We start from the raw sequence: 230686 nt of genomic DNA, 5'->3' as shown, positions 1-230686 counted from the left end.
TCAAGCCAAACCTCTGTCCATGCATGGGCCATATATTGATAAACGCTGTAGTAACCCGCCTGTGGATTAAACTCTCCGCCTTGATAGCCTGTCACCATACGTGCAGGTAAGCCCGATGCCCGCGCCATAAAAATAAATGCTGCGGCATAATGCACACAAAATCCGGCTTTATTTTCAAATAGAAAATCATCCACTTGCTGCGGTCCAAGGGGAGGTGGCGTGAGCGTATAGAAAAAGGGTTCACTATTGAAATGGCGCATCATGGCCGACAATCGTGGCTTAGGCTCGGGATGTTGCATCTTAAACTGTGCTGCCAGTGCCCAAGTACGCGGATTACTATTACTCGGCAGCTCGAGGTTAATCTGCCTTTGTTGCGCTGAGAGCATGAGATCCATCTTCGCCTTGGGCCAAGATTCAACTTGATAACTCATGCGTTGGTCGACATTACGCAGGGCTAATAGCCGATAGTCGGGTAGATTGGCCACATTATCATCTTGGCTATAGGCCACATCCAGACCAAATAACCACGGCTGGTGGCTCGGCTCAGCAATCACTTGGTAACGAATGCTGTGGCTATTATCTTGCGCAGCATTTTGAGGCTTGCTGCTTATCAAAGTAGGGTTATTAATCATTAACGCGGGGCTGGGCCGTGATGGCGGAAACTGCAGTGCCTCTTTTTGCAATTTTTTAATTTCTGCGTCTTGGCGCCAAGTGACACCGTCATAGTTTTCCATTACTAGGGCACGCCAATATAACTCGGCATTGGTGGGGGTTGCATTGGAAAACCCCGCCCTAAAGGCAAGTTCGGTCGAACGGGTGAGCTTGCCGATATCACCAATAGCTAGATTATCGGACAGACCCGTTTGTGCTTCTTTCATGTTAGGCACTAACCAGAGCGGCGCAAATCGCGGTAACACTAAAAACAACAGCAGCGCGAGAGGCACACTTTGTAGTAAAAATTTACCACCGAGCCAAGCTGTATGTTTGAAGGAGTGTTTATCTTGGTATAGCGTCACCAGTACGCAAGTGTTGATTAGCGTAACCACCAGTAGATGCATAGTGCTCAGTAGGGATTGGTGATCAATAAATGTCAGCGCGATAATAAAATAGCCCGCGAGCACGACAACGCGCACATCCCTTTGATTACGCATTTCAATGTATTTTAAGGCATAACCTAAGAGTAATAGATTCACTAGCGCATTCAGTAAGCCAATTTGCTTTGAGACTAATGCCAATGTGGTGGCGGCGCCTATTGCAAGACTGGTTACCAGAAAACGCGGCGGCTTTGCCACTTTGCCGACATAAATACCTATGCGCCACAGCAAACAAATCGCGCAAATCCCTAACGTCCAAGGCGTGGTTTTATCAAACAATGGGCTTAATACAGCGATATTGGTGATCAATAACCAAAAGAGTGTATGACGGCCGATATTTTCGCCGATTTGCGGTGTCGTGCTGTTGGCAAGTAATTTCATGCCTGTTCCCTCGAGATAGGGATATGGCGCTTCTTGCTGCTGGCTTTATCTGTTTTATTCGAGAGCTTCGCCGCTGATGACGAATTAACAGCTGACGGCGCTTGTGGATACAAGGCGAGGGCTTTTTGACAGGCGATCCTATGGTTATTGCCGATAGCGGGCGCAATCAGGATATCCTCGCCCATCAGTATGGGTAGGTGTAAACCGAAATACTGCTCGAGTTGCGTAAGTTTATTAACTTGCCAGCTTAACTGACTCAACTGGGTTTCGAGCCGTTTAGCATCGGGTCTGAGCCTTAACCAAACAGGCTCGCCTTGGGGCTGTTGAAATTCTTTACTGAGCATGCCGCGCCCTTGCGCCCATTGTTTCCACGCCACTTGCTTAAGGGATTCACCGAGCACATAGGGTTTAAGACCTTTAAATTCATCGATACCCGCTACATGTTTACCCGCAAGTAACAGCGGATCTTGCTCTGATTGAACATTGTCTGCCTCAAGTTGTAACGGCGCTTCCATTGGTTTTGCAAAAACTAAGTGGCTAATGGCTAAATCGACATGGGACCATGCGCGGCACAGCCCTAAGGGATAAAAGGATTCAATTTTGAGCCGCCCCGGTGACATATTTCCCCGTTGATTATACTCAAAAGGCACCAGCGCTTGCTGTTCATCGGCGTTGACGTTTTGCACTGTATAAGTGCGATTATGCGGATAGTTAAGCTGGATATTATGGCTACTGTGATGGGTACTAATGAGGACGGGAAAGGTTAATGTTTCGCCCGCATAGACTTCTGGCGGCGTCATGGCGCGTAAATGTAGGCCAGCTAGATTTTTGTAACTGTAGAGAATACAGGTATTAAACAGGCTTAAAAGTAAAATACTGAGGCCAATGATTAAGTTATTTTGATAGTTAGTACCAAACAGATATAAGAGTAAAATCAGACTAAGCCAAACTAAGCCAAAACCGCTCGGCAAAATAAAAATGCTGCGATGGCTTAAGATGATTTCAGGATTCGGTGGTAAGCTCCTTACTAACCAACGCTGCCAAATCGGGGCTAAAATTGTAACCGCCAGTCGTTTCACGCTTGCATCACTTCCTTATTTGAATAGCTTACCCAAATGCCTTGGTTTATTCGTTTAATGACATACTTTAGCGATATCGTTTATCACAACGGCTCGCTACATGATGGGATTGACGCTGGCAAGGATTCGCTCAGATAACGCTTCACCCTGTAATTGGCTACTGGTTCTCAGTCTGTGCTCCGCCACGCAGCAAAATACCGCTTGCACATCTTCGGGGACTAAATAATGTCGGCCCTCTAAAAAAGCCCATGCTTTAGCGGCTTGCAATAAAGCTTTAGTGGCGCGCGGTGATAAACCCACACTGTCACTTTGGCTGCGCGAAAAAGCGACTAAGGCCAAAATGTAATTTAGCAGAGCATCGGAAGCGCTGACCTTGTCGCACTCTTCTTGCAGTTGCATCAAGGCTAGTGGTGTCAGGCACTGGGGCAATTGTTCTAAGGTCAAGTGGTTATGATTACTCTTAAGCATCGCAAGCTCAGCGTCGTGGCTTGGATAGCCAATAGATAGACGCATCATAAATCTGTCTAGCTGCGATTCTGGTAGCGCAAATGTACCCGATTGATCGGTGGGGTTTTGCGTTGCGATGACAAAGAATGGATTGGGTAATCTGTGGGTAATGCCATCGACGGAAATTTGTTGTTCAGCCATTGCCTCGAGCAAAGCACTTTGTGTTTTAGGGCTGGCGCGGTTAATTTCATCGGCCAAAATCATTTGCTTAAAAATCGGCCCGGGATGAAAGATAAATTGCGCCTGATGTTGATCAAAAATCGACACGCCAAGAATGTCTGCCGGCAGCATATCACTGGTAAATTGGATCCGCTGGTAACTCAAACCCAAGCTTTGGGCTATAGCATGGGAAATACTGGTTTTACCCATGCCAGGTAAATCTTCAATCAATAGATGGCCGCGGGCGAGAATACAGGCTAATGCAAGCCGAATTTGCCTAGGTTTACCCAGCAATACTTGTTCAAGTTGTTGTAGTAATGCGCTGATCCCAGATTGTGTCACGGGCGACTCCTAATACATTTGAAAACGCTGCTGAACGTATATGTGAAAGCAGACAAGCTTTACCACTATGGCGGATAGTTGCCTGCTTATCCAGTGGCATTTTTGCAGTGAAATCAATTGCTCGACTGAGTGAAGTTTAGGCTTGAGTGTACTGGTGGCGCAAAACCAAAGGACAGCGGTCGATCTATGCAAGACACAGCGTTTGACTGCTGGTGGGGCGAATAAACCAAGATTTAAACAAAAAGCCTTGGACTAAGTGGACGCCGATGTCTCGCGCAAATGCTAAGTGAGCTTCAGTTTCTATACCTTCTAGAATGCACTTCTTATTGGTTTGTTTGGCGAAGTTAATCAGTGCTATGAGTAATTGGACTCCCTCGGGATGCGTCATATGGGTTAACCAATGGCGATCGAACTTGAGATAATCCACGTTCATCATCAGGTCGACACACAGCAAGGAGTGGGGCGCGCCAATATCGTCCAGCGCTACCTTGATATTCGCTTGTTTAAATTGGCTGAATAGTTGATTAGCAAGCATGGCATCGTTAACACAGGTATTTTCAATGATCTCGACCGTGACTTGCTGGTACTGTGATAACAGCTTTATAAGCTTGGCAGTATTTAGCCCATCGACGGCATGGGGATCGACATTAATAAAAATACGCTGCTGGTGGGGCGCATGGGCGAGTTGAAATACCTTGGCTTGATATTCAACCGCGGCGAGCAACTCTATGGATTCATGCAGTTGCTCGAACACTATATTGGGTGCAATTGCATCGCCATTCGGTTGATAAAAACGCGCTAAGGCTTCATAGCCGTCGATAGTAAACGTATGGGGATCGACAAAGGGTTGGTATTCGCAGCTGAGCGTTAACAAACTAAGGTTAATCATGGGCCTAATGGGAGTATTAATGCATTAATACTAACTATTCGCATTTAATGCCTTTTAGTGCAAACAAATTTACGAGAAAACGGCGTGATTGCTGAATAATTATTCGCTTTGCTAATTATTTGAATTTAGTGAACATCATTAAGAGTTTTTGGCGGTTAAAGTGTGAGCATTACGCTAAGATATGCTGAAAAGTAGGAACTCGATACTGCTGAGCATCGAGTTCCTTTTATGCTGCGAGTTAGTAAGCAAACTTCAGTTCAGCTTCGCTGAATAATGGCTGCGCTTTTTGCTCCTGCGCCTCATAAATCAATCGATAGCTGAGGACGGCTTGCACATATTCACGGGTTTCGGTAAACGGAATCGCTTCAATAAAGCCCATAGCATCGAGTTTACCGTCTGAGTTCGCTAACCAGCGACGCACTCTTGATGGCCCCGCATTATAGGCCGCGGTGGCGAGGATACGGTTTTGGTTAAACTCTTTTAATAACTGCGCATAGTAAGCACTGCCAAGGTTGAGATTAAGCTCGGCACTATAAAGATCTTTTGGATCGCTATATTTTGCACCCTGCTTTTTAGCGGTTGCTTTGGCCGTAGCAGGCATAATTTGCATTAACCCGCGGGCACCCACACCAGAGGTCGCATAAAGGTAAAAGGCGCTCTCGCGACGACTAATAGCACGAATTTCATCGATGTTCACTTTGTGCTTTTTACTGGCATGTTCAAAGCCTTCTTGGTGTGCCATAGGGAAACGTAGCGGTATATCATCCCATAACTTACCTTGGATACTGGCTTCAACGCCAAAATCGTACCAACCTTTCTCGTGGGCATAACGGCCGTAACGGGCTCGCATAGTGTTGTCACTGCGTCTGAGTAGTGACATCCATTCGTAGCGCGCATCAAAATAACGATCGAGCGCCATTAATTCTTGCACTCTAACAAAGCCTATATCGTCAGTTAACTTTTGGCTGTTAGCATCAACAACGGGCTCGGGGCTTTGATTAAGCGATACCGGTTTATTTAAATATTGCGCCGCGGCAAAACCGTAAAAATTACGTTCATTACTGATACTGGCAAGTGCCTTGGTGGCACTTTCTGGCGCATCCTTGGCATTAGTACGATAGAGCCAATATTGCCAACGTTCTTTAGCTAAAGTTTCGGGTTGTAACAGGTTCAAATATCGCGCAATGCTGCGCATATCATGATCGCGAATCGCCCATCTTAAACGACGCTCAAACAAATCGTCATTTTTTAGCGTGGCTATTTCGGCGTCGGCATAGTCTTTATGGTCATCATCTTGTTCTATTAATACACGGCGAACCAAATATTTATCTAATTGTTCAGCTTGAGCTGGCGTGAAACGATGGGATTTTTGATACCGAGTATACAAATTAATCGCTTGATCGAGATCTTTACGAGCAAGGCGTTTTAGTCCTGCGGCAACAATGTCACCGACAATGGGATTTTTATCATTAAATTTTTCGGTATGGCGCAGGCTATTAGGATCTTTAAATACGGCGACTAAGCGTTTTGCTTCGTTACTGTGGGTGGTGATTTTTTGTGATAAATAGCTCAGTAGGCTTGTTTCTCCAGCTTCAAAACTCAGCATCATCCGCGCCCAGACGACATCTTGCGTACGTTTACCTGCTTTGGTCCAAGTATTAAATAGCGGATCACATTCCTTTGGTCGTGAACCACCATAAACCCACAGAGATTGCGCGGCAGCATAGGCGGTTTTAATATCGCCTTGTGCCAGTTTTGCCTCATAGAAGTAACATTGCAGGCGAATATCGGCGGGGGCTTCTTGAGCAATAGTCAGGTAGTCAGTCCAACGATTTTGGCTACCAGCATTGTATAAATATTTAGACCTTAACCTGTTGTACATAGGCGTAGTCTCATATTTTTCAATTAATGATTTAGCCGCAAAACCAGATAGGCCATTGAGATTACCAATATCAATATCGTGGTCTAAATAGATTGCCAGCGGGTAATCGCCGAGTTTTGCTCGCAGAGGTTTATAAACTGCATAGTCTTGTTTTTTTAATGCTTTCTCAGCTTCTATAAAGGTTTTTTGCGTTGATGTTAGCGCCAGTGCAGCAGGGGCGTTGAGTGCGCCTGCAAGCAATATTGCGCTAGAGATAACCACATTCATAACGGCTTTGCACATGGCGCATTTGCCTCCGGGCATTCAGGTTGAATCGATATTTCTGCATCGATTCAAGATAATTAGTCTGTATGTTGTTTATTCAGCAGCGCATTAAGCGGGTTCAACTTCGGTATTGCTGCGCTCTGGCTGCAAATCGGCATCAAGCTCATCGTCTTGTGTTTCATTATCATCTAGGGCTTCATTGAGCGCTTTTTCGAGCAGCATTTTATCCAGTTGTTTACTGGTATCGACACCAAGTTGTTGCATTAAATGGGCTTGGCGTACAAGGTTACCTTTACCCGATGACAACTTGTTCATCGCACTGTGATAGGTTTTTTCGGCGTTATCTAAGGCGCGGCCGAGTTTTTCCATATCTTCAATATAACCACATAACTTGTCGTAAATCCGGCCCGCTTGCTTGGCAATGGTTTGCGCGTGTTGATTTTGATATTCGTAGCGCCAAATGTTGTTAATGGTGCGCAGTGCCACCAATAAATTGGTTGGGCTGACTAACATAATATTCTGCTCAAGTGCAAAGTTCACTAGGCTAGGATCATGCTCTAGCGCCAGTAAAAATGCTGGTTCAATCGGAATAAACATTAACACATAATCAAGGCTCTTAAGCCCATGAAGATGTTGATAATCCTTTTGACTCAATCCTTTAATATGGCTGCGAATTGAAATCACATGTTCGTTAATCGCCTGTTGGCGCAGGGCTGGATCTTCGCTATTGAAATAGCGCTCATAACTGACCAGCGACATTTTAGCATCGATGACCACATCTTTATTTTCCGGCAGATGGACAATGACATCCGGCTTAAAGCGTTTGCCGTTATCGTCTTTTAAATCTTGCTGGGTATGGTACTCATGGCCTTCACGTAGGCCACTTTCTTGCAATACGCGATCGAGGATCACTTCACCCCAGTTGCCTTGCTGCTTGTTATCACCTTTGAGCGCTTTGGTCAGGTTGATGGCGTCTTGGCTCATCTTAAGATTGAGATCCCGCAGGTGCTCAAGTTGATGTTTGAGGGCGCTGCGCTCTGATTGTTCATGGGTGTAGGACTCACGAATTTGCTGTCTGAATCCTTCAAGCTGTTGTTTTAATGGCCCAAGTACACCTTCAAGTTGACTGGCATTTTGGTGCTTAAAGTTTTCACTACGTTCTTCAAAAATCCGATTGGCGAGGTTTTCAAATTGGGTCTGGAGGCGTACTTCAGCCGATTCGAGACTGGCAATTTTATCCTGCAGCGACTCTTGCTGGGCATCGGCTTTAGCTTGAATTGTTTGTTGCATGGCATTGGACTTAGACAGCGCTAATTGGATTTCTAGCTGACGGCGCTGATTGTCATTTAATTGCTGCTCTAAAGTAGGAACGCGTTCGGCTAAGGCTTCGGCTTTACCTAATTGCTCGATTTTAAGCTCGAGACGCTGTTGGTATTGACGTAATTGCGCTTCTTTGTCGTCGAGCAACACTTGCTGCTGTGCCAAGGATAATTCGGCATCTTCGTTCACTTGACGCATTTCTTGTTCAAGTTGGTCTTTATGTTGTTGCCAGCGTTGGCGTGTGAGCCTTTGATTGAGTAGAGCACCCATTAACAGACCTAAAAAGGCAACCGCGAGAAGGCCGATCATATCGGCAACAGAAAAAGATTCAAAAAATGGCATGTTCAATAGCACTCCTTTAGCATTGACGCCTAGGTTCGCATGCTCAATAACAGGCTTCAAGCCCTTTAAGCAACTATATCTGTGCTTAATGCCTGAATGAGCAAGTCTTATACGTTTAAAATGAAATTATTTACGGGTGGAAATTTTTTAGGGCTTTTACCTGTCTATATATACAAGTAGCGACGGGGTTGATTACGACTCGATAGCTTAAATTATTAGATTGCAGAGGTGTCAATTGGCTAAAAACTCCCGTTTTACTCCAGGTATTCTCAAAAAAGCGCAGTGGCACATGCAAGATAGCCAAGTGACGCCCGAAGCTGTGTTTCGCTCGCGCAGGCAAATAGTCAAAGCGATGGGCCTCGGTGCCATTGGCGCCAGTGTGCCAGGTTATGTGCAAGCTGGATTATTTGATTTATTTGGTGAGCAGCCAAAATCTTCCTTTATTACTACGCCACTGACTTTTCAAACCAATAAACACTACGGTGACACCGATGTGTTAACCCCGTTTGATAAGGTCACCCAGCACAATAACTTTTATGAGTTTGGTACGGACAAGCAAGATCCCTCCAATAATGCCCAAGGCTATAAAGTCGATCCTTGGCAATTGCGTATTGAAGGTGAAGTCGAACGGCCCATGACCTTAGATTTTAATGATCTGACAACTATGTTCCCACTTGAGGAACGCAACTATCGTCTACGCTGCGTTGAAGCGTGGTCTATGGTCGTTCCTTGGGTGGGCTTTCCCTTGGCAGCGTTATTGAAAAAAGTTGGCGTCACTAATAAGGGCAAATATGTTGCTTTTGAAACGGCCTTTGATCCCGAACAAATGCCGGGCCAAAAGAGTCGATTAATGGGCGGGGGCATCCATTACCCTTATGTTGAAGGGCTCACGTTAGCCGAAGCCATGAACGACTTAACCTTAATGTCAGTTGGTCTGTACGGCAAAACTTTGCCACCGCAAAACGGAGCTCCTATTCGCTTAGTGGTGCCATGGAAATACGGTTTTAAGAGTATTAAATCAATTGTGCGGATCCGGGTGATGGATAAACAACCGCCAACCAGTTGGAACCAGCTTGCTTCACATGAATATGGATTTTATGCCAACGTTAATCCTGCGGTGGATCATCCGCGCTGGTCACAGGCGACTGAGCGCCGCATTGGTGAGGGTGGATTGTTTTCTGCCACCCGTATCGATACCCAACCGTTTAATGGTTATGGCGAGTTTGTCGCTTCGCTTTATGACGGTATAGATCTGAGGAAAAACTATTAATGATGTGTTTGTTGTCTCGTTTGCAGCCAGGCGGGGGTTATCTATGTTGAGACTAACCCCTAAGCACTTATTTTGGCTAAAGGTGATATTTCATTTGTTAGGTTTACTGCCTATCGGCTATTTAGTGTTAACTGTGATATTGGGCCGTGCGGGCGGCGATCCGGTGCAGCATATTATTCACTATACAGGCATAGGCGCCTTAAATGCGTTAGCCGCGACTTTGCTAATTTCACCGATTGCTAAGCTGACAAAGCAAGGGCTATTGATGCAAACCCGCCGCTTGGTGGGTTTATACGTGTTTGCCTATGCAACCTTGCATATTGTGGCGTTTTTCAGTTTAGATCTACTGTTTGCTTGGGGATTATTGTTTAGTGAAGTGGTAAAACGGCCGTACATTTTAGTGGGGGCAGTAGCTTATCTTATCGTGACAGCTTTGGCGGTAACCTCGTTTAAAGCCTTGATGCGTAAGATGGGACGTCGTTGGCAAATTTTACACAATGGCGTGTATTTGGTCGCTATCTTAGCGCCAATTCATTTTTACTGGTCGGTAAAATCAGAAATCATCGAGCCGAGTTTGTATATCTTGGGTTTTAGTGTGTTATTGCTGTGGCGCATGCCTTGGTTTAAACGCAGGTTTAGCCGAAAAGGGGTAAATAATGTGGCGCAAAAGGTGAGTGGTGTTGCAAAATAAAAATGGTTCTAAACTAATGGCAGGGCGTAGCTTGAGTCATTAATCCTGAGCGTGTTTTACGAGTTTGAATACCAACGCGAAATATGCAGTATAAAAACAAAAATGCCGAATTTAACCTTCGGCATTTTTATTATTCAGTTTTGATCCCAGTGAATAGGGCGGTTTAACCTAAACCTTGTGTTATTGATTTCATTTGAATGAACTCAATTTTATAACCGTCTGGATCTTCAACGAATGCAATCTCAGTGTTACCACCCGCGACAGGACCTGGGGCGCGAGTGACTTTGCCACCGGCTGCGGCAATCGCAGCACAACGGGCGTAGATATCTTCATCGCCTATGGCTAAATGGCCAAAACCAGTGCCTAAATCGTACTTGTCGGTGCCCCAGTTATAGGTCAGTTCCACTACGGCTTGGCCGGTAGATTCTTCACCGAACCCTACGAAAGCTAAAGAATATTTGTATTCTGGATTTTCAGAAGTGCGAAGGAGTTTCATACCAAGCACGTGGGTATAAAAAGCAATACTGCGCTCTAAGTTACCGACACGGATCATAGTGTGTAATAGTTGTGACATAGGGTTCTCATGATAAATAAATTACCCGTCGAGTATATCAAAAATGCTTCAATGGATGATGGAAAATGTCGTTTATAGCGAACTTTATTATGCTTGACTCGATTGAGCATAGGGGCGTACCGTTTATCTGTTAGATTGATTTTTTAACGTATTTTGACAAGAGAATAGCGGATAAATTGGTAGTCGCTCACAAAATACAGATCCATATATGGGTTTTTGTCATGGGCTTGATGATAATGTCATCAAGCCCACTAGGAGAGTAAAAAATGAGTATCGAACTAAAAATGGCCTTAGGCACAACGGTTGTGGTCGCTTTATTTTTAAGCGCGTTCTTCGTTTCACTTTTTTGATGAGTTTTACAATTTTTTGCTAAGCTTGTACCCCGTTAATCAAAAAGCCGCATTAGCGGCTTTTTGTTTATCTGTGATTTAATACGATTGTATAATGCACGTAAAACTTAACAAGGATTTGAAGATGTTGTTTAGCAAAACTGAAATAGCATTAATTGCATCGGCTAAGCGAAAAGTACAGATGGCACAGAAAGTGCGGTTAGCTGTAATTGCATTAGTTGTGCTGGGTACTGGGCTGACGATATCTGGTTTGTGGGTTAATGAGTTCGCTATTTATATGATCTTTGGACTCGTAGTCTTTGCAGTGGCCTTGCCACAATTTGGGCAAGGGCCAAAATATGAAGAGTTAGTCAGCTTGCTCGAGAAAAAAAGCCAAGGTTAACTCACTTGAGGTTTATTCATCAGGATAAATTTTATCTTTAAATTCACACAAGTCTTCAATGATACAGCTGCCGCAGCGCGGTTTACGGGCGAGACAAGTGTAGCGTCCGTGTAGGATAAACCAGTGATGCACATCGACTTTAAACTCAGCAGGCACGACTTTTAGCATTTTATCTTCCACTTCGACCACGTTCTTGCCGGGCGCGAATTTAGTGCGATTGGCGAGGCGGAAAATATGCGTATCGACGGCGATCGTTGGCCAACCAAACGCAGTGTTGAGTACCACATTAGCCGTTTTGCGCCCAACGCCGGGGAGTGATTCTAGCGCTTCTCTATCCTCTGGTACTTCACCATGATATTTCTCAATTAAGATCTCACACGCTTTGATGACATTGACAGCTTTGTTGTTATATAAGCCGATGGTTTTTATATATTGTTTTAAACCATCCACCCCTAGGGCATAAATACTGCTGGGAGTATTAGCAACCGGAAAGAGCTTATCAGTTGCCTTATTCACACTCACGTCCGTTGCCTGTGCCGATAAGGTCACAGCGACCAAAAGCTCGAAGGGGCTAGAAAAGTTGAGTTCGGTCTCAGGTTTTGGATTGTTATCGCGAAGACGAGTGAGAATTTGAATGCGCTTTACTTGGTTCATATTAGCTAACCTTAGTGATCCGTGCGCGGGTAACACTTGGCTCAGTAGCGACTTCTGGCTGGCGTTCCTTAAGTTTTTTATCAATCACATTTTTGAGGGCAATAAGTAATCCCATAATGATAAAAGCGCCCGGTGGCAGCATCGCCAATAGGAAAGGCGTGTCTACTTGCCATAGATGGATAGTTAACGATGTTGCCCAAGGACCAAGTAATAAATCGGCACCCTCAAACAGCGTACCTTGGCTTAATATTTCCCGCGTAGCGCCCAGCACTGTCAGCACTAAGGTAAAACCCAGCCCCATCATTAAGCCATCAAAGGCGGCACTAAAAGCATTATTGCGTGAAGCAAAGGCTTCGGCGCGGCCAATAATAATGCAGTTTGTTACAATCAAAGGCAGAAATATCCCCAGTGATACATACAAACCGTAGGCGTAGGCGTTAATCAGTAATTGTACAGTGGTGACAAGCGCCGCAATGATCATCACAAATACAGGAATACGGATTTCTTTCGGTACATAATCGCGCACCAAAGACACCAATATGTTAGAACCTATCAGCACCAACATGGTAGCGATACCTAATCCTAGGGCATTAGTTATCGTGGCGGTCACCGCAAGCAATGGACACAAACCTAAAAGTTGCACTAGGCCAGGGTTATTTTTCCACAGGCCTTGCCAAGCGATTTCGCGATAATTAGTCATGTTTGGCCTCACAATTCAATGGCTGGCTGAAAATTTGCGCTTGGTTATTATTGAAATACCAGACGGCATTTTTTACTGCTTTAACATAAGCGCGTGGGGTGATGGTTGCCCCGGTGAATTGATCAAAATCACCGCCATCTTTTTTGACTAACCATTGTTTATCATCTTGCGAATCTAACATTTTACCGACAAATTGACTGACCCAATTGGATTTACGTAACTCGATTTTATCACCTAAACCCGGTGTTTCTTGGTGGGTTAAAGTACGAACACCTAATACTTCACCTTGGGTGTTAACCCCAACAATCAGCTTAATATTACCGTTATAGCCATCGGGCGCTATGGCTTCAATGGCGATAGCAACCGGCTTACCCGCCATTGTTGCAATGTAGGCTGGCATGGGGTTATCAGTGCCTAAGGCTTCTTTATCTAACAATAAAGTACATTGCGCCGTGAGATCGTTATCGTGCATCTCATCGGGAATTAATTGATGTAAGACTCGCATTAACTCTTGCTGTTCTTGTTGCGTTATTTTGTCGGCAGTTTGCTGATTCACTACAGCGACTAAACCTGTACAAATCAGGGCAAACAATGCCAATAAAAACCCATTTCTAATCATCGGATTATTCAAAACGATTTCCTTAAACTCTCGTTACTCACGCCGTCATGTATGTTCGATAATGACGTTAGCCCGCAGAGTGGCCATAGGCCCGTGGCCGCACATAATAGTCAATAAAGGGCGCACACAGGTTTGCCAGTAATACGGCAAAAGCAAAGGCGTCAGGGTAACCGCCTTTGGTGCGAATGATATACACCAGCACCCCAATTAAGGCGCCAAAGATAATACGGCCGCGAGGGCTGGTTGCTGCTGTGACGGGATCGGTGGCGATAAAAAACGCCGCTAACATGGTCGCACCAGAAAATAAATGTAACACAGGGCTGGCTTGGGTATCAGGCGACAGTAAAAAGCCGATACTAGATGCTACAAACAGCCCTAATAAGACGCCAGTGCTGATGTGCCAGCGGATAGCTTTAAGCTTGAGTAGCACTAAACCGCCAGCAAGATAAGCTAGATTCACCCAGAACCAACCTACGCCTGTGCTGCCATCAAAAATCGTTTTAGTCATACTTTCAGTGCTGGTTAATCCCATTGATAAATCGGTTTTGAGGGTATCAAGTGGCGTGGCCATGGTGGTGCCGTCAATGCCTAAACGGAATTGATTGATGTCAATGTGAGCACCAATATTGAAAATAATTTGCAGGCTATCGATAACGCTTGGCGAGTTTAACGCAACGCTACTGGGCGCAATCCAAGTCGTCATTTGCAGTGGGAAAGACACTAAAAGTAATACGTAAGCCGCCATCGCCGGATTAAACAGATTATGGCCTAAGCCACCATAAAGGTGTTTAACAATGATAATGGCAAAAGCTGCGCCCATCACTATCATCCACCAAGGCGCAAGAGGGGGAATAGCGACGCCAATTAAGATGGCGGTGAGCATGGCACTGTTATCGCTTAAGCTTGCTTTGATGTTGCGTTGGCGAAGTCTCATTATCATGGCTTCGCAGCTTAAAGCGACAATAATCGCCAGTAATACTTGGATGAGTGTGCCCCAGCCAAAAAAGGCACATTGCAGCACAAGTCCTGGCAGTAAACATAAAATCACCCGTTGCATAACGGTTGAGGTATGCAGGTTGTGCGTTACATGGGGTGATGAGGCAATTTTAAACGCCATCGTGATTCCTTTTTATCATTCTATTCTCAGTCATTGCCAACACTTGAGTCGCTTGACGTTGTGGCTTCATGGGCGAGCGCCGCTTTTTTGGCTTTTGCCTTGGCGATGGTTGCCGCAATTCGCGCTTTTTTAAGTTCTTCGCTAGATAAAGGCGCCGTTTCAATGGGGTTTGTAGTGGGCGCAGCAGAGGACGAAAGAGTCTCGGCTTTCGCTACGCCGCTTTCAAGCGTGTTTTCTATCGGCGGCGTATTCACTTTAGTTTGAACTGGGTCAACCGGCTCAGGTTTAACGGCTGAGTCAGGTTTAGCGGCTGACTCAAGGTCAGGCGCTGTTGCCATTAATGCCGCTTTCTTCGCTTTAGCGCGCGCTACCGCTGCGGCGACTTTGGCCTTTTTAATCGTTTCAGCATCATCAATATCTGTAGCGGCTTCAACATCAGTACTCGCATTGATTTGTGCGCCAGAAGTTGATTGCAAATCTGGAGTAACGGTTTGGCTTAAATCGTCTCCAGTATTAGCTTGTGCTTGTTGAGCGGCTTTTTTGGCCTTAGCGCGGGCAACCGCAGCTGCTACTTTGGCTTTTTTATCTGTATCTGCAGTGGGTTGCGCTGCGCTGGCGGCTTCACTGGTTTCAAGCGGCGTGTTATCGAGCTGCTGTGCGGCCTTTTTGGCTTTGGCGCGGGCAACGGCAGCAGCAACTTTTTCTTTTTGAGTTAACGGCGCTTCTTGCGTTGTTACGACACGTGTTGCCGTTGGTGCGTGATTAGCTTCAACATTCACTGCATGGCTTAGGTCTGCATCATCGGTATTAGCTTGTGCAGCTTTTTTGGCTTTAGCCCGGGCAATTGCTGCAGCAACGGCTTGGTTTTTAGGCGTTGCTGTCGAAGTCGTCGTTTCTACCGTATCTACGCTTGGCGCTGCATTTGATGGTTGCGCTGCGGCAGCTTTTTTTGCTGCGATACGCGCCATGGCTTCAGCGACAGCATTTTTGTCTGTGCCTGTCATGGTGGCTTGTCGGCGCTCAGCGGCTTCTTTAGCCTTAGTTTCGCGGGCGATTTTTTCTTCTTCAAGACGCATTAAACGAGCATCAAAACGTTGCTTGGCGCGTTCTGCTTGTTGTTTTTCATCGGCGCTGTGTTTTAGGGCCGATTTTGCAATACGATAATATTCGACTAAGGGAATATCACTTGGGCAGACGTAACTACAGCAACCACATTCAATACAATCCTTTAGATTGAAACTGGCGGCCTTGTCGTACTCTCCCGCTTTGGCGTGCCAAAAAAGTTGTTGTGGTAACAAGAGTGCAGGGCAGGCAATAGCGCATTCGCCGCAGCGAATACAGGCTTTTTCCTCTGGCGTAGTCCCAATTTCTTGACTACTTGGTACCAAAATACAATTGGTGCCTTTTAAAATAGGTACTTGGATATTCGCCAATGCGTGACCCATCATAGGCCCGCCAATAATCACTTTTTGCTCAGGCTCAGGGGTAAACTCAGTCGTGGCGAGTACGTGTTCAACGGGTGTCCCTATGGGGATCCAGTAATTGCCTGCTTTACCTACATTTTTGCCCGTTACGGTAACGACTCGTTCAATCAAGGGTTTGCCTTGGGCTACTGCTTGATAAATAGCAAATGCAGTACCCACGTTATGAACCACTATGCCGAGTTTGGCAGGGATTGCGCCCGAGGGTACTTCGCGACCAGTAATTATTTGTATAAGTTGTTTTTCGCCGCCAGAAGGATATTTAGTCGGAATGACGGTCACGCGAATACAGCCTGCAGGAAGCCCGCTTTGCATCACCGCAGTTTGCATAGCGTTTATCGCTTCGGGTTTATTATCTTCAATCGCGATAATAATGCGTTTAGGCGTTAATAGCCGATGAATAATGCCAATCCCCGCGAGGATATCGTGGCTGTACTCACGCATTAATCTGTCATCGGCGCTGATATAAGGCTCACATTCGACGCCATTGATAATGACTACATCAATCTCACTGACCGGATTGAGTTTTATATGGCTTGGAAACGCTGCGCCGCCCATTCCTGCAATACCAGCAGAGCGAATTTTATCGATCATTTGTGGATTGCTGAGATTCTCAAGCTCACTTTTGGCTAGCTCGCACCAAGTGTCATTGCCGTCGGCTTTGATAACGCAAGTGTTAACGGGTAAAGCCGAGGCATGATTACTGACCCTAGGCTCAATCGCAACAATTGTGCCCGATGTGGGCGCGTGCACAGGTAAGTGCCAAATAGAGGTGCCTTGAGTTAACGCTGCGCCCTTTAATACTTTATCGCCAACCTTGACGATTAAAGTGCAGTTTTCGCCTACTTGAGGGACGGGCACTAAAAACGTTGAGGCCAATGGCAGTTGCCCAATTAGCGTGGTATTGGAGAGGGATTTGACTTCAGGAGGATGTATTCCACCGGGTGAGCGCCAAAGGGTTCCTTTATCTAATTGATCTAATAAAGTTAACACCGCTTATCCTCTTCTAACTGGTCTTTTGGGGCCATCGTATTTTTAGCAGTAACATCTTGAGCAGTGCCGTCTTGAATCATCGTCACTGGAATGGCATTTAAACGCCAATCCCAATTTTTAATATTCTGGGTCACTGGGATCATATCAATACAATCGACAGGGCAAGGTTCAACACATAAATCACACCCAGTACAGTCTGTTGTCAGTACGGTGTGCATGAGTTTACCGGCACCGATAATGGCATCAACAGGACAAGCTTGAATGCACTTAGTGCAGCCAATGCATTCGTCTTCACGAATATAGGCAACCTTTTTAACTTGCGATTGCGCTTCGGCGTTGAGTGGCTCGGGATCAACCCCCATTAAGCTGGCGAGTTTTTCCATAGTGGCAGTGCCGCCTGGAGGGCATTTGTTGATTTTTTCGCCATTAGCGATGGCTTCAGCGTAGGGACGACAACCGGGATAACCACATTGGCCACACTGGGTTTGCGGTAGAATCGCTTCGAGATCCTCGACAATTGGATTGCCTTCAACCTTAAATTTAAGGGCGGCAAATCCGAGGATGATCCCAAAGACTAAGGCTAATAGGGTCAATAATATTACAGCAATTAAAATTCCGGACATCTTACTTAACCAATCCTGTGAATCCCATAAAAGCGAGGGACATAAGGCCTGCGGTAATCATCGCAATCGCGCCGCCTTTGAAGGGTAAGGGCACATCAGCTGCCGCTAAACGCTCACGCATTGCCGAGAACAGAATTAACACTAAGGAGAAACCCACCGCAGCACCAAAACCGTAGACTGCCGATTGAATAAAATCGTGCTTCTCGTTGACGTTAAGTAAGGCAACCCCGAGGACTGCACAGTTGGTGGTGATAAGCGGCAGGTAAATTCCTAAAGCGCGGTGTAGCGTCGCACTGGTTTTTTGTACAACCATTTCAGTAAATTGCACCACAACGGCAATCACTAAAATAAAGCTCATCGTACGCAAGTAGCTTAAATCAAAGGGTAGTAATAAATATTGATTAACGAGATAACTCAAAATAGAGGCTAAAGTCAGCACAAATGTGGTTGCCATACACATGCCAATAGCGGACTCCAATTTACTGGAGACCCCCATGAAAGGACACAAGCCTAAGAATTTCACTAAAACGAAATTGTTAACCAGCACTGTACTGATCAACAGGAGGAGATATTCGGTCATCTCAATACTTTTCCAAACGGATCTTAATGGTATTATCGACTTTTCCGTTTGCATAAACAACATATAGAATGCAGGGTTAAATACCTTTACTGTAAATTTTGGTGATGAATTAACCTATTGAAGTATTAAATTCGATCTGGGATTGTCATGGGCTCTGGCTGAGCGATGTAATAACCTTGCAAGCCATCGACAAGCATTTTCTCTAAGATCAGTTTTTCTTCTTGGCGCTCAACACTGGTCGCGATAACGCGAATGCCTATACGCCTTGCAACATCTACCATCATACGAACGAAGAACTTATTATTGCGATCTTCATCAATGTTAGCGGTGTAGCTGCCATCAAGTTTAATGTAGTCAGGGCGCACTTCACTGAAGAATTTGAAGGAGGTAAAACTCATGCCAAAGCGTTCAATCGACACCCGTGAACCGACACTATGTACCTCGCGAACAAATTTATGACTCGCCCCTAAGTTGGATTGCATGCCTGATTCATTAATCTCAAATACTAAGCGTGATGCTATGTGCTTTTGGTTACTTAACCTATCTTTTAGCCAAGCGATAAACAGATCTTGATGGGCTGAAAATGCACTGATATTAATGCCGAAATGACCTGAAATCGCTGGATTTTCCTTAAGTATTTTTAATACGCTGATCACTACTAATTTATCTAGCTCAGTGCTCATGCCATGGCGTTCTGCCATCGCAATGACGGTCGTAGTGGGTAACATCTTACCTTCACTGTTGTAAAATCGTGCCAGTAGCTCGCGGTAAAGCTCTATATTGGTATGACAGGGTTGAATCGGTTGCTGGTAAAACTTTAATGCTCGTCGAGTCACTAAATCATTGAGGGTTGTTTTCCACCTATCATCGCCAAGCTGTTCATTAACAGCGAGTTTTTCTTGAATATGATAACTATTAGGGCCTAGTGTCTGAGCTATGCTGACGGCAGTATCGGCGATGGTTAATAAATTAACTGCATCTGTACCTTGTTGATAAGGAACTAGCCCGATATGGGCGACAGATTCCAACTCAGTGACTTGTAGATATTCATCAAGATAAACTTTTAATTGGTCTAAAAATTTTGGAGCATCCTTGAGCATGATGTCAGGGATAAACACTGCAAAATCAGCACTCGATACTCGAAAACACTCAGCATCAGGATATTTACTGCAGGCTTTACGGATGCAGGTCGAAATTTTGATTAAATAATCATCGCCCGCTGTACGCCCTTGTTTTTGGTTGATTTGCGCGAGCTCAGTTGCCTTAACCATTGCCATTATGCCCAATTGAGGCATATCTGGAGTGCTAATGTTTTCTAGCTTTTGGGTAAAGCGTGGGCGACTAGCAAAGCCTGTGACAGTGTCTTGATAAGCCGCTTTTTGCAGTTTCTCATTTTCTTGGTTGAGTTTATCAATTTGTACTTTGAGTTGAGAGCGGCATTCTTCAAGTGATACAGCAATGGGCTTTAGTTCACCGGAGAGTTTTGATGAGGCAACGGCTGAAAAGCTTAGATCAGGTATTTTTGAAATATAATCAGCAGCATAGCGTATAGCCGTTTTCTGCTTTGACATTAATAACACAAATGCAGCAAGTAATAGGAGGTAGCTGATTAAGAGTATAGCGCCAAACATTTCAGTCATACTGATGGCTGTATCTATGGCTTGGTTGGTACTGAGTTTGACCTGTAAACGACCCGTGGCTAATTTTTCTGTGTGGCTGAGATCAATTAAAAAAAGGCTCGAAAAAGGGTGGGTATGCTGGCTGGTTAAGCTGCCTTCGGTATGGTTTTGCGAACCATCGGTGTCATCCACATACTGAAAAAACTGGAATTGGTAATGTTCACTGAGTTTTTTGAACAGCTCTACGCCATTACCCTGCCATTGTTGATATTGGGTTAAGCTGGTTTTAAAGCGAGCAAGCTCTTGTTGCTGTTGAAACTGTAATTGACTATTTTCGCTTTGATATACCCAAGCAAAGAGACCTAAAAAGATAATCAGTAAAAAAATGGGATATGATTTTGAAATAGCCATAACAATCCGTTCTTTATTTAGGTGAGTTTGAACCGCACAAGTTTAAGCGAAGGGGGCTTAAATCGTTATTAGTGTGCAAAAAGTCATCCATTAATTTAATCGTGGACACAGTGTAACTGCATTTAAACAAAAACAAAATGTTGGTTATAGGGATTTTACAATGTGACGACAAGAAGGGGATTATGTAAAGCGTAGAGCCATAAATGGCTCCCCTGACTGGACTCGAACCAGTGACATACGGATTAACAGTCCGCCGTTCTACCAACTGAACTACAGGGGAATTGATGGTGCGATATAACTATCGACTTTTTTAAAATATACCATTTTTAAAATGGCTCCCCAGACTGGACTTGAACCAGTGACATACGGATTAACAGTCCGCCGTTCTACCGACTGAACTACTGGGGAATAGAATATGCGATATTGCTATCGACTTTTGTTATCAAAAATACTTACCTACTTTAAATTGGCTCCCCTGACTGGACTCGAACCAGTGACATACGGATTAACAGTCCGCCGTTCTACCAACTGAACTACAGGGGAATTATTTTAAAGTATTATTACAATGTTATTTAAGTGGCTCCCCTGACTGGACTCGAACCAGTGACATACGGATTAACAGTCCGCCGTTCTACCAACTGAACTACAGGGGAATTGCGCTTAAATTAAATTGTAAATTTTGTACTTAACGCTATATAAATTGGCTCCCCTGACTGGACTCGAACCAGTGACATACGGATTAACAGTCCGCCGTTCTACCAACTGAACTACAGGGGAATCGTTTCATAAAGTCATAATGACTCGTTGAGAACGGAGCGCATAGTAAAACGCCCCGTTGTACGAGTCAACTCGAGTTACCAAAAAAAGTGTAATTATGCTGTTAAGTGCTCATCTAATGTGCATCATGGCGCAGAATTCGACGTTTCGGTGCAAAAGTGCTTAACAATTCGTGATATAGCCTAGGTGATTTTAAATTTTAACTCTGCTTTTTCTATAAAATTTAAATAGCTAGCTAACAAAGTGCGTTGCCTACCATAAAGTGAGACATAGAAGTTGAATTTACCTTCTGCCTGTTATGACTCGCTGTTTGCACAAAATTGCGAGTTACAGCTAATGCGATAAAGGCGTTTGGCTAAATATATTTAGATTAATCTCATTTGCTCCTATAGCGCATTGACGATAGACGTTGTAATTAAATGGCTCCATTTATGTGTTCATTATGGCAGCGTAATTCTTTAGACTTACCTTATTAGTGGTGGCTGATTTTTGCTCGCTTTTTTATTAGCCCGCTATTTTTCATGTTAATCATTCTTATGACTGACAGCGAATACGCAGTAAATAAAATAGATAAAAGTAAGCACGTTTATCAAATGTAATTAAATTACCAAATGTCGAGCGGTAGTTATTGATAAGCATGACAGCCCTCAACCCCGCGTGGTTTATGGGTTATTTCGAGTTATCAACAAAATCTGTGGATAACCCTGTGGGTTGTCTTGATTAACAGGCGGCAAACCCTTGTGGGATGGGCTGTGGGCTTAAAATACACTATTTTTGGGTTTGAAATAAAAAGTGTTTTATTTCAAGTGAATAGTAAAAGCAAGTGCTTTTAATTAAGGGTATAAATTAGGTTGCAGTTTTGTAATCAAACAAAATATGTTTCTTGTGTATTAAATTGGTAGTTTTGCTCAGTTTATGGGTGTTTTATGGGCTAAATCAGTATAAATTTCCTTCGACACAAACTTTCAGTTTTTTGCTGTCATATCCTTTTGCAGTATTGTGGTGCGTCTTTCATCGTTAAGAATCTATGCTCATCCAGTCATATAATGACTGGAGCTTAGTGAGTGACTTGATTAGAATAGGGCGACTTATTAAAAGGATATGCGCGCGTGTCAGAATCTGTTTTTCAGCTTGAATCGGAATTCGCCCCCGCAGGCGACCAACCTACCGCTATAGCCAAATTAGTCGACGGCCTCGAGGCAGGTTTGGCTTGCCAAACGTTACTCGGCGTAACAGGCTCAGGTAAAACCTTCACGATTGCCAATGTGATCCAACAGTTAGGCCGCCCCACGATTATCATGGCGCCCAATAAAACCTTGGCAGCGCAGCTCTATGGCGAGATGAAAGAGTTTTTCCCCCATAATGCGGTCGAGTATTTTGTTTCTTACTACGATTACTATCAGCCAGAAGCCTATGTACCTGCATCAAATACCTTTATTGAAAAAGATGCTTCGGTGAATGCCCACATAGAACAAATGCGTCTATCGGCGACTAAAGCTCTGTTAGAGCGTAAAGATGTGGTGCTGATTGCCTCTGTGTCGGCTATTTATGGCTTGGGCGATCCTGACTCCTATTTGAAAATGTTGCTGCATCTTCGCCAAGGCGATGTGATGGGTCAACGTGATATTTTAATCCGTCTCAGTGAATTGCAATATAAACGTAATGATATTGAGTTGCAGCGCGGTACTTATCGAGTACGCGGTGAAGTGATTGATATTTTTCCTGCCGATTCTGAGCGTAATGCCATTCGTATTGAGCTATTTGACGATGAGATTGAACGCTTAAGTGAATTTGATCCGTTAACTGGCCATATTATTAAGCGTATTGCCCGCACTACGGTTTATCCTAAAACTCATTATGTGACACCGCGGGAAAAAATCATCGCTGCCACTGAGTTTATTAAAGAAGAATTACGTGAGCGTAAGCAGTATCTGCTTGATAATAATAAGCTGATTGAAGCGCAGCGCATTCATGAACGAGTGCAATACGATGTCGAAATGATGGTGGAGTTGGGTTACTGCTCCGGCATTGAAAACTACTCACGTTATTTATCTGGCCGTGCTCCGGGCGAAGGGCCACCAACTTTACTCGATTATTTACCCGCTGATGGTTTGCTTATTATCGATGAATCTCATGTGACTGTGCCGCAAATTGGCGCCATGTATAAAGGTGACCGTTCACGTAAAACCACGCTTGTGGAATACGGTTTCAGGTTGCCGTCAGCATTAGACAATCGCCCACTTAAGTTCGAAGAATTCGAGCAATTGATGCCGCAAACTATTTATGTGTCGGCGACCCCTAGTGTCTATGAGCTTGAAAAGAGTCAAGGCGAGATAGCGGAGCAAGTGGTACGGCCAACGGGTTTACTCGATCCAGAACTAGAAGTACGCCCTGTTGGCACACAAGTTGATGATTTATTATCTGAAATTGCCAAGCGAGTTGCCGTCAATGAGCGGGTGTTAGTAACAACATTGACCAAGCGTATGTCGGAAGATTTAACCGAATACTTAGATGAGCACGGCGTTAAAGTGCGTTATTTGCATTCAGATATCGACACCGTTGAGCGGGTTGAAATTATCCGTGATTTACGGCTTGGCAAGTTTGATGTACTGGTCGGTATTAACTTATTGCGTGAAGGCTTAGACATGCCTGAAGTCTCTCTGGTGTGTATTTTGGATGCCGATAAAGAGGGATTTTTACGCTCAGAACGCTCGCTTATTCAAACGATTGGCCGCGCGGCACGTAATGTCAACGGTAAAGCAATTCTCTATGCCGATCGCATCACTAATTCAATGGAAAAAGCGATTGGTGAAACGAATCGACGTCGAGAACGTCAGCGCGCGCATAATCTAAAGCTCGGCATCACGCCTAAAGGCGTGGTTAAACGCATCACCGATGTGATGGACGTGGACGATGGCCGCAACAGTAAGGCGGTTTATGGCAAAGTGGCTGAGTCTACATCCCAATACCACAAAGCCGATGCGACGGAATTGAGCCATCAAATCGATGTGCTCGAAAAGAAAATGCACGATCACGCGCGCAATTTAGAGTTTGAACAAGCGGCGGCGATGCGTGATGAAGTAAAACATCTACGGGATCTGTTGATTAGAGCGTAGATTTATTTTTATGTTAATTATTGAACCTGAACTCGGGATAATGAATGTCGAAAAATCTACATTTAACAAACCAAATTAATTTTATAAGCTATTGATTTTAAGGTGAAAATCTATTTTCACTGAGTGCGTAAGTTTTTTGCGCATATCAAGGCGCTCTGTCGTACGCCATAGCGAGCTATGGTTAGACAGAGTAACGCAGAGAGGCCAGAAAAGAGGCCTATTCAGCGGCTCTGCTTATCCCAAACTCAGGTTATTTAAGACGTTGGTCACTAAAAAAGCCGTCTAGCATCCAATGCTACGACGGCTTTTTAATATCAGTTATCGGTTGAATAGGATTAAGCCGCGACTTTTGAACGATTAAGTTTAACTGTAATAAACACCGCTAAAGCGCAAATCAGTCCACAGACTAAGCCGACTAAATGTGCTTCGGTTGCCACGCGCGCGCCTATCATGGCGGTGACGTCACTGCTTGCGCCATAAAGCTGTTCGTAGCCGACTTTAATAATAACGCCAATTAATAGCACATACCCAGAACGCAGCTTGTGCACAATATCTTGCACAGCGCCATAGACGAACAAACCATGCAACATACCGCTTAAGCCAACGTAACCAAGCAATTGCGGATAACCCACATACAAGCCTATGCCTTCAAACAAACAGAGAATAAAAAATAGCGTACTCAATCCTTTGAGATGATAATGAAAGTGGTGCAAAAACAGCACTACCCATAATCCTGCTAGATTCATCAACAGATGCCATTGATTCGTGTGCAGCAAATTACCACTGACTAAGCGCCACCATTCACCGCCATTAATCGCGCCGCGATTATAGGCAAGTACATTGTCGATAGTAGGGCTTGTTAAACCCGCAAGGTATAAGCCAGCGCAAATCAGACTAATTACCAGTGCGAGCCAATAGGGATTGCGTGTCATGCCTTAGACTCATAAGCGTTAAGCTCAGCCATCACTGTGGTTTTATTTTGCAGATAGTCCTCTAATCCACGTTTACGCAGATGACAAGCAGGGCAATCACCACAACCATCGCCAATGATGCCGTTATAGCAAGTGAGCGTATGATGACGCACTAAATCAAGTTGCTGATATTTATCTGCCATTGCCCAAGTTTGCGCCTTATTGAGCCACATTAATGGCGTGATGATCTTCAGTTGCTTATCCATACCTTGAACTAAGGCAGACTCCATCGCTTTAACAAAATCGTTGCGACAATCTGGGTAACCAGAAAAATCTGTTTCACACACACCGGTGATTATTGCCTCAGCGCCTAATTGGTAGGCATAAATACCCGCAAGCGTTAAAAACAGAATATTACGCCCAGGCACAAAAGTATTGGGCAACCCATTTTCCATTAACTCATGTGAAACGGGAATGGCATCGCGGGTGAGGGCAGAAATCGCCAACTCATTAAGCAAGGTAACATCCATGACTTTGTGACTGGTGATCTGCAAACGTTTCGCTAAAGATTTAGCCACTTCAATTTCTTCGCGGTGACGTTGGCCGTAGTCAAAGGTGATGCCGTGTACTTCATCGTACTGGGTTAACGCTTGAATAATGCAGGTTGTAGAATCTTGTCCGCCACTGAAGACAACGACTACTTTGGAGGCTAAGGGGTTTGACACTGAATTTATTGACATAAGGAATTTCACTTGGCCGTAGAACACGCGTAAATAGGTCGTTAGTGTAACTCAGGCCATAGGGCTTGCAAACTCTGAGAATCAACGCGAAATAGATTTATTCGGCGTAAAAACTTGCAGCGCAGGTTAAAATCCACTATAAATGCCGCCCCATAAAAAGTGGAATGTCAGTATGAATTATCCCGTCAATGAAGTCTTTGAAACCATTCAAGGTGAAGGCGTTTTTACCGGAGTGCCCGCCATATTTGTCCGCCTACAGGGTTGTCCCGTGGGATGTGCTTGGTGCGATACTAAACAGACATGGGATGTGCTTGAAGCCAATAAAGTTGAGCCAGCGCAAGTGATTACCGTAGATGGCACCATTGGCCGCTGGGCTGAACATAGCGCCCAGAGCCTGATTGCCGCTTTTAATGCCAAAGGTTTTACTGCGCGCCATGTCGTGATCACCGGCGGCGAGCCTTGTATGTACGATTTACGTGATTTAACCCAAACCCTCCACAGTCAAGGTTTTGCTACCCAAATTGAAACCAGTGGCACTTTTGAGGTGTTGTGCGCCGATGATACTTGGGTGACGGTATCACCCAAGGTGAATATGAAGGGCGGTTATCAGGTGTTAGCGCAGGCATTGAACCGTGCCAATGAGATTAAGCATCCTATTGCCACTGAAAATCATATTGCTGAATTGGATAGCTTACTGCAAGACATCGATATTTCAGCTAAAACGATTTGTCTGCAACCAATAAGCCAAAAGCCTAGAGCAACCGAACTGGCGATGAAGATATGTATTGCCCGTAATTGGCGTTTATCAATTCAAACTCATAAATATTTGAACATTGATTAATACCAACAGGTTAATGCCAATAGGTTAATGTATCAGTCATAAAAAAATGCCTCACTCATCGTGGGGCATTTTTATGGCTGATATTTAGCGATGAACTTTTAGTCCAATTACGCTAAGGCAGGGCGCAAATCGTACACATTTAACCAAGCTCACTTAACTGGCCTAAATGATTAAATGCTGCGAGTTGACGCTCGTAAGGCGCAATATCACCGATATTAGCTGCAATCCAATCGGTATCGTAGTAGGTATCAAGGTAACGCTCACCCGAGTCACAAATCAAGGTCACGATTGAGCCTTGCTCTCCACGCGCTTGCATTTGCACGGCAAGTTGTAAGGCACCATAGAGGTTGGTTCCAGTCGATGCACCTGTTTTGCGGCCAATCAGCTGTGCTAACCAGTGGATGGTTGCTACTGACGCTGCGTCGGGAATTTGCAGCATAGTATCGACCACTCCTGGAATAAACGATGGCTCGACCCTTGGCCTGCCAATACCCTCAATTTTACTACCATTACAACACGTCAAACTGGCATCACCGTTATGATAAAAATCAAAGAATACTGAGTTTTGTGGATCGACCACGCACAGCTGCGTCGCCAAGCGTTGATAGCGAATATAACGACCTATGGTCGCCGATGTGCCGCCCGTGCCAGGGCTCATCACAATCCAACGTGGGATAGTGTGAGGCTCACGCTCCATCTGATTAAAAATGGAATTGGCTATGTTGTTATTACCGCGCCAGTCGGTTGCACGCTCGGCGTAGGTAAATTGATCCATATAATGACCGCCTAGCTCTGCGGCAAGCCGCGCTGATTCGGCGTAAATTTCACTTGAACTGTCGACAAAGTGACACTGGCCACCATAAAAAGTTATCTGTTCTATCTTCTTTTTAGCGGTACTTTTTGGCATTACCGCAATAAAGGGCAATCCGAGTAAACGGGCAAAATAGGCTTCAGAGATTGCCGTGCTACCCGATGAGGATTCAATAATCGGTGTGCCTTGCTTAATCCAGCCGTTGCACAGGGCATAAAGGAAGAGAGAGCGGGCGAGACGGTGTTTTAAACTGCCAGTAGGATGCGTACTTTCATCTTTGAGATAAATATCAATACCATCGAGCATCGGTAATTCAAGTTTGATAAGGTGAGTATCGGCGCTGCGCTGAAAATCAGCTTCAATTTTACCTATTGCATGAGCTTCCCATGAGGAGCATAAAACATGCGCCCTGCTTAGATCCATTGGTGGTTGCATCGTGTTGTTCATTATTGTTATATCGAAAGGAATCATATTTAGAGCATATCACAGCCACTGGCAAAGCGGCTTTATTGGATGAGTGCAGATTTAGGTGAATAAAACTTAGCTTAGGTGAATAAAAAATGAGGTTAATATTGGGTTTAGATGAATGAAACTTAATTGTGGGCTAAATGCGGTTAACAATAAATAGCATCAAAGCGGTGGGGCAGCGGAAGTGTCACTGATAGATTAAAAATGAAATTATAAGCGAGATGTACAACAAAATAGGTAATTTATCACGATGATATACAGCAGGATACACATTATGCAGTGGATGTAGCGAAAGAAATGGTGGAGGGAGAAGGATTCGAACCTTCGAAGGCTGAGCCGTCAGATTTACAGTCTGATCCCTTTGGCCGCTCGGGAACCCCTCCACAAACTTTCTTTTAACCTGCTTACAACTGACTTATCTAAACAGCAAACATTAGATGAAGCTGCTTATATCAGTAAATTTATCAGCGTTATTCTAAACATCGGCCTAGTTTAGAATATTTAACATGATTATCTGCGTTAGAGATAAAATGGTGGAGGGAGAAGGATTCGAACCTTCGAAGGCTGAGCCGTCAGATTTACAGTCTGATCCCTTTGGCCGCTCGGGAACCCCTCCACGAATATCTTTAACGCTTTGTAAAACTCTGCATCATCTTCAAATAACAACATCATACAGCGCAAATGGTGGAGGGAGAAGGATTCGAACCTTCGAAGGCTGAGCCGTCAGATTTACAGTCTGATCCCTTTGGCCGCTCGGGAACCCCTCCTCAATTGCGGCGCCATAGTAGTCAGAAACCTTTTATATGTAAATAGCCAATGTAAAATTTTCCTAAAGTTATGTGCCAAATGGTCGATTAATTAACAACGAATTGTTTTGACGATGTTTTTTTATGCAAATTGATGTTCCTTTAGTCAACGAAGCCCAAATTGGCACCCGCTTAAATGCGGCGATAGAAAACGACCGACGGGGCGAATTCGCCCTGTTATTGTCGTTATTGTCGGTTGATGCGCGGGACATGGCACAATTCCAATGGCAAAACGATCTCAATATGGCGCAAAAATTACAGCGTCAATTTGAATTGCCACTGCAGCAAGCCTTAATTGCGGATTTATCCTCTGTCGAACCTGTGGTTGATAACAGCAGTATTTTTATAGCAGAGGGCCCGCGGGCGTTTCAATTACAGCAAGCATTACGTCCAGAAGCTCTAGTGATCCGTGGCGGAGAGTCTGTGGCAATGGCAGAAGCACTGAGTAATTGCGACCATGTCACCCAGCTAAGGCAACGGGGTCAATTGATTTCGCCTAAAGTCGATATCATGCATTTTGTTGATCAATTGGCGATACAACGTAATTTGGCTCCTCTACTGGCTTCTGCATAACGTTTGAGTTGAACGCGATAACGTTAACTTAGGCGCGAACCTAAGGACTTATTTTTTATTCTGTTTAATTTCAGTAAATAAGCGTGAGCTAAAGCAAACTATCACAGTAGTAAATTGCCTATAATTAGCACCCAACTGAGTTAAAAAATTAACGAACATATTTCAGTTATGTCGTTATTGAGTCGCTATATCGATAAGGAATAAAAATGAAAGGCATAATAGAAGCGCAGAATCCCGCAGTGAATGATACTTGTACCGATTGTGGCAGTTTTGTTGATATCGGTGCTGTGATTGATGAGCATGATACGTTATTAACCTTAAATTTCACGGGTGATAGCGCACTAGCGGATGCTAATGAGATGGCTGCCCGTGCCCAAGCACGTTTTGCAGAAGTACAAACTGAATGTGTGACTAAGACAACTGACGTAGTTCTACTACTGACTTTTAGCGTTAGCGCTGAGAAAATGATTTTTCAATTAGAGAATGGTTTGTAATAAAATTATTTAATTTTTAGTATGTTACGCAGTATTTTTTAATACGGCTAAATACAGATATTTATTTAAAAATACTGCAGTTGTAAATTTTTTAGTATTAAATTCTACCGTATATTGCTGAACTTATTATGGATGGTGTAATCTGCCCCAAATTAGAATCATTCTCACAGTCATTTTTAAATTTCAGATCAATTTGCCACGGCAAAGATCTTTAGCCCAACACGAAGTTTTGTAGGGATCCAGCGTGAAGCGACGTCAGCATCAGCACTTATTGGAGTCTTTAGTACATTCGACTGCGAAGCAGCAAGGCGATTTTACTAAGACGGCAGAGTTAACCACGGAATTGTTATGTCAAAATGTAACGCTTTCTTTGGCATCAGTGTGGATGTTTTCACCGGATCAACAAACTCAGTCACTTGAAGCGCAATTTGGTTCTATGATGTTGCAAGATATTCATCGACCTAAACGACTACAAAGTTGTCCTCGCTATTTGCATGAGCTGCAAACCCATCGTCATATTGATGCTGGTAATACTGTTACTGATTCGCGTTTAAGCGAATTGGCCAGTGGTTATTTTATTCCTAGGCAAATTCACTCTAGTCTTGAGGTAGGCATTCGAATAAACGGTCATCTTGAGGGTGTGCTCTGTTTAGAGCGATCGCACGTCACGCCCCATTGGCACGACAGCGAAATTCATCTTGCTTGTCAGATGGCCGACCAATTAGCACTGACATTAGCCATAAAGCACAGCTATGAGAAAGAAGAAAGTTTGAGTTTATTCCGCTGTGCGGCGGAGCAATCAAAACAAATCAGTATGTTAATTAATTTACATACTGAAAAAGTTGAATATGTTAATCAAGCTCACAGTGATATTACGGGCATTCCCCGTGAACACATTATTGGTGCTAACCTTCGCGAGTTATCCTTTTTCAAGCAGCATGGAAAATTAGCCGAACAGACGCTAGCACAGATTTTTAAGGGTGAGATCGTCAAAGGTGAAGTGCAATTTCACCGTGACGATGGCAGTCATTATTGGATCCAATATGTGTTAAGCCAGTTTATTACTGAGCGGGGTAATCACTATGCTTTGGTGTCTAGTGTCGAAAATACCAGCGAGCACAACTATCGCTCTGAACTCGAACGACTCGCGTGGCGCTGTGGATTAACCGGTCTGCATAACCGCACACATTTTAATCGAGTGCTTGAGCGAACAACACGAGGAGTGTTGTTATTAGTTGATCTGGTGGGTTTTAAACGTTTTAACGATACCTATGGTCATGGCAATGGCGACAGTTTATTGATTGAAATAGCACGCCGTTTGAGACAGTTTTCCGAGTTTACCAAAACTACCGAAATTGCCCGTGTGGGTAGCGATGAATTTGCCGTGCTGCTCACCGATGCGAATGATGTGTACGATACAGACTATTTTAGTCATCGTCTGTATCAGCATTTATCTATGCCTATTTTGATTGGACGAGAGCAAGTAGAGCCTAAGCCTGCACTCGCTGTCGTTAATATTGCTTCAGTAGTGAATATGTTTTCACCGCTAACCTGTGCAGATATTGCCGTGCAGTATGCTAAAAAGAAAAAAGGCACAGCAATACAAGTGTTTAATAGTACTTTGTTGAGTGCATTTAAAGAAGATGCACAAATAGAACGCGATTTGCACGGTGCACTGCGTGGCCGACAGTTTGAATTGTACTATCAACCTTTAAGGGATTTAGAGCAAAATACTTATATTGGCGCCGAAGCGCTGATCCGTTGGCATCACCCCCAAAAAGGTGTGTTATTTCCCGCATCATTTATCAATATTGCTGAACAATCGGGGATGATTAATGCTATCGGCAGTTGGGTGTTAGAAGCGGCATGTCGGCAATTAAATCTGTGGCAACATCATAATACCGATATGACCATGCATGTTAACGTATCTGCTCGTCAGTTCTTTAGTGGTAATTTATTCGAACAAGTGTGGCAACTATTAATCCGTTATCGATTAAAGCCTAAGACATTGATTTTAGAAATTACTGAAACAGAGTTAATGGGGGATGTTCGTCATGCAACGCTGTTATGCCAAGAGCTGGCAGAACTAGGAGTTGGGTTAGCTATCGACGATTTTGGCACTGGCTATAGTTCTATGCGTTATTTAAAACAGTTTCCAATTAGTAAACTTAAAATAGATCGTTCATTTATTTCAGATTTAACCGTTAGCCGTGAAAGCCGCGAAATTGTCTCAGCCATTATTGCGATGGCGAATGCATTAAATATTTCATTGACGGCAGAAGGGGTTGAAACGGTTGAACAAGAAGCGTTTTTAGCAAAAAACTGTTGTCATCAAGCGCAGGGTTATTTGTACAGTCCTGCATTGCGAGAACCTGAATTTGCACAGTTTTTATTGTTGGCCAACAAATCTGTTTTAATAGAAAATTAGGATAGATTTTAACATTATTTAACGCTTACTCATGATAATGCAGATACCACAAAGGCTGATTGCTGCTGCTTTCACTTATACACTAAGTCCACGCCTAAACATTAGCTACGCAGACACTATTTATAATGTGGCTGATGCTAGTCGCTAGTGCAGTCGTTACTTCTCATCTAACAGGTATTATCTGACATTCAATCACCAGAGTGATTTCAAACAGCATTGTTTAAGTTTTTTGCCACTATGGCAAACACAGGGATCATTTCTACCCGGTAATTTAGCCGTCATCTGCTGGCCTTGGCTGTAATACCAACGGCCAGCTTGGTAGATAAATTCTGAGCGTTCATAAATCGCATCTATTTCACCTTTGAGTTTATACCAGGCCTTAAAAGTCACCGAGCCCTGCGTTTGCTGAGCGATTGACGAACTGTCAGCTTGAGTGCAGTGTGCTGCATTTTGATGATGTTCGAGTACCTCTAGCCTAAGCCAATGTGGGTGCGGGCCGATATTGAGACTCGCGAGCGTCAGGCCATTTAAGTAGTTTGGGTGATGTGTCTTTAAAATGTAATCAAAATTTTTCAAGGCAAATGCGCTATAACGCGAGCGCATCAGTTGCAACGGAGTATTGGCAATGATTTGCCCACTATCTACATGTATATGTAGAGGCTCACAGCAATTTTGATAGTCGATATCGCTGCCACAAGGGCAAGTGTTTGATGTTTTTTTCATATTGATATACTACGGATAATATTTAATTTTATTACATTACAATTCGTTTTAGTGTGTTTTTTCTAAATTCTAGGGTAGTTTTTTACCAGAGGGTAAAGGAGGGAACTGACGACCATAATATAAGTTAGGTACAGGTTTCGCATTCAGATAATAACTAGATTCTGCTCGATTACTGGTATCTAAGGTCACTTTCCATTGTGTTGCCGAGACTTTTTCAGTACCAATAGCAAACTTGCCTGCAAATTCACTCACAGGTTCACCCGTTTCTTGTGCAGGATAGAATCTCACTAAGTAATAGCCAGTATCGATAGCCCCATTACCCCATATTTTACGCTTGGTGACACGAAAATCTATGTCAATGCTCGCTTTCTTTTTAAGGATTTTATCAAAAAACTTTTGATAAATCGCTGCAATGCTATCTCGGCCATAATAAATTTCTTTATTCTGACTTTCGGAAAGATAACTTGCTTCATCAGTGTAAATTTCGCGGGTGACTTCAGATGATAATTGATTAAATGCCCGAATAAACATGGGATAATTAGCATTAATCAAGGTATCTACTGAAGCAGTTGTAGATACTTTAGGATTAGCGAAGCTTGGCTGCGACAATAGGCACATCAGAGCGAGTAGCAAAAATTTCATCAGTTTATTCTAATTCTGGCAATCATGGCGCCACTATAGTGGAGCTTTTCACTGAACTAAAGCTTTGAATGTTTACAAAGTGTGTTCTATATAAAAAATAAGATAGTGCAGTAGTATTAAGGGGCCTATCTAAATTGGACGGTTATTGAACAAGGATTTATTGAGTTTCTTATAGCACTTGTTCGCACAGGCCGAATACAAATTAGAAAAGGGTGGGTTTACCTAATTTTAGTTTGACATCCGTAGTGGCAATGTTTAATTTAAACGAGTGTTTAAATTATTTCAAGGTCACGGAATGGCAAGTCGATCTGATACAAAAACTAGAATACTTGATGCAGCAGAAAAGTTGTTTGCTGAACGGGGGTTTTCTGAAACGTCCTTGCGACTTATCACCAGCAAGGCGGAAGTGAATTTAGCATCGGTCAACTATCACTTTGGTTCTAAAAAAGAGTTGATCCGTGCTGTATTAGCACGTTATTTAGACGTGTTCATGCCAGCGGCTTCTAACCAAGTAAACCAGCTAAATACTGCCCCAACAAAAGCGACTCTGGAAGAAATCCTCTCTTCATTGGTCGATCCACTATTGGATTTAAACGCATTACGTGCTGGAGGTACCAGTATATTCCTGCAGCTTTTGGGCCGTGGTTATATTGAAAGCCAAGGGCATTTACGTTGGTTTATTACCACCCACTATGGCCAGCATCTCGATGCTTTTATTAAAGCTGTTTCAGCCAGTGCACCACATATTCCCCCCGCAGAAATGTTTTGGCGTTTACACTTTACCCTAGGCACGATTGTATTCACTATGGCATCTGCTGATGCTTTAAATGATATTGCTGCGGCTGAATTTGGTGAACATAATGATATTGAAGCAGTCATTCGTAAAGTCATCCCCTACATGGCGGCTGGTATATCAGTCCCGGTAAACTCTTAACAAAAGGTATTGATTATGTTAACGATTATAATTATTGCCCTGGTTGCCATTATCGTATTATTGGCGGTAAAAAATATCCGGATGCAGTTGGTTACGCGCCCAGTATTTAGTTTTTTTAAAAAAGTCTTGCCGCCGTTATCTGATACCGAGCGTGAGGCGATGGAAGCTGGTGATGTCTGGTGGGAGGGCGAGTTATTTCGCGGAAATCCAAACTGGAATACCTTACACAGTTACGGTAAACCAACGCTAAGTGCTGAAGAGAAAGATTTTATCGATAATCAAGTCATGACAGCGCTGACGATGATTGATGATTTCGACATAGTGCATAATCGTAAAGATTTACCGCCAGAATTATGGGAATACTTCAAAAAAGAAGGTTTCTTCGCACTGATTATCCCGAAAAAATTTGGTGGTAAAGCCTTCTCTGCATACGCTAACTCGACAATTGTCAGTAAATTAGCCAGTCGTAGTGTCAGTGCGGCGGTCACGGTTATGGTACCAAACTCATTAGGTCCTGGTGAGTTGCTGACCCACTATGGTACGAATGAGCAAAAAGATCGTTGGTTACCGGCTTTAGCTAAAGGCGATGAAATTCCTTGTTTTGCATTAACTGGCCCAGAAGCGGGCAGTGATGCTGGTGCAATTCCTGATATTGGTATTGTGTGTCGTGAAATGTTTAACGGCGAAGAAATGCTCGGGCTCAAACTCACATGGGATAAGCGCTACATTACGCTGGCTCCTGTGGCAACAGTTTTGGGATTGGCTTTCCAGATGCGCGATCCTGAAAGCTTGCTTGGTGATAAAAAGAACTTAGGCATTACCTGTGCGTTGATCCCAACGGATCATCCTGGCGTTATTATTGGCCGTCGTCATAATCCATTGGGTATGGCATTTATGAACGGTACCACTCAAGGTAAAGATGTGTTTATTCCGCTGGATTGGATTATCGGCGGCCCTGATTTTGCTGGTAAAGGCTGGCGTATGCTGGTTGAGTGCCTATCCGCTGGTCGCGGTATTTCCCTTCCCGCATTGGCAACGGCCTCTGGCCACATGGCAATGAAAACCACCACAGCTTATAGCTATGTGCGTCATCAGTTTGGTATGGCGATTGGTCAATTTGAAGGGGTGCAAGAAGCGCTAGCGCGCATTATTGCTAACACTTATCAATTAGAAGCCGCGCGTCGGTTAACCACCACCGGCATTGATCTTAAGGTTAAACCTTCAGTGGTCACCGCGATTGCTAAGTATCATATGACCGAATTGGGCCGTTCAGTGATGAACGATGCCATGGATATTCAATCGGGTAAGGGTATTCAATTAGGGCCTAAAAACTATTTAGGCCATCCTTATATGTCAAACCCGATTTCGATTACTGTAGAAGGGGCAAATATCTTAACTCGCTCCTTGATGATTTTTGGCCAAGGCGCAACGCGTTGTCATCCTTATGTACTTGCTGAAATGGAAGCAGCAGCAATGGAAAATCAACATGAAGCACTAGAGCGCTTTGATGCGCTATTAATGGGCCATATGGGTTATGCGACTCGCAATGCCTTTAGTGCATTATTTAATGCGCTGACAGGGAGTCGTTTGGGTAGTGCGCCAGTGAGCGGCGAAACGAAGCAGTATTATAAAGATATGACGCGCATCTCATCTGCATTAGCGGTAATGACGGATTTATCCATGTTGATCATGGGCGGCGATTTAAAACGTAAAGAAATGATTTCTGCTCGTATGGGTGATGTACTGAGTCAGTTGTATTTAGGCTCAGCGACCTTAAAGTTATTTGAGGATAATGGTCGTCAACAGGATGACTTACCTGCGGTACGTTATGTCATGGCTAACCGTTTACATTTAGCGGCTAAAGCGCTCGAAGATACAATACGTAATTTCCCAAGCCGTCCGGTCGCTTGGTTATTGCGTGGTTTAATCTTCCCGTTAGGTAATCACTTCAATGTACCGACGGATAAAATGGCAACTGACTTAGTCGGTGGCATGTTAAAACCAGGGCCCGCTCGTGACCGTATTACCTTTCTGTGTCCTGAGTTTGAAGGGGATAAGGGCGGAATTGCTGAAGTAGAGCAAGCGTTTATTGCTCAATATGCCTGTAAAGACATCTACAAAAAACTTAAAAAAGCGCAACGTGCTCGTGAGTTGCCAGTAAAAGTGCCTAATATTATGCTGTTCGCAGCCGCATTAGAAAAAGGCCTGATTACTGCTGATGAAGCGCAAAAACTGCAGCATGCAGATAAATTGCGCTTAGCTGCCATAAATGTGAATGATTTCGAAGCGCTATAGTGATCAGATTTACCCTCTAGTCCAAGCGGTTTGATTAAGCCGTTTGGACTTCTCTTTGGAATAAGAGTGCAGAGCGTAAAAGTAGACATAAAAAAACCACCTTTATAAGGTGGTTTTTTATTGGCTTTTGTTTCTAACGAGCTTTCGTCGTTAGAAACAAGGTAAGCGGTTTATGCAATTAAGCAACGATCAACACTTTACTGGTGTTAGTGCCGCCAATTGTTTCCATTGAGTCGCCTTTGGTCATCAGTACCATATCACCACTATTCAAATAACCTGCTGCAGTTAATGCTTCTAACGCTTTTTTCGCTAGCTCATCGGCTGGGTAGATAGTTGAATCGAAATAGATAGGTAATACACCGCGATACAATGCCATTTTGGCCAGAGTCGTCGGATGACGTGATAACCCAAGAATTGGCAGTGAAGAACTAATACGTGACATTAATTGTGCAGTAGCGCCCGATTCCGTCAGTGCAATAATCGCCTTAACGCCTTCAAGGTGGTTCGCCGCATACATAGTCGATAATGCAATGGTTTCTTCAACTGAAGTGAAACGCACATCAAGTCTATGTTTAGATACAATCACACTTGGGTGAGCTTCAGCACCAATACAAACACTTGCCATGGCCTTTACGGTTTCTTCTGGGAAGTCACCGGCTGCTGTTTCGGCAGATAACATCACCGCATCGGTGCCATCAAGTACAGCGTTTGCCACGTCCATTACTTCGGCGCGGGTTGGCATTGGACTTGAAATCATCGATTCCATCATCTGCGTTGCAGTGATGACGACTTTATTCAATTGGCGTGAGCGAGCGATAAGTTTCTTTTGTACCGCTACGAGCGCAGCATCACCAATCTCAACACCTAAGTCACCACGGGCAACCATAACAACATCAGAGGCTAAGATGACATCATCCATAGCGGCATCCGTTGCAACGGCTTCAGCACGTTCAACTTTAGCAACGATCAAGGCGTTACAACCAGCTTGGCGGGCAAGATCACGAGCGTAATCTAAATCAGCACCACTGCGAGGGAAAGACACGGCTAAATAATCCACTTGGATCAATGCAGCAGTCAGAATATCTGCTTTGTCTTTTTCGGTTAGCGCAGCAGCAGAGAGCCCACCGCCTTGCTTGTTAATACCTTTGTTGTTAGATAAAGGACCCGCCACAGTGACAGTGGTATGTACTTTACGGCCTTCAACACGCTCAACGCGTAATTGAACACGTCCGTCATCTAGCATCAAGATATCGCCGATTTTAACATCGTCAGGTAACTGCTTGTAATCGATACCGACTTGCGTCTCGTCGCCTTCACCTTTTGCAAGCTCTGCATCAAGCACGTAGGCTTGTCCTAATACGAGTTGTACTTTTTTATTATCTTTGAAAGTAGAAACGCGGATTTTAGGGCCTTGTAAGTCACCAAGAATAGCCACATGAACGCCTAACTCTTTAGCGATTTCGCGCGCTTGAGTTGCTCGTTTTAAGTGATCTTCTGGGGAACCGTGGGAAAAGTTAAGACGTACAACGTTTGCGCCTGCCGCAATAATGCGACGTAGGTTATCATCACGATCTGTGGCGGGACCTAGAGTGGTGACGATTTTGGTTCTGCGGAACATAAGATACTCCGTTAAAGTTAAAAAAATCTTGGGGCTATATTACCATGCTATTGCAGATTTTGTAGTAAAGTTACAATCAAATTGATCTTAAGTTATGTATGAAATTTGTGAGGTATCGCTGATATTTGTACGATTAATGGCTAGGTTAACGGGTAACACTAGCCATATTTAGAAAGGGAAGCGAATTACAGTATCGGATCTTTATTGATACGCGACTCTTTTAACACTTCCTTCACACGTTTCAAATTATCGCGGAACCGTGGGCCTCGACGTAAGGTAAAGCCCGTAGCCAATACATCTATAGTCACCAATTGGGCTAAACGCGAGGCCATCGGTAAATACATGTCGGTATCTTCTGGTACTTCCATTGTCACGGGTAGGGTACATTCCATCGACAAGGGTGAATTGCGCGCGGTAATACCAATAACAGCCGCACCGTTTTCTCTTGCTAAACGTGCTATTTCAATCAATGACTTAGTACGACCAGTGTGTGATATTAGCACGACAACATCGCCTTCATTGCTGTTGATGCAGCTCATACGTTGCATAAGAACATCGTCAAAACAGATAACAGGCACGTTGAAACGGAAGAATTTATTTTGTGCATCATGGGCGACAGAAGCGGAGGCTCCTAAGCCAAAAAAGGAAATTGTTTTAGCTTGAGTGAGAATATCAACCGCTTTATTGATGGCTGAAATATCTAAGCTTTGGCGGGCTGTATCGAGTGAAGCCATTGATGATTCGAATATTTTTGTCGTATAAGACTCTGTCGAATCATCCTCCTCAACGTGACGGCTCACATAAGGTGTACCGTTCGCAAGACTTTGTGCTAGATGTAACTTAAAATCAGGGAAGCCTTTAGTATCTAAGCGACGGCAGAAACGGTTCACTGTAGGTTCACTAACATCTGCCATTTTAGCGAGTGTAGCGATGCTGGAATGTATAGCTGTTTGTGGTGATGCTAAGATCACCTCTGCAACCTTGCGTTCTGACTTACTAAAATGGGTGAGGCTTTTTTGAACCTTTTCTAGGGTATTCATACGCATATGTCCGCTAAATTGAGAATGTAATTTTATTTTAGTTGTTTAGTAGGGCAGATCACAGTTGATCACCCCACACATTAATTTTATGTAGTAATTTTTAGTAAAAATGTGCAACAAGACTTTACTACCATCAGTAATTTAAGCACAAAAAGCATATCAGATTTATAGGCTAAGTGCCTAGTTAGCTAGAATGTTAATATTGATAAAATTTGATGCATTTAACAAATTCTGTTGTTATATTACAACAAAAGTGTGGATTTCTTCATCGACATGAAGGGACACAGCATACAAAGGAGATCGTAACGCAATGGGCAAAACAACATCAAGCGCCAAAGCTTGTGACTTCGTACTCTTTGGTACTAAAGGCGATTTGGCACGACGCAAGTTGTTACCTTCTTTATACCAGCTAGATAAAGCTGAACTTCTCGATAAAGATACGAAAGTGATCGGTGTCGCGAAAGACGAGTTTACTCAAGATGAGTTTATCGAATTAGTCACGCTTGCATTAAACACTTTCGTGAAAGAGCCTTTGTGTGACGAGACTCTGCAACGTTTCCTGTCCCGCTGCCATTATATAGGCACTAATTTCACTGATTCTGCTGGTTACAGTGCGTTTCATGATTTGCTTAAACCAGAAGAGCGCGTCATGGTCAGCTACTTTGCCACGCCGCCATCGATATTTGGTGACATCTGCCGTTGTTTGCATGAACAAGATCTTATTCATCCAGACTCACGAGTCGTGCTCGAAAAGCCCATTGGCTCAGATTTAGAATCTTCTCACGTCATCAATGATCAAGTTTCGGCCTACTTCAAAGAACGTCAGGTTTACCGTATTGACCATTACTTAGGTAAAGAAACCGTACAAAACTTGATTGCGCTGCGTTTTGCCAACTCGCTATTTGCCTCCAAGTGGGACAACCGCACGATTGACCACGTCCAGATCACCGTTGCTGAAGAAGTGGGGATTGAAGGCCGTTGGGGATATTTCGACAAAGCTGGCCAAATGCGCGACATGATCCAAAACCATTTGTTACAAGTGTTGACACTGGTTGCCATGGATCCACCCGTTAACTTAGACGCCGACAGCATTCGTGATGAAAAAGTGAAAGTACTTAAATCACTGCGGCCGATCAATTCTGACAATGTGTATGAAAATACCGTACGCGGTCAGTATAGTGCAGGCTTCTTAAAGGGCAGCCCTGTACCGGGTTATCTTGAAGAAGAAGGCGCTAACACTCAGTCGAACACTGAAACTTTCGTGGCGATTCGTGTGGATATCGATAACTGGCGCTGGGCTGGCGTGCCTTTCTATTTGCGTAGCGGTAAACGTATGCCGTTCAAGAGCTCTGAAATCGTGGTGTATTTCAAAAATCCACCGCATAACCTCTATCGCTCAAGCTACCGTAATCTGCCACCAAACAAGCTAACGATCCGTTTGCAGCCCCATGAAGGGGTTGAAATTCAGATGATGAATAAAGTACCGGGTCTGGAGCAAAAACAACGTCTACAAACCACCAAACTCGATTTGAGCTTCTCTGATACCTTTAAAAATGAGCGTATCGCTGACGCCTATGAGCGATTATTACTTGAAGCTATGCTGGGTAATCAAGCGCTATTTGTACGCCGCGATGAAGTTGAGCAAGCATGGACTTGGGTTGATGGCATTATCCAGTCGTGGGAGCAAAGCAATGAAAAGCCGAAACCTTATCCAGCAGGTACGTGGGGTCCGGTTGCATCGGTTGCCTTGATCACGAAAGACGGCCGTTCGTGGGACGAGTAGGAGGCTTTAATGATTAAAGAAACCGTATTTAAATCTTTCGATACGCCAAGTGCGTTAGAACAACAGCTGGCAAATAGAATTGCCAGCCAGTTACAAGAGGCGGTTGATGCTCGCGGGAAAGCCAGTTTGGTGGTTTCCGGTGGTTCAACACCGCTTAACTTATTTCAACTACTGAGCATGAAGTCCATTGATTGGAGTGATGTTTACATTACTCTTGCCGATGAGCGCTGGGTTGAAGCCGACGCCGATGCTTCTAATGAACGTTTGGTGCGAGAGCATTTATTACAAAACCGTGCAGCGAATGCCAAATTTCGTGGTTTGAAAAATATGTTCTCGACCGCAGAGGCCGGCGCCGATATGGCCGCTGAATCTTTGTCTAATTTCCCACGTCCTTTTGATGTGGTGGTATTAGGTATGGGTAACGATGGTCATACTTGTTCGTGGTTCCCCTGTAGCGCTGAGCTTGATAATGCGCTAACAACTCAAGCTCTGTGCGTGGCGACTAACCCTACCACAGCACCCCATGGCAGGATCACGCTTTCAAAGAGCGCAATCTTGAACAGCAGACAAATTTATCTGCACTTGGTCGGGGAACAGAAACTATCCGTATATCGTCAAGCGTTAGAAAGTGACGATGTTCATGCAATGCCCATTAGAGCCATATTAGCGCAGCGTAAAACGCCCGTTGATGTGTTCTGGAGCGCTTAAGGAGCCAAAATGCACTCAGTAGTTCAAGCTGTTACCGACAGAATTGTTGCCCGTAGCAAAGCATCTCGCGAAGGTTATTTAGCCGCATTAAATGATGCACGCAATAATGGTGTACACCGTAGTTCGTTAAGCTGTGGCAATTTAGCCCATGGTTTTGCTGCCTGTAACCCAGATGATAAAAATGCCTTACGCCAATTGACCAAAGCCAATATTGGCATTGTTACCGCATTCAACGATATGTTGTCAGCGCATCAACCCTATGAGCACTACCCTGAGTTGCTGAAAAAAGCGTGTCAGGAAGTCGGTAGTGTTGCTCAAGTTGCGGCCGGTGTGCCAGCAATGTGTGATGGTGTGACTCAAGGTCAACCCGGTATGGAGCTGAGTTTACTGAGCCGCGAAGTCATCGCCATGGCAACGGCAGTGGGCTTGTCTCACAATATGTTTGATGGTGCTTTACTGCTCGGGATTTGCGATAAAATTGTACCTGGCTTGCTTATTGGTGCGCTAAGTTTTGGTCACTTACCTATGCTATTCGTACCAGCAGGACCGATGAAATCAGGTATCCCGAATAAAGAAAAGGCCCGCATTCGTCAGCAATTTGCCCAAGGCAAAGTAGATCGCGCGCAGTTACTTGAAGCGGAATCTCAGTCATACCATAGTGCGGGTACATGTACTTTTTACGGTACTGCCAACTCGAATCAACTGATGCTTGAAGTCATGGGTCTACAGTTACCGGGTTCTTCTTTTGTTAATCCAGACGATCCACTGCGTGAAGCCTTAAATAAAATGGCGGCTAAGCAAGTATGCCGTTTAACCGAAATGGGCACGCAATATACTCCAATCGGTGAAGTGGTCAGTGAGAAGTCAGTAGTTAACGGCATTGTGGCGCTGTTAGCGACAGGTGGTTCAACTAACTTGACCATGCACATTGTTGCCGCAGCGCGCGCTGCCGGTATTATTGTGAACTGGGATGATTTTTCTGAATTATCCGATGCAGTGCCATTAGTGGCACGCGTTTATCCAAATGGTCATGCCGATATTAACCATTTCCATGCTGCAGGCGGTATGGCTTATTTGGTCAAAGAATTACTTGATGCGGGTCTCTTACATGAAGATGTAAATACCGTTGCAGGCTTTGGTTTGCACCGTTATACCCAAGAACCAAGATTACTTGATGGTGAACTGCGCTGGGTTGATGGGCCAACGGAAAGTTTAGATAAAGAAGTATTAACCTCTGTGTCCACGCCTTTCCAAGCCAATGGCGGCTTGAAATTATTAAAAGGTAACTTAGGCCGTGCGGTGATTAAAGTGTCTGCGGTACAAGCGCAGCATAGAATCGTCGAGGCGCCCGCGGTGGTGATTGACGATCAAAACAAACTCGATGCTTTGTTCCAATCAGGTAGCTTAGATAGAGATTGTGTGGTGGTGGTTAAGGGCCAAGGTCCAAAAGCCAACGGCATGCCAGAACTGCATAAGTTAACCCCATTATTGGGCACGCTTCAGGACAAAGGCTTTAAAGTGGCGCTACTGACAGATGGTCGTATGTCTGGCGCTTCGGGTAAAGTCCCTGCGGCGATTCACTTGACGCCGGAAGCCCTAGATGGCGGCTTAATTGCCAAAATCCAAGATGGCGACTTGATCCGTGTTGATGCGCTAACAGGCGAGCTAAGCCTGCTCGTACCTGAGGCTGAACTAGCTAGCAGAACTGCGGGTATCGTTGATTTACATCACTCTCGTTATGGTATGGGCCGTGAATTATTTAGTGCACTACGTTCAAATCTAAGCAGTCCTGAAACTGGTGCGCGTTGTACTAATGCCATCGATGAACTTTATTAATACAAAGGAAGAATAACGTAATGCTTGAGAATAACTGGTCACTACAACCACAAGATATTTTTAAACGCAGCCCGATTGTTCCTGTGATGGTGATTAACAAAATTGAACATGCGGTGCCATTAGCACGAGCACTGGTTGCCGGTGGTATTAGTGTGTTAGAAGTGACACTGCGTACGCCTTGTGCACTTGAGGCTATCACTAAAATTGCCAAAGAAGTGCCTGAGGCGTTAGTGGGTGCAGGGACGATTTTAAATAAAGCCCAACTTGATCAAGCTGTTGCTGCTGGTGCGCAGTTTATTATCACCCCAGGTGCAACGGTTGAACTGCTTAAAGCGGGTATGGATGGCCCTGTACCATTAATTCCTGGTGTTGCGAGTATTTCTGAGGTGATGACGGGGATGGCGCTCGGTTACACTCATTTTAAATTCTTCCCAGCTGAAGCCTCTGGCGGTGTGGATGCACTAAAAGCTTTTTCAGGTCCGTTAGCAGATATTCGCTTCTGCCCAACAGGCGGCATTACCCCAAGCAGCTATAAAGATTACTTAGCGCTAAAAAATGTTGATTGTATTGGTGGCAGCTGGATTGCGCCAACTGATGCAATGGAGCATGGTGATTGGGAGCGGATCACTCAGCTTTGTAAAGAAGCCATCGGCGCTTTATAAGACGAGTTTTAAATTAAGATGAAAAAAACCACCGCAAGGTGGTTTTTTTCATCTGTTGCATTTAATTTTACGAGTATGTTTTTTTAAGTATTTCTGCAGTAATAGGTAAAGTTCGTTAGTACAAATATTGGCTTACATTTCTTTGCTAAGCTCAACATTCGAGCCTGCTCTTGGGCTAAATAACTGCTGATACAGCCTTCCCGCAAACTCATCCGTCATCCCTGAAATATAGTCCGCGAGTATCCTATGGCTGTTCAAGCCTTTTTGCTCGCTTTCACGCCAGCGCTCTTGCGTGTTCAGCGGCAATAAACGCTCAGGATCAGAAGCAAAGGCCTCAAATAATCCCATCACGATTTGTTGGCCTTTATATTCAAGCATTTGAATTTCAGGTTTACGGATAACGTATTTATAAACCAACTGCTTAAGCACATTAAGCGCCATGGCAAAATCGGGCTCTAGGGTTGCATTAAAGCGTAATAATGGGGTTTCAAAGGCCTCATCTTCAGTAATCACAATCGCGGTAACAAAGCCATTAACCAGTGTACCAATAGCATCTTTACGCAGATGGTGCTCGTGGGAAAATAGCTTATTACCAATATCGGCCAGCTCTTGTTTTATCCAAGTATCAGCACTGTGAGTGAGTGTTGGCGCTACATCTTGTTGCCATTGCGATGCTGTTACTATGCCCATCACAATCGCATCTTCAAGATCGTGCACCGCATAGGCGATATCATCGGCCAGTTCCATAATAGAGCAGTCGAAGGATTTAAACTGGGTCCGTAAATGCGGATAGTGGTGCAGAGCTGGGTGTGAGCTTTGTTGAGCCGAGGTAAATCGGTGGCGATCTTGCTCTGATAGAGGTTCAAGCACCCAAGCAAAGATGTCGCTATCGTCGTCGAAAATGCCCTTAACAGGCGGCCATTGTGACGGCTTGAGCTGTCTATGGTTGGTGATTTCATTATGTTCACCCGCGACAAACAGCTTCGAGTGCGGCGCGGGGTATTTCAAAATCCCGAGCATGGTACGCCTGCATAAATTCATGCCGAAATCTAAGGTGTAGGGTTCTAGTTTAGATAAAATGCGAAAGGTTTGACCATTGCCCTCAAAGCCGCCGTGATCGCGCATCATGTAATTTAAGGCTACTTCGCCGCCATGACCAAAAGGCGGATGACCAATATCGTGCGCCAAGCACAGCGACTCGAGTAAGCTCATAGAGGACAGTAACTGTTTATGTTGTGGATATTTACGTCTGAGCTGGGCGGCGATACCCGTACCAATTTGCGAGACTTCAAGGGAGTGGGTTAACCGAGTACGATAAAAATCATTCATGCCAACGCCGAGCACTTGGGTCTTAGCCTGCAGGCGCCTAAAAGCAGCTGAGTGTAAAATGCGCGCTCTATCGCGTTGATAGGGCGTGCGATGATCAAAACGCCTCTGTTTATCTTCACCATGGCGGCGTTCTTGCCAAACATTTGGAGTCATATGCATTCCTAGCGAGAGTGAAAAATCACAGCATCTTGTTAATTTCATCTAAATTAAGCGTGAAACTGGGCACAAAGCAATTCATAAAATAGCTGACTGCTGGATCGGGATTAGTGGCCAGCATATTTTCGAGACGCTTACGGGCAGTATTAAACTCACTGTTACCGGCGCGATTCTCTTCTAAGCACTTAAGATAAGCGCACAGAGTATCGGCGGATTTAACGATGGTCTTGTATATAGGATCTGCATAATCACTGATAAATAGACCACGATAATCCTCTTTAAATTCTTCTGGCACCATGTCTAACATGCGTTGTTCGGCAATCGCCTCAATCTTTTTATACTCGGCTTCGATTTCTTTATTGAAGTATTTGACTGGCGTTGGCAAGTCACCGGTGAGGATTTCACTGGCATCGTGGAAAATGGCTAGACTTGTGGCTTGATGTGGGTCGAGCGCTGTACCAAATTTTTTATTGCTGATGATAACTAACGCATGGGCCACCATAGCAACTTGCAGCGAGTGTTCTTGGACGTTTTCGGTGCGAACGTTGTACATTAAAGGCCAGCGTTGGATAAGCTTCATTCGAGCTAAATGAGCAAATAAGTGACTCATGTTTTTCCTTCTAATGAGTAAAGTGGGGCAGTGACCTTCAATTGAAAACAGTTCACATAAAATGGCAGGTGTACCCAAGTGAATGATTAGATTATCACAGCCTTGGATGACAAGTGAGCAGATAGGCGCAGGATTTAATGAAAAGAGATAAAAATAAAGCGATCCATAGGATCGCTTTATTGGGTTCATGATTGCTCAGCAATAATACCGAACCGAACTACTGTCGGTAGGTCTCAAGAAAAGTACCAAATTCGGTCAATGCCTTGTTGAGATCTTCCTTGTAGGGTAAAAATACCACTCGTAAATGATCCGGCTCAGGCCAATTAAAGGCTGTACCATGCACCAATAGGATTTTTTTCTCTCTGAGTAAATCCAGCACTAAGCGCTCATCATCCCGTAGATTAAATTTTTTCATATCTAATTTTGGAAAAGCATACAACGCGCCTTTAGGCTTTTTCACGCTGACACCGGGGATTTGATTTAATAGCTCATAACAAGCATCACGCTGAATGGTTAAGCGGCCATTAGGTAGAATAAGTTCATTAATACTCTGATAGCCACCGAGCGCCGTTTGAATTGCATGTTGATTGGGTACGTTCGCACATAGACGCATCGAGGAAAGCATCTCTAAGCCTTCAATATAACTTTTAGCTGCCTTAAGGTTACCTGACAACATCATCCAACCGACCCGAAAGCCCGCCGCGCGATAAGCCTTTGATAAACCATTAAAGGTTACGGTTAAAATATCGTCCGACAGGCCAGCAGCAGGAACATGCTGAGCTTCGTCATATAAAATTTTATCGTAGATTTCATCGGCAAATAAAATCAGGCTGTGTTCACGACAAAGCTCGACGACTTGCAGCAGTAGTTCTTTGCTGTAAACCGCACCTGTTGGATTATTGGGGTTAATTAATACAATACCGCGGGTACGTGATGAAATTTTGCTTTTTATGTCATTGAGATCGGGAAACCAGTCTGCTTCTTCATCGCAACGATAATGTACCGCTTTGCCACCGGCAAGATTGGCCGCAGCCGTCCACAATGGATAGTCAGGTGAGGGGATTAAAATCTCATCATCGGTATTAAGCAGCCCTTGCATTGCCATCATAATGAGTTCAGAAACCCCATTACCGATATAGATATCTTCGATATCGACCCCAAAAATTCCTTGTGCTTGATAATGCTGCACAATGGCCTTACGGGCAGAGAATAATCCTTTTGATTCGCAGTAGCCTTGGGCGCTGGGTAAATTGAGTATTACATCACGGACAATCTCTTCTGGCGCTTCAAAACCAAAAGGCGCGGGATTACCAATGTTGAGTTTGAGGATCCTGTGGCCTTCATCTTCTAAACGCCTGGCTTCCTTGTGCACTGGGCCGCGTATGTCGTAGCAAACGCTATCCAGCTTGTTGGATTTAATGATAGGGCGCATTTACACCTCGGAACATGCAAAAAAATTAGCTTAAGTTAGTGCACCATAACGAAATTTCGGTTTAGATGAAAGAGGGAGAATGCACAGAATTAGACTTTATTTATGAAAATAGCTTAGTTAAATATGCTTTAACAGTCGATTAATGAAATAAGAACAAGTTTTATGCTCTGACTTTAGTGTTAATTTAAGTGGTTTTAGCTGTGTTGTATGGCTAAATAAACAGGCTGTATGCATTTCAGGGCTAAAAAGTCAAATAGTGAATGTTCCGATGGAGCTAATGGGATAGTCAGGCTAACTCATCACTCTTTATTTTGTGGCTGAGGTGAAAACGTTAAATCTAATAACTTACATTTTTATCCATCATTTTTTATCCATCATTTTTTATCCATCATAGTGTGGCGGTGCTGGATATATATAAGTGTATTTTAGTAAATGCTTAATGGTTGATTTTTAACCTCGAATTTTTGATAAGTTACACTTCTGCAACCTTGTACGAGCTAAACCCCATCTAGTGATAAATAGGCATATTAATTGAATGCTTATTAAATACAGAGGAACATAATCACTTAAGTTGATAATTGGTTAAAGTTGTTTTGAATCAAACCATTACCTCTGCTTTTTACTGTAGGCAATAAATTTATTTTTGATCAAATTAAATTTAAGGTTGACTCAGTATTCGATGCGCATTATTTTCTGCGCGATGTTTTTGGCAAGGCACCTTAGATAGCAAGCAATTAGCGGGTTTTATCTGCAGGGTTAGTCATCATGAAGCAGCTATATTAGCGTTTGAATTGTGTTGATTCTAAGCGTTATTCTAAAACCATTTGCCTTTTTGGCGATTAATTTAGAGGACCTAAGTGCATGTCTGAACCGACAGCGTTAAGTCTCATCCCACCTTTGGTGGTATTGGTGTTAGCTATTTGGTTACGCCGTCCCATTTTATCTCTGATCATAGGTGCGGTAACCGGTTTCCTGTTACTCGATCCCAGTCAAGTATTAAACAATTTTGCCAAAGTGTCATTGCAAGTCATGACCGATGAAACCATAGGGTGGTTAATTCTGGTGTGTGGCGGTTTTGGTGCGCTCATTGCACTTTTGGTCCGCACTGGCGGCGCATTAGCGTTTGGCCGTAATGCACTTAAATTTGCCAAGGGACCTAAATCATCTCTGTTGATGACATTTATTCTTGGGATTGTGATTTTTATCGATGATTATCTTAATGCGCTCACCGTGGGTGAAACCATGAAGCGTGTTACCGATAAGTTTAAAGTATCCCGTGAAATGCTTGCTTACGTGGTTGATTCTACTGCGGCACCAGTGTGCGTATTAGTACCATTATCGACTTGGGCGGTATTTTTCGGTGGATTATTGGTAGACAACGGTGTTGCCGCCGAAGGCCAGGGTATTGCCGTTTATATGCAAGCAATTCCTTATATGCTGTATGCTTGGCTAGCAGTGGCGATGGTATTGCTTGTTGTATTAGGCATAGTACCAGCCATTGGGCCGATGAAAACGGCGCAGTTACGCGCTGCACAAGGCGAGCCAGCGCACGCGCAAGTCGATTTCGACCAAGTACAAACCTCAGATGAGTATGCGGTTAAAGCGATAGAGGAAGAGTTTAAAAATGCCGATAGCCAAGGGCAGCTACATAACTTCTTAGTGCCAATTTGTTTACTGGTCGCCTTTACGGTTTATTTTGATATTGACGTGTGGAAAGGGCTGCTTGCAACACTGGTTATCACCATCCCTTATTATGCGGTGCAGCGCTTGATGCCGTTATCCGAGATGATGGATCAGATGATTGACGGCTTTAAAAGCATGTTACCGGCAATTAGCACGGTCATTGCGGCGTTTGTGTTTAAGGATGTGTGCGATCAGCTATTACTGCCGCAATACGTAATTGAATCACTTAGTCCGTTTATGACGCCTAAATTACTGCCAGCGGTAGTATTTTTATCGATGGCTATTCTTGCATTTGCCACTGGTTCTAGCTGGGGTATATTTGCGGTGACCATTCCCATTGTGATGCCATTAGCGCAATCGGTTGGGGCAGATATCCCGTTAGTGATTGGCGCTTTACTCTCTGCGTCATCATTTGGTAGCCAAGCATGTTTCTACTCAGATTCAACCGTATTAGCCGCTCAAGGCTCAGGTTGTAATTTAGTGAGCCATGCTGTGACTCAACTACCGTATGCACTCATCGCTGCTGTACTGGCGTTTATTGGCTTTATCGTTATAGCGTAAACTCGGTCACTGTTAGCATAAAAAACCAGCTTCGGCTGGTTTTTTTATTGCTAAATCAATTCCCTAATAACACAGCTTAAGCTGATTAGATTTCGCTTTTAGGTATAAAAAAATAGTCTTGTGCAAATAATGAGGGATTAGATATTCATAAAATGGTAGATAATTTTTTAGATTTAAGAGGGGTTTTGTAAGATTGATTATATTTAAATAGGATTTTGTAGAAATGGTACACCCGAGTGGACTCGAACCACCGACCCCTACCATGTCAAGGTAGTGCTCTAACCAACTGAGCTACGGGTGTATTGTATGAATTTCTATATTTATACTCTTAGAGAAGAGTGGTACACCCGAGTGGACTCGAACCACCGACCCCTACCATGTCAAGGTAGTGCTCTAACCAACTGAGCTACGGGTGTATCGTTACATTTCATCTTTATTCCAAAGCATTGCGCGTTGGAACGAGCGCTATATTAGGGGGATAGGACTGGACTGGCAAGCAAAAAAAGTAAATTTATCGTCAAATGGTGAATTGCTGTGCAACTTGTCCAGTGTTTCTACAAATTTACTGATAAAACCGTAGTTTATCTTTCTGGCCTTAGCGGTTTAGCTATGTTAGGTCGTCTATTTTATTCATCAAATAGGCGGCAAAGCTAAAACCTTGTCGCCTATTAAATCAATATGCTCATCAATGGTGCGTTGTATCACCTTCGATAAGGCTTAAATGCACGCGATGTTTTTGAATATAACGTAAGCGAATAAAAAATAAGAGTGCAGCCGAAGTTAAGCCTGCAATAAGTCCAGTCCAGAATCCGTGAGCCCCCATAGCTGGTACGATATGGTCTGTATATGCCAAGGTATAACCGAGTGTCATACCAATAGCCCAATAAGAAAACAGCGTAATATAAAAGGCACTGCGCGTATCCTTATAACCACGAAGGGCACCGGCTGCGACCACTTGTACAGAGTCTGATAATTGATACAGTGCAGCCATAAGCATTAGACTGCCAGCTAAAGCAACCACTTCGGCATCGCCATTATAAAGTTCTGCAATTTGAAATCTGAATAATACCGTTAAAATCGCCGTTGTCAGCGCGAGTAATAGAGCAAGTATCAAGCCTACTTTTGCCACGACTGCTGAGATATCAGCGCGATCTTGGCCTAAGTAATAACCAATTCGAATCGATACTGCGATGCCAATGGATAACGGCACCATAAATACGATTGAGGAAAAATTCAGTGCTATTTGGTGACTTGCGACGACAGTTGCACCTAATGGCGCAAGAAATAATGCGATGATTGCAAATAAACTCACTTCAAAAAATAGCGCCATAGCGATTGGCATGCCGAGTTTAGTCATTTTTTTCATCGTGTTGAAATCAGGGCGATGAAATTTACTGAAAGGAGCTAAAGCGGCAAACTTCTTATGTAACTGCATATAAATAATCATGGCAATCAACATAGCCCAAAAAACTAAGGCGGTGGCAATACCGCAACCCGCGCCGCCCATAGCAGGTACGCCAAAGTGGCCATAAATAAAAATATAGTTAGCGGGAATGTTTACGGCTAAGCCGACAAAACCTATTACCATGGTGGGTAAGGTATAAGAAATCCCTTCACTACAGCCACGCAGCACTTGATAGAGCACGAATGCGGGGGCACCCCATAAAATACCGTCGAGATATCCTATGGTTAAACGGTATAATTCAGGCTCTAAGTCCATGTGGCTAAGCACAAAGGGCGCTGATGCAAGAAAAATCATCACACCAATGCCGCCGATGATGGCAAGATAGGCACCTTGAAAGGCCAGCGGTTGAATCGCTTTTTGATTATTCGCCCCATTATAGTGGGCAAATAAAGGTGTAAAAGCCATCAGCAAACCTTGGACAAACAAAATAGCGGGCAACCACAGGCTTGTGCCGACTGCCACTGCGGCCATATCCACTGCACTTACACGGCCCGCCATAACGGTATCAATAAAGCCCATCATAGTCTGAGTGACCTGAGCTATTAGCACAGGAAGTGCCAGTTGGATTAAACGTTTGGCTTGATAGCCTGAATGATTCATAAATACAGCCTTTAACGATTAAGCGAGCAAAAAATGTTTACAGGTATAGTACAAGCCACCTGCGAGGTGGTTGCAATACATAAGAAAGATGGTTTACATACCCTTGAGGTAGCGTTTGAACCTGATTTGCGTGAGGGACTTACGATTGGCGCAAGTGTGGCAAATAACGGGGTATGTCTCACAGTGACTCAGGTTGCTGATGATAGGGTATTTTTCGACGTAGTGGAAGAGACGTTACGGTTAACAAATCTGGTAAATTTGTCGGTGGGTCAAAGTATTAACATTGAACGTTCATTAACCTTTGGCAGTGAAATCGGTGGCCATATTCTGTCAGGCCATATCCATACCAAGGCCAAAGTCATGCATATCAGTCACACAGAACAGCATTATGATCTAACACTGGGTATTGAGCCTAAGTGGATGGACTATATCTTTTACAAAGGATTCGTCGGTGTCAACGGTTGCAGTTTAACGGTTGGTGAGGTGAGTGAATCGGGCTTTAAGTTGCATTTAATCCCTGAAACCTTAAAGCTGACAAACTTAAACAGCTACAATGTGGGTGACGAACTTAATATCGAGATAGACAGCCAGACACAAGTGATAGTCGATACTGTTGAACGTGTATTGGCCAGACGTTTTAACGGTTCAGCGCGTTAGCCTTGTTAAGCGTCTCGTGTTTAGTGCAAGCAGATTTAATAGATTTGCTCATCGTCTGAGTCGATATGCAGTTCAATAGTACGTCTCAATTCATCGACATGTAAACGTAAATGAATTGGATTACAGCAAATTCGGCAGTCATCGTAATAATCTTGATCTCCGCCGCTGGCATCGATACTGATATCTTGATGGTGCCCGCAGTGGGGACAGGCTATCACTTTATTCATGATTTTCATGGTGTCACTCCTTTTTAGGCAATAAAAGCTGAATCACTCTGCTCAATCAGCACTTCTCATGCTTGATTTGCTCGTGATACCTACAGTATTACGTGAACTCTGAATGCTCAGTATGTGCTTTCTAGTTAGAGTATCTTTTATTAAGTGCTATTAGAGTATATAGCAGAGTGTAGTGCATTGACTTAGATGAAGTCAGTCTCAAAACACCCCATGATAGACCTTCTGGTTAAATTTTTGCTTAGTGAGTGATGACACTTCTAGCATTTAGTCTTTTACTGTCGCCAACCCTTCAATTTTGTTGCTATGTAATACACCATCGTGGGCACTTGAAGTAATATCGTGCGTTAAATGTTGCATTTGCGGTTAAATTTCACTTGTTACATCAAAGAGTAATGCTTGCGTGTCGAACAGGGGTGTTTGCGCTTAGCTTCTACGATTCTGGTGGCGCGCCTGCTTTAGTCATGATTACTACAGCGAGTAGAATACCGTTCAACATATTTAAGTTCCCTTATCATGATTTAGTTATGTGCCATAAACGGGTGTCAGAATAGGGGAGTTCGATGACCGTTAAGTTAACACGCAGCCAAATCACTAATTCGCTTTTTGCTTTTAATCCCATTTCTAGCCAATAGACTTGCGCCTTTTAGCTACAATCCCTTAGAATAAACGCCCTGTTACGCAAGGTGGCTAAGACTCCTGTACTGTCTTAACCTAGCGAGCATTTTTCTTCAATTAACTTAACCCAAGTGGCCCTACGTGTGGGTCACCACTGGAAAGGATATTTCATGCCTGTAATTACACTTCCCGATGGTAGCAAACGTGAGTTTGCTCATTCTGTCTCGACTCTCGATGTTGCCGCCGATATTGGCCCTGGTTTAGCGAAAGCGTGTATCGCTGGCCGCGTTAATGGCGAATTAAAAGATGCCTGCGATCTCATTGAAACCGATGCTGAGCTGTCAATCATTACCGCCAAAGACGAAGAAGGTGTTGAAATTCTTCGCCATTCTTGTGCGCATTTATTAGGTCATGCGATTAAGCAAATGTGGCCAGAAACCAAGATGGCGATTGGTCCAGTTATCGATAATGGCTTCTACTATGATATCGACCTTGAGCGCAAATTGACTCAAGAAGATATCGAAGCCTTAGAAAAGCGTATGCAACAACTTGCCAAAACTAACTATGATGTTGTGAAACAAGTGGTTAGCTGGCAAGAAGCGCGCGATACATTCGCAGCGCGTGGTGAAGACTATAAAATTGCTATTCTTGATGAAAACATCAGTAAAGACGCAACGCCTGCGCTGTATCACCACGAAGAATACATCGACATGTGCCGTGGACCACACGTGCCTAACATGCGTTTTTGCCAACATTTTAAATTAATGAGTATCGCAGGCGCTTATTGGCGTGGTAACTCAGACAATAAAATGCTGCAACGTATCTATGGTACTGCTTGGGCCGATAAAAAAGCGCTGAGCACACACTTAACCCGTTTAGAAGAAGCGGCTAAGCGTGACCACCGTAAAATTGGTAAACAACTCGACTTGTATCACATGCAAGAAGAAGCGCCAGGTATGGTGTTCTGGCATAACGACGGTTGGAGTATCTTTTTAGAATTAGAAAGATTCATTCGCCGTAAGTTAAATCAATACACTTACCAAGAAGTCAAAGGTCCATTAATGATGGATCGCGTGTTGTGGGAACGTTCTGGTCACTGGGATAAATACTCAGAAGCCATGTTTACGACCAGTAGTGAAAACCGCGAATACGCAATTAAGCCAATGAACTGTCCTGGTCACGTACAGATTTTCAACCAAGGGTTGAAATCTTATCGCGACTTGCCATTGCGTATGGCGGAGTTTGGTTGCTGTCATCGTAATGAACCTTCAGGTTCGTTACATGGATTAATGCGCGTACGTGGCTTCACACAAGACGATGCGCACATTTTCTGTACAGATGATCAAGTTCAAGAAGAAGTGAGTGCGTGTATCCAGATGGTTTACGATACATATGCGACCTTTGGTTTTGACAATATTGTGGTTAAGTTATCTACTCGCCCAGAAAAACGTATCGGTGACGATACTATGTGGGATAGAGCCGAAGAAGCGCTTAAGCAAGCACTACGTGCCAATAATATAGAATTCACTATTTTACCTGGTGAAGGCGCATTCTACGGACCCAAAATCGAATTTACTTTACACGATTGTTTGGACCGTCCGTGGCAATGTGGTACTGTGCAGCTCGATTATGCGTTGCCAAGTCGTCTTGGTGCAACTTATGTTGCCGAAGATAACAGTCGTCAAACCCCTGTTATGATCCACCGTGCTATTTTAGGCTCGTTGGAGCGATTCTTGGGTATCTTGATTGAAGAATATGCAGGACGTTTCCCAACTTGGTTAGCCCCAATGCAAGTTGTCGTGATGAATATCACTGATAAACAGGCTGATTATGTTGAAGAAGTTGTAAAATTCTTCAAAGAACAAGGTATTCGAGCGTCTTTTGACTTGAGGAATGAGAAAATAGGCTTTAAAATACGCGAGCACACCTTAAGGCGTGTCCCTTATTTGTTGGTCGTTGGCGATCAAGAAATGGAAAATAAGGAAGTCGCGGTGCGTACTCGTGATGGTATAGATTTAGGTAAGATGCGACTTGAAGATTTCGCCACTAAAATCCATCAACAGATTTCGCTCCGTAGTCTCAAATTGTTGGAGGAATAGATCATAAAGATCAAAAAAACAGCAGGGCGTCAGCCAGCCCCTAATAGAATCAATGACGAAATTACAGGCGTACCAGAAGTACGTTTAACTGGCATTGATGGTGAAGCTATTGGTGTGGTAAGCATCAGAGATGCTCAGAATTTGGCAGATGAAGCAGGTGCAGACCTAGTAGAAATTAGTCCAAACGCTGAACCTCCAGTATGTCGCATTATGGACTACGGTAAGTTCCTTTTTGATAAAGCGAAAGCTCAAAAAGAACAAAAGAAGAAGCAAAAACAGGTTCAGGTCAAGGAAATTAAATTCCGTCCTGGAACTGACGAAAACGACTATCAGGTAAAACTACGCAACCTGATACGTTTTCTGGAAGACGGGGACAAAGCGAAGATTACGCTACGTTTCCGAGGTCGCGAAATGGCACACCAAAACCTGGGTATGGATCTATTGAACCGTATCAAGGCTGATTTGGACGAGTATGCGGTTGTTGAGTCTTTCCCGAAAATGGAAGGCCGACAAGCAATTATGGTGCTAGCACCTAAAAAGAAATAAGTAGGGCAAAACTTAAAGTAGCAAAGGCCTATGGCCTTTGCTCGCCTTGCTTTTTATTAAACATCCCAATGCGGAGTTTTAGAAATGCCTAAAATGAAAACAGACAAGGGTGTAGCGAAGCGTTTTAAGAAAACCGCTAATGGTTTCAAGCGCAAGCAAGCACACTTACGTCACATTTTGACGAAAAAAAGCACTAAACGTAAACGTCACTTACGTGCCAAATGTTTAGTATCAAAAGCTGACGTACCAGCAATCGCGCGTCAATTACCTTACGCTTAATTTAGGAGTTTAGAAAATGCCAAGAGTTAAGCGTGGTGTAACCGCTCGTGCTCGTCACAAAAAAGTTTTAAAACTAGCTAAAGGTTATTATGGCGCTCGTAGCCGTACTTACCGTGTTGCTGTACAAGCAGTAACTAAAGCTGGCCAATATGCTTACCGTGACCGTCGTCAGAAAAAACGTCAATTCCGTCAATTATGGATTGCACGTATTAATGCTGCCGCTCGTCAAAATGGTCTGTCTTACAGCCGTTTCATCAACGGTCTGAAAAAGGCGTCTATCGAAATCGATCGTAAGATTTTGGCTGACATCGCTGTATTCGACAAAGTTGTGTTTGCAACTTTAGTTGAAAAAGCAAAAGAAGCGTTAAACTAAGAAATTAGTTTGTTGCTGTAGAGAAGGGACCATTTGGTCCCTTTTTTTGTCGGTTATTTTTGACTTAATACAATGATTAAATATTTTTACGTTGAAGAAATTAGAATGTATGGGCTGCGTGGAAGCGAAAAAGCCTCTGTGTTTACAGCATTAAACTTTGGGAAAACATGAGCTAAATGATGGTCTTTATGGATAAGTTGCAGTTAAAAAAAATAGCAGGCTAAGCCTGCTATTGATCTAAAAGCTAATCTTATTATTTTTTAGCGTCTAAGTAACGCTCAGCATCGAGTGCAGCCATACATCCAGTGCCGGCTGAAGTGATGGCTTGGCGATAATGTTGATCCATTACGTCACCACAAGCATAAACACCTTCAATGCTAGTTTGGGTGGCATTGCCTTGTAAGCCGCTCTGTACTTTTAAATAACCGTGGTCCATTTCTAGCTGGCCTGCAAAAATACCGGTATTAGGGCTGTGGCCAATAGCAACGAACACGCCTGCAACGGCTAAGTCGGTGATTGAACCATCTTTAGTGCTCTTCATCTTCAGGCCTGTCACACCCATAGCATCACCAACAACTTCATCCATGGTTTGATCTAAGTGAAGGATGATGTTGCCATTAGCGACTTTGTCCATTAGACGATTGATCAGAATTTTTTCTGAGCGGAATGTGTCACGGCGATGAATTAAATGTACTTCAGCGGCAATATTGCTTAAGTACAGTGCTTCTTCAACGGCTGTATTACCACCACCTATCACGGCAACTTTTTGATTGCGATAGAAGAACCCATCACAGGTTGCACAGGCTGACACGCCGCGGCCCTTGAATGCTTCTTCAGAATCTAATCCTAAATAACGGGCTGAAGCGCCAGTTGCAATGATCAGCGCATCACAAGTGTATTCGCCGTTGTCGCCTTTTAAACGAAAAGGGCGCTCAGTTAAGGTTACTTCGTTGATGTGATCGAATAAGATTTCAGTATCAAATTTTTCGGCATGCTTTTGCATACGTTCCATCAAAGCTGGACCAGTTAGGTCATCCGCATCGCCTGGCCAGTTTTCCACTTCAGTTGTGGTGGTTAATTGTCCACCTTGCTGCATACCAGTGATCATCACTGGTTTTAAGTTCGCACGCGCAGCATAAACAGCTGCGGTATATCCTGCTGGGCCTGAACCCAAAATCAATAAGTTACAATGTCTGATCTGGCTCATTTTTATCTCCATGCCTTTAGCAAATTGCGAAGATTGTAGGGAATTTACCCGTAGGGGTAAAGTGTTGAAAGGCGATTCTTTTAGATTGTGCTAATCGAGTCTGTGAGCTTTTAGATTAGAACGTAAATGTTGCTTTAACAACGATTAAAATTAACGACTTAAAAGAGGAAATAATAGTCATAATTGCAGCATAAGTTTCTTTATTAAATGATGACGAAATGGTTGTTAATGGACTTTGACTTATAAAATAAGCGGCCTGATAAAATGAAGGCCGCTTAGAATGTGTTGCTAGATAAAACTTACGTAAAATTTAGCTTAAAAGGCTGGTTGGTGAAGTAAACTCTAGATTTAACGCGTGAGCGACTTCTTTACAGACAACTTTTCCGTGCATTACGTTTAAGCCATTGAGGAAATGCTTATCCTGCAATAGTGCCTCTTTATAACCTAAGTTAGCCAGCTTAAGAATAAACGGTAGCGTTGCATTGTTGAGCGCAAAGGTTGAAGTTCGAGCAACCGCGCCGGGCATATTTGCGACACAATAATGCACAACACCATCAACAATGTAAGTTGGATCTTCATGAGTTGTTGCGTGTGACGTCTCAACACATCCACCTTGATCGATTGCTACATCAACGATGGCGCTGCCTTGCTTCATACGTGAAATCATACTTCGTGTCACTAATTTTGGTGCCGCAGCGCCTGGAATAAGTACGCCACCGATAACAAGATCGGCTTTAATAACATGTTGTTCAATCGTATCAGCGGTAGAGTAAATCGTTTTGACTGCCGAGCCAAACTGCACATTTAAACGACGCAGAGCATCAATGCTACGATCGAGCACTACTACATCTGCGCCCATGCCTACAGCAACTTGCGCGGCATTAGTACCCACCATGCCGCCACCAATGATGACGACTTTAGCTGGCTCTACGCCGGGTACACCACCCATTAAAACACCGCGCCCTCCTGAAGATTTCTCTAATGCCATTGCCCCCGCTTGGATTGACATACGACCAGCTACTTCCGACATAGGGGCCAATAGAGGAAGGCCTCCGTGATTATCTGTCACCGTTTCATAAGCAATGCACACCGCTCCACTTTTGATTAAATCTTCAGTTTGCGATAAATCTGGAGCCAGATGCAGATAAGTAAATAAAATTTGATCGTGACGTAACATCGCACGCTCAATGGCTTGAGGTTCTTTTACTTTTACAATCATTTGTGCTTTAGCAAAAACCTCTGCAGCGGTGGCTAAAATGCTGGCGCCAGCATCAATATAATCTTCATCTGAAAAACCAATGCCTAGGCCAGCATTGGTTTCAACAAAAACATCATGACCTTTGTTCGCTAATTCACGAACGCTAGAAGGAACCATACCGACACGATATTCGTGGTTTTTAATTTCTTTTGGAACACCAATAATCATAGTTGAGCCTCAATTGCCTGTAAATCCCACTTTTAATGGGCATAATTGTTATTTTATCGTGACCTGAACGTGATTAATTCAGGGATTTCTAGTATAGTATCGGTAAAGCAGTTTATGCTGCTAAAGTTGGGTCATACCTAGAGTAAAATGTTGTTTTAGTGATAAAGCAAGGTTAAATAAATGGCATATAATAAAAAGAGTCCTGTAAAAGACTTGGATCGCATCGATCGCAACATTCTTAATGAATTACAACTTGATGGCCGCATTTCAAATGTGGAATTGTCAAAAAGGGTCGGGCTCAGTCCCACTCCGTGTTTAGAAAGAGTGAAACGACTCGAAAAACAAGGTTATATCAATGGCTACACCGCGTTGGTAAATCCGCATTTCTTGGGCGCATCCCTGCTCGTATTCGTTGAGATCACGCTAAGCCGTGATACTCCCGAAGTGTTTGATAAGTTTAACCGTGCAGTACAGCTGCTAGATGATATTCAAGAATGTCACCTAGTATCAGGCGATTTTGACTACTTACTGAAGACCCGAGTTTCAGATATGTCAGCCTATCGTCGTTTGCTAGGTGAGACATTATTGAAGTTACCTTCTGTTTCTGACACGCGTACCTATGTCGTGATGGAAGAGGTGAAACACACCAGTCGTGTCGCGATAAATCATCTACTTTCAGATATCTAATTTACCCTGATTATTTGGTTTTATCATAAGGGGCTTAGGCTCCTTATTTGTGTAACACCATTTGCTTATCTTGCTTGAATTCTGTTGTGCTCAATCTTGCGATCTTACTTAAGTTAACCAGTTTACACACTTATTTTTGTGGTAATTTTAATCAAATTTGTTAACGGAAGTGTTTGTGTAATAACTCTTTCCTCCCTAAAAACATACTTAAGTACCCCGATAGGTTAAATTTTGCCAATCATGGCTAATTCTACATAGAAAAACAGACTAATATGCTCCACATTTAGTGGGATTCTGGTATCGTTAGCCCACCTGTTTTCACTTATTATGGATTACGTCGTTTGTCTCAAGGAAATAGTGTACGCACGCTCACAGGGCTGCAACGTCTGCTGGAAGGCGGACTCATCATTTGTTGTGTTCTCGCCACTTATATTTTGCTCGCATTAACGAGTTTTAGCCCGTCTGATCCTGGTTGGAGTCAGTCGCATTTTCAAGGCGATATTAAAAACTGGACCGGAGCAGTAGGTGCTTGGATTGCCGATATTCTATTATATTTTTTTGGTGTAACAGCTTATATCATGCCGCTTATTGTCGCGTCGACAGGCTGGTTAATGTTCAAACGCGCTCATCATTTACTTGAGGTTGATTACTTCTCTGTTGCCCTAAGGTTGATTGGTTTTTTACTGATTATTTTAGGCTTTTCGGCCCTAGCGAGCATGAACGCTAATAATATTTATGAGTTTTCAGCAGGGGGCGTCGCAGGTGATGTCATTGGACAAAGTATGTTGCCGTATTTTAATAAACTCGGCACGACCTTATTGCTGCTGTGCTTTTTAGGCTCAGGTTTTACGCTATTAACCGGCATTAGTTGGCTCACCGTGGTCGAGAAAATCGGCTTAATTTCAATTTGGGTTTATAAAAAGCTTAAATTACTGCCACAAGCGATGAAGCGTAAAGGTGAAAGCGAAGATACTCGTGGTTTTATGTCGGTGGTTGATAAGTTCAAGCAGCGCCGTGAATCTCAATATGTGCTTGAAAGACCACCCGTTATTGACTCGCCAAAAGTGCGTGAACGCTATATCGGGCGTAGAGCAGAGATAACACCCACATTGTCTGCTACTGATGAGGGCATTATCACTGCAACGCAAGACGATACGCCGCAAAAAAATAAGCTGTCTGCGCTTGCAAAAATTTTGAGTTTTAATGGCGCCAAAAATAAAAATACCCAACGGGTTGAGCCGCAAATCGATCATGATGATTTGGCCGCCCATGGTAATTTTGAAGCGCCGCCATGGTTAGCTGAGCCGCAACATTCAATGGCAACTGAGCAAAATAGCGCTGACTTTAACTCCTATTCATTTGCACATGACGATAATGAGCCGGTATTTAATCATCAAACATTGGCAGAAGATGACGATGAGAGTATTGGGTTTAATGATGATGACATTATTGATTTTGATACTAAAGCTTCAACGGGCGCTGTGAATCAAGCTCAGCGTAAGAAGCAAGAGCAAAAAGCAAAAATTGTTGATGGTATTGTGGTACTGCCAGGGCAAGAAGATAAACCTACGCCGAAAAAACCGATGGATCCGCTACCAAGTATTAATCTACTCGATATACCTGATCGTAAAAAGAATCCCATCAGCGCAGAAGAATTGGATCAAGTTGCGCGGCTTGTTGAAGTTAAGCTCGCTGATTTCAATATTATCGCCAATGTGGTGGGCGTGTATCCAGGACCTGTGATCACGCGCTTTGAATTAGAATTAGCACCAGGCGTTAAAGCGTCAAAAATCTCTAATTTATCAAAGGATTTGGCTCGCTCTTTATTAGCGGAAAGTGTGCGAGTGGTAGAAGTGATTCCGGGCAAGGCTTATGTTGGCATCGAAATACCCAATAAATTTCGCGAAACCGTATTTATGCGCGACGTCCTTGATTGCGAGGCATTTACCGAGAGCAAATCCAATTTAACCATGGTGTTAGGCCAAGATATTGCAGGCGATCCAGTGGTCGTCGATTTGGGTAAAATGCCGCATTTGTTGGTTGCGGGTACAACAGGTTCGGGTAAGTCTGTGGGCGTAAACGTGATGATCACGAGCTTACTGTATAAGTCTGGCCCAGAAGATGTGCGTTTTATCATGATCGATCCGAAAATGTTGGAATTGTCTGTGTATGAAGGCATTCCGCATTTGTTGTGTGAAGTGGTCACCGATATGAAAGAAGCTGCCAATGCACTGCGCTGGTGTGTGGGCGAAATGGAGCGCCGCTATAAGCTAATGTCTATGATGGGTGTACGTAACATTAAAGGCTATAACGCTAAAATTGCCGAGGCGAAGGCGAATGGCGAAGTGATTTTAGATCCTATGTGGAAGTCTTCTGACAGCATGGAGCCCGAAGCCCCCGCGTTAGATAAGCTGCCATCGATTGTCGTCGTGGTTGATGAATTTGCCGATATGATGATGATAGTCGGTAAGAAAGTGGAAGAGTTGATTGCCCGTATCGCCCAAAAAGCGCGAGCTGCAGGTATTCATTTAATTCTGGCTACCCAAAGACCGTCAGTGGATGTGATTACCGGTTTGATTAAAGCCAACATTCCTACCCGTATGGCGTTCCAAGTGTCATCGCGTATCGATTCGCGTACTATTTTAGATCAACAAGGTGCTGAAACCTTACTCGGTATGGGGGATATGTTATTCCTACCACCGGGCACGGCCATACCAAATCGGGTTCATGGCGCCTTTGTTGACGATCATGAAGTACATCGCGTCGTTGCCGATTGGTGCGCCCGTGGTAAGCCGCAATATATTGATGAAATTCTTAATGGCGCTACTGATGGTGAGCAAGTGTTATTGCCCGGTGAAACCGCTGAGTCCGATGAAGAATATGATCCGTTGTATGATGAAGCCGTTGCCTTTGTGACTGAAACTCGCCGCGGCTCTATTTCAAGCGTACAACGTAAGTTTAAGATTGGTTATAACCGCGCTGCGCGCATTATTGAACAGATGGAAGCACAAGGTATCGTGTCGGCGCAAGGCCATAACGGTAATCGTGAAGTATTGGCGCCGCCAGCACCCAAAAAATATTAAGCCAATGCTAAGACATGGCTTTAGTGCACCGAATAGTTTTACAGGGTAAGGATTAAAATGAAAAAACGATTATACGCTGTATTGTTAGCTTCACCTTTGTTATATAGCGCAGCGGCATTTGCCGATGATGCACAGCAACTTAGAGATAAACTTATTAGCACAGCTTCATTAAAAGCGGATTTTAAGCAAACTGTCACTGACGTAAATCAAAAAGTGATTCAGACCGGTTCAGGCATCTTTGCCTTAGCCTATCCGAATCAATTTTATTGGCATTTAACTCAGCCTGATGAGTCTAAAATTGTCGCCGACGGTAAAGATTTATGGATTTATAACCCCTTTGCCGAAGAAGTGCTCATTATGGATTTTGCACAGGCGATTAATGCTTCGCCCATCGCATTGTTAGTGCATCGCGATGATGCGACTTGGGCACAGTATTTTGTGACTAAAAAACAAGATTGTTATGAAATCAAACCCAAAGCGATTGATTCTGGCATTTTGTCCGTTAATGTTTGCTTTAAAAACACTCAATTAGTTCATTTCAATGTTGCTGATGATAAAGGTAATTTAAGCCAGTTTGATTTAAGCAATCAGCAAGCGATTACCGATAAAGATAAAGCGCTATTCACTTTTATACTGCCTGCTAATATCGATGTTGATGACCAACGTCGTAAAACAGCGCATTAGGCTACCGTGTGAGCAGTTTATCCTTTAATTTTGCCCCAGACTTTCGCCCCTTGGCTGCGCGCATGCGGCCAAGAACGATAGCCGAATATATAGGTCAAGCCCATTTATTAGGTGAGGGTCAGCCGCTGCGTAATGCATTAGAAGCAGGGCGCGCCCATTCAATGATGTTGTGGGGGCCACCTGGCACCGGCAAAACCACCCTGGCCGAATTAATTGCACATTATTCAAATGCGCACGTTGAACGTATCTCTGCGGTCACCTCTGGCGTAAAAGATATTCGCGCGGCGATTGAGCAAGCAAAAGCTGTGGCGCAGTCCCGTGGCCAGCGCACCTTATTATTTGTCGATGAAGTACACCGATTCAATAAGAGTCAGCAAGATGCCTTTTTGCCATTTATTGAAGATGGCACCGTTATTTTTATTGGTGCAACGACAGAAAATCCTTCATTTGAAATCAATAATGCGCTTCTCTCGCGGGCACGAGTCTATCTTATTAAACGCTTAAGCCATGATGAGATTGCCCATATTGTCACTCAAGCCTTAAATGATACTGAGCGCGGCTTAGGTCAGCGCCAATTTGTGATGCCAACCGATGTGCTCACCACGTTGGCACAGCTTTGTGATGGTGATGCTCGTAAAGCCTTAAATCTTATTGAGCTGATGAGCGATATGCTCGCCGATTGCGGCACCTTCACTACCGAAATGTTAATTCAAGTGGCGGGGCACCAGGTTGCTGGGTTCGATAAAAATGGCGATCAGTTTTACGATTTAATCTCGGCGGTGCATAAATCTGTTCGAGGGTCAGCACCCGATGCGGCATTGTATTGGTTTTGTCGAATATTAGAAGGTGGCGGCGATCCGCTGTATGTCGCAAGACGCTTGCTGGCGATTGCCTCTGAAGATGTGGGTAATGCCGATCCTGCTGCCATGACCATAGCGCTTAATGCTTGGGATTGTTTTCACCGTGTTGGCCCCGCCGAAGGTGAGCGCGCAATCGCACAAGCCATTGTGTATCTTGCCTGTGCACCTAAAAGTAACGCTGTTTATAGCGCATTTAAGGCGGCGCGTGAGTTAGCCCGCGAAACAGGACAAGTTGAAGTGCCACACCATTTACGTAATGCACCGACTCAATTAATGAAAGATATCGGCATGGGAGAGGGTTATCGCTACGCCCATGATGAGCCTAATGCCTATGCCAGTGGTGAAAACTATTTTCCTGAACCCCTGCAAACAGCCCAGTTTTATTTTCCGACTGAGCGAGGGTTCGAGAAGCGAATCAAAGATAAGTTGGCGCAATTAGCCCAGTTAGATCAAGCCAGCGAGACTAAAAGATATGAATAACATCTTACTTGTGGCGCTAGGTGGTTCAATTGGGGCTGTTTTTCGCTATCTTATTTCAATATTCATGATCCAAGTATTTGGCAGCAGTTTTCCTTTTGGTACACTGTTGGTTAATGTCCTCGGTTCATTTTTAATGGGCGTAATTTACGCGCTGGGGCAAATGAGTCATATCAGCCCAGAACTCAAGGCACTTATTGGTATTGGCCTATTGGGCGCCTTGACAACGTTTTCGACTTTCTCTAATGAAACCTTATTGCTGTTGCAAGAAGGGGATTGGCTGAAGGCGACTTTGAATGTGGTGTTGAATCTAAGTCTATGTTTATTCATGGTGTACTTAGGTCAACAACTGGTTTTTTCTCGCATTTAACTATTAAGAATATATCACATGCTAGATCCTAAATTTTTACGCAACGAATTAGACGTTACCGCTGAGCGACTGGCCACTCGTGGCTTTATTTTAGATATCGCTCATCTCACTCAACTAGAAGAAAAACGTAAGTCACTGCAAGTGGCTACCGAAGAATTACAAGCGTCGCGTAACGCCATCTCTAAATCCATTGGCCAAGCTAAAGCCCGTGGTGAAGATACTGAGGCGATCATGGCGCAAGTGGGCGATTTAGGTTCACAGCTGGATGCTAAAAAGATTGAATTGGCCGCAGTGCTTGAAGAAGTGAATGCCATTGCCATGTCAATGCCAAATCTGCCAGATGAATCTGCGCCCATTGGCGCCGATGAAACACAGAACGTTGAAGTTCGCCGCTGGGGTACGCCGCGCACGTTTGATTTCCCCATTAAAGATCATATCGATTTAGGCGAAGGCCTAAATGGTTTAGATTTTAAAAATGCTGTGAAAATTACCGGTTCCCGTTTTATCGTGATGAAGGGCCAAGTGGCGCGCTTAAACCGTGCCATTGGTCAATTTATGTTGGACTTGCACACCACTGAGCACGGTTATACCGAAGCCTATGTGCCATTACTGGTTAATGAGGCAAGCTTGCTTGGTACGGGTCAATTGCCTAAGTTTGGTGAAGACTTGTTCCACACTAAACCTGCTACCGAAGAAGGCCAAGGCTTGAGCCTTATCCCAACGGCTGAAGTTCCGCTAACCAACCTCGTACGCGATACGATTGTTGATGAAGATGAACTACCAATTAAGTTAACTGCGCAAACAGCTTGTTTTCGTAGTGAAGCGGGTTCGTACGGTAAAGATACCCGTGGTTTAATCCGTCAGCATCAGTTTGATAAAGTTGAAATGGTGCAAATCGTTAAACCTGAAGATTCTATGGCGGCGCTCGAAGCGCTGACAGGCCATGCTGAAACGGTATTACAACGCTTAGGCTTGCCGTATCGTACAGTGGTTTTATGCACTGGCGATATGGGTTTTGGCTCTAGTAAAACCTACGACATCGAAGTGTGGTTACCGGCACAAGATACTTACCGAGAAATTTCTTCTTGTTCAAATATGAAGGATTTCCAAGCGCGTCGTATGCAGGCACGTTACCGTGTGAAAGCTGACAATAAACCAGCATTGCTGCATACCTTAAATGGTTCTGGTTTAGCAGTGGGACGTACTTTGGTGGCTATTTTAGAAAACTATCAAAATGCCGATGGCAGTATTACCGTCCCTGAAGTATTACGTCCTTATATGGGCGGGTTAACTCAAATAGGCTAACGGAACACAAAATAACACCATGGATAAAAGCCAGCGCTATTTCCGTTGGCTTTCCTATACTGTAGTCATTGCTGCGTTTTTTGCTGTGATGTTGGCGACCATAGGCGAAGCCTTCTGGGTTGTGTTAGAAAATATCAGTTAAGTTTATTTTTTTGCTCAAATAAAAAAGGCATGCTCCCTTAGGAACATGCCTTTTTGTTAACACTTATGTCGCTATAACTTATTCGGGTTTAATACCAGTCACATTAACTATCTAATCAGTTCAGAGCCTCACAGGCATTTCAATCCGAGGCGCATTGATGCAGAAATGGTTATTCCCTTTTAAGTCAATGCAACACAGGAGTGGGATGCCTGTGAGGCTCCCGAAGGGCGGGTTTCAACGCGCTTTATACTGCGTTTAAGGCTTTCGACAGAGCACCACTATGCCTTCAAGCCTTTGCCTTGTCTAAAGCGCGTTGAACTCCCGCTGAATGAACAGATATTTAATACGATTGGTATAAAGCAGAATTAAACTCCGAAGTGCATGCAATACTCGGCAATTAAACAACTAATTGGTTTGTTATTACTGCACTATTACTCGTTCTGGTTAAATGCATTTCGCCGGTTTTGGCAGGCCAGCAATTTTAGTTGCTTGTTTAGCCGGTCCAAGTGGGAACAAGGTATATAAGTATTTTGAATTGCCTTTGTCACTCCCTAAGGTTTGACCAATGGCTTTAACTAATACGCGAATAGCAGGGCTGGTTTTGTATTCAAGATAAAAATCACGAACAAAATTAATCACTTCCCAATGGGCGGGCGTAAGTATGATTTGTTCTTCTGCCGCTAACAGTAAAGCCATATCCGGTTGCCAATCGTTAATACTTTTTAAATAGCCTTGATGGTCACGGTCGATTTGAATACCATTAAATTGCAATGAACTCACCACGTTATCACCTTATTGTATCGTAATGCTTGAATCACAAACTCATTGTAATCGATAAGACTGACATTTTTAAACCGCTCCAATAAACCACGAGCAATCACATCGTCTTTTAATACCATCAGCTTGAAAGGTGATAAGGCCATTGTCCATTGGCGGAGTAAAAGGGCGTTAACGCCATCGCTCGATAATAATATGGCATCTTCCTTACAGGCGTAACGTAAACACAGTTTTAAGGCGTTATCGCGGCTGGGCGATGTTTGAATATGGTGCAATATCATCAGAATACTAAGACCTCATCCACTGCGTTTAAGTGAGCCGCTATGGTTTCATCGTTGACAATAGTGACAGGAATGGACAATAAGCTATGGCTTAAGCCGTAATCGGTTAATGATTGTTTGCACACCATTACCGACTCGATATCGTACAGTGGCAAAGCTTTAAAGGTCGAAATATAATCTTTTGCGCCAATAAGCTCAGGCTGTTGATTTTTAATCAAATGTAGTACGCCTTCATCAACAAAGACTAAACTGACTTCTTGCTCAAAACTAGCACTCAAAAGAGCAAGATCTAAGCCCTCGCGGCCACGAACACTGCCGTGTGGTGAGCAGCGAAATAAGATACACAATTTTTTCATAGCGACCCAGAGAGTTAAAAGCTGATCAAACGATCGGCTGATTCAATGCCTGTGATAAGTTCACCTAAACCACCCATAATGAATGACTTACCTACATTCCAGTGGCTTAAGCCATTCTCGTCGGCATCTTGCTCACTAATAATTCCACGGCGCAGTGCTGCGGAAACACAGTTAACTAAGGGAACTTGGTGAGCTTCTGCAAGTTGTTTCCAGTCACTAATGACATTGTTTTCGTCGGCGGCGGGTAAGTTTAAATCGGTAGAATTATAGACACCATCTTGATAAAAAAATACACAGATAACCTGATGCCCAGCCGCAATGGCTGCCTGAGTAAAACACAAAGCATTGATGCTCGATGACGTGCCATAAGCGGGCCCGTTCACTTGGATAATAAATTTGCTCATTTAAAATAAAAATGGCCTGAAAAGTAAGGCTATTCTAACGCAAGTTAAGCTAAAAATCCTAAGTAACCTGCACACGGTTTAATGGGTAATGACTGCAACGTTGGGCGAGCCATACAGCGTTATGGTTTGTTATCCATCAATGGATAGATAATCAGCCCAGCCATTATCTTTAGCATTAAACGATGATTAATGCCGTCTCTAGAGTGCGCAGTCTACGACAGTTTTAATAATAAAATAAACAGACACTGCATTGATCACAGTCTTATTTGACAGGTTTCATTGAAGTCAATATTTCTTGCTCGCCCGCTAAGAGGTTCTGCAGTGAAGGCCGTGCTTTAATACGGCTATAAAGACTAAACAGATTTGGCCAACGCTTTGCATCGAGTTGTTCTCCAGCGTGTTCCATATTGACCATTTGAGAAGCAAATGCCAGATCGGCAAGACTTAAGCTGCCACCGACAAAAAACTCAGCACTGCCTAAACTTTGCTCCAGATAATCAAAGTGCACAGGGAGTTTTTGGCTTAAAACTGATTGTACAATATCTTCATTACAATGCTGACCCATGCTTGGATTAATGATGCGTTGTTGAAATAGCATAAAAGTGGTCAGTGGCGCCAACTCATAATCGGCATATTTTTCTAACCAGCGCACCTTGGCATGCTGCTCTGCGGTTTGTCCGAGCAACGGCTTAAGGTTGTTATACTTGTCCTCAAGATATTGGCAGATCACGCTGGAATCAGCCAAAGTAAGGTCGCCATCTGTCATTGCAGGAATACGACCCAAAGGATTGAGATCTTTAAACCAAGCGGGTTGATCAAAGGGCAATACCATGACCAGTTGATAATCAAGTGCTTTCTCTGCCAAGCATAAACGAAGTTTGCGCACATAGGGGGAAAGTGGAACGCCATAGACGGTGAGATTCATTGTGGATCCTTAACTCGTTTAAGAGAAATGCATTATGTAAGTGCAACTTACTATATCTTAACTGTGCAGAGTATGGCCTTAGATGATGTGTTTACCACATATGATGACGATTACTTAATCATCGACTACAAAAACACAGCCACAAAAAAGCCAGTGCAAGCACTGGCTTTTTGCTGGAAACGAGAACGGCGATTACACGCGCTTCTTGAATTCGCCAGTACGAGTATCAATTTCAATCTTGTCGCCTACTTTCACGAAATCAGCAACGTTAACCTTGCCGCCGCCAGTGATAGTCGCAGGCTTCATCACTTTACCTGAAGTATCACCACGAGCTGAAGGCTCTGCATAGATTACTTCACGCACGACTGTAGTTGGCATTTCAACAGAAATAGCTTTGCCATCGTAGAAAGTTACTTGGCAAGTTTCTTCCATACCATCAACGATGTAATTCGCTGCATCACCTAAGTTTTCAGCTTCTACGTCGTACTGGTTGTACTCTGCATCCATAAATACATACATAGGATCTGCAAAGTAAGAATAAGTACAATCTAGACGATCTAAAACGATGTCTTCTAACTTATCTTCACCTTTAAACGTCGTTTCAGTACCAGAGTTAAGTAATAAGTTTTTTAACTTTAACTTAACGATAGCAGCGTTACGGCCAGAACGAGTTGTTTCAGTTTTCTGCACAACCCATGGGCTGCCATCTAACATGATCACGTTACCAGGACGGATTTCATGAGCAGTTTTCATTACAGTATTTCCTATATGTAGATTTTTCTGTTATCGCGCAGTATCTTAGCTGTTTTTAACGAACTGAACTAGTCGAGTTGCAAGATCTGCGGCATTTATTGCATTAATTGGCCATTGTTTAACATGTTGCAACAAGGGCAAACTAACAAGATTAAGGTTTTGCCAATGAAGGTTTACAGCTGATTGCTGTGCTTGGTTAAATGCGAAATTCAATTTAGACCAATTTTCGGCAATTTCAGGGGCGAGATTATCGCAGTAAATTTTGAGAAAAGCTTCTAATTTTACCATGTGATAATCATCTTCTTGCGGATAAATATGCCAAATGAAAGGTTTTGCAGCCCATTGTGCTCGCATAAATGAATCTTCGCCGCGCACAATATTAATATCACAGCTCCAAAGTAGCCGATCAAAGCTCTGTTGGTTTGTCATGGGTAAGATGTGTAGGGTTAAATTGCCATGTTTTACCTGTTGACCCGGCACTAGCGCGGCAATATCACAGGGCAATAAATGTGTCAGACTATTTAAGCTACGCCCTTTGGGGATCAACGCATGGATTTTCTCGGCCGATTGCTGCCACAACTCGCATAGCGCCGGCAGAGCCTCAGTCTCATAGCTAAAGATGCTAATTACAGTATCTTGAGCCTCAATCCCCTTAAGACCTAGCTGACTAAAAAGCTGTAACTTATTGGCCGTGTCGGCTTGCCAAGTATCGCGCTCGGCAAACAAATCTTGCTCGCAGATGAGCCCACCGGTTTTTGCGCCAAAGCCAGGAAAGTAAAAATACTTTTTTAGACCATTGGCTTGTAATGAAGGTAAACCATGGCAGCCTTCGACCCAATCCTCTGCGCTTAAATACTCTAAATTCAGCCAGATAGGTACAGACTTGGGATCGTTCTGATGTAAATGAACTAGCAGTTCTTTTACCTGTTCGGGTAATTCACAGGCAAAGGCTTCGATGAGTACTTCTCCTGCGACAAACTCTATAGGTAAAGGCTTAATCCAATGAATAATATTCACACCATTGAAGCTTTGAGCGGTTTTTAGTGGATCGAGTGTCGGTAATATGTGCGAGAAGCTTGCGAGGTCGTCGACCCACAAATTAACCGGAATGTGGTACTCATTAGCCATTTGTTTGGCTAAACGCCAAGTCACGCCGATATCGCCGTAGTTATCGACGACGGAGCAAAAAATATCCCAATGGTTAGCGCGGGGCATATTGATCATAAGTTGGGTATGTTGTTATTCAGTGGTGAAATAATTTTTTATGCACAAAAATAAATGCATAAAAAAAGCGGCGTAAAGGCCGCTTTATTCAAATCATTAGAAAATTAATCTTCTAATTCAGCTAGACACATTTCTTCATAGATTTGCTTAACCCAAGCATCAACTCGCTCTTCGGTTAGTTCTGGCTGACGATCTTCGTCGATACCTAAACCAATAAAGTGCTCGTCATCAACTTGACCTTTAGAGGCTTCGAAGTTGTAGCTTGCTGTTGGCCAATGACCGATGATGATACCGCCACGCGCCTGAACGATATCGCCCACCATGCCCATGGCATCAAGGAAATACTCAGCGTAGTCTTCTTGATCACCACAACCAAAAATAGCGACAAGTTTGTCAGTAAAATCAATCTGCTCTAATTCAGGGAAGAAATCGTCCCAATCACATTGAGCTTCGCCGTAATACCAGGTCGGGATGCCGAACAGCAGCAAATCATACTCTGCGATCTGTTCTTTGGTACTTTTGGCGATATCTTTCACCTCAACCATTTTTTTACCCAGTTTTTTCTGGATCATCTTGGCTACAGCTTCGGTGTTACCTGTGTCGCTACCGAAAAAAAGACCTACAGTTGCCATTGTCTATCCTTTAATGTCTAGTTCACTTATTAGGTTAATCTTGCTGGTACTCATTCAGCACTCAATTTGCTGCTGAAGAATGAATTCGATTAACTGGCTACGGCTGATGTTACTGGCCAATGCCTGTTCATTCAAGGCGTCATATAAATCTTGTGACACCTTTAACTCTATTCGCTTTAATCCGTTAGCTTTATCGCGCTGGATTTGATTGCGTTTGTTGACCTTAAGCTGTTGACTGCGGGACAAAGGATTGCTTCTTGGGCGGCCCCGACGTTTGTCATTGGCAAAAAGGTCAATGGTGGTTCTGTCTGTTGCTTCTTTTGCCATGTTGTTATTGTTAACCGATCCCTGAGCCTTCCCAAGTGATCTGGATAATACCTTTTACAATAAACCCGGCGCAGCCGAGAAATAACACTAACCAAACAATAAATCGACCAAATTTAGGTACATTACCTTGCTTGAGCACATCGTTGATGGCCATGCCGATAAAGAAAAATATCGAGGCAAAAAACAGGTTAAGACCAATGGTTTCAATTTGTTCCATGTACTGAGTTAACATAGTTTCTTAGTCCTTGAGAGTGTTCGAAGGCCAAAAGAGGCGCGAATATATCACATCAAGATGACGGCTGCCATAGGCTTTAAGTCAACTATTATGTGTATTTACTCTGTATGTTTGTCTATAAATTCAGACACAATCCGATTAAATATGGCGGGTTTTTGTGCATGTAACCAATGGCCACATCCTTCAAGCGTTTTCGCCTGTGCAGCAGGGAACTGACTCATAATCGCCGCTCTATGTTCACTCGTTACATAGTTAGAATCACCGCCGCGAATAAATAGGCTCGGACCTGCATAAACTTGTGAGGGATTGGGGTTCTGATTGTACCAGCCAATAATATGAGGATAACAATCTTTTAAGCCATTTAAGTTTAGTTTCCAGCGAAAGCCCGTGTCGGTGCGCTGTAAATTCTTCAGTAAAAATTGCGCCGTGGCTTCGTCAACACCCTGAGTGATTAAGTGGTTTAGGGCAAAACGTCTGTCAGTGTGGCTTTCTAAGGGCAGGCTTTCTAGTGCCGCAAATACGATATCGTGCCTTGGCTCATAGGCAACGGGCGCGATATCTGCCGCCACCATAGTGATAATACGCTCAGGAAAGGTCAACGCCGTTGCCATAGCTATTTTCCCGCCCATAGAGTGACCCACAATATGGGCGCGTTCTATGTCAAGTTCATCGAGTAAGCCTGCCATGGCATGGGCGAGGCTAGGGTAATCCATTTGCTGCCAATGTTCGCTTAAACCGTGATTAGGCACATCTACGCGGATCACTTGATGATGCGTTTCTAATGTTTGCCCTAGACTTTTGAGGTTATCTAGATTGCCAAACAAGCCGTGGATCAAAAGGACTGCGCTTCCTTGGCCTGTGGAAACAAAATTCATGGTGATTCCTGTGGGATTTTTGCGGATTATGGCGCGAATTGTGCCCTTAATGCACTTAGCTTGACAAGTCAGCTCTGCTTAGCAATGCCTTTACGATGGCTAACTTGTCTGCTTTTTCAGCAATTGCCCATTATCTGCTAGTTTGCTGTGCTGTTTAGTGCATTTTTAGAATAATGGCGCTTTATCAGATTGATAGAGATAGATACACTGGTGCAGATCGCAATGATCTGTCCCGATCGCTGTGGTACAATTTTTTCGGTTAAGCCTGTCGAATAACAAAGGATAATGAAGGTCATGAAATATATCGAAGTAGATGAAGATCTCTATCGTCACATTGCCAGCAAAACAGAACGAATTGGCGAGAGCGCCTCAGACATCTTGCGTCGATTACTCGGCTTGTCCTTTGCTGCGATTGAAGCACCTCAGCCTTTGGCGATAAGCCAACCCAGTTTAGAGGCTGAACCTGTTCAGCCTGTTGTAGTAAAAGCCGTAACGCCAGTGGTTAATGATTTCAGCGCATTAGTTAATGAGCATCAGTTATCCCAACAAAAAGGCGCAGTAGGGCGGTTTCTATTTTTGCTCGACAGTTTGTATCAATTAGCCCCAGCGCAGTTTTCGCAAATTTTGCAGATACAAGGCCGCGATCGTTTATATTTTGCCCGCTCTAAAGAGCAGTTGCTTGAAGCGAGCGCCTCGGCTAACCCTAAAGAAATCGGTAGCAGTGGTTTTTGGGTCACGAGTAATAATAATACTGCTAAAAAACGCACCATTTTATCCGAAGTGTTAGTGCAGTTTGGTTGTGATGCGAGCATTGCCGCGGGTATTGCTGAGCGTTTATAAGTCATTTACGTTTAGTGTTTGATATTAAATTAATTTTCACTGTAATTGAGTGCAGGAGAGCCACAGGTGGCAATACATCAACGGGCAGGACAAATCGCTAATCAGACGGATCTGGTTAATATTCCGAAACTGATGAGTCATTATTACGCCATCATGCCAAATATGGCTGACGTGCAACAATGTGTCACCTTTGGCACATCTGGGCACAGAGGCTGCGCCTTTAACGGCAGTTTTAACCAGCAGCACATTTGGGCTATTACCCAAGCTGTGGTGGATTATCGCCAATCAGAGAATATTGATGGACCGTTAATCCTTGGGATTGATACTCATGCGTTATCCTACGCCGCTTATTTATCGGCTATTGAAGTGCTAGCTGCAAACAAAGTGACTGTGCATATTCAGCAACATGATGGGTTTACGCCAACGCCAGTGGTTTCCCACGGCGTGATTGGTGCTAATCGTGCAGCCAATATCACAGGCGCGGGGTTGTCTGATGGACTGATCATTACGCCATCACACAATCCGCCACAGGATGGTGGTATTAAGTACAACCCGCCCCATGGCGGTCCGGCGGAAGGCAATATTACTGCTTGGATTGAATCGCGCGCGAATGAGTATCTTAATCAGCAGTTAGCTGGTGTGCATAAACTCACCTATGCCGATGCACTCACTTCAGGTTATATAAAAGCCATTGATTTAATTAGCCCGTATGTAGCTGACTTAGAAAACGTTATCGATATGCAAGCGATTGCTAAAGCTAAAATTCGTATTGGTGTTGACCCGCTTGGCGGCTCAGGTATCCATTATTGGGCACCTATTGCAGCGCGCTATAGGCTCGATATCACCTTAGTTAATGATAAAGTGGACCCAAGTTTTAGCTTTATGCCATTGGATAAAGACGGCAAAATCCGCATGGATTGCTCGTCTCCCTATGCGATGGCTGGTTTACTTGCCCATAAAGAATCCTTTGATTTATGTCTGGGTAACGATCCAGATTATGACCGCCACGGCATTGTGTGCCCAGGCACTGGTTTGATGGATCCCAATCATTATTTAGCGGTCGCCATAGATTATTTACTCACCCACAGACCAGATTGGAGTGATACCTTAGCCATAGGTAAAACCTTAGTATCGAGTGCGCTTATCGATAAAATCTGTGCTTTCCACGGCAAAAAATTACTCGAAGTGCCTGTGGGCTTCAAATGGTTTGTTGATGGTTTAGCCAAAGCCACGATTGCTTTTGGTGGTGAAGAGAGCGCGGGCGCGGCATTTCTGCGCCGTGATGGCACTACATGGTGCACCGATAAAGATGGTTTTATTCTGGGTTTACTGGCCGCTGAAATACTTGCTGTTACAGGTAAAACCCCTGGCCAGCGTCACGAAGAGTTGGTAAAGCAATTTGGTCAAAGCTTTTATAAGCGTATTGATAGCCCAATCAGTCTTGAAAACAAGGCCAAGTTTGCGTTATTGAATGCTGGCACCTTAAAAGCCACTGTGCTTGCAGGGGAGGCAATTGAAAACGTATTAACTCATGCTCCGGGCAATAATGCGGCCATTGGCGGCATTAAAGTGACCACTGCTAATGGTTGGTTTGCGGCGCGCCCATCGGGCACTGAAGCGTTATTTAAGATCTACGGTGAGAGTTTTATCAGCGAGCAACATTTAGCCGATATCATCAAAGATGCGCAAGCGTTAATTGATAAAGCGCTAAACGCTTAAGATGGATAGTATGCTTAGTCGATAAAAGCCAGTAACGGCTAACGATAAAAATATCCAAAAAACGCACTCATAATAGAGTGCGTTTTTTTTGAATAGGAAAGTATCTTAGTAGGCGATATGGCAACTAGGTAGGTTATTGTTATCAATATAATTTTGATGGTATTCCTCCGCGACATGAAATTGCTGCAAGGGAACAATTTCAGTCATAATGTGGCGTAACCCCCAACGTCCCGAGCGGGCGAAGGTCAGTTTTGATGCTTCAGCGGCCGCTTTTTGTTCGCGATCATGAAAGAAAATAGTGCTGCGATACTGATTGCCGATATCTCCACCTTGCATATTAAGGCTGGTAGGATTGTGATTTTTCCAAAAAACTTCGAGTAAATCGTCATAGCTGACTATCGTGGGGTCAAATTCCACTTGCACCACTTCGGCGTGGCCAGTGTTGCCTTTTTTGACTTCTTCATAAGTCGTTGCCGTATTTTTACCGCCCATATAACCACTTGTGGCGTTTAGTACGCCTTCAACTTGTCTAAAAAAATATTCAACGCCCCAAAAACAGCCGGCTCCAAAAGTTGCTAATGCCATAGATAATACCAATTAGATGTCTAGATGGCTGAGATTGTGATTAATCTACTCATCAAAAGCAAGTAGGGCGATTAAATTTAATATTTCAGTCCCAAGTGGTTGGACTTCAGCTAATGTATTGGCCGTTATTGCCTTTTATAACCAAGCATTTTTTTGCCGTGAATGTCTAGGATACGGTTTTCATACTTGTGTTAGTATTGATGCGCTTTTAAGGATGCCTGCCTCAATCAAACCGTATCATGACAAAAATTAAACGGGCTTAATCATTCCCGTTGGGCATTTATCTTTAGCACACCATTATAAGGAGAATTCTGTGTTACAAGCTCTGTTAGATTCGAAGGATTTTTTAGCGTTAACCTTAGCCAATCCACACACATTTGATGGCACGTTTTCGTTTAAGTTAGGCGATCATACTCAAGTTGAAGTGTGGGACACCGGCGTTATCGTTTTTGAGCCAGTCCACAATGAAGGTAAAGATATTGTCCTATCCTGCGGAGTTCATGGTAACGAAACAGCACCTATTGAGCTATGTAATGGCTTAATTACACAGCTTCTACAGCAAAAAATTATTGCCAAACAGCGCACTTTATTCCTTATTGGCAACCCATTAGCCATCAATAATGGTACCCGTATTATTGATGAAAATATGAATCGCCTTTTCAGTGGCGAGCATTCAAATCCTCCTGGTTTAATCAATCCCGAACGTATTCGTGCAAAGAAACTCGAAGCCTATGTCGATAAATTTTATACTTCGGTAACGGATGGACGCCAACGTATTCATTACGATTTACACACCGCAATGCGTGCCTCTAAACACGAAAAGTTTGCTATTTACCCCTATCGTCCAGGGCGTGCCTTTAGTGGCGAGCAAATTATGTTTTTAGCTGCAAGCGGTGTTGATACTGTACTCTTTCACCACGAACCGACTACCACATTCAGTTATTTTTCCTCTGAGCGTTATGGCGCTGATGCCTTTACTATTGAATTAGGTAAAGTGTATCCCATGGGGCAAAACGACATGACACGCTTTATCGCCACCCATGAAATGTTTATGCGTTTAATTACGGCTAAGCCATTAGAACTTACTGATTTTGATGCAGATAAAGTCAATCTGTATCAAGTATGCCGCGTTATCAATAAACATGCCGATGATTTTGAATTTACCTTCGCAACCGATGTCGAAAATTTCAGATCTTTCCCTAAAGGTTTTGTACTGGCACGCGAAGGGGGGCAAGACATTAAAGTCGAACAAGAGTTTGAGTCTATTGTGTTCCCTAATGCCAAGGTGCCTATTGGTAATCGCACTGTGATTTGTTTAATTCCAGCGGTTAATGCGCACGTACGTTAGGCTTGTAAAGCATTATATACATGCAAGGTAGTGATAACTTACAGTTTGAACTGTGCCAATGGTTGATAGGTAGTTTACGTTAACGTAATGTCCGTCCGGCATATTAGTATAAATTAGGCGCACCAAACACGTTGGAGCGTCACGAGATAACAAGAGCACAATATGAGCAAAGCAACACTCAACACTGATACAGTGCACCGAGTCGGCTTCTTGGATAAGGCATCGCTTCACATTCCTATCCTTCGAATTCTACAAGCCGATGGCACCACTTATGAAACCGCGGTTTTGCCTATTATAGATGAAACCTTAGCAACCAAAATTTATGATACCTGTGTGTTCACTCGGGTTCTCGATGAACGTATGTTAGGTGCCCAGCGTCAAGGACGCATCAGCTTTTATATGACCTGCACGGGTGAAGAAGCGGCGATTGTCGGCAGTGTTGCCGCACTTGAACAAGAAGACGTGATCCTCGCGCAATACCGTGAACATGCGGCGCTGCGTTATCGTGGCTTTACCACTGAACAGTTTATGAATCAGATGTTCAGCAACGAGAAAGATCTCGGTAAAGGCCGCCAAATGCCCATTCACTACGGCAGTGCAGCATTGCACTATCAAACGATCTCATCGCCATTAGCAACGCAGATTCCACAAGCAACAGGTGTTGGCTATAGCTTAAAGATGCAGGGCAAACGCAATGTAGCTATTTGCTATTTTGGCGAAGGCGCCGCATCAGAAGGGGATTTTCATGCTGGTCTAAACATGGCCGCGGTGTTGAAATGCCCGGTGATTTTCTTTTGCCGTAACAATGGCTACGCCATTTCAACGCCAACTGAAGAGCAGTTTGCTGGTAATGGTATTGCCAGTCGTGGTGTGGGTTATGGCATGCATACTATTCGTGTTGACGGTAATGACATGCTGGCTGTGCTGGCCGCGACTCAACAAGCGCGCGCTTATGCAATCGAGCATAATGCTCCCGTATTGATTGAAGCGATGACTTATCGCCTCGGTGCCCATTCATCTTCAGACGACCCATCAGGTTATCGCTCCAAAGATGAAGAAGCTAAGTGGCAGCAACACGATCCGGTGAAACGTTTCAAATTATGGCTTATCAACAAAGGTTGGTTTGCCGAAGCGGATGATGTGAAGCTACATGAAAAATATCGCGAAGAAGTATTAGCAGCGGTAAAAGTGGCTGAAAAAATTCCTGTGCCTATGCTGGATGAAATTATTGAAGATGTGTACGACAAGCCAACGCCGGTGCTGAAAAAGCAACTTAGCGATCTTAAAGAACATATCAAAAAATATCCGCAAGCCTATCCAAAAAGTGCAGGGAGACTATAAGCCGTGGCTGAAATGAATATGTTACAGGCCGTGAATGAGGCCTTGTCTATTGCTATGCAAGCCGATGAGCGCATGGTGATTTTTGGTGAAGATGTGGGCCATTTCGGCGGTGTATTTCGCGCAACTTCTGGTCTACAAGAAAAATTTGGTCGCGACCGCTGCTTTAATACCCCGCTGACAGAGCAAGGTATTGCTGGTTTTGCTAATGGTTTAGCCTCAAATGGCATGACGGCTGTGGCTGAAATCCAATTTGCCGATTATATCTTTCCGGCGTTTGATCAAATCGTCAACGAGACGGCGAAGTTTCGCTATCGCAGCGGCAATGAATTCGATGTTGGTGGTTTAGTTTTTCGTACGCCCTATGGCGGCGGCATCGCTGGCGGCCATTATCATTCGCAATCACCTGAAGCCTATTTTACCCAAACACCTGGATTAAAAGTGGTGGTGCCACGTAACCCAGAGCAAGCTAAAGGGCTGCTGTTGGCGTCAATTCGTGATAAAAACCCGATAATATTTTTTGAGCCTAAGCGTTTATATCGTGCATCAGTTGGCGAAGTACCCGCTGGCGATTATGAAATCGAACTGGGTAAAGCAGAAGTGGTTCGCGAAGGTAAAGATATCACCTTAGTAGCGTGGGGCGCACAAATGGAAATCCTGGAAAAAGCGGCTGATATGGCCGCTAAAGAGGGTATCTTCTGCGAAATTATCGATTTACGTACCTTGTCACCCTGGGATATCGATACCGTTGCCGATTCAGTCAAAAAGACCGGACGTTTGTTGGTCAATCATGAAGCGCCACTAACCGGTGGTTTTGCTGGTGAAATTGCCGCGACTATTCAGCAAGAATGCTTCTTATATCTTGAGTCGCCTATTAGCCGCGTTTGTGGTTTAGATACCCCGTACCCACTCATTCATGAAAAAGAATACATGCCAGATGCGCTCAAAACCTTTGAAGCCATCAAAGCATCAGTGACCTTTTAGGAGTCCGGTATGATTAAAGATTTTATTTTGCCGGATATTGGCGAAGGTGTGGTTGAGTGTGAGTTGGTTGAATGGTTGGTTAAAGAAGGCGACACCGTCGTTGAAGACCAACCGATTGCCGATGTCATGACCGACAAAGCGCTAGTACAAATCCCTGCACCTTTTGCGGGTGTGGTCACTAAGCTCTATTACGCGAAAGGTGAGATTGCAAAAGTGCATGCGCCGCTCTATGCCGTACAAATTGAAGGCGCCGTTGAAATCGCAGATGAAGAGTCAGTTGCGGCTACTCAATCTACAGTGGCGCAAGTCGCGACAAAGGTTGCTGAGCCCGCTGGGAATGCATCCGTGAGCATTGAAGAGTTCTTACTGCCGGATATTGGCGAAGGTATTGTTGAATGTGAGTTAGTCGACTGGTTGGTGAGCGAAGGTGATATGGTTGAGGAAGATCAACCGATTGCCGACGTGATGACCGATAAAGCGCTAGTGCAAATTCCTGCCATAAAAGCGGGTAAAATTGCCAAACTGCATTATCGCAAAGGTCAGCTCGCTAAAGTGCATGCGCCTCTGTATGCCATTGAAGTTGAGGCCTACGCCTCAGCAGCGACCGATACTGTGGCTAACGCAGCATCAACAGCACAGGTTGCAAGTGCAGAACCCGCGCGTCAGGGGAAAGCCTTAGCTAGCCCTGCAGTTCGCCGGATGGCGCGTTCCCTAGATATCGATTTAAGCCGAGTATCTGGTACAGGAAAACACGGCCGTGTCTATAAGGAAGACATCACTCGCTTCCAGCAACAGGGCTCGAGCAATGCTGTTGCAGCTCCAAATGTGGCTCAGGTAAAAGAGGCGCCATCTCAAGCATCTCAAACCCAAGTTGCAGCTGCAGCGTCTGTAGTAACTCAACGCGTTGATACGGTTGAGCCTATTCGCGGCGTAAAAGCGGTGATGGCACGCATGATGGTGGAATCGGTGTCGAGTATTCCACACTTTACCTATTGCGAAGAGTTTGATTTAACAGACTTAGTCGCACTGCGTGAAAGCATGAAGGTCAAGTATTCGTCCGATGAAGTAAAGCTGACCATGATGCCATTCTTCATGAAGTCGATGTCATTAGCCTTAAGCCAGTTCCCTGTGATGAATAGCCAAGTCAATGCTGATTGCACTGAATTGACTTATAAGTCTCGTCACAACATCGGCATGGCGGTGGATTCTAAAGTCGGTCTTTTAGTGCCTAACATTAAAGATGTGCAGGATAAGAGTATTTTAGAAGTGGCGGCAGAAATTACCCGTCTGACCCAAGCAGCCCGCAGTGGCCGTGTGGCGCCGGCTGATCTAAAAGACGGCACGATTTCTATCTCTAACATTGGCGCCTTAGGTGGTACCGTTGCGACGCCTATCATCAATAAACCTGAGGTAGCGATTGTCGCCTTAGGTAAGTTGCAAACCTTGCCTCGCTTTAACGCGAAAGGGGAAGTCGAAGCCCGCCAGATTATGCAAGTGAGTTGGTCTGGCGATCATCGCGTTATCGATGGTGGCACTATCGCTCGCTTCTGTAATCTGTGGAAACAGTATCTTGAGCAGCCTCAAGAGATGTTATTAGCGATGCGTTAAGTGACTGGCACGCAGATTTGACACAAAAGGACGCTTTAAAGCGTCCTTTTTAATTTGCTTTGCATAAATGGGTTAATCTTTTGATCCCGATTACGTATAATTCGCGAACGTAGTTATCCTAATGGATGTGTTATGAGTCAGTTTATTCCCAGCATAGAAACTATTGATTACCCGTTTCCGCCTAAGCCTGTTCTTTTGTCTGATATTGAAAAGGCCGACTATAAGGCGCGTATCAAACAATTACTTATTGAAAAAGATGCTGTGCTGGTTGCCCACTATTACACCGATCCTGAAATCCAAGCTCTTGCCGAAGAGACCGGCGGCTGTGTTTCAGACTCCTTAGAAATGGCGCGTTTCGGCCGCGATCACCCCGCAAAAACGTTAATCGTTGCAGGGGTTAAGTTTATGGGCGAAACCGCCAAGATTTTAAGCCCAGAAAAAACTATTTTAATGCCGACCTTAGAGGCCACGTGCTCGTTGGACTTAGGGTGTCCTATTGATAAGTTCAGCGCTTTTTGCGACGCGCACCCAGATCATACCGTGGTGGTTTACGCCAATACTTCGGCCGCGGTTAAAGCGCGCGCCGATTGGGTGGTCACATCAAGTATTGCCCTTGAAATCGTTGAGCACTTAGACAGCGAAGGCAAAAAAATCATTTGGGGACCCGACCGTCATTTAGGCAGTTACATTGCCAAACAAACGGGCGCGCAAATGTTGATGTGGCAGGGCGATTGTATCGTTCACGATGAGTTTAAATCTAACGCGCTGCGTGACATGAAAAGTGTGTACCCCGATGCGGCTATCCTTGTGCACCCTGAGTCGCCCGCCAGTGTCGTGGCCATGGCTGATGCTGTCGGTTCGACCAGTCAGCTTATTAAAGCAGCTCAAACCATGCCGAATAAGCATTTTATCGTGGCAACCGATCGCGGTATTTTTTATAAAATGCAGCAAGCTGCGCCAGGTAAAATATTAATCGAAGCGCCAACCGGCGGAAACGGTGCAACCTGTAAGAGCTGCGCTCACTGTCCTTGGATGGCTATGAATGGTCTACAGGCGATTGAGGCATCACTTAGTGGCAGCGATAAAACACCCCATGAGATTTATGTGAATGAAGACTTAAGAATCAAAGCATTGATCCCGCTGACGCGCATGCTGGATTTTGCTAAAACACTGAATATGAAAGTCAAAGGTAATGCCTAAGCATCGTTAAATATGTTATTCAGGCTACTTCAGTTTGATAAATAATCCCTGCCATAGTGTGGGGATTTTTATTGAATCTAAAGCAATAAAAAGCCCCGCGAATGCGAGGCTTGATTGAGTAACGCGTTATCTAAAAAGCGAGATAATTTTGCGTTTAATTACTTGGCGTTCATCAGTGCAACTGCGTTATCTAACATGCGGTTACTGAATCCCCACTCGTTATCATACCAAGACATCACTTTAACTAAACGTCCGTTCACACGGGTTTGAGTGGCGTCAAAATTTGAAGAGAACGCATTGTGGTTAAAGTCGATAGACACTAATGGCTCTTTGTTCACCGCTAACACTTCGCTCAATGGCGCAATGCTGGCTGCGCGTTCGATAATAGCATTCACTTCTTCAACCGTAGTGTCACGGGCCGCGATGAAAGATAAATCTACCAGTGATACGTTAATGGTAGGAACACGAACCGCTAAACCGTCAAATTTACCTTGTAACTCAGGTACAACTAAACCAACTGCCGCTGCGGCACCTGTTTTAGTTGGGATCATCGACACTGCTGCTGCACGGGCACGACGTAAATCTGTGTGATACACGTCAGATAAACGTTGATCGTTAGTATAGGCGTGAATAGTCGTCATCAAACCTGATTCAATACCAATCTCGTCATTTAGCGGCTTAGCAAAAGGCGCTAAACAGTTAGTAGTACAAGAAGCATTTGAAATAACAGTCATATCTGAGGTCAGTACGTTGTTGTTCACACCGTAAACAACAGTCGCATCGACGTTTTTACCTGGAGCAGAAATAATTACTTTCTTCGCTCCAGCCGTTAAATGTGGCTGCACGGTTTCTTTAGATGTGAAAATACCCGTACATTCAAAAACTACGTCAACTTGCAATTCAGCCCAAGGCAGTTTTGCTGGATCACGTTCTTGGAAGGTGAGGATCTTATCGCCGTTCACATAAATAGCTTCATCATCATGGTCAACCTTGGCATTAAAACGACCATGAACAGAATCGTATTTAGTCAAGTGAGCGTTGATTGAAGCATCGCCTAAATCATTAATAGCGACAATCTTGATTGGATAAGCTTTTTCGCTTTCGTACAAGGCGCGTAAAACGTTTCTACCGATACGGCCATAGCCATTTATTGCTACACGGATAGTCATCTCATATCCCTCTGGTGATTATAAAATTCAATTAGTAGTAAAATTACCAAACTGACAGCTATCGTCAAGTTAAATCGGTTTTTTACGGCGATATTACGTAACAAATTAAGATTTATTATACATTGATCGCGTAATTGCTATTTTTTACGCATTAACTGAGTAAAAAATTACAAGATGGCAAGCGTCTGCCATCTTAGTTTGTATCTATTTTTCGTCAGAGTGTACGGGTAAGGGGGATGAGTTTGTTTTGGTCGCTACGGGTTGAGACTCAAGCCATGTTTTGACCAAACTTAATGGATAACTGTCATTTTTTAGAGAATCGATAAGCGTTTGTGCCTTCAGATCTAACTCTGCTGCGAGTAACTTATCACCACCGAGTAAGGCTATCATCTTTTGCTCTGAATACTTCTGCTGCGTAAGTAGTAAATTTGCTTTCGTTAACATATAGGCTTTATCCAATTGCTGTGTTTGCCGATAAGTCGAAGCGAGTCCAAGTAACCAGTTGACATCAAAATCATCAAATGGGATTTCTGCAAACACTTTAAGATAGAGTTGCTGAGCTTTTATAGCATTACGATTGCTGTAGTAGGTTGCCACTTGTGCAAGCAAAAACGGATCAGTTATCTCACCGGTATTTTCCAGTGCTAAAAAACGAGCTAACGCGTCAGTATCACCAAAACGTGTCCATTGATAGTAAGACATAAAAGGATCTTGGCGTTCACGGGTTTGTTCTTGTAATAAACTTAGATTTTGATTGCTTAACCTGAAGGCTCTGGCTCGGTCTGCAGTGCGTTCCGTGTGGATGATATGCTGTACACCTGATGCCAGTTCGATACAACGACTATAGTCCTCAAGGTTAGTTAATTGTATGTAGAGTTGTTTCCCTGTGGTTACTTCGCTGTCTTTTAGTGCGTAACGATTTTGGATAATTTTAGTTTTTTCAGCTAAACACCAACTATCCTTGTGCAAATCGGCACAAATTTCAGGATTATTTTTACAAATAGACTGGATGTTTCGACCATTATCACAACCGATAAGACCCAAAAAGCTCATCCCTAGGCTAAATGATGTAATTATTACTAAATTTCGTCTCAAAATAGGCTCCGGATGGTGATTTTATCTAATAAAATTACAGATTTACAGAAAACATCTTGCTGGAAACAACGCGCGACTTTCATTACAATGGCGCCGACCAAAACAGGGTTTTCCCTAAAACCCGCATTAGATTATTGGTCTTTTCGTCATGTTACTCAAACCTTTCAGTACATTTTATTGAAAAGTGAGATAAAGGATCTGTAAATGAGCGCTGATAAACACCTACAAAGTTGGCAAGAACGTTTTGAAATGGCAGAGGCAATGCAACCTTTGTTAGGCAAGTTATACCGTAATCAGGGCGTTGAAGTCGTGGTTTATGGTAAACCTTTACTCAATGCTTCTACGATTGAAATCATTAAAGCGCACCGTTTAGTCCGTCGCCATGTTGGTGAAAAATTACGTTTACGTGAGAGTTTTCCTTTTGTTCAAGCGCTGAGCAAGCTTGCGGTTAAACAATGTAAAGTCGATATCGGTAAGCTAGCTGTAAATTACTGGCGCGATCATACCGATGTTAGTGAAATTGAAAGTTATATGGCAAAAGAATTGGCCGATGCCATTGACCATGCGGATGATGTTGCGCCGCGTGATGTCGTGCTTTATGGCTTTGGCCGTATTGGGCGTTTATTAGCGCGCTTGCTAATTGAGCGCACAGGTCGCAGCAACAAGCTAAGATTACGCGCTATCGTGTTACGTGGCGGTAAAAAGGGCGATTTAGAGAAGCGTGCCAGTTTACTACGTCGAGACTCTGTCCATGGTCCCTTCAATGGCTCTGTAGAAGTTGACGAAGATAACAATGCTATCATCGCTAATGGTACGTATATTCAAGTGATCTATGCAAATTCACCGGATGAAGTGGATTACACTAAATATGATATCAGTGATGCATTAATCGTTGATAATACAGGTATTTGGAAAGATGAAGCAGGTTTGGGTTTACATCTTAAAAGCCCTGGTGCCAGCAAAGTATTACTGACAGCTCCTGCAAAAGGCGCAATCAAAAATATTGTTTACGGTGTTAACGAAGGCGATATTACCGCAGAAGATATTATCGTTTCTGCTGCAAGTTGTACTACTAACGCGATTACGCCGGTGCTAAAAGCCGTTAACGATAAGTATGGTATTGAGAATGGTCACGTTGAGACAATTCACTCTTATACCAACGATCAAAACTTGATTGATAACTATCATACTGCCGACCGTCGTGGTCGTAGTGCTCCATTAAACATGGTGATCACGGAAACCGGCGCTGCGAAAGCCGTTGCTAAAGCACTACCTGTGTTAGCAGGAAAGTTAACCGGTAATGCGATTCGTGTACCCACACCGAACGTCTCTATGGCCATCATCAGCATGAATTTAAATGCAGAGACCAGTAAAGACGAGCTTAACGAGTACCTGAAAGATACGGCGTTGCAATCACCACTACAAAATCAAATTGATTACACCGACTCAACCGAGATTGTGTCGAGTGATTTAGTTGGTTCTCGCTACGCGGGTGTGGTTGATTCGCAAGCGACCATCGCAGAAGGTAAGCGTGCCATTCTTTATGTATGGTACGACAACGAGTTTGGCTACAGCTGCCAAGTGGTGGGCGTAATGCAAACTATGCTGGGTTTAACGACACTGTCATTACCTGCGTAAGCCTTTTGAAACATTAAGAGCTTTAGCTGCTTGTCAAATAAGCGTCCAGTAAAATGGGCGCTTTTGTTTTTCTCTATTTCGCATTTTATTGTTCTTGCAGTAATCATTCCATGAACCACTGCTTATCTGTCGAGTTTTATCATAAGCAGTATTGGCATGGGTATCGGTAAAAAATCTCTAAAATGAATCCTTAAATGGATTAATGAATCATCAGTTTAGTGACGTTGTGGCGGTTTATTGGACAAACGATGCGGCTTAGATCATTTTTTAAAAATTGTTGATTGACTCTGGGGTCCAAATCGGTAGAATGCCAATCCGCAGTCAAGGGAAAGCGTGCCTAGCATAGGTTCCACTGATGTAGCGCAGTAATAGGCGACATTAGCTCAGTTGGTAGAGCGATACCTTGCCAAGGTATAGGTCATCGGTTCGAACCCGATATGTCGCTCCAAATTTTAATGAATTTGGTGATTTTGGCGCGATGGCAGAATGGCTATGCTGCGGATTGCAAATCCGCCGATCTCGGTTCGACTCCGGGTCGCGCCTCCAAAATAAAGCGTTAATGACATGATTCCCGTTGTTAATGTAAAGAGTTTGCCCGAGTGGTGGAATCGGTAGACACAAGGGATTTAAAATCCCTCGCTGAATAAGCGTGCCAGTTCAAGTCTGGCCTCGGGTACCAAAACAAATAAGCCCTGACATTAGTCAGGGCTTTTTTGTTTTAGATTTTTTTAGCGTATTTATCCAATATTTCCTCAGCACTATTTGTAGTTTTGTGGCAGTGCTGATGTCTAGTTTCTTTTATCCTAATAACAAACCGAAAAATAAAAGTGTAGTCTAGATACTGTAAATGCATTTTTTTAAAAAAATAGGCTTTTTGTTTACAATTAATCAATAATAATCAAATTATATTGATTAATCTTTGATAAAATATGCATTTCAATAGTAAGCGGCTTTTGGGTCTATTACACCTGATAAGACAGTGGTATAAATAACTCGAAATTTTCCCTACACGTGAACATTTAGGATAAGTAGTCATGATTTTCTCTGAAGTTGTACTTGCACCCGCCGATCCAATTCTTGGTTTAACCGATACATTTAAAGCTGATCCTCGCCAGAATAAAGTAAACCTTGGTGTGGGTATTTATAAGAATGAGGCCGGTCAGACTCCTGTACTTGCATCAGTGAAAAAAGCAGAAGCTATATTACTTGAGCAAGAGAAGACTAAAAATTACTTAGGCATTGAAGGCGTGCAAGCCTATAACCACGCAGTGCAATCGCTGTTATTTGGTGAAGGCAGTGAGTTTATATCTTCTGGCCGCGCAGCCACTGCACAAGCTCCTGGTGGTACTGGTGCACTACGCATTGCTGCCGAATTTTTACTGCGTAATACAGATTCACACACTATTTGGGTTAGTAATCCAACCTGGGCGAACCACCAAAATATTTTTGAAACGGCAGGCTTAGCGGTAAAAGAGTACGGCTATTATCAAGCCGATGCCCATGATATTGATTTCGATACCATGATGACAGATCTGTCTAGCGCGAATGTAGGCGATATCGTGCTATTACATGGTTGCTGCCATAACCCAACGGGTATCGACTTGACCTTAGCGCAATGGGAACTCGTAGCCCAACTGTGTGCCGATAAGAAACTGGTACCACTGTTTGATTTTGCTTATCAAGGCTTTGGTGCAGGAATTGAAGAAGATGCAGCAGGTTTACGCTTAGTGGCTGCTAAGGTGCCTGAATTATTGATTGCTAATTCTTTTTCTAAAAACTTTGGTTTGTATAATGAGCGCATCGGTGCGGTGACTGTGGTCGCCGAAAATGCCGATGCCGCAGCGCGTGCCTTTAGCCAAGTTAAACGCACCATACGCGCTAACTATTCTAATCCTCCAGCCCATGGCGCGCTGATCGTCAGCACCATACTTGGTGATGCCGCACTTAAAGCAATGTGGGTGCAGGAAGTGACAGAAATGCGTGAGCGTATAGCTGAAATGCGTACGCTATTTGTTAATAGCTTGAAAGCAGAAGGCGTGACACAGGACTTTAGTTTTATTTCTCGCCAAAATGGTATGTTTAGTTTTTCGGGTTTAAACAAAGCCCAAGTTGCGCGTCTGAAAGATGAGTTTGGTGTTTACATTGTGGGTTCTGGCCGTATCAGCGTAGCTGGGATGACGAAGACCAATATGCCTGCGATCTGTAAAGCTATAGCGCAAGTATTATAAATACTTAACGGATTATAAGATAAAACTAAAGGACAGCATTGGCTGTCCTTTATTGTTTTTAGTTAATAATTCACTCTAAACGCTAACAGGCGAGAGGTTGTTGCGTGAACTCCTGTTTTATCCGCAGCAGGGCACTTAATGCATCCAATAGATTAGTCTGATCATGCAAATTAGGATTATGTCGATTTTTTAGCGGAAAGAAGTTAATCAACGAACCTAAACGTATTTTTTCACCATGGCATAGTACTTTACTGATCACCGGCTTGCCGATCACTTGATGGCACCAAGCAATGCGTTGTTCAATGCTAAATTGACCCGCTGGAGAGGTTTCTTCGGTGAGGTTATCAATAAAAATAACTTGCGCCTTTGTTGCGGCTAAGCTTTTGGCGAACTTAGGTAGCAATAGTGGAGGCATGATGCTGGTTAAAAAGCTTCCTGGGCCTAAAATAATTAACTCGGCATTACGTACAGCCTCACAGGCCTCAAAGGTCGCATCAACTTGGGGCTCAAGGCACAACGCTATAGGCGCCTCATCCATGCTGTCGACATTTGTCTCACCAAACACTTTACTACCCGAGGCTCGAAGGGCAACTAAATGAGTAGGTTGCTCAGACATAGGAATCAGCTGAGTCTCTATCTTGAGCAAGTTACGAATAAGATTCACCGCCTCAAGCGGGCGCACGCAGAGTTGATCTAATGCCAGTAGCATTAAATTTCCCAGATTATGACCACTGAGCTCGGTTTGCCCCTGAAAACGGTATTCAAAAAGCTGTGAGCCGACTGATGGGCGATAAGCGAGATGGGACAAACAATTACGTAGGTCGCCCCATGCAATACAATCTTGTTCAGCTCGAAGCCTGCCTGTAGAACCGCCATTATCTGTGGTAGCAACAATACCAGTGAGGCGATTGCCTAAAAAATCGAGTGAAGATAATACGCGACCTAAACCATGGCCTCCGCCGATAGCGACGACATGTTTAAATTGATTTAACATCAAATACTGCATCTGGGTTTATCCTTCCTGAATACCCGAGAAAATCATTTTCATCCTTAAAGTCTGTGTTAAGCGCGATGATAGATGATCAAATATTGTCATACATAATGGCAATTGCGGAACCTTAGAATAAAAGCTCAATCAAAGATTACACTGAAAAGTGGCGAGCGCGGGTCGTTCAACTGACAGATGTGATTTACGGTGGGTATTGTACCCGAATTTATTGATGTGATTTGAGGCAAATTTCGTTAAATCTAACAAATAGCTTATAATCCGCACTTTATTTTGCCTGAGAAGGCGTAAAACCAAAGGTGAACTATTGAAAATAGGTAGAATTGGTTCGTTTACATTGGCATTAGCCATGGTCATCGTCGCTATTTTTTCATTAAGAGTGTGGATTATTCCAACGATTAATGATGCACCTTCTGTTGCGACTCGATTAGTTAACGCGGTCGATCCTGTTACTCAAGTTCCTGACTTTTCAACGGTCAACGATATTGTTGAAAAAAAGAAAGCCTTTTTTGATTTTTTACGTCCCATTGTGCAACAGCAAAATGCGATTATTTCGATGGAACGTGACTTTATCAATGAGGTACTCGACTTAATCGATAACGGCAAGAGTTTATCTGAAACTCAACGTGGATTACTTAATGAGTTATTTGATAAGTATCAATATGCAGCACGAAATACAGATACTAAATCTTTAAATAGTTTATTAAAACGTGTTGATATCGTACCCGAATCTATGGTGTTAATCCAAGCGGCAAACGAGTCCGGTTGGGGCAGTTCTCGTTTTGCAAAAGAAGGATTTAATTTTTTTGGTGAATGGTGTTTTTCGTCAGGCTGCGGCATAGTGCCATCCTCGCGAGGCTCAGGTAAGTCGCATGAAGTTAAGGTTTTTGTTTCAGTGGATGAATCAGTGGCCTCCTATATGCGTAACCTTAATTCTAACACCGCCTATGCTTTATTCCGCTCAATTCGTGCCGATTTACGCTCACAGGAGCTAGAGCTGAAGGCTGAACAATTGATTTACGGTTTAGTGAATTATTCAGAAAGGCAAGATGCTTATATTGATGAGCTTCTAGATATGTTACGTCATAATGAAAAGTATTTGGTGAATGTCGATGTATAAAAAATGGTGGTTAGGTTGTTTTTGTTTATTGGCAGCGAGTACCCATGCTGAGACTATATCCCTTGAATATAAAGCTTTTTATGATAGATTGAAGCAAGTTAATAAAGGTAACTACCAACTTGTTGAAGTTGCTTTTAGCGTCCCTAAACAACAAAACTGTTTGATTGAAAATGGGACTATTTCCAATGAAAAAACTTCAACGCCATTGACCTATACTGATGCTCAAAGGTTATTTATTCCATTGGATGATGATTTGAAGAATGAGCGAACCTTAGTGAATCTTAACTTTGCTGGTAGCGCAGCAGGGTGTGCTATCGCAATGCAAGTTAGAGCTAAACAGACGTTAACGCAATACGACCGTCATCGTTTACAGCAAATCAATACTGAAATGGATGCACTACTGGGTACCATGCAAGGTTTTCCAATGCGTTATTTTAGGGATCCAATAGCAGGATTAAACTTTGAATTTTCACCCGATCAACCAGTGGTAGTTTATATTGATAACCGTGAACAAGAGATTACAGGTAGCTTTAAATTAGCGGCGAGTGAGCTAGACAACATCACATCATTACGTTTTAGTGTGTCACCATCAGTGTTGAGCCCTTGGATTCAATAAATATTCTTTCAAAGTTAGACGTCATCGCTAAAACTGATGTGAATAAAAAAGTCCTCAAGTGAGTAATGCCGAACAGTTAAGATAGATTGCTTGCCGAGCTCGCTGAAAAGATCAAAATCCGATGACCTCTTGTCATCGGATTTTTTTATGCAACTCTCACATACCTGGCACGCCAGAGCAGAACACCCTCATTGGCGCAGTCTTAACTTGTATGGTGTCGACGGTGTTGTGTGGCGGACACCCGATAGTGTCCAGAATCGAGCCGCCTATGCGCGAATCGCAAACGCTTCAGGTGACGCGGCTTATCCGCAAATCAGCATGGTTTGTTTAATGGAATTAAGCAGCCATTTGTTGGTCAACAGCGCCTTTGATTCGGTTGTCGAAAATGAAATGAACTTGGCGCTTGGGCTCATTCCTAGCATTTCCAATCACAGTCTAGCTCTCTCTGACCGAGGGTTTTACTCGCTCGGCCCTCTGCGCGCTTGGCAACAAGTGCAACCTGATAGCCACTGGTTGTTGCCACTGAAGAAAAGTACTTAATATGGAGTGGTTCGAACGCTGGGTAAGTATGGCCAGCTGGTAAGGCTAAGCACCACGCCTCAAGCCAGAAAGAAATGGCCGGCAATTTAAGTTGGATGGTAAATGGGAAAGAGCTTATCCAAGAGTGCTTAAAATGGGCAAAAACAAGTATCCAATTAGACCAAATAAAAATGCCGTTCACACTTAAATGAACAGCATTACACTCATAGTGGACTTTTTAATTTATTGATTTGTAAGCTTGCTCATAGCGATGACTTATTTGGAGATTCGTTAGGCCTTATAGGTTTGCACAATATCGATACGTTTTACGGTATCTACATTTATATGCCCATTGTCAACAATATCAAGAAAGTCAAAAGCGGGTAAATTAGCCTCAGCGGCAATATCAGCACGTTGAGGGGCATCTGGATCGCGTTTTAGCGAGACAAAATCAAATTGCTCACGATCAACACCTTGTGAGGGGGCTGTATTTTGCATGGCCGTAAAAATGGTTTCAATACGACCAGGATACTGTCTATCCCATTGGTTAAGCATATCTTTGACTGCTACACGCTTTAAGTTTGTCTGTGAACCACATAAGTTACATGGGATGATCGGGAACTCTTTTAAGTTGGCATATTCTTCAAGATCTTTCTCTCGGCAATAAGCCATAGGACGGATCACTACATTAGCCCCATCATCAGACAGTAATTTAGCTGGCATCGCTTTCATCTTGCCACCAAAAAACATATTCAAGAACAAGGTCTCAATAATATCGTCCCTGTGGTGACCTAGGGCGATTTTAGTTGCACCGATGCGCTGGGCAAAACTATAAAGCGTACCGCGGCGCAGGCGGGAGCACAGTGAACAGGTGGTTTTACCTTCTGGAATTTTGTCTTTTACTATCGAGTAGGTATCTTTTTCGAGTATGTGGTAAGGCACGTTGAGTTTATCTAAATAAGCGGGTAACACATGCTCGGGGAAACCAGGTTGTTTCTGATCTAAGTTGACCGCGATAATTTCAAACTGAATTGGCGCACGTTGCTGTAAATTCATCAAAATATCGAGCATCGCATAGCTGTCTTTACCGCCACTGAGGCAGCACATGATCTTATCGCCATCTTCAATCATATTGTAATCGGCGATAGCACTACCGACTTCACGGCGTAAGCGTTTTTGTAATTTAATAAGGCGAGAGGTATTTTTTTTTGATGATTCTTCAGACATCGGATGTGCCGTAATTTCAGACATAGCTTCAGACATAATTTCAGACATAAAAAACGCCCAGTAACGTAGTTTCAGGGCGCGTATTATTCCAGCTATCTTGCCAGTGGTAAAGAGCCGTGTATCGCTTAGGTTACATCTAATGGCGATTTATAGCCGTCGGGTTTAATGGCAAGTAAATCACAGTTGATACTGTCGATAACATGCTCAGCGGTGTTACCAATCAGCGCGGCTGAAAATCCAGTACGCCCGACTGTGCCTAAAATCACTAATTCAGCATCAAGTTGTTCGGCAAGCTCAGGGATCACATCCTCAGGTAAACCTTCTTTAACATGGCAATGGCTGGGGTCAATACCATAGGCATTGGCAAGGTAGCTTACGCGCTGCTCATGTTGCATACGAATAGTTTCATTATAAGATTGAGCATCAAAATCAGGTAATTCAATAGCTAAGTTAACTGGAGTGCCAGGATAACCATTGACTAAATACACTTCTGCCGAGAATTTAAGCGCTAAATCTTTAGCATGTTCGATGATTTTGCCGTTAAGCATTTGATGGTCGCTATCTTCAGCTGCCACATTAACAGCACAGAGGATTTTCCCTGCGGCTTGCCAGTCGTGGGCTTTTACCATTAAGACTGGGACAGGGGCTTTACGCATTAAGTGCCAATCGGTTGGGGTAAATATCACCGCTTTGAGTTTATCGTGGGCATGGGTGCCTTTGACTATCAAATCGTATTTACCTGTAATGGCATGATTAATAATACTTTCGAATGGGCGATTGTGCCAAATTACTTGGGTGTCAATATTGAGTTGCAGATGGGTGTAGGCGCTTAGTAAATCGTTGATCCAAGCTAGGCGTTGATCTATGACACCTTGGCGCATCGATTCACGCTCTTGATTTGACAAAATTGATGTCATTTCGTAGGAGAAATCGAAAATAGAAAGAAACACAGTGACTTGAGCGTTACTTTTACTGGCTAAGGTGACCGCTCTTGCAAGAGCAACTTGCTCTTCAGTGGTAGGGTCAACCACAACCAGTATTTTTTGATAATCCTTCATGGTATGTTCCTTTCATCATAGGCTCAGTATCATCATAAGCCTTTGGCAATTAACCGTATTGTTTTAGATCAAATGCAACCTAAACTCACTTTAATATCGCGACTTACTTTATTTTTGTCTAGTTCATAGCGCCATAACCTGATTCATTGAACCATCAATTCCCATTCATCAACTATGTTGCAATTCTCGAATTTCCCGCTAATTGATTGAGTTCCAACGTATCAAGAATCGTTATATATTTACCATTAACTTCGATTAAACCCGCTTTTTGGAAGCGACCAAGCAAACGGCTGATAGTCTCAACGGTTAAACCAAGGTAGTTGCCAATGTCACCGCGGGTCATCGTCAGCCGGAATTCTTTATGGGAAAAGCCACGGCTACCAAAGCGATTGGCGAGGTTACTGATAAATGCCGCTAGGCGTTCTTCGGCATTTTTTTTACTCAACAACAAAATCATTTCTTGATCGCTCATGATTTCATTACTCATTAGGCGCATGATTTGCTGGCGTAATTTAGGCATAGCACCTGACAGCTCGTCGAGGATATTGTAAGGGATTTCACAAACCATTGATGTTTCAAGTGCTTGTGCAAAGCTCTGATGTTGTTGGGCGTGGATCCCGTCAAAACCAATTACATCACCAGCAAGGTGGAAACCGGTAATTTGTTCATCGCCTTGTTCGGTAATGGTATAACTTTTGATGGTGCCAGAGCGGATAGCAAACAGCGATTTTAGTATATCGCCTGATTTAAAAATTTGTTCACCTTTTTGGATTGGCTTTTTACGCTCAATAATATCATCGAGCTGATCTAGCTCACTCGCATTAAGGGTAAAGGGAATGCATAGGCTACCCATACTGCAATCGTGACAATGAATTGTGCATCCGCTAGCGGCGGGACGACGATTTTTATTTTGATCGATTGTCATGTTGATTCTCAAGTTTTTACACTGCAACCATGTTAAACCAATTCACTCACTTGGGCTAGTTCAGCTGTGCGAGAGCAATATATAAAGTTTGTCCGCCAAAGGCTATTAACAACAAGCCGCTCAATAATCTAACGGTTTTCTGTTGTACCCATGTAGCGAGCCGTTTTGCTGCCACGCCCGCGCTTAATAGAGCTGGTAATGTGCCTAAACCGAAGGCCAACATAATTAAGGCGCCTTGACTGGCTGAGCCAGAAGCCACTGACCAAGTTAAGGTGCTATAAACTAAACCGCAGGGAAGCCAGCCCCAAATAAACCCAGCCATAACAGCTTGGCGACGATTTTGAATGGGGACAAGACGTTGGGCTATGGGTTTTAAATATCGCCATAGCCACTGTCCAACCCGTTCAATTTGCACAATACCGACCCAAATTTTGGCGATATATAGACCAGTGGCTATCATCATCAGCCCCGCAATTATGCGCAGTATAATAAGGTAGATATCGAGCTCGAATAAATGCCCCAGTGCTGCCGATGATGCGCCAACGAAAGCGCCTGCCAAGGTGTAGCTTAAAATACGGCCGAGATTATAACTCAGTAGGTAGTTGAGTTGATGCGCCAACAAATTACCTGATTTAGGATGCGGTATTTGGGCTGAGAACGCGCCAACTAAACCGCCACACATGCCAAAACAATGCGCTGCGCCCATTAGGCCGACTAAAAAGGCGCCAGGAATATTGTACTCAATCAAAGTGGCATGCCTTTTTGCTGATCCTTTATTGCTTGCTGTGTTGGGTCATCCAGTTGTGCAGACAACGGCGCTACAGGTGTATGACCGGGTTTTTCCGCATTTTCGTCAAACAATATAGAAACACTTTGGCGGTCAAGATCGTCAAATTGTTCGGATTTTACCGCCCAAAAAAACACCATAATAGCGATAGCAACAAAGATCATGGCAATGGGGATAAGTACATAAATAATTTCCATAATGACTTTTTACTCTTTTGGTTAAGCGTTTTATGATAATTACACTTTGACGCGCAACAACCTCAGGCTATTAGCGACCACAATCAAAGAACTCGTCGACATACCAATTGCAGCGATATAAGGCACCACGTGGCCAGTTACGGCTAAGGGTAAAATCAGGGCATTGTAACCCAGTGCCCAAGCCAGATTCTGTTTAATAATTCGCGTGGTCAATTTTGCTATAGCGACGGCTTGGGTGAAACGGGATAGATGATCGCCCAGTAAAATCAGATCGGCACTGTTTTTAGCGATAGCACTGCCACTACCCATCGCGACGGATAAGTCAGCCCCCGCCAGCACTGGGGCATCATTGATACCATCGCCAAACATGGCCACACGAGTGTGTTGTTGTAATTGGGTCACTAGGGCAAGTTTACCCGCAGGCGTTAAGCCGCTATGCACATCTTCAATACCCAGTTCTTTTGCTAACTGATGTACGTGGCCAGAATTATCACCGCTGGCAATACTGATATGGCAACCTTGCTGCTTTAATATCTCAACTGTGGTTTTACTGTCTTGGCGAATATTGTCTTTAATTTCAAAGCTTGCTAGCACTTCAAGTTGCTCATTACATAAACGGGCTAACCAAATTCTTTGTATTGGGTCGAGACTATCTACATTGGCACCAGTATATATGGCGTTTCCTATTAAGTATTCAGTCCCATCGATACTGCCTCGCACGCCAAAACCCACTTCATGGTGAATATGTTCAGCAACCATCGCGTTATCGGCAAACTCAGCAAATGCCGCCGCAATAGGATGACGAGAGCCAGCCTCAAGTGCGGCGCAAATCGCCAATGCTTGAGTTTGAGTGATATCAGCCATGCAGTGTATTTGCCCAATCGAGAGCGTACCACAGGTGAGGGTACCCGTTTTATCAAAGACAACATGTTTGATCAATGGCAGTTTTTCAAATACCCCCGCTTTACGGGTAATGATCCCAAGGCGGGTAAAAAGGGCGGTCGCGCAGGTGACTGCAGTCGGTGTTGCTAGGGCTAAGGCGCAAGGGCAAGTGGCAACCAATACCGATAATGTCACCCAAAAAGCATCTTCTGGCGCAATTTGATGCCAAACCAGATACGTTATTGCTGCAATGGTAAGAATAGTGCCTGAGAAATAGCGGGATAGTTTGTCGGCTAATAAGGCAATTGCAGGTTTAGTATTGGATGCCAGTTCCTGTAAACGAATAATCTCCGCGACGAGTTGATCCTGCCCCAATGCGGTAATTTTAACCTTAATCGGTTGGTCAACGTTGATTGTGCCTGCGTATACCTGACTATCGCGCTGTTTTTCAATCGGCATTTGCTCGCCAGTGAGCATAGCTTCGTTGATGCTCGTATGGCCTTCAATCACCACGCCATCAGCGGCAACGATTTCCCCTGGTTTCACTAAAATGACATCATTTAAGCGTAATTTTTTAGCTGGGATTTCGTCTTGACCATTCTCGGTGACTAAGTGCGCGGTGAGTGGTACTAATTTATGTAAGTTACTGGAACTGACCGAGGCTTTTTGTCTGGCTTTTTGCTCGAAGTAACGCCCGAGCAATAGGAAAAAAGTGAACATAGAAACTGATTCAAAATACACTTCACCCGTGCCATTAATCGTGGCAAAGCAGCTGGCAATGTAGGCACCACCTATGGCAATGGAGACCGAAACATCCATATTAAGCTTGCCGCTGAACAGGGTACGAATGGCACTAAAATAGAAGGGTTGCGCAGAATAAAGCACCACGGGGGTCGCGAAAATCATACTCACCCAGCGAAAGTAATCTCGATATTGCACGTCTAAATCAGTGAAATAGCCAGTATAAAGGGCGAGGGCGAACATCATCACTTGCATAGTCGCAAAGCCAGCGAGCCCTAAACGCAGTAAAAACTTACGGCTATTAAGCTTATTGTTGATCTCTTGTTCATCAACTTGATAAGGCGCAGCTTGGTAACCAATACGGCTAATTTGTCCGAGAATATCACTGAGTTTTAGCGTGCGTTTATCCCAACTAATCATCGCCCTTTGGGTGGTCGAGTTGACGAGCACTTGCACTATGCCATTAAGCTGTTTGACTTTATGCTCAATCAACCAAGCGCAGGCGGCGCAAGTGATGCCGTCGATGGAGAGCGACACGGACTCGATATTATCCTCTGAATGGACAAAGTCTTGCTGTACTTCAGGTAAGTCATAGGCGCTAAACTGAGTTAAAGTTTCGGGGACAAGGGCATTTTGCTTGCTACCAGGCTCGGTACGAAACTTGTAGTAGCTAAGTAAGCCCGCATCGACGATGGCTTGAGAAACCGCCTGACAGCCAGGGCAACACATGAGTTCATCACGTTCGTTAATGCGAGTCACAAACTGCTGGCCCGTAAGCACGGGCTCTTGGCAGTGAAAACAACTTGGGTGTGTCATAACAATATTTATTCAACCACAATCAGTTTAGCCACAGTTGGACATGATCTTTTAATTGAACGCGCTGGTGAATGCGCCACTTACCATCATAACTTTCAAGACGTACTTCCCAGGGGCCCGTCAGTGTTGCTGGTACAGTAATACGGTACACATTACTGGCATCGGCCGTTGCAGTGAGTTTGATGTCTCTGTCGGCAAGCGTGGGATGGTAGAACTCGACTTTTAAAGCCGCCTGATACGCAGGACCACCGTGTTGGGTCAGTAACAGATCATTACCGTTTTGTTCGAGTGAAAAATTCATGCCTATTTGTTTGGCATATTTCACTTTGCTTAAATCCATGTTGATGGCTTTGCCTTGTTTATAATAATCTTCGGCAACCAGAGAGTCTGAATTATCAAGGGCTATTTTAAAGGTTGTCAGGCTTGCAATAACGGCACACAAAGGTAGGAAAATTAAGAACCAAGGCCAGAACTGCTTATACCAGGCTTGTTGTTCGTTCATGTCAGTTACCCATTATAGAAATTTGTACTATTTTACCGTTAAACATCGGTTATAGCACTTTAAAAAAAAGGCCTCGAAGTTTCGAGGCCTTAGCGTTACTTATATGTAATTACTTGTTTGACAAGCTATAAACATAAGCGGTGATCACGTGAACTTTCTCTTCGCCGAGAACGTCTTTCCATGCCGGCATCACACCAGCACGACCATGCTTAATGGTTTCTTCGATCACGCCGCGGCTACCGCCATATAACCAAACATCGTCAGTTAAATTAGGAGCACCCATGAACTTATTGCCTTTAGCGTCCATACCATGACACGCAAAACAACCTTTCATGAATGAGCCTTGACCTTGAGCGGCAAGAGTCTCGTCATGCTCACGGCCAGACAGCTTAACAACGTATTCAGCTAAACCTGCAATCTCGCTATCATCAATCGGCAAACCACCTTTAGGCGGCATCATGCCATGACGACCACTCATAATCGTGGTTTTAATCGTGGCTAATTCACCACCATATAACCAGTCACTATCAGTGAGATTAGGGAAGCCTTTGCTACCACGTGCATCAGAGCCATGGCACTGAGCACAGTTTTGCAGGAACAAACGGCCGCCCACTTTCAATGCTTCTGGGTTTTTCACTAATTCTTCTAGTGGAGTTGCCAAGTAAGCCGCGAAGATTGGGCCATATTTTTCATCAGCGTGTTTTACTTCTTGGTCATACTGAACATAACGGCCTTCTTTTGCTGCAAGTTCAATTGCTGCAGCAGAATCGGCTTTAATGCCTTGCTCAGTACCAATACTTTGGTTAGAACTCGTCCAGCCTAATAGGCCTTTGTAGTTACCTAAACCAGGAAATAAAGCGAGATAAATCAAACCAAACACGATAGTGATGTAGAACATATAACTCCACCATTTTGGCAGTGGGTTATTGAGTTCTTCAATACCGTCGAAACTGTGTCCCATCGACTCGCCTTCTTTTACGCCAGTGGTGTTCTTAGAACACGCACGTAGTAATAGAAAACAACCCGCGATCACAACTAACGACAGTACGCTAATCCAAACACTCCAGAAGCTACTCATCACTTATTCTCTCCTGAGTCCTTCGATTCCTTGCTAATTTCCTCATCAGAAAATACAAGGTTAGCTGCTTCTTCAAATGATTTTTGACGACGCGAGCTATATGCCCAAGCAAATACACCGATGAAGGTCAGCATCACAATAATGGTTAAGATGCCTTGTAATGTGCCGTAATCCATATATTGCCTCCTTATTTGAGTGCGTGACCCAAAGACTGAAGATATGCAATCAAGGCTTCCAGTTCTGTCTTACCTGCAACAGCTTTCTGTGCGCCAGCTACTTCTTCATCGGTATAAAGATCATTACCCTTGTAACCGCCTTTATGCATGTTACGTAGAATAGTCATCTTAGCGCCCGTCAGTTCGCCGTCTAACTTGTTTTCGGCTAACCATGGGAACCCAGGCATGTTCGATTGAGGCACTACAGCACGAGGATCCATTAAGTGAACTTCATGCCATTTATCGCTGTAACGACCGCCAACACGTGCCAAATCTGGACCTGTACGCTTAGAACCCCATAGGAATGGATGGTCCCAAACAGACTCACCAGCGACAGAATAATGACCATAACGTTCAGTTTCAGCCCGTAAAGGACGGATCATTTGGCTATGGCAATTACTGCAGCCCTCGCGCACATATAGATCGCGACCTTCAATTTGCAGGGCAGTATAGGGGATTAATCCTTCAACTGGCTCAGTGGTGTCCTTTTGGAAAATCAACGGTGTGATTTCCACAAGGCTACCGAAGCTGATAGCGATAACAGTAAAAATCGCCAGCAAACCGATGTTTTTTTCGACTATCTCATGATTAAATTTCATCGAGTTTGCTCCTTTAAGCCGCTGTGGGTTCAGCCAATGCTGGCAATGAATCTTTAGAGGCTTTCACTGTACGAATCACGTTATATGCCATGATCAGCATACCGGTAAGGAATAAACAACCACCGAGGAAACGCACAAAGTAGAAAGGATAAGAAGCTTCTAGGCTTTCAACAAAGCTATAAGTCAAAGTGCCGTCAGCATTCACTGCGCGCCACATTAAGCCTTGCATAACACCTGAAATCCACATAGATACGATGTAAAGCACAGTACCAATTGTTGCTAACCAGAAATGAACATTGATTAACTTGACGCTGTACATACGACCGTGGCCAAATAGCACAGGGATCAGATGGTACAAAGAACCAATAGACACCATTGCAACCCAGCCTAGCGCGCCTGAGTGAACGTGACCAATAGTCCAATCTGTATAATGTGATAGTGCGTTAACGGTTTTAATTGCCATCATTGGGCCTTCGAAGGTAGACATACCATAGAAAGACAAAGAGACAACTAAGAAACGTAAAATAGGATCGGTACGCAGTTTATGCCAAGCACCAGATAAGGTCATGATACCGTTAATCATACCGCCCCAAGAAGGTGCGAATAGGATTAATGACATCACCATACCTAAAGACTGAGTCCAGTCAGGTAATGCGGTGTAATGTAAATGGTGTGGACCTGCCCAGATATACAGTGCAATCAGTGCCCAAAAGTGAACAATTGATAGACGATAAGAATAAACCGGACGACCCGCTTGCTTAGGTACGAAGTAATACATCATCCCTAAGAAGCCTGCGGTTAATAAGAAACCAACAGCATTGTGACCATACCACCACTGCACCATGGCATCGACAGCGCCACTGTATATAGAGTATGACTTAAACAAGCTAACAGGTACTGCCATTGAGTTAACAATATGAAGTACTGCTACGGTAAGGATAAACCCACCGAAGAACCAGTTTGCCACATAAATATGTGAGGTGGTGCGCTTAACAATCGTGCCAAAGAATACCGTAGCATAAGATATCCAGACGATAGCAATTGCGATATCGATAGGCCACTCTAGTTCTGCGTATTCCTTACTCGATGTGTAGCCTAAAGGTAAGGTGATAATTGCCGAGATAATAATTGCTTGCCAGCCCCAAAACGTAAATGCAGCTAATTTAGGCGCAAATAGTCGGGTTTGACAGGTACGTTGTACGACATAATAGGATGTTGCAAAAAGGGCTGATGTACCGAACGCGAAGATCACCGCAGTTGTATGTAAAGGTCGCAAGCGACTATACGTTAACCAAGGTGTATCAAAGTTCAGCTGAGGCCAGATTAACTGAGCCGCAATTAATACACCGACTGACATACCAACGATACCCCACAAAACTGTGGTTAAGGCAAATTGGCGGACAATGGTGTAATTGTAATCAGCGCCTGTTGGCTGGGAATGGTTCATCATCATGCTTCCACTGCTTATTACTGATACTTTGAGTAAAGACAAGCTTTACCTGTTATAAAACGACATAAAAATCAGTTTCCCCTATTGGGGTTGCTGAGCCATGTCAATGCGTTACCTTGCATATTTTGCTCAAATACGAGGTTTTGCAATGATACTTGAGCTATGTCAAAAAAGATACCTGCTGAGGGGCGTGTAAAGTTGATCTAGATCACTCTACGCCATAGAATGCGTTCATCCTGATTAATCAAGGTGACTCTTTGTGCTAATGTCTTTGCGACTCAATTTATTGCTTTTTTTACTTACCTTCAGTCTTACTGCTTGTAACAAAGAGGCCAAACAAAGCCCTTTAAAAAGTAGTCGTGATGCGTCACTTTGTCAGTTTTCTGCAGGGGACTGTATTAAAAAAGTGGGCGATACTCAGCTTAAATTTAATCTGTCTCCCGTCAGCGCACCGAGTGAAAAACCATTAACATTGACGTTATCTTCGACGTTGCCCATAACGAACGTTAACCTTCGCTTAGAAGGGCGAGACATGTTTATGGGAATAATCCCAGTCAAAATGCAGCAATCTGATGACACGACTTATATAGGGAACTTTGTTTATGGATCATGTAGCAGTGGTTATATGGTTTGGCGCGGCTTTGTCAGTTTTAGCCTCAATGGCCAAGATCATACTGTAATAGTTGATTTTCTAGCAGATGATAATGGGTGAGTGTTAGGTGCTCTGGTGCAAAGTTTATTGGCATAACACCAGCAATATAAGTCATTTTCATCGTGGTGTTAAACGTGGAGGTAGGGGAATAGAGTATCTAATTCAATAGGCTGTCAGTTTATTCTATTTTAAGCCGATGGAGTTAACCATTGAAAATCTGCATTATTTTTAATTAAAAAGAGGCTGCAGAGGCACTTAATCTATTGTTGATAATAATTCTCATTTGTGTATTCTAATAATAGTTAGATAATGAGTGGGAGAAGGGCGATGGCAGACCGAATTAATCTATCAATATCGGCGCATAAACTGGCAAAACTGATCCATGATGGACATCTATGTGCCGCCGATTTTACATGCTTAGATAGCCATTCTAAGCAGCAAGTTTGGCAGTTATGCTTAATTTGCTGTCAAAAAAGAGTGACTTGCCAACAATGTACATTTTCTGCGTGTGCTAAAATCCCGATATCTCTTGATGCCGATAAATAACATTATCGGCATTTGCGTTTAAGTATTATCATACAAGAAATCCTTATAATTCAGATGCAATATGCAACTTCCTCCAGTTATTCCATTATTTGACTCATTTGAATTCATACAAGTTGGCAATAGCATCGTTAACCAATATATCACCCAAATCAGCATGGAAAAGGTGGTGGATGCAGGCTTAGTTATTGAGCATGCCAGTGATTGGTTATTTGAGCAAAAGCACAATGAAAACAACTACAAAGCCTATCGCAGCGAGTTAACGACATTTCTGCATTGGTGTTTTGATGTTGTTTCAATGTCGCCAATAGACGTAACCCGTAAAGATATGAGCCGCTATGTTGATTACTGCCAAACGCCGCCCATAGCACTGATTGGTTATTTTAATGTGCCACAATTCAAATTGGATAAAATGTATGACGAGCGGGTTCCGAACCCGCAATGGCGACCATTTGTTGGAAAAAAATATCTAGGTCAAGCGCAACCTTATGCACTTAGTGATAATGCGTTAAAAACTAAAATGGCCATTTTGTCTTCGTTTTATTCATATCTGACAAGTGAAGAATACTGTGAGCGTAATCCGGCTCAAATCTGGCTTAATCACAGTCGGTTTTCTGCTAGTCGACAGTATCAACGGCAAAGTCATGAAGATGAAAATAGCCTCGCATTTACCGAATTACAGTGGTCGTACGTCATGGCAACCGTAACAGCACTGGCTGAGGAACTTCCTGAATTACATCAACGAAGTTTGTTTCTTATATCATTGATTTACAGTTGCTATTTACGGATTTCAGATGTATCTGCACGCGCGGGTTATTCACCAGTAATGAATCAATTTAAGCATAATCAGCAAACTGGTATTTGGAGCTTTCATATTCCGCTGAGTAAAGGAGGTAAAAAGCGTAACGTGGCCATTTCAAAGGCGTTACTTGAAGCTTTAGTTAAATATCGACAGTTTCTTGGACTAACTAATTATCCTGGGCCCAATGAAAACCATCCTTTATTTGTACGCCACAAAGCCGCTGGGCGTGGTCGAGATGTTGGCATACTCAACGCCAATTTAGGTATTCGTCATGTCCGTGATGAAATTCAAAGCATTATCAATTTGGCAGCCGACCGTATCGAAACTGATGGCTTTACACAGGACGGTGCACAAATGCGTAAACTCACAGCGCATAATATTCGGCACACCGGCATCACACACGATATCAATATTAACCGCAGACCATTATCCCATGTGCAAGCAGATGCCGGACATGAAAGCATTAACACCACATCGCAGTATTTGCATACCAGCCAAGTTGAACGACATGAAAGTGCATTTAACAAACCAATCGACCATTTAAAAGGAATATAGACATATGCATAACTCAAGTACTCATATCAACTAAAGAACAATAGCATCCTGAGCGTGTTATAAGGCAGCAGCATTGATCTCCCAACTGTTTTATTCCTTCCACAGAAAGCTGCGCACAATGTATATTATGTTAAATAGAGGGTGTGAGGAGTAATACGTCATATCTTGTGTGTGGCTTGTCAAACCAAATGACTTTTGTGTCAACTTATGACTGTGGCTTTAAAGTATTAGCAATCAATGCTTTAAACTTAGTTTTACCCTATTAGCTCGCTATTGATGTGCAAATCTATACATCAGAGCGCTTTTTAGGTCTATTTTCACCACCTGACTTTTTTAAATCTTGCGGTATATTTTTATGTGTTTGTATTTGGTTTTATAACTTATACCAGCCGTTGGCTAATTTTCAACTAGCGCTTACATCATGATGTGAAGTAGATATTATCGCTAAAGCCTGAATCTATAGGCCCAATATGCTAAGCCTTTAACTCAATCTCATCGTCAAATCCTTGCTTATAGATTTTCTTCACTCTCTCAAACCACTTATATACTATCTCTCTGGTTTCGTTTGTCGCGATTGCGTTACTTATTCCCGAAATTTGATCCAATTCAAGCATGTTTATTAGCTTGTTCACTTTCACCCCGATTGTAACTCTTTGGGGTTGTTGCATGGTAAATACGCAATATTGTCCTGCAATAATCCGACTGTGATAAATCGCGATACAGTGCTTTTGGGCAATCCCCTCAGTAAAAAGCTCATTATAATTTTCAATAGCTGTAATGTTCTGCTCACTAGGGATAAGCTTTGGATATACCTTATCAGCATCTACAGGTCTAGATGCTACTCTCCTTATGTCATTACGTCGTTCTATCCATTGTTGGTGCAATCTTTCAAGCTCATCAAGTGACGAAAGCTGCCCAATTCTTGTTGCTGGCTCATTAATACCTAACTCTATACCCAGTGCTAAAGTATCGGCTAAACAAGCACGTAAAGGCCCTCTTTCTAGCTTGTTTTTACTTGCTATAGTCATGCCAAATTTGGTACAGGTTAAAAATGGATATTTGTTATCCAAGCTTAAAGCCACATAGTTTATCGTGTTGTAGTGATTGAATATTTTGTATCGACAAGTACGTTTGTCCAACTGCTTTTTTACGTGTTTCAGCTCTAAATCTCGTTCAAACTTAAGTGTTAGCTTGTCGATAAATTTAAGTGTGGCTTTCGCGTTGTCGTATCCGAGTTCATTCAGAATGTCGCGCTGTCCTAGATGACTTAATGCTAATGCCTTTTCGTTATCGATTGGATACTGCTCGCAAATAAGCACTAACAATAACGGCCGCATTAATAACAATTGCGCTGCTTGCTCACTATTTGCAGCAAGCCATAAAAGCTGATACTGATGTTCAGGAAAGGCGTCCGTGATTGAAATATATTGCTCGGGAATTTGCGCCAACCATTCATCACCCGATTCAAACTGAGTGATGAAGTTAAGCCCTAACCCTAGCCCACCTTCTAATAATTCTTTGGACTTAGTGCCAAATACCCTATAAGCACATAGCTTTTGATGCCAGCTGTGTAGCTCTATGTCATAGTCAAAACCAAGGTTAGTAGTTTGTATTGTCAGTTGTAAATCCATGTTTCCCCCTGTTTTATTGTGAATAATGTATCTTATTTACGCTAGAAGCACAGTGTTAAATAAACCATATTGCGGCTCAATAAATTACGCTTGATTTTACTGTGACTTGTCACGCTTGGTTCATATAACAGGATGCTTAGGGGACGAGCGATAAATTGTTTAAAGTGCGGCAATACGCAAGATTGATGTCAGCTAGCTTGGTCTAGCCAACACTTACTAAAGGTTTGTCGATTTAGATCATTAACTAATTTTGAGTGGCGATTTTGGGGTCACACTGTCAATTAAATCTAATCTATCTGCCCTTCTATGTTTGGTTCGGTTTCTAAAAAAGCATAATACTCAGGTGCTGCATATAACTACATATTCAAACAAACTTTTCGAGTTTTTATTTTCTATAATTTCACGCCAGAAAAATACAAGTTAACTTTTTGTTTTATATTGTTTAATCTATTTTTTACCATAATGAAAATAGTTTTAAATATAAGTTAACATAAAATTAACTATTGCTATTTATGTGAATTAAGTGCATAAAAAGACGCTTTTAGGCGTTTAGTGGGTTAGCGTCTTCACACAGGTTAGTCGATTTTTTTCATGAATCTTACTGTTTTTGTGCAGACAAACTAAACATGTAACGCTTAGGTTGATATAGGGCATGGCCATTTGCTGGCATAAAGCCGATGTAATTTACTGTAGGAGTTATTGATGAGTCATTCCCTTTCTAAAGAGAGTTTTATCGCCCAAGTGGCCAAGCGCAACCCGAATCAGCCAGAGTTCATTCAAGCTGTAAGTGAAGTCATAGCCTCCATCTGGCCATTTTTGGCGCAAAATCCCGATTATCTACAATATGGACTTTTAGAGCGTTTAATAGAGCCAGAGCGACTTGTCCAGTTTAGGGTAAGTTGGGTTAATGACCTAGGCCAGGTACAAGTAAACCGTGGTTATCGTATCCAACACAGTTCAGCTATCGGCCCCTGCAAAGGCGGCATGCGCTTTCACCCTTCGGTAGATCTCTCTGTACTCAAATTTCTCGCCTTCGAACAAACCTTTAAAAATGCCTTAACGACGCTGCCAATGGGCGGAGGTAAAGGTGGTAGTGATTTTAATCCTAAGGGCAAGAGTGAGGGGGAAGTGATGCGCTTTTGCCAAGCGCTGATGTTGGAACTCTATCGCCATTTGGGTGCTAATACTGATGTGCCGGCTGGCGATATCGGTGTCGGCGGACGCGAGGTCGGCTATATGGCAGGGATGATGAAAAAGCTGACCCACAGCGCCGAATGTGTATTCACAGGAAAGGGACTTTCTTTTGGCGGCAGCTTGATTCGTCCAGAGGCGACGGGTTATGGCCTACTCTATTTTGTTGAGGCTATGTTGGCTAACCAGTCTCAGACACTGGCAGGCATGGCGGTCTCAGTATCTGGATCTGGTAATGTGGCGCAATATGCTATTGAGAAAGCGATGGAGTTGGGTGCTCGTGTCATCACCGCATCAGATTCAGATGGTACTGTCTACGATCCGTCTGGCTTTACTCCTGAGAAGTTGGCTAGATTTATGGAATTGAAAAATGAGCAGCGTAAGCGTGTGGCAGATTATGCCTATGAGATGGGGCTCGAGTACTTTATTAATCGCACGCCTTGGCATCTGCCAACTCAAGTCGCACTGCCTTGTGCCACTCAAAACGAATTGTTAGAAGAAGATGCCGCCGTACTCATCGCTAATGGCGTGATAATGGTTGCTGAAGGAGCAAATATGCCTAGCAGCGCCGAGGCCATAAAAGCCTTCCACGCTGCTAAGGTATTATTTGCACCCGGTAAAGCGGCCAATGCAGGTGGCGTGGCAACTTCTGGACTAGAAATGAGTCAGAATGCTCAACGCCTCTCTTGGAGCCGAGAAAAAGTAGATGCTCGCCTAAAGAAAATAATGCAAAGTATTCACGCGACTTGTGTGAATTACGGCATGGACGAAGAAGGTCATGTGAACTATGAGGATGGAGCGAATATCGCCGGTTTCGTTAAAGTGGCTGATGCCATGTTGGCACAGGGTGTTTACTAACACTAATCATCCTTGATGAGTCGCGGTCTAACGCATCATTTCCAATAAAGGCGGGGTGCTATCTGCAGCGTTAACTCACTGAATAATAAAATGCCCGTAACAATAAAGTTACGGGCTGTCACTATTGAGTGCTTCCCTGTGAGTAACTAATTTCAGTAACTAAATTTGAGTAACTATTACTGAATATCTCAAGCTTTCTCCGCTAAGACGCTTGTGTGCAATGAAACTCCATCGTTACTTAGGCAAAGAAATCTTAGTGATTTTTATCGCTTAGGCGTTCAACGTTTTTATTGCTGGAATAAATAAAATATAAAGCAATGCCTAGGCAGATAATCGCGCTCAATCGATACATTGAAAACGGGATTGCGTTATTGCCTAACCAGCCAAAGTTATCTATTAACATGCTCATGGTCAGTTGCCCAAAGATGACTGCAACTGTGGCTACTGCTGTACCGATACGTTGCACCGCAATCACCATAATGACAATGTAAGGGACACCACACAGCGCACCCAACAATTGCCATTTAGGCACATCTAGCAAGGTGACTGCATATTTGGGTTCAAAAAAGAAAATGAGTAAAGCCGTGATAAGCGCTCCTACTGAAAAGGTAAGAAAAGCCGTTTTCAGAACCCCCAGTTTACTGCCAAGTTGTCCGTTTATTGCAGCTTGGACACTCAACATTGCCCCACCAAAAATCGCTAGTAAAATCATTAAAATAGTCATCAATCTAACCTTAAACTTGTGCCACCATTGCCAATGCAGCAATGATAAAAATGAGGGCAATAATACGTCTATTATCAATTTTTCTGTGTGTTGTACCCAGTAGCCCGTAGTGATCGATAATCAGGCTTTTAAAGATTTGTCCAACCAAAATACCAATCATGGTGAGCGCAATACCGATGTTCGGGGCTGCAACTGTAATAATGACAACATAGATAGGGCCTAATACTCCGCCGAGAAGTTGCCAAGATGGTTGAGAAAAAAAGGATGGGCTATTACGAGGGCTGAAAAATAGCATAAGAAGAAAGGTTAACGCTGCGCCTACGCCGAATATGCTAAATGTGGCCCATAGATCGCCGACTTGAGTGCCAAGAGGGCCGAGTAATCCGGCTTCAACAGAAAGTCCCATTCCACCAATAATTACGGTTAATATTAAAAAAAGCTGCATAGCAAGTGGTCTCCATTTTTGATAAAAAGCAGGCTACTATGTTAGATAGCTAAGATAAATGTCACAATCAACTAAACACCTTTGCATAAAGTGCATCAATGAACGGTTTAGGAACGATTAATCTACGGGCTTTACTCATTTTTATTCAAGTCTATGAGACCCAAAACTTTTCATTAGTGGCCCGTAGAGAAGGTATATCGGCCTCACAGATATCTCGCGTGATTCAGAACCTTGAAGATGCGCTGGGACAGCAACTGTTTTATCGCAATACTCGCGCGATTATTCCCACCGAAAGTGGGCATCTATTGATTAAACATGCGCGGGTGATAGCCGCCAATCTAGAGGATGCGCGCCGAGAATTAAGTGAACGCCAGCAAGAACCTGCTGGACTGATACGAATTAATGCACCGGTGTTTTTTGGTCAAAGGCATATTGCTCCAGCCTTAGCTAATCTGACACAGAAATATCCCCACTTAGAAATAGATCTAACACTGACTGATGATTTTATTGATCCGCTTAAGGACGCAGCTGATGTTATTTTTCGTATTGGTGCCTTGATTGACTCATCGTTTCGCGCTCGTATTTTTGGAAAGCAGCACTATCATCTCGCAGCATCACCATCGTATATTCAAAAACATGGAATACTTACCAGCCCAGAAGAGTTAAACACTCATAAATGTCTGGTTTATAGTGGGACATCAGGCCCTAATCGTTGGTTTATTAAACAAGCTGCTGGAGAGTGGATCCATTATCCGGTGTCGCCCCTGCTCCGCTCAAACAGCGCTGAATCATTATTAACTGCGGCTCTAAATGGGATGGGGATTGTATTGTTTCCCGACTGGCTGCTTGGTGACAAAATTCAAAATGGTGAACTTATTGACCTGTTACCTAACGCTGATGTGTCAATTAAGGCTGAGTCTCAGTATATTGCGGCAATTTATCCAGGGACCCGTCATCCATCGCTGAATACGAAAGCGATTATTGACCACTACATTGAAGTATTTGGCTCCCCACTGTATTGGCAGCAAATGTAGGCGCATGATGGTTAAAAAACGTGTAGCCGGATTAACTTGCAACCCGGCTACAACCTCAAAGCCTAAATTCCTACTGCTCCCCAAACCATTTCACCCTTATGGAACCTGGCGGTACGAGGTGAAATACGCGCGACAGCTTCTGCAGAACATGAGGCATCCACTAACACAAAGCTGGCTTCATCCTGCACTTTTGGCCAAACGCGCTCGCCTTTATCGTTGAGCGGTAACGTGTTGCCAGTAGCTATTCCCAACGAGCGAGAGAGCGTTAACTCATTGGCACGAACGTAGAGCTGCGCATAGAGATTGGCTTTTTCCAGCATGTCGCCTAAGCCGTACGGCGACCAGTGATCAATCACGCTGTCGGTGCCAGTCATCACGAATACACCTTTCTCCTGTAACTGCTTGAGCGGCATATGCATCTTGCCAATCGGCACCGTAGAAGCGATGGTAATGGCCTAATCTAACATAGGTGGTTGGGGGCAGCAGGTTAACGAGACATTCTGTAGAATTACTAAAACTTGGTCATGAGTGGCCAATTGAATTTAGCCACTGCTTCATATACTAAATGCCATAATAATGCAGATGTTAGCTTGTCAATCATACTAGATAAGTCTGATTCACTGGCACTATTTTAGGTTTAGGGGGAATCGTCGGTTCCGTAATCAATTGACAGTAAAAGATTATATATTCGGCCATGCGATTTTCATTACCTTGATAAAAGCAGGTCTAATGCGAATATCGGCTAAACAGCGTTTCACATGCGGCAAATAGTCAACCGTTCTGCCACCAAACAGTGGCAGAGTTGTCAGCGCAAATACTGACATAATACCGGCGTAGAAGCGGGTTCATGTGCACGCTCAGACTCTTCTAAGGTGATACCTTGTTCCAGGGCTTCGTGTTTTTCCTTACAGTTGTAAAGCAGACTGGTGCTAATCCAAGGGCAACGCTATAACCTTGTCTAGCACCATCAGGATGGCTTCATCTTTAAATGCCTGCGGATAACTCTTATGTGATTTTTTCAGACTCATATAGACCTCTTAATTTATTGACCATACTGTCTCAAAATTAAGTGTCCGATGGGATTAGACCAGAACATGCAAGGCTGGATCAGTTACTTTGGCATCGCTAACGCTTATCAAGGGTGTGTCGATTTAGACCATTGGATCCGTCGTCGTGTGCGTATGTGTTACTGGCGTCAGTGGTGAAAGCCCCGGACTAAGGTACAAAACTTACTTAAACGTGGCGTCAGGATCCAAGCAGCAGTTGCTTGTGGGATCACAAGTAGAGGCCCATGGCGGAGCTCGAAAACACCAGGAATACAGCAAGCGCTGAGTAACGAGTATCTAAAGAAAGCAGGATTGTATTCACTGAGAGATGGATGGATCGCAGTTCATTACCCTAACCCAAAAGTGAGTTAGGTGTTCTAAATGAACCATCCTGTGCGGAGCCGCATGCAGGGTGGTGTGGGGGCTGGAGGCTAGATATCTCCGGCTACCCGATTATAGCTTTTTAATTTCGCAGAAAGAGGAAGCTAATTCTTGAAGTTCGCCAGTTTCGTGCTGCCACAAAAACACAGCATTCAAATATATTTCTGACTCTTTTAAAAGCACCATTTGGTCTCCAGATCCATTTCCTGCTATTGCCAAAGCATTTTTTGGAAAATTACCAAAATTTTTACAGGACTCAGTTTCATAAAGAATGTGGTTGCATGTGCGTGAAAGACGCTTTTTATCTGAGTTGTCTTTGACTGGATAAAATTCCCACTCGTTCTCTTCAGTTAAAGCTTCGTCACCGTTATTTAGTTTCATTGCCTCACGATACTCGTAAGGCAAAATTGCGCCAAGCTCCTTTTCTGATTTGGCTAGTTGTTCTTCAGATAAGTTAAATGGCACTTTCTCTCCTTTGCTATAACGTCTTAGTATTTATGCACTGCGCTGTTTGCAGGGCATAAATCGGTTGTTGGACTTGGCCGCTGCCACATCCGTCTAAATTGGTATGAATAATGCTATAGGAATTTGCTTTTTTTCGGTAGCTATTTTTTATACAGTTTGGAGGGTAATCACTTGATATCGTTTTAGCTTTCTCATTATTTTACGCTCACTTTCGACTGATTGTTGACCTTGGTTGACAGCATTTTTGCCCCACATTCACTATGCCCACACTGGTGTACTGCATCAATCGGCTCCATTTAAAGAACTGTGACACGGCAGCGAGATAGTCTTTGTTACTCTTGTGGCTTCTGCCCTCCTCTAGCAAGCAATCCTTGTATTCCATTGCCTCTGCGCTGGTTATGTCGAATACATCCTCTAAGTGGGTTCGCTCAATAAAATGGCTAATACGTTGATTAAGCTGCTTTACTGTTAGGGCTGAGATGGACTGCTTCTGCTTGGAGGTAATAAACTTAGTCAGTGCATCCTGTAAGGTAATATTACCCACTGATTTAGTTTGGTTTTTACTACCAGGATTATTTGATAATGCCAACGTTGTTTGTGGGGATGGATTGTCATCTGCCGAAGTAAATTGGGTCGGCCGTATGGGAATAAACGCAGTCACTTCTCGAACTGGCTTAGCCTTGTCATCCAGCATATCCGTAACCCCAACAAAGCCTGCTCGGGCATCATTAATCAATTGATTAACGTGTACTTTAAACGCATCAGGCATTGATTGTGGGGTTAAGCTACTGATTAATGGTCGTAAGATACCCGCCATAATAAGATTGCGACCTATGGCGATTGAGCGCTGCTTAGTCAGTAAGGATATTTTGATGTCGGCAGAAAAGCCTTTATCACTCAGATAAACAGGCAACACCATGCGAGTGTAATAGGTACAATTTGTGGCACGAAATAAGTACATATGTCTCAGTCATCCATTTTGGGTCTGAGAATAGGATTTTTCAAATGCCAGAAAGCAAAAAAGCCATTGATTATCAATGGCTTTTTCACTTTAGAATATGGCGGAGGAGTAGGGATTTGAACCCTAGGTGGGCTATAAACCCACGCCGGTTTTCAAGACCGGTGCATTAAACCACTCTGCCACCCCTCCGAACGAGACGCATAATATAAGCTAGCCCCTTTGCTGTAAAGCACTAACTCAACATTATGCATCAAGTGTTGATATTACACTCAATCTGCTGGATTTTGTTCCACACTTGACGTGACACCTACACGAGCAGTATCAGGTTTGGTAAAGTGTTTAGCAAAATCGCCCCACTCTTGCTGACTCTTAAGAATGTAGCCAGCTATGACTAAAATCCCGCAGCCTAAAATTCCCCAACCAATTGCAACCTCACCAACGCTTGCCCATACAGCCACTAAACTAGAGGCACCAAAGGCAATACTGATCTGCAAGAAGTTCTGTAATCCTGCTGCTTTGGCGGCGTTCTGGCTAAATTGCTGCAGTGCGCTGTTAACCACGATAGGGTAAATTGCACCATTAGCTGCGGCTAAAATAGAGAACGATATTAACAGTGGGAAAATAGTGCTTTCAGGGAATACAAGCGTAAACAATACGATAGAAACAACACAGGCGCCAAATACCGATAGCAAAATATTTAGCGTTTGATTAGCTCCAATACGTTTTATCAGCAACTTACTCGCATAACCGCCAACTATAAACATTATCGTTTGCGGAATGAAGCTTAAACCGATTTCTTTTGCCAGATAACCATGCTGTTCCATAACAATCGGCCAAACAGTTAAATAGGCAAAGAATGCACCCGAACAGGCACCAAAAATCACAACGTTGCCTAAATAACGGGTATTTTTCAAAATATGACCATACGATACAGCTGCATGCTCGCTATGTTGATGTTGACTCTTACCAGGAACAAAATATAAGGTCATTAAAAGTAATAAAAACGCGATAATACACAATGATATAAAGATTGCGCGCCAACCTAGCTCACTCAGAATATAAGCGCCAAGAATCGGTGCGAGTGCCGGAGATAACGCAACCAGTGGCATAATGTTGCTGAAAACACTTTGAGCTTTATCAGTATCATATTTTTCAACGACAATGGCTTGCCAAATAACCCCTGCACTACAAGCACCAATAGCTTGGAAGAAGCGCGCAGTATTGAGCATTAAAATAGAGTCACTGTTGGCAATAAACACACTGGCAATGACAAATACCACTAAGCCAAAGATGAGCGCCCAACGTTTGCCTATTTTGTTGACTAAAGGCCCATAGAGTAGCTGTCCCAGCGCAAGACCAGCAAGGAAACATGTCAATGACATAGCAACCTGTGATGGCGTGCTATTAAATGAACCTTCAATTGCTTTGAACGCTGGAAGATACATGTCGGTGGCAATGAAACCAAGCATACTCAACATGGCTAAATAGAACAGAAATACAAAGAATTTGATGTTTGCAAAGGTGTTACTAGACGTTTTCATAAAATAATCGGGTCAGATTGACTAAAGTGTGCAGTCTAATAGCTTGTTAAATCTATGGGAAACGTTTATTTTTGACATATGTTATCAATAATTTTCATTGGAATGAGCGCCCGCTATGCTTTCAGAACAAACGCTAGAACTCATTGACATTGTGGCTCATGTAGGAAGTTTTACCGCTGCGGCGAATCGGCTGCATAAAGTTCCTTCGGCAGTGAGTTACGCCGTTAAGCAAATAGAGGAAGAGTTGGGCGTTATTCTCTTCGTTCGTCATCATCGTAGCGTGACATTAACCCCTGCGGGAGAGCATTTTGTTAAATATGCTCGAACGCTGCTCACGCAGATGGATGAGATGAAACGCGGGACACAACGCGTGGCGAATGGTTGGCAGCCAACTTTATCTATTGCGCTTGATAATATTGTGCGAGCCGACAGAATAAGCGTGCTGATTGCGGACTTTTATCGTCACTTTCATGACATTGAACTTATCATACGCATTGAAGTATTTAACGGTGTATGGGAAGCGCTGGCTACGGGGCGCAGTGATATTGCGATTGGCGCAACAACGGCGATTCCGGTCGGTGGTGTTTATCAATATAAAGATATGGGTCAAATAGAGTGGGCGTTTCTGGTCAGCAAAAATCATCCATTAGCTAATATTGATCGCCCCTTAACCGATGATGAGTTGCGCCCTTTCCCCTCGATTTGTTTAGAAGATACTTCACGAGAAATCCCTAAACGAATGACTTGGCTACTGGAAAATCAACGCAGATTAGTGGTGCCAGATTGGATCCGCGCCGTTAACTGTTTCCGTGAAGGTTTAGGTATTGGTTATATGCCTGTACATTTGGCCAGTGTATTTATTAAAGCAGGTGCCTTAATCGAGAAACAGCTAGAAAACCCGAGGCAAATAAGCCCTTGCTGCCTAGCGTGGAATGCTGACAAAATGTCGCCAGCACTAGCTTGGGTACTAGAGTATTTAGGCGATACTGAAAAATTACATAAAGAGTGGTTAGCTTAAGTTGATTTGCACTGAGTATGCTATTGCGGTGAGCTAGGCGATGACTTTCACCCATATCTCAGGTACGGTATTGCGATGCCAATTAAACTCATTTTAGGATTTTACGGGAACTTAATTCACTGTAAAAAATCAAAATGTTCAGTTAGGAAATGTGTTAACGGAGAACAACATGAGACAAGAAACCTTATATTCGACAAGTGCGTCAACATTGGAAGTAAACAAGCTTCTTAAAAATACTTATATGCTGTTGTCTATGACATTAGCCTTCTCTGCCCTGTGTGCGGGATTGGCAATGGCGTTAAATATCAGTCCGCTGGTATCGATTGGCTTATCAATTGGTGGCTTGGTGTTGTTGTTTGTGACTTTACGAAAAGCTGAATCTGCTGCGGGTATCTTCTGGATATTTGCCTTTACTGGTATGGAAGGCGCATCACTGGGTTATATGCTCAATCACTATGCTGGTATGGCCAACGGCCCGCAGCTGATTATGCAAGCGTTAGGGTTAACTTCAGTGATTTTTGTCGCGCTATCTGCTTATGCAATAACCACGAAGAAAGATTTCTCTTTCCTGCGAGGATTCTTATTCGCGGGCTTAATCGTGGTAATTGCCGCCGCAGTAATTAATATTTTTATGGGTAATAGCGTTGCTTTTATGGCCATTAACGCTGGTTTAGCATTATTAATGACAGGTTTTATCCTGTTTGATACTAGCCGGATAGTCAACGGCGGTGAAACAAACTATATCCGCGCAACTATCTCGCTATATTTAGACTTTTTAAACCTTTTCATCGCGCTATTGAACCTTATGGGCATAGGCAACGATGATTAATCCTCGTTAACCTAGGTTTAGATAAAACATTGTAGTAAAAAGTCCTCTATGTGATTTAGCTTTTTAGCTAATATTAATCTATCACACAGAGGACTTATTCATTTAGAGAGTCAATATTTTTACAATATCGATGATTTTTATACGGTATTTACTTCGCTTATCTTGTTTAATCCACTTAGCTAAAACCACTCACATTAGCTCACTCAATCCCCGAAAATCTAAAAGCGCTAACAAGGCCACTAAACGAACCAAATCGTTCGTTTTGCATGTTAAGCTATCATCTTCATCACAACTTTTTCAGCAGAAGCACTATATTCTATTATGAGTAAACTAAGTCGAAATGAAAGACGAGCTGTTATCCTCAAGTTGCTTGGCACACATAAACAACTCTCAAATCAACAGCTTTCTAGCTTATTGGTCGTGACTACCAAAACGGTTCGTTGTGATCTTGTTCAACTAGAAAAAGATGCATTGGTGAAACGCGTTCATGGTGGTGTCACGTTATCAGCGGGCTTGGATATTACAAAATACAGTTTTGATGCCATGTTAGCGGAGTTAATACAGCATCATTCGCTATCTGGCAATCTAGAGCTCGATTCACACCAAGGTAAATTAAACAAAATGAAACATAATGTATTTGTGCTTGGCTCATTCAATGTTGATATCGTTGCCAATTTAGAGCGTTTCCCCCAACCGGGTGAGACTATGCATTCAAGTAGCAGTAGTATTGGCGCTGGCGGTAAAGGGGCTAATCAGGCCTATGCAGCGGCTAAAAATGGTGCAAACATTACCTTTATGACCAAAATAGGTACCGACCAATTTAGCCAATTTGCACGTCAACACTTAAGCAGCACCGGTATAGACAACACCATTATTATTGAGTCATCCAGCAGCCCAACAGGCACAGCCCTGATTTATGTGAGTGAACAGGCTGGTGAAAATATGATTGCGGTAAACGAAGGCGCCAATATGACGATGACCGCCGAGGACATCTATTCGGCGAAACCACACATTATTAATGCGGAATTATTTTTAACTCAGCTTGAAACCAATTTTGATGCCATCAAGTTAGCGATGGAGATTGCCAAAGAGCATGGCGCCAAAGTGATCCTAAATCCTGCACCCTATCATAATAGAACGCCTGAATTACTGCCTTTTGTGGATATGCTCACCCCGAATGAAACTGAAGCTTCATTAATGACAGGGATAGAAGTGACTGATTTAGACAGTGCTAAACAGGCTGCTATTGCGATCAATGCGCTAGGTGTCACTTCGGTAGTGATTACGCGAGGAGCTGATGGTGTATTACTCTATGAGAATGGTCAGTTTATACAAGTTGATGTGCTAAAGAGTGCTGTGGTCGACACCACGGGCGCTGGAGATGCATTTAACGGGGCGTTAGTTGCTCAGCTTGCTAAAGGCAGCACGTTGCATCAAGCGGCTAAATATGCCAATGCTTATGCGTCATTAGCTGTCGAGCGCCTTGGCGCCGCAAATATGCCCGATGCTTCGCTTGTTGCTGCAAGGCTCAATGCCTAAGGTGTAGACGCATCAAGCGACGAAAGAGTACGCAATGCTGAATGTATTGGGTACTTTATCCCCATGACATTAGTGCTCACGATATTGCGGCTACGAATTAATAGATAAAAAAATGCCAGTCTGTGATTAACGGACTGGCATTTTTTACGATAAATCTGCTCTAAGCACTTATTTCAAACGGGCGGCATAATCGATAATACTATTACGGTAGAGTGCTAATAGCTCAGCATCTTTTACCGCAACACCGACCTTTTGCGAGGCTTTATTCATCCATTCATCATGTAAATAAACGCGGTCATCAAATTTTTGAATGGTCATGCCTTCAGCAACACCGTCGGTAACAACCCGTATTGGGCCTTCTCTAAGCGTAAATAGCGCGGGATTAATTACATAAGCAATCGCCGATGGATCATGTACATGACAACCTTCTAGGCCCACTTTTTCAATATAAAATTTTAAATAGTAGCGGCTAACATCCCAAATGAACTGCCCTACTTCACCGGCATCATCACGCAGTTGATCAAGATATTCACGCGTAAAGAAACTTTGCTCCGTCACATCTAAACCAATAACAACCACTGGCCACGAGGCCGTCAGTACCATATCTGCAGCATGGGGATCGTCATGGATATTCGCCTCGGCAAACGGCGTGACATTACCACGGTGATCGTTCTCACCAAAAGCGCCGCCCATAATGACGACTTCTTTCACTAGGTCAACAATTGTCGGGTCTGCTTGAAGTGCTAAAGCAAGGTTGGTCAACGGGCCGATGGCAACTAAAGTTATTTCACCGGGTTCAGCTTTCACTGCATCGATAATGTATTGATATGCTGGACGAGGATCGGCTTGACCTTCTACTTCAGCGGGCACTTTTACATCACCAAAGCCACCTTCGCCGTGAACAACCACCGTTGGGCCAACAGGAGGACGAATGAGAGGCTTACTTGCGCCAGTGACAATATCGGCATTCAGTTGATATTTCTGTTTAAGGTAAAGAGCATTATGAGTCGCATCTTTGATGGTCACATTACCATAAACCGTGGTAATCGCTTTGAGTTCAATATCTGGATGCGCTTCTGCAAATAGGATAGCAAATACATCATCAATACCGGGATCTGTGTCTAATATAATTTTAGTTTTCATGTGGATCTCTGTCCTATTCAATTAGGTGAATCAATACACTATAGGGTTTTACTAAATACCTTATCACTACTCTTACAACCTATGCTAAGTATATCAATAAGATAGCTCGAGCCAATACAAGTAACTCTAGGTTCATTAGCACTTGTCACTTTACATAAATAATGTGAGTTTAAGTGTGATAGGTCACCAAACTTACCTAGGTAAATGAACAATTTGGTTCGTTAACCTCCTAGATTAGTAAAATGTGTCATTAAGCATCAAAGGACTGCAGTGATATTAACAAAATAGCAGTGATATTTGGCGGTTTTACTATGGTGAATCTTTTAGTCAACTTTAATGATGACATCCATCATTAAGCCTTTGAATATCAAATATTCTAACCGTAGCACTATAAGGTGCATGGCGTTCAATGTAATGGCCACAAGGTGCTCGGTAAAATGGGACTGAAAGCGTTAATGCGAGGTGTGTTTGATTAAAGCGCAGGATCAGCAAGCTTAATTTATGTCGTATTATTACTAATCTTTTATAATTAGTATATTGATTTTTAACAAAAAAATTAATGTCTTATATATTGATCTATTTTTGGTTTTAATAAATAACATAACGTCGTGGCAAGTAGAACTGCCACGACGTTATGTTAGCAAACAGCTTAGAAACGATAATTAAAGCTTACGGTCATATTACGCGGTGTACCATAGTGGTAAACGCTATATGCGACAGAAGAAGCTGACATATAGGCATAATATTTTTCATCGAACAGGTTCTCTACGTTAAGTTGTAGATCCATATTGTCGGCCAAGTCGTAACGCGCCATCAAGTTGACTAGCGAATAAGCATCTTGTTTAATTGTCACAGCACTTTCAGAATAACTATCACTCTGCCAGTTAACGCCACCACCGATGGTTAGCTCAGGCAATAGATCAACAAACTGATAGGTGCTAAATAGTTTAAACTGCTTACTGGGGCTCGTTGTCGCAACGCGTTCACCGGCAGCATCTTCCGCTTTAAATTGCGAATATCCTGCGGTGATGTCCCAACCATCAACAGGCTCACCCACCACTTCTAGCTCGAAGCCTTTACTCTCAGTCCCTTGAGCCGCCTTGTAATAAGTCGTCGGTATACCACCAATGGTGATTGTACCTGCTTCGGTAGCGAGATTATCTTGCTCGATTTGGAATAGCGCTACAGTGGTGTGCAGACGATCATCTAAATAAGCACTTTTTAGACCAATTTCATAGGCTTGACCTTCGAGTGCATCGAGGAAATCACCGTTAATGTCTTTATAGTTTTGTGGGTTGAAAATTTCGGTATAACTGGCATAAATACGATGTTGGTCGGTAAGGTCATATAAGGCACCGATATAGGGTACAAATACGCCGTCATCACCAAAGTCAGTCACTGTGCCATAGCTAACACCTTCACGGTTCCAACTTGAAATTCGGCCACCAGCAATTAATTTTAGGTCATCAGTGATCGTCAATCGCGTTGCCGCATAAAAACCTTTTTGCTCTGTTTCCATGTCCATCTGACGATTAGCATCAGTTGACCACTGTGGTTCTGTAAATGCCGTGTTTCCCCAATCATAAAAATTATCGACGGGCTTATTATCCCAACCAGACATATCGTCGCGGATAGGCTCATAGGTATCCGCATAGGATTTTTGTTTACTATATAGGGCACCAACGACCACTTCATGCTGAAGATTAAACAGTTCATAATCCCCTTTGATCTGGAAATCGACATTATCAGAATTGCTCTCACCATGGCTGTGATAACGCTGGCCACTTAATCCGGCACCGGTTTCTTTATCAAGTAAACCAGACATATAGATCATTTTGTTGGTTGTTTCATACTCCATGCGATTATAGTTGGCCACCAATTGCCAGCCATTGCTGAAGTAATGATTCAAGTTAGCAAAATAGTTGATGTTGGTCGTTTCCCAGCGGCTCCAGTCTGCTGCTGTAGTGGTCGACACATCCCAATCGGCAGTCGTACCATCACTAAATACTGCAGGTAATGCGCCCCACATGGCTCCTTTAGGATTATTGTTGTTGTAACTACCACCCACCCGCAACATAGTGCTATCAGTAATATCGGTATCGATTACACCGTAAAGAATGGTCTTACGGTCTTGGTAGAGATCTTGATATGAGTCGCTATTAACATATTTAGCCACCACGCGACCACGCACACTGCCACTGTCATTCAGCCCATTGGAGACATCAGCGGTGATCTGCTTTTTATCCCAACTACCTGTGGCAACATCAATATTGCCCTGAAGTTCAGTGCTATCAGCATGTTTACGCACCAAATTGATTGAAGCGGAAGGATCGCCCGCCCCCGTGAGTAAACCTGTTGCACCACGCACCACTTCAACGCGCTCATACAGTGAAACATCTGACACGGTTTCGCCCGCATCGCCGCCTAAGCTCCACGATAATGGTACGCCATCAATCTGATAGTTTTGTACTGAAAACCCGCGAGCACTAAAGCCGTTACGGACGTTGTCCGTTTTAGACGAAGATAATCCTATTGCGTTATTAACAACATCAACTACGGTATTTAATGCCTGATCCTGAATGCGCTCAGCCGTTAAAATCGATACCGACTGTGGAGTTTCCATCAGTGATAACCCAAGGCCCGTCGCCGTATCTATGGTCTTACTAACGGTGTACTTACCTTTTACGGAGATTTTTTCGATGTTCTGAGTATTGGTATCAGTTGTTGATTGTTCTTCGGCTAAAACCACTAAAGGGTTTAACGCCAAAGTAATCGCTGCAGCAAGGGGAAGTAAATTAAATCGCATAGTCTTTTCGGTAGTTGGTGTAAAGTATGCGTACGGTAACACTATTACGAATCAATTTCATTTGTATTTTGGTGATTTGGGTAACAAATTATCTATTAAGAGTGAAAATAATCAATGCTTAAATGATGCTGTTGCCTTATCTGGTGGGCGTTTTGATAAGACAGCGTTATTTTTCTAACTGGTTTAAATTGGGATTCCTAATCTAAGCGACAACCCCTTCGTTAACTATCCGCATGGGTTGCCGCTGTTGAGTATTTCTATCGCAGCTTTGTTAATATTTACTGAATGCTATTTATTGGGCGAGTAGTTCATTAGGTACAGGCCACTTTGCGACCTGCCATTCACCTTGCCAATTCTCTATTGAGACCCACAGCTTATCGGTGGCGGCTAAACTTTTTGGGGCAATGGCATGCACATGTTGGCCATGCTTATTACCATGTACAACACCATTCTCACTGCGTTGTAAAATATCCAGTGGTAATGCTTCTGAACCAATATTGGCATAGCCTTGACGTATATTGCCTATGTCGCCTTGCTCAAATATCAACATAAAATCTTTCACATAATCATCATGATGTGTATAGGGCGTGTTGAGATCTAATGGCATTGGCACAATCTTAAACTCACCGACTTGCTGCGATGGCCATGCGGGTGGAAACGTGGGCGTTAAAGATTGATAAAGAAACAATAACGGCAGCAACAGAATGAGGCCATTGAGTTTATATTTATTTTTTTGCCAAAAAAGCGCGTAATTCATCGCCATTATCGAGCCTCTCCTAATATTTGTGCACCTAAGTCATCTGACTTTTGCGCTTTAAATGCGCGCACATGACGTAATCCCCACATCATAAACCCCGTGATCGACATACCTGATAATATCAGTCCAAAAATGAACCAAATCATCTTGGTCCAAATCCCGCCTAAAGTGCCGTAATGCAGTGGATCTGCAAGATGCATAATAGTTTGCATTGCTGTCATTGTTTCGGGTGATGAGGCACTTGCCACCTCCCCCGTCCAAGGGTTAATACTGAGGTTATAAACGTTTTGGTCGTAAAAAATATAATCGCCGCCACCGCTTAAATGGTACATGTCGCGATTGTGTTCAGGTTTCATCACATAATTGGGCTGAAAATCAGGGAAGCGTGTTTGTGCTAATGTTAACGCCTGTGCAAATGAAACGCTGGGTATGGGTGAGCTTGTGTCACCTTTCGGGCTAAAGGGCAATTGCTCAACGGCAATTAATGGTGCATGGGGCTCGATATCAATATCTGCATGCCAAAAAATTGCTTGCACTAAATACCATAATCCGGTCAGCGACATAATGGCAATAAACCAGATTGACCACACACCGGATAATTTATGTAAATCAGCTAAAAGTGTTTTTTTACCTTGATTGATACGTAATTTAGGCGCAAAAAAACTCCGCCAAAAACGCTTGTAAACAATCAACCCAGTAACAAGCGACGCCAACATAAATAACGCCATCGAACAAACGAGGTAATAACCGACGCTATAACTGCCATGCCAAGGGAATAATAACCAAGAGTGCAAGGAGCGCATAAAACCAATAAACGTCATGCCCTCATTAATCTGTTGAATTTCGCCAGTATATTGGTTGACGTAAGCAATGGCGTAGGGTTTATCCACGTCAGTCAACATGATTGCATTCACCAGGTAAGGCTCAAAAGTCATCGCGCCGGTAACCGCCGCCGTTGGGTGCGCCTGCTCAACGATGGTCATTAGCTCACTAACGGGTTTAGCCGCTAAATTATCGGGATTTAATGCTCTAGACGCGGGGTTAGTTAACCAAGTTATCTCATGGCTCAATACTGCAATCGTGCCCGTCAAACAGATAAAACAAAATAACAACCATATTGGGAGTGATACCCAACCATGCAACATAAACCAGAATCGGTTACTGACCTTCGCCATTTGTGACTTTCCTAATACTTCTTTAATCTTGGCATTGTAAAGGTAATGCGAATTGTTATCAACGCGCTGGACTGGTTATTATTTTCAATTAGAATCCCAAACACAAAAAACGATGATGGGAATCACGATGCATAAAACCTTACTAGCCACGCTTATTTCGAGCCTGTTGCTTACGCCAAATTTGTACGCCGCACAAACTCAACCAGACACCAATATTGAAGTGATTAGTATTAAAGGAAGTCGTTTAGATAAAGCGGCAACAGCAACCGGCTTACCTTTGACGCTCAGGGAAACGCCACAGTCGGTCACCATTATAGATCAAGAGTTTATTCAGAGTTTCTCGCTTAATAATGTTGCGGACTTAATGTTTTTAACGCCGGGCATTTCAGCACAGAAAATAGAAACTAATCGTTACTTCTTTAGTGCCCGTGGCAATCCCATCACTAACTTTCAATTTGACGGTGTGCCAGTTAATTACTCCAGTTTTTTCAATGATGCATCAACTGATACCGTCATATTCGACCGTGTTGAAGTGGTTCGGGGAGCAACGGGATTATTAACGGGGGCCGGGGAACCCTCAGCCGCCATTAACCTTATCCGTAAACGTCCAAAGTCATCCCCTGGTGGTTACCTCAGTGCAAAGGCGGGGTCATGGGACAGTTACCGTGTTGAGGGCGATAGCTCAGTTGACATCACTGCAGACAGTGATGTTCAAGCACGATTTGCCGCAGCCTATGAAAAATCGAACAGTTTTACCGATCTAGCAGAAGATGAAAACCTACAAGTTTATGGTGTCGTTACCGCCAGATTAGGTGACAACACATTATTGACTGTAGGAGCAGATCACAGTGATCGCGATCCGAAAGGTTCCACTTGGGGTGCGTTACCACTATTTTATGCCGATGGCAGTCTAGCTAATGATCTACCCCGCTCGACGACCACGGCCGCAACTTGGTCAAGTTGGAAACGTCATGGCACTAACGTTTTTTCTACTGTAGATCATCGCTTTGAGAATGACTGGGAACTCAAATTCGACATTGAGCACCGTGAAGATAAAATGGATGGCCATTTGTTATTTTTGTATGGCTCCCCCGATAAAACTACTGGCTTGGGTATGGGGGCATCACCGATGATTTATCAATCCTCTCGTAAACAAGATGCGGCGCGATTATTTGCTTCGGGTCCATTTGAATTATTTGGTCGAGAACATCAACTCACAACGGGTTTGTTATATTCAAAACAAGATGTGACTGCTGATTCTTATTACTCAACAGATACGTTAAACGTAGGTAATTTCTTTGAGTGGGATGGCTCAATAACAGAACCTAATTATCCCTCTACACCCTCAACAGAAAAAACAGAAGAAATCCAAAAGGGCGCCTATATTGCCACCCAACTTAATCTGCACGACCAATTAACGCTGCTGCTCGGCAGTCGAATCAGCCAGTACAAAATCGATCCAGGCTATGAGCATAATGACGTTATCACTCCTTATGCGGGATTGGTGTACGACATTACTGACAGCGTGTCTATTTATACCAGTTACACCGAGATTTTTCAGCCGCAAGACGCAAAAGATGTCAATAACAAACGCTTAGATCCGACAACGGGTAATAATATTGAGCTGGGTAGTAAGGCCGACTTTTTCGACGAAAAACTCACTGCCAGCATCGCTATATTTAAAGTGCAAAAAGAAAATGTGGCAGAAAGAGATCCTAACAATAAAGACCCATTACCCGATGGCAGTTTCCCAATGCGTGCAGTGGATGGCACCAGTAACCGTGGTTTTGAAATGGAACTCACCGGAAGACCCACGGAGGATTGGGATCTGTATTTTAGTTACACCTATAGTGAGTCTGAGAAAGCCGATGGCACGGCTTTTAGTACCCATTTACCTGAAAACTTAGTGCGTTTATCTTCGCTCTATCATTTTAATGGTGCATTGGAAGATTTCACTCTCGGCGGTAATATAAGCTGGCAGAGCCAGATTTATGTAGAAAATGCAGGTCCTAACGGTGAGCGTTCACAGCAAAACAGTTATTTTATTGCCAACCTAATGGCCAGTTATCAACTCACTGACGCAGCAATCGTGCGGCTGAATATTCGTAACTTGTTTGATGAAAAGTATTATTCAAGTATCGATTTCTACGATCAAGGTTTCTTTGGCGAACCTAGCAATATCGAGCTCAGTCTGAGCTACAATTTCTAAGCTAATTATTGGTTATCACTATCATGGTGCCGCGCATAACTTTACAGTGCGCGGCACCATGATGCATAACTAGCATCTATGGAACATCATCCGACAAAGATCCAAATAATCAATTTTTTGAGCTCGAGCTTCAGTCCTATATAGACACTATCTCGTCCCTTGCCATTATAAAACCTATGCTCACGCTAACATCAAACCCTGCGCAATATTCAATCACATTGGCAATACTCGCATTTACGCAACGGTAAACGCTAATGCAGAGATATGGATTTAACGCGCCCAAAGACAGATTTTAAGGCTATTTCAAATCAGTAGAATTGATAGCGATTGAATCAGGTTATTATTACTGCGATGTTTTACCTAGTGCGATGCCTAACGGTTCAAAGTAATTGATTAATGCTTGGAAAATGCGTTGTCGGTGGCTTTCATCTGGATAAGCGCCCTCCTTTGCTAATGCTGAAAAACGCGTACCTGACACCAAATAGGGGTTTGAAATTTCAGTATAAGACTCAATACACGCTTCAAAGGCCCGCGCCATCATCTCTGTCGGGCGCGAGAAATACTGCGTCTGGTATTTTTTGTCTAATGCTATCGCTCGGCGCACATAATCGTGGGGTTCATCGTTATTGCCAGTTAAAAATGTCACCTTAAAGATGTCAGATAATCGTGTATTGAGTGGATGTTCGATAATAGGTAAATCGGCTAACCAAAGATCGCTCGCACATTGAAAGCGCTTAGTTGAAGATTGGAAGGATTTTTCCGCAATGTAATGGTCAAACGCATGCCAAAACTCATGGGCTAATGCACCTGCCCCCGCATTTTTAGCTAACGCTAACTCTCGAGTCGCGGGCGCATAATGGGCCTGCACGCCCTTTTGTCCACCATGACCAAAGGCCAAACTCACCGTTTGCCGCAGCCCTAAAGTCAAGGGCGGCAATTTTAAGATAAACGCCAGATCGGCGAGCGAATCAAACACCAAATCCGCCGCAATACGCGATTCTTCCCGCGTAACCCAGCGGCCAACGCGCACATGGCTAAAACCAAAGGTCTGTTTGATATCCAAAAAAGTCACCTGTTCACCAAATCGATAATCTGGCCCGTGGCGAGTATATTGCTGATTGATTAACACGGCTTACCTTGAGCTTGTCGCGCACAATGGATGATTAATAATGGCGTTTATAGGGATATTTTAGAGGAAATAGCAACGGCATAATAGACATGTTACAAAGATAGTAGGTATACATACTTATTCTAAAATATGCAGTTTTAAAAATATAACCCCGAGAATTTTTTAACCAAAATGCAAAAGAATGAATTTATATTCAATTTAAACCACGTTAGCTCTGTCCTGCGGCTAACGTGGTTCAGAAAATAGAGTCTAGGATTAACACCTCGGCACAGATACAGGGGCGATACTGAAATGTCCCAAATTACCGCCAATAAATACGTTTAACTGACTGGTGTGATGCGCCTCAATGGTACCTTATCTGCGTGACATTATTGCCAACCACAACCCTAGCCGCGTTTAGTGCCCCATGGATCATTATCATCAGTTGATGGACTCGGCCCTGAGCGCTCCGTTGTTCTCGGCTCTGGCCTATCTCGACGCTGTGTATAGCCGTTATCTGAACTGCCATAGGAGGAACCAGAAGCGCTTTTGTTACGTTGATGTGCGCCTGAGTTTACGCCGCGTCCACCTATAGATTTTTTAGCCGAATTTGGATGCCTGTTACCTGCTTCGTATTCTGCACTGGCTTGGGCCTGCATTTGGGCGATGGATTCTATTGTCAATTCCATCGGTTTACGCGGTGCTAAACCCGCGGCAAATCCTCTTTCACGTGGCTTGAGCTCAAACTGCTCACCAATAGCCTTAGGCATACGCTTAAAGCGATATAGGTAAAAGTTTTCAACTTTCTCCCGCGCCCACTCCGTTTTTTTGAGGAAAGTAATACACGCTTCAACGGTAGGATTGGTATTAAAGCAGCCTAATTTCAATGCTGCATATAAAATTTTCCAGCCATAAAAGTCGACTAACTCGGTGATCATGGTCTCAAGTTTAAGGCCGTGTAATGGATTATTTTGTTGCTCTTCAATCATGGTAGTTCCAAATTCAGCCCAATTGGCTGATTTTACTGTATTAGTTTACTGTAAGTATATTGTCTATTAGGTGAATGCCCTTTAGACCAACAGGGCAAAACTAGAGGAATAATAACGGTAAATACGCTAAACGCCTCCTTTTATTTACGTGAGCATGGGGCTAAGTATGCCTACTGCCGTATTTAATCCACATAAAACGACTAGCGACTATCGTAAAAAATTTACCATTAACAGTGCATATGCTGGCGTAACTGCTATCGTGCCAAAGGCTTAACACTCATCTATCTTATTATCGCCCCCACTGATAACACGGCGACAAAGTGCATTATAACGCCTTCCTAATTAGTAGTTACATCATCTGATTTATAGCATGGCTCACATACTTGCTCGCATCTTTGGGTCTTAGTCTGTATACTCCGCGACCTTATTATTCCAACTTTAGCGCAAACTTAATGTTTGGCTGGTGTTGGCAAAGCGCATGTTTCATTTTGAGGCTTGTTTGTCACCCTCCCCGTTAGCAAATACCTAGGAAAGCTCCTTTGATCTCTACCGCGAACATCACGATGCAGTTTGGCCCAGAGCCATTGTTTGAAAATATTTCAGCGAAATTTGGCAATGGTCACCGTTATGGTTTGATTGGCGCAAATGGCTGCGGCAAATCGACCTTTATGAAGATCCTTAGCGGTGCTTTAGCGCCAACCTCAGGTAATGTGTCCATCACACCCGGTTTAAAAGTCGGTACTCTGAGCCAAGATCAATTTGCGTTTGAGCAATACAGTGTCATTGATGCGGTGATCATGGGTGATGTTGCCCTGTGGAAAGTAAAACAAGAACGCGATGCTATTTACGCCAAGCCTGACATGACAGAAGACGATGGCATGCGTGTAGGTGATTTAGAAAGCGAATTTGCTGAAATGGATGGTTACAGCGCCGAAAGCCGCGCGGGTGAAATTCTGCTCGAAGCGGGGATTGAAGAATCCTTCCACTACGGTTTAATGCAACAAGTCGCACCGGGTTGGAAATTACGCGTCTTGCTAGCACAAGCATTGTTTGCTAACCCAGATATTTTGCTACTCGACGAACCGACCAACAACTTGGATATCCATACCATCACCTGGTTGGAAGCCGAGTTGAACAAACGTAAATGCACCATGATTATTATTTCCCATGATAGGCATTTTTTGAATGCCGTTTGCACCCACATGGCCGATATCGATTACGGTGAACTGCGCATTTACCCAGGAAACTACGAATACTTCCTCGCCCAATCTGCCTTGATCCGTGAGCAATTGTTATCAGGCAATGCTAAGAAAAGTGCTGAAATCGAAGAATTACAAGACTTCGTTAACCGCTTTGGTGCTAACGCTTCTAAAGCGAAACAAGCTAGCTCACGCGCAAAGAAAATGGACAAAATTAAACTGGATGATGTGAAATCATCTAGCCGTATCCACCCTTCTATTCGCTTTGATGCCGGCAAAAAAATGCATCGCCAAGCATTGATTTTAGAAGATTTGGCCCATGGATTTGATGGCGAAGTGTTATTCGAAGGCGGAGATTTAATCCTCGAAGCTGGCGCTAAACTGGCTATTATCGGCGAAAACGGTGTAGGTAAAACGACCTTTTTACGCTGCTTAGTCAACGATTTAGAGCACAACAAAGGCGTGGTCAAGTGGTCAGAAAACGCATCCATCGGTTACTGTCCACAAGACAGCAGCAGCGAGTTTGATAATGACTACACACTGATGGATTGGATGAGCCAATGGCGCTTACCTAAGCATAACGATTTAATGGTGCGCGCCATGTTAGGTCGCTTGCTGTTCACCGAAGATGATGCCAACAAAAAAGCCCGTAACTGTTCAGGTGGTGAGAAAAACCGCTTGTTATTCGGCAAGTTAATGATGCAAGACATCAACGTGTTGATCATGGATGAGCCTACCAACCACATGGATATGGAAGCGATTGAAGCATTGAATAATGCTTTGAAAGATTTTGAAGGCACTTTGATATTTGTTAGTCACGACCGAGAGTTTGTATCGTCATTAGCAACACGAATCATTGATATTAAAGATAAAAAGATAACAAACTTCCAAGGCACTTTCGAAGAATATCTTTCAAGCCAAGCTGAAATGGAAGCGAGAAAAAGCGCATAATATTGCTCGGCTAACTCGTATCGATTAGCACCGTTTTATTGCATTTAAGAGTCGTCATTGGTATCCAATGGCGACTTTTTTATTGAGTGCAAAACAATAAACCTGCTATAGTTTGGCCTACAAACAATAATAGTTTTCTTTAATTTGTCCTGCTCGATAAGCCATTATCTATTGCATTAAAAAGCCACACCGCACTGAGAAAGATTATCGTTAGACCAAGCCCTGTTGCCGATGAAGTAAATCGTCGGCAGTCCAGCGCACAGAAAAATTATCTCAATAAAAAATGGTTATCTTAATACCCACTCAGGTTTCAATGTCTGCCGTTAAACGGCAAAGGGTAACCTTTGGTAAATTAATGATTTGCTTGCTTACATATCTCACCAATACAAAAACTTAACGGTGCAGTCCTTAAACCCCTAGGTTACACTGGCTATGTCATTGACTGGGATGGAACCGCTTATGAACCAACGTACGTTACACTCCTTATTTAAACCCACCTCGGTGGCCATTATTGGCGCGTCCAATACTGAAAAACGTGCTGGTAACGTGCTGATGAAAAACCTGCTATCCGCGGGGTTTTCTGGGCCAATCATGCCAGTCACACCTAAATATCGGGCGGTGATGGGCGTGCTCGCGTATCCCAATATTCAGGCTTTACCGATTAAGCCCGATTTAGCGGTTATTTGTACTCGTGCTTGCCGTGTGCCCGCCATTATTGAAACCCTTGCTCAGTTTGGCTGTAAAGTCGCCATTATTATGGCCTCTGGTATGGCGCAGGAATTTAACGAAGAAGGCGTGAGCTTACTTGAACTGACCATGCAACATGCAAAACGTTATGGCATGCGGATTCTTGGGCCAAATAGTTTAGGAATATTATTACCAACGCTGGGGTTAAACGCCAGTTTAGCCCATGCAGGTGCCCTTCCAGGTAAAATCGCCTTTGTGTCACAGTCTGCGGCAATTTGTACCACTGTGCTTGATTGGGCAAATAATAAAGGCATTGGTTTTTCTTCTTTTATTTCCCTTGGTGATGCTACCGATATTAGTTTTGATGAGTTACTGGATTACCTTGGCCGCGACAGCCGTACCAGTGCGATTATGCTTTATATCGATTCAGTCAATGAAAAGCGCCATTTTCTCTCTGCAGCGCGCGCAGCTTCACGCAATAAACCTATCTTAGTGATTAAATCAGGTCGAAGCCCTGAGGGTGCGCGTGCGGCAAAACTGCATACAGGCGGCGTGGGCGGAAACGATGCGGTGTACGAAGCGGCGTTTCGCCGTGCTGGTATGCTGCGGGTTAACGATTTAATTGAATTATTTGCTGCGGTAGAAAGCCTCGCGCATTCTAATCCGCTGCAAGGTGAGCGTTTAGGTATCATCAGTAATGGTGGTGGCCCAGCGGTGCTTGCGGTCGATGAGCTCATTATGCGTGGCGGTAAACTTGCCGAGCTTACCGATGGCACGATTGCACTACTTGATGGCGTGTTACCCAATATATGGTCAAAACAAAACCCGCTGGATATTATTGGCGATGCTAACGCGGAACGTTATGCTAAAGCATTGAATATATTGATGAATAGCAATGAATTAGATGCCATTTTAGTGATGCATTCTCCATCAGCATTGGGTGAAAGTGTTGAAATCGCCGATGCATTAATTAACACCATTCATGCGCACCCTAAAAAGAATCGTTTAAATATTCTCACTAACTGGAGCGGTGAAGATTCAGCTTATCAAGCTCGTAAACGCTTTACCAAAGGCGGCATTGCAACCTATCGTACGCCCGAAGGGGCAGTAGGTGCTTTTATGCACATGGTGGAATACCGCCGCAACCAAAAGTTGCTGCAAGAAGTACCGCAATCGATTCCCGATAATATCCCTACCGATAGCCAAACGGCACGCAAATTACTGCAAGCAGCTCAAGCTAAAGGTAAATCCGTATTAGAAACTCACGAGGCCAGCCCTATTTTGCGGGCCTATGGGCTTAATACTATCGACACTTGGTTTGTCAAAGATGCCGATGAAGCCGTAGCCATTGCGAACGAAGCGGGCTATCCCTTAGCCTTAAAAGTACAGTCCCCCAATATTTTGCATAAATCCGATGTCCACGGGGTGATGCTCAATTTAACCTCGGCCGAAGATATCCGTCACGCCGCAAATGCCATCACCCAAAGGGTGCATCAAGCCAATCCTGAGGCGATTATTGAAGGCATGATAGTGCAGAAAATGGCCTTAACCGCAGGCGCGCAAGAAATTCGTGTGGCAGTGATAAGCGATCCCGTATTTGGCCCTGCGATTTGTTTAGGTGAAGGCGGCTCAGAATGGGATCCGACTAATGACGCCGCCGTGGCACTGCCACCACTGAATATGGCACTGGCACGGTATATGGTGATCCAAGCATTAAAGACCCATAAATTAAAAGACCGACATTTACCGTTGGGGCTCGACATGAATGCCCTGTGCGTAATGCTCACGCAAATATCGCACATCATTATCGATTGTCCTGAAATCGCCTCGTTAGATTTAAATCCTGTGTTAGCAGCAGGTGAAAACATCACCCTGCTTGATGTGAATATCCGTTTGCATGAGGCGAATGCTGACAACTCTACTCGCATGGCCATCATGCCGTATCCAAAAGAGCTAGAGGAATTTGCGGTGCTTAAAAATGGCCTTAAGGTCATGCTGCGACCGATTTTACCGGAGGATGAACCAAAGCATTTAGCCTTTGATAACTCGCTATCAGATGAAGACAGATACAAGCGTTATTTTGGCGTGCGCTCAAAAATGACCCATGAAGAAATGGCTGTGTTAACCCAAATTGATTATGCCCGCGAAATGGCTTTTATCGCTACCGCCAAAGGCCCTGATGGCGATGATATTACGCTTGGCGCGGTGCGCGCTTCAATTGATCCTGATAATACAGAGGCCGAATTTGCCATGGCAGTGCGCGGCGATCACCAAGGTATAGGTTTAGGTAAGTTATTACTGGAAAAGCTAATTAAATATTATCAAGCCAATAACACTCCTGTGCTTGCAGGGTTTACCATGTTTGAAAATCGCAATATGGCAAGTTTAGCTAAAAGTTTAGGCTTTAAAGTCACCTTCGATATGGAGGAGCATTTAATCAAAATGCACATGGATTTAACGCCTCCCAGTGATAAGTAGCATTTATCCATAAAGCCACTATCACTTTATAAAATACACACAAAAACGCCGCAAATCCATGCGGCGTTTTGTTATCTTGAGTGTTGTAAACTATTGTCATTGGGTCATTAAATATGACTATGCTTTTTGTTTTGTGCCTTTGAGCAAAAAGACCAGTGGCACTGCCGATAACGTCACCCACATCATTAATCTAAAATCCTGCAAATAAGCTAAAGTTGCTGCCTGACGGCTTACTTCGGCATTAAGCAGTGCTAAGCCTTGCGGCGTATTTATATTGACCGCTCCGAGTTGTACCGCATGCTTCAGCGCAAAACTAAAGGGATTAATGTAATCTGCAAAAGCGGCGTGATTTATCTGAGTTCGCTGGGCAAGGTAAGAAATCATCACTGAAATGCCAATACTACTACCAATATTTCGCATTAAACTAAACAGCGCGGTACCTTCATTACGGTATTTAACGGCTAATGTTGCAAAGGTAATGGTTGATAATGGAACAAAGATAAAACCAAGCCCTAAGCCTTGAATGATGCCGGTTCGCACTATGTCCCAACTGGTGATGTTGGTGTTAAAAGCCGTCATTTCCCACAGCGAAAGCGTGGTTAACATTAGGCCGATAAATATCTGATAACGCACATCAACTTTGCCAACAAGTTTACCTACCGTCACCATCGCAACCATAGTGCCCACACCCCGCGGCGCAAGTAAATACCCCACATCAATCACGGGGTAACCTAATAAGTTCTGCATAAAAGGAGGCAATAATGCCATTGTCGCCAGTAATATCACCCCTATGATAAATATAAACACTAAACCCACATTAAAATTGCGATCCTTAAACAGACTCGGTTCAATAAAGGGCTGTTTATAAGTAAACATATGAACGATAAACAGATAGAAAGCCATTGCTGCTAACAGCGCTTCAATCACCACTTCTCGACTGGAAAACCAATCAAGAGATTGGCCGCGATCTAGCATCATTTGCAACGCGCCAATGGCTAAACTCAGCATCGCAAATCCAAATAAATCGAACTTACGGCTGTTATCTAACGGCGTTTCTTTTACGAAGGCGGCGAGCCCAAACCACGCCAATAAACCAAAGGGCAAATTAATATAAAACACCCAGCGCCAGTTGTAATACTCGGTTAACAAACCTCCTAGTGATGGTCCTAAAATAGGCCCGACCATCACTCCTACTCCCCACATGGCCATTGCTGAAGCGTGGCGCTCCACGGGATAGCTATCAAGTAACACAGCTTGTGATAGTGGGACTAAACTTGCGCCAAAAATCCCCTGCAGTAATCTAAACAGTACGATTTGTTCGAGGTTTTGTGCGGCGCCACAAAGCATTGAGGCGACAGTAAAGCCCACCACTGCCCACATAAATACGCGCTTGCGGCCTAATCTAGCGGTTAAAAAACCCGTTAATGGCATAAAAATCGCTGCGGCAACTATATACGAGGTCAATACCCAAGAGATCTGATCTTGAGTCGCTCCCATACTGCCCTGCATATGGGGTAAAGCAACGTTGGCAATGGTGGTATCTAGCGCCTGCATAATCGTTGTTAGCATCACAGAGACAGTAATCAACCCCAAGTGCTTATTAGTTTGTGCCTGCGTTTGTGTGACTGCGGGGATCGTGTGCTCATTGGCAGCTTTAGTCGTCATTGCACTATCCTCACAGCGTAAAACCTAATAGCTGTCTGTGGTGCTCAGTATCGATATCGACCACAGCGCTTAATCCTGCTCGTAGCGGTGCATCTTGGTTAATGCTCTGTAAATCAGTTGCATTTAGTGCAATGCGTACAGGTACGCGCTGGGCTATTTTCACCCAATTCCCCGTCGCATTTTGCGCTGGGATCAGTGAAAATTCGGCGCCAGTGGCTGGACTTAAGCTGTCAACGGTCCCCGTCCAAGTATGATCGGGGAAAGTGTCTATATGGACGGTCACCTTTTGTCCAGGCTTAACATAAGTGAGATCCGTTTCAGTAAAGTTCGCCTCAATCCACAGTGATTTATCTGCAACTAAGGCTAATGCAATGGTACCGACATTAACGTACTGGCCTAGTTTGGGTAATTGACTCACCACACCCGATACAGGCGCCTTGATTTCAATGCGATCGAGGTCTAACTGGGCTTCACTAAGTTGCGCCAATGCCTCTAAATAACTGGGATGCTGCACGATGGGGAAATCTGGACTGCCGCCTAAGCTCTCAGCAATACGAGATAGATCTTTTTGTAATGTGAGTATATTTTGACGGGCAATATCCGTATTTTGACGTGCGTCTTCGAGTTGAGATTCTGAGACAAAATGTTTGCCGATGAGGTTTTCTTGGCGTTTTAGTTCTTTGACTGCAAAAGTAAATTTAGTTTCTGCTAAGGTAATCTCTGCTTGTTTTTCATGGTAGCTTGCCTTTAATACCGCTAAATCAGTTCGTACTTGTGCCAATTTGGCATTCGCTTTATCAAGCATTACCATAAACATGGCATCATCTAATTTAAATAACCGCTGACCTTGTTGAACCAATTGATTTTCTTTAACAAAAATCTGCGCCACATTACCAGGCACTTGAGCACTCACCGGCACTTTATCGGCTTTAACGTAGGCATTATCCGTTTCTATATAACGGCCGCCATGTAAATAGATGCCGCCAATCGCCAGCAATATTAATATTGGTATGACAACCAGTAAAAAGCCGCGTTTTTTACTGGTTGATACGCCGTGATGCACGGTGGCAGTGGTTGATTCACTCATTCAATTACAACTCCAAAAAACTATAAAGATAAATTCTTATGCATCTGGGTTAGTGCACAAAGTATGGCCTTGGCCTGCGCCTCATCAAATCCCTTAAGCGCCTGTGCATACACAATTAAAGCCGCACGATCTATTTCATCGAGATGAGGTTTAGCGGCATCAGTAAGAAACAATTTAAATGCACGCTTGTCCTTTGCATCTTGCCTACGCTCAACTAGACCCGCATCACAAAGCACATCGATGAGCCTTGCGACGGTAATCGGTTTAATCTCGAGTATCTCAGCTAGTTCAAATTGCTTTAAGCCTTGGTGGCGAGCAATACCTATTAAAGCCCTCGCCTGAGTCAGGGTTAAAGAGCAGTTTTCAGTTTGCTGGTAAGTTGCTTGAAAAGCACGGCGCATCATGCGAGTGACATTACCAAGTAAAGCACCCAGATTATTGGAGGGAATATTCATCTGTAACCCATATAGTAAGCATTGCTTATTATATTATTTGCGTTACTTCGAGGTCAATTTACACTGGATGGTAATTGTTCATCAAAAAATCAGTGGTTAACTAAAATCCGTTCAACAAAAAAATTAATATTAAGATAGAGTTTAATCATTAATATTAGTGGGTTAAGATTTTTTGGATTTTAGCAAAAATACTTAAAACGCCAAAAATTAGCTATTTTGACTGAGGAGATTAAGTAAAATTAATGTGCTTGTCGTGACTCAGATTCAATACATTCAGCATATATGGCTAAATGCCTCAATCCAATCAAACCTAGCCCCTAACGCAATTACGGCCTTCGGCTTTAGCTTGATAAAGCGCCGTATCTGCACGACTAAATAGAGTTTCGGCATCGTCACCTTGTTGCAATGAAGCCAGTCCGATAGACACAGTAATCGCGCCGAGGGAAAGCTTTTTATCTTTGCCTATGGTTAAGTGGCGCTCAGAAATACGTTCGCGCAGATTTTCAGCCACTTGTAATGCGTCATGAAAATGCGTATTAGGTAACACCACCACAAATTCCTCACCGCCATAACGCGCTACAAAATCGTCGCCACGCACACATTGCTTTAACGCCAATGCGACATAGGCCAAGACTTTATCGCCGGTTAAATGACCGTAGGTATCGTTAAAAGCTTTAAAGTTATCAATATCAATTAGCAACAGGCTACAGCGGGTTTGGTGATCTTCGGCGTGGTGAATTTGATCCTGAATACTCAGCTCATAAGCGCGGCGATTGTGCAACGACGTTAATTGGTCTGTCATCGCCGCTAAGCTAAGGTTTTCCATTTCCGATTTAAGACTTTGCACTTCTTGTCCCATGGTGCGTAAGCTTTGCTCCATATCACGGGTATTGATCAGTAGCATTTGCATCTCACCTACGACACCATCAACTAACTCATTTAGCGTATCAATATCGGGATTGTTTTGCAGGTGCATACCAAATTTGGCTAATGAGCCAGAGAACGCTGTGGTTCCCTGATTGAGTTGGCTGATTTTAGTCATCAGACTGTTGATCAGAATTTGCGTTTCAATCTGAACATTCTCAATAACTTCGGGCGATTGTTCTTGAATAAAGTTCTTGTACAGGCTGGTATTAACCTCCTTGGTAAAAGAAACTGAATTAGCTAAAAAACCATCAATCGCACGATTTAAATCAAGATTAGTTCCCGTAAAATATTCATACCAAACAGTATAGTTTTCAGGCGTGACAGGAATATCGAGGGCAGACATTTGCGGTACGGCCAAACGCAGAATGTGCGCGGCAGAATCAAGTTCTTTATTTTCTGCAGGAGAAGGCATAAATCATAAACCATATAAATGTTATATTTTTGTATGCCTTAAGTTAACTCAACGGCTTCGATTTGGATATGGGACAAACGCATTATTATGATGGGAGTTAAAAAAAGAGGATGCGGCCATCCTCTTTTATCATTCAAAATGAGATCAATCACCGTGGGCTAATAAACGTTAACATATAATCCGAGCAATTAATCACTAAGAATTTAGCCACGGCAACCGGCAAAGATATCTAGTTCGGGCTGATAAACTGCTGTTTTAATATTCATTAGACCTAATAGACTGTCGAATAAATTGTCATGGGAAAACCCGCCTTTGGCTGCATGCTGCGCTAAACAAGCCATATCTAAATGATTATCTTGGCTAAAATCCTTTGATATCCAAGCAAGCATAGGAATACTCGTCTGTTCAACGGGGGCAATACGGTAAGGTGCACCATGCAAATACATGCCCTTTTCACCTAAAGACTCACCGTGATCGCTCAGATACAACATGGCAGAGTCAAATTTATCTTGCTGATATTGTAATTTTTTAACCACCTCACTGATGATGTAATCAGTATATAAAATGGTGTTGTCGTAGGTGTTCATTAGCTCGATTGCACTACAGTTTTGAATATCACTGCGTTGACAATCGGGCGTGAATTTACGGTGCTCTGGCGGATAGCGTAAAAAATAAGTTGGCCCGTGACTGCCGATGATATGCAAAACAATCACAGTATCTTTGCGCTCTGCGTTAGCTAAAGCCTCATCTAACTTATTCAATAACACTTGATCAAAACAATATTCTCCAGAACATAATTTAGGATCGCTTTTTAAATTAATGATGATATTTTCGACTTGGTCACACACACCTTTACAGCCAGAGTCATTATCAAACCATTGTACTTTAATGCCAGCATGATCAAGTACATCCACCGCAGTATCTTGGGCATAGGCGCGGCGAGCATCGTAATCCTCTCGCCCCATGCGTGAAAACATACAAGGCAGAGACACCGCAGTCGCCGTGCCACATGAGCTGGTATCTTTAAATACGGTAAGCCCTTGATCTTGGGTATGGGCGTTAGTTGGTTTGTCATAGCCATAATATTGATGGTTCATCGAGCGCGCGGTTTCACCCACCACCAAAACTAATAAGTTAGGTTTACCGTTGGGGTTAGCACTGACATTTTTAGCATCCATACCTAGGTGCTCATACTGCATCGGTGTTTGTAAATAACGCACATTGATATACTTAGACGCGGCGCCAATAAAATAGGTAGGTACGACATAACGTTTCAGTTCGTCGTGATTACGGCCAAAGGAAGCGTAATCTTGAAAATAGAAGAAGGCAATCACGCCAAGGCCTGCCAACATGACTAGCATAAACAGCACCTTATGTAGCAGCTCCTTTAAGAAAGGCTTATATTGAATATCCACTTTATAGATAAGGTACGCAGGTAAAATCCCTGTCAGCAACATGTTCATGATTGACGCAAAATTCACATACATAAACGCTTCGGCTGGATTAGTTTGAAAAGTGTTTTCAATCATGCCGTAATCAAACACGACGTTGTATTCATATGCAGCAAAAAACACACCTGAAGACACTAACGTCAGTATGATGAAAAGTGGCTTTAGCAGGTATTTTATCGTAAACAAAGAAAACACAAAGCTGAGTGCAAACGTCAAAAATAGCGGCATAGTCGCAATAAAAATAGGATCGACATCAGGTTGTTTTTCTATGCCATTTTTAATGACGCCAAATAATGGGATATTGAAAATACAGACAAAATATAACGCGATGATAAAAGTGAATTGATTCACTGATAGAGTTTTAAATCTTGCTAGCACAGCTATAACTCTCTCAAATTAGTAATCTATCGAAGTTAACTTAGTTATCTTAAGATAATCTTACGACTCAAATTTAGCCCATAATAACAAACTCTTGCAAATGGCTCAAACGACTAAATTTACTCAATTTTTTTAACTAGAGTGCAATATTATAAATAACAACTTTAACTATAGTTAGTGCTAAATAAAAAACGGCCGAACCTTAAAGAGTTCGACCGTTTTTTTGTTCCCCAACCTATTAGGGACTTGCTCAGTTTGCCACTCATTTGCGGTTAATTTGTTAAAAATAATATTGTTCAAGCGGTAATTATCATAAAAGCTGTTATCAGTAGGCAAGCACCATTGAATTAAGTTCCGCAGCTTGGTGATTATTTGTAGCCAGCATGCCCTTCTTCAATATTTTTTAGTACAACACATCAATCCCTATGTCTTTCATCTTAACGACCATCTTACGAGCGTGACCCAGTCGTCACTGGTAGAGGTGGTGAAAAAGACTTTTGGATAATGCACGTATTTATGCAGATGATGATAAGGCGAGTAGCTTTTAATGTACGCCCATTCCTCTGGAATATCTGGGTTACCATATTCGCCCATCCAGCTAGCACCCGCTAGCAACTTATTGAATCTAAACATATCAACTAGAGGTACTTAGCACTCCAACCCAATATATTTATCTTCTTTTGCGTGAAGCTGACCACTCATACTGAGAACTCCGCGATGCACAAAGATAATAATGGATGATTCATTCGATTCCTTTAAGCAACGTCCATCTTGAATTTTGTGCTTACATTAGCTTAATTAATCGCTAGCTCAACGATTAACTCAGTAATAATGCAACAGAGTGCAAGGGATAATAATAGAAGATGATTAATCTAGAATGAATCGCGTTTTTAAAAATTTATTGCTATAAAAAAGCGCCTTAAGCTGACACAACTACCATCACAAACGCCGAGGAATGTCCCCAGATATATTGGATATAGAACGCAATGCAAGACAATTTAAGTTGGATGGTAAACGGGAAAGGGTTTATCCAAGAGTGCTTTAAATAAGCAAAAACAAGTATCTAATTAGACCAAATAAAAATGCCGTTCACTCTTAAGTGAACGGCATTACCCACGAGGGACGCTTTTAGTAAATAAAATAGGCTACATTAAAACTCGTTATTCATGCGTGACAGTAAATTAACCAACACGACTCGCTCCTCACAGCTCATTTTTGCGGTGAGATCTGTGGTGAGCTGTAGATGTAGTGCATCATGCTCAAGGAACAAAGTTTGCCCCTTGTCAGTTAATTCCACCAAAATCGAACGGCGATCGGTTTCATGGGGACGACGTACGACCCACAGTGCTTCTACCATTTTATCAATTTGCACTGTCAACGTGCCGGTCGTGACACCAATTTTATCCGCCAGTTCTTTCATCCGCATGGCACCGTGCACGCCAAGCAACTCAATAGTATGCACCTGCGATAGACTAAAGCCTTTATCACGTACTATAGCGTGCTCCCAAGATGACAGTTTTTCGTAAAACTCAATAATCACATGATTTAATGCATGATCTGTCGAATGTGCGGCTGTTGAATTAGCAGCAGTCGAATCAGAGTCACTTGCTTGCAAGTTTGATAAATGATGATGTGCAACAGTCATTAGGCTTCCTTAGCCATACACTCGCGCTGACGACAAGTATGGAGTTCAATAGTGATATGGGACAACTCAGGAAATTGTGACAGTAACTGATTAAAATAGCTGGCATCTTTTGGTGAATGGGACACGATAGATACCATAATAGCATGGTGATCGGCGCTCACTCGCCAAAGATGTAAATCGGCAATTTGATGATCGGGTACAGCCTCAATGGTTTCTGCCACTTTACGCTGCAATGATGCTTTAACACCACCATCGAGCAAGATAGGACTCGTTTGCTGAATAAGTCCCCATGACCAACGGCTGATAATCACCGCCCCCACAATCCCCATAATCGGGTCGAGCCAAGTCAGTCCCATGTATTTACCAAACAACAAGGCAGCGATGGCGAGCACTGACGTTAACGCATCGGCTAGTACGTGAAAATAGGCAGCGCGAAGATTGTGATCATGGGCACCTTGGGCCTTCTGGTTCTTATGCTCAGCAGCATGGTGATCCTCTTCATGATGGCAATGGCTATGATCATGATGACTTTCATCGTGTGCATGTGAGTCATGGTGCATATGTGGGGGCTCATCATGTGAGCGAGCCGTATGGGTGTGATTGTCATGGGCGTGTGCTTGGCTGTTGTGATTTGCATGATCGTCTTCATGATCATGTTGATGCCCATGATCGTGTCCGTGGTGATGCCCATGGTCGTGGGTATGGTGATCTTTGAGCAAAAACACACTCAGCACATTAACGCTTAAACCAATCACCGCCACAAAAATAGCTTCGTTGAAATGAATTTGTTCAGGGTTAATCAACCGCATTGCCGATTCAATCACCATCACCAATGCGACTAAACCTAAAGCTATCGCACTGGTGTAACCGCCAAGTACACTTACCTTGCCCGTACCAAAAGTAAAGGCAGAATCGTTAGCGTGTTTACGGGCATAAGAATAAGCGAATAAAGTAATCATAAAGGCCGCAGCATGGGTGCCCATATGCCAACCATCGGCCAGCAGCGCCATAGAACCGTAAATGGTTCCGGCGGCAATTTCAGCCACCATAGTCACGATAGTCAAATACAGTACATAACGCGTATTTTTCTCACCTTCTCTATTTAGGCTCGAAAACTGATGGGAATGCTGCCACGGCGTGAGCGAGTGCCCTTTCCCATGGCTCGTTTCGGCATGATGTAAATGTTGTTCGCTTGTGGTTGATTCCATCGTTTAATCCTTTTCCTGCATTATCAATGATTAATACTGGGATTATAGTTTGAAAATCAAAATACATGAATAACGAAATACATTAAAGCCAAAAATAATGACTATCAAGCTATTGTGGCCTCAAACATTATCATTCATAACGGCAGTGATAGTATCTTATCCGCCGATTGATGATAAACCTTAATAACTTACTTTTAGTACAAGCAAAGCATTGAAAAATAAATTAAATGATGTAGTGATATGTCAGAATCGAGGGTACAAAAACCATAAATTGTAATGAGACTATGGTTAAAATGACAAAGGTTAAGATGACAAATTCCTACTTTAATGATGAGTAATGGCTTAACTTGAAATCTCATCTTCAACCCATAAATTGATAGCAATAACATGAATCACTTTTTGCTGAACCAATAACAAATACGGTTCATGGTTTTTTTATAATATTATTTAACCCTTTGTTGAATATCCTGCGTTTATAGGGATATCACATCGGCAACGTTGCCGATAAAAGCGAGTTAGATTAGGAGAAATAAGATGAAATTGAATACGTTATTAAGTGCTGTAGCCCTGTCCTTAACACTTTCCATTAGCTCATTTAACGCCATGGCAATGAGCTCACCTCAGTTAATAGGACTCGATACCCCCATGATCAGCATTCAACGTTTTGGCCAAACAGATTACAGCCCACAGGAAGTGACTAAGATGTTTCCCGCGCCTTCGGCAGGGATGGTACAGCACATTTTGACATTGCCTAAGCTAGAAAATGAAGATGACTATATGATCGAAATTCAAATTGGTCAGACGAAAATGGTTGATTGTAATAAACATCGATTAAATGGCGAGTTAAAAGAGCGCACAGTCGAAGGCTGGGGCTATAACTATTATCAAGTAGATGGAATATCGGCAGGTCCAAGCACTATGATGGCTTGTTCTGATACAGCAAAACAAAGTGCTTTTATCCAAATCCCAGACGAACTTATACTGCGCTATGACAGCCGCTTACCTAACGTTTTTTATCTTCCTGAGGGAACAGAAATACGCGTTAGAACCTGGAAAGTAGACTCAACATATCAATATTCTAAGTAAAAATAGTTCCAATGCGCTTCGAGTCTTTGCTAATCATCACGAGCAAAGGCTCGAAGCACATTAATCAAAATCTTTTAATTCTAACAACTTGCATAATCTCTATTTCGAAGCCAGCAACAGTCTCTGTTTCTGGATAATAAATAACGTTGATTTTTTGCCCTTGCAAATTTTTATACTTTTTGACGCGGCGAAATTTAAACGGCACATCACAATCTTCAATCATCACGGTATGTTGTACCCAGTCAGCTTTTTCTCTTTGCATGTGAGAAACCACAGTCACACCTTCAGAGTGAACCAAATGTTCATGGGTAGCTAACATCTTTTTTACGGCCTTATTCATGATCAACTCTTTTCTCATCTAGTTGCGACAACTGCGACGCAACTTTCTGTTTAATTTCAGCATATCTCAATTTTTCACAGCGACCGAAGCCACTTAACTTGCGCACTTGAAAGCGACTGACCAAGGGAACTGCCATACCAGCAAGACAACGACAGTAAGTATCAAGGGATATATCATTAATACCCTTGGCCGTTAAATGCGTTTTCAACGCAATCAAATCAGCGAATATTTGCTGTTCAGTAGGCCAAACGGGCTCTGTTGAATAGCGTAACTGAGCAATATTTCCACGACAAACACTACAATGACCACACAAGGTGGGTGCCTGATTATCATCAAAATAACGCGATAAATTATGGCTTAAACATGTTTCAAGTTCAAAAAAACGTACTAATTGCGCTATTCGTGCAATTTCTTTCTGCTCTTTATCGCTAAAATAATGATAAAGCACATCAATCAAATCCGCTTGCGCCAATGCGTTCACATCTACCTGATACACATCTGTTATACGCTTAGTTTCTAACTCAATTAACTGATGTTCTGCTAAATATTCCAGTGCTGCTAACACGCGGCTACGCTCATGGCCTGTGGCATTGTATAGGGCATCAAAATCCAATGCGCCCCATATTTTTTTCATTTGCGTATGATTAAAAATCTGCGACAAAAATGCCTGTCGCTCTGGATTAAATCGCTCCAAGATGGCTTGCTTATCTGCTAGAAATTTATAGTTTACATCCGCGTAGTAAGCAAACAACGGCTTTACTACACCCAATATTTCTAACTGGACGAGCAAAGTTTTCAAGGGCAACTGGCGAATATTACTCGCAGTGGAGAGGCCATTTAACTGGCATTCCCATTGACCTAAATGCTGTTCAAGTTTAATGGTGTCAACTACTTGTGCGATACCATCCCGCTCTGGAGTATCTCCATAGACAAAATTTTCAACGGTATTTAATCCATCAAGATTGGCTAACGTTACGCAGTGAGATAACTGACCATCGCGCCCTGCTCGACCTATTTCTTGGCTGTAATTCTCTATCGATTTAGGTAAATCATAATGGATCACAAAACGAATATTACTCTTATCTATCCCCATGCCAAAGGCGATAGTGGCCACAACGACTTGTAACTTATCTTGCATAAAGTCATTTTGAATTTGTTGACGCTTTTCATCTTCAAATCCAGCGTGGTATGCGCTGGCAATAATCCCATGTTGGCTTAATAAGCGCGCTACCGTTTCAGCAGTTTGCTGTAACGTCACATACACAATACCGGCGCCAGAAAATGAGGCGATTTGCTTAACCAGCAAAGCATCTTTTTCTTGTGTGGAGATAGGCAGTACTGTCAAATCTAAGTTCGGTCGATAAAAACCCGTTTGCACTATGTGCTCAGGCGCGATATCAAACCGTTTTGCCATATCCAGCTTAACTTTGCGTGTCGCCGTAGCGGTTAATAACAATACTAATGGGATTTGTAACTCACGGCGATAATCAGGCAATTTAAGATAATCAGGACGAAAGTTGTGTCCCCATTCTGAAATACAATGTGCCTCATCAACCACTAACATAGATAAAGTAACTGATTGAATAAATTGCCTAAAACGCTCATTTTTAAAACGTTCTACCGACACCATTAAAATCTTAAGTGTGCCAGAACGTGCATCTACCATCACTTTTTGACTTTGTTCGGCACTCAATGTGGAGTCGATGCTTGCAGCATTAATGCCTTTAGATTGTAAAAATTCCAGCTGATCTTTCATCAAGGCCAGTAGTGGTGAAATCACTAGTGTCAAATGAGGTAACTGCAATGCCGTAAATTGATAGCAAAGGGATTTACCCGAGCCCGTTGGGAAGATAGCTAAACTCGACTGTCCACTCAATAGTTGCGCTATGGTTTGCACTTGCCCAGGACGAAATTCAGAGAAACCAAACCCTTGTTGCAATAAACTCGCATACGGATTGGTCTCCAGAATAGGATTAAACATCAAGCGTCCTTTACACTTATTCTTACCCACCTAAATGTTAAGGCATACTGCAAGAAAAAGATTTAGCATTTAATGAATCGCCTAGTTTAGCAAATTTTAAGCTACTTTATGGAGTTAATTACCAATAAGAGTATTTTAATCATGCAAAAGAGAGCGGAGACATTATTAGTGAGATTAATATAAGGTATTGATATGCATAATATAATTTATATTTTGTATGCGATAAATAAAATACGAATGAATAGATAGAAGTCTGTTAAATAAAGAATAATTTATAAAATAAAAATTTTAGATAATATTAGTTCATTACAAACGACTGAATTTGTAACGTGTTGATAGTTTATAATTTTCTAGCTAGATAAATATTAATTAAGGCGGTGAGTTTATCCTGAAATCTTTCTTCAAAACTCTCAATATCGCGGCCAATTAAGTGGAAATATCTGGTTGCTTGTTCATGTGAAAGTAATTTATTAGCAACACTGTACTGCATCTCGTCTAAGCTTTTATTGTATCTTGGGGTGAGTACCCAAGTGCCAACATTGACGTCAAAGTTTTGCATCGCCTTTTGGGCCAAAGCACAAAAAGCTTCAATATGATCTAAGCCATTGGGGCCAAGACAGCCAGGTTCAATGCGGCACAATATGGCAATTTGTCGCTCACTAACAATACTTACACTCATCTTTAGCCCTCAATGTGATACCGTAAAACTTAGCATATCGAGTTAAGCTTAACCATTATTTTCAATGCCGATACACATAAATATAAAAACCGTAAATTAGTATTGCTAATTATAGTTTTTTATTACTTAGTCCATTATGTTGCCGACTTGAGAAATATCTAATACTGATATTTCATCATGCTCTGATAACAAGGTATCTATCGCCTGATCAAAGCTATCTAATTTTTGAGTTTCCATATAGTGCTTCAACCTTTGAATAATATCCTTACTAACTTCAATATGAGATTTTTTTTGGCGTTTTTTTATTTGAGACAATTCTTTGCGGACCATACGCCAACCAAAATCAGAGAAATATTGATTAAGCATATTATTTGCTTTGGTGAGTTCGTTATCAAGTAGCTGCCCTTTTTTGCGTAAACGAACCACTTCATTTAACAGAGTGACCAACTCAGGGTAAGAGTTTAGATTATAAAACCACGTTGTTTTCGAGGCTGCAGCATCAGGGTTTATAAGTCGATAAATTAAAGGTAAAGCAAAGTTTAATTCACTCTCCTCAAGCAATAATAATTTTCTGCCTGCTGTTGGCTTACTCTCATGATACTTCCAAGCTTGTGCTGCCATAAATACTTTTTATATCTAATATGCTATTAATTAAATGACACCCAATACTAGTACAAATCGCCGACCATTAATATATGGTTCAACCATTTTATAGGGGTTGTAAATGCCAAAATGCTGTTTTAGGTATTTTTATGCGGAATGAACAAAATAATAATCAGGTAACTTACTGTAACTAATCGGTTAAAAATCATTCAAACCTACTATCTCGTTCAATATTAATCATATAGACATCAAATAAAATGGTTAAACCATCCTTTAAAAGTAAAGAGTGTTCAGCTAACTTAACTAAAGCGCGAACCTATGCTGTGTATGATTTTAATACACCTGTTCTCTTCTATTATATTTTTTGACTTATTATCGACCATTATTACGGCGCTTAAACAGTGTGTTATTTTTAAGCATAAACAACAAACTAAGCATTATTTAAAACATCACTCTCAATAAAAGAATACTTTTTAATCAAATAGTACACCTACCAGTGATAATGACGATTATCACTGGTAGATGTTGCTATGATTTACGTATAATTACGCCTTATTATTCGATATAAGGTAATACGAGCAGTATGTCTAAAATGATCCGTATAAATTCATCTGGTCAAAATAACCACACTATATCAAATGAAAAACTAACTGGATCAGAGAATAATCATACCAAAAACCCGCATTTTTTTGAGGAGTCATATCTTCCACAATCTGTACGTAATGACTATTTAAGCGCAGCCGAAGAAACGGAATATGAAATTTCAGCTAATACTCGCCGTGTCTATAAAACGAGCTTTAGTTTATTTAGCCATTATTGTACTGAACATAAACTTCAGTCCCTCCCAGCCGATCCCCGTAGTGTAATTTCATTTATCGGTCATCAAAAAGAATTGATTCAAGAAAACACCGGCGTACAACTGTCAAAACAGACTCTCACAACAAGACTCGCTGCGATCCGTTATTATCATATTCAAGCCGGATTCCATTCTCCAACCGAGCACCCTTTGGTCATCCGAGTGATGCGTGGTTTAAGCAGAAATCAATCTCGTCATGTCAGTGATTATGATCAACAGCCAATCATGTATGATGAAGTGGAAATGTTAATTCAGGCAATTGATGAACAATTACATCCCTTAACGCGAGCGCGAGATAAAGCCATTATTCAATTAGGATTGCAGGGCGGATTTCGTCGCTCTGAACTTGCAGGTATAAAAGTACAGCATGTCAGTTTTTTACGAAACAAGTTGAAAGTACGCCTCCCTTATTCAAAGAGTAATCAGCAAGGTCAAAAAGAATGGAAAGATCTTCCAGATCATGAACCCTTTGCTGCATTTGATGCGGTGAAACATTGGTTAGCATTAACCAATATTAAAGATGGGCATTTATTTCGCTCGATATCCCGTGATGGTAAAAATTTACGCTCATATCAGATGGTCGAGCGTAATTTAGATGCTAACTCAACCTTAAATAAAAATAGTGGTTTCCTCACCGGTGATGATATTTATCGTATTATAAAAAAATATTGTACTAAAGCAGGATTACCCGCAAGATTTTATGGCGCTCATAGTTTACGCAGTGGTTGTGTTACACAACTTCATGAAAATAATAGAGATCATTTGTATATCATGGCAAGAACCGGACATACCGATCCTCGTTCATTACGTCATTATTTAAAACCTAGGGACTAAATGTTAAAAATTATAAGATAAAAATTAGCCATCAAGTTATTAGTTTTTGCTATTTCTATTTTACTTCTATTTATCGAAAATAGAATTTACTGCTTAAAAATAAATAGGCACTTATACGTTATTAATATTATATTTAAATGATACTTTCTGATAAAAAAAGTAGTGAGTCTAGAATTCAACTCCGAAGTGCGACACTCGGCAATTAAGCAACTAATTGGTGAAAAACCACCGCTGGCTGCTTAAACTTCAAACATTTCTTGGGGCGATAGTTAATCCTGCTCCGAGCAAATTCGATTAATTCATTACTCACCAGCCTTAAATCAACCCCTTTTTTGACATACTGTCTCAGTAAACCGTTGGCATTTTCATTGGCGCCTCGCTCACAAGAGCGATAAGGATGCGCAAAATACACCTTAGTATCCAGTGCGTTTGCTATCTCTTCATGGTTAGCAAACTCTCGGCCATTATCCGCAGTTATCGTCAGCACATGCGCCTTGTACGGCATCAACAGCTTGTTGCTCTCGTCACATCTTCCGCTGACTTTGAGTTTACTTTCTTTATCAAATAAAACCGCGTCTTACGCTCTAATATTGTCACTATGGCGCCTGTTCCGTGTTGACCTAGGACCGTATCAATTTCCCAATCGCCAAACCGTTCTCTGCTATCGACAATCGCGGGTCTTTCGTCAATCGATACTGCATTTTTTATCGTTGGCGCTTGTTCTGCTTTACCGCGACGATAGCGTTTATGTCCTTGACGTAAATGACGATAAAGTTTGCCGCCATTGCGTTTATTACGCGCTATGTAGCGATAAATCCACTCATGGCTAACAGGCTCTTTTACAAGACTCAATACATGCGAAATCTGCTCTGGACTCCAATCGAGTTGCAGCAATAGCAGCAGGCTCTCTATTCGTCGCTCAGGTATCGTATATTTAGCCGATTGACGCCTAAGTTCTACTGCTTTTTGATGTGACATCTTTGGGTTGCAGCGTGGTTGTCCTTGGCCGCGTTTTATCTCACGATACACGCTGGAGCGATGACAATGAATGCATTTGGCAATGATGGCTATCGAAAAGCCTGTTCTAACAGAACTGAAATCTGCTATCGTCTAGCTTCGGTCAACTGTTGATAATTCATGGTGATACTCTTTTACTTTGGCGAGATAAAGCGTACCAATTTTCAGCAGTTGGCTTCTTCTACACCTCAATTAGAGTGTCGCAGTTATTATCTGAACTCTGGACTATGGCTATTATTTGCCAGCATCAAGGCTTGTTCAAACGCATCAGTGAAAATTGTAATGGGTAGTAAATCTTCACGACAACGGCGATTACGCCCCAATAAAGATGACTCAACAAATAAATCAAACCATGTACTTAAGGCCTTACCATTAGCGGCCTCCCCCATTGCGCCTAATGCTAATGAAGCGACCTCAGCGGTGCCAAGTTGAAAATCATGACTGCCTTTACGCAATGCATAAGTTGCCAGCGTATCAGGATCGAAGGACAACAACGGCAACGCGTGTAAGTAAGGACTCTTACGAAACATCTTAATCGCTTCTCGCCAACTGCCATCGAGCATGATAAGCAGTGGCCGCTTACCTTGTGTTAGCATCGGCGGCGGGACTTGGCTCAAAACCGTTTGTCCTGGTTCTGCATACTGGGCTGGAAACACCAAAAATGGTTGATATTGTGGTGATGTTAATAGCGCCAATAACTCTGGCTCTGGGGCGAGTCTTGACCAAAGAAAAGCATGGGTATCAGGGATTAAATCGGCAATTAAGCGGCCGCTATTAGTCGGTTTTAATACTTCGTCGTTATACATAATTAGCAAGAAACTGGCTTGAGTGTGTAACTGACGCCGTAGCGCACAGGTACAAAATTGCTCGCCTAATAGGCATAATGGACAACGGATTAGGCTTTTACCACGTGCACCAAAGGGCTTAGTCGAGATTGATTTTCGATATTGATATAAACGATGTACAGCATGGGGGGCTAAAGCCATAAAAACCAATTCTCTATTAAAACTTAATCGGGATCGCGATAATTAAGAGCCTAGATTTATAGCCTAAGCTATCTTATATCGCAGCTTCTCAGTTTATCTCTTGCTGATAAGAGGTGCAATTCATCCAAAATAAAAAGCCACATCTCTGTGGCTTTTTGGTGCATCATAAACGGTGATCCACTTAAAAAACTATAAAATACGTCGCAGTAAAAAGTCGGCTTTAAGGCGACGAATGCGGGTCATGATCTTTTTCACTGGCGCAGGATAGCTCTGTAACGTATCCACTTGGCTGTAGTGATATAACCGCTGTGTGTGTTCCAAAATATGGGCTTGCTCTGCTTCAAACTGGCTTTTCCAGCAGCCGGTCTCATCTTGGATCAATAAACCATTCTCTAAATCTAGCGCCCAAGCTCTTGGGTTCAAATTAGAACCCGTGATCAAATGTTTATTACCGTCAGCACTGATACCCTTGAGGTGATAACTGTTAATGCCATGCTTCCACAGATGAATATTTAACTGACCATTATCAATTGCCCATTGTTGCCGTTTAGCAAATTTACGTAGAGATTGCTCATACATATAAGGCAGCGCACCTATTGTAGAGAAATCCTGCTCGGGTGGAATATAAAAATCGTTAGCCGTTTTATCACCCACTACGATATCGATACGTTTACCTTTGCGTAAGTGCTTAGATAAAGCACGTACTAAAATATAAGGAGGGTTAAAGTAAGGAGTGCAGATAAACAACGACTCCTTGGATTCCTCCACTAAAGCCACCACCACTTTATTGAGCAGATTTTTCTTCCGCCCTAAACCCAGTAACGGGGTAATTCGATTACCTGCATTAGTTGCTTTAAATTGGTACTCAACGTCAGATAATCTCAACTTAAAGCTACGCATATCAGCTTTAGGAGGGAGCACTTCTTCTGCCGCTTCTTGCGTGAGCGAACACACCGCAGGATCAGCAATGATATTCGTCTGGATCATGGCTCGCATACTGCGGGCTAACTCCGCCGACTCAATCAAATGATAACGATCGAATCGATATTTATCATGTTGCTGTAAATAAATATTGTTAAGACTAGCACCGCTATAAATCACCGCATCATCAATAATAAAACCCTTAAGATGCAGTACGCCCATAAACTCACGCGACTTAACTGGCACACCTAAAACTTCAATTGGATGTTCAGCTTCAGCCATAACCCTGCGGTACATTAAATAGTTACCGCTATCGCCTTTGTGACCAATCAGACCACGCCTAGCGCGATGAAAATCAACTAACACTTTTATATCAAGTGCAGGATTAGCCGCTTTGGCAGCCATCAGCGCTTGTAATATCTCACGGCCAGCTTCGTCATCTTCTAAATACAGTGCCGCAATATAAATACTGTGCTTTGCGCTTGCAATGCGAGCAAGTAATTCTGCCTTGAAGCGGCATGGCGTGAGCAACCACGTTAAAGCCTCGGGTTGAACGGCTATTCCACCAAGCTTATCTAGCAAGGCATCCTCCTTTAAACATGCTGACCACCCCGATAAGAAGTACTGGGGTTAAGTGATAAAAACATCACCGCAATGTGAGTTAATTCTGGATAGGCCTCTATGACTGCCAGCCTGATCGTTTGTTCGACTTTTAGATGGATATCAGGATCCTTAGGAAACCAGAGTAATTCAACTTGGACGAAACGTTGATCAATTTTTCCATTTCGAAAACTGATGCTTGGGATCCAATCTAATGTGAAACTCTCTACATTACCTTTACATATATCCGCCAATGACTGCAGTAATGTTTGGCTGAATGCTGCAACGACCGTTTGTGGTAGGCCGCGCATACTAATATGTGGCATGTTTAGTTGTTACCTAAGAACCTAAAATCGTAAGGATTAGAAATTACCGACTTCACCCCGTCTCGGCAAGACTTTTCTCCCAAAAGTCCTCTTAAACCTCGCGGTTTTGTTGGTAATTTGACCTTAGACGATTTTATACCTGTAAAGTGAACACATTTAGGCAAAATATACTCGGATAGTACCTTTATCGCTACCCGCTTAAAAAGAGGCTTTTTTAGGTTGTAAAACCAACTATTATGCTTTTCACCACCGTATTTAACCCACGTTAATGGCGCAAAAATTGGCTAAAACGTCAATAACCTGATGGCTGAATCACAAAATACTCCTTTAAAACACTTGTCTTTCACCCTGAATAAGGTGTTTTAACGTAAACTAAAGCGACTTTTACTGATTAAACCACTGCCATAAAAGAGACAGAAAATGAATAAGAAAATCTTACTCACCCTAGCGCTAACATTGCTATTTGCTTGGGGAATTTTTCACTTTAAAGCCCAATTGGGATTATTCATCCTGCCACTGTTTATTGGGCTGGTATTATTTGTTACCTTACGTTTATACCGCTTAATGGAAAAGGATAATAATGAGGATTAGCCCTGTTCATGGCTATATCACACTCAGTTCCTTTTAATGTTGATTTGGACTGATTGGGTTGCTCGTTAAATGGATATGTTATTAAGAACTACACTGTGCACAGGATTAATCTTAGCTGCAAGTCATAATCTCACCTATGCAGAGCAAACTCAAAGTGATCTAGCACAATCATTGAGCCAAGCCGTCAGCGAATTAAGCCCTCGGTATTCTCAAGTTGCACTGCTTGCAATGGATATGGCTAATCGTCAAGTCATATATAGCCAACAGGCTGAAACACTTTTTATTCCTGCCAGTACTCAAAAGCTGCTCACGGCGGTAAGCGCTATGGCTCAGCTTGGTGCTGATTTTAGATATGTCACTGAATTATGGAGCGATGCTCCTATACGTAAAGGCCATATCGCTGGCAGTGTCTATTTGCGTTTTAGTGGCGACCCCACCCTCACTCAAGCCGATCTCAAAGCCATTTTTGCCAGTTTAGTCAAACAAGGTATTAACCGTATTGATGGGCATTTGTATTTAATCGGCGATAAACAGGAGCAATTACAAGCTCCAGGCTGGGTATGGGATGATCTAGGGATTTGCTTTGCTGCGCCAGTATCGAGCTACATTATTAATCAGAATTGTATCTATGGTCAGTTCAGCCCTAGCACCGCCAATAAACCCTCACAGGTAAGTCTACGAACGGGAAGCTACGGTATAAAAATCAGTAGTGATGCCGTGTTTGATCAAAAGGCGATCCGTGAATTTTGCCAGCTCGATTTGATGCGATTAGGCCAAAATAGCTACCACCTACGTGGCTGTTATCCAGGTGCTGAGGCTATTCCATTAGCGATTGCAGTGACAGACCCACTTAAGTTTGCTCAAGATACTCTGACCTTTCAACTTAAGGGGGAGATGTTACTGGCAGGTAAGGTTCAACTCGGGGCAAGTTTACCTAAAAAGGCAAAACTCATTGCCAGCCATAGCTCAGCGCCGTTACCAGTATTGCTAGATACTATGTTACTTAAATCAGATAACTTAATCGCCGACAGTTTGTTTAAACAACTGGGTAAAAGTTATTTCAATACCCAAGGCAGCTTTACCAATGGCGCGGTAGCGATGAACCGCATTTTAACTGATTTAGGGATTGATTTAACCAATGCCAAGATTGTCGATGGCTCGGGATTATCACGCTATAACTTGCTTAATGCTAAGCAACTCGCAGCCGTTCTTACGTTAATGCATCAAGATAGTCGCTTTAGTCCATTAATGGCCAGTTTGCCGCAAGCAGGCGTGAGCGGTACGTTAAAATACCGTTTAGGCTACAATAAGCCCCCACTTAAACAGCAAGTTTTTGCCAAAACAGGGTCAATGCAAGGCGTATCTAATCTCGCAGGTTTTATTCGCTTGCCACAGCGTAGCGACACGCTATTTGTGGTACTTGAAAATGGTATGAGTCCTGATGTCAAAAAACAACATAAAATGTCTTTTAATGCTGAGTTTCTGCAGCACTTAATTTCAATACTGCAATTGCCCTCACCGACCACTGAAGTAGTTAATATCGCAATAAACTAGCTCATATTTCAGCTTGAATACTTGAATAACTGCTACAACTGCAATAAAAAAGCACTGAAAACTCAGTGCTTTTAATTTACTAAAGTTAACATATATTGATTAAAACAACTCCGCCGGCATCGCCATTGTGGTTGTGTCACCCGCGCGTACTTGGGCGATATGATAATCCGCTTTAGGCAATAACTTATCAAAATAGAACTTAGCTAAGTAATTTTTCTGCTCGGCAAAGACTTTATCTTCGTGGTCGGTCACTTTATCGACCATAGCCAACCAGTAAAATCCATAAAGCGTGTAACCAAAGGCATCTAAAAAGTCGACCGCGCAGGCATTAATTAGCGCTGGCTGAGCTACTTTATGCTGATTAACTGACTCAGCAACAACGACTAATGCATCTAAACGTGAGCTCACTGCTGCCACTTTCACAGCATCAACATGGGTAAATGCTCGCATTTGTGCCTTTAAGTCAGCCACAAATTCGTTTAACGCCGCTAGATTATCGCCAGTGACTTTACGACCAAGAAAATCAATTGCTTGAATACCATTCGTGCCTTCATAAATCTGTGCGATACGGGTATCACGCACTAATTGCTCAATGCCGGTTTCACGAATATAACCATGTCCACCAAAGACCTGTTGAGCCATGATAGTGGCATCTAAACCGCGATCAGTTAAAAATGCCTTAGCAACTGGGGTTAATAATCCTACATAACGCGCCGCTTTGGCTTTAACATCATCTTGAGCATATTTAGCTAAATCAAGCTGTTGCCCTGTAAATACCGACAAAGCACGGCCAGCTTCTGTCATGGCGCGTATGGTAAGCAACATACGGCGCACATCGCCATGAACGATAATTGGATCGGATTCACTACCGGTTGGCGATCCGCCAGCGGCAACGCCTTGATTACGCTCTTTAGCGTAATCGGCTGCCATTTGGTACGCTGCCTGAGCACTACCAAGCCCTTGAATACCAATCGCTAAACGTTCGTAGTTCATCATAGTGAACATACACACTAGGCCGCGATTAGGCTCACCAATCAAGTAACCTTGGGCGTTGTCATAATTCATCACACAGGTCGCAGAACCTTTAAGGCCCATTTTGTGCTCAATAGAACCGACTGATACACCGTTTGGATTAGCTAAGTTGCCATCAGTATTAATCAATATTTTAGGTACAAGGAAAAGTGAAATCCCTTTGCTATCAGGCAATTTAGCTAACACTAAATGAATAACGTTTTCAGTTAAATCATGATCGCCACCCGTGATAAAAATCTTACTCCCAGTAATGGCATAACTGCCATCGTCATGTGGCAGTGCGCGCGTGCGAATACTACGCAAATCAGAACCCGCTTGCGGCTCTGTCATATCCATCGCACCAGCCCATTCACCGGAATATAATTTAGGTAAATAGGCTTTTTTTAATGCCTCGCTGCCGTGGGCATTAATACATAAAGCCGCCCCAGCCGTTAACGAGCCATAAAGTGTAAAGGCATTGCAGGCGCTGTAGGCCATTTCATCAACTAAGATCCCCAGCATTTTGGGCATGCCCATGCCACCAAACTCAGCGTCACCACACAAACCAATCCAGCCGCCCTGCGAATACTGTTCATAAACAGCCTTATAACCATCAGGAGTGATCACTTGATTATCTTGATGCAACACGCCCTGCTCATCGCCGCTCCGGTTCAGCGGATGGATTAAGTCACTGCTAATTTTTGCCGCTTCTTCAAGAATGGCGTTCGCGGTATCGATATCGACTATTTCAGCAATATCAGGCAATTGTGCCCAAGTAGTAGGAGCATCAAATACCTGTTCTAGCAGGAAACGCATATCCGTCAACGGGGCTTGGTAAGGGTTCATTGGTAGACTCTTAAACGTAGAATTAAAACAGTTGTTTTAATTTATACCAGTTCAATGTAGAAAACAATCTCATTACAAATACAACCGCGAATAATATACCCCTAACCAGCCTCAGCTTTCGAATAGCGGTAACTTTTAAGCAGGGTTAGATATAAAAGTGTGTGAGCTAAGTACAAATTAAACCCATAAAAAACCCTTAAGCAATCTTAAGGGTCTCTATTTTATAAGTTATACAACTGAATTGTCGCAGCGTCAGCTCACGCTTACGACCATTACCACATTAAATCATCTGGAATCGCATAATTAGCATAGGGATCATCTTCAACCACTACGGCTTTAGCGCTATCCTGTTGCCATAAATATCCGCACCATTGTGGCACTAACAGTTTCACTCGCTCAGCTAACTTATGCGGTACTAAGTAACTCTTGTCTTCGTAACGCACTATTCCTAACTGCCCTTTGAGCAATTCTGCCTGTAATTTTTCATCTACATATAAAGAATAGATTTTATTATCAAGAGTATAGTTAAATTTAACTTCAGCATAGGCAGGAATTTTAATCGCAAACTGGGTGAACTCTGTGATTAATCCGCGCACTTGTCCACGCTCTGATGCTTCGGCAAAACGTTGCTCATTGAGCGCTTTATCTTTTTGTGCCTGCAAACGTTTTTGCTCTGCTACTTCTTGCTTAAATACACCTGAGCCATCGTCTATGCGTGATTTTTTGTCACGGCGTTGTTGGGTTTTAAGGTCTCGCGCCTTTTGTTTACTGGCAAGCCCAGCTTTGAGTAATTGCTCTTGTAATGCATTAGCCATGGATCATTACCTATTTAATCTATTTATAAACACAAGAGGTCGATGTGGAATTAATTATCGACGCTTAAAACTAAATTACATTTTTGCGGCTAATTCGCCAAGTTCTGTCATTGCGATACTGGCACCGCCCAGTGACCAACCGCCATCTACTGGTAACACGACTCCCGTAATGTAAGATGCCGATTCAGAGCCCAAGAATAGCGCGGCATTAGCGATATCTTGACCTGTACCATTACGTTTTAGCGGAACGGATTGGGCCACTTTTTGCTGTAATGCCACACTAGGAGCCAGACGATTAAAACCTTCTGTATCAGCAATAGGGCCAGGCATAATGGAGTTTATCCTTATCCCTTCGCAACCCCATTCTAATGCAAGCGTGCGCGTTAACATATCAACGCCCGCTTTAGCAGCACAAACATGCACCTGCATTGGCATCGCAATTGAAGCTTGCGGCGCTGAAATCTGAATAATACTGCCATTGGGACGACGTAACAAAGGGTAAGCTTGTTTGAGGACTTGAAAGCTTCCCAGTAAATCAATATCCATTACGGACTTAAAACCATTGGCGGACAAGTTAGCGGCGCTGGCCGGGAAATTACCCGCTGCGCCACTGACGAGCACATCGATAAAACCAAACTCGGAGGCTATTTTATCAAAACCGACTTCCAGTGCACTTAAATCACGTACATCAAAGCTCACCCCAAAATGAATGCCATCAGGGTTAGCCTGTTGCAACTGCAAAACAGCGGCATCTATTTTATCTTGCTTGCGACTTGCCACTGCTACATTGGCGCCAGCTTGTGCAAACGCAATAGCAATTGCAAGATTAATCCCACTGGTCCCACCGACAACGACAACATTCTTACCGTGATAATTAAACATCGTAGCGTTAAACATAGAAGCTCTCCGTGAACAACAAAATAAGCATTAATCCTGTAATTAGTATTTTCATATTGCTATCAAAAATACAACTTCAATCGTTTTATCATTGCGCAAGAACATGATGTATCAGCGGTATCATTCAAGCATTTTAGCTCATTGCTGCAACGATTGATGAATAGCTTGCAATGCCGCCAAGGGATCGGCTGCTTGGGTAATCGGTCTGCCAATCACCAAATAATCAGAGCCCGCTGCGATGGCTTGAGGTGGCGTCATCACCCGATGTTGATCGCCAGCATCGCTGCCAACAGGACGAATACCTGGCGTCACTAAGTTAAACTCTTTACCCAACAGTGTTTTTAATAGCGTCGCTTCTTGTGCTGAGCACACCACGCCGTCAAGCCCTGCTTGTTTTGTGAGTTTAGCTAAACGCTGCACATGTTCAAAAGTAGGCACATTGATACCGAGTAATTTAAGATCAGCATCACTCATAGAGGTTAATACCGTCACAGCAATCAGCAGCGGCGCTTTGTCACCGTAGGGCAGCAATGCTTTTTTTGCTGCCTCCATCATGGCTAAACCACCACTGGCATGCACATTTGTCATCCACACACCCAGTTCTGCAGCCGCAGCCACAGCTTTAGCAACAGTATTAGGTATATCGTGGAATTTTAAATCGAGAAATAAATCAAAACCACGACCATGAATATCTTGCACCAATTGCGGGCCAAATAGGGTAAACATTTCTTTGCCAATTTTAAGGCGGCACATGTTGGGATCGAGTCTATCTATTAATTGTAAAGCATGGTTTTTATTATCGTAATCAAGTGCTACGAGGATAGGTTTAGTCGTCATTATCTCTCCAACAGAGTTACACTAACTATAAATATTTTATGGGTTACTCGCCATCCAAGCCTCTGATCCGCTTGATACTGCCCCACTGTTTACAAGAAGGACAATGCCAGTAAAGCGCATGTGATGGGAAGCCACACTCTTTACAACGGTAACTTGGACGGAATTTAATTTGTTGCTCAACGAGTTGTTCTAGCAGCGTTAAACTTTGTTTGGCTTGCCCTTCTTCAGCTTGGCGTAAATGCATTTGCATCAAGTGCTGAAAGCCTTTCATGGTCGGATGACGATATAACGCATCGAGAACCATTGTTTCTGCTGCTTTTATCTCATCTAAACTGATCATGTGCTGCGCTAAAGCGACAACAACTGATGCCCCTGCGCCATCGGCCATAGCGCTTGCAAGCAATTCTTGGAAACCTTCTTTATCGTTAGTGTCACGATACACTTGTTTTGCCGTCGCAATGGCATCGGCAAACAGCTCAATATCCGCATTTTTCAACTGCAGCAGCATTTGTTTACATTGATCATAATCTTGAATATCGAGGAATTTTTTAGCTAAGGTTAATAAAGCTCGGCCACACTGAGGATCTTGTTTAAGTGCCTGTTGCAGTAATTTAATTTTTTGTGCATCGACGCTCGCTTCATCAGCTAGCTGACAATAAAAATGCGCCGTTAATGGCTTTAAAACTTGCTGACGTTTACGGCTCAAACGCTTAGTGATGTCAATCGCCTTTTGCCACTCTTTAATCACTTGATAGATTGCAATGAGTTGAGTTTCAGACTCTTCGCTGTGGTCGTCTTGACTGACGAGATTAATAAAGATTTCTTCAGCTCGGTCATAAAAGCCTGCGGCCAGATAATCTTTGCCAAGTTCCATCATCGCAATATCACGCTGCTCGTTGGTTAAGCTAGGACGGGCGATTAAATTTTGGTGAATGCGAATGGAGCGGTCAACCTCGCCGCGTTTACGAAATAACGAGCCAAGCGATAAATGAGTGTCGATAGTTTCATCGTCAACATCGAGCATACTAATAAACAAATCAACTGCTTTGTCGGATTCATTCGACAGCAGAAAGTTAAGCCCTGTAAAGTAATCACGGCTCAATTGTTTACGTTGATTAGATTGATTCTGCCTTATGCTCCGTCGCCCCATATACCAACCATAAGCGGCAGCGATAGGAAGCAACAGAAAGAGGATCTCAAGCATATTAAGCGTCTATATCCTGAGGAGTTTTGGCAAGCAGGTGATTTAGCTTTTTCTTCGTTGCCGCTAAGCTCAATCTCAAGCGAACAATATAATAACTCGCGACTAACCAACTCAGCATGAAACCAGTCAAAAAAACTACTGCCAACACAACTGGCAGGCGATACTCGCCCTGAGCGACAAAATAACTAATCATCACAACTTGTTCGTTACGCGCACCAAAAATCAGCGCCAAAATAAATAACAGTGCTACCAGCACAGTTGCCACAAATGATTTCACGCTGCACTCCCTATACGCGTTTCAATTTAATGATTATCCAAGAAATTTACTGAGCTGACCAGCAATAGATACAAAAAAGCCTCCTAATGGAGGCTTTTTACTATACGGTCAATCACACATTAACGGCATCAACACGTTCGCGCAGTTCTTTGCCTGGCTTAAAGTGCGGGACATATTTACCTTCCAAATCGACAGATGAACCCGTCTTTGGATTACGGCCAGTCCGCGGTGCACGATAGTGAAGTGAGAAGCTACCAAAACCACGGATCTCAATACGATCACCGCTTTCTAATGTTGTTGCCATTTGCTCCAACATTTCTTTGATTGCGCCTTCTACCTCTTTCGCCGACAGCTGCGACTGCCTGGTGGCGAGTTTTTCGATAAGTTCAGATTTCGTCATCTTAGCTATCCCCTATTATCAAGCCAAACACAGTCGCCTAATGGGGAGATAAGTCTCCCCAAACAACAGGCGATTATTTACGAGCTGCTTTAAACGCTTCAGCCATTGCATTGCTAATAACAGCGTCATCTTGTTTGTTCAGAGTCGCCATTACTTCTTTCTCTTCAGCTTCGTCTTTCGCTTTGATTGACAGGCTGATAGAGCGGTTCTTACGGTCAACACCCATGAACTTAGCTTCGATTGCATCGCCTACATTGTAGACAGTAGATGCATCTTCAATACGCTCACGTGAAATGTCAGCTACACGGATGTAACCTTCAACAGTGTCGGCCAATTCAACAGTCACACCTTTAGCATCAACAGCAGAAACAGTACCGTTTACGATAGTACCTTTCTTCTTGTCAGCTAAGTATGCGTTGAATGGATCATCTTCAGTTTGCTTAACACCTAAGCTGATGCGCTCACGCTCTGGATCTACAGACAGAACCACTGCATGGATTTCATCGCCTTTCTTGTATTCAGAAACTGCATCTTCGCCAGTACCGTTCCAAGAAATGTCAGACAGGTGAACTAAACCGTCGATACCGCCGTCAAGACCGATAAAGATACCGAAGTCAGTGATTGACTTGATCTTACCAGAAACCTTGTCGCCTTTATTGTAACGAGTTGCGAAGTCATCCCATGGATTAGTCTTACATTGCTTCAGACCTAGAGAAATACGACGACGCTCTTCATCGATGTCCAGAACCAGAACTTCAACTTCATCACCTAAGTTAACCACTTTAGATGGGTGAATGTTCTTGTTAGTCCAATCCATTTCAGAAACGTGAACCAGACCTTCAACGCCTTCTTCGATTTCGACGAAGCAACCGTAGTCAGTTAGGTTAGTGACGCGGCCCGTTAAACGTGTGTTTTCTGGGTAGCGCTTGCTGATTTCTAACCATGGATCTTCGCCAAGTTGTTTCAGACCTAGAGACACACGAGTGCGCTCACGATCGTACTTCAGTACTTTAACGTTGATTTCATCGCCAACATTGACGATTTCTGATGGATGCTTAACACGCTTCCACGCCATATCTGTGATATGTAGCAGACCGTCAACACCACCTAAATCTACGAATGCACCGTAGTCAGTCAGGTTCTTAACGATACCTTTAACAGCTTGACCTTCTTGCAAGTTTTCTAACAGTGCATCACGCTCAGCGCTGCTTTCTGATTCGATAACTGCACGACGAGAAACAACAACGTTGTTACGCTTCTGGTCTAGTTTAATAACTTTGAATTCTAATTCTTTGTACTCTAAGTGAGCGGTGTCGCGAACTGGGCGCACATCTACTAGAGAACCTGGTAAGAAAGCACGGATACCGTTTAATTCAACAGTGAAACCGCCTTTAACTTTACCATTGATGATACCGATTACAGTTTCAGCATCTTCATAAGCTTTTTCCAGAACGATCCAAGCTTCATGACGTTTTGCTTTTTCGCGAGACAGTTGAGTCTCACCGAAGCCGTCTTCAACAGAGTCAAGAGCTACGTCAACTTCATCACCAACAGCGATTTCTAAAACACCTTGAGCGTTTTTGAATTGTTCAGCTGGGATTGGGCTTTCAGACTTCAGACCGGCGTCAACCAGTACCATACCGTTTTTGATTGATACAACAGTACCACGAACGATAGAACCTGGACGGAATTCCAGAGTTTGAAGGGATTGTTCAAATAGATCAGCAAAAGATTCAGTCATGTTTAGGTTACTTTATTTATTAAACCACTGTCCGTCCTAGACGTGGAGTCAGTCAAATTATCCGTATCATCCTTAATACGAATACCTACCCGGTGGGCTAACTTAGTTAACGTCGGATAATTTTTGGTTGATAAAGCTAAGCGCAAGCGCCAGCACTTCATCAATACCCTTACCGCTAGTATCGATAATGAGCGCATCCTCGGCGGGGACTAAAGGAGCCACCGGACGATTCATATCGCGATCATCACGTTCGATAATTTCACTTAAAAGGCGTTCGATATTAACATCGAAGCCCTTGTCCTGCAACTGATTATAGCGTCTTTGGGCACGCTCTTCAGCTGAGGCGGTTAAATATAATTTTGCTAGTGCATTGGGGAAAACAACCGTTCCCATGTCGCGACCATCGGCAATTAATCCTGGTGCTGTTTTAAAAGCACGTTGACGACGTAGTAATGCTTCTCTCACCCTTGGGAATGCAGCGACTTTTGACGCAGCATTAGAACACTCTTGGGTGCGTATATCAGTGGTGACGTCCTCACCTTCTAATATGACTTGAACCGGATCTTTATCAGTGCCTGTTAGAAACTTCACATCAAGGTGTGCTGCTAACAGCGTGATAGACTCTTCATTATCCAGTTCAACGTTGTGATGAATTGCTGCAAGCGCAAGAACTCGGTAAATAGCACCACTATCAAGTAGTTGCCAGCCTAAATGCTGGGCTAATAATTGACTAATCGTACCTTTGCCAGCACCGCTTGGGCCGTCGATTGTGACTACAGGAGCCCGTTCAGACATATATTCCTCCGCAAAAAATAACCATCATCCGTGAGTTCATCAAGTGAGCCCCGAAAATGAGCGCGCCGCATTATACAATAAAAGACAAACAAAAACCGTGGATTTTTTTATGATGAGTTGCAGCCGTATGTATACGGCTGCTTCTTTTGCGTTGAGGCTAAATTAGATTTTCAGGTCTTGACAACTTAATGTTGAAGACTCGCAAATTGTCTAAAATAATCGGGGAATGTCTTAGAAGTACAATCAGGATCGTTAATCGTAATACCGCAATCGGCGAATGCGAGCATGGAAAAACACATCGCCATACGGTGATCGTTATAGGTATCAATTTCAGCAGTATTAATCACGGCTGGCGGGGTGATTTTAATGTAATCATTGCCCTCTTCAACCTCGGCGCCAACTTTTCGTAATTCGGTCGCCATTGCGGCTAAACGATCGGTTTCTTTAATACGCCAGTTGTAGATATTACGTATAACCGTCGTGCCTTTGGCAAATAATGCGGCGGTAGCAATGGTCATGGCTGCATCGGGAATATGATTCATGTCTAAATCAACGGCACTTAACTTAGCGCCGCGGGCGATAATATAGTCATCACCCCATTCAATCTCCGCTCCCATTTTTTCGAGCACATCGGCAAATTTTACATCGCCTTGAATACTCAAACGCCCCACGCCCGTCACTTTAACTTCACCGCCTTTAATCGCGCCAGCGGCTAAAAAGTAAGATGCTGATGATGCATCGCCCTCTACCAGCACTTTACCCGGTGACACGTAATGTTGACCGGCAACGATTTCAAAACGGCCATAATCATGGTTAATCACAGTGACGCCAAATTGCGCCATTAAAGCTAGTGTAATATCGATGTAAGGCTTAGACACTAATTCGCCTTTCACATGGATATTAACATTGCCCTTGGCAAGCGGTGCCACCATCAATAATGCGGTTAAAAACTGACTGGATAAATCACCGGCAATTTCAACATCGCCACCATTAAGGCCAGTGGCATTAATGGTCAGCGGTGGAAAACCATCATTTTTGAGATAAACAATATTGGCACCCAGTTGCCTTAAAGCATCCACTAAATCGCCAATCGGGCGCTCTTCCATGCGAGGCTCGCCCGTTAAGGTAAATTCGCCTTGGCCTAAGGTTAAGGCGGCGCACAAAGGACGCATGGCGGTCCCCGCATTGCCTAAAAATAATTCCTGCGCAGATTTTGAGGTGATCACGCCACCTAAGCCATCGAGTTCACACACAGTATTGTTTTGCGATAAACGGTAGCTCACCCCCAGCTGTTTTAGAGAGGCCAACATATGGCGAATATCATCTGAATCGAGCAAATTAGTGAGTGTGGTCGTACCTTGGGCTAACGTCGCCAATAATAGAGCGCGATTGGAAATACTTTTTGAGCCAGGAATATTGATCTCACCGCGGACTTGCAGAACAGGTTCAAGACGTAATTGCTTCATGAATAAATCTTCTTTCTCTATAGGGCGTCATCATCATGATCACGCGGGCTAAGTACGTAAAATGGCAACTTAATGCTACACAGCGTCAAGTTAAGATTACAAATAAAGGGAGATTGCGGCCTTATTGATACTTCGTGGTTATAAAATTACCGATTGTCGCTAAGGATTCAACCGTTTTTTCGATAAAAATTGCTTTTAGGTCGGATTATTTGCAAAAAGCAGTGTAAAAATACCAAAAACTATAATATATGCCGCCAATTTATAATTTAAGCGTATTTAGGCCCTGTGAGTGGCCAAGCTAACAGGCGCTTAATCACAGTTTTCACTTTAAACACTTAGCCTTTCCGCGCTATCCTAAGTGCCAAACAATAAATAATGCTTATTTGATACATCATCACGTTTGCTAAATAACCAGAAAGGTAGATGGAGCTATGTTTAACTCACTTATTGCAATGCCAGCAGATCCGATCCTTGGCTTATTGACTCAGTACCGCGAAGACACTCACCCACTGAAAGTCGATTTAGGTGTCGGAGTGTATAAAGATCCTACCGGCGTAACTCCTATTCTTAGCTGCGTGAAAAAGGCCGAAAAATATCGCCTCGATACCGAAACCACCAAAGTGTATATCGGACCAACGGGCTCGCCACAATTCAATAGCTTAATGACAGAATTAGCCTTTGGCGCTGGGCATAGTGCCATTATTGCAAATCGTATTCGCACTGTTTCTACCCCCGGCGGTACTGGTGCACTGCGCGTGGCGGCTGACTTTATTAAGCGTTGTAACCCCAATGCGGTGTTGTGGGTGAGTGACCCAACGTGGGCAAACCATATCGGTTTGTTCGAAGCGGCTGGCATTACCGTTAAAACCTATCCGTATTATGACTACGATAGCAAATCATTGAAATTTGATGAGATGCTTGCTGCCCTATCGCAAATTAGCCCAGATGACGTTGTGTTACTCCACGCCTGTTGCCATAACCCCAGCGGGATGGATTTAACCACAGAGCAATGGGATAAAGTGGTTGCCCTAACTAAAGAACAAGGCTTTACTCCGCTTATCGATATGGCATACCAAGGTTTTGGTGATGGCGTTGATATTGATGCCTACGGCGTGCGTCAAATGGCGGCAGCAGTCGACAATATGATCTTATGCAGCTCATGCTCAAAAAACTTTGGGCTGTACCGTGAGCGCATTGGTTCGTGTTCTGTGATTGCTAAAGATGCCCATAGCGCCAACGTTGCACAATCGGTACTGCTTTATGTGGTTCGTTGCCTCTACTCTATGCCGCCAGCGCACGGCGCGGCGATTGTGGAGACGATTTTAGGCTCGGCTGAATTAACCCAAGAATGGCTAGACGAGCTTAAAATCATGCGCGATCGTATCAACGGTAACCGCGCTATTTTAGTGGATAAACTAAAAGCCAATGGCGTAGACCGTGACTTTAGCTTTATCACCCGTCAAAAAGGCATGTTTTCTTTTCTCGGTGTTAATCCTGAGCAAGTTGCGCGCCTGCAAAAAGAATTTAGTATTTATATGGTAGGTTCAAGCCGCATTAGTATTGCTGGGATCAGTGAAGATAACGTCGATTACTTAGCTCAGTCTATCGCTAAAGTGCTTTAAGCACGGCCTAGTTTATCTGCACAACTCACTCTGCTGTATTGTTACGATTCAAGATGCAGCAGAGTTTATTTACCCCTTACAAACATTAAGCTTTTCAATCATCCCACTGCATCAGCGTTAACAAACCTTACCTTCAGCACTAAATCCCAAAAAACCTATCAAGCAAAGCTACATCTCACTGTTCAAGCTTTATTTTCAATCGTAAAAACCACATTCTAGCGTTTTAAAAAACGGTCGTTTAATGCAATAAATCATAAGTTGTGACCTCTGTCGCCGGATTTCCATTTCATCAATCAGGGCTGCGGCTATTTTCACTTTTTAAAGCCAGAGCTGCCCAGTAGATTAGTGGTCATCATAGAACTTATGGATATTCCACCATGCTATTACAAGATAAATTAGTGCAAATAGTAACAAATCCTCTGCTTTCACCTAAGCAAAAATCCAACTATTTAGCGTTGGAGGCAGAGGCGAGCTTGCCCTATATGCCAATATCGGTTGAGGTAAAAAAGGCGATGAATGATGGCATTATTTGCGATATGTTTGAAGGCCATGCGCCGTTTAAACCGCGCTATGTATTGCCAGATTATGCTCGCTATCTTAACCAAGGATCTGAGTATTTAGAGTTATCAGCCCCGCAAAATTTAGATGAAGCATTAACCGCATTAACGATCCTTTATCACCATGTGCCGTCGGTAACCAATATTCCAGTGTATTTAGGCCAGTTAGATGAAATATTAATGCCTTTCACCCACGGGATTAATAATGAAGAACTTTATCGTAAATTAAAACTGTTCTGGATCATGCTCGACAGGACGTTGCCCGATGCCTTTATGCACGTGAATATTGGTCCTACGGATAATATTGTTTGCCGCACTGTGTTACGCATTGATGCTGAGTTAAAACAAGTTGCCCCGAATTTAACCTTTATGTACGATCCCACCGTCACGCCTGATGAATTGTTGCTGCTTGCGACCACCAATATTTGTCAGTGCGCTAAGCCGCATATCGCGAATTACCCACTGCATGTCAAGGCATTTGATGAACGCGGTTTTGGCATTGTAAGTTGCTATAACGCTTTACCTTTAGCGGGCGGCGCCAATACCTTAGTTCGACTTAATCTTAAAGAGGTCGCGTTAAAGGCCACTTCCATCAATGACTTTTTCGATACGCTATTGCCAAATTACTGCTCACTCACCTTCGAGCTCATTGAAGCGCGCTCGGCATTTTTGCATCAAGAATCACACTTTTTTGACAGTTTTTTAGTGAAAGAACAATTGATTGATGAATCGCGTTTTGCGCCTATGTTTGGCATTTATGGTATGGCGGAAGCGGTTAATATTTTACAAGCGTTATCGCCCAGCCATTCCGACACAGCATCAACACCCAGCATGCAAAATCAACGTTATGGTCATGGTACTGATGCAAATCAGCTCGGTTACCGGATCTCGGCAATGCTCGACACAATCGTTAAATCAACGCCCGTCACACATGGTTACCACAATCGGGCGTTATTGCATTCACAAAGCGGTATTAGTCTCGATAAAGACATTACGCCAGGCGTACGCATTCCCTATGGCACTGAACCTAACCCCATCGCCCACATTCAAGCCTTAGCGCAGCATCATCAATATTATACGGCGGGAATAAGCGATATTTTAACCATAGATGAGACCGTAAAAGCTAACCCTCAGGCGATGTTTCAACTGTGTAAAGCGGCGCTTAATTTAGGCTTTAGGGAATTTACCGCCAATGTCAGCGGTAGTGATTTAATGCGGGTAACGGGCTATATGGTAAAACGGTCAGACATTGAGGCATTTAAGCAATGCGGCTCACGCACCAACACCACAGGTTTAGCAGCAGAAGCGGCAATTAACACCGGAATATTACAACGACAAGCACGAGTGATTGCCCATGAACAATCCCCCTACGTCACTCAATAAAAAAGCGATTATTAATCAGATATTACCCTTTTCATGTGTCGATGGGCCTGGTAGCAGGCTCGTTCTCTTCATGCAAGGTTGTAATTATCAATGCAAAAATTGCCATAACCCCCACACCATAGGATTATGCGATGCCTGTGGTGATTGCATAACTCACTGCCCTCAAAATGCGCTGTCACTGATAAAGCCAAATAATAAACCTCATATTATTTGGGATAGCGAACGTTGCAGCCAATGCGATACTTGCATTTCAGTGTGCCCGAAACAAGCAAGCCCTAAGGTACTTCATTACAGTGTTGAGGACGTGCTGGGCATCATTCACTGTCAGCATCACTTTATTAATGGTATTACGGTTAGCGGCGGCGAAGCGAGTCTACAACTGCCTTTTATTGTTGAACTTTTTAAAGCGATTAAGGCATCCACATCACTATCACACCTCACTTGCATGCTCGATACCAATGGCAGTTTGAGTTTAACCGGTTGGCACAAACTATTACCTTTTTTAGATGGCGCTATGGTGGATCTTAAAGCGTGGCAGCAAGATACCCATAGGTACATTACTGGTCGCGACAACCATGCTGTATTCAAGTCAATCCAGTTGCTTGCTCAACATCAAAAATTGTATGAAGTGAGATTGTTACACATTCCTAGCATCACAGATTATGAACAAGAAATAGAAGAGTTAGCGCGCTATTTACTGCAATTAGGCACAGGTATTCACATTAAGCTTAACGCCTTTCATCACCATGGTGTGGCTAATGAAGCCTTGATATGGCCTAAATGTACGTCAATGGATATCGAAAACTTAGCGGCTCAACTTGCAAAGCAAGGATTAACCAATATTGTACTGCCATCTACGTTTATCTAATGACTGATTTAATGGCTACAAAGCAATATTTGTGCGTAAAGCCAGCGATGGGCCGGATCGTTCATACTTTGTCGATGCCAAACTAGACTATAAGCCACCTTGCCATATTCAATGGGTAAAGGCTTAATCGTCAGGCCTTTAGCTTGACTGGCAATACTGGCCCAGCGGCGCGAACAGGTAAATAGTAACTCGCTGTGGTGACACATTAATGCGGCACTACCAAAATCAGGCACTGAAATCGGTACGGCACGCTTTTTAGATTGCTGAGCAAGTAGAATATCAAAAAAAGGCGTACTGAGATCAGTATCCGTGATGCCAATATGACTGTAATTAAGATAGTCATCGAAGCTGATATTTTGCTGTTTGGCCAATGGATGGGACGCGTTCATTAGGCAAACCATTTCATCGTTGAACAAGGTCTCCCACACCAGATCGTCTTGAAGAGGATTAGGTTGGCTCAAGTCATGGGGCAACAGAACAAAATCTAATGAACCTTTGCTTAAACCATCAAAACCAATATTGTCCTTACTATAAAACGCTAAGCGGATATTAGGCGCCAAATTGAGAATATGCGCGCTGAGTTTAGCGGCCAGCAGTTCAAAGGTGCTTTCTCGCATCGCGAGCGAAAACCGCCCCTGATAATGTGTAGGGTCAAACGCATCTTGACTCAGGATTTGATTCATATCATTGATCATTTGCTGCACGCTTGGGCCTAATCTTCTCGCTAAGGGCGTGGCGATTAATGTATTGCCATGACGATAAAATAACTCGTCATTTAAGCTGTCTCTCAGTTGGCTCAAGGTTTTACTGACGGATGAAGGGCTTAGGCATAAACGTTCAGCACTCGCAGTCACGCTAAGAGTGTCAAGCATCACATGCAAGGTAATCAAATGCTTCATGCTGATACGTGAAAGTTTTGCTAAATCCATTGCTTATGTCCCTTGATCTGGTCAGACAGTTTATCGCGATAACTATAAATGTCATTTGAGAATAAGTACTATTACTTGCAGATTATAAGGGATACGCTGCTTTAAAAGATGATACAAATCAATAGAGTGTGATATCAACCTAAGGTATAGCACTTACCATAGTAGATAATGTTTACCCATAAATGTTGAAATACACTGAATCGCTACTCAGTGTATTAAGTGCAAAAGCCACCCTAAGATGGCTAATGCATTTAGATATCAAAATGTTAGCTTTGCGGGCCTAAAAATCGTCGCTCCCAGGCGCCTATTTCTGCCAAGTAACTTTGAAACTCAATCTCCTTCACCGACACAAAACCCGCCACAAAGTCATCGCCTAATAAACGTCTTGCCGATCCGCTTTGGCGCATTTGCGTTAATGCCGCTAAAAAGGTGGGTGCTAAGTCATGACTATTATCATAAGCGTTGCCTATTACGGGTTCGGTGGCGGCTATTTTTTCTTCCATCCCAGCCAAACCTGCAGCAAGAGAAGCGGCAATCATCAAATACGGATTCGCATCGGCGCCAGCAATACGATTCTCTACTCGTCTCGCAGACGGATCACTTAATGGCACACGTAAGCCTGTCGTACGATTATCAACGCCCCAACTTAAGTTAATGGGTGCTTGGCTACCCGATATGTAACGTCGGAACGAGTTGATATTAGGGGCAAATAACAGCATCAAATCAGGCAGATATTTTTGTAAACCGCCAATGTAATGATGAAACCGTTCAGTGTCGCTACCATCACTGTGACTAAAAATATTAACACCGTTATTATCGACCACACTTTGATGTAAATGCATAGAACTACCAGGTTGGCCCGCTATCGGCTTGGCCATAAAGACGGCATTCATTCCATGCTTAATTGCAATTTCTTTTGCCGCATATTTAAACATAAACGCTTGATCGGCTAAGAATAGTGGATTGCCATGCACTAAGTTAATCTCGTATTGTGATAAACCCATCTCATGGATCCAGGTATCCCCTTTGATCCCCATCGCATCGATAGTGGCATTAAACTCATCCCAAAATGGCGCAAGCTCATTTAACATATTCATGCTAAAGGCAGAGTGTCCATTTTCAGCGCGACCGCTTTTTGAAATAGGCGCCTTAAATGGCACATTGGGATCGGTATTGGCCTCAGTAAGATAAAACTCAATTTCTGGCGCGACCACTGGGGTTAATCCAAGCGCTTGGTAACGTGCTAATACGTTTTTCAAGATAGAGCGCGGTGCAAATGGACATAAACGGCCATCTAACAACACACAATCATGGATGGCAAAAGCGCGTGGCACAGTGCTCCACGGGATCATTTTTAAGGTACTGTAATCAGGAATTAACAGAATATCAGGATCGGCATCAGGGAAAACAGCATCATAGGAATACTCGCCTGTAATCGCCTGCATTGAAATCGCTTGGGCAATACGCAGCTCAGCCCCTTTTGCAAAACCTTGGGCAGGCATAAGCTTACCTCTAGGGTAACCAGAGATATCAGGGAATAAACATTCGACATCACGAATAGTACCGTGCTTAAAAAATGCAGTAAGAAGAGTTGAGTCCATTTGATTTATTAGTCACTAATTATTGAGAACAGCACCATGAGAGAACGAAATTATAATCAGGCTTTCGTTTAAAAAGCCATACAGATTACGTAAATATGTAAAATATAAATGACGAAAGTAAAACTAAACGTAATCAAAAAATCTGATTAAGTGAGATTAGGCAGATACGATACTGATATTGAGTGCTCCTTAAATGACTTAGCTAATCGTGTCAGGCCGTACTCTAATGACTCATTATCAAGACATACACAGACAAAAATAGATTGAGATTACATATGGTTGAGTGTGGAAGTCGTTTATTTTTAGATGATGTGAGGATGGTATAAATAAAAAGCGAATACTAAATACATTCGCTTTTTATGTATAAAATTATTTTACAAAAGATTTTTAGCAATCACACAAGATCAATACGGGCATCAAAAACGATACTATGTGCGTTTAGAACCGTGCGCGCTTAGCTATGCTTAGCAGCAAATTCATTCATAAACTTGACTAGCGCAGCTACGCCTTCAAGTGGCATCGCATTGTAAAGACTCGCGCGCATACCACCGACAATACGATGTCCTTTTAATGCGACGAGTCCGGCAATTTGCGCTTGCTTTAAGAACTCACCATCGAGAGCTTCGTTAACTAACTGGAAAGTCACGTTCATTTGTGAGCGGTTAGCTGCAATGACACCATTACGGTAAAACGCATTACCATCAATACACTGATATAACATCTGCGCTTTTTGTTGATTAACTTTCGCAATGCTCGCAATACCGCCAATGGATTTAAGCCAAGCAAAAACCTCTGCGGCAAGGTACCAAGCAAAGGTAGGTGGCGTATTGAACATAGAACCGTGCTCGACTTGAAGCCGATAATCCATAATGGACGACTGCGATAAACTCGGCAGTTTTAGCATGTCACCGCGTACAATCACTATCGACAAACCCGATGGCCCAATGTTCTTTTGCGCGCCAGCGTAAATCAAGCCATAGCGGCTGACATCGATTTCACGGGACATGATGGTTGACGATAAATCGGCAATAATCGGCCAAGGCGAGTCTAACTCATCAAAAATTTCGATACCATCGACGGTCTCATTTGGACAGTAGTGAACATAACGATAATCGGCATCAATTTTATGTAAATCAGGCAAGATAACGGTATTGAGTCCATTGTGTTTTTCAACAATGTTGAGACTGTCAATTTGCGCTTCACCCGCGAGCTTTTGCGCTTCGGCTAATGCGGCTGACGACCACTGACCGCTGACTAAATACAGGGCTCTACCTTGCTCACCGAGAAAATTATTCACGACAGCAGAAAATTGTCCACGACCACCGCCGTGCATAAATAGCACATGGTAATTAGCAGGGATTTGCATCAGTTCACGTAAGTCGGACTCGGCTTGCTCAGTCAGCGCGATGAACTCTTTACTTCGGTGGCTGATTTCCATCACGGAAACGCCTTGGCCATTCCAATCAAGTAATTCCTGTTGTGCTTTTTGCATTACCGCTGTAGGTAACATTGCTGGTCCAGCACAGAAATTATAAATCGCGCTCACTGATACTCTCCTTAATCCCAACCATGATTAATGTTCTTAATGACAAATAACCCATCAAAAAAACGAGCGTCCAATTGGACGCTCGTTTATGTGACACTTAATTACTCTTCGTCTTGCTCATCATCAGCAAGCTCGTCGTCTTCATCCAACTCTTCCTCATCATCCAGCTCTTCATCAAGCTGGTCAGCTAATTCGCCTTCAACTACGACGGGAACAATCGGTAAGCCGTTTTCATCCAGTTCGACTTCATCCTCATCAATTTGGATTTCATCAATACGTTGCAAGCCAACCACTTTCTCGTCGCCTGCGGTGCGGATAATCGTTACACCTTGCGTGTTACGACCAATAATAGACACGCCGCCCGCCGGTGTACGCACCAAAGTGCCTTTATCGCTGATGAGCATCAGTTCGTCGTTAAGACCGACTTGAACTGCGCCAACGACCGCGCCGTTACGCTCGCTCACCTTGATTGAAACCACACCTTTAGTCGCACGGCTCTTCGCTGGATATTCAGACAATTGAGTCCGTTTACCATAACCGTTTTCGGTCACAGTCAAAATTGCACCATCGCCTTTAGGTACGATAAGTGACACGACTTTTTGACCTTCTTCTAAACGAATACCACGAACGCCGGTTGCTGTACGGCCCATTGGACGTAAGGACAAGACTTCTTCGCCAGTTTCGGGATCGGTTTTCACTTGGCCGGTTTCTGAATCACGCACTTTCTCACCAAAGCGTACCACTTTACCCTCGTTGGAGAACAACATGATTTCGTCATCACCATTGGTAATGTCGACACCGATCAGTTGGTCACCGTCTTTAAGGTTAACGGCAATAATGCCGTTGGCACGTGGGTTGCTATAAGCAGTCAGTGCAGTTTTCTTCACAGTACCGTGTGAGGTCGCCATGATGATGTACTTATCAGCGGCGTATTCACGTACTGGCAGAATCGCAGTAATGCGCTCACCATCGGCTAACGGTAATAAGTTAACAATTGGACGGCCGCGGGCCGTACGGCTCGCCAGTGGTAATTGATACACCTTAAGCCAGTACATCTTACCAAAGTCTGAGAAGCACAAAATAGTGTCATGGGTATTGGCAACGAGTAGCTTCTCGACGAAATCTTCGTCTTTCACTTTCGTCGCGGCTTTACCTTTACCACCACGGCGCTGGGCTTGGTAATCGGTCAACGGCTGATACTTGGCATAGCCTAAGTGCGACAGTGTTACGACAACGTCTTCTTCGTTGATCAAGTCTTCAAGACTCATATCCACTTCGTTGGCATTAATCACTGTACGGCGGGCATCGCCATATTCTTCAAGAATTTGAACAAGTTCTTCCTTGATCACTTCCATTAGACGTTCAGGACTACGCAGAATAAACAGTAAACCTGCAATAAATTCGAGTAGCTCTTCGTATTCAGCAATGATTTTATCGTGCTCTAGACCGGTTAAACGGTGTAAGCGCAATTCAAGAATTGCTTGAGCTTGTTGTTCAGTCAGGAAATATTGACCGTCACGAATGCCATATTCTGGTTCTAACCACTCAGGACGTGCGGCGTCATCGCCCGCTTTTTCAAGCATGCCTTGAACGTGACCTAATTCCCAACCTTGTTCAACCAATTTAATTTTGGCTTCCGCAGGCGTAGGCGAGGCTTTGATCAGTGCAATAATCGGATCAATGTTGGCCAGTGCAACCGCGAGAGCTTCCAGAATATGGGCGCGCTCACGAGCTTTACGTAATTCGAATACAGTACGGCGCGTTACGACTTCACGACGATGCAGAATAAAGCATTCGAGCATTTCTTTAAGGTTAAATAGCTTAGGCTGACCATTGGTCAGGGCTACCATGTTAATCCCGAAAGAACACTGCATTTGCGTTTGAGCATAAAGGTTATTTAATACTACCTCGCCCACTTCGCCGCGCTTAATTTCGATAACAATACGCATACCGTCTTTATCAGACTCGTCGCGTAGCCCACTGATCCCTTCAAGCTTTTTATCTTTAACCAGCTCGGCAATCTTCTCGATTAAGCGGGCTTTGTTCACTTGATAAGGGATTTCAGTCACGATAATGCGTTCACGGCCATTATCTTCGGTTTCCACATCCGCCAGTGCACGCATAATTGCGCGGCCACGGCCAGTTTTATAGGCATCAATAATGCCTTTACGACCATTGATAATCGCTGCTGTCGGGAAATCCGGACCAGGAATGTATTCCATCAACTGTTCAATCGACAGTGAAGGTTCTTCAATCAGTGCCAAACAGCCTTTCACCACTTCCGTTAAGTTATGTGGTGGGATGTTGGTTGCCATGCCGACCGCAATACCCGATGAACCGTTAATTAACAGGTTAGGGATACGTGTAGGCATAACCGCTGGAATGAGTTCTGTGCCGTCGTAGTTAGGGACGAAATCAACCGTCTCTTTTTCAAGGTCAGCCAGTAATTGGTGCGCTAACTTATCCATACGGATTTCGGTATAACGCATTGCCGCTGCACTGTCACCGTCAACTGAACCGAAGTTACCTTGGCCGTCAACTAAGGTGTAACGCAGTGAGAATGGCTGGGCCATACGGACGATAGTGTCATAAACAGCAGAGTCACCATGGGGGTGATATTTACCGATTACGTCACCGACCACACGGGCAGATTTTTTGTAAGGCTTGTTCCAATCGTTCTTCAATTCACTCATGGCAAACAAAACGCGTCGATGTACTGGCTTTAAGCCGTCACGCACGTCCGGTAATGCACGTCCCACGATCACGCTCATGGCGTAATCAAGGTACGAATTCTTTAGTTCGTCTTCGATATTAATTGGCGAAATAGATGATGCCAGATCAGTCATAAACTGCTCGTTCCCCTGAAAAATAGCCGACAACGTATAATCCGTATCATTGCCTAGCCCAAAAACGTGATTTGGCATTCTAACACAGTTATTTAATGTCGCCAGACCTATCCTTATCGAATTGGGAGTCTAGTGCTTTAATCGATGAAAACACTATCAATTTAGCCATTTTAGCGGTAAGCAACAATTAAAACTAACAACCCAAGATAAGAAAAAATAGTCAATCAGATAATGTAAAAAGTCGATATGGAGCACAACAATTTGTATAAAAACGGACAATTGCTGAAAATTCATCCAACCACAAGGGCTTAGCTTAGCCGAACACTGTGTTTATCAAACATAGTCGTTATAATAGCCGCACAAAACAGCTTCTTTCAGGTAAATAGCATGCATCAGAATACCAATGTGGATCCACAGGAAATCGCAAAGTTTGCACGTATGGCCGAAACTTGGTGGGATCTCAACGGCGAATTTAAACCGCTGCATCTATTAAACCCGCTGCGCTTAAATTACATCGATCAAACTGCTGAGGGGATTTTCGGTAAGAAAGTGCTCGATGTCGGCTGCGGCGGCGGAATTTTATCTGAAAGCATGGCACGCATCGGCGCCAAGGTTGATGGGTTAGATATGGGTGAAGCGCCCTTAGAAGTTGCACGTCTGCACGCTCTGGAAATGGGCGTAAACATTAACTATGTGAAAAATACTGCCGAGGCCCACAGCCAAGATCATCAAGCATACTATGATGTGGTGACCTGTATGGAAATGCTAGAACATGTACCCGACCCGCAATCGGTTATTAAAGCCTGTTGTGACATGGTAAAACCCGGCGGCTATGTATTTTTCTCGACCATTAACCGCAACCTTAAATCCTATGTGCACACCATTTTAGGTGCCGAATATTTGCTAAAAATGCTGCCTGTTGGCACCCATGAACACAAAAAATTTATTAAGCCTTCCGAGCTGATTGAGCTGGTAGATAACACCGACCTTATCTGTATCGATGCGTTAGGTGTTAGCTACAACCCATTGACGGGCATTTTTAAATACACGCCTAAGGTTGATGTGAATTACATGATAGCGACGCGTAAGGTTGATTAGTATGAGCTTGACGCAGATTAAAGGCGTACTGTTCGATCTCGACGGCACTTTAGCCGATACCGCGCCGGATCTAGTACAAGCCCTCAATTTAAGTCTTCAGGACGTCGGCATCGCCGCGCAGCCGTTAGCGGCCATGCGCTACGCAGCATCCCACGGCAGTTTTGCCCTAGTCGATGCGGCAATACCCAATGCAGCGGATGATCTTCGCACTCAAGTTCAGCAAGGGTTGCTCGCCCATTATCAGCGCATTAATGGCGATCACTGTGCGCTATTCACAGGCATTGCAGCATTACTCGATTGGCTCGAATTAACACAAATACCGTTTGGGGTGATCACCAATAAGCCTGCTCGCTTTACCCGTCCATTATTACGAAAACTAAATTTACACCTGCGTATGCCCGTGATCATTAGCGGCGATTCGACAAAGCATCCCAAACCCCATACAGCGCCAATGTTGTTAGGCGCACAGCAACTTGGCTGCGTCCCATCGCAAATTTTGTACCTTGGGGATGCTGAGCGCGATTTGCTGGCAGCCAAAGCTGCAGGCATGTTAGGCGGCGTGGCACTATGGGGTTATTTAGGGGAGAACGATAAGCCGTTACAGTGGCCAGCTCACGCCTATTTTGTAAGCCCTGAACAGCTACACCAAACATTAATTGAGCGGCTAGCCTGTTAACGCAAGCATTAACATTATACTGAGTCATTGCGCTAATTTAGCCTAAAAACGGTGCTTACCATCTATTATAATTTGTACCATTTGCGGTGAACTAGAAACGAACAGTAACGTCGCTCAAAAAATGCTAAGCCAAAAACAGCGATCGCTGCTTATTGTAGCGATCGCGATCTCAGCAAGAGATCGCTTAAAAGATATTCAGCAACTGTGTATGCTACCCTGAAATTGACCTACAAGGTTAGTCACTACTAACGCATCGACTTACCCCCAAGATATCCACAAGATACCCCCTGAATTCAGGCTTGCAAATAGGGGCAAACCTCACTATCTTGTATCCCAGATAATTTAAAACACCATATCTTGTGTATAGGTAGCAATCAGACACACTATGAAGTTCGCCGCTTAATTGACTTATTTTTACTCAGTCAACGATATTTAAGGGACGGTTATTGATTGTTTTACAAGGATACGTTCGGTGAACTTGCTCACCTAAACAGATATAAGAACCAAGGCCTATCTTCAAATGAAAAGCACTATGACAGTCACAAAACGTTGTGGCGATCGTGAAAACATCGATCTCGACAAAATTCACCGCGTAATTACTTGGGCAGCCAAGGGATTAAAAAACGTTTCTGTTTCTGAAGTTGAACTTCGCTCACACCTACAGTTTTTTGATGGCATCCCTACTGAAGCTATCCACGAAACGATCATCAAAGCAGCGGCGGATTTAATTTCACCAGAGGCACCTGACTATCAGTTCCTTGCCGCCCGTTTAGCGGTGTTTCATTTGCGTAAGAAGGCCTTTGGTCAGTTCGAACCGCCAGCATTGTATGCTCATGTGACTAAGCTGGTTGAACTAGGTAAATACGATCAACATATTTTACAAGATTACACCCGCGAAGAGCTGGATGTAATGGATACCTATATCGACCATTGGCGCGATATGGACTTCTCTTATGCTGCAGTAAAACAGCTTGAAGGTAAGTATTTAGTTCAAAACCGTGTCACGCACGACATCTACGAGAGCGCCCAATTTCTATACATTTTGGTGGCAGCGTGTTTATTTGCCCGTTACCCAAAAGAAACGCGCCTGAAATACGTTAAAGATTTTTATGATGCTGTGTCGACGTTTAAAATTTCGCTACCAACGCCTATCATGGCGGGTGTACGCACACCAACGCGTCAGTTCAGTTCTTGCGTACTTATCGAATGTGGTGACAGCTTAGATTCAATCAACGCAACAGCTTCGTCGATTGTGAAATACGTCAGCCAACGTGCGGGCATAGGTATTAATGCCGGTCGTATTCGCGCCTTAGGTAGCCCAATCCGTGGTGGCGAAGCCTTCCACACAGGTTGTTTACCTTTCTATAAGTATTTCCAAACCGCGGTGAAGTCTTGTTCTCAAGGCGGTGTGCGTGGTGGTGCTGCGACCTTGTTCTACCCAATTTGGCACTTAGAAGTCGAATCACTGCTGGTATTGAAAAATAACCGCGGCGTAGAAGATAACCGTATCCGTCATTTAGACTACGGCGTACAGCTGAATAAACTGATGTATCAACGTTTGATCAAAGGCGAAAATATCAGCCTATTCAGTCCATCGGATGTACCTGGCCTGTATGATGCTTTCTTTGAAGATCAAAACGAATTTGAGCGTTTATATCTGCAATATGAGCAAGACAGCAGCATTCGTAAAAAAGCTATCAAAGCCGTTGAGCTATTTTCACTAATGATGCAAGAGCGTGCTTCTACTGGCCGTATCTACATACAGAACGTAGATCACTGTAATACTCACAGCCCGTTCGATTCAAAAGTCGCGCCGATCAGACAATCTAACCTGTGTCTTGAAATCGCCCTGCCGACAAAACCATTGAACAACATTGATGATCCTGAGGGTGAGATCGCACTTTGTACCTTGTCGGCGCTAAATTTAGGTTCTATCAAAGAATTATCTGATATTGAGCCATTAGCCGATCTGGCCGTGCGAGCGCTAGATAACTTATTAGATTACCAAGACTACCCCATCAAGGCGGCACAACGTGCCTCGATGAATCGCCGTACTTTAGGCATAGGCGTGATTAACTTTGCGAACTACTTAGCGAAAAATGGCCTGAAGTACTCTGATGGTAGCGCCAATGCGCTCACCCACAGAACCTTTGAAGCGATTCAGTTCTATTTACTGAAAGCCTCAATGAACTTAGCTAAAGAGCAAGGTGCATGTCCGTTATTCCACGAGACCACTTACTCTCAAGGTATTTTACCTATCGATACCTACAAACGTGACCTAGATAAAATTTGTGCCGAACCATTGCACTTAGACTGGGAATCACTGCGTAGCGATATTAAGCAATATGGCCTGCGTAACTCAACGCTATCGGCATTAATGCCATCAGAAACCTCATCGCAAATTTCTAATGCGACTAATGGTATTGAGCCACCACGCGGTCTTATCAGTGTAAAGTCGAGTAAAGATGGCCAGCTGAAACAAGTAGTGCCTGACTTTGACACTCTAAAAGATAACTATGAATTACTGTGGAAAATGCCAAGTAACGACGGCTATTTACAGCTAGTAGGTATTATGCAAAAGTTCGTTGACCAAGCGATTTCGGCCAACACTAACTATGACCCTTCACGTTTTGAAGGTCGTAAAGTACCGATGCAAACACTACTGAAAGATTTGCTCAATGCTTATAAATTGGGTGTTAAAACGCTTTATTACCATAACACTCGCGATGGTGCGTCAGATTCTCACGACGACATTACCAGCCTTGAGAAAGAAGACGACGGTTGTGCCGGCGGCGCATGTAAAATATAACTTTTTACATTAACGGTACTCTTACACATAAGAAGTGTAGGGATCCACTTAAGGTGAGATCCCTACCCATTGGAAAATAGCAACATGGCCTACTCTACCTTTTGTCAAACACCTAACGATGCCACCCGCGAACCGATGTTTTTTGGTCAATCGGTCAATGTGGCCCGCTACGATCAACAAAAATATGAAGTGTTCGAAAAACTGATAGAAAAACAGCTATCTTTTTTTTGGCGTCCAGAAGAAGTAGACGTTAGTCGTGACAAAATCGACTACAGCGCATTACCTGATCATGAAAAGCATATTTTTATTTCTAACCTGAAATATCAAACCTTGCTCGACTCGATCCAAGGTCGCTCGCCAAATGTGGCCTTTTTACCTTTAGTATCGCTACCAGAATTAGAAACGTGGATAGAAACGTGGTCTTTTTCTGAGACGATTCATTCGCGTTCATACACGCACATCATCCGTAATATCGTTAACGATCCTTCGGTGATTTTTGATGATATCGTGGTAAACAAAGAGATCTTAAGTCGTGCAACCGATATCGCCGCTTATTACGATCACTTAATACAATTAACCCAAGCATTCCATTTACTCGGCGAAGGTACCCACGTTATCGATGGTAAAGAAATCATCGTTAACACTCGTACGCTGAAAAAAGCCTTGTACTTGTGCATGATGTCAGTCAATGCCTTAGAAGCGATTCGCTTCTATGTTAGCTTTGCCTGCTCGTTTGCCTTTGCTGAACGTAAGCTAATGGAAGGTAACGCAAAAATCATTCGCTTAATCGCCCGTGATGAAGCCTTACACTTAAACAGCACTCAGCATATTTTGAGCATCATGCAGGGCGGTAAAGACGATCCTGAAATGGGTGAAATTGCTGCCCAGTGCCAGCAAGAAGCCTTCGATTTATTTTATAAGGCGGCAGAGCAAGAAAAAGAATGGGCGAAATACCTGTTTAAAGATGGCTCTATGATTGGCTTAAACGAACAAATCCTTTGCCAATATGTGGAGTTTATTACTAACCAACGCATGAAGTCAGTTAACCTACCACAACCGTATCCTGAAATAACCAATCCACTACCTTGGATGAAAAGTTGGTTAGAAAGTGATGCTGTGCAAGTTGCACCGCAGGAAGTGGAAGTTTCTTCTTACCTTGTTGGTCAAATCGACTCTGCGGTTGATGGCGATGAGTTTCTTGATTTCGATCTGTAATCAAGATGACCTCAAAAACATCACATAAAAAACTGTTTACTAAGGCGCCGATTGTGCGCCTGCAAGGTCAGCCCGTATTACTCTTTAGTGAGCAATACGGCACTTTGCTGCAAGCGCTCGAAACCAAAAAGGTCAAAATATTTTCAGAGTGTCGCAACGGTTTTTGCGGTGCCTGTAAAACACGAATCATCAGCGGTAAAGTCTGCTATTTAAGCGAGCCATTGGCCGAGCTTAAACACGACGAATGTTTGCCTTGCTGCTGTGTACCCATAACGGATTTAGAACTGGATTTATCCGCAGAAGACGCCGTCGTGGTGAGTACTTGCCAGCCTAAACAGATGAATGAAACCACAAGAGTTTTAACAACCACCTCAACAGCTTCAACGAGTCACACTAAAATCAGTTCAACTTTAGCATTGCAGAAAGAAGTGCTTGAGAATTAAGCGAGTTGAAATGCTGACACGTTCATTAAAATGGAGGCTATAAAAATCTATTATCGTCCTCCCATTGATAGGTTTTGTTGATAGACACTTCGAGTATAAAAATTAAATAGTTATGACTTTTGATCGTTTCGTTATTGTCGTTTAATTTTTCACTTAACCTTAAGAGACTGATATATTTAATTGCAAAATAATAGACTCTATGTTCCATATTTTTATTAATATAATAACACTTTGAACTATTATCCTGATTTACTTTAAGGGATAAAATCTGTATATTCTTTGCTGTTGAATCATTGCTCTAATTGTCAGTATACATTATATTGTTTTACGCATTAATAATGCCGATTGTTTTATTCATACTAGAGAAACGTAATGAAATCATTTCTTACTGGCGTTAAGCCTATATGTAGTAAACCAACGACATTACTGATCGTCATCGGTATTTCAGCAATCCTATATTCGATGCCTTTTATAGGTAAACTATTCTGGCTCGCACTTGTTTTACTTTGTTACACCCTGCTTTAACTATTATTTTTAATAAAAACATATAAATAAATGAAATTGGTATCACAATAGCTAGGTGACTAGAGCCTGTAACCCGAATTCAACTCCGAAATGTAACATCTGCAATAACTCTCTTTACGCATCGCAAGAATATAAAACCCAAACAGTAGTTTAGGCTTTATAAAATACTCGCTTTCATTTTGCTACAAACGCATTGCTAACTCAGCGCCTTGTCGAATAGCGCGTTTAGCGTCAAGCTCTGCTGCCACATCAACACCGCCAATCAAATGCACTGGAACACCCGTCGCTTTCATCTCATCTACTAATGTGCGATTCGACTCTTGCCCCGCGCAAAGGATCACGTTATCAACCGCAAGCACTTCTCTCGTTTCACCTACTCGGATATGTAAGCCTGCGTCATCAAATCTATCGTAGCTTACGCCAATTTTCATTTTTACATCATGTTGCTTGAGCACGAGACGATGGATCCAGCCGGTCGTTTTACCTAAACCTTTACCCATTTTTGAGGTTTTACGCTGCAGTAAGTGCACCTTACGATGATCGGTATTATCTATGTGAGGCACTGTCAGGCCGCCTGCATGTTGGTAGGTTTTATCGATGCCCCACTGCTGTAGCCATTTATCAGGATTTAGCGTGCTAGATTGACGCTCGCAAAGATAATGTGCCATATCAAAACCAATGCCACCCGCACCAATCAAAGCGACAGTGTTGCCAACAGTGACTTCACCCGAGAGCACCTTTTGATAATCCACCACCCGTGGATTATCAAATCCTGGCAACACTAAATCCCGTGGTACAACACCCGATGCAATGACTATTTCATCAAATTTTTCTGTTGCGAGTACACTAGCATCAAGGCGAGTATTTAATCGCAGATCAATTTTATGTAGCTTAATTTGGTTGATAAAATAACGAATAGTTTCGTTAAACTCTTCTTTGCCTGGAATTTTGCGGGCGAGATTAAACTGCCCACCCACTTCAGATTTCGCTTCAAACAGTACTACCTCATGGCCACGCATTGCGGCGTATACCGAAAATGCCATACCCGCAGGACCAGCGCCCATAACAGCAATGCGCTTTTTATTGGATGTCGGTAAGAAGTTAATTTCAGTTTCGTAACAGGCGCGAGGATTCACTAAACACGTAGCACGTTTAAGGGCAAAGGTATGGTCTAAACAAGCCTGATTACAACCTATACACGTATTAATAAGCTCTGATGTGTTAGCGGCAGCTTTATTGACAAACTCAGGATCGGCTAAAAATGGCCGCGCCATCGACACCATGTCCGCTTGGCCTGATGCAATAATCTGCTCGCCAATCTCGGGGGTATTAATACGGTTGGTGGCGATTAGCGGCACTGAGACCGATTTTTTAAGTTTTTCCGTCACCCAGGCAAATGCGCCGCGGGGCACACTGGTGGCAATTGTCGGGACACGCGCTTCGTGCCAACCGATACCGGTGTTCAAGATAGAAACCCCAGCTTGCTCTAGCCATTGTGCCAATTGCACCACTTCATCCCAAGTTGAGCCGTTATCCACCAAATCGAGCATCGATAGACGGAAGATAATGATAAAATCTTTCCCTACTTTTGCTCTGATTGCGTTAACAATCTCAATGGGAAATCGAGCCCGCTTTTCAAACGCGCCGCCCCATTCATCGGTGCGAGTATTCGTGCGAGAACTGACAAACTGATTGATCAAATAGCCTTCGGAGCCCATCACCTCAACACCATCGTAACCCGCTTTTTTCGCAAGCGCAGCTGAGCTTGCGTAATCCTTTATTGTTGAGCGTACTTGGCGACTAGACATCGCAGACGGCGTAAAAGGGGTAATTGGTGATTTAATCTTGCTCGGTGCTAGGGAAAAAGGATGATAACCATAACGGCCAGCATGCAAAATTTGCATACAGATTTTACCACCTGCCTCGTGCACCGCCTGCGTTACCATACGATGCTTGCCCACTTGCCAAGGGAAACTTAGCTGACAAGCATGGGGCGTAAGCCGCCCACGCAGATTAGGAGAAATACCGCCCGTTACAATCAGACCTACACCGCCTTGAGCGCGTTCTTTATAAAACGCTGCCAGTTTCTCAAATCCGCCCTTTTCTTCTTCTAAACCTGTGTGCATTGAGCCCATAAGTACACGGTTTTTGAGCTGGGTAAAACCCAGTTCTAAGGGTTCTAATAAATGGGGAAACGACATTCAAACATCCTTTTAAAACAAGTGATTTAAATCAGCATACCTTGAGTCAAATCTAAGCTCAACTGTTGGATTAAACCCTCGAGTCAAAATCCTTTACAATTGTGTTTAGCCTGTGGCGCTATTTTCAGTTAGCATGAACAGATTGGACTTATAAAGGAGTGGCAAATGTCCGCTAACCCATCGTTTTTCAAAAGAATATGTTTATTTATTTGGCACACACTGAACGGGACGCGCAAACTGATCCTCAATTTAATTTTTTTTGGCCTCTTAGCTGCCATCATTATTGCCATTGGCAGTAGTGAAGATATCAAGGTTGAAGATAACTCAGCGTTGGTACTTAATCTGGCTGGTACGATTGTGGACCAAAAACAACAGGTTGATCCCTTAGAAGCGGCATTTAAGCAAGGGAATAATGCCAATACTGACGGTGAAATTCTGCTCGCCGATGTGCTTTATGTGATTGACAATGCCGCACAGGATAAAAGGATTAGCCTACTTGTACTCGACCTTGCCGACCTTAAACGTGCAGGGATCAGCAAGCTGCAATCTATCGGTGATGCACTCACTCGCTTTAAAGAAAGCGGTAAGAAAGTCGTCGCGATAGGTAATTACTACGAGCAGAATCAATATTTCCTCGCCAGCTTTGCCGACAATATTTATCTCAATCCCCAAGGCGGTGTATCACTTGATGGCCTGAGTATGTATAACCAATACTTCAAATCGGCCTTAGATAAACTCAAAGTCAAAGCGCATATTTTCCGCGTAGGAACTTTTAAATCCGCCGTTGAACCCTACATGCGCGACGATATGTCTGATGCCGCGCGAGAAGCCAGTAGCGCACTATTAGCCGATGTATGGCAAAGCTATACGCAAACCGTCGCGGGTAATCGCCACATTGACCCTAATTCGCTCGTGCCTGATGCGAGTATTTATTTGGCTGAGCTCGATAAAGCCAATGGCGATTCAGCGGCGATGGCTATCAACATGAAATGGGTTGATAGCTTAGCGACCACGGAAGATTTTCGTAAAATCATGCTTGAAGCTGTTGGTAAGGCTAAAAAAGGTGACAGCTTCAAGCAAGTGAGTTTTTATGATTACTTAACCTTAGTTACGCCATTGCCAAGCTTTGTTGAGCAAGATAGCGTCGGCATTATTGTCGCCAGTGGTACGATTTTGAATGGGATCCAACCTGCGGGGCAAATTGGCGGCGAAAGCACTGCTGAACTACTCCGTAAGGCGCGTTTTGATAAGCATATTAAAGCCTTAGTGTTGCGCGTTGATAGCCCTGGCGGTAGTGCCTTTGCATCAGAGCAAATCAGGCAAGAACTGCTAGCGTTAAAAGCCGCAGGTAAACCCGTTGTTGTTAGTATGGGGAGTTTAGCGGCTTCTGGCGGTTACTGGATTTCAGCCAGTGCTGATTATATTTTTGCCACGCCAACAACACTCACAGGTTCAATTGGCATCTTTGGCATGATAACCACCTTCGAAGATTCACTGGCCAGTTTAGGCGTGCATACCGATGGGGTGTCAACCTCAGAGTGGGCTGGATTATCAGTCACTCGCGCCCTTTCCCCCCAAGTTGAAGCTGTTATTCAACGTCATATAGAACGTGGCTATTTAGACTTTATCTCGCTGGTTGCCAAAGAACGTAAAATGACCATAGAGCAAGTTGATAAGATTGCCCAAGGCCGCGTTTGGAGTGGCAAGAAAGCCCTTGAGCTAGGCTTAGTCGATGAGCTGGGTGATATCGATGCTGCTATTGCTAAAGCGGCTAAATTGGCAGATATGTCGCTATTTGATACTCGCCTCATCGAACAGGAGCTGACTCCTGAGCAAATGTTCATGCAACAGATGTTTGCCTCAGCATCGAGCTATTTACCGGCCTCATTAAGTCAATCATCGGTGTTAGAGCAAATGCTACAGCAGTGGAGCAGTAGTTTAAAAACACTCACCGCTTTTGATGATCCAAACAATGTTTACATCTACTGCGACACTTGCAACTTGATGAACTAAATCCATCACTCTCTTTGCTGCTGCACGCAACTGCAAACGGATGATTAATACCAAGCCCGGATCCTCGGGCTTTTTTATTGGGTTTATACGCATAAAATCGTATAATTCACCCACTTGAAGCTAAGAAAATGATAATAATGACTAAACGCTCCATTTATGTTGCCTATACGGGCGGCACTATCGGTATGCAAAAGACCGATAACGGCTTCGTCCCCGTGGCGGGATTTTTAACTCAGTGCGTGCAATCAATGCCTGAGTTTTATCATGAAGAAATGCCGGCATTCGTCATCCACGAATACAATCCACTTATCGATTCTTCCAATATGGCGCCGACCGATTGGCAGATGATTGCCAACGATATACAAGCTAATTACCATAAGTATGATGGTTTTGTGATCCTCCACGGCACTGATACTATGGCGTATACGGCTTCGGCGCTGTCATTTATGCTGCAAGGCTTATCAAAGCCTGTGATAGTAACCGGTTCACAAATACCTCTAGCGCAGCTGCGTTCAGATGGGCAAATAAATCTATTGAACTCACTCTATATTGCAGCGAACTACCCGGTTGCTGAAGTGTGTTTATTTTTTAATAACAAACTATTTCGCGGTAACCGCTCTACTAAAGCCCATGCCGATGGCTTTGATGCTTTCGCCTCTCCTAATTTCCCACTCTTGCTTGAAGCGGGAATTAAAATTAATTTACGTGCTGGTAAGATAACCATCGCCAACGATACGCCATTAGAAGTCTCAAACATCAGTCCGCAACCTATCGGCGTGGTCACTTTATACCCTGGCATTTCAACACGTATTTTTGAGAACATGCTGCAACAGCCAGTAAAAGCGCTAATATTACTGACATTTGGTGTTGGCAATGCGCCGCAAGATGCTGATTTACTCAACACCCTAAAGCAAGCAGATGAGCGTGGTATTGTTTTGGTTAACCTTACCCAATGCTTCCAAGGCAAAGTGAACATGGGCGGCTACGCTACCGGCAATGCGCTAGCTCAAGCAGGCGTGATTAGTGGTGCCGATATGACCATAGAAGCAGCATTAGCAAAACTGCATTATTTGCTATCTAAAAATTTAAAACCAGCAGAGATAAAAGCAGCCATGCTGCAAAATTTAGTCGGTGAATTGAGCATAGATTAAAGACACTCTCTTTGAACCCATGTCTTTGCCTATAATCATATGATTAATTGCTATAAACAAAAAAAGCCCATATTAAATGGGCTTTTTAATATTAATTCAAATTATATGACTGTCAAAAAGCACTTATTATAGCTCAATTTACCAGACGTTATTTATATTGAAGTTATTTGATATCAATTCAATATAAACGTCAATCAAACAGTGATCTTAAATCTTTATCTAACTTCTTATAAAACATAAACCGTTTTTGAAGTCAGAGCCATTTATAAATCCTGTGCTTTAAACTCGGCAATCGGTTCACCGCGGAACTGCTTTTGTAGCTCAGCTTTAGACAGCTCATTAATTTTACCATCGGGTGCGATGGTGAAATGCTCCGTTTGTTCAAGCTTACGGGCTTGATACAACATCACCACCTGCAGGGTCGACTCTCGCTGCGTTTCACTTAGCACAGTACCATCTTCCCACTTACCTAATTCAGCCGCACTGCGAAGCCTTTCATAGACTTCAATGGGCATTTGCGCGATCACTTGATTAATATCTGTCATACACTTTTCCGCTTATGTAACACAATTCTGACTCGTGTAATGAGATAGCCTACAAAGCCAAACACAAAACATATTCCAGCGATATTCGCCCGCATACCTTCGGCAGGCTCTCCACCCCAAAACCAAATCACCACCCCAGCAATAAACAATGTCATAGCAACGAAACTTTGATTCATTAGGCTGCTAGACCTTTGAATATGACTAATGCGCGATAAGGATCCGTTATCACCATTAGTGCTCGCTTGGCAATAAGGACATGATGGCGCCTTGCTCGACATACGCTTGCGACACACTGGACATTCAATTAATGCCATATCTACCTCGCCCTAACGCAACTTATCAACCACAGCGAGCATAGCGATAAGTGATGCTTCACCTAAGTAAATGCTACGCTCTGGCGACCAACCAACAAAAGGATCGGCTAGATTGTTATTGTCTTTAAACGGCATTTCGAGGGTATTAGATAAGCACTCGAAAGTCTGAGCAACCCAATTTGACGCAACAGTTAAATTGGCTTGGCCAGGCTCGTCTTTATCATAACCAAACTGAGTTTGGAAATCAGCACTGGCTAAGGTTAATGCTTGACTGAAATCAGCCTGCAGTTGCGCCAGTTTATCACTGTAGGCAGGAACGCCCTCACAACCCGCTAAAAATACATAAGGCAGGCCTTCATCACCATGAACATCATAAAACAAGTCTACGCCCGTTTGCTGCATCTTGTTGACGACGTGGTACACCTCAGGACTCTTCTCTAAACTTGGGGTTTGCCATTCACGGTTAAGATTGACACCAATGGCATTAGTGCGCAGATGGCCTCTAACACTGCCATCGGGATTCATGTTTGGCACAATATAAAAGTTGGCTTTATCGAGCAGTGCTTTCGCCGTTGGGCAATCATTATCGAGTAAACGATTCACTAGACCTTCGACTAACCATTCAGCCATAGTTTCGCCGGGGTGCTGTCTAGCCGTGATCCAAATGTTACGTTTAGAAGGATCGCCATTACCGACTTTCATTAAGGTAATATCGCGGCCATCTAAAGTCAGGCCTAAATGCTCTAAATTAACATCAAGGTGTAATTGGGCGCTACTGAGCAGATCTAAGTGGCGCTCATAGCTATATGGGGCAAAATAAGCAATTTGAATTGCATCGCAATCTAGCTCTAAGTTAATACTCAGTTTGCCATCTTGGTAATGTGTTGGAATACGAAACCAATGCTGGCGGTCGTAGCTTGCTACTGCCTGATAGTCTTCCCACCCTTTGGTATAGGAAGCCGTTCCGGCATTAATGATATTTAAGGTGTAATGGTTACCCACTTCACCTTCAAATCGAAAATTAAACCATTGATAAAACTCGCCGCCCGCGTCGGGACGGATGGCAAGTTGAATATCGTCTTTATTATCAAGATTGACGACTTGGATATTTCCGCCATCAAAATTGGCACTGATCCGCATAATGATTCCTAATAGGTTGTTCACGCTAAGGGCAATTAATAGCACGCGACTAATAGCACTCTTAGTACACGGCACATTTTATTATATGGCCGATAGGATAAACCAAAACATCCCAAGGGGAAAATGAAAGCCAGTAAATTTAACAACGGCGCTTTCAGTTGGCTTTTTTATTAACCAACATACACGGCTTGACGCCACAAGTTGAACCGTAAAAGTACTAAAATCACCACTTATTAGGCTATAAAGCTATAACCTTGCCCTCGCACAGTGTTAATCAGATTACGCGGTAGGCTGATATCAGCTAATTTACGTCGAGTGTTGCTAATATGCATATCGAGATTACGGTCAAAACGGCCTAAATCTTTTTGCAGAACTGAACGTTGCAACTCTTGTTTAGTGATAACTTGGCCTTTTCGTTCAAAAAGATATTTAAATAACCTAAACTCAGTTTGGGTTAAATCAACACTGCTCATCCCTATTGTAATTCGATAAGCTGCGTCGTCAAAATCGACTGGTGGTATCTGTCTTACTGTCATTTTAGGTTGCCGCAGTGGTGCTGCGTACAAACGCCGCTCAAGGGCTTGCAATCTCACAAGTAATTCTTTGATACTAAAAGGTTTGGCTAAAAAGTCATCCGCGCCAAGTTCGTAACCTGCAATTCTATCTTCTTCACTATCTGAGGCTGAAATCATAATAACGGGTGTGACACACTCGCGCGCTCTAAGCAAATCAAAACTATTCATTTGCGGCATGACCAAATCCAACATAATGATATCTGGCACAAAGCTGGTTATTTTAGCTAACCCCTCAATGCCATTTACCGCACATTCCACCTCATGCCCCTGCATACACAGTGCCTCAGTTAACCACTCTCTTAATAAGTGATCATCATCGACCAACAGTATTTTACTCATCCTTAAAAACCCAAACGAGAATCGATATCATTTATATTAGCATGCGTTAACCCATGACTCTAGTGTTAATCACAGCATTCCGTCCAGTTATAAGAAAACTGTGATACGTAACAAGATAACCTATGTCCTATCAGCATCAAACTGCATAACTATTTGCACTTAACAGTGCGAACGATTTTAGATAAGAATAGCACTCATAAAAAAAGCGCCTTTCGGCGCTTTTTATTCGTTATAACATGTGCAGCTCTACTTAGAACTTAACAGTTACACCACCATAAATAGTACGACCGATTGTGTCGTAAACTTGTGGTACTGTGCCGCCGTCGCTACCATTTGAAACTCCAACTGGGTCTTCATCAGTAAAGTTTTTAATACCTAAACTAACAGTAGCCATATCGTTGATGTGATATGTTCCTGAAATATTGTGGTATAAAATCGAGTCAACATTTGTTCCTTCTGCTAAATCGGTCATTTCCCCAATATAGCGGTTGAAGTACATAACACTCCAATCATCTCTACCTGCTGAAAGGCTAAAGTTGTTACGAACACGAGCATAAGCACCGAAGTTACCATCGATAGTGCCAGTGTAATCTTCACCATCTTGCTCGAAATTAACTAAGTAAGTCGTATCATTATTAACTTTCCAATCTAAACCTATTAGCTCGAAGCTATAAGCTAAGTTGAAATCAACACCACTAGTGTCTTGAGTACCTACGTTAGTTAACGCATTGGTTAAGTTATCTAAATCGCCATTAGCACCGATTTTGAAAATTTCGCAAGATGCTTCACCAGTTTTATCGCCAGTAGTTTGAAATTTATGACAAGCGTTTAAACCAGCCTGAGTATCCATACGCGCAATTGCGTTATCAACTTTAAAGCGCCAGTAATCCAATGTTACTGACATACCTTCAATATAGTTTGGTGAGTATACTAGACCAGCAGTATAAGACTCAGACTCTTCAGGCTGTAAATCTGGATCAGAAGTACGATTTACTAAAATTTGCGGATCTGGAGCATTACCCCATGGGTCATCTAAGTAATCGTATGAACCTGAGTTACCACCATAAAGCTCACTTACACTTGGAGCTCGGAATCCTGTAGCAGCAACAGTACGGAGCATTAGATCATCCGTTGCAGCATAAGTTAAACCAATCTTCCAAGTGGTCGCTTTACCGAAAGTAGAATAATCATCTAAACGTAGTGCAAACTCACCAGTTAACTTTTCAGTAAAGGGTACGCTAACTTCTTGGAAAATAGAGATAACGTTATAGTTACCGTCTGTTGGATCTTGTTGTGCTGAAGTACTTTCACCCGCAACAACTACTGGATCTGGATTATAGAAACCACTTTCACGACGGTATTCTGCACCGATTGCAAAACCCACAGCTCCAGCACTTAAATCAAATAATTCACCATTTAAGCCCGCAGATAGTGTTTGTTGTTCGTTACCACCGTTTGCATCTTCTGAATAACTAATATCATTGGCCATTTGATCAGTTAATGGCACACCGCTAAACCATGCATTTGGGTTAGCGTAAATGGAGTCAGCCATATCTGACGCATTAATCGAATTACCTACCGAAGTGTTCGCTTTGTTTTTACCATAAGTATATGTTAGATCCCAGTTCATACCAGTATGGACATCTAAGGTGCCGGCTAAACCACCAGATAAGCGCCAAGTATCAATATCTTGTGTATAAATACGTGGTCCCACATCGTTGGTACGACGACGGTAGTTAACTAAACCTTTCTCATCGGCTTCAATACCACCGGCAATCATTGCACTATCAAGTGTCACGCATGATGCCCCTGCTGGCACACCTGCTGCGCCACAAACATTTAGCATGATATCACCAGGTTGAGGAGCTAATTGTTGGTTAGAGCGACGATTCGTATATATAGCATCCGCAGTTAGTACGACATCATTACCGAGCTCTTGTGTCATATTAGCGAATAAACTACGACGTTCACTTGGTGTTTGATAGAAACTATCTTTAGTGAAATCATAGCCAGTTGTACGCGCGACCCAGTTACCATTGGCGTCTTGAACTTTACCACCTAAAGTACCAGTAGGAATAAATGAGCTTGCACCAGGTGCAGTCCAATCACGATCAGATTGGATAACACCGCGACGGTCAGCATAAGCAGCACCAAAAGTGTAGTTACCACCATCTGTATTAAAACCATACAGCGCACTGACATCGCCGTTTTCGCCGTCGCCTTTATCGGTACCGCTACCATTAAAATCTAGCTGAAAACCTTCAAAGTCTTTCTTGGTAATAATGTTAACTACGCCAGCAATCGCATCTGAACCATAAACCGCTGAAGCGCCATCTTTTAAGATTTCAACGCGAGCAATCATAGCAACAGGGATAGAGTTCAAATCGACAGAGCTATCTGCACCTGAACCTGAGTTCACCATGCGGCGGCCATTCAATAATACAAGTGTACGCTGTGCACCCATACCACGCAGGTCAACCTGTGCAACGCCATCTGAACCATTGTTTGTCGTTGACCCTACTGCAGCACCCGCCATTGACGTTTGTACTTGCAGCATTTGATCAACCGAAGTAAAGCCTTCCGCTTTAATTGCTGCTGCATCAATCACAGTTACAGGAGAAGCGGTTTCCATATCCTGACGTTGAATACGTGAACCCGTGACTTCGATACGTTCAACTTTTGCTTTTTCTTCAGCAGCGAAGGCGCTTGACGTAACAAATGCACCTGTAGTGATAGATGCAACGATAGCTAAGTTAATCGCTGACGCTAATTTGGTTCTTTTGATCATGTATGAATGCTCCCTAAGATCTAACTATTATTTTTATGCTTACAGCTTGTACAACTTTTGCTGTACTAGTGTTGCACACGATACTGAGGATTCACTTTAACTTCGTCAACGCCCAATATTTTAACAATAATAACACTGAGGTTAATCATTGGTTAATAAAGTGTTTTAAATTATGAGTTGTCAGTCTATTAAAATCTATTAAAAATACAAAGTTAGCTTACTACTCCAGATTTTCTTTACTTTGCAGTAGTTAACTCTGTTAAAAACAAACAAACACGTAACATCATTGACATTAAAAAGTGTGACGTAGATCACACTTTTTGTAGGAGGTGAAAATCGATAAAGAATATCTCACCGATTTACAGTGTCAAAAATTGCATACATATTTAGCTCAACCCTTGTGGGTAAACATGAAAACAATGAGAATAAGCTTGTTAAATCAGCATTCCAGTCAAAGTGCAGCGAGTGTGGTTGCTGTTACTTATGCACCTAGATAGCGACTTAAATAGAAATGCAACAATATGAAAACAAGCTATTGCACACTCCAGCATCAAATAGGCTAATTTGCTTCTTTTGATAGTTAATATTTCACTCATCATTTGTAGTAAATAAAACGACTACGATTGATTGATTTATTAAACCCTCAAAATATACATTTTTTTGATAACCACATTCACGACAACAGGTTTAAAGTTAATATTATAGGGTTAATACCAGTTTGATATTCGCCGTCAAAACAAACACTGATGTAACATTTAGGATGCTATAAAACACAATAAAATAAGCATAAGATTATTAACCTTACTGTACTGCGTGTGATTAATAATCTCCCTAATCAAATAATCCGCTTACATTCCATAGACTGGTAGTAGTAATAAAAAAGGCGACACAAAATGTGTCGCCTTTTTTCAATACATTAAGCTAACTCTTATTCGGGTTTAATCAATTCAAAATGCTGATATGCGCGCGCGGTTGCAATACGACCACGAGGCGTGCGTTGGATAAACCCCTGCTGGATCAAGAAAGGTTCCAGCACATCTTCAATGGTTTCACGCTCTTCACCAATAGCAGCGGCTAAGTTATCCAGCCCCACAGGGCCGCCCATAAACTTATCGATAATTGCCAACAGTAGTTTGCGGTCCATGTAATCAAAACCTTCGCAGTCTACATCTAGCAAGTCTAAAGCGTGCTCGGCCACAAACTTGGTGACTGCGCCATCATGTTTTACTTGCGCATAATCCCGCACGCGGCGCAGCAGTCGGTTGGCTATCCGCGGTGTACCACGCGAGCGACGGGCGATTTCAAATGCGCCATCAGCATCAATTTCTAATTCCATCACCTGCGCTGAGCGGGTAACAATGGTGCTTAAATCTTTAATGTTATAGAACTCAAGTCGCAGCGGGATCCCAAAACGCGCTCTTAATGGTGAAGTTAACGCCCCTGCCCGTGTTGTCGCGCCCACTAAAGTAAATGGCGGTAAATCGAGTTTAATAGAACGCGCTGCGGGGCCTTCACCTATCATGATATCCAGCTGATAATCCTCCATTGCCGGATACAATATCTCTTCAACCACAGGGCTTAATCGGTGAATTTCATCGATGAATAACACATCACCGGATTCAAGATTTGTCAGAAGAGCGGCGAGATCACCGGCTTTTTCAAGCACTGGTCCAGATGTCGATTTGATATTTACGCCCATCTCATTGGCGACAATCATAGCCAAGGTGGTTTTACCTAATCCTGGCGGGCCGTAAATCAACATGTGATCTAAGGCTTCGTTACGATTCTTTGCCGCTTGAATAAACACCTTAAGCTGCGCCCGAGTGTCATCTTGCCCCGTGTACTCATCGAGCATTTTAGGGCGCATTGCCCTGTCAATAGACTCATCTTGCACTTGGATCTGCGGCTGGATAAGTCTGTCTGCCTCAATCATTATGATTCCTTATCGAAGCTTTCATCTTAATTAGCATCATTATTCAATTAAAGCATCGACTTAAGGGCTGCTTTAATCAGCGTTTCTGAATCCATGCCTGCTTTATAGGCTGCAGAAACGGACTTACTCGCTTGCGGTGGTTTATAACCTAATGAAATCAAAGCTGAAATAGCGTCTTCTTCGGCACTATTAACCGTTGGTGCTGGCGAATAATTGGATTGCAACACAAATTCACGCTCTGAACCTGCAGACGCTGCCATTAAGCTCTTGAGCTTATCGCGCATTTCTACCAATAGACGCTCGGCGGTTTTTTTACCTACGCCGGGCAATTTTACTAAGGTAACAATATCGTCACGCTCTACGCAGCCGACAAATTCTCCGGCGGTCATGCCAGATAAGATGGTTAGCGCGAGTTTAGGACCCACACCATTGGTCTTGATCAGTAAGCGAAATAATGCTCTTTCCTGCTTAGTGATAAAACCATAGAGTAACTGCGCATCTTCACGCACCACAAAGTGGGTGTAGACCATGGTTTCATGGTTAATCTCAGGCAGTTCGTAAAAGCTGGTGAGCGGCATTTGCAACTCGTAACCGACACCATTAACATCAATCAACACTTCTGGCGCTTGTTTCTCAACTAACACGCCCCGTAAACGACCTATCATTTGTACCGTCCGTATGTTCTTGCCGTTGCCCGGCCGCTCAATGCTATTAAACTCTGGCTAGTGTGATAATGACACACAGCAACCCCGAGTGCATCTGCAGCGTCAGCTTGCGGGGCTGCAGGTAATTTAAGTAGTTGTTGGATCATATGTTGTACTTGGGCTTTTTGTGCCCGGCCCGTGCCAACCACTGCGCTTTTTATTTGAGTCGCGCTGTATTCTGCTACCGGTAAATTCGCCACAGTGGCGGCAACAATGGCAGCGCCGCGCGCTTGACCAAGCTTGAGCGCAGAATCGGCATTTTTTGCCATAAATACTCGTTCAATCGCAAATTCATCTGGCTGATACTGACGAATAATTTCAGTGATACCATCAAATATTTGTTTGAGCCTGCCAGGAAGCTCTTCGGACGAAGTGCGAATACAACCACTGCCGAGGTAAATCTGCTGTCGCCCCACACATTGGATCACGCCATAGCCGGTGATCCGTGAGCCAGGGTCGACACCTAAAATAATTGCCATTACATGCCTTATATACGATCTGAATTTTGATCTCGAACCCTATGTTAGTATTTGTGAGCCGGAGTTGGCCCAAATTGCTACGCTATCCAGCTATCCAGCTAACCAGCTAACCAGCTAACCAGCTAACCAGCTAACCAGCTAACCAGCTAACCAGCTAACCAGCTAACCAACAATCTAGCCTAGGTTTGCCATGACCTCATCGGATATTTCCGCATTATGATACACCTCTTGCACATCATCATGATCTTCAAGGGTATCGATAAGGCGCATAAACTTTTCAGCGGTGTCGAGATCAAGTTCAGCTTTGGTTGCTGCTATCATCGCGATTTCGGCGTTATCGGCCACAAAGCCCGCTTTATCAAGTGCCTCTTTCACTGTATAAAAATCAACGGAGTCGGTGAATACATCGATTGCGCCATCATCATAGCTGACAATATCTTCTGCGCCCGCTTCAAGCGCCGCTTCCATCAAGGTATCTTCATCGGTACCCGGTGCATAGGATAAAACCCCACGCTTAGTGAACAAATAAGAAACCGAACCATCGGTGCCTAAATTCCCCCCCGATTTAGTAAACGCATTACGCACGCCGCTCACGGTACGGTTACGATTATCCGTCATCGTTTCAACCATTACAGCCGTGCCGCCAGGGCCATAGCCTTCATAGAGAATGGTTTCGAGTTGCTGACCTTCTAATTCACCGGCGCCGCGCTTAATCGCGCGCTCAACCGTATCACGGGTCATATTGCCACCAAGGGCTTTATCAATCGCAACTCGTAATCGTGGGTTTGAATCAGGATCTGAGCCGCCTTCACGGGCTGCTACGGTTAATTCACGAATAAATTTAGTAAAGAGTTTACCGCGCTTAGCATCTTGAGCTGCCTTACGGTGCTTAATATTGGCCCATTTACTGTGACCTGCCATGGGAAGTCTCCTCTAGTTTGGCTATATCATCGCACAGCTTATCGATAGTCGATTATCTATAGCCGAAGGTGTAATGGGATGGAATAACGGCTATTTACCTAAGAGATTGAACTAATTAATATTGATAAGCGATGAAATGACATGTTACTAAAATAAACCGAGGCTTGTGCCTCGGTTTACGATACGACTGATAAAAGAGGACTAATCAAAGACAACTTACCAGAGTCGACTTATTAGAGCCCTCTTCCAAAAAATCAGTCTTCCGTTTTAACGGCTTTCTCAACCACGGCAATGCCAAGTTCAGCTAACTGCTGCGGATTAGCAAATCCTGGCGCATTGGTCAGCGGGCATGCCGCGGTAGTCGTTTTAGGGAACGCCATCACATCACGAATTGAGCTTGCGCCCGTCATCAACATAATGATGCGGTCTAAACCAAATGCTAAACCAGCATGTGGCGGAGTTCCGTAACGCAGCGCTTCTAACAGGAAGCCAAACTTCTCTTTGGCTTCATCGTCAGTAATGCCCAGAATACGGAATACTGCAGACTGCATTTCTTGGTTATGAATACGCACCGAACCACCGCCTAATTCGCAGCCGTTCAATACCATATCGTAGGCATCAGAAACGCGATTAGCGGGGTTGGCTTCAAGTTCTGCTGCCGTTACGCCGCGTGGTGCGGTGAACGGATGATGAACCGCATGGAAGCTGCCGTTGATTTTCTCAAACATGGGGAAGTCAACCACCCACAGTGGGCGCCATTCACCTTGTAATAAGCTAAAGTCTTCGCCGGCTTTAAGACGCAGTGCGCCCATAGATTCAGCAACCACAGTCGCTTGGTCAGCACCAAATAGGATAATGTCACCAGTTTGCGCGCCGGTTCGGCTCACGATTTCATTAACTATGCTTTCGTTCAAGAATTTCAGTACAGGTGATTGAATGCCTTCTAAGCCAAGGCTTAAGTCATTGATCTTCACCCACGCTAAGCCTTTAGCGCCATAAATGCCAACAAACTTAGTGTAATCATCAATTTGCTTACGAGACAGTGCAGCGCCCCCCGGAATACGCAGTGCAGCCACACGGCCTTCTTCGTCGTTAGCAGGGCCTGAGAATACTGCAAATTCGACTTCTTTGAGTAAATCGGCAATGTCCACCAGCTCTAATGGATTACGTAAATCTGGCTTATCTGAACCGAAACGACGCATCGCTTCGTTGTAGGTCATGCGAGGGAACTCGCCTAAATCGACATTCAGCATTTCAACAAACAAACCGCGCATCATCTCTTCGGTTTTCGCCATCACTTGCTCAGAGCTCATGAAAGACGTTTCGATATCGATTTGGGTGAACTCTGGCTGACGGTCAGCACGTAAATCTTCATCACGGAAGCATTTTACGATTTGATAGTAACGATCAAAGCCAGACATCATCAGCAACTGTTTAAACAGCTGTGGTGATTGTGGCAATGCAAAGAACTGACCTTTATAAGTACGGCTTGGTACTAAATAATCGCGGGCACCCTCTGGGGTTGCCTTGGTCAGAATTGGCGTTTCTATGTCCAAGAAACCGTTTGAGTCGAGGAAACGACGCACAGAACTGGTCACTTTAGCGCGGAAAATAAGGCGCTGCGCCATTTCTGGGCGACGTAAATCTAAGTAACGGTACTTAAGACGTTGCTCTTCGCTGTTGTTCTGGTAGTTATCCATGCTCAATGGCAGTGGATCGGCAGCGTTGATGATCGTCAAGGCTTGGCCTAAGACTTCAATCTCACCCGTTTTCATTTGACCATTAACTTGGCTATCGGGGCGAGCGCGAACAAGGCCTTTAACCTGAACGCAAAATTCGGCGCGCAGCGTGCTGGCGACATTGAACACCTCAGGTAAATCTGGGTCGTAAACCACTTGGACCAGACCTTCTCTGTCTCTTAAATCTAAAAAGACAACGCCACCCAAATCACGGCTACGATTAACCCAACCTACCAAGGTAACTTCTTGTCCAACGTGAGACTTATTGACGTCTCCACAATAATGACTGCGCATCTAACTCTATCCTTTATCCGGAAACCGGTGCTTTGGAAATAATCAAAACGAGATAAAAGCGGCATTATAGTAAAATAATGCCGATTACCAAAGTACTTCACACTTAGGCGGTGAAGTATCAAACAGTTTTACGCCCTTGACTAGAGGCGAGTGCACTATCGGCGCATGAGCGTTCAAAAAAACATCAAGCCATGCGATAACAACGCCCACCATCGTTTTTTGCTTGGTACATCCGCTGATCAGCCTTTTTCAACAAACTTATTGCGGTGTCACCATCTCGAGGATAAACCACCACCCCAATACTAACCGATATGCTGACACTGACACCCTGAATTATCAAAGGGTTCGACAATGCCTGTAGAATATTATCAGCAACTTGGGTCACGGCATCGAGATCTTGCACACGATTTAGCAGGATAACAAACTCATCGCCGCCAAATCGCGCCACTGTATCTGAGCCTCGGATAACCTTAGTGAGTTTTTTGGCTACCCATACGAGTAATTCATCCCCTACTGGGTGACCATATTGATCATTGATTGGTTTAAAATTATCGAGGTCAATGAAGAGTAGGGCAAAATGTGTGTGATCCCTTTGGTGAGATAATAATGCTTGAGCTAATCTATCATCAAGTAAGGCACGATTGGGTAATTGAGTTAAAGCGTCATGGTTAGCCACATGCTGTAAACGTTTTTCAGCGATTAACCGTTGGGTTATTTCGCGATTTAAGCGCCGATTGACGAACAGTACCGCCACCATTACTAAGCATAAGACGAGCCCCCCAAACACAATATAATTTATCCACTGTTTATATTGGCTGTTATCTGTTGCAACAGAAAATGATACCCAACGTGCATAGATGCGTTGCTGCTTTTGACTATCAATCAGAGCCAAGGTTTTATTAATCAGTGGCACTAAAGGCGCAAACTGAGGATGAACACCAATATAACTTTTCTGATCGGCTAAATCACTTAGTAGTGACATTTTCAACGTTGGATATTGCCCGGTTTTAAGATCAGAGGCCAATGTCACCACTTTATCGATAAACACATCGGCCGTACCGTGAGTCACTGCAGCTAATCCTGCATGGGTATCAGCAACAAGCACTAATTTTAGCGAAGGCTCAAGACTCATCAATTGCGCGACTAAATGATAGCCTTCAACTACAGCCACTCTTTGCCCCGCCAGTTGGGCAATATTGAATAGCGAAACTTGTTCCAATTGCGATACCAAAGCCCACGGTGATGGCCAATAAGCCTCGCTGAACATTAAGCGTTGTTGCCTATCAGCCGTTTTTGCAACACTACCTGCTAGGCTCACCTCTCCCTTTTGCAACGCCTCGATTAATGAATGCCAATTATCAAAAGCAACGGGGGTAAGTTTAAGTCTGAGTTGTTCTTTGAGTAACTTGGCAATATCGCTATTGATCCCCGAAAATTGCCCTTGTTGATCCATAAATTCCATCGGTGGCCATTGCTTAAGATATCCCACCTTTAGTTCTCCTAAAGCATCGACATAGGCTTTCTCAGAAACATTCAAACTAACATGAGGTTCTGCCTGAGTAAAAATATGATCCTTTGGATTAAGCATCCATTTTTGTTCAATATTGGCAAACTCTTGGGGACTGATACTATTAAAACCATTGGCGATCCGCTCAGCAAGCCCTGGATTGTCACTTCGGGTTAGTACGTAAACATCAGTTGCAAACTCAAGCCCTTGATATTGATAGAAATCAGTCCAGTAATTATTAAGTAATAAATAGTGAGAAGTCCACGCACCTCCGGCAACAAAACCGACTATATCCCCCGCCCGCGCGCCAGCAACCATGGCATCCATACTGTCGTAATAACGCAATAAGACATCGGGCAAGGCTTTGCGTAACTCCACCAGATAAGGTGCTGTAGGTACCACGCCAATACGCTTTCCTTGTAAACTTTTTAAATCGGTTAGCTGTTGTTTATAGAGGAATAAACGACTTTTTTTGCTATATAACTGCCAAGCACGATTGAGGCCTGTTTTTAAGTCGTCACTTTCAGGGTAACCAATATGTGCATCAGCTAGACCACGACGTACATCGTCTACGCTAGAGTTCATGTCACCAGGCAAAAAATCAATGGCTATACCGGTTTTTTCAGACCACAGTTGCCACATATCTACATATAAGCCGTGGGGCAAACCATCAGCACCAATATTAACAAAGGGTTCAACACCTTGCTGCATCGAAATAATTAATTCTGATTGCTCACGTTTAAACCCAAGCCATCTGCGCTCAGTTTGCTGGATAAAATCGGCTTTGAGTAACGCAAACCCCGCATTAATTTTATTAACTAATGCAGTATTTCCCTTTATAACTGCAGGGGCAAATTGCATTGCTTTAATTTGAATACGTACAGCATTAGGATAATTTGCAGTGATTGCTTGCGATGAAGCCGGATCTTTCAAATAACCTTCTAAACCGGCAAACACCATAATTTCGCCAGCAGCAACCCCTGCCAGTAATGCCTCACGACTCTCATAGCGTTTAAATACCAATTGAGGTTCGATACGATGCAATTCCACTTCATGGGAGGAAGCGGCTACCACACCGACTTGAAAGGGGATCAGTTCTGTAATGGATTTTTTGCCTTGCAAAGATTTATGCAAATACAAAAAGGTGCCCACGTCAGCTATGGGTACAGCAAAGTCAAACTCTCGTGCTCGCTCTTGGGTTTTACCCATACCGATATGCACTTGAGCCTTATTTTGCCTCAGCTGTTCGAGGGACTCATGCCAGTGGCGCGCAACAAAAACCACAGGGGTATGGGTTTGTTTAGCCCACTCTTTCCATAAGTCGACTAGCAGCCCAGTTGGCTCACCGTCGTTATCAACATATTGATAGGGAAAGCTATCCTCACCCATAACGATCACTAATGGCTCTGTGGGCAGCGAACTAGCCTGCCCCAGTGTGCTAAAAAACACACTACATAAGATCACAATAAAATGGATCAAAAACGTCAAGTTGAACCCTTAGTACAAGAGGTACATGTAACTATTTTGTTATAAGTAGTGTATTAGACAAAAATTTATCGCAAATTACTAGATGAGGCTTGCTGCTAATCTATAGGATTCGTTAAAATGCCCAGTCGAATTCCCATGAAAAATCTCAGATGACCGTTTCTCAAGATACTATCTACGCTCAAGCGAGCGAGCAAATTAGCGATTTTCAGTTTGATAATCGTGTAGCTGGCGTATTCAGTGACATGATCCGTCGCTCAGTGCCAGGTTATACACAAATTATCAATACCATCGGCGATTTGGCGGATCGTTTCGTCATACCCAATACGCAAATTTACGATTTGGGTTGTTCATTAGGCGCTGCGACCTTAAGCATTCGTCGCCAGATTCAAGGCCGCCAATGTCGAATTATCGCAGTAGATAACAGTGAATCTATGGTGGCGCGCTGCCAAGAGAACCTAAATGCCTATGTCAGTGATACAGAGGTTGACTTGGTTTGTGGTGACATTCGCGATATCGATATTAAAAATGCATCACTAGTGGTACTAAACTTTACGTTACAATTTTTACCACCAGAAGACAGAGAGACGCTGATTGCTAAAATTTATCAAGGCCTGAATCCTGGTGGAATATTAGTCTTGTCGGAAAAGATTCGCTTTGAAGATGCTCCGATCCAAAAACTATTGGAAGAACAACATTTAGACTTTAAACGCGCCAACGGCTACAGCGAGCTTGAAATTAGCCAAAAGCGCAGTGCGCTAGAAAATGTAATGAAGCCAGACACGTTACCCCTCCATCAACAGCGTCTAACCGACCAAGGTTTTAGTCACTTTAGCCTCTGGTTCCAATGCTTTAATTTTGCTTCTATGGTGGCCATCAAGTGATCAGCTTTAGCTCATTTTACCAACAAATCGCCGATTCAAATCTACAACACTGGCTTGAAACCTTACCGAGTATTTTAGGTAAGTGGCAGCGAGAACATAAGCACGGCAACTTACCCAAGTGGGAAAAAGTGCTGAATAAACTACACTATCCTGTGCCAGATCAAGTGGATTTTATAAATAGCGTGACCGTCGGTAGCGGCGAGCAATTAAGCCCTGGTGAAAAAGAAAAACTAGAAAATCTACTGCGCCTATTTATGCCCTGGCGCAAAGGGCCGTTTCATATTCACGGCATTCATATTGATACAGAATGGCGCAGCGACTGGAAATGGGATCGCGTTAAACAGCATATTTCACCACTAAAAAACCGTACTGTGCTTGATGTTGGCTGCGGTAGTGGTTACCACATGTGGCGCATGTTGGGTGACGGTGCCAAACGCGTGGTGGGTATTGATCCTTCGCCGTTATTTTTATGTCAATTTGAAGCCGTAAAACGCTTAGCGGGTACGCATCATCCTGTGCACTTATTACCACTGGGTATTGAGGAGTTGCCACCGCTTGATGCATTTGACACGGTTTTCTCTATGGGCGTTTTATATCACAGACGTTCACCTATCGATCACTTGTTACAACTGCGCGATCAGTTACGCACGGGTGGTGAATTAGTGTTAGAAACATTAGTCATCGATGGCGATGAAAATGCAGTACTCGTGCCTGAAGATAGATATGGCAAAATGAATAATGTATGGTTTATTCCATCCGTTGCTGCGTTAATGCTGTGGTTAAAGAAATGTGATTTCACCGATATACGCTGTGTTGATACTGATATCACGACCCTTGACGAGCAACGTCGTACCAACTGGATGCCCAACGAGTCATTGGTCGAATACCTTGACCCAACCGATATGACTAAAACCGTTGAGGGTTACTCTGCGCCAAAACGCGCCACAATTATCGCAGTGAAAAATCAGCCTAATCAAGATTTACTGGGCTAAATTCAAGTTATCGCCAGGGGGGCGTTATGCTTAAACCAAGCATGTTGATGCCATGTCAGCTCATTCTATAATAGTTGCAAAACATGTCGCCTATATTAAAGCCCACGTTACTGATTAGCTTATTTATTAACTTAAGTCTTTATAGCTTGAACGCCGCCTATGCGGCGCCAAGCCCTGTACCGCTCTTAGTCGAGCAATGTTTACGTTTGCCCAGTATTGAGCTTGGAGTGGCGTTCGCTAATACACACTCAAATACACCTGAAACCACCTTAGCTCAGCAAGCACTGGCATTTGAACAACAGACAATTGGGCTCAACAACATCAACGATAGGCTCAACTATTACCGGCGTTTTAATTTGCCAAGCGCAGAACGCCAAGGTTTGCTGCAATGCCAATTACATCTTGCTGACACTGTGTCACAATTACTCAATCAAACTGAATTTAGTCAACTCACCCATGCACTAGCGCAAGGTAATGCGGAACAAATCTTATTGAGTCAGCAGTTAACCCTTTTGCTGCAACAACATTGGCCTGCAGAAGATAAAGCCAAGCTCTATACCGCTCAGGCCAGTGTTGGTCAAGGCTTAAGCAGTCAACAATTTAATCTTGCCTTCAATAACAATCAATGTGAGCCAGAAGCGACTCAAGCAAAAAATAGCGTGCTAAGTGAAGAAGATAATCAAAATGGCGAGGTTAAAAATACAAAATTTTCAAACACGATCGCTAGTTATTTGCTCACACAAGAAAACGCAACATGTCGACAGAATGTGTGGCAGGCTTATCAAGCTAGAGCAAAAGAAACCAATCAGTTGGCATTACAGCGAATTGCACAGCAACGCCAACATGCGGCAGTCACAAGAGGATTTGCCGATTACACTGATTTAGTGCTCAGTACCCAGCAGCTATCATCCGTTGAATCGGTTAAAGCGTTTCTCGATAGCCAAACGCAAAATTTAAACATTGCGCCTTGGGATATTGGACGAAACCTATCACAACTAGCTTTGATCAAACGTCCAACACTGCAAACGGCTGAATTGTTACATCAAAGCTTTATCTACCTACAAAAATTTGGCTTGCAGTTTGAAACCATAGCAACTGCACTTACCGGAGCCAGCCTTAATCAGCCATATATTGTGAGGGTTTACCACCAGCAAAGATTGTTAGGTGAAATTTACGTGGCTTATCATGCTCAGTCGCAGCAGAGTCATCATCAAACACTGCGTCAAAGCGTGCTAGGGCAGCAATTTGGCCAGCAAGCATTAGATCTTAAGCCAGAGCTCAGTAACGACAAAGACATTGAACAATTGAGTGAGTCCATCGCAGAAGCGGTGACATCGTTAGCCAAATCTAGCCATTTCTATCTCAACAATGCGATGGGGCAAAGCCAAGATAGCCATTTTGTGGCTAGCCTTTGGCTAGCTAAAATATTGCGCCAACAAGTCTTCTCGCAATTTGAACCAACCTATTTACACGAACGTGAAATACTCGCTAAAGCTTATGCAAAACAGCTCAAGGTATTTCGCGCTAAGGTGGCGGTTAATTTTTATCAGCGACAAGATGCACAAATTTATCCTAATCTTGATGCGGAGTTCAACGCTAGTTTTGGGCAAGAGTGGCCGCACAGAGAGGATTATCAATATAGTTTTAATGCCATAGCCAACGAAGGACCACTTTACTATCAATCTCTTTGGCAAGCATCGTTAGCGCAGTTGATTTATCAAACAACATTAAAACATTCAGATAAACTTAGCTTATTCAATGTTTTAGTTATAAATGAAGCATCACTTAGCTTAAGCGAACAATTAACAGACACCATTGGCGCACCCGTTGATAGTGCATCATTAATTCAACGAATAGCTCAACTAACTGAACTATCAGAGACTGAGTAAATCCGCAGCGATTACCATTAAATACCTTAACTGATATCATCTGTCGCTTAGCGCGGTTGTGCTGATAACGTACCTTTGCCCTGCTACAGATTTGATTGAAAAAATAGTCAAAAATAGCCATTATGAACCTTAATCTATCGTTTTTTTGAGATAATAATAATGACTCGAGCTAAATCCACCTTAGAGCAATGGCGTATTTTACAAGCGGTCGTCGATTTTGGCGGTTATGCTCAAGCCGCGGAGAAACTCAATAAAAGTCAATCATCCCTGAACCATGCGGTGGCAAAATTACAACATCAACTTGGGATTGACTTACTCGAAGTCAAAGGCCGAAAAGCCTATCTCACACAACAGGGCGAAGTATTACTACGCCGATCACGACATGTCACTCAAGCGGTTAACGAATTAGAGCAACTGGCCAGTAACCTCGAGCAAGGCTGGGAGCCTACTCTGACTATCGCCCGTGAAATTATTTATCCTATGGAATCATTGGTTTGTGCCCTCAATGCTTTTCTTCCCGATAGCCGCGGTACCCGTATTATCATGCTGGACTCAGTAATCACTGGCACCCAAGAGCATATTTTGCAAAATAAGGTCGATATTGCTATATGTGCAGGAAGCCCACCAAAGGGATATTTATCTGAACCGTTATGTGAACAAGAACTGTTTCTTGTTTGTCATCCAAGCCATCCTCTGGCTGATTTAGGGACAATCGAAGACGATAAGTTATTAGCACAGTATTTACAGTTAGTCATAAAGGATACTGGCGTACAATCTAATGTCGATATTGGCTGGTTGAAGGCAGAACAGCGTTGGACAGTATCTAATTTTCATGAGGCAAAAGTAATTTTGAATCAAGGTATTGGCTTCTGTTGGATCCCCTCTTTCTTAATCCAAACGGAACTAAGCTCAGGTAATCTAGTGCGTTTACATTTATCGGGGAACCAAAAACGTCGCATCATGCTCAGCCTCGTGATCCCAGATAGAGATCAGCAAGGTCCTGCCTCAAAACTGCTCACTTCATTGATTTTAAAAAAACACGGAATTTAAACGACTGAGAGTCATTATTAAAAAAGGACTATGTGCGCGCTCCATCATTAATAGTCTACATTTCTAGAACTTGCATCGTTTGAGAGCAAAAAATTACGGATTGGCTTGTGCAATAGCAGCATAATAACGACTCGCCGTGCTATTAGATCCTGAGATAAAACTCGTGGCTAAATCTGTAGAAGCTAAGGTGACTGCCGACGCTAAAGTGGCGGTCGGTGGCTCAATCGATTCCTCTGTCGTTTTTGTATTGGCTGCGTTGTTGTCATTCACAGTATCAGGCGGAATTTTAGAGTGGATATCGGTAACAATTTTAGCCGTTTGCGCTTCAACGGCTTGTTTTATCCTATCGAGCGTATCTGATACCAATGTCGAAACCGATTCATCTTCCTTAACAATATTACCACTATCATCCACTTTTCCCGTCACTACGGGTATACGTTCTTGTAAAGGTGGTAGCCCTTTAATCTGTGCATCGGCACCCACTAAGGCTTGAGTCGTTTGTAAGTCCATAATCTGTTGTTGGCGTTCTTCTGCGAGCTTAACCTTGGCTTCATTCATTTTTTGTAAAGCTTGAGCAGCAACTCTAATATCTGCGGCTGAAGGGTCTACTGGCGCCATTGCAGCTGCATAAACCTGTTTCATCTTATTTATTGTTGCAAGTGGATTGTCACCAACAGAAGATACATCTATTTGTACTTCGCCATCGGTAGCATAACGTTGGCCATCAGCGCCCTTTTCATACTTAAAGCTTGGGCTCTGAGCATATTGTCCCCCTACTGTAGCATGGGCGTGTTCGTGGGCTTTAACCTCTGAATCTCGAGTTTTAAGAGCACTAACCTGCTGTAGCTGTTGAGCCTGTTGTTTTTCTTGAGCTTGTGTGACTTGATCTTGAGCCTGTTGTGCCTGAGATTGATCCTGCTTTGCTTGTTCTGCTGCCGCGACTTGCTGTTTCTGCAAAGCCTCTTCCTGTGCTTGCTTTTCAATCTGATAATCATTTTTACCAAAAACAGCAGCGAAGGCCTGTAGAGGATCATCTGAGTTAGGTTCTGCCAAAGGGTCTGTAACTACTGTGGCTTCACCAAAAACCTGAGTAAATTGTTCCAATACCGAAGGTTTTGCAACTGCATTACTCGATGATGGAGAAGTTTGAACAGCTGCACCAGTTGTTGAATTATTATCCGTTGAACTCGCCGCTGAAGGTTTAGCTAAAGTGCCTCCCGTTAAAGGTGCCGGTTCAAATACTGCGGCTAAATCAGGTGTAACAGTGGAAAGGCTGATCGTACTTGATGGACTGATATCAGGAACATCAATTCTACTCGAACCGATTATTCCCCCCGTATCCGTTAATGGGCTTGGAGGAGTAAAAGTATCGCGGTTAATAAGGTTTGTTGTATTGAGACTTGATTTCGACACAGAATTTATCGATAAGCCACTATTACTCGTATTCGCCGTATTTGATAATGGCGCCGAAACAGATAAAAATGCTGGCGTAAACGCCGGTTGAGCAATTTGTCCTTCACGCACACCAGAGATGGATTGGGGCCCAGTTAATAAGCTAAAGCTAGCATCAACATGTAAAATTGCCCGATTGTTTAATGTACTTGGCTTAAATGAACTGACTTGTGCTGTTGCTTCCACAAAAGGCACATTTGGAGATGAGTGCAGAGAAGGTGAAACTTTGGTAGCGAAATGAGAAGCTAAAGAAGCCAGTGGCGCAGTTTGAACCGGAGCGGTTGAAGTTCCAGTAAAATGTGCTTCATAGGCACCACTCGCTTCAATTTTAACAAAGCCCGCTGTTTGACTGCTGGCTCCTTGATAAGTGCTACTAGCATGATTCTGGCTGAGATTCGAGCTTAGCGTCTTATCCTGTGCCGAAAATGAAGGAGATGGTGCGCTAACCTTAGGGGATAGCGCCATAGCTGACATGATATTTATACCTTTATATCAATGATCGAACCTATTGTTTCTGAACCAGCTTCAATCACTTTCGCAGATGCCTCACCTTGTCTTAACGACTCATTTGCGGACAGTAAGGCTGAAGTTTTATCGAGCTGTGCAACATTTGTTATTGCTTCTGTCGGAGTAGCACTTTGCGCTGGTGTGGGTTTAGCCACATCGATGGTGGCTTGGGTTAATCCTGATTGAGCACTTTGCAAGCCTTGCATACCAGATGATTGGATTTGCATAATGATATTCCTGCACGCTGTTATTAATGGGTTAATTATTGACCAACCACCCGCGGATGTACAGGTTTTATCCATCTTCTTGCTATTTATTTATGGTCTGATTTATCCTGCAATCCAATTCGCTTCCCAATCCTTAAATACTGGGTTAAAACCCTGCAGTTGCATCTGCTTTATCACATCTTCAACACTGCGATCATCACTTATCTCAAATTGATCGAGCTGACTGTCGGGTGATTGATAGCCACCCGGCTGCGTTGAACTGCCGGCACTGATTTGGGTGATCCCAAGAGGTAAGAGATTATCTCTCAACTCTGGACTTTCCCTTGTTGACATACTGATATCAAGCTGTTGATTAAAAAGTCTAAATGCACAAATCATTTGTACTAAACCTAAATCGGATAGCATGACCTTAGGCGTGATCCCACCAGTACAAGGCCTCAACCTTGGCAATGAAATACTAAAACGGGTACGCCAGTATCGCCGCTCTAAATAGTCCAGATGATATCCCATCATTAACGCATCTAAACGCCAATCATCCAGCCCCAGTAAAACCCCAAGGCCCATTTTATCAACGCCCGCCGCTGCAATTCTATCAGGCGTTGCTAAACGATAGACAAAATCCTGCTTTTTACCCCGAGTATGGTGATTCGCGTAAGTGTCTGGCTGATAGGTTTCTTGATACATCATCACCGCATCTAAACCTAGCGCGACTAACTGACGATAATGGTCTTCACTCATGGGTTGAACCTCCATCGCCACATGGCTAAATTGCTGTTTTACCAACGGCAACATTTGCTTAAAGTAATCAATACCAACCTTAGTTTCATGCTCACCCGATACCAGTAAAATAGAATCAAAGCCTCTGTCTTTGATAATGGCCATCTCGGCCATCAATTCCCGCTCATTCAAGGTTTTGCGTTTGAGTTTATTGCTCATGCTAAAACCACAGTAATCACATTCGTTAGCACACAAATTTGAGAGATATAAAGGCAAATATAAACCCAAATTCGCGCCAAATCGCTGCCGCGTAAGCGCCGCGGATTGCTGCGCCATGGTTTCGATATAAAGCTCAGCCGCAGGTGATAACAAGGCCAGTAAGCTACGTAAATCTCCAGCTGGACTCACTAACGCCCGTTCAACATCTTGAGCTGTGCAAGAATACAAATCGAGTAACAATTTATCCCGTGGGATGTTGGCAAATTCCGCTACAAAACTCATGTGTTTAAAAATCCGGTCAGAGGACTGGTATGTACCGCGCCCGTTTGTACTCGGCCAAGCCCGGCTTCAAAGGCTCGTCTACCGCATTGCACCGCCTCTTTAAAGCACTCGGCCATCACTATTGGCGCAGCACTGCTGGCAATAGCAGTATTGACGAGCACCGCATCGGCGCCCAGCTCCATTGCCCGCGCAGCCTGTGAAGGTGCGCCAATGCCGGCATCGATCACCACTGGCACCCGCGCCTGCTCTATGATGATTTTTAAAAAGCTTTCAGTGACTAAACCTTGATTACTGCCAATCGGACTCGCAAGTGGCATAACCGCGGCGCAGCCTACTTCCTCTAAGCGCCGACAAAGCACAGGATCGGCATGCACGTAGGGCAACACGATAAAGCCTTTCTCACAGAGGATTCTAGCCGCCTCTAAGGTTTCTATGGCATCGGGCATTAGATACTTAGGATCGGGGTGGATTTCGAGTTTAATCCACGAAGTGCCCAGCATTTCACGGGCAAGCTCTGCCGCAAACACCGCTTCTTTGGCGTTTCTTGCTCCCGAAGTATTAGGCAATAAACGCACGCCCGCTTGACGTAACGGGGTGATTAAATCATCTAGCCCTGTTTTTAGATCAATTCTTTTCATCGCAACTGTCACTAACTGCGATTTAGAAGCCGTTATCGCCTCAAGCATCACTTGGCTACTGCTGAATTTTCCCGTTCCGGTAAATAAACGCGACTCAAACTCCATATCGGCAATCTTTAACATATTAGCCTCCTGCCACCGCTGAAAAAAGTTCTAATTTATCTTCATGTTGACATAGAATCGTTTGCCAACGATTACGTGGAACCACTTGGGTATTGAGCACTAAAGCGATGGAATCAAGAGCAATGTTTTGTGCCAGCATCAACTCTGCAAGCGAGGTCGGTTGAGTCAGTGATTGCGCAACATTATTTATGTGAATTAAAATCATATCAAACCTCAGCATTGTTTATGTTAAATATGGAATTGCCTTTCTAACACCGCATACATCGCAATAAGGATCACGCGTTAATTTAGCCGATATCCATGACAGAGATTTAGCATCAAAGCGCCAAAAATGCCCGAGTAAAGGATGTAGTGCTCCATCACAACGACTATCCATACCCAACAAGAGTTGCATAGCCACCAATGATTGCATCGACGCCATCACGCCCACACTCGGCCCAAGTACGCCTTGAGTACTGCAACTGTGGGACACTCGAGTATGTGCAGGGAAAATACAGTGATAGCAACCACTTGAAGGGAAAGATATTTGATCGACCGCAAATAATTGGCCACTAAATGCTGCTATGGACGCGCTCACTAAGGGCAAATAGGCTTCGACACAACTGCGATTAATCAATTGGCGAGTCTCAAAATTATCGGTGCAATCAAGTACCAACGTGCATTTTCCCTGCCTTTTTTTCTGTAGAACACCATACAATTGTTTAATGTTAAAGCTCGTTTCATATGCAGTAATAGTGCAATTTGGCGCTAAAAAGTTGAGTCTTTCTTTAGCAACTAACGCTTTATTGAGCCCGATATCGGCATCGCTAAATAACAATTGCCTTGGTAGGTTTGATACTTCCACTTTATCCATATCAATTAGCGTTAATTCACCCACTCCCGCACAAGCCAAATACTGCGCTGCTAATTGTCCCAAACCGCCGATGCCAACAACGACCACATGGGCATCGGCCAATCGTAATTGGCCGGCCTCGCCCACTTCTGGCAGTAGGACTTGCCGTGAATAACGCATAAAATCTTTATCATTAAGCGTGTTGCACTCGGTAATAGCGTCAGGCTTATTCATAACTTGCATCAGCTTTGCTCCCATACTTGCCTTAATTGAATAAACGCTGCAAGGGGATCCGATGCTTGTGTGATTGCGCGCACCACAGCAATATTACTAACCCCCGTGGCTTTTACCATTGCCACATTATCGATATCAATGCCGCCAATGGCGACTAAGGGATAGTGATCTTTGAGTAACATTACATAATGTTTGAGCTTTGCTAATCCTTGAGGGGCTGAAGGCATTTTTTTAGTCGTGGTTGGAAATATATGCCCAAGCGCTATGTAGGATGGCGAATATTGGTGGGCTAATAGCAACTCAAAATAACTGTGGCTCGATATGCCGAGTGCGAGCCCCGCGGCTTGAATGGCCGCTAAGTCGGTAACGGCGAGGTCTTCTTGACCTAAATGTACGCCAAAGGCATGGTATTTTATCGCTAACTGCCAGTGATCGTTGATAAAAAGCTGAGCATTAAAATGCTTACCTAAGGCTATAGCGGTTTGAATTTGTGCTTCTAATTCAGAGCCAAGCACAGATTTACCTAAATCAGATTCGGCTAACCCTGCAGTAGTTAACTTGCTGATGTCGGTTTTTATCCGTAACTGCACAGTTTTAACGCCTGCCGCTAATAAACTTTCCAGCATGGCTAGGTCATTCACTACGGGATAAACACCCAGATCGGCATCGAGCACTTTAAAACCGTGGGATAAAATATTTTGAGGTGGCGTCGAGGCTATTCTTACCTGAGCGGTTGCTTGCTCTGTTGCGGAGAAAACTGTTGCAACTAAATCATCAACAACATCAAGGTGTTGGTTGAGTTGATGACTAGTAAAATTGCCATCACATAGATTTATCTTGGCATAGCGGAACACATCATTAGGCCAACCCGTACGGGCCAACGGTCCTGGACCTTGCCCTAAACCAATCGCCGCGCTTAAGCCTTGGCTCACATAGGCTTTCGCAACAACAACTGCATCTTGCAAGATAAAACCTTGTGCTAACACAGCGGCAATTGCTGATGATAAAGTACAGCCGCTGCCATGATTATGGCGAGTATTAACCCGCTGGCTGGCTAACCAGAAGCGCCCATTTTGATGCAGCTCAGAACTTGCGCGCACTTGACGACAAACTAGATAATCCTCGGCAAGCTCAAGATCCCAGCCATTGTACTTGTGAGCGTTAGCCTGAGTTTGAGCATAAGTGTTATCGTGAGTTTTAGCATGAGTATCATCAAGAATATCAGTGCTGCCAAAGCTCACATCGCCCCCTTTAGCGAGCACACTGCAATCAAGACTCTGGGATAAAGCCAGTGCCGCGGCAGCGAATTGCGCTTTCGTTGAAACATCACTGTGAGTTAACCGCCCAAGTTCAAGCACATTGGGCGTGATAAGTTCGATTAAACCTTTAAAAGGCTTAAAATCTAAGGTTGTTTGAGCGGTGTTTTTATCTACTGCTAATGTATCGCCGCAACTGGCGACCATCACAGGATCAACAATCACAGCCACCGATGGATAGTGGATTTTAAAACCTGCTATCCAATCTGCCAGCAATGCCAGTTGATTCTGATTTGCCAGTAAGCCGATTTTTATCGCTTCAGGCGGCAAGTCTGACAGTAAAGTGGTCAGTTGAGCCATTAACATCGCCGCAGATACCGGCTCAACTAAAGTGACCGCCACTGAACTTTGCGCCGTCACTGTGGTGATAACACTACAGCCGTGACAGCCTAAATCTTGAATTGTCGCTAAGTCCGCCTGAATACCGGCGCCACCACCACTGTCTGAACCAGCTATAGTCCAAACAAACGCGGGACGCGCGGTATTCATGGGCAATTTCCCCCCATGAATACCCTGCATAATTAGGCTTCCCCGACTTCAGTAACAAGCTTATTTTTGGCGTGATAAATCTCGGCGCCCGAGGCGGCAAACTGTGCAGATTTAAGCGCCATGGCCGCTTCCAATTCTTGCGGTGTTTTAATTGTGACTTGCATTGCTACTTGCGCAGTAGTTTGAGTCGCTGCTTCGAGTTGCGATGCTTTGGCTTCTGCCGCCTCTAAACCCGCAGCATAGGCGCGTACATCTTGGGTGATTTTCATCGAACAAAATTTAGGGCCGCACATAGAGCAGAAATGCGCTACTTTAGCGGATTCTTGTGGCAAAGATTCATCGTGATAAGCACGCGCGGTTTCAGGATCGAGCCCTAGGTTATATTGATCCTCCCAGCGAAATTCGAACCGCGCCTTTGCCAGCGCATTATCACGAATTTGCGCACTTGGATGACCTTTCGCCACATCGGCGGCGTGGGCGGCAATCTTATAAGCAATCAAACCTTGCTTAACATCTTGTTTATTCGGTAATCCTAAGTGTTCTTTTGGCGTGACATAACACAACATAGCGCAGCCGTACCAAGCGATCATGGCCGCGCCTATGCCGGAGGTGAAATGATCATACCCTGGTGCAATATCGGTGATTTGTGGGCCAAGCGTGTAAAATGGCGCTTCATCGCAGTGAACTAGCTGCTTGTCCATGTTATCTTTAATCAGCTGCATCGGGATATGTCCCGGCCCTTCGATAATGGTTTGTACGTCGTATTCCCATGCGATTTTGACTAGCTCACCTAAGGTTTCAAGCTCTGCAAACTGGGCCGCATCATTAGCGTCGGCAATCGATCCTGGACGCATGCCATCACCCAAAGACAGGGATACATCGTAGGCGACGCAAATCTCACAGATCTCACGAAAATGGCTGTAGAGGAAGTTTTCCTTATGGTGGCTCAAGCACCATTTGGCCATGATTGAACCGCCGCGGGAGACAATTCCTGTGACGCGCTTAGCCGTCATCGGCACATAGCGCAATAACACTCCAGCATGAATAGTAAAGTAATCAACACCTTGCTCAGCTTGCTCAATCAAGGTGTCGCGAAACACTTCCCAGGTTAAATCTTCTGCCACGCCGTTTACTTTCTCCAGCGCTTGATAAATCGGCACTGTACCGATTGGCACTGGCGAGTTACGGATGATCCATTCGCGGGTTTCGTGGATATAACGCCCCGTGGATAAATCCATTACCGTATCTGCGCCCCAACGAGTTGACCAAACGAGCTTTTCGACTTCTTCTTCGATAGAAGACGTCACCGCAGAGTTACCAATATTGGCGTTCACTTTCACCAAAAAGTTACGCCCTATGATCATAGGTTCAGCTTCGGGGTGGTTAATATTCAGCGGAATAATTGCGCGGCCACGGGCGACTTCAGCACGGACAAACTCGGCGGTAATCGGCTCGCCGACTAAGGCACCAAAAGCTTCGCCCTTGGCTTTACGATTGAGGATTTCATCCTGCACTTCTGCAAGTGCCATGTTCTCACGGATCGCCACATATTCCATTTCGGGAGTAATTATCCCTTGACGGGCATAGTGCAATTGACTGACTCGTTTGCCCTGCAGCGCTCTGCGTGGGCGGACAATTGCACTCGAACCCGCCTCAAAACGTAGATGGTCTAAACCATCATCGGCGAGTCTTTGTTGGGTAAAGTCTGAGGTCGCGCAGGGTAATTGCTCTGTATCGTTGCGGGCTATAATCCAGTTTTGTCTTAATTTACCAAGGCCTAGACGCACATTGATGTCGGCATCTGGATCAGAATAAGGGCCGGCGCAATCATACACGCGGATTGGCGGATTTTTTTCCATGATAGGCGCATCATCTGTTCCGCCCACCAGCGTGTCAGTCTGCAGAATTTGCCGCATGCCAACGCGAATATCGGTACTGGAACCTTCGAGATAAATCTTTTGTGAATTAGGATGTTGTAATGGCGCTAAGGTATCGATAAAAGCTTGAGCCTGCGCGCGAGTTTCGCGGCGACTCGGCGCCTTAGGCACGATTGATTGACTAGACTCAGCCGATGTATTAGCCACTGTCGATTTATTAGGTATTGTCGATTCTGGCGCTGTGATTTCTATCGCATTGGCAGCTACAGCTGGGTTTTGGTTTGAACTGGACATAAGCAATCTCACGTTAAAAAATGGAGTTGCTTGTCTGGAGAATTGAGTTGTTGATAGCTGGACATGGCAATCAATTTTTGTGGCCAACACTGGCTTCAAAAATTGAGTTACCCTGCTCAATAACAATTAAATCTCAACATTAAGTCTTAAAACCCTGCTGAGTAAACAGGTGTTAAAGCCGTCTATTTTGGCGATTTAATCTGTGTTATTACGCTTGTTTCCTTCGCAGGTTTTAACCTGATCAGGTTCAACGGATCCCGAATAAACGGTCTCAGCCAAGAGGCACTCCGACAAGATGAGTGCGCAGTATAGACAGAAGCGGCAGCAACAAACAAGGAAAAAAGCAATTAAAAACCTTAACTACCAATCCGAAATAAAGATTCATAATTTATTGTTTTTAATTGATTAAATTAAATTAAATTAAAAATATCATAATTAGCATGAAAATAGATCATAAAAGAAAGTCACTATTTATGGGGTTTTAGCATCATTTTATTTAATCGAGATTGAATGGCATCATCAATAGCTTGATTGATTTTTTTGCCACTGCAGTCAAATGGGAAGCCTAAATTTTCGGCGTAAGGATTAACTTGAGTGCCGACTTGTACCACGCGATAACAAGTATCCCCTTTACGCACAATACGATTTGGATCTAAGGGTAAATCTAGGCTCCTTGTGCCACCGAAATCATCGGCGTTAGGGACAAATAACACTTCCATCTCAGGGCTCATTTCACTCATATTCGATTTCTGGGTGAATTTATCGGCCCGTTCAATGACGAGATCATCGAGCGCTTGCTCACGCCGACGTTCAAAATATTGCTGGGTGAATAAACTCATGCTTGAGCTTGTCGTTATTGTGCTCTCACCTTCTGCTGCGGGCGAACTCTTACCGCCAAGCTGCGGCTTTATTTCTGTGGTATCAAGCGCATTAGTTGTTTTTTTTGCCGTCACTTCCGCGTGCTGAACTTCACTTTGGGCACTTGATTGAGTTTTATTAAATTGAGATTGGCTCGATTGAGTGATGTCCGGTTTAACCGTATCTGGCTTCACTTTTCCCTGATCTACTTTTTCAGGCACGACCTTTTCAAATATTGGCATAGGCTTAACTTGAGTTGTAGACGTGGGAACAGCTGTAGGCGTAACAGAACTTTCCGCTTCAGTCTTATCCTCGGCCTTGATCTCTGTTTCTAACGTAGCGCTTTCAGCCTTCTCTACCGCGGGAGCATAAATAAAATAAGCTTTGAGCGCCGTCACTTTAGGGCCCCGGCTTTCTGTTTCTGTTAATCCAAAGGGATTTAACTGCGGGCGCCACAAAATGCAGATAAGTAAAAATAAACACACATGCACTAAGATCACAAAAAATAACAGGCTTAATCCTTTGAAATATGGCTGACGAGCACGCAAAACTGATCCTGTCCCCAATACATGAGCACTGGTTTGTATTGTCCCAGACAGTTCAAGTTTTGATTCAGACTCAGCAACCAATTTATCTTGATCTTGATGTTCAGTATGGATTTCTTGCAGTACCAAATCTCGGGTTTTAATTTGAGCTATGCCTTTGATGTCATCCTTAGAGGCTGAATGGCCTGCACCGCGATTGAACGCTGACGACTCGGCATCAGTGGTAAAAACAGGCGTTTGAGCAGTATCCAGATCACCGAAGTGATGATCAAATGCAATAAAAGTCTCTCCTTCTGGCGATGTGACCGAAAAAAGCAAAGCACTATCCGCATCATCTCCAATCGCTGTACGTGATGCTGGAAATAAAGGCGCGGCTTTGGGTTGACGTTGAAAAGGCAAAATCCATCCTTAGGTTTTGTGTAGTCTCAATTGATTTCGATGATGCTTAACGTGGAACAATTGCACTCAAATCCAATATCGAGTTGCTGAATATTGAAAGAGAATTATCCAATGATTGCATTTACTTGCGAGTGCTCAACGCAGATTAGAGAAGGCAAACAGGGTAAAGTTCAACGCGAATGCAACACGTTACAAGCGCAGTGCTTACGCTAATGCTTAGTAAGACACTTGTCAGTCGAGACAAATAAGGCTGGGAATTGAGATCACAATCGCGCTAAATTGATGGGCAATGGTTTGTTAACTCTTATATCTTGAAGCAGATAACATCATAGATGCGCTGACGGGAATGCAAGATGGCGTTAAAAATCTAAAAGGTGAAAACAATATAAGCCAGTCAAAAATTTAAGCTTACAAGTGTACGCTTAAATATGGTGATTTATTTTCCTAACTGATAGACTCAGTCATTATCGTTTGCGAGTGTGTATCTACTATGTCGAATCACAGTATCATCGAACAACAAAATACAGACACTGTCCCAGCTAAATCTGGGCCGTATAGTATTAAAGAAGAGATCGCTAATAGCGTATCCCATGGCTTAGGTGTTATTGCAGGTATAGTGGCATTGGTGCTGATGTTACTAAAGGGGCAAGATCACCTAACGCCAATTCAACTAACAGGCGTTGCCATTTATGGTGCGAGCATCATAGTGCTTTTTCTATGCTCGACCTTATACCACAGTGTTAGCCATTCAGGCTGGAAACATAAACTTAAGATCGCTGATCATTGCGCCATTTACTGCTTGATTGCAGGAACTTACACCCCTTTGATGCTGATAAGCCTACAGGGTACGCAGTCAATAGTGATGTTAACGGCAATTTGGTCGCTTGCGATTGGTGGGATATTATTTAAAACGCTGTTTATTCATAAATTCAAAAAGTTAAGCCTAGTGTTATATCTCGCCATGGGTTGGCTATGTGTCACTGTGATAGGCGACTTAACAGCGGCCATGTCGCAGTTAGGCTTTAATTTATTGATTTTAGGTGGCTTATTTTACACTTTAGGTGTGGTGTTTTACGTTGGTAAACGTATTCCATTTAATCATGCTATTTGGCATCTATTTGTGCTTGGCGGTGCGATGAGTCACTTTTTATGTATCTATCTAACGGTAATTTAAAGCCAAATCAGCGCTAATTGTATGCCACATACTATTCATATTTTATCTCTATACTCTTTCAAACGTTTCTCAAATATCGCTATTAATGACGGGTATTTAACTGGGCAAACAGCGATGCTAATACCATCGCTTGCTCATCACAGCCATATTGATGCCAAAGCGCAATAATACATTCTGCAGTGCACAAACCTCCCTCTTGTTGATTACGCCGCAATATAAAGGTGGATTGCTGTGTCTGTGGCGGTAAGCTAATCCTTGCTGCGGCTTTAAGATAGGGGCTTTGGCGCAACATCTTTCGCGCCTCCTGCCACGTAGCATCTAAAATCACCACCTGCTCAGGCATTGCTGGTTGTGATAATGGGTCAGTTTGCATCAGTTGTAAGCCATGTTCAGATAAACCCATCTCTATTCGGTCATTCGCAAGTTCGGCATCCTCCGCTGGAAACAACAATTTAGCTTGCTGTGATGCGAGCATTTCGATTAGGTTTTTATCGGCAGCCACTCTCGACCAAACAATACTCATCACCTTGGCAGGAAAAGCATCTAAGGCTAAACGGCCAGTATTAGTTTTACGAGTAAGCTCGCGTTCATGGGTCAGTAAAATAATCTGCATCGCTTTCCCGCCTTCGAAATACAGCTATTTAAATCAATCCATTAGCTGATTTGATAATTATAAGCACTCTAAAACGATCTGTTTGAGTAAAAACGTTTCTCGTTCAATCGATTGACCTTTCTGCGGATTATTACGCTGTACTTTTTCATTGTGAGCAATCGCTTTATGGATATTTAACCATTTTGGCCGCATACCATTTTTAATCTCATGGGCTTCGAGCCGAGTCTCGCCTAACCCCCGCTGACCAAGAGTCGTATCAATACGGCACACATAACAAAATGATTCCATGTGCACTACGTTTGCACCTTCACGATACCAAGGCCTGAACTCTTCATAACGACCAAACGGCGCTAATATTTGAATAGCCAAAGCCCCTGTCTCTTCCTGTAACTCGCGGATAAGCCCAGCTTCAAGACTCTCGCCATCATCTATTCCACCGCCAGGCAAACTGTAATCATGATATTTTTGGGTATAAAGCAGCAAAATATCATCACCCAATAGCACAATTGCACGGGCTGCTCTGCGATAAAAAACACGAGCTGTTAATAGATTAACCGCGGGATCTTGGGTAGATTTAAGTAGACGCATGCCCATTGCTCAACATTAAAAAAGAGCAGCATAAACGAAAACTGCACTATTTCAGAGAAAAAACTACCTTACATTCAACTAAAGTAACCTACTTAGTTGGCCTTATACTGTGAGCGAATGCTATGGTAATCAAAGTCAAAATGGATTGTTATAGATTATGGCTATAAGCCAAAACAATCACCGTACACTTTTTAGGCTCTTCACTTGTTGTGTTTATAAAGCTTAACCAGCATGTTATTAAACAGCTACAAACCCATTGATATGAGCAGCACGAATTAGTTAACCATATAAAATAAAACTTTAAGCGCACCAAAAAGTCATACTCTACGAATAATTGGCTATGACAAACCATATGCAGGTATTTGATAACCAACCTGAAGAAACGCAGAGCTTATCCCGAGTCCAGCTTAACTGCATATCCATCCGCCTAAATAAGCATTGCCAATGGGTGATGCAATAAGGGAACAATTAGATTAATCTGACACTCTTTCCCTTGCCTAATGGTGTATCTGTTGCAGTACACAGCGAATTTATTAGAAATGCGTAGTTTTAAGCGTTTCGAAACTGAACTAGCACATTTAGGCTTTATGCACTTTAAACCGCAAGCGCCGCTACGCCCATGGATACAGCATTATTTTCATCTACAAGTTGCGACGCATTTCCCTCAGAGTGTTGAACAGACATTCTATCCTGATGGCGGCACCAGTTTGAGCTTCTACTTTCCAGCACAAACCCATAACCGCAGTATCGACCAACCCAAGGTGCTATTTCACTGCGGTCAGCATTTACATTGCCACACATTTTTACCTGGCATAGAACAACTGACCGTGCGCTTTCATCCTGGTGGCGCTTTTCATTTGCTCGGAATCGAAGTGCAAGATATTCAAGGTGTCACTGCAGCAACATTCATTGAGGCAGCTCAATTACAGCTAGCAGGATTAAGCCAACTATTATCTCAACTTGCGGATACACATCAGCCAACACAGCGTTTCGTGCTACTTGAAAAGTGGCTGTTACAATTAGCTAAACCGCAACTCGATATGATGTTATCGATAGGAAAATGCTCAACCGTTGGATTAGTACAAGCAACTTTACCCAGACTTATTCAAACTCAAACCCGTTTAGAAGATTTCTACACGCAGCTACCTTTAAGTCGTCGCCAGTTTGAACGCAAATTTAAACAAGAAACTGGATTGTCACCCGCGCAACTACTGCAATTAAATAGAGTGAAAATTGCCCGTAATCTACTTAGCCATTTCCCTGAAACTAGCCTAACGCAGGTCGCATTAGATTGTGGATTTTACGATCAAGCTCATTTGCACCAACACTTTTTGCGGGTGACGCAGCAAACACCGGGACAATATAAAAAACGTAAAATGTCGCAAATCTCCAATGCTAAGTCACGTTAACTCTCTATATTAATACCTCAGTTTATAGGAGGTTTTATGTCAGAACGTATCGCACGCGAACACATTTATCAGCTACAACCCGCGCTTGCTAAAGCACTAATAAGTTTAGGCACCGCCGCTGCAGACTCTAACTTTTCACCACTACTGGTGCATTTAATCAAACTGAGGGCATCACAAATCAACGGCTGCGCTTTTTGCCAACGGATGCACGCAGAGGAAGCCAGAGCCGATGGCGAAAAACAACTGCGTTTAGATTTATTGGCCGCTTGGCATGAGGTTGACGGATTATTTGATGAGCGAGAACAAGCAGCGCTTAAATGGACAGAAATATTAACCCAGGTTGCCATTGCACCTGTCAGCGATAGTCAGTATGCAAAGCTTGCTGAGCACTTCACTGAAAAAGAAATTGTTGATCTAACGAGCTTAATCATTGCTATTAATGGTTGGAACCGCATCGCTATCGCTTTTCATTTACAACCGATCTAATACGACCCAGCTAAATGTAAAAAACAGGGCTACTTATGTGGGGCCCTGTTTATTTTATGACGATGTCGTTCGTGTCGTTATGTTGTTAGCTTAACGTCAGTGCCACTATCTTAAGTGGGTGATTGTCATCGAACGAGGGGAAATCCTCATGGGGATTGAGCCAAGCATATGCGGTAACAGTACGGCCTTGTTTTTCAACGCAGCGTACTAAACTATCAAACCAAGCTTGACGGTCAACCTTGGCCACATTATTACAGCAAACGATAGTGCCAGCGGCTTTAGTTGTCATCAATGCTGGCTTAAACAGACCTTGATAATCATTAATTAAATCGACAATACCAAAGGCACTCTTGGCGTAACGCGGCGGATCGAGAAATACTAAATCAAACTGAGTTTGCGGTAATTTGGGATAGCTAGGTAATTTTTGATTACGACGCCCTCCCACACTCAAACCTGCTAATTGGCGCAATGCTGGAAACGCGTCACTCTGCACAAACTCACATACCTTCGACACTTGATTTAACGCCGCATTGGCTTTGCCCGTGGCTAAGGCAAATGAAGAAAAGTCGACATTCATCACTCGCGTTGCCCCGCCCATAGCTGCCGCAGTGCCAATACCACAAGTATAAGAAAACAAATTCAATACCGTTTTATCTTGGCTGTTTGCCCGAACATATTCACGGCCAATGCGCATATCGAGAAATAACAGGGGATCTTGCCCTTCGTGGCGCAGTTTAGTACAGAACTTAATGCCATTTTCCTGCATCACCCGCTCAGAACCGGCAATCTCAGCTAATTGTGGCGATAATGCATTCAATACACGGGAATTACCTAATGAGCGGTCATTATAAATAATCGGTAAATCGGCCTGTTGCAGCAAAATAGTACCAATATCGACCAACTCTTGATCCGTTAACGTCTGGTGAAAACTCTGCACTAGCCAAGTATCGCCATAACGGTCGATATTCAAGCCACTCACACCTTCAGCCGTGCCATGGAACACCCGAAAACAGTCGGTTTGATTATCTTCTGCATGTTGTAAAAAATCATGGCGTTTCGCCAGAGCCGTCGATAACAGCGTTTGAATAGACATAAAAAGCAAGACTCGCGCAGCGCAAAACCGTTTAAGGTTAGGAGAAGTAAAACGGCATAATACCAAACTAAGCCGCAAAATATCGAAGAAATTAACCCACATAATACTAAAAAATGTACTTTGGTAAGGTAGTACAATGGTACGCCAGCCCTATTATGTGGCTTTTAGCCAGCCACTTTTTAGATTGCGGTTGAGATCAAGAACGGACCTAAAATTAACATTGTTTCACTGCTAGCGGCTTGAGACATAGATAACGTCATCTAATCCGCCAAGCAATGGCAAAATACACGAATTAATATTTAAAAAAGATAGAAATTAAAGCACTTCAATTAACTGCTCTAACCCTGCTGCAGCTTTAGTCGGTATAAACTCAATCACCTCAAAATCGGCAACATCAGCAATAGCGAAAGGATCTTGCTGCAAAATAATCTCTAACACCGCGCGAGTTGCCGCGACAGCTAAAATAACTCCGCCAGTACGCGGTACTTTGCGACCCGAAGCGACAAACGTTCCTGCGGCATAATGCTGTTCAAGATAGGCAATATGGGCGGCTAAGTATAATTCTACTTCCGCAATGGGCTTTTTATAGGTGAGCGAAACAACAAACATAAAAATCCTTTAGTCGACTGATACGAAAATAAATAATTTACCGCTAAGCGTTCCATAAAGCGACCATGATTCTTTCAGTTTAAATATGATCCAGCTGGGTATTTGGGCTAGCTATATAGTGCATAGTATCTGACTTAGGAGTCAAACCAGCGGCATACGTTCTAGGGATTTATTATATAAGGATTTGATATAAGAACCTTAATCTTAAGCCGCAGACGGATAAGTAACCTTCCGCCTTTGCACCGAGCACCGGCTAATCGTCAGTAATAATACTGGTAGTGAATTTACTAACGTATTGAATTACAATTGCCTTATCATTGAGCATTTTCTTTTACTGCATAAAATGCTGATTCATTATTTTAAAACCAAGGTCAGATCTATGCCTCAATCCGCCGCAAATACTTTGGTCGTACTCGACTTTGAAACCACGGGACTGTCACCTAACCAAGGGGATCGCGCGATTGAAATCGGGGCGGTATTGATTGAAGATGGCGTGATCACCCAAAGATTTTCTGAATTAATGAACCCAGGATTCAAAATAAGTCGCTTTATTGAGGACTACACAGGGATCAGTAATCAAATGCTCAGCGATGCGCCGCCTTGCGATGAAGTGATGGCGCGCTTTGCCCGTTTTATCGCCAATCATAATTTAGTCGCTCACAATGCAGCCTTTGATCAACGTTTTTTAGATGCCGAGTTTGCTAAAATTCGCCACCGTTACCTTGGTCAATTTGGCTGCTCCTTACTGGTGGCAAGACGTTTATATCAAGCGGCACCTAACCATCAATTGGGTACCTTAGTGCGCTATAAACAGTTACCCACTGATGGCACCTTTCACCGTGCTTTAGCCGATGCCGAAATGACAGGCCACTTATGGTTGGCTATGCTAGCCGATCTAAAGCACGATTTCGGTCTCTGTTCGCCGACCTTTGAATTACTGCAAAAGCTCACCAAGAAAAGCAAGGCCGATGTACCACGCTTTTTAAGCCAGTACGCCGTTAAAGCCTAGCGGATAAAAATTGCATACCAAAAGCCGATAAGGTTAAATTATCGGATTTTGGTTATTTAAGCTGAGTCTTCGAGTGATCGATCGTTTTATTTATCTGCAATCATTTATTTATCTGCAACCACTTAAGTCACTTACTCTCTATAGGAACTACGCGCCATTCAACGGGGTGTAATAAGCTGGGGACTCAGCTTTTATCTACTAATAAGCTTAAGCACACAGTCGACAAAAATCTCGCCGGCTAAATTTCAGTTTTTACACTCAGGACTGTCACTGTGGCTTAACGCATCATCTAAAAAGTGAATAATTTATGCCAAAGAGACATCAAATGCTCAGTCACAACCAAACCATCATTAATCGTTATCACTGCCAATTAACGACACAGACTTACAAATCACAAAGTGAATATTTTGCGCTAACTGCCACTTCAATTTATGCTCGTAATCTAGGTAGTTGTCATGGCCGAGCAGAATAATACCATCAGCTTTATCACTGCCTTTATAGTCGGTGTGCCAATCACTTGACTTTCCGCTTAAATACCAAGTTGATCAAGTAAATCATCGGCTTCAGCGTTATCAATTGTATTGGACGTAATTGCGGGCTTATCTGCATTTTTTACCAAAGACGAGACATTTGAGACTGAGCCTTTATTCGCACCTATTGTGCTGTGTTGTTCTAAAAGACTGTCGGGATCAAATTCTTCATCATATACAAACTCATCTAAACGAATAAACTCAGTTTTGTCCATGGCAAACTCGAGATAGAAAATATGATTGTTTTCGGTTCTAAATGATACTCTGCGAGCAACAGCATCATCAAGATTAGCATCAATAGAGATAGTTAACTCTTTATTAATTGTCAACATTTTTGGCTGGCTTTGGCTAATTGAGGTTTGTAATTCTTTAGAAATTTTATTAATAAAATCTCCTAGAATTTGGTTCATTAGCTCACCCATCACGTTACTCACTTCATCAGAAGTATGCGAAAAGGCAAGTTCAGATTCAGGCATGCCCATATTGAGCATGTAACGACGGTAAATTTCAATTGCTGCAGATGAGGAAAAGTTAATCACCACCAGCCCTGAAAAACCACCATCAAAAATAGAAAAACAACCCAGATCGGGTTTCAGGCGAGTGCGCGCAATACTCTGCACCATACCGGCATGGGTGACATTACTGGCGCTAGTGTTGGATAAGACGTGGGCAACTGAATGACACAGTTTCAGTAAAATATCATCCGAGGTTACGATAGTATTATTGGTCATAATTGATTCTCAAACTGAATAATGGGTTAATCTTGCGCGCAAATACTTTAAAAATCAAAGTTAAAACAATTAATTAGCCTAATTTCAGTAGACTGGTTGTATTAACATAAATATAACCTATTGATATCTAATAGAACAAGTGACGCTTTAGGTGTTAAGTAGCGGTAACGTTGTAACACCAAGCTCACTCTGCTTAATAAAGCGCCATATTTAAATTTACTCTCCTTAATAACCTGCGTTAGATCAAATAAAATGATCTTTATTAAGGGCTTTAATTGAATTTGGAGGTGAGTTGATTCAATTGAAAATGATTCGCGGGTATATTAGCAGCCAACAATCATGCCTCAAGGAACACCAATGATCCCATTTTTGCGCCGCTTTACCATTTTACAACGCTTAATGATGATGCTCCTTATTGCGGCTTTGGGCACTGTGTGTTTTGCTAGTTTTTCGATTAAGGAGCAATACAGCAATTTAATCGAGCAAAAATGGTTACAGATCGATGGCCAACTCTCCAACGTATTAAGCGTAATAGATGTATATCGTCAAGATGTCGGTAAAGGTAGGCTCAGCGAAGACGATGCTAAAAAAGCTGCCGCTGATTTAATCAATAAAACTCGCTTTTCAGGCTCCGGCTACTTCATTGTTATTGACGATAAGAATCAAATCCTTGCCCATGGTGAAAATGCGAGCCTTGTTGGCACCTCTGCATTAAATTTTAAGTTACCAAATGGCGGCAATCCATTAGCCACTATGCTGCCATTAGCGCGCGCTCAATCAAAAACGACCCTCGAATACCCCATTGCAGACCCTATGACCAGAGCCATAGAAGATAAGCTCGCACAGGCTAGTTATTATCCGCAATGGGGCTGGACGGTGATAACAGGTGCCTATTTAAGCGATGTAAAAATAAGTTTACAATCTATCATCATCGATTACTTGATCATTATGTGTTTGATTTCTGTTCCGATTTTTGCTTTTTTTCTGGTACTCAATCGCTCAATTACTTCTCCGCTAAATGATGCCATTGATGCTCTTGAAAACATTGCCCAAGGTGAAGGTGATTTAAGTCAGCG

General features: G+C 43.3%; 194 protein-coding genes, 14 tRNA genes, 6 pseudogenes and 1 riboswitch (2 of these 215 cut by a window edge). Of the genes and pseudogenes, 77 read left to right on the top strand and 137 right to left on the bottom strand.

The window, feature by feature from the left end:
- The 6 genes from C9I43_RS07660 to rmuC form a co-directional block, all read right to left on the bottom strand.
- Positions 1-1475 carry the 5' portion of a transglutaminase TgpA family protein gene (locus C9I43_RS07660; RefSeq protein WP_107883035.1) on the bottom strand. 658 nt of this gene lie to the left of the window's left edge, so 1475 of the gene's 2133 nt are visible here — the first part of the coding sequence; it begins with the start codon at positions 1473-1475; its stop codon lies beyond the left edge, outside the window.
- Entirely contained in the window at positions 1472-2554 is a 1083-nt protein-coding gene (locus C9I43_RS07655) for a DUF58 domain-containing protein (RefSeq protein ID WP_107883033.1), read from the bottom strand. The genes C9I43_RS07660 and C9I43_RS07655 overlap by 4 nt, the downstream gene beginning before the upstream one ends.
- Before the next feature lie 96 nt (positions 2555-2650).
- Complete coding sequence (locus C9I43_RS07650) at positions 2651-3562, bottom strand: AAA family ATPase (RefSeq protein ID WP_107883031.1); 912 nt, start codon at positions 3560-3562, stop codon at positions 2651-2653.
- A 184-nt stretch (positions 3563-3746) separates the two neighbouring features.
- Entirely contained in the window at positions 3747-4451 is a 705-nt protein-coding gene (locus tag C9I43_RS07645; RefSeq protein WP_107883029.1) for an EAL domain-containing protein, read from the bottom strand.
- 238 nt (positions 4452-4689) lie between these two features.
- On the bottom strand, positions 4690-6615 hold the full coding sequence (locus C9I43_RS07640) for a transglycosylase SLT domain-containing protein (protein ID WP_107883027.1): 1926 nt from the start codon (positions 6613-6615) through the stop codon (positions 4690-4692).
- A gap of 90 nt (positions 6616-6705) precedes the next feature.
- The gene (gene rmuC / locus C9I43_RS07635; RefSeq protein ID WP_107883025.1) at positions 6706-8259 is read right to left on the bottom strand and encodes a DNA recombination protein RmuC; all 1554 of its coding nucleotides are present in this window, start codon (positions 8257-8259) and stop codon (positions 6706-6708) included.
- A gap of 235 nt (positions 8260-8494) precedes the next feature.
- Here rmuC and msrP point away from each other — a divergent pair, with 235 nt between their 5' ends.
- Entirely contained in the window at positions 8495-9529 is a 1035-nt protein-coding gene (gene msrP, locus C9I43_RS07630; RefSeq protein WP_107883023.1) for a protein-methionine-sulfoxide reductase catalytic subunit MsrP, read from the top strand.
- Positions 9530-9572: 43 nt separating this feature from the next.
- A complete protein-coding gene (gene msrQ / locus C9I43_RS07625) occupies positions 9573-10220 on the top strand; it encodes a protein-methionine-sulfoxide reductase heme-binding subunit MsrQ (RefSeq protein WP_107883021.1) in 648 nt (215 codons plus the stop codon).
- 163 nt (positions 10221-10383) lie between these two features.
- On the opposite strand, the gene gloA is transcribed toward msrQ, so the two are convergent.
- Positions 10384-10794, bottom strand: a complete 411-nt coding sequence (gloA, locus tag C9I43_RS07620) for a lactoylglutathione lyase (RefSeq protein WP_076500589.1) — start codon at positions 10792-10794, stop codon at positions 10384-10386.
- Between the two features lie 474 nt (positions 10795-11268).
- On the opposite strand from gloA, the gene C9I43_RS07615 reads away from it, so the two are divergent.
- Positions 11269-11526: a hypothetical protein gene (locus tag C9I43_RS07615; protein WP_076500588.1), complete on the top strand. Its 258-nt coding sequence runs from the start codon at positions 11269-11271 to the stop codon at positions 11524-11526.
- 12 nt (positions 11527-11538) lie between these two features.
- Here C9I43_RS07615 and nth read toward each other — a convergent pair whose 3' ends face one another.
- The 13 genes from nth to C9I43_RS07550 form a co-directional block, all read right to left on the bottom strand.
- On the bottom strand, positions 11539-12180 hold the full coding sequence (gene nth / locus C9I43_RS07610) for an endonuclease III (RefSeq protein WP_076500586.1): 642 nt from the start codon (positions 12178-12180) through the stop codon (positions 11539-11541).
- A 1-nt stretch (position 12181) separates the two neighbouring features.
- Positions 12182-12880 (bottom strand): electron transport complex subunit E, encoded by a 699-nt coding sequence (locus C9I43_RS07605; RefSeq protein ID WP_076500585.1) that lies wholly within the window; start codon positions 12878-12880, stop codon positions 12182-12184.
- Positions 12873-13511 (bottom strand): electron transport complex subunit RsxG, encoded by a 639-nt coding sequence (rsxG, locus tag C9I43_RS07600; protein ID WP_107883019.1) that lies wholly within the window; start codon positions 13509-13511, stop codon positions 12873-12875. Before rsxG ends, C9I43_RS07605 begins: the two co-directional genes overlap by 8 nt.
- A 55-nt stretch (positions 13512-13566) precedes the next feature.
- Entirely contained in the window at positions 13567-14616 is a 1050-nt protein-coding gene (gene rsxD, locus C9I43_RS07595) for an electron transport complex subunit RsxD (protein ID WP_107883017.1), read from the bottom strand.
- Between the two features lie 26 nt (positions 14617-14642).
- Positions 14643-17090: an electron transport complex subunit RsxC gene (rsxC, locus tag C9I43_RS07590; RefSeq protein WP_107883015.1), complete on the bottom strand. Its 2448-nt coding sequence runs from the start codon at positions 17088-17090 to the stop codon at positions 14643-14645.
- Complete coding sequence (gene rsxB / locus C9I43_RS07585; RefSeq protein WP_107883013.1) at positions 17084-17713, bottom strand: electron transport complex subunit RsxB; 630 nt, start codon at positions 17711-17713, stop codon at positions 17084-17086. Before rsxB ends, rsxC begins: the two co-directional genes overlap by 7 nt.
- Before the next feature lies 1 nt (position 17714).
- The gene (gene rsxA, locus C9I43_RS07580) at positions 17715-18293 is read right to left on the bottom strand and encodes an electron transport complex subunit RsxA (RefSeq protein ID WP_076500575.1); all 579 of its coding nucleotides are present in this window, start codon (positions 18291-18293) and stop codon (positions 17715-17717) included.
- Between the two features lie 125 nt (positions 18294-18418).
- Positions 18419-20323: a bifunctional diguanylate cyclase/phosphodiesterase gene (locus tag C9I43_RS07575; protein ID WP_107883011.1), complete on the bottom strand. Its 1905-nt coding sequence runs from the start codon at positions 20321-20323 to the stop codon at positions 18419-18421.
- A gap of 204 nt (positions 20324-20527) precedes the next feature.
- A tRNA-Asn gene (locus tag C9I43_RS07570) sits at positions 20528-20603 on the bottom strand.
- A 52-nt stretch (positions 20604-20655) separates the two neighbouring features.
- A tRNA-Asn gene (locus C9I43_RS07565) sits at positions 20656-20731 on the bottom strand.
- A gap of 59 nt (positions 20732-20790) precedes the next feature.
- Positions 20791-20866, bottom strand: a tRNA-Asn gene (locus C9I43_RS07560).
- Between the two features lie 34 nt (positions 20867-20900).
- Positions 20901-20976, bottom strand: a tRNA-Asn gene (locus C9I43_RS07555).
- A gap of 48 nt (positions 20977-21024) precedes the next feature.
- Positions 21025-21100, bottom strand: a tRNA-Asn gene (locus C9I43_RS07550).
- Positions 21101-22209: 1109 nt separating this feature from the next.
- On the opposite strand from C9I43_RS07550, the gene uvrB reads away from it, so the two are divergent.
- Positions 22210-24216 carry an excinuclease ABC subunit UvrB gene (gene uvrB, locus C9I43_RS07545; protein WP_107883009.1) on the top strand — a complete coding sequence of 669 codons (2007 nt, stop codon included), beginning with the start codon at positions 22210-22212 and terminating at the stop codon, positions 24214-24216.
- Between the two features lie 335 nt (positions 24217-24551).
- Here uvrB and rrtA read toward each other — a convergent pair whose 3' ends face one another.
- Both rrtA and queC read right to left on the bottom strand, forming a co-directional pair.
- Positions 24552-25148: a rhombosortase gene (rrtA, locus tag C9I43_RS07540; RefSeq protein ID WP_107883007.1), complete on the bottom strand. Its 597-nt coding sequence runs from the start codon at positions 25146-25148 to the stop codon at positions 24552-24554.
- Complete coding sequence (gene queC / locus C9I43_RS07535) at positions 25145-25867, bottom strand: 7-cyano-7-deazaguanine synthase QueC (protein ID WP_107883006.1); 723 nt, start codon at positions 25865-25867, stop codon at positions 25145-25147. The genes rrtA and queC overlap by 4 nt, the downstream gene beginning before the upstream one ends.
- Positions 25868-26039: 172 nt before the next feature.
- On the opposite strand from queC, the gene queE reads away from it, so the two are divergent.
- Positions 26040-26708 (top strand): 7-carboxy-7-deazaguanine synthase QueE, encoded by a 669-nt coding sequence (queE, locus tag C9I43_RS07530; protein WP_107883004.1) that lies wholly within the window; start codon positions 26040-26042, stop codon positions 26706-26708.
- Positions 26709-26847: 139 nt separating this feature from the next.
- Here the strand turns inward: queE and C9I43_RS07525 are convergent, their stop codons facing one another.
- The 4 genes from C9I43_RS07525 to C9I43_RS07510 all read right to left on the bottom strand — a co-directional run bounded on the left by C9I43_RS07525 (position 26848) and on the right by C9I43_RS07510 (position 28754).
- On the bottom strand, positions 26848-27990 hold the full coding sequence (locus C9I43_RS07525) for a PLP-dependent cysteine synthase family protein (RefSeq protein WP_107883002.1): 1143 nt from the start codon (positions 27988-27990) through the stop codon (positions 26848-26850).
- A 295-nt stretch (positions 27991-28285) separates the two neighbouring features.
- Positions 28286-28370 (bottom strand) — tRNA-Tyr (locus tag C9I43_RS07520).
- A 148-nt stretch (positions 28371-28518) separates the two neighbouring features.
- Positions 28519-28603 (bottom strand) — tRNA-Tyr (locus C9I43_RS07515).
- A gap of 66 nt (positions 28604-28669) precedes the next feature.
- Positions 28670-28754 (bottom strand) — tRNA-Tyr (locus C9I43_RS07510).
- Between the two features lie 123 nt (positions 28755-28877).
- Here C9I43_RS07510 and C9I43_RS07505 point away from each other — a divergent pair.
- The 3 genes from C9I43_RS07505 (at position 28878) to C9I43_RS07495 (ending at position 32288) form a co-directional block, all read left to right on the top strand.
- Positions 28878-29366: a VC2046/SO_2500 family protein gene (locus tag C9I43_RS07505; RefSeq protein ID WP_107883000.1), complete on the top strand. Its 489-nt coding sequence runs from the start codon at positions 28878-28880 to the stop codon at positions 29364-29366.
- A 206-nt stretch (positions 29367-29572) separates the two neighbouring features.
- Positions 29573-29860 (top strand): DUF406 family protein, encoded by a 288-nt coding sequence (locus C9I43_RS07500; RefSeq protein WP_107882998.1) that lies wholly within the window; start codon positions 29573-29575, stop codon positions 29858-29860.
- A 244-nt stretch (positions 29861-30104) separates the two neighbouring features.
- A complete protein-coding gene (locus C9I43_RS07495) occupies positions 30105-32288 on the top strand; it encodes a sensor domain-containing phosphodiesterase (RefSeq protein WP_107882996.1) in 2184 nt (727 codons plus the stop codon).
- Between the two features lie 192 nt (positions 32289-32480).
- On the opposite strand, the gene C9I43_RS07490 is transcribed toward C9I43_RS07495, so the two are convergent.
- Positions 32481-33011: a YchJ family protein gene (locus tag C9I43_RS07490; RefSeq protein WP_107882994.1), complete on the bottom strand. Its 531-nt coding sequence runs from the start codon at positions 33009-33011 to the stop codon at positions 32481-32483.
- 69 nt (positions 33012-33080) lie between these two features.
- A complete protein-coding gene (locus C9I43_RS07485) occupies positions 33081-33653 on the bottom strand; it encodes a DUF4440 domain-containing protein (RefSeq protein WP_107882992.1) in 573 nt (190 codons plus the stop codon).
- 295 nt (positions 33654-33948) lie between these two features.
- Between C9I43_RS07485 and psrA the strand changes: the two genes are divergently transcribed.
- The gene (gene psrA, locus C9I43_RS07480; RefSeq protein ID WP_076500481.1) at positions 33949-34587 is read left to right on the top strand and encodes a TetR family transcriptional repressor PsrA; all 639 of its coding nucleotides are present in this window, start codon (positions 33949-33951) and stop codon (positions 34585-34587) included.
- Between the two features lie 15 nt (positions 34588-34602).
- A complete protein-coding gene (locus C9I43_RS07475; RefSeq protein WP_107882990.1) occupies positions 34603-36882 on the top strand; it encodes an acyl-CoA dehydrogenase in 2280 nt (759 codons plus the stop codon).
- Positions 36883-37060: 178 nt separating this feature from the next.
- On the opposite strand, the gene pyk is transcribed toward C9I43_RS07475, so the two are convergent.
- Positions 37061-38500, bottom strand: a complete 1440-nt coding sequence (pyk, locus tag C9I43_RS07470; protein ID WP_107882988.1) for a pyruvate kinase — start codon at positions 38498-38500, stop codon at positions 37061-37063.
- 185 nt (positions 38501-38685) lie between these two features.
- On the bottom strand, positions 38686-39540 hold the full coding sequence (locus tag C9I43_RS07465; protein ID WP_006081563.1) for a MurR/RpiR family transcriptional regulator: 855 nt from the start codon (positions 39538-39540) through the stop codon (positions 38686-38688).
- Between the two features lie 310 nt (positions 39541-39850).
- Between C9I43_RS07465 and zwf the strand changes: the two genes are divergently transcribed.
- From zwf to C9I43_RS07445, 4 genes are read left to right on the top strand one after another with little or no spacing between them, the layout of a single operon-like run.
- A complete protein-coding gene (zwf, locus tag C9I43_RS07460) occupies positions 39851-41323 on the top strand; it encodes a glucose-6-phosphate dehydrogenase (RefSeq protein ID WP_107882985.1) in 1473 nt (490 codons plus the stop codon).
- Between the two features lie 9 nt (positions 41324-41332).
- Complete coding sequence (gene pgl / locus C9I43_RS07455; protein WP_076500473.1) at positions 41333-42031, top strand: 6-phosphogluconolactonase; 699 nt, start codon at positions 41333-41335, stop codon at positions 42029-42031.
- Positions 42032-42040: 9 nt separating this feature from the next.
- Positions 42041-43867, top strand: coding sequence for a phosphogluconate dehydratase (gene edd / locus C9I43_RS07450; protein WP_107882983.1), 1827 nt, complete (start codon positions 42041-42043; stop codon positions 43865-43867).
- A 20-nt stretch (positions 43868-43887) separates the two neighbouring features.
- Positions 43888-44529: a bifunctional 4-hydroxy-2-oxoglutarate aldolase/2-dehydro-3-deoxy-phosphogluconate aldolase gene (locus C9I43_RS07445; protein ID WP_107882981.1), complete on the top strand. Its 642-nt coding sequence runs from the start codon at positions 43888-43890 to the stop codon at positions 44527-44529.
- 132 nt (positions 44530-44661) lie between these two features.
- Here the strand turns inward: C9I43_RS07445 and C9I43_RS07440 are convergent, their stop codons facing one another.
- The 3 genes from C9I43_RS07440 to C9I43_RS07430 form a co-directional block, all read right to left on the bottom strand.
- Positions 44662-46011 carry an anti-phage deoxyguanosine triphosphatase gene (locus tag C9I43_RS07440; protein ID WP_107882979.1) on the bottom strand — a complete coding sequence of 450 codons (1350 nt, stop codon included), beginning with the start codon at positions 46009-46011 and terminating at the stop codon, positions 44662-44664.
- A 25-nt stretch (positions 46012-46036) separates the two neighbouring features.
- The gene (yfbR, locus tag C9I43_RS07435; protein WP_107882977.1) at positions 46037-46624 is read right to left on the bottom strand and encodes a 5'-deoxynucleotidase; all 588 of its coding nucleotides are present in this window, start codon (positions 46622-46624) and stop codon (positions 46037-46039) included.
- Between the two features lie 217 nt (positions 46625-46841).
- Positions 46842-48056, bottom strand: a complete 1215-nt coding sequence (locus tag C9I43_RS07430; RefSeq protein ID WP_076500466.1) for a pyridoxal phosphate-dependent aminotransferase — start codon at positions 48054-48056, stop codon at positions 46842-46844.
- Positions 48057-48917: 861 nt separating this feature from the next.
- On the opposite strand from C9I43_RS07430, the gene C9I43_RS07425 reads away from it, so the two are divergent.
- Positions 48918-50300, top strand: coding sequence for a Na+/H+ antiporter NhaC family protein (locus tag C9I43_RS07425; RefSeq protein WP_107882975.1), 1383 nt, complete (start codon positions 48918-48920; stop codon positions 50298-50300).
- Between the two features lie 224 nt (positions 50301-50524).
- Here the strand turns inward: C9I43_RS07425 and C9I43_RS07420 are convergent.
- The 3 genes from C9I43_RS07420 to C9I43_RS07410 all read right to left on the bottom strand — a co-directional run bounded on the left by C9I43_RS07420 (position 50525) and on the right by C9I43_RS07410 (position 52365).
- A tRNA-Val gene (locus tag C9I43_RS07420) sits at positions 50525-50601 on the bottom strand.
- Positions 50602-50639: 38 nt separating this feature from the next.
- A tRNA-Val gene (locus tag C9I43_RS07415) sits at positions 50640-50716 on the bottom strand.
- A gap of 269 nt (positions 50717-50985) precedes the next feature.
- Entirely contained in the window at positions 50986-52365 is a 1380-nt protein-coding gene (locus C9I43_RS07410) for an MATE family efflux transporter (RefSeq protein WP_076501579.1), read from the bottom strand.
- Positions 52366-52398: 33 nt separating this feature from the next.
- Between C9I43_RS07410 and C9I43_RS07405 the strand changes: the two genes are divergently transcribed.
- Positions 52399-53022: a riboflavin synthase subunit alpha gene (locus C9I43_RS07405; protein WP_107882973.1), complete on the top strand. Its 624-nt coding sequence runs from the start codon at positions 52399-52401 to the stop codon at positions 53020-53022.
- 35 nt (positions 53023-53057) lie between these two features.
- On the opposite strand, the gene C9I43_RS07400 is transcribed toward C9I43_RS07405, so the two are convergent.
- Positions 53058-53258 carry a CPXCG motif-containing cysteine-rich protein gene (locus C9I43_RS07400; protein WP_107882970.1) on the bottom strand — a complete coding sequence of 67 codons (201 nt, stop codon included), beginning with the start codon at positions 53256-53258 and terminating at the stop codon, positions 53058-53060.
- Positions 53259-54043: 785 nt separating this feature from the next.
- On the opposite strand from C9I43_RS07400, the gene thrS reads away from it, so the two are divergent.
- From thrS to rplT, 4 genes are all read left to right on the top strand, one after another.
- The gene (thrS, locus tag C9I43_RS07395) at positions 54044-55972 is read left to right on the top strand and encodes a threonine--tRNA ligase (protein ID WP_107882968.1); all 1929 of its coding nucleotides are present in this window, start codon (positions 54044-54046) and stop codon (positions 55970-55972) included.
- A gap of 3 nt (positions 55973-55975) precedes the next feature.
- The gene (gene infC / locus C9I43_RS07390; protein ID WP_076501573.1) at positions 55976-56518 is read left to right on the top strand and encodes a translation initiation factor IF-3; all 543 of its coding nucleotides are present in this window, start codon (positions 55976-55978) and stop codon (positions 56516-56518) included.
- A gap of 84 nt (positions 56519-56602) precedes the next feature.
- The gene (gene rpmI, locus C9I43_RS07385; protein WP_006081653.1) at positions 56603-56797 is read left to right on the top strand and encodes a 50S ribosomal protein L35; all 195 of its coding nucleotides are present in this window, start codon (positions 56603-56605) and stop codon (positions 56795-56797) included.
- Between the two features lie 16 nt (positions 56798-56813).
- Positions 56814-57170 (top strand): 50S ribosomal protein L20, encoded by a 357-nt coding sequence (rplT, locus tag C9I43_RS07380; RefSeq protein ID WP_006081652.1) that lies wholly within the window; start codon positions 56814-56816, stop codon positions 57168-57170.
- Between the two features lie 253 nt (positions 57171-57423).
- On the opposite strand, the gene trxB is transcribed toward rplT, so the two are convergent.
- Positions 57424-58377, bottom strand: coding sequence for a thioredoxin-disulfide reductase (gene trxB, locus C9I43_RS07375; protein ID WP_076501572.1), 954 nt, complete (start codon positions 58375-58377; stop codon positions 57424-57426).
- A gap of 310 nt (positions 58378-58687) precedes the next feature.
- A complete protein-coding gene (ald, locus tag C9I43_RS07370; protein WP_076501570.1) occupies positions 58688-59803 on the bottom strand; it encodes an alanine dehydrogenase in 1116 nt (371 codons plus the stop codon).
- 180 nt (positions 59804-59983) lie between these two features.
- Between ald and lrp the strand changes: the two genes are divergently transcribed.
- The 7 genes from lrp (at position 59984) to C9I43_RS19050 (ending at position 67411) form a co-directional block, all read left to right on the top strand.
- Entirely contained in the window at positions 59984-60490 is a 507-nt protein-coding gene (gene lrp, locus C9I43_RS07365; protein ID WP_006081649.1) for a leucine-responsive transcriptional regulator Lrp, read from the top strand.
- A gap of 341 nt (positions 60491-60831) precedes the next feature.
- On the top strand, positions 60832-63573 hold the full coding sequence (locus tag C9I43_RS07360; RefSeq protein WP_107882966.1) for a DNA translocase FtsK: 2742 nt from the start codon (positions 60832-60834) through the stop codon (positions 63571-63573).
- Positions 63574-63630: 57 nt separating this feature from the next.
- The gene (gene lolA / locus C9I43_RS07355; RefSeq protein ID WP_107882964.1) at positions 63631-64257 is read left to right on the top strand and encodes an outer membrane lipoprotein periplasmic chaperone LolA; all 627 of its coding nucleotides are present in this window, start codon (positions 63631-63633) and stop codon (positions 64255-64257) included.
- 8 nt (positions 64258-64265) lie between these two features.
- Positions 64266-65597, top strand: a complete 1332-nt coding sequence (locus C9I43_RS07350; RefSeq protein WP_107882962.1) for a replication-associated recombination protein A — start codon at positions 64266-64268, stop codon at positions 65595-65597.
- Positions 65590-65964, top strand: a complete 375-nt coding sequence (gene crcB / locus C9I43_RS07345) for a fluoride efflux transporter CrcB (RefSeq protein ID WP_107882960.1) — start codon at positions 65590-65592, stop codon at positions 65962-65964. The genes C9I43_RS07350 and crcB overlap by 8 nt, the downstream gene beginning before the upstream one ends.
- 18 nt (positions 65965-65982) lie before the next feature.
- Positions 65983-67269, top strand: a complete 1287-nt coding sequence (serS, locus tag C9I43_RS07340; protein ID WP_107882958.1) for a serine--tRNA ligase — start codon at positions 65983-65985, stop codon at positions 67267-67269.
- A gap of 19 nt (positions 67270-67288) precedes the next feature.
- On the top strand, positions 67289-67411 hold the full coding sequence (locus tag C9I43_RS19050; RefSeq protein ID WP_258191814.1) for a hypothetical protein: 123 nt from the start codon (positions 67289-67291) through the stop codon (positions 67409-67411).
- 444 nt (positions 67412-67855) lie between these two features.
- Here the strand turns inward: C9I43_RS19050 and C9I43_RS07335 are convergent, their stop codons facing one another.
- The 11 genes from C9I43_RS07335 to C9I43_RS07285 all read right to left on the bottom strand — a co-directional run bounded on the left by C9I43_RS07335 (position 67856) and on the right by C9I43_RS07285 (position 74200).
- A complete protein-coding gene (locus C9I43_RS07335; RefSeq protein WP_076501558.1) occupies positions 67856-68194 on the bottom strand; it encodes a TusE/DsrC/DsvC family sulfur relay protein in 339 nt (112 codons plus the stop codon).
- A complete protein-coding gene (gene tusB / locus C9I43_RS07330; RefSeq protein ID WP_107882956.1) occupies positions 68188-68469 on the bottom strand; it encodes a sulfurtransferase complex subunit TusB in 282 nt (93 codons plus the stop codon). Before tusB ends, C9I43_RS07335 begins: the two co-directional genes overlap by 7 nt.
- Positions 68469-68825: a sulfurtransferase complex subunit TusC gene (tusC, locus tag C9I43_RS07325; RefSeq protein WP_107882954.1), complete on the bottom strand. Its 357-nt coding sequence runs from the start codon at positions 68823-68825 to the stop codon at positions 68469-68471. The genes tusB and tusC overlap by 1 nt, the downstream gene beginning before the upstream one ends.
- A 14-nt stretch (positions 68826-68839) precedes the next feature.
- Positions 68840-69229 carry a sulfurtransferase complex subunit TusD gene (gene tusD, locus C9I43_RS07320; protein WP_107882952.1) on the bottom strand — a complete coding sequence of 130 codons (390 nt, stop codon included), beginning with the start codon at positions 69227-69229 and terminating at the stop codon, positions 68840-68842.
- 262 nt (positions 69230-69491) lie between these two features.
- Positions 69492-70154, bottom strand: a complete 663-nt coding sequence (locus C9I43_RS07315) for a glutathione S-transferase family protein (RefSeq protein WP_107882950.1) — start codon at positions 70152-70154, stop codon at positions 69492-69494.
- Positions 70155-70346: 192 nt separating this feature from the next.
- A complete protein-coding gene (gene efp, locus C9I43_RS07310; protein ID WP_076501544.1) occupies positions 70347-70907 on the bottom strand; it encodes an elongation factor P in 561 nt (186 codons plus the stop codon).
- Positions 70908-70952: 45 nt separating this feature from the next.
- Positions 70953-72131, bottom strand: a complete 1179-nt coding sequence (earP, locus tag C9I43_RS07305) for an elongation factor P maturation arginine rhamnosyltransferase EarP (protein WP_107882948.1) — start codon at positions 72129-72131, stop codon at positions 70953-70955.
- Positions 72132-72235: 104 nt separating this feature from the next.
- On the bottom strand, positions 72236-72763 hold the full coding sequence (gene fldA / locus C9I43_RS07300) for a flavodoxin FldA (RefSeq protein ID WP_076501538.1): 528 nt from the start codon (positions 72761-72763) through the stop codon (positions 72236-72238).
- A 54-nt stretch (positions 72764-72817) separates the two neighbouring features.
- Positions 72818-73090: a LexA regulated protein gene (gene ybfE, locus C9I43_RS07295; RefSeq protein ID WP_076501535.1), complete on the bottom strand. Its 273-nt coding sequence runs from the start codon at positions 73088-73090 to the stop codon at positions 72818-72820.
- 10 nt (positions 73091-73100) lie between these two features.
- The gene (locus C9I43_RS07290) at positions 73101-73322 is read right to left on the bottom strand and encodes a DUF2788 domain-containing protein (RefSeq protein WP_076501533.1); all 222 of its coding nucleotides are present in this window, start codon (positions 73320-73322) and stop codon (positions 73101-73103) included.
- Positions 73323-73423: 101 nt separating this feature from the next.
- A complete protein-coding gene (locus C9I43_RS07285; RefSeq protein WP_107882946.1) occupies positions 73424-74200 on the bottom strand; it encodes an alpha/beta fold hydrolase in 777 nt (258 codons plus the stop codon).
- 294 nt (positions 74201-74494) lie between these two features.
- On the opposite strand from C9I43_RS07285, the gene seqA reads away from it, so the two are divergent.
- Positions 74495-75040: a replication initiation negative regulator SeqA gene (gene seqA / locus C9I43_RS07280; protein WP_107882945.1), complete on the top strand. Its 546-nt coding sequence runs from the start codon at positions 74495-74497 to the stop codon at positions 75038-75040.
- Between the two features lie 66 nt (positions 75041-75106).
- On the top strand, positions 75107-76759 hold the full coding sequence (gene pgm / locus C9I43_RS07275; RefSeq protein ID WP_107882943.1) for a phosphoglucomutase (alpha-D-glucose-1,6-bisphosphate-dependent): 1653 nt from the start codon (positions 75107-75109) through the stop codon (positions 76757-76759).
- A 105-nt stretch (positions 76760-76864) separates the two neighbouring features.
- Here pgm and msrA read toward each other — a convergent pair whose 3' ends face one another.
- Positions 76865-77344: a peptide-methionine (S)-S-oxide reductase MsrA gene (msrA, locus tag C9I43_RS07270; RefSeq protein WP_107882941.1), complete on the bottom strand. Its 480-nt coding sequence runs from the start codon at positions 77342-77344 to the stop codon at positions 76865-76867.
- A gap of 313 nt (positions 77345-77657) precedes the next feature.
- Here msrA and astE point away from each other — a divergent pair, with 313 nt between their 5' ends.
- From astE to nadA, 5 genes are all read left to right on the top strand, one after another.
- Positions 77658-78692 (top strand): succinylglutamate desuccinylase, encoded by a 1035-nt coding sequence (astE, locus tag C9I43_RS07265; RefSeq protein ID WP_076501519.1) that lies wholly within the window; start codon positions 77658-77660, stop codon positions 78690-78692.
- 162 nt (positions 78693-78854) lie between these two features.
- Positions 78855-80033 carry a thiamine pyrophosphate-dependent dehydrogenase E1 component subunit alpha gene (locus C9I43_RS07260; protein WP_076501517.1) on the top strand — a complete coding sequence of 393 codons (1179 nt, stop codon included), beginning with the start codon at positions 78855-78857 and terminating at the stop codon, positions 80031-80033.
- A gap of 3 nt (positions 80034-80036) precedes the next feature.
- A complete protein-coding gene (locus tag C9I43_RS07255; RefSeq protein ID WP_076501515.1) occupies positions 80037-81014 on the top strand; it encodes an alpha-ketoacid dehydrogenase subunit beta in 978 nt (325 codons plus the stop codon).
- Positions 81015-81023: 9 nt separating this feature from the next.
- Entirely contained in the window at positions 81024-82622 is a 1599-nt protein-coding gene (locus C9I43_RS07250) for a dihydrolipoyllysine-residue acetyltransferase (RefSeq protein WP_107882939.1), read from the top strand.
- Between the two features lie 132 nt (positions 82623-82754).
- Positions 82755-83822: a quinolinate synthase NadA gene (gene nadA, locus C9I43_RS07245; RefSeq protein WP_076501511.1), complete on the top strand. Its 1068-nt coding sequence runs from the start codon at positions 82755-82757 to the stop codon at positions 83820-83822.
- 158 nt (positions 83823-83980) lie between these two features.
- Here nadA and gap read toward each other — a convergent pair whose 3' ends face one another.
- Both gap and C9I43_RS07235 read right to left on the bottom strand, forming a co-directional pair.
- Positions 83981-84991 carry a type I glyceraldehyde-3-phosphate dehydrogenase gene (gap, locus tag C9I43_RS07240; protein ID WP_076501509.1) on the bottom strand — a complete coding sequence of 337 codons (1011 nt, stop codon included), beginning with the start codon at positions 84989-84991 and terminating at the stop codon, positions 83981-83983.
- A gap of 204 nt (positions 84992-85195) precedes the next feature.
- On the bottom strand, positions 85196-86086 hold the full coding sequence (locus C9I43_RS07235) for a DUF2989 domain-containing protein (protein WP_076501507.1): 891 nt from the start codon (positions 86084-86086) through the stop codon (positions 85196-85198).
- 204 nt (positions 86087-86290) lie between these two features.
- Between C9I43_RS07235 and C9I43_RS07225 the strand changes: the two genes are divergently transcribed.
- The 5 genes from C9I43_RS07225 to C9I43_RS07205 all read left to right on the top strand — a co-directional run bounded on the left by C9I43_RS07225 (position 86291) and on the right by C9I43_RS07205 (position 89952).
- Positions 86291-87724, top strand: coding sequence for a glyceraldehyde-3-phosphate dehydrogenase (locus C9I43_RS07225; RefSeq protein WP_076501503.1), 1434 nt, complete (start codon positions 86291-86293; stop codon positions 87722-87724).
- Positions 87725-88096: 372 nt separating this feature from the next.
- A tRNA-Gly gene (locus C9I43_RS07220) sits at positions 88097-88172 on the top strand.
- A gap of 24 nt (positions 88173-88196) precedes the next feature.
- A tRNA-Cys gene (locus tag C9I43_RS07215) sits at positions 88197-88270 on the top strand.
- A gap of 47 nt (positions 88271-88317) precedes the next feature.
- Positions 88318-88403, top strand: a tRNA-Leu gene (locus tag C9I43_RS07210).
- A 355-nt stretch (positions 88404-88758) separates the two neighbouring features.
- Positions 88759-89952, top strand: coding sequence for an amino acid aminotransferase (locus tag C9I43_RS07205; RefSeq protein ID WP_076501501.1), 1194 nt, complete (start codon positions 88759-88761; stop codon positions 89950-89952).
- Positions 89953-90034: 82 nt separating this feature from the next.
- Here C9I43_RS07205 and C9I43_RS07200 read toward each other — a convergent pair whose 3' ends face one another.
- Positions 90035-90958: a YvcK family protein gene (locus C9I43_RS07200; protein ID WP_076501499.1), complete on the bottom strand. Its 924-nt coding sequence runs from the start codon at positions 90956-90958 to the stop codon at positions 90035-90037.
- A 307-nt stretch (positions 90959-91265) separates the two neighbouring features.
- Between C9I43_RS07200 and C9I43_RS07195 the strand changes: the two genes are divergently transcribed.
- From C9I43_RS07195 to C9I43_RS07185, 3 genes and pseudogenes are all read left to right on the top strand, one after another.
- Entirely contained in the window at positions 91266-92078 is an 813-nt protein-coding gene (locus C9I43_RS07195; protein ID WP_076501497.1) for a glucosaminidase domain-containing protein, read from the top strand.
- Positions 92071-92694: a DUF2987 domain-containing protein gene (locus tag C9I43_RS07190; RefSeq protein WP_076501495.1), complete on the top strand. Its 624-nt coding sequence runs from the start codon at positions 92071-92073 to the stop codon at positions 92692-92694. Before C9I43_RS07195 ends, C9I43_RS07190 begins: the two co-directional genes overlap by 8 nt.
- A 159-nt stretch (positions 92695-92853) precedes the next feature.
- Positions 92854-93321, top strand: a pseudogene (locus tag C9I43_RS07185) (transposase); the annotation flags it as partial.
- A gap of 183 nt (positions 93322-93504) precedes the next feature.
- Here C9I43_RS07185 and ttcA read toward each other — a convergent pair.
- From ttcA to ccoN, 11 genes are all read right to left on the bottom strand, one after another.
- On the bottom strand, positions 93505-94476 hold the full coding sequence (gene ttcA / locus C9I43_RS07180; protein WP_076501625.1) for a tRNA 2-thiocytidine(32) synthetase TtcA: 972 nt from the start codon (positions 94474-94476) through the stop codon (positions 93505-93507).
- Positions 94477-94565: 89 nt separating this feature from the next.
- Positions 94566-95498 carry a universal stress protein UspE gene (gene uspE, locus C9I43_RS07175; protein ID WP_076501492.1) on the bottom strand — a complete coding sequence of 311 codons (933 nt, stop codon included), beginning with the start codon at positions 95496-95498 and terminating at the stop codon, positions 94566-94568.
- A gap of 172 nt (positions 95499-95670) precedes the next feature.
- Positions 95671-96423: an electron transport transcriptional regulator EtrA gene (gene etrA / locus C9I43_RS07170; RefSeq protein ID WP_076501490.1), complete on the bottom strand. Its 753-nt coding sequence runs from the start codon at positions 96421-96423 to the stop codon at positions 95671-95673.
- Between the two features lie 55 nt (positions 96424-96478).
- Complete coding sequence (locus C9I43_RS07165) at positions 96479-97171, bottom strand: sulfite exporter TauE/SafE family protein (protein ID WP_076501487.1); 693 nt, start codon at positions 97169-97171, stop codon at positions 96479-96481.
- Positions 97168-97407: a cbb3-type cytochrome oxidase assembly protein CcoS gene (gene ccoS / locus C9I43_RS07160; RefSeq protein ID WP_076501485.1), complete on the bottom strand. Its 240-nt coding sequence runs from the start codon at positions 97405-97407 to the stop codon at positions 97168-97170. The genes C9I43_RS07165 and ccoS overlap by 4 nt, the downstream gene beginning before the upstream one ends.
- Before the next feature lie 39 nt (positions 97408-97446).
- On the bottom strand, positions 97447-99846 hold the full coding sequence (locus C9I43_RS07155) for a heavy metal translocating P-type ATPase (RefSeq protein WP_076501483.1): 2400 nt from the start codon (positions 99844-99846) through the stop codon (positions 97447-97449).
- Positions 99847-99868: 22 nt separating this feature from the next.
- Entirely contained in the window at positions 99869-100348 is a 480-nt protein-coding gene (locus C9I43_RS07150) for a FixH family protein (protein WP_076501481.1), read from the bottom strand.
- A 109-nt stretch (positions 100349-100457) separates the two neighbouring features.
- Positions 100458-101426, bottom strand: a complete 969-nt coding sequence (gene ccoP, locus C9I43_RS07145; RefSeq protein ID WP_076501480.1) for a cytochrome-c oxidase, cbb3-type subunit III — start codon at positions 101424-101426, stop codon at positions 100458-100460.
- Positions 101426-101602, bottom strand: a complete 177-nt coding sequence (locus tag C9I43_RS07140) for a cbb3-type cytochrome oxidase subunit 3 (RefSeq protein ID WP_076501478.1) — start codon at positions 101600-101602, stop codon at positions 101426-101428. Before C9I43_RS07140 ends, ccoP begins: the two co-directional genes overlap by 1 nt.
- 11 nt (positions 101603-101613) lie before the next feature.
- Entirely contained in the window at positions 101614-102240 is a 627-nt protein-coding gene (gene ccoO / locus C9I43_RS07135) for a cytochrome-c oxidase, cbb3-type subunit II (RefSeq protein WP_076501475.1), read from the bottom strand.
- A gap of 13 nt (positions 102241-102253) precedes the next feature.
- Complete coding sequence (gene ccoN / locus C9I43_RS07130; RefSeq protein WP_076501473.1) at positions 102254-103690, bottom strand: cytochrome-c oxidase, cbb3-type subunit I; 1437 nt, start codon at positions 103688-103690, stop codon at positions 102254-102256.
- 265 nt (positions 103691-103955) lie between these two features.
- Between ccoN and C9I43_RS07125 the strand changes: the two genes are divergently transcribed.
- From C9I43_RS07125 to C9I43_RS07115, 3 genes are all read left to right on the top strand, one after another.
- On the top strand, positions 103956-104402 hold the full coding sequence (locus C9I43_RS07125; RefSeq protein WP_076501471.1) for a hypothetical protein: 447 nt from the start codon (positions 103956-103958) through the stop codon (positions 104400-104402).
- A 267-nt stretch (positions 104403-104669) separates the two neighbouring features.
- Positions 104670-104888, top strand: a complete 219-nt coding sequence (locus C9I43_RS19045) for a hypothetical protein (protein WP_076501468.1) — start codon at positions 104670-104672, stop codon at positions 104886-104888.
- Positions 104889-104949: 61 nt separating this feature from the next.
- On the top strand, positions 104950-106242 hold the full coding sequence (locus C9I43_RS07115) for a tyrosine-type recombinase/integrase (RefSeq protein ID WP_107882937.1): 1293 nt from the start codon (positions 104950-104952) through the stop codon (positions 106240-106242).
- A gap of 473 nt (positions 106243-106715) precedes the next feature.
- Here C9I43_RS07115 and C9I43_RS07110 read toward each other — a convergent pair whose 3' ends face one another.
- Positions 106716-107873 (bottom strand): PcfJ domain-containing protein, encoded by a 1158-nt coding sequence (locus C9I43_RS07110; protein WP_107882935.1) that lies wholly within the window; start codon positions 107871-107873, stop codon positions 106716-106718.
- A 702-nt stretch (positions 107874-108575) separates the two neighbouring features.
- On the opposite strand from C9I43_RS07110, the gene gdhA reads away from it, so the two are divergent.
- Positions 108576-109922: an NADP-specific glutamate dehydrogenase gene (gene gdhA, locus C9I43_RS07105; protein ID WP_107882933.1), complete on the top strand. Its 1347-nt coding sequence runs from the start codon at positions 108576-108578 to the stop codon at positions 109920-109922.
- Between the two features lie 253 nt (positions 109923-110175).
- On the opposite strand, the gene C9I43_RS07100 is transcribed toward gdhA, so the two are convergent.
- Positions 110176-110646 (bottom strand): DMT family transporter, encoded by a 471-nt coding sequence (locus C9I43_RS07100; protein WP_107882931.1) that lies wholly within the window; start codon positions 110644-110646, stop codon positions 110176-110178.
- 10 nt (positions 110647-110656) lie between these two features.
- A complete protein-coding gene (locus C9I43_RS07095) occupies positions 110657-111091 on the bottom strand; it encodes a DMT family transporter (protein ID WP_107882929.1) in 435 nt (144 codons plus the stop codon).
- Positions 111092-111189: 98 nt separating this feature from the next.
- Between C9I43_RS07095 and C9I43_RS07090 the strand changes: the two genes are divergently transcribed.
- Positions 111190-112125, top strand: coding sequence for a LysR family transcriptional regulator (locus tag C9I43_RS07090; RefSeq protein ID WP_107882927.1), 936 nt, complete (start codon positions 111190-111192; stop codon positions 112123-112125).
- A 62-nt stretch (positions 112126-112187) separates the two neighbouring features.
- On the opposite strand, the gene C9I43_RS07085 is transcribed toward C9I43_RS07090, so the two are convergent.
- Both C9I43_RS07085 and C9I43_RS07075 read right to left on the bottom strand, forming a co-directional pair.
- Positions 112188-112502, bottom strand: coding sequence for an amidohydrolase family protein (locus C9I43_RS07085; protein ID WP_219907236.1), 315 nt, complete (start codon positions 112500-112502; stop codon positions 112188-112190).
- Between the two features lie 476 nt (positions 112503-112978).
- Positions 112979-113153 (bottom strand): annotated as a pseudogene (locus tag C9I43_RS07075) (transposase); the annotation flags it as partial.
- A 60-nt stretch (positions 113154-113213) separates the two neighbouring features.
- On the opposite strand from C9I43_RS07075, the pseudogene C9I43_RS07070 reads away from it, so the two are divergent.
- A pseudogene (locus C9I43_RS07070) lies at positions 113214-113543 on the top strand (group II intron maturase-specific domain-containing protein); the annotation flags it as partial.
- Positions 113544-113624: 81 nt separating this feature from the next.
- Here C9I43_RS07070 and C9I43_RS07065 read toward each other — a convergent pair.
- From C9I43_RS07065 to punC, 4 genes are all read right to left on the bottom strand, one after another.
- Positions 113625-114017 carry an SMI1/KNR4 family protein gene (locus C9I43_RS07065; RefSeq protein ID WP_107882925.1) on the bottom strand — a complete coding sequence of 131 codons (393 nt, stop codon included), beginning with the start codon at positions 114015-114017 and terminating at the stop codon, positions 113625-113627.
- 205 nt (positions 114018-114222) lie between these two features.
- Positions 114223-114978, bottom strand: a complete 756-nt coding sequence (locus tag C9I43_RS07060; protein ID WP_107882923.1) for a site-specific integrase — start codon at positions 114976-114978, stop codon at positions 114223-114225.
- 98 nt (positions 114979-115076) lie between these two features.
- Positions 115077-115167: transfer RNA gene (locus tag C9I43_RS07055), tRNA-Ser, on the bottom strand.
- Positions 115168-115247: 80 nt separating this feature from the next.
- Positions 115248-116519, bottom strand: a complete 1272-nt coding sequence (punC, locus tag C9I43_RS07050) for a purine nucleoside transporter PunC (RefSeq protein WP_107882921.1) — start codon at positions 116517-116519, stop codon at positions 115248-115250.
- Positions 116520-116634: 115 nt separating this feature from the next.
- On the opposite strand from punC, the gene punR reads away from it, so the two are divergent.
- The 3 genes from punR to rbsK all read left to right on the top strand — a co-directional run bounded on the left by punR (position 116635) and on the right by rbsK (position 119905).
- Positions 116635-117537 carry a DNA-binding transcriptional activator PunR gene (gene punR, locus C9I43_RS07045; RefSeq protein ID WP_076502175.1) on the top strand — a complete coding sequence of 301 codons (903 nt, stop codon included), beginning with the start codon at positions 116635-116637 and terminating at the stop codon, positions 117535-117537.
- Between the two features lie 169 nt (positions 117538-117706).
- On the top strand, positions 117707-118366 hold the full coding sequence (locus C9I43_RS07040) for a Bax inhibitor-1/YccA family protein (protein WP_076502173.1): 660 nt from the start codon (positions 117707-117709) through the stop codon (positions 118364-118366).
- Positions 118367-118687: 321 nt separating this feature from the next.
- On the top strand, positions 118688-119905 hold the full coding sequence (rbsK, locus tag C9I43_RS07035) for a ribokinase (protein ID WP_107882919.1): 1218 nt from the start codon (positions 118688-118690) through the stop codon (positions 119903-119905).
- A gap of 168 nt (positions 119906-120073) precedes the next feature.
- On the opposite strand, the gene C9I43_RS07030 is transcribed toward rbsK, so the two are convergent.
- The 4 genes from C9I43_RS07030 to C9I43_RS07015 all read right to left on the bottom strand — a co-directional run bounded on the left by C9I43_RS07030 (position 120074) and on the right by C9I43_RS07015 (position 125786).
- A complete protein-coding gene (locus tag C9I43_RS07030) occupies positions 120074-121048 on the bottom strand; it encodes a nucleoside hydrolase (protein ID WP_107882917.1) in 975 nt (324 codons plus the stop codon).
- Positions 121049-121697: 649 nt separating this feature from the next.
- A complete protein-coding gene (locus C9I43_RS07025; RefSeq protein WP_107882915.1) occupies positions 121698-123854 on the bottom strand; it encodes a TonB-dependent siderophore receptor in 2157 nt (718 codons plus the stop codon).
- 292 nt (positions 123855-124146) lie between these two features.
- Complete coding sequence (locus C9I43_RS07020; RefSeq protein ID WP_107882913.1) at positions 124147-124617, bottom strand: PA2404 family protein; 471 nt, start codon at positions 124615-124617, stop codon at positions 124147-124149.
- The gene (locus C9I43_RS07015; protein WP_107882911.1) at positions 124617-125786 is read right to left on the bottom strand and encodes a PepSY-associated TM helix domain-containing protein; all 1170 of its coding nucleotides are present in this window, start codon (positions 125784-125786) and stop codon (positions 124617-124619) included. The genes C9I43_RS07020 and C9I43_RS07015 overlap by 1 nt, the downstream gene beginning before the upstream one ends.
- 127 nt (positions 125787-125913) lie before the next feature.
- Between C9I43_RS07015 and C9I43_RS07010 the strand changes: the two genes are divergently transcribed.
- The gene (locus C9I43_RS07010) at positions 125914-127995 is read left to right on the top strand and encodes a TonB-dependent siderophore receptor (protein WP_107884078.1); all 2082 of its coding nucleotides are present in this window, start codon (positions 125914-125916) and stop codon (positions 127993-127995) included.
- Between the two features lie 343 nt (positions 127996-128338).
- Here the strand turns inward: C9I43_RS07010 and C9I43_RS07005 are convergent, their stop codons facing one another.
- Both C9I43_RS07005 and C9I43_RS07000 read right to left on the bottom strand, forming a co-directional pair.
- Positions 128339-129124, bottom strand: a complete 786-nt coding sequence (locus tag C9I43_RS07005; protein WP_107882909.1) for a CLCA_X family protein — start codon at positions 129122-129124, stop codon at positions 128339-128341.
- 386 nt (positions 129125-129510) lie between these two features.
- The gene (locus C9I43_RS07000) at positions 129511-130092 is read right to left on the bottom strand and encodes a VF530 family protein (protein WP_107882907.1); all 582 of its coding nucleotides are present in this window, start codon (positions 130090-130092) and stop codon (positions 129511-129513) included.
- Between the two features lie 539 nt (positions 130093-130631).
- On the opposite strand from C9I43_RS07000, the gene C9I43_RS06995 reads away from it, so the two are divergent.
- The gene (locus C9I43_RS06995; RefSeq protein WP_076502157.1) at positions 130632-132242 is read left to right on the top strand and encodes an ABC-F family ATPase; all 1611 of its coding nucleotides are present in this window, start codon (positions 130632-130634) and stop codon (positions 132240-132242) included.
- Positions 132243-132701: 459 nt separating this feature from the next.
- Positions 132702-135407, top strand: coding sequence for an acetate--CoA ligase family protein (locus C9I43_RS06990; RefSeq protein WP_107882905.1), 2706 nt, complete (start codon positions 132702-132704; stop codon positions 135405-135407).
- A 117-nt stretch (positions 135408-135524) separates the two neighbouring features.
- Here the strand turns inward: C9I43_RS06990 and C9I43_RS06985 are convergent, their stop codons facing one another.
- The 8 genes and pseudogenes from C9I43_RS06985 to C9I43_RS06950 all read right to left on the bottom strand — a co-directional run bounded on the left by C9I43_RS06985 (position 135525) and on the right by C9I43_RS06950 (position 144635).
- Positions 135525-137072, bottom strand: a complete 1548-nt coding sequence (locus C9I43_RS06985; RefSeq protein WP_107882902.1) for a DHA2 family efflux MFS transporter permease subunit — start codon at positions 137070-137072, stop codon at positions 135525-135527.
- A gap of 10 nt (positions 137073-137082) precedes the next feature.
- Positions 137083-138159, bottom strand: a complete 1077-nt coding sequence (locus C9I43_RS06980; protein WP_076502153.1) for an HlyD family secretion protein — start codon at positions 138157-138159, stop codon at positions 137083-137085.
- A gap of 20 nt (positions 138160-138179) precedes the next feature.
- Entirely contained in the window at positions 138180-138614 is a 435-nt protein-coding gene (locus C9I43_RS06975) for a MarR family winged helix-turn-helix transcriptional regulator (protein WP_076502151.1), read from the bottom strand.
- 310 nt (positions 138615-138924) lie between these two features.
- The gene (locus tag C9I43_RS06970) at positions 138925-139953 is read right to left on the bottom strand and encodes a GGDEF domain-containing protein (RefSeq protein ID WP_076502150.1); all 1029 of its coding nucleotides are present in this window, start codon (positions 139951-139953) and stop codon (positions 138925-138927) included.
- Between the two features lie 203 nt (positions 139954-140156).
- The gene (locus C9I43_RS06965; RefSeq protein WP_076502148.1) at positions 140157-141782 is read right to left on the bottom strand and encodes a phosphoethanolamine transferase; all 1626 of its coding nucleotides are present in this window, start codon (positions 141780-141782) and stop codon (positions 140157-140159) included.
- Positions 141783-142107: 325 nt separating this feature from the next.
- Positions 142108-142430, bottom strand: a pseudogene (locus C9I43_RS06960) (prolyl oligopeptidase family serine peptidase); the annotation flags it as partial.
- Positions 142431-142932: 502 nt separating this feature from the next.
- The gene (locus tag C9I43_RS06955; protein WP_076502146.1) at positions 142933-143427 is read right to left on the bottom strand and encodes a MarR family winged helix-turn-helix transcriptional regulator; all 495 of its coding nucleotides are present in this window, start codon (positions 143425-143427) and stop codon (positions 142933-142935) included.
- The gene (locus C9I43_RS06950; RefSeq protein WP_076502145.1) at positions 143427-144635 is read right to left on the bottom strand and encodes a cation diffusion facilitator family transporter; all 1209 of its coding nucleotides are present in this window, start codon (positions 144633-144635) and stop codon (positions 143427-143429) included. The genes C9I43_RS06955 and C9I43_RS06950 overlap by 1 nt, the downstream gene beginning before the upstream one ends.
- Before the next feature lie 534 nt (positions 144636-145169).
- Between C9I43_RS06950 and eco the strand changes: the two genes are divergently transcribed.
- On the top strand, positions 145170-145721 hold the full coding sequence (eco, locus tag C9I43_RS06945) for a serine protease inhibitor ecotin (RefSeq protein WP_076502143.1): 552 nt from the start codon (positions 145170-145172) through the stop codon (positions 145719-145721).
- 64 nt (positions 145722-145785) lie between these two features.
- Here eco and C9I43_RS06940 read toward each other — a convergent pair whose 3' ends face one another.
- The 4 genes from C9I43_RS06940 to C9I43_RS06925 all read right to left on the bottom strand — a co-directional run bounded on the left by C9I43_RS06940 (position 145786) and on the right by C9I43_RS06925 (position 149342).
- Positions 145786-146061, bottom strand: a complete 276-nt coding sequence (locus C9I43_RS06940) for a hypothetical protein (protein ID WP_076502141.1) — start codon at positions 146059-146061, stop codon at positions 145786-145788.
- A complete protein-coding gene (locus C9I43_RS06935; protein WP_076502140.1) occupies positions 146054-148042 on the bottom strand; it encodes a RecQ family ATP-dependent DNA helicase in 1989 nt (662 codons plus the stop codon). Before C9I43_RS06935 ends, C9I43_RS06940 begins: the two co-directional genes overlap by 8 nt.
- A 340-nt stretch (positions 148043-148382) precedes the next feature.
- The gene (locus C9I43_RS06930) at positions 148383-148721 is read right to left on the bottom strand and encodes a hypothetical protein (protein WP_076502138.1); all 339 of its coding nucleotides are present in this window, start codon (positions 148719-148721) and stop codon (positions 148383-148385) included.
- A 126-nt stretch (positions 148722-148847) separates the two neighbouring features.
- Positions 148848-149342: a hypothetical protein gene (locus C9I43_RS06925; RefSeq protein WP_076502137.1), complete on the bottom strand. Its 495-nt coding sequence runs from the start codon at positions 149340-149342 to the stop codon at positions 148848-148850.
- A 565-nt stretch (positions 149343-149907) separates the two neighbouring features.
- Here C9I43_RS06925 and C9I43_RS06920 point away from each other — a divergent pair.
- On the top strand, positions 149908-151014 hold the full coding sequence (locus C9I43_RS06920) for a tyrosine-type recombinase/integrase (protein ID WP_076502135.1): 1107 nt from the start codon (positions 149908-149910) through the stop codon (positions 151012-151014).
- 202 nt (positions 151015-151216) lie between these two features.
- Here the strand turns inward: C9I43_RS06920 and C9I43_RS06915 are convergent.
- The 4 genes and pseudogenes from C9I43_RS06915 to C9I43_RS06900 form a co-directional block, all read right to left on the bottom strand.
- Positions 151217-152114: pseudogene (locus C9I43_RS06915) on the bottom strand (IS30 family transposase).
- 126 nt (positions 152115-152240) lie between these two features.
- Positions 152241-153017 carry a tRNA-uridine aminocarboxypropyltransferase gene (locus C9I43_RS06910; RefSeq protein ID WP_107882900.1) on the bottom strand — a complete coding sequence of 259 codons (777 nt, stop codon included), beginning with the start codon at positions 153015-153017 and terminating at the stop codon, positions 152241-152243.
- A gap of 189 nt (positions 153018-153206) precedes the next feature.
- Complete coding sequence (pssA, locus tag C9I43_RS06905) at positions 153207-154520, bottom strand: CDP-diacylglycerol--serine O-phosphatidyltransferase (protein WP_076500448.1); 1314 nt, start codon at positions 154518-154520, stop codon at positions 153207-153209.
- Between the two features lie 11 nt (positions 154521-154531).
- Positions 154532-154864 (bottom strand): DUF1904 domain-containing protein, encoded by a 333-nt coding sequence (locus C9I43_RS06900; RefSeq protein ID WP_076500447.1) that lies wholly within the window; start codon positions 154862-154864, stop codon positions 154532-154534.
- 420 nt (positions 154865-155284) lie between these two features.
- Here C9I43_RS06900 and C9I43_RS06895 point away from each other — a divergent pair, with 420 nt between their 5' ends.
- Both C9I43_RS06895 and dacB read left to right on the top strand, forming a co-directional pair.
- On the top strand, positions 155285-155455 hold the full coding sequence (locus tag C9I43_RS06895) for a hypothetical protein (RefSeq protein WP_107882899.1): 171 nt from the start codon (positions 155285-155287) through the stop codon (positions 155453-155455).
- Positions 155456-155524: 69 nt separating this feature from the next.
- Positions 155525-157009: a D-alanyl-D-alanine carboxypeptidase/D-alanyl-D-alanine endopeptidase gene (gene dacB / locus C9I43_RS06890; protein WP_076500446.1), complete on the top strand. Its 1485-nt coding sequence runs from the start codon at positions 155525-155527 to the stop codon at positions 157007-157009.
- Positions 157010-157108: 99 nt separating this feature from the next.
- Here the strand turns inward: dacB and C9I43_RS06885 are convergent, their stop codons facing one another.
- The 10 genes from C9I43_RS06885 to aroA all read right to left on the bottom strand — a co-directional run bounded on the left by C9I43_RS06885 (position 157109) and on the right by aroA (position 167298).
- Positions 157109-158866 carry an acyl-CoA dehydrogenase family protein gene (locus C9I43_RS06885; protein WP_076500445.1) on the bottom strand — a complete coding sequence of 586 codons (1758 nt, stop codon included), beginning with the start codon at positions 158864-158866 and terminating at the stop codon, positions 157109-157111.
- Positions 158867-159138: 272 nt separating this feature from the next.
- Positions 159139-159681, bottom strand: coding sequence for a DUF2058 domain-containing protein (locus C9I43_RS06880; RefSeq protein WP_076500444.1), 543 nt, complete (start codon positions 159679-159681; stop codon positions 159139-159141).
- Positions 159682-159756: 75 nt separating this feature from the next.
- Positions 159757-160578 carry an SDR family oxidoreductase gene (locus C9I43_RS06875; protein ID WP_107882896.1) on the bottom strand — a complete coding sequence of 274 codons (822 nt, stop codon included), beginning with the start codon at positions 160576-160578 and terminating at the stop codon, positions 159757-159759.
- A 138-nt stretch (positions 160579-160716) separates the two neighbouring features.
- Entirely contained in the window at positions 160717-161415 is a 699-nt protein-coding gene (pyrF, locus tag C9I43_RS06870) for an orotidine-5'-phosphate decarboxylase (protein ID WP_107882895.1), read from the bottom strand.
- Between the two features lie 43 nt (positions 161416-161458).
- Entirely contained in the window at positions 161459-162619 is a 1161-nt protein-coding gene (gene lapB, locus C9I43_RS06865) for a lipopolysaccharide assembly protein LapB (RefSeq protein WP_076500440.1), read from the bottom strand.
- Position 162620: 1 nt separating this feature from the next.
- The gene (locus tag C9I43_RS06860; protein WP_107882893.1) at positions 162621-162896 is read right to left on the bottom strand and encodes a LapA family protein; all 276 of its coding nucleotides are present in this window, start codon (positions 162894-162896) and stop codon (positions 162621-162623) included.
- Positions 162897-163008: 112 nt separating this feature from the next.
- Positions 163009-163296 (bottom strand): integration host factor subunit beta, encoded by a 288-nt coding sequence (ihfB, locus tag C9I43_RS06855; RefSeq protein ID WP_006081718.1) that lies wholly within the window; start codon positions 163294-163296, stop codon positions 163009-163011.
- 73 nt (positions 163297-163369) lie between these two features.
- Positions 163370-165037 carry a 30S ribosomal protein S1 gene (gene rpsA, locus C9I43_RS06850; protein ID WP_006081719.1) on the bottom strand — a complete coding sequence of 556 codons (1668 nt, stop codon included), beginning with the start codon at positions 165035-165037 and terminating at the stop codon, positions 163370-163372.
- 102 nt (positions 165038-165139) lie between these two features.
- Positions 165140-165832 (bottom strand): (d)CMP kinase, encoded by a 693-nt coding sequence (cmk, locus tag C9I43_RS06845; RefSeq protein ID WP_076500438.1) that lies wholly within the window; start codon positions 165830-165832, stop codon positions 165140-165142.
- Between the two features lie 185 nt (positions 165833-166017).
- Complete coding sequence (gene aroA, locus C9I43_RS06840) at positions 166018-167298, bottom strand: 3-phosphoshikimate 1-carboxyvinyltransferase (protein WP_107882891.1); 1281 nt, start codon at positions 167296-167298, stop codon at positions 166018-166020.
- A 431-nt stretch (positions 167299-167729) separates the two neighbouring features.
- Between aroA and C9I43_RS06835 the strand changes: the two genes are divergently transcribed.
- The 3 genes from C9I43_RS06835 to C9I43_RS06825 all read left to right on the top strand — a co-directional run bounded on the left by C9I43_RS06835 (position 167730) and on the right by C9I43_RS06825 (position 171728).
- On the top strand, positions 167730-168920 hold the full coding sequence (locus tag C9I43_RS06835) for an amino acid aminotransferase (RefSeq protein WP_107882889.1): 1191 nt from the start codon (positions 167730-167732) through the stop codon (positions 168918-168920).
- A 377-nt stretch (positions 168921-169297) separates the two neighbouring features.
- A complete protein-coding gene (locus C9I43_RS06830; RefSeq protein WP_107882887.1) occupies positions 169298-170860 on the top strand; it encodes a YjjI family glycine radical enzyme in 1563 nt (520 codons plus the stop codon).
- Entirely contained in the window at positions 170832-171728 is an 897-nt protein-coding gene (locus C9I43_RS06825; protein WP_181317861.1) for a YjjW family glycine radical enzyme activase, read from the top strand. Before C9I43_RS06830 ends, C9I43_RS06825 begins: the two co-directional genes overlap by 29 nt.
- Positions 171729-171736: 8 nt before the next feature.
- Here C9I43_RS06825 and C9I43_RS06820 read toward each other — a convergent pair whose 3' ends face one another.
- From C9I43_RS06820 to gyrA, 4 genes are all read right to left on the bottom strand, one after another.
- Positions 171737-172657, bottom strand: a complete 921-nt coding sequence (locus C9I43_RS06820; RefSeq protein WP_107882885.1) for a LysR family transcriptional regulator — start codon at positions 172655-172657, stop codon at positions 171737-171739.
- A gap of 266 nt (positions 172658-172923) precedes the next feature.
- Positions 172924-174258 (bottom strand): glutamine synthetase family protein, encoded by a 1335-nt coding sequence (locus tag C9I43_RS06815; RefSeq protein WP_107882882.1) that lies wholly within the window; start codon positions 174256-174258, stop codon positions 172924-172926.
- 454 nt (positions 174259-174712) lie between these two features.
- On the bottom strand, positions 174713-175804 hold the full coding sequence (gene serC, locus C9I43_RS06810) for a 3-phosphoserine/phosphohydroxythreonine transaminase (protein WP_107882880.1): 1092 nt from the start codon (positions 175802-175804) through the stop codon (positions 174713-174715).
- Positions 175805-175905: 101 nt separating this feature from the next.
- Complete coding sequence (gene gyrA, locus C9I43_RS06805; protein ID WP_107884072.1) at positions 175906-178650, bottom strand: DNA gyrase subunit A; 2745 nt, start codon at positions 178648-178650, stop codon at positions 175906-175908.
- A 387-nt stretch (positions 178651-179037) separates the two neighbouring features.
- Here gyrA and ubiG point away from each other — a divergent pair, with 387 nt between their 5' ends.
- The 5 genes from ubiG to yfaE all read left to right on the top strand — a co-directional run bounded on the left by ubiG (position 179038) and on the right by yfaE (position 184891).
- Complete coding sequence (gene ubiG / locus C9I43_RS06800) at positions 179038-179748, top strand: bifunctional 2-polyprenyl-6-hydroxyphenol methylase/3-demethylubiquinol 3-O-methyltransferase UbiG (RefSeq protein ID WP_076500430.1); 711 nt, start codon at positions 179038-179040, stop codon at positions 179746-179748.
- A gap of 1 nt (position 179749) precedes the next feature.
- Entirely contained in the window at positions 179750-180424 is a 675-nt protein-coding gene (locus C9I43_RS06795; protein ID WP_107882878.1) for an HAD family hydrolase, read from the top strand.
- A gap of 520 nt (positions 180425-180944) precedes the next feature.
- Positions 180945-183233, top strand: a complete 2289-nt coding sequence (nrdA, locus tag C9I43_RS06790; protein ID WP_107882876.1) for a class 1a ribonucleoside-diphosphate reductase subunit alpha — start codon at positions 180945-180947, stop codon at positions 183231-183233.
- Positions 183234-183317: 84 nt separating this feature from the next.
- Positions 183318-184448, top strand: coding sequence for a class Ia ribonucleoside-diphosphate reductase subunit beta (gene nrdB, locus C9I43_RS06785; RefSeq protein WP_076500424.1), 1131 nt, complete (start codon positions 183318-183320; stop codon positions 184446-184448).
- 5 nt (positions 184449-184453) lie between these two features.
- Entirely contained in the window at positions 184454-184891 is a 438-nt protein-coding gene (gene yfaE / locus C9I43_RS06780) for a class I ribonucleotide reductase maintenance protein YfaE (RefSeq protein WP_107882874.1), read from the top strand.
- A gap of 707 nt (positions 184892-185598) precedes the next feature.
- Here the strand turns inward: yfaE and C9I43_RS06775 are convergent.
- Positions 185599-187617, bottom strand: a complete 2019-nt coding sequence (locus C9I43_RS06775; protein ID WP_107882872.1) for an NADPH-dependent 2,4-dienoyl-CoA reductase — start codon at positions 187615-187617, stop codon at positions 185599-185601.
- Between the two features lie 165 nt (positions 187618-187782).
- On the opposite strand from C9I43_RS06775, the gene sppA reads away from it, so the two are divergent.
- Together sppA and ansA are read left to right on the top strand one after the other, a co-directional pair.
- Complete coding sequence (gene sppA / locus C9I43_RS06770; protein ID WP_107882870.1) at positions 187783-189630, top strand: signal peptide peptidase SppA; 1848 nt, start codon at positions 187783-187785, stop codon at positions 189628-189630.
- Positions 189631-189767: 137 nt separating this feature from the next.
- A complete protein-coding gene (ansA, locus tag C9I43_RS06765; protein WP_076500416.1) occupies positions 189768-190781 on the top strand; it encodes an asparaginase in 1014 nt (337 codons plus the stop codon).
- A gap of 263 nt (positions 190782-191044) precedes the next feature.
- Here ansA and C9I43_RS06760 read toward each other — a convergent pair whose 3' ends face one another.
- The 11 genes from C9I43_RS06760 to C9I43_RS06710 all read right to left on the bottom strand — a co-directional run bounded on the left by C9I43_RS06760 (position 191045) and on the right by C9I43_RS06710 (position 205547).
- Positions 191045-191326 (bottom strand): YeaC family protein, encoded by a 282-nt coding sequence (locus tag C9I43_RS06760; protein WP_107882868.1) that lies wholly within the window; start codon positions 191324-191326, stop codon positions 191045-191047.
- The gene (locus C9I43_RS06755) at positions 191323-191640 is read right to left on the bottom strand and encodes a zinc ribbon domain-containing protein (protein ID WP_107882866.1); all 318 of its coding nucleotides are present in this window, start codon (positions 191638-191640) and stop codon (positions 191323-191325) included. Before C9I43_RS06755 ends, C9I43_RS06760 begins: the two co-directional genes overlap by 4 nt.
- Before the next feature lie 12 nt (positions 191641-191652).
- Positions 191653-192780, bottom strand: a complete 1128-nt coding sequence (locus C9I43_RS06750; protein WP_107882864.1) for a M14 family metallopeptidase — start codon at positions 192778-192780, stop codon at positions 191653-191655.
- Positions 192781-193013: 233 nt separating this feature from the next.
- Positions 193014-193694 carry a response regulator transcription factor SsoR gene (ssoR, locus tag C9I43_RS06745; protein WP_076500408.1) on the bottom strand — a complete coding sequence of 227 codons (681 nt, stop codon included), beginning with the start codon at positions 193692-193694 and terminating at the stop codon, positions 193014-193016.
- A 250-nt stretch (positions 193695-193944) separates the two neighbouring features.
- Complete coding sequence (locus C9I43_RS06740; RefSeq protein WP_107882862.1) at positions 193945-196482, bottom strand: TonB-dependent receptor plug domain-containing protein; 2538 nt, start codon at positions 196480-196482, stop codon at positions 193945-193947.
- 928 nt (positions 196483-197410) lie between these two features.
- Positions 197411-198415: a Holliday junction branch migration DNA helicase RuvB gene (ruvB, locus tag C9I43_RS06735; protein WP_107882860.1), complete on the bottom strand. Its 1005-nt coding sequence runs from the start codon at positions 198413-198415 to the stop codon at positions 197411-197413.
- Positions 198416-198462: 47 nt separating this feature from the next.
- The gene (ruvA, locus tag C9I43_RS06730) at positions 198463-199080 is read right to left on the bottom strand and encodes a Holliday junction branch migration protein RuvA (RefSeq protein WP_076500402.1); all 618 of its coding nucleotides are present in this window, start codon (positions 199078-199080) and stop codon (positions 198463-198465) included.
- A complete protein-coding gene (gene ruvC / locus C9I43_RS06725) occupies positions 199077-199598 on the bottom strand; it encodes a crossover junction endodeoxyribonuclease RuvC (RefSeq protein ID WP_076500400.1) in 522 nt (173 codons plus the stop codon). Before ruvC ends, ruvA begins: the two co-directional genes overlap by 4 nt.
- A 174-nt stretch (positions 199599-199772) precedes the next feature.
- Positions 199773-200519 (bottom strand): YebC/PmpR family DNA-binding transcriptional regulator, encoded by a 747-nt coding sequence (locus tag C9I43_RS06720; protein ID WP_076500398.1) that lies wholly within the window; start codon positions 200517-200519, stop codon positions 199773-199775.
- Positions 200520-200773: 254 nt separating this feature from the next.
- A complete protein-coding gene (gene aspS / locus C9I43_RS06715; RefSeq protein ID WP_107882858.1) occupies positions 200774-202552 on the bottom strand; it encodes an aspartate--tRNA ligase in 1779 nt (592 codons plus the stop codon).
- A gap of 184 nt (positions 202553-202736) precedes the next feature.
- Positions 202737-205547: a diguanylate cyclase domain-containing protein gene (locus tag C9I43_RS06710; protein ID WP_107882856.1), complete on the bottom strand. Its 2811-nt coding sequence runs from the start codon at positions 205545-205547 to the stop codon at positions 202737-202739.
- Between the two features lie 149 nt (positions 205548-205696).
- Here C9I43_RS06710 and cmoA point away from each other — a divergent pair, with 149 nt between their 5' ends.
- From cmoA to C9I43_RS06690, 4 genes are all read left to right on the top strand, one after another.
- The gene (gene cmoA / locus C9I43_RS06705) at positions 205697-206428 is read left to right on the top strand and encodes a carboxy-S-adenosyl-L-methionine synthase CmoA (RefSeq protein ID WP_107882854.1); all 732 of its coding nucleotides are present in this window, start codon (positions 205697-205699) and stop codon (positions 206426-206428) included.
- The gene (gene cmoB, locus C9I43_RS06700) at positions 206425-207420 is read left to right on the top strand and encodes a tRNA 5-methoxyuridine(34)/uridine 5-oxyacetic acid(34) synthase CmoB (RefSeq protein ID WP_076500390.1); all 996 of its coding nucleotides are present in this window, start codon (positions 206425-206427) and stop codon (positions 207418-207420) included. Before cmoA ends, cmoB begins: the two co-directional genes overlap by 4 nt.
- Before the next feature lie 92 nt (positions 207421-207512).
- Positions 207513-209309 (top strand): M3 family metallopeptidase, encoded by a 1797-nt coding sequence (locus tag C9I43_RS06695; RefSeq protein WP_107884070.1) that lies wholly within the window; start codon positions 207513-207515, stop codon positions 209307-209309.
- Positions 209310-209468: 159 nt separating this feature from the next.
- Positions 209469-210359 (top strand): LysR family transcriptional regulator, encoded by an 891-nt coding sequence (locus tag C9I43_RS06690; RefSeq protein WP_107882852.1) that lies wholly within the window; start codon positions 209469-209471, stop codon positions 210357-210359.
- A 93-nt stretch (positions 210360-210452) separates the two neighbouring features.
- Here C9I43_RS06690 and C9I43_RS06685 read toward each other — a convergent pair whose 3' ends face one another.
- The 9 genes from C9I43_RS06685 to C9I43_RS06645 form a co-directional block, all read right to left on the bottom strand.
- On the bottom strand, positions 210453-212285 hold the full coding sequence (locus C9I43_RS06685; RefSeq protein ID WP_107882850.1) for a putative metalloprotease CJM1_0395 family protein: 1833 nt from the start codon (positions 212283-212285) through the stop codon (positions 210453-210455).
- Between the two features lie 5 nt (positions 212286-212290).
- Positions 212291-212545: a chemotaxis protein gene (locus C9I43_RS06680; protein WP_107882848.1), complete on the bottom strand. Its 255-nt coding sequence runs from the start codon at positions 212543-212545 to the stop codon at positions 212291-212293.
- A gap of 102 nt (positions 212546-212647) precedes the next feature.
- Positions 212648-213763 (bottom strand): 2-iminoacetate synthase ThiH, encoded by a 1116-nt coding sequence (gene thiH, locus C9I43_RS06675; RefSeq protein WP_107882846.1) that lies wholly within the window; start codon positions 213761-213763, stop codon positions 212648-212650.
- Positions 213760-214524, bottom strand: coding sequence for a thiazole synthase (locus C9I43_RS06670; RefSeq protein WP_107882844.1), 765 nt, complete (start codon positions 214522-214524; stop codon positions 213760-213762). The genes thiH and C9I43_RS06670 overlap by 4 nt, the downstream gene beginning before the upstream one ends.
- 1 nt (position 214525) lies before the next feature.
- A complete protein-coding gene (gene thiS, locus C9I43_RS06665; RefSeq protein ID WP_107884068.1) occupies positions 214526-214729 on the bottom strand; it encodes a sulfur carrier protein ThiS in 204 nt (67 codons plus the stop codon).
- 18 nt (positions 214730-214747) lie between these two features.
- Positions 214748-215599, bottom strand: a complete 852-nt coding sequence (locus C9I43_RS06660; RefSeq protein WP_076500383.1) for a HesA/MoeB/ThiF family protein — start codon at positions 215597-215599, stop codon at positions 214748-214750.
- Positions 215599-217425, bottom strand: coding sequence for a thiamine phosphate synthase (gene thiE / locus C9I43_RS06655; protein ID WP_107882840.1), 1827 nt, complete (start codon positions 217423-217425; stop codon positions 215599-215601). The genes C9I43_RS06660 and thiE overlap by 1 nt, the downstream gene beginning before the upstream one ends.
- Before the next feature lie 2 nt (positions 217426-217427).
- Positions 217428-219566, bottom strand: a complete 2139-nt coding sequence (gene thiC, locus C9I43_RS06650; RefSeq protein WP_258191747.1) for a phosphomethylpyrimidine synthase ThiC — start codon at positions 219564-219566, stop codon at positions 217428-217430.
- A gap of 201 nt (positions 219567-219767) precedes the next feature.
- Positions 219768-219866, bottom strand: a riboswitch (TPP riboswitch).
- A gap of 167 nt (positions 219867-220033) precedes the next feature.
- Complete coding sequence (locus tag C9I43_RS06645; protein WP_107882838.1) at positions 220034-221368, bottom strand: hypothetical protein; 1335 nt, start codon at positions 221366-221368, stop codon at positions 220034-220036.
- A gap of 490 nt (positions 221369-221858) precedes the next feature.
- On the opposite strand from C9I43_RS06645, the gene trhA reads away from it, so the two are divergent.
- Complete coding sequence (trhA, locus tag C9I43_RS06640) at positions 221859-222542, top strand: PAQR family membrane homeostasis protein TrhA (RefSeq protein WP_076500380.1); 684 nt, start codon at positions 221859-221861, stop codon at positions 222540-222542.
- A gap of 82 nt (positions 222543-222624) precedes the next feature.
- On the opposite strand, the gene C9I43_RS06635 is transcribed toward trhA, so the two are convergent.
- Positions 222625-223155 (bottom strand): tRNA-uridine aminocarboxypropyltransferase, encoded by a 531-nt coding sequence (locus tag C9I43_RS06635; protein ID WP_076500379.1) that lies wholly within the window; start codon positions 223153-223155, stop codon positions 222625-222627.
- A 57-nt stretch (positions 223156-223212) separates the two neighbouring features.
- The gene (locus C9I43_RS06630) at positions 223213-223743 is read right to left on the bottom strand and encodes an NUDIX hydrolase (protein ID WP_107884064.1); all 531 of its coding nucleotides are present in this window, start codon (positions 223741-223743) and stop codon (positions 223213-223215) included.
- Between the two features lie 500 nt (positions 223744-224243).
- Here C9I43_RS06630 and C9I43_RS06625 point away from each other — a divergent pair, with 500 nt between their 5' ends.
- The gene (locus tag C9I43_RS06625) at positions 224244-225152 is read left to right on the top strand and encodes an AraC family transcriptional regulator (RefSeq protein WP_107882836.1); all 909 of its coding nucleotides are present in this window, start codon (positions 224244-224246) and stop codon (positions 225150-225152) included.
- A gap of 36 nt (positions 225153-225188) precedes the next feature.
- The gene (locus C9I43_RS06620; RefSeq protein ID WP_107882834.1) at positions 225189-225638 is read left to right on the top strand and encodes a carboxymuconolactone decarboxylase family protein; all 450 of its coding nucleotides are present in this window, start codon (positions 225189-225191) and stop codon (positions 225636-225638) included.
- An 85-nt stretch (positions 225639-225723) separates the two neighbouring features.
- Here the strand turns inward: C9I43_RS06620 and C9I43_RS06615 are convergent, their stop codons facing one another.
- On the bottom strand, positions 225724-226731 hold the full coding sequence (locus C9I43_RS06615; RefSeq protein ID WP_107882832.1) for a class I SAM-dependent rRNA methyltransferase: 1008 nt from the start codon (positions 226729-226731) through the stop codon (positions 225724-225726).
- Positions 226732-227046: 315 nt separating this feature from the next.
- On the bottom strand, positions 227047-227340 hold the full coding sequence (locus tag C9I43_RS06610; protein WP_076500371.1) for a YciI family protein: 294 nt from the start codon (positions 227338-227340) through the stop codon (positions 227047-227049).
- A 379-nt stretch (positions 227341-227719) separates the two neighbouring features.
- Between C9I43_RS06610 and C9I43_RS06605 the strand changes: the two genes are divergently transcribed.
- Positions 227720-228349, top strand: a complete 630-nt coding sequence (locus C9I43_RS06605) for a 3'-5' exonuclease (protein ID WP_076500369.1) — start codon at positions 227720-227722, stop codon at positions 228347-228349.
- Positions 228350-228618: 269 nt separating this feature from the next.
- Here the strand turns inward: C9I43_RS06605 and C9I43_RS19040 are convergent.
- Together C9I43_RS19040 and C9I43_RS06600 are read right to left on the bottom strand one after the other, a co-directional pair.
- Positions 228619-228870: pseudogene (locus C9I43_RS19040) on the bottom strand (LacI family transcriptional regulator); the annotation flags it as partial.
- 8 nt (positions 228871-228878) lie between these two features.
- Positions 228879-229610: a DUF3334 family protein gene (locus C9I43_RS06600; RefSeq protein ID WP_107882830.1), complete on the bottom strand. Its 732-nt coding sequence runs from the start codon at positions 229608-229610 to the stop codon at positions 228879-228881.
- Positions 229611-229967: 357 nt separating this feature from the next.
- Between C9I43_RS06600 and C9I43_RS06595 the strand changes: the two genes are divergently transcribed.
- On the top strand, positions 229968-230686 hold the beginning of the coding sequence (locus C9I43_RS06595; protein WP_107882828.1) for a methyl-accepting chemotaxis protein. Its footprint extends 919 nt past the window's final position; only the first 719 of its 1638 coding nucleotides appear in the window; its start codon is at positions 229968-229970; its stop codon lies beyond the right edge, outside the window.

The organism is Shewanella morhuae (assembly GCF_003028295.1).
GTDB classification, from domain to species: domain Bacteria; phylum Pseudomonadota; class Gammaproteobacteria; order Enterobacterales; family Shewanellaceae; genus Shewanella; species Shewanella morhuae.
The sequence above is the reverse complement of the archived record's forward strand: the minus strand, read 5'-3'. Positions and strand labels throughout refer to the sequence as shown.

Bases quoted from the DNA above. Each gene is read 5' to 3' on its own strand.
- C9I43_RS07430 (WP_076500466.1), bottom strand. From the start codon at position 48,056: ATGCGCCCTATCATTAAATCCAACAAGCTGGATAGCGTTTGCTACGAC.
- C9I43_RS07290 (WP_076501533.1), bottom strand. From the start codon at position 73,322: ATGTTAACTCAGTACATGGAACAAATTGAAACCATTGGTCTTAACCTG.
- C9I43_RS07465 (WP_006081563.1), bottom strand. From the start codon at position 39,540: ATGAATACCCTAGAAAAGGTTCAAAAAAGCCTCACCCATTTTAGTAAG.
- msrA (WP_107882941.1), bottom strand. From the start codon at position 77,344: ATGGCATTAGCAACTTTTGGAGCCGGCTGTTTTTGGGGCGTTGAATAT.
- rbsK (WP_107882919.1), top strand. From the start codon at position 118,688: ATGAGTAAACTAAGTCGAAATGAAAGACGAGCTGTTATCCTCAAGTTG.
- ruvC (WP_076500400.1), bottom strand. From the start codon at position 199,598: ATGGCAATTATTTTAGGTGTCGACCCTGGCTCACGGATCACCGGCTAT.
- C9I43_RS07030 (WP_107882917.1), bottom strand. From the start codon at position 121,048: ATGAAAACTAAAATTATATTAGACACAGATCCCGGTATTGATGATGTA.
- rsxA (WP_076500575.1), bottom strand. From the start codon at position 18,293: ATGACCGAATATCTCCTCCTGTTGATCAGTACAGTGCTGGTTAACAAT.
- rsxB (WP_107883013.1), bottom strand. From the start codon at position 17,713: ATGTCCGGAATTTTAATTGCTGTAATATTATTGACCCTATTAGCCTTA.
- C9I43_RS06980 (WP_076502153.1), bottom strand. From the start codon at position 138,159: ATGAGTGAATCAACCACTGCCACCGTGCATCACGGCGTATCAACCAGT.
- aroA (WP_107882891.1), bottom strand. From the start codon at position 167,298: ATGAAGCAATTACGTCTTGAACCTGTTCTGCAAGTCCGCGGTGAGATC.
- zwf (WP_107882985.1), top strand. From the start codon at position 39,851: ATGGGCAAAACAACATCAAGCGCCAAAGCTTGTGACTTCGTACTCTTT.
- rpmI (WP_006081653.1), top strand. From the start codon at position 56,603: ATGCCTAAAATGAAAACAGACAAGGGTGTAGCGAAGCGTTTTAAGAAA.
- C9I43_RS07525 (WP_107883002.1), bottom strand. From the start codon at position 27,990: ATGATTCCTTTCGATATAACAATAATGAACAACACGATGCAACCACCA.
- C9I43_RS06940 (WP_076502141.1), bottom strand. From the start codon at position 146,061: ATGAATAAGGCCGTAAAAAAGATGTTAGCTACCCATGAACATTTGGTT.
- efp (WP_076501544.1), bottom strand. From the start codon at position 70,907: ATGAAAACTGCTCATGAAATCCGTCCTGGTAACGTGATCATGTTAGAT.
- msrQ (WP_107883021.1), top strand. From the start codon at position 9,573: ATGTTGAGACTAACCCCTAAGCACTTATTTTGGCTAAAGGTGATATTT.
- C9I43_RS06820 (WP_107882885.1), bottom strand. From the start codon at position 172,657: ATGGATTTAGCAAAACTTTCACGTATCAGCATGAAGCATTTGATTACC.
- tusC (WP_107882954.1), bottom strand. From the start codon at position 68,825: ATGAAAAAATTGTGTATCTTATTTCGCTGCTCACCACACGGCAGTGTT.
- C9I43_RS06660 (WP_076500383.1), bottom strand. From the start codon at position 215,599: ATGCAAGTTATGAATAAGCCTGACGCTATTACCGAGTGCAACACGCTT.
- cmoA (WP_107882854.1), top strand. From the start codon at position 205,697: ATGACCGTTTCTCAAGATACTATCTACGCTCAAGCGAGCGAGCAAATT.
- C9I43_RS07410 (WP_076501579.1), bottom strand. From the start codon at position 52,365: ATGAATCATTCAGGCTATCAAGCCAAACGTTTAATCCAACTGGCACTT.
- queC (WP_107883006.1), bottom strand. From the start codon at position 25,867: ATGTCAATAAATTCAGTGTCAAACCCCTTAGCCTCCAAAGTAGTCGTT.
- eco (WP_076502143.1), top strand. From the start codon at position 145,170: ATGAAATTGAATACGTTATTAAGTGCTGTAGCCCTGTCCTTAACACTT.
- yfaE (WP_107882874.1), top strand. From the start codon at position 184,454: ATGACCTCAAAAACATCACATAAAAAACTGTTTACTAAGGCGCCGATT.
- C9I43_RS07155 (WP_076501483.1), bottom strand. From the start codon at position 99,846: ATGACACACCCAAGTTGTTTTCACTGCCAAGAGCCCGTGCTTACGGGC.
- pyk (WP_107882988.1), bottom strand. From the start codon at position 38,500: ATGTTCCGCAGAACCAAAATCGTCACCACTCTAGGTCCCGCCACAGAT.
- C9I43_RS07020 (WP_107882913.1), bottom strand. From the start codon at position 124,617: ATGGCGATGAATTACGCGCTTTTTTGGCAAAAAAATAAATATAAACTC.
- psrA (WP_076500481.1), top strand. From the start codon at position 33,949: ATGGCAAGTCGATCTGATACAAAAACTAGAATACTTGATGCAGCAGAA.
- lapB (WP_076500440.1), bottom strand. From the start codon at position 162,619: ATGCTTGAGATCCTCTTTCTGTTGCTTCCTATCGCTGCCGCTTATGGT.
- C9I43_RS19045 (WP_076501468.1), top strand. From the start codon at position 104,670: ATGGCAGACCGAATTAATCTATCAATATCGGCGCATAAACTGGCAAAA.
- C9I43_RS07000 (WP_107882907.1), bottom strand. From the start codon at position 130,092: ATGATTGAAGAGCAACAAAATAATCCATTACACGGCCTTAAACTTGAG.
- cmk (WP_076500438.1), bottom strand. From the start codon at position 165,832: ATGTCTGAACGGGCTCCTGTAGTCACAATCGACGGCCCAAGCGGTGCT.
- gdhA (WP_107882933.1), top strand. From the start codon at position 108,576: ATGAGTCATTCCCTTTCTAAAGAGAGTTTTATCGCCCAAGTGGCCAAG.
- C9I43_RS07150 (WP_076501481.1), bottom strand. From the start codon at position 100,348: ATGAACGAACAACAAGCCTGGTATAAGCAGTTCTGGCCTTGGTTCTTA.
- gloA (WP_076500589.1), bottom strand. From the start codon at position 10,794: ATGTCACAACTATTACACACTATGATCCGTGTCGGTAACTTAGAGCGC.
- C9I43_RS06930 (WP_076502138.1), bottom strand. From the start codon at position 148,721: ATGAGTGTAAGTATTGTTAGTGAGCGACAAATTGCCATATTGTGCCGC.
- punR (WP_076502175.1), top strand. From the start codon at position 116,635: ATGCTTTCAGAACAAACGCTAGAACTCATTGACATTGTGGCTCATGTA.
- nrdA (WP_107882876.1), top strand. From the start codon at position 180,945: ATGAAAAGCACTATGACAGTCACAAAACGTTGTGGCGATCGTGAAAAC.
- C9I43_RS06830 (WP_107882887.1), top strand. From the start codon at position 169,298: ATGCTATTACAAGATAAATTAGTGCAAATAGTAACAAATCCTCTGCTT.
- fldA (WP_076501538.1), bottom strand. From the start codon at position 72,763: ATGGCAACTGTAGGTCTTTTTTTCGGTAGCGACACAGGTAACACCGAA.
- serS (WP_107882958.1), top strand. From the start codon at position 65,983: ATGCTAGATCCTAAATTTTTACGCAACGAATTAGACGTTACCGCTGAG.
- C9I43_RS06920 (WP_076502135.1), top strand. From the start codon at position 149,908: ATGTCTAAAATGATCCGTATAAATTCATCTGGTCAAAATAACCACACT.
- C9I43_RS19050 (WP_258191814.1), top strand. From the start codon at position 67,289: ATGGATAAAAGCCAGCGCTATTTCCGTTGGCTTTCCTATACTGTAGTC.
- C9I43_RS06760 (WP_107882868.1), bottom strand. From the start codon at position 191,326: ATGACAGATATTAATCAAGTGATCGCGCAAATGCCCATTGAAGTCTAT.
- C9I43_RS06680 (WP_107882848.1), bottom strand. From the start codon at position 212,545: ATGCAAATCCAATCATCTGGTATGCAAGGCTTGCAAAGTGCTCAATCA.
- C9I43_RS07110 (WP_107882935.1), bottom strand. From the start codon at position 107,873: ATGGATTTACAACTGACAATACAAACTACTAACCTTGGTTTTGACTAT.
- C9I43_RS06775 (WP_107882872.1), bottom strand. From the start codon at position 187,617: ATGTCGTTTCCCCATTTATTAGAACCCTTAGAACTGGGTTTTACCCAG.
- sppA (WP_107882870.1), top strand. From the start codon at position 187,783: ATGTCCGCTAACCCATCGTTTTTCAAAAGAATATGTTTATTTATTTGG.
- C9I43_RS06795 (WP_107882878.1), top strand. From the start codon at position 179,750: ATGAGCTTGACGCAGATTAAAGGCGTACTGTTCGATCTCGACGGCACT.
- C9I43_RS07200 (WP_076501499.1), bottom strand. From the start codon at position 90,958: ATGCAGTATTTGATGTTAAATCAATTTAAACATGTCGTCGCTATCGGC.
- C9I43_RS07190 (WP_076501495.1), top strand. From the start codon at position 92,071: ATGTATAAAAAATGGTGGTTAGGTTGTTTTTGTTTATTGGCAGCGAGT.
- C9I43_RS07015 (WP_107882911.1), bottom strand. From the start codon at position 125,786: ATGGCGAAGGTCAGTAACCGATTCTGGTTTATGTTGCATGGTTGGGTA.
- C9I43_RS06635 (WP_076500379.1), bottom strand. From the start codon at position 223,155: ATGCAGATTATTTTACTGACCCATGAACGCGAGCTTACTCGTAAAACT.
- C9I43_RS06755 (WP_107882866.1), bottom strand. From the start codon at position 191,640: ATGGCATTAATTGAATGTCCAGTGTGTCGCAAGCGTATGTCGAGCAAG.
- C9I43_RS07140 (WP_076501478.1), bottom strand. From the start codon at position 101,602: ATGGATTACGGCACATTACAAGGCATCTTAACCATTATTGTGATGCTG.
- edd (WP_107882983.1), top strand. From the start codon at position 42,041: ATGCACTCAGTAGTTCAAGCTGTTACCGACAGAATTGTTGCCCGTAGC.
- C9I43_RS06630 (WP_107884064.1), bottom strand. From the start codon at position 223,743: ATGCGTCTACTTAAATCTACCCAAGATCCCGCGGTTAATCTATTAACA.
- C9I43_RS06985 (WP_107882902.1), bottom strand. From the start codon at position 137,072: ATGACGACTAAAGCTGCCAATGAGCACACGATCCCCGCAGTCACACAA.
- rmuC (WP_107883025.1), bottom strand. From the start codon at position 8,259: ATGCCATTTTTTGAATCTTTTTCTGTTGCCGATATGATCGGCCTTCTC.
- ccoN (WP_076501473.1), bottom strand. From the start codon at position 103,690: ATGATGAACCATTCCCAGCCAACAGGCGCTGATTACAATTACACCATT.
- C9I43_RS06605 (WP_076500369.1), top strand. From the start codon at position 227,720: ATGCCTCAATCCGCCGCAAATACTTTGGTCGTACTCGACTTTGAAACC.
- C9I43_RS07285 (WP_107882946.1), bottom strand. From the start codon at position 74,200: ATGAATTTTGTTTCCACAGGCCAAGGAAGCGCAGTCCTTTTGATCCAC.
- lrp (WP_006081649.1), top strand. From the start codon at position 59,984: ATGGCATATAATAAAAAGAGTCCTGTAAAAGACTTGGATCGCATCGAT.
- trhA (WP_076500380.1), top strand. From the start codon at position 221,859: ATGTCGAATCACAGTATCATCGAACAACAAAATACAGACACTGTCCCA.
- C9I43_RS07095 (WP_107882929.1), bottom strand. From the start codon at position 111,091: ATGCAGCTTTTTTTAATATTAACCGTAATTATTGGTGGAATGGGACTT.
- C9I43_RS07205 (WP_076501501.1), top strand. From the start codon at position 88,759: ATGATTTTCTCTGAAGTTGTACTTGCACCCGCCGATCCAATTCTTGGT.
- C9I43_RS06615 (WP_107882832.1), bottom strand. From the start codon at position 226,731: ATGTCTATTCAAACGCTGTTATCGACGGCTCTGGCGAAACGCCATGAT.
- trxB (WP_076501572.1), bottom strand. From the start codon at position 58,377: ATGAGCCAGATCAGACATTGTAACTTATTGATTTTGGGTTCAGGCCCA.
- C9I43_RS07500 (WP_107882998.1), top strand. From the start codon at position 29,573: ATGAAAGGCATAATAGAAGCGCAGAATCCCGCAGTGAATGATACTTGT.
- C9I43_RS07025 (WP_107882915.1), bottom strand. From the start codon at position 123,854: ATGCGATTTAATTTACTTCCCCTTGCTGCAGCGATTACTTTGGCGTTA.
- ruvA (WP_076500402.1), bottom strand. From the start codon at position 199,080: ATGATAGGTCGTTTACGGGGCGTGTTAGTTGAGAAACAAGCGCCAGAA.
- lolA (WP_107882964.1), top strand. From the start codon at position 63,631: ATGAAAAAACGATTATACGCTGTATTGTTAGCTTCACCTTTGTTATAT.
- C9I43_RS06895 (WP_107882899.1), top strand. From the start codon at position 155,285: ATGAATAAGAAAATCTTACTCACCCTAGCGCTAACATTGCTATTTGCT.
- ttcA (WP_076501625.1), bottom strand. From the start codon at position 94,476: ATGTCTGAAGCTATGTCTGAAATTACGGCACATCCGATGTCTGAAGAA.
- C9I43_RS07040 (WP_076502173.1), top strand. From the start codon at position 117,707: ATGAGACAAGAAACCTTATATTCGACAAGTGCGTCAACATTGGAAGTA.
- ccoO (WP_076501475.1), bottom strand. From the start codon at position 102,240: ATGAAATTTAATCATGAGATAGTCGAAAAAAACATCGGTTTGCTGGCG.
- C9I43_RS06670 (WP_107882844.1), bottom strand. From the start codon at position 214,524: ATGTTAAAGATTGCCGATATGGAGTTTGAGTCGCGTTTATTTACCGGA.
- C9I43_RS06720 (WP_076500398.1), bottom strand. From the start codon at position 200,519: ATGGCAGGTCACAGTAAATGGGCCAATATTAAGCACCGTAAGGCAGCT.
- C9I43_RS07250 (WP_107882939.1), top strand. From the start codon at position 81,024: ATGATTAAAGATTTTATTTTGCCGGATATTGGCGAAGGTGTGGTTGAG.
- ald (WP_076501570.1), bottom strand. From the start codon at position 59,803: ATGATTATTGGTGTTCCAAAAGAAATTAAAAACCACGAATATCGTGTC.
- thiH (WP_107882846.1), bottom strand. From the start codon at position 213,763: ATGAGTTTTGTAGCGGAATTTGCCAACATCCCACGGGATAAATTGTTA.
- thiE (WP_107882840.1), bottom strand. From the start codon at position 217,425: ATGCAGGGTATTCATGGGGGGAAATTGCCCATGAATACCGCGCGTCCC.
- C9I43_RS06690 (WP_107882852.1), top strand. From the start codon at position 209,469: ATGACTCGAGCTAAATCCACCTTAGAGCAATGGCGTATTTTACAAGCG.
- C9I43_RS07010 (WP_107884078.1), top strand. From the start codon at position 125,914: ATGCATAAAACCTTACTAGCCACGCTTATTTCGAGCCTGTTGCTTACG.
- C9I43_RS06740 (WP_107882862.1), bottom strand. From the start codon at position 196,482: ATGATCAAAAGAACCAAATTAGCGTCAGCGATTAACTTAGCTATCGTT.
- pgl (WP_076500473.1), top strand. From the start codon at position 41,333: ATGATTAAAGAAACCGTATTTAAATCTTTCGATACGCCAAGTGCGTTA.
- nrdB (WP_076500424.1), top strand. From the start codon at position 183,318: ATGGCCTACTCTACCTTTTGTCAAACACCTAACGATGCCACCCGCGAA.
- C9I43_RS07485 (WP_107882992.1), bottom strand. From the start codon at position 33,653: ATGAAATTTTTGCTACTCGCTCTGATGTGCCTATTGTCGCAGCCAAGC.
- C9I43_RS06815 (WP_107882882.1), bottom strand. From the start codon at position 174,258: ATGGACTCAACTCTTCTTACTGCATTTTTTAAGCACGGTACTATTCGT.
- punC (WP_107882921.1), bottom strand. From the start codon at position 116,519: ATGAAAACGTCTAGTAACACCTTTGCAAACATCAAATTCTTTGTATTT.
- C9I43_RS06750 (WP_107882864.1), bottom strand. From the start codon at position 192,780: ATGCGGATCAGTGCCAATTTTGATGGCGGAAATATCCAAGTCGTCAAT.
- C9I43_RS07090 (WP_107882927.1), top strand. From the start codon at position 111,190: ATGAACGGTTTAGGAACGATTAATCTACGGGCTTTACTCATTTTTATT.
- C9I43_RS07505 (WP_107883000.1), top strand. From the start codon at position 28,878: ATGCAAATTGATGTTCCTTTAGTCAACGAAGCCCAAATTGGCACCCGC.
- nadA (WP_076501511.1), top strand. From the start codon at position 82,755: ATGAGTCAGTTTATTCCCAGCATAGAAACTATTGATTACCCGTTTCCG.
- earP (WP_107882948.1), bottom strand. From the start codon at position 72,131: ATGATCAATATGCCCCGCGCTAACCATTGGGATATTTTTTGCTCCGTC.
- ybfE (WP_076501535.1), bottom strand. From the start codon at position 73,090: ATGGCAAAAGAAGCAACAGACAGAACCACCATTGACCTTTTTGCCAAT.
- C9I43_RS07575 (WP_107883011.1), bottom strand. From the start codon at position 20,323: ATGGCTATTTCAAAATCATATCCCATTTTTTTACTGATTATCTTTTTA.
- C9I43_RS06875 (WP_107882896.1), bottom strand. From the start codon at position 160,578: ATGTTTAACGCTACGATGTTTAATTATCACGGTAAGAATGTTGTCGTT.
- gyrA (WP_107884072.1), bottom strand. From the start codon at position 178,650: ATGACTGATCTGGCATCATCTATTTCGCCAATTAATATCGAAGACGAA.
- C9I43_RS07315 (WP_107882950.1), bottom strand. From the start codon at position 70,154: ATGAATCTCACCGTCTATGGCGTTCCACTTTCCCCCTATGTGCGCAAA.
- uspE (WP_076501492.1), bottom strand. From the start codon at position 95,498: ATGAAGGATTATCAAAAAATACTGGTTGTGGTTGACCCTACCACTGAA.
- crcB (WP_107882960.1), top strand. From the start codon at position 65,590: ATGAATAACATCTTACTTGTGGCGCTAGGTGGTTCAATTGGGGCTGTT.
- C9I43_RS06955 (WP_076502146.1), bottom strand. From the start codon at position 143,427: ATGACTGTTGCACATCATCATTTATCAAACTTGCAAGCAAGTGACTCT.
- etrA (WP_076501490.1), bottom strand. From the start codon at position 96,423: ATGACAATCGATCAAAATAAAAATCGTCGTCCCGCCGCTAGCGGATGC.
- C9I43_RS07115 (WP_107882937.1), top strand. From the start codon at position 104,950: ATGCAACTTCCTCCAGTTATTCCATTATTTGACTCATTTGAATTCATA.
- C9I43_RS06990 (WP_107882905.1), top strand. From the start codon at position 132,702: ATGAACCAACGTACGTTACACTCCTTATTTAAACCCACCTCGGTGGCC.
- rpsA (WP_006081719.1), bottom strand. From the start codon at position 165,037: ATGACTGAATCTTTTGCTGATCTATTTGAACAATCCCTTCAAACTCTG.
- C9I43_RS06935 (WP_076502140.1), bottom strand. From the start codon at position 148,042: ATGTTTAATCCTATTCTGGAGACCAATCCGTATGCGAGTTTATTGCAA.
- gap (WP_076501509.1), bottom strand. From the start codon at position 84,991: ATGACTATCCGTGTAGCAATAAATGGCTATGGCCGTATCGGTAGAAAC.
- rplT (WP_006081652.1), top strand. From the start codon at position 56,814: ATGCCAAGAGTTAAGCGTGGTGTAACCGCTCGTGCTCGTCACAAAAAA.
- ssoR (WP_076500408.1), bottom strand. From the start codon at position 193,694: ATGAGTAAAATACTGTTGGTCGATGATGATCACTTATTAAGAGAGTGG.
- C9I43_RS06975 (WP_076502151.1), bottom strand. From the start codon at position 138,614: ATGAATATTCCCTCCAATAATCTGGGTGCTTTACTTGGTAATGTCACT.
- C9I43_RS06685 (WP_107882850.1), bottom strand. From the start codon at position 212,285: ATGTCAGCTATGGCGCTATCCCCTAAGGTTAGCGCACCATCTCCTTCA.
- C9I43_RS06910 (WP_107882900.1), bottom strand. From the start codon at position 153,017: ATGGCTTTAGCCCCCCATGCTGTACATCGTTTATATCAATATCGAAAA.
- C9I43_RS07060 (WP_107882923.1), bottom strand. From the start codon at position 114,978: ATGTACTTATTTCGTGCCACAAATTGTACCTATTACACTCGCATGGTG.
- tusB (WP_107882956.1), bottom strand. From the start codon at position 68,469: ATGATATTGCACCATATTCAAACATCGCCCAGCCGCGATAACGCCTTA.
- C9I43_RS07425 (WP_107882975.1), top strand. From the start codon at position 48,918: ATGTCTGAACCGACAGCGTTAAGTCTCATCCCACCTTTGGTGGTATTG.
- C9I43_RS06835 (WP_107882889.1), top strand. From the start codon at position 167,730: ATGTTTAACTCACTTATTGCAATGCCAGCAGATCCGATCCTTGGCTTA.
- C9I43_RS07640 (WP_107883027.1), bottom strand. From the start codon at position 6,615: ATGTGCAAAGCCGTTATGAATGTGGTTATCTCTAGCGCAATATTGCTT.
- aspS (WP_107882858.1), bottom strand. From the start codon at position 202,552: ATGCGCAGTCATTATTGTGGAGACGTCAATAAGTCTCACGTTGGACAA.
- thiC (WP_258191747.1), bottom strand. From the start codon at position 219,566: ATGTCCAGTTCAAACCAAAACCCAGCTGTAGCTGCCAATGCGATAGAA.
- ccoP (WP_076501480.1), bottom strand. From the start codon at position 101,426: ATGAGTAGCTTCTGGAGTGTTTGGATTAGCGTACTGTCGTTAGTTGTG.
- C9I43_RS06620 (WP_107882834.1), top strand. From the start codon at position 225,189: ATGTCAGAACGTATCGCACGCGAACACATTTATCAGCTACAACCCGCG.
- C9I43_RS07645 (WP_107883029.1), bottom strand. From the start codon at position 4,451: ATGATTAACCTTAGTTTGTTAACGCTCAGCTGCGAATACCAACCCTTT.
- C9I43_RS06885 (WP_076500445.1), bottom strand. From the start codon at position 158,866: ATGAACCCTTACCAAGCCCCGTTGACGGATATGCGTTTCCTGCTAGAA.
- ihfB (WP_006081718.1), bottom strand. From the start codon at position 163,296: ATGACGAAATCTGAACTTATCGAAAAACTCGCCACCAGGCAGTCGCAG.
- C9I43_RS07225 (WP_076501503.1), top strand. From the start codon at position 86,291: ATGAGCGCTGATAAACACCTACAAAGTTGGCAAGAACGTTTTGAAATG.
- nth (WP_076500586.1), bottom strand. From the start codon at position 12,180: ATGAACCAAGTAAAGCGCATTCAAATTCTCACTCGTCTTCGCGATAAC.
- ccoS (WP_076501485.1), bottom strand. From the start codon at position 97,407: ATGGAAATTATTTATGTACTTATCCCCATTGCCATGATCTTTGTTGCT.
- C9I43_RS07445 (WP_107882981.1), top strand. From the start codon at position 43,888: ATGCTTGAGAATAACTGGTCACTACAACCACAAGATATTTTTAAACGC.
- C9I43_RS06900 (WP_076500447.1), bottom strand. From the start codon at position 154,864: ATGCCACATATTAGTATGCGCGGCCTACCACAAACGGTCGTTGCAGCA.
- C9I43_RS06600 (WP_107882830.1), bottom strand. From the start codon at position 229,610: ATGACCAATAATACTATCGTAACCTCGGATGATATTTTACTGAAACTG.
- C9I43_RS07605 (WP_076500585.1), bottom strand. From the start codon at position 12,880: ATGACTAATTATCGCGAAATCGCTTGGCAAGGCCTGTGGAAAAATAAC.
- C9I43_RS06610 (WP_076500371.1), bottom strand. From the start codon at position 227,340: ATGTTTGTTGTTTCGCTCACCTATAAAAAGCCCATTGCGGAAGTAGAA.
- thrS (WP_107882968.1), top strand. From the start codon at position 54,044: ATGCCTGTAATTACACTTCCCGATGGTAGCAAACGTGAGTTTGCTCAT.
- ansA (WP_076500416.1), top strand. From the start codon at position 189,768: ATGACTAAACGCTCCATTTATGTTGCCTATACGGGCGGCACTATCGGT.
- C9I43_RS07400 (WP_107882970.1), bottom strand. From the start codon at position 53,258: ATGAAAATCATGAATAAAGTGATAGCCTGTCCCCACTGCGGGCACCAT.
- C9I43_RS06880 (WP_076500444.1), bottom strand. From the start codon at position 159,681: ATGGCTAATGCATTACAAGAGCAATTACTCAAAGCTGGGCTTGCCAGT.
- rsxD (WP_107883017.1), bottom strand. From the start codon at position 14,616: ATGGCGTTTAAAATTGCCTCATCACCCCATGTAACGCACAACCTGCAT.
- seqA (WP_107882945.1), top strand. From the start codon at position 74,495: ATGAAATATATCGAAGTAGATGAAGATCTCTATCGTCACATTGCCAGC.
- C9I43_RS06825 (WP_181317861.1), top strand. From the start codon at position 170,832: ATGAACAATCCCCCTACGTCACTCAATAAAAAAGCGATTATTAATCAG.
- C9I43_RS07260 (WP_076501517.1), top strand. From the start codon at position 78,855: ATGAGCAAAGCAACACTCAACACTGATACAGTGCACCGAGTCGGCTTC.
- C9I43_RS07490 (WP_107882994.1), bottom strand. From the start codon at position 33,011: ATGAAAAAAACATCAAACACTTGCCCTTGTGGCAGCGATATCGACTAT.
- queE (WP_107883004.1), top strand. From the start codon at position 26,040: ATGAATTATCCCGTCAATGAAGTCTTTGAAACCATTCAAGGTGAAGGC.
- C9I43_RS07100 (WP_107882931.1), bottom strand. From the start codon at position 110,646: ATGACTATTTTAATGATTTTACTAGCGATTTTTGGTGGGGCAATGTTG.
- C9I43_RS06625 (WP_107882836.1), top strand. From the start codon at position 224,244: ATGGTGTATCTGTTGCAGTACACAGCGAATTTATTAGAAATGCGTAGT.
- yfbR (WP_107882977.1), bottom strand. From the start codon at position 46,624: ATGAGTCACTTATTTGCTCATTTAGCTCGAATGAAGCTTATCCAACGC.
- tusD (WP_107882952.1), bottom strand. From the start codon at position 69,229: ATGAGCAAATTTATTATCCAAGTGAACGGGCCCGCTTATGGCACGTCA.
- rrtA (WP_107883007.1), bottom strand. From the start codon at position 25,148: ATGACACGCAATCCCTATTGGCTCGCACTGGTAATTAGTCTGATTTGC.
- C9I43_RS06970 (WP_076502150.1), bottom strand. From the start codon at position 139,953: ATGCCTTCTCCTGCAGAAAATAAAGAACTTGATTCTGCCGCGCACATT.
- C9I43_RS07405 (WP_107882973.1), top strand. From the start codon at position 52,399: ATGTTTACAGGTATAGTACAAGCCACCTGCGAGGTGGTTGCAATACAT.
- C9I43_RS07475 (WP_107882990.1), top strand. From the start codon at position 34,603: ATGTTAACGATTATAATTATTGCCCTGGTTGCCATTATCGTATTATTG.
- thiS (WP_107884068.1), bottom strand. From the start codon at position 214,729: ATGATTTTAATTCACATAAATAATGTTGCGCAATCACTGACTCAACCG.
- dacB (WP_076500446.1), top strand. From the start codon at position 155,525: ATGGATATGTTATTAAGAACTACACTGTGCACAGGATTAATCTTAGCT.
- C9I43_RS07125 (WP_076501471.1), top strand. From the start codon at position 103,956: ATGTCTTTGCGACTCAATTTATTGCTTTTTTTACTTACCTTCAGTCTT.
- C9I43_RS06950 (WP_076502145.1), bottom strand. From the start codon at position 144,635: ATGGAATCAACCACAAGCGAACAACATTTACATCATGCCGAAACGAGC.
- C9I43_RS06925 (WP_076502137.1), bottom strand. From the start codon at position 149,342: ATGGCAGCACAAGCTTGGAAGTATCATGAGAGTAAGCCAACAGCAGGC.
- ubiG (WP_076500430.1), top strand. From the start codon at position 179,038: ATGCATCAGAATACCAATGTGGATCCACAGGAAATCGCAAAGTTTGCA.
- ruvB (WP_107882860.1), bottom strand. From the start codon at position 198,415: ATGATTGAGGCAGACAGACTTATCCAGCCGCAGATCCAAGTGCAAGAT.
- C9I43_RS07615 (WP_076500588.1), top strand. From the start codon at position 11,269: ATGTTGTTTAGCAAAACTGAAATAGCATTAATTGCATCGGCTAAGCGA.
- pyrF (WP_107882895.1), bottom strand. From the start codon at position 161,415: ATGACGACTAAACCTATCCTCGTAGCACTTGATTACGATAATAAAAAC.
- C9I43_RS07440 (WP_107882979.1), bottom strand. From the start codon at position 46,011: ATGACTCCAAATGTTTGGCAAGAACGCCGCCATGGTGAAGATAAACAG.